Raw genomic sequence first — 227,545 nt, forward strand, 5'->3', positions numbered from 1 at the left:
CATGACAAGCGAGGACAAGGTCCAGCGGATCGATATCTTCGGCTCGTACCGCAACTACTCGCCGCTGGTCTTTGATTCGGTTCTGGCCCCCGTTGCCCAGCAATGGGCGGGAACATCATTGCCTGAACGCAAGAGTTTCTGGAGCCAGCGCCGCTCACGCCCACTGGCCGCATCCTTGCCCATGGGCGATGAAGAACGGCAGGCCCTCGTATCAGGCTGGTTCGTTGCCCAAATCACCGGCAGGCTGCGCCTGCCCGAACCGCCCTACACCTCAGCCGTGGAAGTCTGGGACGAGGAAAACAAGCGCTGGTCCCAATTCCCCAACCCGCTCCTTACACCGCCCTCACAGTTCCTGGCCAAGTCTTATGATTGGCTCCCGGCAGTTCTGGAATCGTACCTGCTAGCCGTAGCGAACACGCACCAAACCCCGGTACTCTCCTCCATGCGGCCCTACAACTTGCTGCGGAGTATCTATGACGGCAGCATAGAGGAGCCGGCGTCCGGCCTGTTTGAAATCTCGGCAGTTGACGATCTGGCCCAGTGGATCGCGCGGGGCCAGACGAAGTCGGGCATGGCCGGCCGGGTGCCGGAACTGACCGCGAACAGCACCATGGAAGAACGGTACGAGAACACTGCCAAGTGGCTCACGTCCATTCGCGACCTAGCAGGGGTTCATTTCATGGAACCCGAATATCTCGGAGCGCCGGGCGGTGGTTCATTCTCGAAGATTCAGAACCGCAAGGCAGCGTCAGCAACTCCGCTGTTCCGCGACATCGCCCCAGATATTTTCGCAAGTCTGGGAATTCTGCTGGAACATTTGGAAATAGCTTACAAGCGGGCATTGTCCGGGCCGGAATCTGGTCCGGACAGCATGAGCCTACCTGATTTGGGGGCGTTCTAGCATGGCAGCCTTGAATGTTCTTGTTGCCGCAAAGGGGCAGTTGGCCGGTCTGCGAGAGGTCCTCACTGACTGGTCAGGGCTTGGGCTGGTGGACGGCTTTATTTGGGTGGAACAGGATATGGTCACCCCCACCGGCATCAAAGGCATTGAAGTCATCGGTGGAAACCAGCGGGCTGTGAGCTTGCAGTCCATGGCCGCCGCAGCGGGCAACTACGACCGCATCCGGGTAGCCGTGCTGGTCAATGCCGCCGAGGGTGCCTTGCAGGTTCCGGCAGACACCGGGCAGCGGATTGCGCTGTTCCTTGAATCATCTTTCGGCGGCAGGCCAGTGACTCGGGTCAGGGCCGTCACGGCGCGGATCCAGGATTTAGAGACAGTCCAGGAATTTGCCCAGGAGGGTTGGCACAACGTGGTGTTTGCGCCGGAAGAATCTTCCGGTGTGAACCAGGGGCACAGTCTGCTCTACTCCACCACCGATCCCTTTGACCTTGGCCGCCATGCTGCTGTGGGGTGCGCTGGAATCCTGGGGATGTGGCACGGCATGGAAGGTTCGGTGCTGGACCATGAAATGCCATTGCCAGGAAGTAATGCCCGTCTGGTGCGCTCCTTCTACCGCAATTTGGACGCCACAGCCGTAGAACAGGAACTGCGTTCCCAGATAACAAACGTTGGGGAGCGGCTCCCGCTACCAGCTCGAATGGGATCCTCAGCTATCTACATTGAAGATGTTGCACTGGCCTCACGGACCATGGCCGAGCAGTTGTGGACCAAACACGCGCATGTGCTCCAAGGTCCGAGGGAACAGCAGGTGGTCTCTACATCCAAACCGATAGGCGCCTGGACGGCGCTGAAAATGATGTTTGGCTTTATTTGGGCTGCCCTCAAGAATGCGCCGCGCAACTGGGTCAACAGCATGGCTGTGCGCATCAAGTCTCAAGCCGCAGCCACCGTTCATTCGGTTGTGTTCGGTTCCGCCCCGGCCCAGTACACGGTAGTTGTTGATGGCATTGCCCCGGATGGCATGCCTGCCTCGTGGCTGGATGTCCGTGAGGCAGCCATTGGACTGGATAAAGTGCTGGAAAATGCTGGCATGCCGCGTGAACACGAGATCCATGCGGATCTGTCCTCTCTCTGGCAAGACTATGCCGCTGGCGCATTGACGCTGGCGGATGCAGGAGAGCGGGTACCGTCACTGCCGCCTGTCCAGATCGGTACCGAGCGTGGGGTCCTGCGCAGCCCGCATTCTGCCGTTCCACGGGCTGCTGACAGCTTCTCCAATGTTCCCGCCCATCTGAATGCTTCCATGTCATTGAGTCCGGTGCCGCCATACGATGTGATGGGAATTTACAACACCGAACAGCGGCTGCAGACGGCCAGTGCAGACCCCAATCTTGGCGTTCCAGCAAGTACCGCACTGAATGCAATGCGCGGCTGGAAACAATACTTTGCCGATAGTTACGCCGTTCACGTAGGAAACCGGATAGCACAATTTCTGATCTCCACCACGAGCGAATTGCAGGTGGTCCTTCAAAGGATTCGCCAGGCCGGCGATGCTGCGGACAGCCTGGCCCCTGTTCTGCAGGCACAGAAGAAACTGGCCACCTGGATGAAGATCATCCTGGGCATTGCCGTGGTTGCAGTCATCGTTACAGTTGTTTTGCTACTCACCGCCACGATCGAGGGAGGCGTTGCTGCGGCCATTATTGGCGGCATTGTCATCCTTTGGTTGATCACGGCACTAATTGTCTTCATGCGAGGGCAACGTGAACTGTTCAGGCTGCTCAACGCCCGTAGCGTCATGCTGGAACAGGATGAGATCAACCGCCGGAACTTACGCCACATCCTTCGTGATTTGCGGCGTTTGGGGGACACTTACAGCCAGTTCTTGGCGTGGTCGCACGTAGTGGGCAATGTGTTACATGAACCCTTTGGCAAGGTGGAGGGGCAGGGTGCTGTCAAGGACGTGTACGTGCAGGGCCTGCCCTTGAACGTAAAAGTTGGCAGTGCCGCAATCCAGACCCAGTCCATCAGCATGGCTGCAGCGCAGCTCCGCCAAGGCATATTTTCCACCGGCTGGTTGAATCAGTCCTGGACCACTGCCATCAATGGTGCGCCCGCTCAATTGGGTGCGCGAGGCTTTGAGATTGCAGGCAATCCGGATGTGCTGTTCCGCCAGCAAGGCGACGGCGACACTTCCCTGCTGCCTTTGTGGATTGCGGCGTTGGATGAGCAAGGGATCAACAATGCTGCCAGTCACGAAGTCTGGAACCGTGTGTTGGCTGAACTGCAAACCACGCGTTCGGACCTTGCCGAAGGAATGACTTCGGCTGTCAACGAGGTCCGTGGAGCAACGGTGGTGCAGTCCACTTTGGCAGCGTTCATGTCGGGCATGAGCCAGGCGGATGCAGCCATGCCGAGCCAGTTCGACGGCGAGGTGCTCACCGATCTGGGACGTAACTCAGGCAAGGGCCGCGTTGAACGCAGCGTCCCATTCCATGCCCGTAACGGCATGAGCCAATGGGCCGGGCTGGTTCAGTTGAGCCAAGGCATCGGTGCGCACGAATTCAAGGCCTATAGGGAAGCCCCGAGCGGTCCCAAATGGTGGGAAAGCTCTGCCGAGCAGGGTGTTCCCACACCTGAGGTTTGCAACGTCGAGGTGCCGGATGGGCCCGTCTTCTAGACCGCGGCGGGACAGTACTATTTCGTCGTCGTCCTTTGACAGCGGGAGGACAGCAGCGGAAATCCACAGCAGTAAAGGTGAACGCAATGACAATTGATCAAAAGTATGAGGCGCGGCTCAGTGCATTGCGCTTATGGGCCAACGACGTTGCGGCCAGGGGGTACCTTGCCCCGTCGGAGAATGATTTGGCCGCGATTGCCATTGCCAAGGGAGTTGACGCGCCCGGCGTCGATGTGGATCTCGTGCAGGCGTGGCAGGGTGCCATCCGCACGTTGTTGAAGCAGGTGGCATTCAACATTGCCGATCCACACCGTCAGCTGGGCAGCGAATACGACCGGCCAGAAGGTGCAGCAGCTGTCCGGGCCTCCGCCCCGCCCGAAGTCACCGCACCCGGGCCTGTGCGAGCTCAGCCTTTGGAATATGTTGTGGAAGAGGTAGACGTGGAAGTTACCGAACAGTCGGTCCCCGCAGCCCAAGCGCCTGCACCGCCAACGCTCGCGGAACGATGTGAGGAACTGTTGAAGAACTGGCGCAGGGCGGCAGTGGATGAAGGACGGCCATTTGCCAACCAAATCAAGGATCGAAACTTGCGAGCCGTGGCCAACAGCAAACGTGATTTGGAAGCAGTCCAGGCGCAACTGCCTGGTTTTGCACAAGATTATGCGCAGGAAATCGTGAACCTTCTGGCCGCTGTGGCCCCGCCAGCTGAGATGTCCCACTCCGGCGCACCGCCTCTGCCGGATGCTGCGCCACACCCGCTTAGCGCTCAACCATCGATGGTGCCGCCCGCTGTCTCCACAGGAACGGCCTCTGTGCACTCTGAGGCCCCGGCCAAGGCTTCCACTTCAGCCATGGCCCAGCAAGCACAGCCCAGCGTTGCTGCGGCCGCAACTGCCAGCGCGCCGGGTCAAGCGGCTTCTGGGGTGCTGGAGGTGAGCATGTTTGCTGCCTATGACTTCATGTCAGCAGAAACAACACCGGGCGAGATCAAATTGACGCGAACCCAGGATGGGTCCCGCCGTTACGCGTGGGACCCCAACTCCGACCCTGGTGACTTTAAGATTTACCGCATTATTTCCGGCGATGGGATGGTGCCTTACAACCCAGACCAAGCTGACGTCATTGCCATCTCCACAGACGCGGCTGCCTTGGATCCTCGAGCATTCCGCACTGCTGTTCGCCATGTTCAGGTCTGGTGCAACTCCGGTCGGGACCAAACTGACGCGTTAAACTCCCAGCCCGTTCTGCACGCAATGCTGGATGTGGTGGGTGAAGTTCCTGTGGTGGACATCCGTGAAGACAGCGGCAGGATCATTGGACAATGGACGGCGCTTCCCGGAACTGAAAAAGTTCAGATCTTCCGTATTCCTGCCGCAGTGGCAGCATTTGCTGGCAGTGACCCCGCCTACCGGATCTTAGCTGGTGGGACCAACCTGGGCGGTTTTGTCGATGCCGAGGCCGAGCGCGGTGTCAGCTACATCTACAAGGTGTATACGGAAGCTGCGGTCCATAACGTCAATCGGCTATCGGCACCCGCCGTGGTCCATATGAACGTATCCTCTGTCCTGTTGCCCGTTGATGATCTTGCCGCAACGGTCAAAGCCGACGACGATAATGAGACCGTCCTCGTTGACTTGAACTGGAGCATTCCGCCCGGGGGCCGCGTGGACATTTACCGTACCGCCACCCGGCCGGCTGCCGGCATTGAGCTAAAAGCCATCGAAGAAGCTACTTTGGAACAGGGTGGCCTGCGCCCTGAATTCCGGTTGGCCCACCCCATAGAGCCTTTGGATGGCACGGCCTCCATGCTCAATGTCCCCTGGCCGGTGGAATGGACCAGAACGTACTTCACACCAGTGACAGTTCTTGAGGGCCGCGCACATGTGGGCGCCAGCACGGTGAGCACCCGGCCCACCAGAATCCGCAATGCCAAGGTTGTGGAACGTGTGGACAGTCAGATCCTGACGTTTGAATGGCCAGACGGTGCCGATGCTGTGATGGTTTACAGCGGGGCTCCCGGTCAAGGTGCTGAAGCTGCGTTGACCGGCCAGCCGCAAGAGATTTCCCATTCGGGATATAACCAGCGCGGCGGCCTCTACTTCTCTACTCTGCTGCCGGCGGTAGGCTGCGACCTGCACTTGGTTCCCGTCAGCTATGAAGCCGGGTCGAGGGTCAGCGGTACTGTCACCACCATCAACTACCCCTGGCTGCTGCGTGTTTCTTATAACGTGGCGCAGCGAAAGAACCGATTCACAGGCAAGATCACCGGGTTGACGGTGGCGGTGCAATCCCGCATGCCGAACGCACAGTTGCCGGGATTCGTACTCGTCTATCATCCTGAGCGGCTGCCTCTGACTGCGGCGGATGGGCTGCACCTGAATATGATGCGTGACATGGACGGAGCTGCTCCGGCGGCCCGTGTGTTCCAACCCGAAAACAGGGCGCCATCAGACCCTGCCGATGTTTGGAAGACTGACCAGCCAACGTGGGATGCCGAAGTTCGCCCGGGGACAGGATATGTTCGGCTATTCCCGGCAGTGGCGCTGGAGGGGCTTAAGATGATGGCCGTACTGGATCCTGGCGTCAACGAGCTCTCATTGTTGTCCCGGGGCAATTCAGCGTGGGGGCTGCTCGGTGGACGCTGAGACTTCGTTGCCGCGATGGGGTCAGCTTAGCTATGCCTCCTTCGATCTGGGCCATGGGACACGGGGAGGGTGGCAGTTGAAGGAGCGTAGCGGTGGCCTACTCGATCAGGAATTTGCTGCCCTGCAGTCCAGGATAGTAACCCAATTCGACCCAGTGGTAGCGCCCAATGATTTCCCTGGGAGTGCAGAGATTGCAGCCATGCCCAGGCGTTTTACCCATGTTCGCGACGAATCCGGCCAAGGCCGCTACTGGCACGCCGTCATGGCCGGTGCGGATACGTCCGGACGGCCGGGAAACGTTTTCAGCCATGTCCTGGTGGACAGAAACCCCGAAAATGCCAGCCCAGGAATCCGGCCCATCCAATGGTGGAATTCGCCCGAGTTACTGCGGCCATACGGTGCTGAGCAGGTCAATGGCGCAAAACTCCCCGTGTTTTCGGCAGGAGCTTTCGCCCCTGGGCTGGGGGCCTCTAGCGTCTTGGACTTCCTCTTCGCCCAAAATGTGTGGCGGGCCGGAGTGCTTGCCGTTCTCCTTGATGCTGTGAGTGGGGCAATGCGTGGGGGACCCGGCGTCGTACTGGTTGCAGACTCGACGAACAACGCCGCCTTGTGGACGGCCGCAGTGAGCTTCCTGTGTTCTCCCCACTTTGCCCGGCAGCTTAACTTTTCACTCTTTGAACGTGCGGCTTCGCTGGAGACAGTCTTTGCCCGTGGTGTCCATCTTGCTTGTGTACCGCGTGAAGATGCGCCGTTGTTGGGTGAGCTCTCAGGCATTGTGATTCTTGATGAGGCGGAAACCCCAAATATGGGGGACGTGGGAGGTCACCCGCACACCACGGCGGCCGGATCCACCATTTCTGCAACATATTGGGGAACATTGGCTCAAGACGCTGTTGCCTCGCGTGAAACAACACAGGAAGTCATGGCGGAATTGGACCACGTCAGTGCGCGGTTGGGAGAGACCGGGGCCGACCCCAGCTGGCCACTGGCATTGACGGCTGTGCGGCAACCGCATATTTTTGCGGATGCGGCTGCCGAGGCTGTTGTTGTGTTGACGATGTCCTCGCCGCCCTCCCTGCGCAATGACGGCGAACTTTTGGCTCAGACACTGGCGGCCATCAGCGCATCCGGCAGTGTTCATGCGCAGGATGCGTGGAATGAGCTCTTTAGGGGTGAGACATCCGAGCTGGTCCGAGAAACACTGGTGCAGACCTATCTTGAACGGGCCTTAAACGATGTTGACTGGCTGGAACTCCCCGGCAGTGTGCCGTTGCCGGAGGACTACCGGGTGGAGGTTAACACTGCGAGCCTGAAGGCTCTGGCCCGGTCAACCATCCTTGGGCTTCGCACCAGGCTGGCCGAACAGAGCAGCCGTCAATCCGTGTTAACGGCTCCGGGTGTGCTGGACTTTGTTGCTTCATGCCAGCTGATTGATTTATCAGCAAGGGCTGACGCTGAACTCGCTGATGCCACGGAAGAGATCATTGAACGGGTGATCGGTGCTGTCATTGACTTTGATGATGAGGCACAAGCATTAGCCGAGATGAACGGCCCTTTGCGCAGTGGCGATGTGGCCCGGAGGTTCTTGGACGGTGTGGCACGCACAGGACGATTTGAACAATCCCTGCCTGGGAACCGGATGCCTGCAGTGTTTCGGGATTGGTTGTTCCCCGGTGTGCCCCAGGCTGTGGTCCCGCAAGAGCTGAGCCGCAATGGCATGAAGCTCGATCCCATGATTGTTGAGGTGGCGCTGTGGCGTTGCGTCAACGGGCAGGGGGCCGTTGATAAGGCGCGAGTCGTTGCGGCCGTAGGGCTGATGGAAACCTTTTCCGGAACGCAAGAACCAGAGCTATTGCCGCAGCTTCTCTTTAACCAGGCCACTGCGTGGAATGGTGAAGAGCTGTGGCTCGTTGAAAAACGGTGCCCCAAGGAACTGCCCGGAGAGTTGTTTTACACCGTTCTGTTGGAGGAACCGTGGTCCCAAGGCCTTGCGGAACTGTGCAAGCTAGTGAGTATGCGGGGGGTTCAAGACATCACGCCGTTGGAAGCTGAACTGGCCAACCTGCGCCGGGCCAGCGAAGACCAGGCTCCGGGAGGGACCGGTCTGGCCCACTCCTGGGCGCAAGGCAGTCCTGATGTGGTTTATGAGAAGGCCGTGATGTTCGTGCGGACACTGGACAACACTCTGACAGGCTTGGGCCGGATGCTTGGGCCAGGAAGCGTTAGCGCACTTCTGGTGGTTGCAACGGTCATAGTTCTGGGTTCGGACAAGCCATTTGGGCCGTGGCCGCACGCCCTGAAACAACAACTGAGCAGTCTCGGGCGGATGGCGGATCCCGGAATTGCCAACGCGCTTGGCAGGTGTGTGGAAACGAGCTGTCTCAGTATTGCCGACGCCGAGCATCTGGGCAGGATCGCCTTGTACATTCAGCCCGGCTTTCCAGTGGGCGCTGGCCTGGAGGAGCGCTACCTGGGCGGTATCCGGGTGCCTCTGAATGGAAGCTATGTTCCTGTTCTGGAAGTTCCGCTGCGCAAGGTCCTGGCGACCATGCCACTGTACGATCTTGATGGCGCCGCTGCCGCAACCCTGGAAGTCATCCGCGAGGGATTGCCGGAAACGGAATCGGATCGCCAACGGGAGAAGGCGTTCCAGAAACGCGAAAAGATGTTCTCCGTTTGGTGGCATCAGTTGTGTACCGAATCTGGAAGGATGGCGGCAGAACAGGACCGCCCAGCCTTCCGTGAGTCTATTAAGTCCATCAAATCGGCGTTGTGGAAGGATCGATAATGCCCACTTACATGTTGGAGGGCGCAGCTGAGGTAAAGCTCAATGTGCGCCCCCTGAGGTTCATCCTTCGCCTTGAAGGCCCCGGCGTCCAAGGCTGGTTGGAGATCTCCCAAGACTCCCGAGCCGTACAGAACGTGATGCGTCCACCCAGTGCGGACAGTATGGTGATCCTGCCGCAAGTGGCTGGTGCCACCATGGTCTCGCTACTGCCGGTTGGGATGGAACGGTTCCCAGCCCCCACAATCGCCCACCTGTCCATTGTTGTGGAAGACAAGGTGACCGCGGATCCACAACGGGTTGTGTTGGCCCCCGTTGACGTTTCCGGGCTGGATCGCAAGGACCTGATCTTTATTTCTCCTGGCGAAGGGGCCTTGAGCGTTCGGGCAGCACACAATCAGGCAGACGCTGATTTAGGCGCGCTTGGCAACGCAGCGCGAGTGGCCACGAGGGAAATTCTGGGACTGCAATGGGTGGAGCCAGCCCTGTCCGTGAACATGGTGGTTGCTGTGGATGGCTCAGGATCCACCGTGGATCTGGTTCAAGAAGGGACTATCGCTACCGTGGCTCAGGTGATTGCCGGGATTTCCCAAGTTGTATCAAACGGCCGGGACGTCAACGCGGCAATTGTTGACGAGTCGTTCCACCTGCTGCCACCTGCTGACCTGGCGCAACTGCCAGCGCTTATCAACGAACACTTCAAGAACCGGATTCCATCCAGCGGTTTCCGTTCAACGAGCCGCCTTGATAGTCACTACGGGCTCCCCGCACAGCAGCTGGTGTATCTGCTCACTGATGGGCTGCCTGCGGATGCCGAAGAGCTGCCACGGTATGGGTCCGGGGAGGAAATCCGCCACATAGTGGCAGTTGGTGATCCGGCAGCGTGGCAGCTTTTGGGCGGCTCGCATGCTCCCAACACACTCATAGAAGCGCCTATCCAAGGCGAATCGGTCAGTGACAGGCTGCTGCGGGACCCCCGTGCACTATCTGCAGTGGTCGCATCACTACTGCAGGCATGTTTCCCTGCAGGCTCGGATTTGTCAGGGAAGGTGAACCGATGAGCACTAAATGTCCTAGTTGTTTTCAGGAGATTACGGATCAGCAGGCGTTCTGGGTCTGTACTACAGGGCTATGCCCCACAGAGACTGACGAAGTGGCTAGCGGATTCATGGGTTTCGAAGTCAAAAATGGTCCCAAAATATATCAGCCACCACCCGCTGATGCCGGTAAAAACTGGCGCCCGGCAGATACCGCCGCGTGCGGTGGCTGCAACGAACCGGCACAGGATGCATGCCCGCGCTGTCACTACGTGCTGCCTATTGATTGGCGTGTGGGGCGGGCTACGTGCATTGCCATGAGTGGCGCCCGGGCAACCGGGAAGTCACTTTATTTGGCTGTTTTGGTCAAAGAACTGAAGTACTTGATGAGCCTGCTCAATTGCTCGGTTGACTTTGCAGACAACCGTTCACGGGAGAAGTACACGGAAATTTATGAGAAGCCACTCTTCAAGGAGCGCGGCCTCATGAACCCCACCCCCAGCAATCTGCAGGCGGATTCGTACACCCGCGACCCGGTGATTTTGAGCCTTGGCATGGTCAATGGGGTGCGCCGTTTCCTCTCCATTCGCGACGTTGCGGGTGAGGACATGGAGAACCCTCCAGAAAACCTGCGTCCGCTCTCTTTCCTGGCTAATGCCGATGCTTTGTTCTTCATGTTTGATCCGCTGGCCGTCCCCGATATTCGGCTCAAATTGCAGGACCTCATCCCCGCGCAGCTCCTTCTCGGAGGGGACCCGCAGATGGTCTTGGGAAATCTGCTGCGCATGCTGGGTTCCGCAACACCACATTTGGCGGTGATCCTGTCCAAGTTTGATGCGCTCCAGGAAATGCGCAATGTGGATGATGTTGCATGGCAGTCAATCATGTCCAACTCAGGGGCTGCTTTTCTGCGAGACCCAAGTCTGCAAAGTGCTGCCTACAACCAGCAGGATGGGGACCTTCTGCACGAGGAAGTGCGCAGCCTGTTGCACAAACTTGAGGCCAAGAACCTTGTTATGAGTTTGGAGAATCCAAATAACGGACGGCCGTTGAACTACCGCTTCTTCGCGGTCTCAGCCCTCGGCGAATCACCCAATGGGAAATCCGTGCACGCCCGGGGGATAGCCCCGTTTAGGTGCCTGGACCCGGCGAAATGGGTTCTGAGCGCTACGGGTGTCCTCTAGAAGTTCGCCCGGCTAGGCCAGCGGATACGGGCAACATTATCAAAGGTGGAACGGTCATGGATCTGAACATTTGGTTGAATTTCCTCATGCAGTCCGCCATGATTGCTGCCCTGGCCAGTCTGGTTTTTGGCGGACTGGCCGGGTATGCGCTGGCTTCTCTGGGCAGTATCCCGGTGTGGGTAGGAATCCTTGTTGGCGCCTTGATACCCGTGCTCGGTTTGCTGATCTTGGCCATTGTGGCCTTGGCCAGTCACAAAAAGATGGCGCCCCTTCCCGGGGAACTGTGGTGGATTCGCTCCCGTGCAGGAAGAGTTTTCTTGACAGCACTGGGTATCCTGGCGGCAGTGTTGCTGTTGTCCATGTTTCTGGGCTGGTTCAAGATGCGAATTGCGGGGATACCCGCGCTGAGCATTGGCGCCTGGGGCACAGTCATTGGGGCCGTCTTGGTGATTTCCCTCGTGGTTGTTGTGGGTGCGGCTGCGCTCGGGGTAAGGCGTCCCACACGTACGGGGGCCGTGCTGATGGGCTGGTTTGGCTGCTGGTGGATGTTCCTCTCCGTCGTGGCCATTGCACTCCAAGCCCCGGCTGTCTCCCTTGCCAGTTCGGTGGGTGCGCTCAAATATACGGTGGGGGACGTGACGAAGTTGCTGAACCTGGAAAATGTGGCGGGGGAGGTGCGACTTCCCGACGGCGTTGACCCGGCATGGTTGGGCTTGGACAGTTCCACTGTGGACCTGTCCACGGTTGATCTGGGCCAAGCCATCCCCGATCTCTCCTTCAGCGTGGGGCCCGGGTGGTGGTTGGCCCTCACCTTCGGTTTTGGTGCCGTGGTGTGGTCCTTTGCCATGATCAACAGGGCGTCCGAGAGGACCCGAGCGTGTGCGGCACCAGCAACGCATCTTATTAAAATTGACCCCGTTCAATCCCAGGGTTTTGGAGCGCCGGGGCCATATACCAACATGCCGCAGCCTTACAACGGCCAAAGGAATTATTGGGAACAGTAAACGGGCACCCTGGCCCGGATGCTGCAGCACTATCCAAGGAAGCGCCCAACGGGGCCGGGCAGTGGATAAAAAACAGCAACTTCAATGCACAGACGCAAGGAGTACGGACGTATGGAGAAAATTTCATTGGATGCCAAGGGCCAAAACCGGCTCAATATCTTAATCAGGTGGGCTGCTGAGCTAACCCGCGCCGGGCGTCAAGTGCCAGATTATGCAGACTTGGAACTTATTGCCCACACCAATGTTGTCGCTGTAGACGGTGCCGGGGCTCACGTTGTTCAGGCCTGGGAGCCCACCATCAGTTGGATGCTCAAACAGGCAGCCTTTGGCGTAGGTGACCCCTACCTGCATCTGCCGGAAGAGCTTCTCATCCCGGCAGGAAGCGAACCGGAGGTGGCCGCCGTCGTCCAGGTGGAGGTGACAGTAGAAGCAGTACAGATAGAAGAAGTGCAGGTGGAAGTATCGCTTGCCCCCTCTCTTGAATCCGTTTCTGTCCCGGTCCCGGCAGAGGCGCAGGCGGCAGAGCCCAAAGCGGTGCCAGTATCCCGCACCCCCAAATGGGAACTTGCAGCGATTGAACAAGTGCACGAGGCCATTAAGCGCTACGTCAAGCCGCTTGAGGCGCTCAAGGCCCGGGATGCCAACGAGGGAGATACCCGCATGGTGGTGACGGACATGCTGTGTGAGGGGCTGGACTATGACAAGTTCAAGGACCTCACCACCGAATACATGGTCAAGCAGGACTTTGCCGACTACGGTGTGCGGATCGACAAGCAGATGGTGGCCTTCATCGAGGTCAAACGGATCAGCCAGAAACTCAACGAACGCCACCTGCGCCAAGTACTCATGTACGCGGTCAATGAAGGTGTGGAGTGGATGGTGCTGACCAACGGTGCCGTGTGGCAGACCTACCACCTCACCGGCGGGTTGCCCGTGGTGGTTGATCTGGTGTTTGAGGTTGATCTTTTGGGGCCGGCACCGCTGGCTGAGAAAACAGAATTGATGTTCCTGTTGCACAAGGAAGCCCTGAAGCGCCGGCGCATTGATCAGATGTGGCGGCACAGGGCAGCCACCGAACCTGGCGCGCTGTTGGAGTTGATCCTATCCGAGGCCATGTTGGATGAGTTGCGCAAGGAAGTACGCCGCAGAACGGGCATCGCCACCACGGCAGAGGCTCTCAGCGAAGTGATTCGCACTGAAATTGTGGATCCAAAACTGCTGGCAAAGCTGTTTAAGGCCTAGCCACGAGGGGGCCTAGTCACACCGCGGCTCAATGGCCGCTCCCACGTAGACTGGCACCATGACTGACGCCTCTGCTGAACGCGATGACTCTGTTAACCACGTTGACGCGGGGGCCCTGACGGCCCTGCCCAAGGCTGAGCTGCACCTGCACATTGAGGGCACGCTGGAACCGGAATTGATCCTGGAACTGGCGGCACGCAATGGCATCGCGTTGCCGTTCCCCACGCTTGAGCTGCTGCATGAGCAGTACCAGTTCACCGATCTGCAATCCTTCTTGGATCTTTATTACGCCAATATGGCAGTGCTGGTAACGGCGGATGATTTTACCGATATGACCCGTGCGTATTTGCGCCGGGCCAAAGAGTGCGGGGTACGCCACGCGGAAATCATGTTTGACCCGCAGGCCCATGTGGCGCGGGGCGTGGAATTGGCCACGGCGGTCAACGGCATAGCGGCTGCGCTCGCTACCAGCGTGGCTGACTTTGGTATCTCCACCGAACTCATTGCTGCTTTCCTGCGTGATGAATCCGAAGGCTCAGCGCTGGAGGTGTTGGAAGAACTGCTGGCCATGAAGGCGCCGATCATCGGCATTGGGCTGGACTCCGCAGAGGTGGGCAATCCGCCGTCGAAGTTCATCCGGTTGTACAAGCGGGCAGCCGAGGCGGGGTTGCGGCTCGTGGCCCACGCGGGGGAAGAAGGCCCACCCAGCTACGTTGAGGACGCCTTGAACTTGCTGGGTGTGGAACGCATTGACCACGGCATCAGGGCTGTTGAGGACAGGATCCTGGTCAAGCGGCTGGTTCGGGAGCAAACCCCCCTGACAGTTTGTCCGCTCTCGAATGTGCGCCTGCGGGCGGTGGACACCTTGGCTGCGCACCCCCTGCCGCAAATGATTTCAGCAGGGCTCAATGTCTGCGTCAATTCCGATGACCCCGCCTATTTTGGCGGCTATGTGAGCGCCAACTTCGAAGCACTGGCTGCCGAGTTCGGCTGGGATGTGGCAACCGTGGAGCTTCTGGCGGGCAACTCCATCCGTTCCTCCTTCGCATCGGTTGCACGCAAGGCCGAGTTGCTGGCCGAACTCGCGGCCTGGCGGGCAGCTCAGGGCTAGTTGCTGGCCCAATGTACTTAGTGTCCGTAGGCGCGGGAGCCTAGCCTCCGGCCAGCAGTTTGCTGGCCGCCTGTGCCACAGGGGCAATTTGCTCCACCAACAGCACCCCTCCCAGCCCGCACATGATGATGCCGCTGGTGAGGGTCACACCGCGGGCTGCACCCGGGCGTGAACGCAGCAGTTTACGGGCGCCGGCTGCCACGAAGGTGTAAATGATTGCGGTCATCAGAACAAAGGAAAGCCCCAGAATGGCGGACTGCAGTGGCACCGAAAATGCGGCGTCGGCCCTGATGAACTGAGGCGTAAGGGCCACAAATAGCAGCATTCCCTTCGGGTTAATGCTGCTGGTGCCAAAGCCCTGCAGGAACGCCCCCCACTCAGATCCGGGACGGTTGCGAAGAGCGTCAGCTGCTGGCAAGGAGTTTCCGGCGGCCATATCCACGGGCAGTTCGCCGTTGGGTCCCACGGTGAGGAATCCGGCACCACGCCATGACTTGGTGGTCATGAACCCGAGCCACAAAAGGTAGATTGCCCCCGCTATGGTCAGCCAGAGCAACAAGCTGGGCATGGCAGTCATCAATGCCGCAATTCCCGCCGCCAACAAGATGGTGTGCAGCACATAGCCGGAGGATAGCCCCGCAACGGCGGGAACAAAGCTGCGCTTGCTCAAGCCTGCCGCAATGGCGAACGCCCAATCCGGGCCAGGGGTGCATGTCAGAGTGACGGCGACTATAAGGAAGCCTGTGAGGGCCTGCGGATCCATGCTGCTCCTGCTGCGTGCTGTGGTGATGCTGATGGGTACCGCAATCTTAGGGAAATTTCTGCCATAAGTGTTTACCTTTTTCGCCCACAATAGTGGTTATAGCGATAAGATATATCTGTGATTGATGCTATAGACAAAGAAATTTTGCGCACGCTCCAAGCTGATGGCCGTAAGAGCGCTACCGCACTCGCCGCTGAGGTGGGGTTGACGGTTGCGCCGTGCCATCGCCGGTTAAAGGACTTGGAGGCGTCGGGTGTCATTAGCGGCTACCGGGCCATAATTGATCCGGCCGCCGTTGGGCTGGGCTTTGAAGCGTTGGTCTTTGTCACGCTGGCCCGCGTGGACCGCCCCACCATCGAAGACTTCGAAGCCATGGTTGTGGCCAATTTGCACATCACCTCGGCCCAACGCCTTTTCGGAGACCCTGACTACATTCTCAAGGTCATGGCGAAGGACCTCAGCGATTACCAGCAGTGCTTTGACAATGAACTGACCATGCTCCCCGGCGTGCAGCGTGTGAGCTCAACGTTGGTCATGAAAAACCTCAAGCCGGGTGCGGGACTGCCGCTGTAGTCTTGCGCCACGGACCAGCGTTAGAGGCCGTGACAAAAGTTAGGGTGTGGTCAGTCCACATTGAATGTGTTTTGGCCTACAGTGGAGAACATGAAAATTGCGCTCTTCGCCACTTGCATCGTCGACGCCATGTATCCGCGCACAGCACAGGCCACTGTGCTCATTTTGGAACGGCTGGGGCATGAGGTGGTGTTCCCGGCGGGGCAGGCCTGCTGTGGGCAGATGCACGTCAATTCCGGCTACTTCAAGGAAGCCCACGCCGTGGTGGCGAACCATGTTCAGGCCTTTGACACGCAGGATTACGACGTCGCTGTGGCGCCTTCTGGTTCCTGTGTTGCCAGTGTGAAGCACCAGCATGAGCTGGTGGCCCGCCGTTGTGGGGACCCCGCATTGGAAGCCCGGGCCGCCGTAGTGGGTGCAAAAACGTATGAGTTGTCCCAGCTGCTAACAGATGTCCTGGGCATAACCAACGCCGCTGAACAACTGGGCTCGTACTTCCCCCACAAGGTCACCTACCATCCCAGCTGCCACGGCTTGCGCCTACTGCACTTGGAAGACCGCCAATTGAACCTGCTGGCCAGCGTGGGCGGCATTGAAATGGTGGAACTGCCGCAAGCGGATCAGTGCTGTGGCTTTGGCGGCACCTTCTCCATGAAAAACGCCGATGTCTCCGCCGCCATGAACGCTGACAAGGCGGCCAATATTTGTGGCACCGGCGCCGAACTGTGTTCCGGCGGCGACGCCAGCTGCCTCATGCACATTGGCGGCGGACTGTCTCGCCAAGGCAGTGACGTGGGCACCCTCCACTTCGCCGAGATCCTGGCCAGCACACTTCAAAACCCCATCACCGTCACCGGCGAGGTCACATTGGCAGGGAGCAAGCGATGAGCAGCAACACTTTTCTGGGCATGCCTACACTTCCGGTTTTTGGACACGGTAACCTCAACGCGACCGAGCCGTTTCCGCAGGCCGCGCACCGCGAACTGGGCAATGAGCAGCTGCGTGCCAACCTGGGCCACGCCACCCACACCATCCGGGACAAGCGGCTGAAAGTTGTTGCCGAGCTGCCCGACTGGGAAGACATGCGAGATGCTGGCAGCGCCATCAAGAACGCCACCCTGGCGAACCTGCCGGCCCTGCTGGAACAATTCGAGACGAACTTCACCGCACGCGGCGGGATCATCCACTGGGCCCGCGACGCCAACGAAGCCAACCAGATTGTCACCGCGCTTATCCGTGAAACCGGCGAAACCGAGGTTGTCAAGGTCAAGTCCATGGCCACCCAGGAGATTGGCCTCAATGAATACCTCGAAGAGCAGGGCATTGCCGCCTATGAGACCGACCTTGCGGAGCTGATAGTCCAGCTCGATCATGACAAGCCCAGCCACATTCTGGTCCCGGCCATCCACAAGAACCGCAGCCAGGTTCGGGAGATCTTCCTGCGCGAGATGCCTGTTGTGGACCCGAACCTGACTGATGAACCAGCGCGTTTGGCCGAAGCTGCCCGCACGCATCTTCGTAAGAAATTCCTCTCTGCGAAAGTGGCCATTTCCGGTGCCAACTTCGGTTTGGCGGACACGGGCACCCTGACAGTGGTGGAGTCCGAAGGTAACGGCCGCATGTGCCTTACCCTGCCGGAAACCCTCATCACCGTCATGGGCATTGAAAAGCTGCTGCCCCGCTGGGAAGACCTGGAAGTGTTCATGCAGTTGCTGCCGCGTTCCTCCACAGGCGAGAGGATGAACCCTTACACCTCGTTGTGGACCGGCGTCACCCCCGGCGACGGCCCCCAAAACGTGCACCTGGTGATGCTGGATAACGGCCGTACCGCAGCACTTGCCGACGAGTTCGGCCGGACCGCGCTGAACTGCATCCGCTGCTCGGCGTGCATGAACGTTTGCCCCGTCTACGAACGCACCGGCGGACACGCCTACGGTTCCACTTACCCAGGACCCATTGGCGCCATCCTCTCCCCGCTGATGACCGGCATCAAGAGCGAAGAAAATAACTCTCTGCCCTACGCCTCCTCCTTGTGCGGGGCCTGCTTTGACGCCTGCCCGGTGAAGATCAACATCCCCGAAATCCTTGTCCACCTGCGCGGCGAGGACGTTGACTCCCAACGTGCAAAGCTCAAGGTCCCCAGCCAGATGGACCTCATGATGAAGGGCGCCGAGTGGGCGTTTTCCTCCGGTGCGCACCTGAATCTGCTGGAAAAAGGGCTGCCTCTGGGCAAGTTTGCCGCCGGCCGCGACAAGGTCATCAAGAAGCTTCCCGGACTGGCTGGTGGGTGGACGCAAAGCAGGGATATACCCGCACCGCCGAGCCAGTCATTTCGCCAATGGTGGGCCAAGGAACACCAGCCAGGTGCCGCCGCGATACCCGGAAACAGCAGCGCTGGAACCACAGAAGGGGAGCAGGCATGAGCGCCCGCGAAGAGATCATGACCAGGATCAAATCGGCACTGCGCGATGCACCCGAGACTCCCGTGGTGCCACGCGAGTACCGCCGCGCCTCGAACATGAGCGCGGAGCAGCGGCTCGAGCAACTCGTAGAGCGGCTCATCGACTACAAGGCGAACGTGTTCCTCACGCCCGCCGCTGAGGCCCCGGCGCGCCTGGCGGAACTGCTGGCCGGATCGGCCTCGATTGTGGTGCCGCACGGCCTGCCCCAGGCGTGGCTTTCCCGGCTCAAAGACGTTGCTGTGAAGAACGACGCCGGGGCGCTGGCTATCCATGTTGACTCACCCGAGCATCGCCTCACCACCGCCGAGTTGGATGCCGTGGACGCCGTGGTAACTGCTTCGGCTGTGGCAGTTTCAGAGACCGGGACCATCATGCTTGACGGCAGTGAGGATCAGGGCCGGCGCATCATCTCACTGGTTCCGGACCGGCACATATGTCTCCTGACGGTGGTCCAAATTGTGGAGGTGCTGCCCGAGGCCATTGCGCGCCTGGAAGCCACCCGCCCGCAGACGTGGATCAGCGGGCCTAGCGCCACGAGTGATATTGAGCTTGAACGGGTTGAGGGTGTCCACGGTCCGCGCACGCTGGATGTCATCATCCTGACATAAGCCAGGACGCTCCGCGGCTCCGGCGTACTTCCCCTCGACAGTGCCCGGCGGTGGTGGGAGCATGGCCCCTATGGAAACTTCGCAGCTCTTGGAAGATGCTTTTGGTCGGATTGACACAATTGTCTCTGCGGTTCTGGACGGGCTGAGCCCGGAGCGGGCGAATTGGCGGCCCGGTGGTACAGGCAATTTCATCGCATGGCTCGTATGGCATCTAAGCCGGGCACAGGACGAGCAGATTGCCAACGTTTCGGGCCTGGAGCCTGTCTGGAGCAAGGGCGGCTATGCTGAGATTTTCGGCTTTGGGCTTGACCCTGCCGATCACGGCTATGGGCACACGTCGGCGCAGGTGGATGCGGTGCGTGTACAGTCTTTGGCTCTCCTGCAGGAGTACCACCACAACGTCCTAGCTCAGAGCCTGGATTACGTCCGGGAACTGTCCAATTTTGAGCTGGATCGGGTGGTGGACACAAGGTGGAACCCACCCGTCACGCTGGCGGTCCGCCTCGTCAGCATTGTCGATGACTGCGTACAGCACGGTGGGCAGGCGGCCTACGTCAAGGGCCTGCCCACCACGCTCTGACGCGGATCTGCGCAGGATCTGCGCCGGAGCAAAAAACACAAAAGCGCAGCTTCCCCCGGCGTGTGTGGCTGCCAAGGGAAGCTGCGCTGTCAAAGCCGCTACGTTAGGCGACGGGCACGCCCGACTTGGCGGCCGGCGTCGTGCCATGAGCTGGTGCATGGGAGGGCGCCGCACCTCCTGTGGGGATGCAGGCGGCGAGCACGGCCGAGGCCACAGCAGCGCCGATGGCCAGCAGGAATGTCACGCGGAACGCATCCATGGTGGGCAATGAGTACGGGCCAAGCTGCATGCTCATGGAGGCCAGCACCACCGTGATGACGGCGGCTGAACTGGACGTTCCGATGGCACGCATTAAAGAGTTGAGGCCATTTGCTGCGGCTGTTTCGGTAATGGGCACGGCGCCCATGATGAGGGCGGGCATGGCGGCGAAGGCAAGGCCCAGGCCGGCGCTGATCACCATGGAAGCGACGATGATTTCCCATACGGCGCCGTTGAGGAACAGGGCGACGACATATCCGGCTGCGATAACGAGGGCACCCAATGTCAGGGTCACCTTCGGACCGCGGCGTGCGGAGAGCTTCGCCGAGACGGGGGAGAGCAGCATCATGACAATGCCGCCCGGTGCCAGCGCCAGGCCTGCCTGGATCATGGTCAGTTCAAGCCCATAACCGGTTGCGGCCGGGGCCATCAGGAGCTGGATGAAAATCAGCGACATGCCGTACATGGCGAAGCCGATCATGATGGAGGAGAGGTTTGTCAGCAGTACTCGCGGACGCGCCGAAACCCGCAGGTCAACGAGTGCGTTGGTGGTGCGAAGCTGGTAGAAGCCCCAGACGAGCAAGACGACCACTGACGCGACAAACATGCCGATGGTTAGGGGGCTGTCCCAGCCCCATTCACTGCCCTTGGTGACAGGTACAAGCAGTGCAACCAGACCTACCGCCAGTCCGGCAGCGCCCCAGCCATCAAAACGGCCGGGTGTGAAAACGGGGGATTCGGGCAGAACAAAGGCTATGAGCAGCGTGCAGGCAAGGCCCAGCCCCGCCGCAACCCAGAAGAGTATGTGCCAGTTGGCGGTTTGGGCAATCAAGGCGGACAACGGGATACCGATGGCCCCGCCCACACCCATGGTGGCGCTCATGGTGGCGATGGCAGGCCCCACCTTTGCCGGCGGCAGCTCATCACGCATGATGCTGATACCCAACGGGATGGCTCCCATGGCCAGTCCCTGAAGTGTGCGTCCCACTACGATGATCGAGAGCGAATCACTTAGAGCACACAGCACTGAGCCAACCACCATGGCTAGCAAGCTCAGGATCAGGATTCGGCGCTTGCCGAACATGTCACCTAGACGTCCGCTGATGGGCGTCACTACAGCGCCGGCCACCAGCGTTGCTGTGATGGCCCAGGAGGCATCAGTGGCGGAGGCGTTGAGGAACTTAGGCAGCTCGGGAATCAGCGGAATGATCAACGTTTGCATGAGCGAGACAACAATGCCGCAAAACGCCAACGTTGCAACAATCATGGCCGGTGAAGGTGTGCGGGTGGAACTTTTGTTTTTACTACTGAACACTGGGCTCCCGATAAAATCAATCTTGTGTATGATGCAATAAGTATGCATCATACACAAGATTATCGAGATGAGGATTGTGCGACACGAAGAAAAGGTGCTGGAACAGCTCGAATATGAGCTGATGTTGCTGGCTCGGCATGCTCTGCGCCCGTATCACCGGCACGAGGAAGTCCTCGACCGCTCGGCCATGGTCCTCCTGAGTTGGCTGGAAAATGTTACCCCCATGACGCTCAAGGAGCTGGCCGCGGCGCTCCGGTTGGATGCCTCCACTGTGCACCGTCAGGTGGCGGCACTGCTGCGCACTGAATTGCTCGCCTATGCCCCAAATACAAGCGGCGAGGTGGCCCGCCGTGTGACGCCCACACCAGCCGGGATTGCTGCCATGAAGGCGACGCGCACTATCCATGCCCAAGGTATTGAGCGGGTTATGGAGGAGTGGCCGGTGGCGCGCCGGGCACAGTTTCTGGCCGGACTCCAGGAGTTTAACAGCGATGTTGAGCGGCTGGAAGGTAGCCCCTGGCCGCGCGGCGCCGTCACATCGTGATTTTCCTTACATATTTACTTTTTCCGGCCTAGGCTGGGCTTTACTCCATCGTCCCTGCTCTCGCCACGTAAGTAGTTGTGTGCGTGGCAGTTGCCTGTAGCGGCCGTTGGGGGTGTGTCTCGTTGCACTAGAGGGCGTCAAGTGCCGCCTTCTGAACTAACAGATAGGAAGCATATCCATGTCAGGAAACAAAGCCGTTGCCTACAAGGGACCCGGAGTGGTTGAGGTCATTGACATTGACTACCCCACATTTGAGCTCAAGGACGGGCCGGGCGTCAACCCGGCAAATGTGGGACGCAAGGTTCCCCACGGCGTCATTTTGCGCACAGTGGCCACTAACATTTGTGGCTCGGATCAGCACATGGTCAGGGGACGCACCACAGCTCCTGCTGATCTGGTCCTGGGCCACGAAATCACCGGCGAGGTCGTTGAAGTGGGCCCCGACGTCGAATTTATCAAGGTTGGCGACATCTGCTCCGTCCCCTTCAACATTGCCTGTGGCCGGTGCCGGAACTGTAAGGAGCGCAAGACCGGCATCTGTCTGAACGTCAACCCTGACCGCCCGGGCAGTGCCTACGGTTATGTGGACATGGGCGGCTGGGTAGGCGGGCAGGCCGAGTACGTGCTGGTCCCTTACGCCGACTGGAACCTTTTGAAGTTCCCGGACCGGGATCAAGCACTTGAGAAGATGCTGGATCTGACCATGCTCTCCGACATTTTTCCGACAGGGTTCCACGGTGCGGTAACGGCCGGGGTAGGGGTTGGTTCCACGGTCTACATTGCCGGTGCCGGACCCGTGGGCCTTGCCGCAGCCACCTCAGCACATTTGCTGGGTGCCGCCGTGGTCATTGTTGGAGACATGAATGCGGAGAGGTTGGCGCAGGCGCGCACATTTGGTTGCGAGACTATTGACCTATCCAATGGCGATCCAGGGTCTCAAATTGAGCAACTGCTGGGTGTTCCAGAGGTTGACTGTGCTGTAGATGCTGTTGGCTTCGAGGCGAAGGGTCACGGTCATGGGGCGGGGGAGGCTCCGGCCACCGTGCTGAACTCGCTCATGGACATCACCGCGGCAGGTGGTTCCTTGGGCATTCCGGGACTCTACGTGACAGGCGATCCCGGCGGCATCGATGCGGCAGCGCAGAAGGGCGCGTTGAGTCTGAGTTTGGGCACAGGCTGGGCCAAGTCGCTAGCCTTCACTACGGGGCAGTGCCCTGTGATGAAGTACAACCGCGGCCTCATGATGGCGATCTTGCATGACAAGGTCTCCATTGCCAAGAACGTCAACGCCCAGGCGATCTCGCTCACCGATGCGCCGCGCGGCTATGCCGAGTTCGACGCCGGTGCGGCCACCAAGTATGTCCTGAACCCTAACGGGTACCTGGACTAAGTCAGGCGGTGACCGCTGGCCCGGGAAACGCGTTTCGTTGCCCGGGCCAGCTTGCATCCGGTTACTTTTCCCACGGCGCTTTGAAGGGGAAGTAGTCCTCTAGGAAATCTGTGACAAGTTTCCGGCGCAATTCTGGTATGGCATCGCCGAAGCTGCCGTCATTGAGGCACAGAAAGTCCGCAGTGCGCCGGGCCAGCACGTGCGGGAGTTGGGTCAGGCCAGCCATGTTGGCGGTGTCCACATAGATACCCCTGCCATCCTTGTGCATGACCGCCCGGCCGGTCAGCAAGGCGTAGTAATGGTAGAGCGAATTCGTCACGGAAATATTATTGGCAGCCCTGAAGGTGCTGGCCGCGGTTGCCGCAAACTCGGGCTCAAATTCCTTGTTCAATTGGGTCAGGACGGACCTGCGCAAGGGGGCCGCGCTGTGTTCCAAGTGGCGGGTTGTGAAGGCGCCGAATCGATCCAATAAAAGCCTACGGTTGACCCGGGCTGAATTCTCAAAGCCGCTTCGTTCTTGGGCGCTTTCGCCCAGACCAATGCGGTTGGGGGAAAGCATGAAACGGCTGATGCCCCCTGGCGTGAAAAAGAGCTCGGGTGAGAGTGGGCGAGCAAAAAACATGTCGTCATTGGAATATAGAAAATGCTCGGCCAACCCCTCGATGTGATGCAGCTGTGATTCCACGGCCATGGAGTTGTGGGTTGGCAACACGGAAGGGTCCGCGAAGTGCTCGTGGCTGCGGACCAGCGTGATCTTTGGATGATCGTTTAGCCAAGCCGGTGCGGCTGAGTCTGTAGCGATGAAAATTCGACGAATCCACGGGGCAAACATATGCACCGAACGGAGGGCATACTTTAGCTCATCCACTTGCCGGAAACGCGATTCATGATCGTCGCCCTCGCCTAGTACGGCTCCAGATTCAAGCTCACGCCGGGCGGCCTGGTAGTCCTCGGAGCTGCCGTCAACCCACGAAAACACCATGTCTATCTCAAAGTTGATGTCAAAGACGTGGGGTGCAAGCATGTTTTCAATGGTGGGCCAGCTCCGGCCGTACCGCGTGAGCGTAGCCGGAACAAAGTCCCGGCGTTCGATGCTGGTGCGGGTGAGAGCGTTGGTGGCAGGGGGAAATATGTGGGCGTCAGAGTAGTCCCAAAATTCAAGTTGAATGGCACCTGCGGCGCCGTAATACAGGCCGCCCCGGGGTTCTACGCGTGGCCGGTACAGCCGAATGATTAGGGCTTCTGGATCAGTAGATAGAGCACCGTCGGCGAGCAGCACTGTGGATTTTTTCTTAGCCACGGTTCGGGCGTAGAACGGTTCATTCCGGAACCCGAGCGCCAAGGAGTGCTCCACGCCAGCCCGTAGGGCAGAGTTGATAGCGAGCACGGGGCGGTTATCTTCTCCTCGAACCAAGAGGTACTCGATGGAGCATGCATCGAGGGCGTCACGAACAGCCAATAGATCGGCCACTGTGGCGTCCTGCGGCAATACGGGGTTTTTGTGGTCTGCGCCGTTGATCAGCGCCAGCATGCCACGGTGCTTCACCACATCGTCACGGCGCAGAATGACTGAGCTGGCGTTACTTTCGGATAGGGGTGAGCAGTGTTGGGGCTGGTTGGCGCTGTTCAAGGGACGGCTCCGAATTGGCAAGAAAGAGATGGGCCGGCGGGCAATAACCCACTTGCGAGTCTATCGCCCTGCGGACTACCGCATGGGCACTTGCCCCATCCGGAACACATGAGAGGGATCGAAGTGTTCGGCTAGCCCCGACAGTCGCTCTAGAACCGGTGCCGTATAGCTTGTGGCAAAGCCAGCCTGTCCCTCGCTCGAGGCGAAGTTGGGCAGCGTGCCACCATGTGCCCACGGAGACATATGTTCGCGCTCCCCGGCCGCGTGTGTGGCAAGCGCCGGTAAGTCCGGTGGCGGTGCCGCGGCCACGGTTGAGAGTCCAAATTCGGCATCACGGTGGCACAGGGCGCTGGGAATCTCGGGCTCTTGGGAGAGCAACCCACCGAACTGGCGGATTTCCACCATGAGTTGCGGGGAATCAGAGTCCGGCCCGGCCACGTTGAGAAGGGTTTGTGCTGCTGCGGCATCGAAGGTGGCCAACAAGGCTGAACCTTCCGTGGCTGGTAGGGCGTCCTCGGGGTCGGAATGCACCAGGCCAATCATGGAGGAAGGCATGGGCCCCACAGCATCCTTGAGCATCGGCGCAACGGAACGCAACGGCGCAAGCCAGCGAGCGCCGTCGTCCGGTTTTCCGGCAAAAACATACCGCACCGCAATGGTGAACTTGCCGGCGATGGGTTCGGGCACTCCCGGCAGGGGCGGCATTTGCATCAGAGCCACCGAGGTGGTTGCGGCCGCTGTCAGCGTGGATCTCCATTCCGTCCAGGCGTGCAGGATATCGGAGACGTGGTGCGTGTCGAAGAACAGTGCACCGGCATAGATCATGGGCAGTGGGAGCAACTCGAATTCCATGCCGGTGATGATGCCCAGTGAGCCTTTGCCGCCACGCAGCCCCTAGAATAGTTCGGGCTCGTCGGTTGCGGTGGCGTGGTGCAAGGCGCCGTCGCCGGTCACAACATTGATGGAGCGGACCCTATCCGAGGCTGCCCCGTATGTCCGCGCCATGGGGCCGATCCCGCCGCCGCTGGTGTACCCGGCCACACTGACGCCAGGTGCGGAGCCGCACAATCCCGCCAAGCCGAGGCCTTCGCACTCGCTCAGTACGGTTTTCCAAGTGACGCCGGCGCCGGTGGAGGCTGTCTGGGTGTCAGTGTTGATGGTGCACTCATCTAGTGCGCGGGTGTGGATGAGTAAGGCCCCTGCCATGTCGCTGGCGACCCCGTGCCCCGTGGCTTGGGCGGTGACCGGGAGACCGTTGGCGGCGGCGAACTTCACCGACTCCACCACGTCCTGTGGGTTGCACGCCTCCACCTCTGCTGCCGGGCAGGTAAAGACGGCCATGTTCCAAGGTGTGGCGAGTTCGGCGTAGTGAGGGTCGATGGGTTCGTAGAGTGGCCCGGAGAGACGGTGGCGCAGTGAGTCAAAATCAGGGCCTGCGCCGGATGGTGTCTGTGTTGATGCTGTGTGCATGCTGATCCTCCGTGGGTTGGCCGCTGCTAAACGCTACGACCCCCCAGGGCGGCCTCTTTCCAGCGTGCCACTTTGCACCGACTCTGACTAGATGTTGTGTCTGACTTTGTGGCACATTTCTGGTACGACGGCGGAGCCCCTGTCAGCTTTCCTGCGTGCGCTTCTTGCGGTGGAAGATGAGGGCAACGGCAATTCCGGCGAGCCAGAAGTCTTTGGCCATGGCGGTGCCTGCGGGTGTGGGGCGAATACTGCCGGGGTGGGTCATCCCCGGTGCCTTCAAATAGGTGGCCACTAGGCCGCCAGAAAATACGCCCAGTGCCAGCCCCGCAAGCCGGGTGGGGACGAAGGGGGCCAGCACAACAGTCCCCAGGGCGATTTCGGAGTAGCTGAGATATTTGCCAAACTTTTCAGGCGCCAGCTGGCCCAGTTGCGGGATTGCTCGCTGGGCGGATTCCTGTAGTCCGGCAGCCTGCTCCATAGGAAGGTTGAGTTTGCCAATTCCGGTATTGAGAATGAACGCTCCGGAAACGAGTCGAAGTGCTGCGTTGCTAATGCTGAATCCCATGGTTGTCTCCTGAAGTCTGCGGTTAACGTGCAGCTTTAGCCTATGGTTACCAGCAAACCCTGGCTAGTGTGGTCCGCTTTCTGGGCCGAGACTCAGTCCCTACTGGCTGTAGGACGGAGATTTGATGGCGGCGATTCCTCCAGATATGGTTGCGCGATGAAGCAAAAGCCTGGCTCGGGTGTCCGTCGGGCGTGGATGAAGGTGATCCTGATGCTCGCAATACCCGTCCTCTTTCTTGTCTGGGTGATCATCGTGGTACCAGCTTTGGTGATTTACGACAGTTTCCACCCAGTAGCGGTTCAATGCACGGTTAAGTCCACGAGCCTCTATGAGGGGTCAAAACGGTATGTTCCATTTCGGGTAATTATTGAAACTGACGACTGTGGCGATGTGTCTGTTGCTAGGGGAGTAACTGCTGAAAATCAGCAGGACATAGCCGATAGTTTTGTTCTAGGTGAGCGCTATGAATTCACCGTGGGTAAGTTCGAGCTTGAGTGGTGGGGCCCCTTGAAACAGAAAGCCGGCGGAACACTCGTGGCAGAGCACTACCGCAAAATTCTTACCTAGGACTGCGCTTCGATCCTCCCAGTAGCACTTACTCCGTATCACTGACTCTGGTGCTAGTTGCCAGCAATCCCGCTATCATGGCGCTGAGTCCAAGAGTGAAAGCGGCATTGGCATCGCTTTGACCGCCGGGGTTGCTGCGCTGGGTGACCGCGGCGGCAAAGTGAGGTGCCTGCGGGGCCAAGGATCCGGCGTCGAAAATATCAGCTGGAGCATTGACATCATAGGCGGAGCCATAAATGAATGACTCCAGCGCCACCACGGCGTCAATGATGGAATCCGAGGGCCAGCCGGCCGCAAGGAAGCCCTTCGTAACGGCCTCATACATGGTGATTGTGGCGGGTGCGTTGGTGACCGGCAGCAGTGCAATCACAGGGATCAGCGGCAAGTGCGCGGCAAAAACATTACGGTAGGAATGCGCCCAAATTTTGACGGCTTCCGCCCATGGTTCCACCCCAAAAGCAGTGACATCCACCCGGCCCATCAAGTGATCCTCCACCAGCAGCAGCACATCCTGCTTGGAGCGGACATGGTTATATAGCGCCGAGGGGGCCACATTCAGTGATTTGGCGAGCGCCGCCATGGTCAGGCCCTTGTACCCGTCAGCGCTAACCAGCTTCAGTGCAGCTTTGGTGATGCGAGCGGAACTGAGTACCGCCTGTGGTGGGCGCCCTGCCCGGCGTCGTGCATGGGTGGGTGCGCCTGCAGCTGAGCCCAAGGTCACGTCCCCTTCCGTGCGCAACGGCGCAAGATTTTTACTCCACCCTCTTTACGGGAGGCGGTGATGTCGGTTACAGTCTAATCTAAATGAACGGCATTCATTTAGTGAAGCCTGTCACGAGCAGCTTCGCAGGAGAGGGAAATATGACATCCGAGACAATCAGCATGGACCGCGACGTCGTCATCATCGGCGCAGGACCGTCAGGGCTCACCGCAGCACGCGAATTGAAAAAGGCTGGCCTGAGTGTGGCCGTTCTTGAGGCGCGGGAGCGCGTGGGCGGGCGCACCTGGTCCAACACGATCGACGGCGCTTGGCTGGAAATTGGCGGTCAGTGGGTCTCCCCGGATCAGACTGCGCTGATTGGTCTACTCGACGAGCTCGGCCTGGACACCTACCCCCGCTACCGCGATGGCGACAGCGTTTACCTGGCGCCGGATGGCACCCGTACCCGCTACACCGGTGAGATGTTCCCCGTCAGCGCCGAAACCGAGGCTGCGATGAACAAGCTCATCGAGACCCTAGACGCGCTCGCTGCCGCCATGGACCCGGCCAAGCCCTGGGAGCACCCGGCGGCACGCGAGCTGGACATCATCTCCTTCCACCATTGGTTGCGCAGCCAGTCTGAAAATGAGGAGGCCTGCAACAACATTGGCCTGTTCATTGCTGGCGGCATGCTCACCAAGCCCGCCCACGCCTTCTCCGCACTGCAGGCCGTACTCATGGCTGCCTCGGCGGGCTCCTTCAGCAACCTAGTTGATGACAACTTCATCCTGGACAAGCGGGTCATTGGTGGCATGCAGGGACTCTCCCTCGCCATAGCTGCCGGTTTGGGTGAGGACGTTATCTTGAACTCCCCGGCCCGCACCATCCGCTGGGAAGAGGCCGACGGCGGCTACCGCGCCACCGTGATTGCCGACGGCGCCACCGTGAGAGCCAAGCGCGTAGTCATGGCCGTCCCGCCAAACCTGTACAGCCGCGTCTCCTTCGACCCGCCGCTGCCGCGCCGCCAGCACCAGATGCACCAGCACCAGTCCCTGGGCTTCGTGATCAAGGTTCACGCCGTGTACGAAACCCCGTTCTGGCGTAAGGACGGTCTCTCCGGTACCGGCTTCAGCGCTTCCTCCCTGGTTCAGGAGGTGTATGACAACACGAACCACGAGGATCCCCGCGGCACTTTGGTGGGGTTCATCTCCGATGAAAAAGCTGACTACGTCTTCACCCTCAGCGCTGAAGAACGCAAGAAGGCCATCACAGCAGCCCTCGCCGAATTCCTTGGCGATGAAGCAGCCGAGCCGGTGGTCTACTACGAATCTGATTGGGGCTCGGAGGAGTGGACCCGTGGCGCCTACGCTTCCAGCTACGATCTGGGCGGTCTGCACCGCTATGGCGCCGATCAGCTGACACCCGTTGGGCCTATCCACTGGTCCTGTTCCGACCTCGCAGCAGAGGGCTACCAGCACGTTGACGGGGCTGTGCGCATGGGCCAGGACACTGCAGCGAAGCTGATCGCAGAACTGGCGTAGCAACCGTTGGCGGGCTGGCCCCGCCCGGCATCCCCGGCAGCACAATGACAATGACGTCCTGAGGAGGACCCTTTATGCGGTATGTAGTTGGATATACGGCCAACGGCCGTGGCGGCGATGCCGTCAACCTAGCGGTTGCCTTGGCCCGCCGCCAAGGGGCCGCCTTGGACCTTGTCATGGTGATGCCTGAGGATTCGCCATACAACGGTGTCTACCCGCCCGCGGCGGGCTTCGAAAACATTTTGGCTCAGCAGGTTGGTCAGTGGCTGGAGGAAGGCTTGGCCTTGATCCCCTCCGACGTTGTGGCCACGGCGCACGTGGTCCGGGGTGAATCTGAAGCTAGCGCCTTGATCGAGGCAGCCAAAGACCTCCACGCTTCGGCGCTGATCATCGGCGCCAGCAGCACAGGCCTGTTCAAACGTTTCACCGTTGGTTCGGTGGCCAGTGCCTTGCTGCACGCATCGGCCGTTCCTGTGGTTTTGGCTCCCGCCGGCTATAGCCGCACTGAGCCCATTACCCGCCTGACCTGCGCCGTTGGTTCGCGTGAGGGTGCCGAACAAGTGCTCATGGTGGGGCTCACCACGGCTAGGCGCCGCGGCTTGCCGCTGCGCCTCGTTTCCCTCGTAGCCCTTGGCAACGATGACGGCGGCACCACAGTAGAGGATGCCAGCAAGCACTTGCATGGGCTCGTCGATGCCAGTGCAGCGCTCGATGCGGGCTTGTTGGAGAAACTGGACATCGAAGTTGTGGTCGGTAGCGGGCGGACCATTGAGGACGCCGTTGATGGCCTGCATTGGAAGAAGGGTGAGATCTTGATCATCGGATCCAGCCGGCTAGCACAAGGTAAGTCCATATTCCTGGGCAGCACGGCCAACCGCATCCTGCGCGCCCTGCCTGTGCCTATGATCGTGGTTCCCCGAGACTATGCGGGAACTGCGGATGATCTGCTCCAAACCAGCCAGGTTCCCGTGGTTGACGCCGCGGGGCCATCATCGGTTGCCCCCACATCGGAAGTAAAAGAGGCAGGCAAATGAGTTCTCGGGACACAGTAAGGAATGCCACGGGAGATCACGGGCTGAGCGAGAAGGGCCTCAAGGCCGGCTCGGTTGGTCTGATTGGCGCGGTAGTCATAGGTATCTCCTGCATCGCTCCGGCCTATACTCTCACCGCGGCTCTGGGCCCCACCGTTTCGGAAGTGGGGGTGCACCTACCTGCCATCTTCCTTGTAGGCTTCATCCCCATGCTCTTGGTGGCCCTTGGTTATCGGGAACTGAACAATGCCATGCCCGACGCCGGCACCTCCTTCACATGGGCATCGCGCGCCTTTGGTCCATGGCTGGGGTGGATGGGTGGCTGGGGACTGATCGCTGCCACCATCATTGTGCTTTCTAACCTGGCTGCCGTTGCGGTGGACTTCTTTTATCTAATGTTGGCGCAGATCTTCAGCAATCCGGGCCTAGCTGATCTGACCCGCATCCTGCCCTTGAACATTGCCACCACGCTGGTCTTCATTGCCGGCGCCTGCTGGATCTCATACCGGGGCATGGAAACAACCAAATCCTTCCAGTACATACTGGTGGCATTTCAGCTGCTGGTGCTGGGCTGGTTTGCGATTGCGGCCTTCGCGCACGTTGCCAATGGCACAGCCTTTGACGCCACTACCATTTCGGCCGACTGGTTCAACCCCTTCGCGGTTGAATCCTTCTCCCAATTTGCTGCGGGAGTGTCCTTGTCCATCTTCATCTTCTGGGGCTGGGACGTGACCTTGACCATGAACGAGGAGACAAAAAACCCGAAGAAAACCCCAGGGCGGGCCGCCACCGTCACGATCGTGGTGATTGTCTTGATCTACATGACGGTTTCTTTGGCTACCTTGTCCTTCGCCGGGATTGGAACAACCGGTCTGGGCGCGGGAAACCCAGAGAATCAGAACAGCATCTTTGCTGTGTTGGCAGGGCCAGTCATGGGACCCTTTGCCATCTTGATGTCACTGGCCATCTTGAGCTCATCCGCCGCATCACTGCAATCCACCTTTGTCTCCCCAGCCAGGACGCTGCTATCAATGGGACACTACCAAGCCCTACCGAAGAGCTTTGGCAAGATCAGCCCCACCTATAAGTCCCCGGGGTATGCCACGATCGTCGCCGCCATTGCTGCAGCAGCGTTCTACATCGTCACCCGGACACTGTCCGAGAATGCTCTGTGGGACACCATTACGGCCTTGGGCATGATGATCTGCTTCTACTACGGCATCACCGCGCTGGCCTGTGTCTGGTACTTCCGGGCAGAAGCTTTTCACGGTGCAAAGAATTTTGTGTTCAAGTTCCTGGCCCCACTAGTAGGCGGCGTGATCTTGCTGGTCATGTTCTTCAAGACCGCCTATGACTCCATGGATCCCGCTTACGGTTCCGGCTCCAACATTGGCGGGCTCGGCTTGGTGTTCATCCTGGGCTGTGGGGTGCTCTTGCTGGGGGTGGTGCTGATGTTCATCATGTACAAGCGCAGCCCCGAGTTCTTCAAGGGCCAAGTCCTGAGCCGGGCCAGCCAGCCCTATAACCCGTAACCGGAGCAGGGATCCCAAAAAGGACGGAGCTTGCGGGAAGGGACGGCGGTAGACCGCCGTCCCTTCCCGCAAGCTCCGTCCTTTAACGTTCCGGCGGTCAGCTCTTGGGGCGGCGGGCTTCCTCGCGCTCCTTGGCCAGCTTCGCCTCGGCGCGAGCCTTGGCGTGCACGGAGCGTTCCTCAACCAGCCACGCCGGGGGAGCCTGCAGCAGCGCGGTGATCTCCGCCGTCGTGAGTGCCTCGGTAATCTCTGAACGGTTCAGGCCACCAATGGAGATGTTCAACTTCTGCGCAATCACTGGGCGCGGGTGCGGGCCATTGCGGCGAAGCTCGGCCAGCCACTCCGGGGGAGTGTCCTGCAAAACCTTGAATTCCTCCCGGCTGATCGCGTTCTCTTGGAATTCAGCGGGAGCCGCGGGCAGGTGGATGCCCAGCTTCTTGGCCGCTGTGGCGGATTTCATGGCTTGGGGGGAAGGTTTGATGCTCATATATCAAGGGTACCGGTGCGGAGACGGTAGTTTAGTGGCAAAGCTGTGAGTTAGGGTAAACAGGTGTCTGAATCCCGCGAACTTACAGTGACCTTCATCCCGGGCGTGACCCCTGGAAAGTGGATCCACCGATGGCAGGAGCGCATGCCTGACGTGCCGCTTGTCTCAAATCCGGTTCCGGAATCCCATCAACTTGATGCCTTGCGCGCCGGCGAGGCGGACATGGCGTTTGTCCGCCTGCCCGTGGACAAGTCCGATCTGAACGTGGTGAGCATCTACAGCGAACTCTCCGTGGTGGTGGCACCTAAGGATCACCCTATCGCCGCCTTCGAAGAGCTCGACGTTGCGGATCTGGCCGACGAATACCTGCTGGCTGACCCCGATGACTTCCCGGCCTGGCGCGATATTTCCACCGAAATTGCCGCCGGAACCCGCAAGCCGTTGCCCGCCATGGGCTCCCTCGAAGAGGCCCTGGATCTGGTGGAGGCCGGGCTCGGCATCCTGATCCTGCCCATGTCCGTAGGCCGCCACTTCAGCCGTAAAACCCTACGATCACGGCTGCTGCACGGTGTGCCGGACACCAGCATTGGCCTCGCCTGGCCGCTTCTCGATCCGCCCAGCGCGGACGAGGAAATCTTCCAAGAGTTCATCGGCGTGGTGCGTGGCCGCAGTGCCAACAGCTCCCGCCAGCCCTCCGTCCTAGCCAAGCAGGATGCCGCACCGAAAAAGGGCGCCAAGTCTGCAAAAGGTACGACGCCGGCACGCAGTAATGCGGCCAAGTCCAAGTCCGGCGGTGCCAACCTGCGCGGCGGTGGCCGGCCAGGCGGCAAGGCGCGGGCCGCAAAGCGCGGTCGGCGCTAGTCCCCAACCCCTCCCACTGCTCGCAAGCTCGTAGCGGGTCCCTCGGGGCGGGGGCCCACCCAACCCCTCCCACTGCTCGCAAGCTCGTAGCGGGTCCCTCGGGGCGGGGGCCCACCCGCCTGCTCCCCCGTCTTATGATCACGTCTTAAACTAAGGAACCCCCAGCGTTTGCCGGGGGTTCCTTAGTTGCGCTGTAAAAAAACTTCTTAGCGTGAAGCTTCGATCTGCTGCAGCTTCTGCTTGTTGACCAAGGTCTTGACCTGGGTCAGATCATTGATGACGTTATTGAGCTGCTTCTTTGAGGTGGGCCAGGTGGTGCCCTTGAAGCGGGTGGCGTCGGCGCCTTCCCAGCGAACGGACTGAGCCTTGCCGTCAAGGGTGGACATTGCCGTGGTGATCTGGTCAATGGCTGAAGCCAACTTGGAAACCAGTTCTGCCATGTCCTGGGGATCATTACCGATCATTGCCATGATGAACATCCTTTGCTAGAAAAATTTGCGGTTCTGCCGCTGTGCCTTCGCTGTTACCGGGGGTTTCCGGGGAAGCGATTACTTAGAATCTATCCCGGCTCCATCAACACCGTCGATGGGTTGGCCTACCCATGCAGACCTCCCCATGCCCTGTGGCCCGGCTGTGGACCGCCGGGGACGGGCCAGCGAATCATTGACACGCCGAAGGTGCCGTGCCATATTGACGTGAAATGGCGGAGGAAGAGCCCACGCCTGGTGTCTGCGCTCGAGGGAGAGACGGCTATGAAAGCGGCAATGTGGGAAATTGAAACTTTTGACTATCACACAGCCGGTGAACCCTTCCGGATTGTTCCTACCTTGCCCTTCTTAATTGAGGGCAGTACGGTGCAAGAACGGCGTGAATATGCCATCTCCGGTGATGCGGATAAGATCCGCAAGTTGCTGGTGAACGAGCCCCGCGGGCATGGCGATATGTACGGCGGGTTTGTGGTGCCGCCCAACGATCCGGGCGCACACTTCGGAGCCCTCTTCTGGCACCGTGAGGGATTCTCCACGGTCTGCGGCCACGGCACCATGGCGTTAGGAACCTGGGCCGTGCGCAGCGGCCTTGTCCGCGCCCCGGACGACGGCGACACTGACGTTGTGATTGATATTCCTTCGGGTCGCGTCACGGCAAGGGTGAGCATGCTTGAGGGGAAAGTTCATGAGGTGGCATTTAGGAACGTGCCTTCCTTTGTGGTGGCCAGGGACGTTGAAGTCCAGACCACGGATTTTGGGCGGCTGCGTGTGGACTTGGCCTGGAGCGGGGCACTGTACGCATCGCTGCCGGCAGCAGCAGTGGGTCTGGAGGTGACGCCGTCGAACTTGGCAAGAGTGGTTGCTGCGGGACATCAAATAGTGGCCGGACTTGAAAGGCAGCCAGCCAGTTTCGGCCCCTTTGAAACAGGGATGGACGGTGTTTTCGGGACCATTCTTCATGAACCGGTGAAGGCGCCCGGAGATGCTTTGAAACAACGCAATGTGAGCGTTTTTGCTGACGGTCAGGTGGCGCGCTCGCCCAGCGGATCGGGCACGGCGGCACGTGTGGCGTTGCTCAGCGATTCAGGAGAGTTGGCCGAGGGCGAGACGTTGGAGAGCTATTCCATCATTGACTCGCGCTTTGCCGCACGCGTGGTGGATCGGCTCAGCGGACCGGACGGAGGGCTCGTGGTGGAGGTTAGCGGCCGCTCTTTCCCCGTAGGCGAAGGAAAATTTTCTCTCGATGCCGACGATGAGCTGGGACTGGGGTTTGTCTTGCGGTAACCCGGGGCCCGGCTGTTTGAGTGGACTGGTTGGCCCGGCTGTTTGAGCCGGCTTCGTTACAGCGTGGGGGTGGGCTCGTGGATTGGCGCAAAAGCTGGGACGATAAGCCTGTGATTGAACACAAAAGTCCTTCTTTGGACCACGCGCAACAAGCGTCTGCAATCCGGCGGAATCTGAAATTTTCTGATGTGCTGCGGGCGGGAAGCTCGCCCATGCCGCTGTGGATTGCTTTCGTCTTTGCTGTTTTCGCCACTGTCTCGGCCTTTGACGATGTACGGCTATTTTTCTTCTCCGATAAGGGATCACAGGCCCAGTGGCTGGTGATCGCCTGCACGTTCGCCTACTGGTTAGTGTGGATGTCAATGGCTTTCCGGCCACGGTTAGTCGCTGCGTTGTTTGTTCTCCAACTTGCCACCATGCTGCCACAAACAGAGTTGGGTGGGCCCCTCCTGTTGGCCTTCGGCACGCTAGCTGTAGCGGCGTACAGGGTTTCCGCGCGCTCCCTTGCAGTGATGGCGGGTAGTTTCTTGGTGTGGCAGTTTCTCTGGGCGTCTTTTGTCTCGGATTTGGGAACTGTGCAGCTGTGGGCCTATGTGCCGGTCACCCTCTTCGTGATGACACCGGGATTAGCTATCAAAGTGTTGCGGGAGCGGGCTATCCAGGTTGAGCGCACCCAAATGGCAGCTGATGAGAAGGCTGTCAGTGCTGCCTTGGAAGAACGCAGCGAACTAGCGCGCGAGCTTCATGATGTTGTCACTCATGGGCTCACCATGATCGCTGTGCAAGCCAACCTTGGCAAGTTTTCCCATGAAAGCCAGGCGAAGCAGGAGGCCCTCGATGAAATTGGGTCCATGGCCCGCAGTTCTCTAGATGATCTACGCCGGCTACTTGTGACCATTCGCATCGACGAGCGCCCTAACCAGAATTCCTCCGAGAATAATGTTGGAATAAAGCCCAGTGTTGCTTGTATTGACTTGGGGCTTAGTCTTAACGACTCACAGAAGCGGCTCAGCGGTCTGGGACGTCCCACCCGGGTGACAACCTCAGGAGATCTAGAGCGGATCCCCAACGGTCTGCGTCCCACAGTCCTGCGAATTCTTCAAGAGAGCGCCACCAACGTGCTCAAGCATTCGGGCAAGGGTGCGCACTGTGAGATCTCCTTGAATGTGGGAGAGGACAGCTTGAAGGTAGTGATCCGCAGCCGCATGACAGCAGGGACGCCGCGCTTACCTGCTTCCGGAACCGGCTTGGCGGGGCTGCGTGAACGGACTTCGCGGCTGGGCGGAAGTCTCGAGGCAGGCGCAGAGGGACGCTGGTGGAGTGTCAGTGCCGTCTTGCCGTTTAAAGGGCGCCAGACACTGGCCTAGCAGACTAACTCCGTCAGGATGACCACAAAAGGTATTTTATTGGCTCGATCGAAAAAAGTGACCATAAGGCTAATCTTGATCTTTTTGCTCTTCAAACCCTAGTCCACGGGGACAGTCATGCCCCTAAAGCATTGAAGCGCGGGTGCTCTGTGCATAACCTGAAATGTATTGGGCGGCAGTTTATCCCAGCTAATTAGGGACCTAGCCAGAGCACGTCCAACCCGCACGTTTGGAGATCATCATGAACGCACACATTTTCTCAACACGCACAAGCGCCGTAGCGCCAGCAAAGTTGATGCCGGCAGGTATCTGGCCCACAGATTCCACCACCCTTCCCACGCGCTAGAAGGTAGCTAGAGACGGGCTGGATGATTTCCCCTAGTGCCAGAGCTACGTAGACTGACACCATGAGTGTGCCGGTTGATGAAGTCCAGACGATTGAGATAGTCATTGTTGACGACGAAAAATTTGTGCGGGGAGCCCTGCGAACATACCTATCCCAGACCAAGGACCTTGTGGTTGTTGCTGAGGGGGAGAACGGCGAAGATGCCATTCGTCTGGCTCGGGAGCACCGCCCCGACGTCATGCTAATTGATTTGCAGATGCCAGTCATGGACGGTGTCACCGCCATTCGCCACATTGTGGCTCAAAATCAGGAGATAGGCATTCTTGTGGTCACTGGCCACATCTCCGACATCCATCTTAAAGCGGCACTGCTGGCAGGTGCGGGCGGCTACGTGGTCAAGGACGCGGAACCCGAAAGAATCGTGGCAGCCGTGAGGGATGTACACGCGGGGGATTGCCCTATTGACCCTGCCGTTGCGCACTTACTTATTGAAGATCTCCGAGGCAGCCGTCCGGTGACCCGGGGAGACCAAAACATTGAGCTGACGGAGCGGGAAGAAGAAGTACTCAAATTGCTGTGCGATGGCCGCAGCAACAGTGAGATTGCCGCTGAGCTTTACCTCTCTGAATCGACCGTGAAATACCATCTAGTTCGATTAGGCAGGAAGTTTTCCACGCGAGACCGCCTGCAACTGGTGGTAACAGCGTTGCGTTCCGGATTGGTCAGCTAGAGAGCTCTTATTGCTCAAAAGCACTCATTTAAGGCCCCAAAAGGGGTCTTACAGCAGCGTTCTTTAAAGACTATCCAAAAGGACAGGCTTAAAGGGTGTGCTGTCCGTATCCGGGCGGAAGCTGTGGACCTAAGCTGAGAGAACTGTGGCCTCTGGTGCTACAGGCCCGCCATTGAAAGGAACACCCATGAAATCCCCCTTTACCTCCGTAGGCATCGCTGCAGTGCTCACCGCAGGACTCATCATGGCGCCGGGGCTTTCAGCTGCCCAGGCTAGCGGCCCTGATACTCAAGCCCCCATCACGTCGACGCAGTCCACCAACGTTACTGGAGGCTCGAATGCGGGCAATCCCATTTCTAGCGGGGCTGTAAGCACTTATGGCATGTTCTTCATCCCCTGCAACATCTTTTTCCTCCGCCTCTGCTAGAAGCAGCGATACAATCCAGATTGATAGCAGTGAGAGCGTCATCGGGTGAACCCGATGACGCTCTCTGCTTTAGAAACCCTGGGCTTTACGGTAGCGGCGCATCTGCTGGTGACGGCGGATCAGGCTGTCCCGGCGCGGGGTTTGCTCCGTTCCGGGTTCTTCCGCTGTCAAATCGATGTGACTCTCCCCGAACTGCCACAGCAGCAAATCGTCCAAGAGACGGTCTGGCCCGGGGGAGTACCTGTGATCCAGCGCCTTGCGAACATTGGAAATAATCTCCGGCTGTAAGAGCGCGGCCAAGTCCACTGTCTTACCCAACCCGTGCGCGGCTACCAGCTCGGCAGCCCAGCCCCAATCATCGTCGGACTTCCTATCAACATGCGGCAGCAAGGTTTGCCAGACAGCCTTGATCCGGTTGGGGGTCAGTGAAACATTGCCCTCACCGTCCGTATCCCAGTAACTAGTGACTGTTTCATACCGGTCATGAAGCTCCGAGAACGCGGACTCCACGGTCTCCAACATGGCTGCCGTAGCCGTGAACTGGCGGTCAAAGTACGGGCTCCACGCGCGTGGATCCTGGGACTTGAAGCGAATATCATGCTCAATCTCGCTCCACGCATGCGCGAAGATGGTGCGGATTTGGCATTCAAAAAAGTAACTGCCGCTGGGCTTTGTCTCTGGATCCAGGAGTGACTGATAAGCCCGCACCACATCATTTTGAATGGTGCGCAGGATCAGGTGACGGCTGGAGTAGCCATACGTTCCCGACTCAATAGAACCAATATCCTTTTCGGTATCGCCACGGCAGTCAAAAATACTGCGCTGGCGCTTGATCAGGTTGGCGGCCTGCGCGTTCTCGCCCGGCAAGGTGGTGATGACACGCACGCCCACCATATCGGTCAGGTTGCGCAACGGGTCAGGGAACTGCAAGGTGGGGGCGGCATCGGGTTCGGGCACCATCCGGGAAGCCTTCTCCCTAAACGATTCAACTGTTTTTGTGCGGCTCGTGACAAAGAGCGGCTTGTCCTCGGCTTCTGAAAGAACTTCGCGGATGAGAGATTCCAGCTCAGCGGTGACGTCCATTAGTGCCGGCCTGGTCCGTTCGAAGTCTGCCACCGAGGCGCGCACGGCCGGGCGCAGTGAATCATCGAGACGTTCCCAATTGCTACTCATGATCCGAGCTTAATCGGCATTGCGGTGCACGGGCGAACAGCGATGCCGCGTGTCAGAGAAAAATTGAGTCCAGTTGGTCGCTAGGCAGCCTGCTGCGATGAGAGCGCCAACACAGCTGGCACCGTAGTCTTGTGCCATGTTGACTGTTATTGGTGAAGCCTTGATCGATGAAGTTGTGCACGCCGGACATGGGGCTGTTCCGCATGTGGGTGGCAGCCCCATGAACGTGGCTGTTGGGCTGGCACGGCTGGGGCACCCCGTCCAGTTCCTTGGCCGCATGGGCCAGGACGCCTACGGTGACATGGTGGCCGGCCACTTGAAAAGCAATGACGTCCTGGTGCCTTTGCTTCCCGATCAGCTGCCCACCTCCGTGGCTCGGGCGGTATTGGATGCCAACGGCGCCGCCAGTTACGAATTTGCGCTGGACTGGACGCTGCCTGCCCTGGCAAGCTCCGGGGGTTCGGGCGAAAGCGTTGGGAGCTTCATGCTGAACGGGACCACCTTGCTGCACACTGGCTCCATTGCCACCATGCTGGCCCCCGGCGAGGACCACGTCCTGGCTGCCGTCATCAGCGCCCATCCTCACGCAACCATCTCCTACGATCCCAACTGCCGCCCCAGCATCATTGCGGATGTGGCCCATGCCCGCAGCCAGGTGAAAAAATTTGTCCAGCTAGCTGACGTCATCAAGGCCTCTGATGAGGACCTCGCCTGGCTATACCCCGGCGTTGACCCTAAGGAATCGGCCCGTAAATGGCTGGCTCACGGCGGTGCGGAAGGTCCCGCCGTCGTGGTTCTCACACAGGGTGCAGACGGGCCGTGGGCAGTGTGCGCAGCCGGTGAAGTAGCCTGCCAAGTGCCCTCCGTAGAGGTTGTGGATACGGTGGGGGCGGGGGATTCGTTTATGGCGGCACTGCTCTCTGGCCTCGTGGACAGGGAATTGGACGGCGCCCAGCGTCGAGCCGAACTTCGAGCCATCAGTAGCGGAGTCCTGGCTGACATCATTGATTATGCTGCCCGTGCAGCAGCAATCACCGTTTCCCGTGCGGGAGCCAACCCGCCACACCGCACCGAACTGCAGAATTAAGCAGGAGTAACTAGAGAGGTAACCATGTTTGACTACGATCCATACGCATTTTTGACCCCCGTGCCGAGCTTTGAGGTGCGCAGTGATTCCTTCACCGACGGGAGCGTTTTTGCCCCCGCGCAAGTCCATGCCGGCGCGCATCCGGACGGTTTGGATCTTTCACCGGCGCTGTCCTGGAGCGGGTTCCCGGCAGAAACACGCAGTTTTGTTGTGACCATGTTTGATCCCGACGCGCCCACCGCGAGCGGGTATTGGCATTGGGCAGTGGCGGACCTCCCAGTTTCCACCACCTCGCTGGCGCAAGGTGCCGGGACACCCGGATCGCCGCAGCTGCCCGCCGGAGCCCTGTGCCTGAAGAACGACGCCGGGTTCCCCGGTTACATGGGCTCGGCACCTCCTGCAGGGCATGGGGCGCACCGGTACATGGTGGTGGTGCATGCTGTGGATGTGCAGACGTTGGAGCTTTCCCCAGATACCACTGCCGCTACCCTGGGCTTCAACCTGCATTTCCATACGCTGGCCCGTGCCCGGCTCACGGGACTTTTTGAACTGTAACTACTGGGTGGGCCATAGCCGTAGCCGTAGTGCGGCCCGGACAAGTGGGACTTTGGCAGAAGTTGGATAGCCTTGAGTATGCGTTTAATTGCCAGCGATATAGACGGAACCATTCTGGGCCACGACGGTTTGATCAGCCAGCGCACCGTGGAGGCCTTTGCCGGCGCTGCCGCAGCGGGCGTTGACATTGTGTTTGTGACAGGACGTCCGCCCCGCTGGCTCGACCCCATCCGGGAACAGATCGGCCACACCGGCACAGTCATCTGCTCCAACGGCGCCGTCAGTTACGATCTCGCCACGGAAGAAGTGACGGCGTCGCACGTCCTGGACTGGGACACCGTGGCGCAGGTACGCGCCATCGTCACAGAACTGGCGCCCGAACCGTACTTTGCACTGGAATCACTCACAGGCTTTCACGTGGAAGACGGCTTCTTTGGCAACCGGACCGCCGGCGCAGGCTTGGTGCCCGGTGCGCTCACCCCGGGCATGGCCGATGGTGGCATCATCAAGATGCTCGCCATTCTCCACAGCGGCAATGCCGACGAGTTCCTGAACCTGGTCCGCCCCGGCGTGGCCTCCCTGATGACCGTCACCCATTCGGCACCCGATATGGCCCTGCTTGAAATGGGCCCGTTGGGTGTCAACAAGGCCGTCACCTTGGCCCAGTACGCAGCAGCCCGGGGGATCGATGCCGCTGACGTTGTGGCTTTCGGTGACATGCCCAATGACATTGAAATGTTGTCCTGGGCAGGGGCCGGGTACGCCATGGCCAGTGGACATCCGGATGCGCTCGCGGCCGCAGCGTTGCAGGCGCCACGTTTTGAGCTCGACGGCGTAGCTCAGGTCATCGAGTCCCGTCTGGCCGCGCTTAGGCTGGCATGAGTGCGCGGGAACGGGCCGGGGACTGAAGCCGATGGCTAAGAGTAAACCTCCGAAACCATTTTTACTCTCCGCTGCGCGGTTGGCCATTGCGCATCGAGGCTACTCCCGGGATGGTCTGGAGAATTCCTTAACGGCCTTCAAAGAGGCTCTCGATTTAGGCTTTGACTACGTTGAAACTGACATCAACACCACGGCAGACGGTGTTGCCATGGTGTTTCATGATGCAACGCTGGAGCGCACCACCGATGGTCATGGCACCATTGCCGAGCTACCGTATGCCGAGGTGCGCAAGGCGCGCATTGCGGGCAGGGAAGTCATCGCCACGCTGGAGGAATTTGTTACGGCACTGCCGGAGGCCAGATTCAACATTGACGTCAAGGATGCCGGCTCCGTGGGCCCGTTGATTGCGGCCATTGAAAAGCACGGGCTGCACCATAGGGTTTGCGTGGCTTCCTTCTCCGACAAGCGGCGCCGTTCGGTGTTGGCCGGGTTGAGTCAACCCGTGGCCAGCTCACCCGGACAACGTCTTCTCGTGGCATATTTTCTTCTCTCATGGTGGCTGCCGGCACCGGTTATTCGGAAATTAATGCGTGATGTGGACGTTTTGCAGATCCCTACGCACTACGGCCGTGTACCGCTTGTTACGGAGTCTGGGGTGCGCCGGGCGCACGCGCTGGGCCTGAAAGTTCATGTCTGGACCATTAATGATCCGGCAGAGATGGAACAGCTTTTTGACATGGGTGTGGACGGCATTATGACGGACAGGGCAGACCTTTTAGCCGCCGTCATGCGCCGCAGGGGCTATTGGGCGTAACGTTCGGCCATGTTAGAGACGGGTGGGAGGATGGAGACATGCGAATCCTCATTGCCCCGGACAAGTTCAAGGGGACCCTCACAGGTCCGGAAGCCGCTGCAGCCATGGCTGAAGGTGCGCTGCGGGTCTACCCCGACGCAGTAGTCACCGCCTTGCCCATAGCCGATGGCGGCGAAGGGACAGTGGAGGCTGCTGTTGCTGCTGGTTTTTCAGAGCGCCTGAACGCCGTGGTGGGGCCCATCATCAAGCCCGTTGGTGCCGTCTGGGGTTTTCACGAAGACAGCAAGGTGGCCGTCATTGAAACGGCGCAGGCCAGTGGATACCTGCTGAGCGAGCCCACAGTGGAAAACTCCCTGCGCGCTCACTCTTATGGCTGCGGACAGTTGATTGCCGCGGCACTGGATGCCGGTGCCACGGAAATCATTATTGGTTTGGGTGGTTCCGCCATGACCGACGCCGGTACGGGCGCCCTGCGTGCGCTGGGCCTGAAACTCCTAGATGGCCAAGGGAACCTGGTACCGCTGGGCGGAGGCTCACTGCTTGACGTGGTGGCGCTTGATGCCAGCGGCTTGGATCCCCGGCTGGCGGACGTGAAGGTGCGGATGGCTGTGGATGTGGACAATCCGCTCTACGGCCTCAACGGTGCCGCACACATTTTTGGCCCTCAGAAGGGAGCGGACCCGGACGCCGTGGAACTTTTGGATGCCGGGCTGCGCAACCTGGCCTCGGTGGTCAGGGAAGCCACAGGCGTTGATATTGACACACCCGGAGCGGGAGCAGCGGGCGGTTTCCCGTCAACGTTCATCGCCTACGCCGGCGCCCTGGTGGAGCGCGGATTTGACCTTGTCGCTGACCTGATCGAACTTGAAAAAGCCCTGGATGAAGCCGATCTAGTCATCACGGGCGAAGGCTCCCTGGATGAGCAGTCGTTATCAGGGAAGGGGCCCCTGGGCGTGGCTGACGCCGCCCACGCGAGGGGCATTCCCGTGGTGGTGGTGGCCGGACGCATCACCGTGACGTTCGAGCAATTGGCCAAGCACGGGGTGGTTGCAGCGGTCAGCGCAACGGATGTTGCCGGGTCCCCGGAAGCGGCACTGGCGGAAGCTGCCCGGTACACCACGCGTGCCACCTCCGAAGCGCTCAACGGCATCTAAAAACCCAGCGTTGAGAATAAGGTGCGGCTAGGGGGCCTTACTCAGGGCCGGCTCTTCTTCGTGTTCCAAAGGATCGCTTGCCGTGCCGCGCCACTTCGCCAGGGCGCTCATGCCGTGGTAAATGATCAACGCGGTGGCCGTGCCCAGTGCGATGCCCTCAAAGCTGAGGGTTCCTACGGACCAGCTGAAGTTCGCAATGCCCACAATCAGTGCGACGGCGGCCGTGGTCAAGTTGATGTTGTTGGAGAAGCTGACCTTGTTCTGCACCCAAATCCGCACCCCCAGGACACCGATCATGCCGTAGAGCAGCGTCGCGGCGCCGCCCAATACGCCCACGGGGACGGTGGCGATCAGTTCACCGAACTTGGGGGAGAAGCTCAGCAGTAGCGCGGCCAGGCCGGCCACGTAGTAGGCGGCGGTGGAGTACACCTTGGTGGCCGCCATGACGCCAATGTTTTCTGCATAGGTGGTGGTACCGGAGCCGCCGCCAAAGCCGGCCAAGGTGGTGGCAACGCCGTCGGCAATAATGGCCCGCCCAGCGTACGGGTCAAGGTCCTCACCGGTCATGAGTGCCACAGACTTCACATGGCCAATGTTCTCGGCAATCAGAACCAGCACCACGGGGATGAAAAGGCCCAGGACGGCGAAGTGGAACGTGGGGGTTTGGAAATGGGGCAGGCCAATCCATGCGGCGGAGTCCATCTTGCTGAAGTCAACCTCATGGCGCAGCACGGCCACCAAGTAACCCACCACCACGCCAACCAATATGGCCAGACGGCCCAAAATACCGCGGAACAAGACGCTGACCAAGATGATGGTCAGGAGAGTGACGAGCGCCGTGATGGGCGCCTGCTCAAAGTTGCCGCGAGCCGCCGGTGCCAGATTCAAGCCGATCAGGGCAACAATAGTTCCCGTCACCGGGGCGGGCATGAGGCGGTTGATCCACTCCGCACCGAACTTTTGCACAATCAACCCCAAGAGGGCCAGTGTCACGCCGGCCACCACAACGCCTCCCAGTGCTCCGGACACGCCAAATTGCTGTTGGGAGGCCATGATGGGGGCAATGAAGGCGAAGCTTGAGCCAAGGTAACTGGGCACACGGCCCCGGGTCATGACCAGGAACAGCAAGGTGCCGATGCCGGAGAAGAACAGTGTGGTGGCAGGGGGCATGCCGGTGATCAGGGGCACCAAGAAGGTGGCGCCGAACATGGCCACCACGTGCTGTAAGCCTATGCCGATGGTGAGGGGCCAACTTAGCCGCTCATCAGGAGTGACAACCTGCCCTGGAGTGATGGACTTGCCATCGCCGTGAACGCTCCATTTTGTGCCCAGCAAACTCATCTTTTTCTCTCTGTTTGTGCCGGGCTTAAGTATCCGGTCCGCAGATAAGAATATAGGAGGCGCGGGGCTTAGGGGTGCGGGATGTGTCCCTCGTTGGCCAGAAGTACGACGCCGAGGAGATCGTTCAGTGCGTGGGCCAAGTCCGGGTGGGCTAGCTCATACCGGGATCGCCGGCCTTCTGCTACTGCAACGGCCAGGCCGCATTCACGCAGGCAGGAGAGGTGGTTGGACATTTTCTGGCGGGAAACGTCCAAGCGCTTCGCCAGGTCTGCGGGATACTGCGGTTCCCTGGCCAAGCTGATCAAGATTTCGGCCCGGGTGGGGTCGGAGAGTGCATAGCCAAAACGGGCCAGCACTGCTGCGTTGCTAATGGGCTTCATTCTCAATATCATACAGCATTTGGTGAATTCAGCGTTGACTGTACTATTAGAGCATGTCTGGTCACAATCATTCCCACTCCCATGCTGGGGCTCCCGGCGAAAGTCACCATGGCCGCATTGCTGTGGCTTTGGGGATCACGCTGGTGGTCTTTGTTGTCCAAGTGATCGGTTCCATTATCACTGGTTCGCTGGCCCTGCTTTTCGATTCAGCGCATGTGCTCACCGATGCCGGGGGGCTGGCCATGGCGCTATTGGCTGCACGGTTGATGGTGCGGCCAGCTAACAGCAGGCGCACGTGGGGCTTTGCCCGTGCCGAGGTACTGGCGGCCACAGCGCAAGCCGCGGTGCTTCTCGCCGTCGGACTTGTGGTGTTGGTGGAAGGCATTCAGAGGCTCTTTAATCCCACGGAGATTGCCTCCAAGGAAATGATTGTATTCGGAGCCATCGGCCTCTTGGGCAACATTGTCTCCATGTTTGTGCTGATGGGCGGGCGCAACAAGAACTTCAACATGAGAGCCGCGTTCCTTGAGGTGGTCAACGATGCGCTCGGCTCGGTGGCCGTGATTGTGGCCGCGATCATCATCGCCACCACTGGTTGGATGCAGGCCGACGCCCTTGTTGCCATGCTGATTGGCGCCCTGATCCTGCCGCGCACCGTGAAGTTGCTGCTGGAGACAGTCCACGTGCTGCTGGAATCGACGCCGTCCGGACTGGACCTGGACGAAGTCCGCGAGCACATTCTCGGCATTGACCACGTGCGCAGCGTGCACGATCTGCACGCCAGCCAGATCGCAACGGGTCTGCCCATTCTCTCGGCCCACGTGGTGGTGGACGATGAATGCTTCCATGACGGGCACGCACCTCAGATGCTCGACGCCCTGCAAAGTTGTGTAGCCGGGCACTTTGCTCTCAGCATTGAACATTCCACCTTCCAGCTGGAGACCGCGAGTCACGCAGAACACGAACTCGGCGCCCATCACTAAGAGAGACATGAAAAATGCGCCCGCCTCCCGAAAATGCGCCCCGTCTGCGGGGCGCATTTTCGGGAGGCGGGCGCGAAACTTCCGCCGAGGCTAGGAGATGACGCCGTCCACGAGCGCCTTCGCCTCTGCCTGCACCTGTGCCAAGTGCTCGGGACCCTTGAAGGATTCGGCGTAGATCTTGTAGACGTCCTCGGTGCCTGAGGGGCGGGCCGCGAACCAGGCGTTTTCGGTGGTGACCTTCAACCCGCCAATTGCCGCCCCGTTGCCGGGCGCCTCGGTCAGCTTGGCCGTGATGGTTTCCCCGGCCAAGGTGGTGGCGGAAACGTCCGCAGCGGAGAGCTTACCCAACGCAGCTTTTTGCTCACGGGTGGCGGCCGCGTCAATGCGCGCGTACGACGGCGCCCCGAAGCGGTCTGTCAGCTCACCATAATGAACCGAGGGAGACTTGCCGGTGACGGCGGTGATTTCCGAGGCGAGCAGTGCCAGCAGGATGCCGTCCTTGTCCGTGGTCCAGACAGATCCGTCCTTCTTTACAAACGATGCGCCAGCGGACTCCTCGCCGCCAAAGACGCCCTCGCCGGAGAGTAGTCCGGGCACAAACCACTTGAAGCCGACGGGCACCTCGACGAGTTGGCGGCCAAGATCCGCAGCTACCCGGTCAATGATGGAGGAGGACACCAGTGTCTTGCCAACCCCGGCTGTTGCGGGCCACTGGGTGCGGTGCGTGTAGAGGTATTGGATGGCCACGGCCAGGTAGTGGTTCGGGTTCATGAGCCCCGCATCCGGGGTGACGATGCCATGGCGGTCGGCGTCGGCGTCGTTACCGGTGGCAATGTCATAAGGTGCCCCGGCCGCAAGCTTGTTGATCAAGGAGGCCATGGCCGACGGCGATGAGCAGTCCATGCGGATCTTCTCATCCCAGTCCAGGGTCATGAAGGCCCACTGCGGGTCCACAAGGGGGTTCACCACTGTCAGGTCCAAGTGGTGGCGCTCACCAATTTCACCCCAGTAATCAACGGAGGCGCCGCCCATGGGGTCCGCCCCGATGCGCACGCCCGCGGACCGGATGGCATCCAGATTCAGTACGGAGGGCAGATCATCCACGTAGCCGGAGAGGAAATCGAACTTCCCCGTGGTGGCCGCGGCCAGAGCCTCGGTGAAGGGCACTCGGCGCACACCGCGCAACCCGTCCTCCAGCAGCGCATTGGCACGGTTGGCGATCCAGCCTGTCGCGTCGGAATCGGCCGGGCCGCCGTGCGGGGGGTTGTACTTAAAGCCTCCGTCGCCAGGCGGATTGTGGGACGGGGTCACCACAATGCCGTCGGCCAAAGCATCAGTGCGGCCCAAGTTGTAGGAGAGGATGGCGTGCGAAACAGCAGGGGTCGGTGTGTAGCCGTGGCGTGCGTCGATCAAAACCTGTACGCCGTTGCCAGCCAACACCTCAAGGGCGGTGTTCTGTGCAGGCTCACTCAAGGCGTGGGTGTCCTTGCCCATGAACAAGGGGCCGGTGATGCCCTGGCCGGCACGGTATTCCACAATAGCTTGCGTGATAGCGGCAATATGGCCCTCGTTGAAGGATGCCTTCAACGAGCTGCCGCGGTGTCCGGAGGTGCCAAAGGCAACCCGCTGCCCCGGATCGCTGAGGTCCGGCAACAGATCGTAGTACGCATCCATCAAAGCAGTGATGTCAACAAGGTCTTGGGGAAGGGCAAGAGTGCCCGCGCGGCTAGCCATGAACACAGCATGACAGAGCCGAACCCCGTATGGCACGCGTTGCCCAGAGTGTGAACTACAAAAGGAGTGCCGTTTCTAGGGTGACGATGGCTGCTGGACTACCATGGAGGTCAATACCAGTTATAAATTTGTGCCATGGCGGGCACACATCCTGTAGGAGAAAAAAGTGTCCAACCAGCCGGATCAGCCGCAGCCATACGTGCCCCCGGGCTACTACGCCCCACCGGTTCCCCCGTACATTCCTCCGGCCCAGCAGGAACAGCCGAACTATGCGCAGCCGAACTATGCGCAACCGAACTACGCCCAGCCGGCGCAGCAGGAGCAGTACGCCCAGCCGCAGTTTCAGCAGCCGCCACAGTTCAACGCCCCCGCCTACTATCAAGGCGGCCCTGGCTACCCCGGAAATTATGGGCCCAAGGGATTGAGCGTGGCGAGCATGGTCATTGGGCTGGTCTCAATCTTCATGCTCGGCATCTTCATTGTCCCGCAAATTGTGGGCGTCATCTTAGGACACAAGGGCCTCAAGCAGGAAAGTCCCCAGGGCCGTGGATTCGCTATCACGGGTCTGGTGACAAACTACCTGGCCCTGGTGGGTTACGGCCTCATTGTTGGGCTGTGGGTGGTCCTGATGGTGGCCGTTGGTTCCTCCTCCTCATACTCCTACTAATAATCTGCCAAAGTACATGAGGCGGCACGGACCTTTTCGAGCAAAGGTCAGTGCCGCCTCATGTGCTTTAACGCAGGAGTGCTTGAGGGCTACCGGACCCCGGCCATCAACTTCTTGATGGGCTTCTTGGCCAGGAACAAGGCGGCGCCGAAGGCAATGGACACTAGACCGATCGCTAGGAAGTACGGGGTCTCATTAGCGGGGTTGTACCACTGAGCAAGCACCCCGGACATGGCCGTGCCGAGTGCGACGGAGAGGAAGAACAACGCCACCATCTGCGTCTGGAAGGCCGCCGGTGCCAGCTTGGTGGCCAGCGAGAGACCTACGGGGGAAAGCATGAGCTCGGCCACCGTGAAGAGCAGCAGGATGAACACTATGGCCAGCATCGGCACCATAGCCATGCCGGCAAACGGAATGAAGGACAGGTACGCCAGTCCCATGACAACCAGTGCCACGGAGAATTTCACGGGTGTGCCAGGCTGGCGGTCACCCCATTTGGTCCACAGCGCGGCAAACACGCCAGCCAGGATGATAATAAACACCGGGTTGATCGAGGAAACCCAGCTCGCCGGAATTTCCCAGCCGAGGATGGTTCGGTCCAGGCGCTGGTCAGAGTAGAGGGCAATCACGGTGAACTGCTGCTGGAAGAGCGACCAGAATACGGCGCTCGCCAAGAACAGCGGGATGAAGGAGAACACGCGGCTGCGCTCGAGGCCGGTGACCGTCTTATTGGCCAGGATGACGGCAAAGTAAGCAACCGCGGCCACAATAACCACGGCAACAATGACCCACTTGAGGTTTTCTGCCGTGATGAGCTTCAAGGTCACAGCAACCACGACCAGTGCCACGCCACCGACTGCCAGGGCAATAAATTTGCCGTACTGTGCGCGGGGGAGCGGGTTCGGGATCTCGTGGGCGGATTGGGGCAGGTTCTTGCGTGTCAGACCGTACTGGAGCAGACCGAAGGCCATACCCACAGCCGCTGCGGCGAAACCAACGTGGAAGCCGTATGTGACCTGCAACCAACCTGTGGCCAGAGGGCCAATGAGTCCACCAATGTTGATGCCCATGTAGAAGATGGAGAAACCAGCATCGCGGCGGTTATCGTCCTTGGCGTAGAGGCTGCCCACTAGGGCGGTGGCGTTGGCCTTCAAACCACCGGAGCCCACGCCAATGAGAATCAAACCCAGAGCCAGGCCCGCGGCACCCGGAACCAGTGCAAGGGAGAGGTGACCGGCCATGATCATGATGGCACTGTAGAACAGCACCTTTTCCGAACCCATGAGGCGGTCAGCCACCCACGCACCGAGGATGGTGGAAAGGTAAACGCCGCCACCGTACGCGCCAACAATCCCCAACGCGGTGGGCTGGTCAATACCCAGGCCGCCCTGGGTGATTGAGTAGTACATGTAGTAGGCAAGAATTCCTTGCATACCGTAGAAGGAGAACCTTTCCCACAGCTCGACGCTGAAGAGGTTCAGCAGCATCTTTGGCTGGCCAAAAAATGCGGTGTCAGGATTCTTGGGGGGAGCCGTTGCCTGATCGGCGGGGCTGTTTTGTGAGCTCACATCTTCAATTTTCGCACTCGAGACGCGTTACGTCATATTTGCAATTGTGTGCATATTAGTTAGCAGCTCCCTCCCGGGTGTTCGTTGCGCTCATAGAGGGCAGCTCGGGAGCTAGGCTTAGTTAGTATTGGCTTTTATTTTCAAGGAGAGAATCACATGTCAGACATCATGAACGTAACGGTCGCCGATCTGGGCGGGGATGCTGTGATCCTGGATGTCCGCGAAGACTACGAGTGGGAAGCCGGCCATGTGGACGGTGCCCTGCACATCCCGTTGGAGCAGTTGCCGGCCAGATTTGAGGAGCTGGACCCTGACGTTGACGTCAACGTCATTTGCCGCACTGGCGGACGATCCTTTAGGGCCACCACCTGGCTGGTGCAAAACGGTTACAGCGCCTTCAACGTCATTGGCGGCATGGGTGCCTGGTTTGAGGCAGACAAGCCCATGGTTTCCACCAACGATCAAGCCCCGCGCGTGCTCTAACTCCCTTCCCCCATCAACGACAGGCCCCCCATGACAGACGCGCCCTTTGACTCCAGCTTGCCCCTGACCTTTCTTGGGCCGGAAGGAACCTTTACCGAGGCTGCCCTGCTACAGGTTCCGGGCGCTGGTGCGATGCTACGGATCCCGTCAACCAATGCTGCGGCCGCCCTCGCCAAGGTGCGCGCCGGTGAAGCTTTTGCTGCCATGCTGCCCATTGAGAATTCCATTGAAGGCGGTGTTCCGGCCACGCTGGATGCCATCTCCAAGGGAATGGAGTTGCGGATCATTCATGAAGTAGTGGTCCCCGTCAGCTTCGTCCTGGTGGCGCCGGCCGGGGTGGAGTTGGCGAACATCAGCTCCGTGGGCACGCATCCGCATGCCTGGGCGCAGACACGGGAATGGTTTGGCGAACACCTGCCACTTGCCTCGCATGTGCCAGCAAATTCGACGGCGGCTGCCGCCCACTCGCTGCTGGAGGGTACGGATGCGTTCCAAGCTGCGGTGTGCGCTCCGCTGGTGGCAGAGCAAACGGGGCTCAACATCCTCGCCGCAGGCATTGAGGACAACATGGGCGCCGTGACCCGGTTTGTCCTGGTGGCACGTCCTGGATCTTTGCCGGAGCCCACAGGCGCTGACAGGACCACGCTGTCCATTGCCCAGCCTGATGACCACCCGGGCGCCTTGATGGCTCTGCTGGAGCAATTTGCCAGCCGCGGTGTGAACCTGAGCCGCATTGAGTCCCGGCCCACGGGACAATTTTTGGGGCACTATGTTTTCAGTGTTGATTTGGAGGGGCACATCCGTGATGCTCGCGTGGCCGATGCGCTGCGGGGCCTGCACCGGGTAACCGCTGAAATTCGTTTCCTGGGGTCCTATCCGCGCGCCGACAAACAGCCGCCATTGATTCGCCCCTACAACTCGGATACGGCCTTTGAGGACGCCGCACACTGGGTCCAGGCCCTCCGCTAGTATCTGCCACCGGCGCATCCCTTTCGGACAAGGACCGGCAAGTCTATGCTTGGCCTATCTCCACAAGATCACTTGCAGGAGATGGAAAGAAGTTGCTCCCACCAGGGAAGAGGCGCGTCAATCATGGATCAGCATGCAGAGCAAAATAATCGCCAGGACGGCAACATTGTGAACCCGGGTAAAAATACCGGCAAGGACACATCAGTTGGTGACGAGGGTGATGACGCCAACGAGTTGCGCTTCGATGAAGAGCAACGCCTCATCCAAGAACAATCGCACCGGCCAGAAACCGACTAGGCCCGAAACCGACTAGGCCCGAAACCGACTAGGCCCAAATCAGGCTGGTGTGCCGGCTGAACCCCCAGCGGGCTAGGCCGGGCCGTTGGGTGCAGCGACCCGGACCAGCACGGCCTTGGGCTCAACACTGACCTTGACGGCTGTCGCAGGCCCGGACGGGTCTCCATCGATCTGGGTCTCCACCGGCAGGACCGTGCGAATGGTCAGGTTCCGGGAGCGGTAAAAATTGATGACCGGCAGGTGGTTCTTGTGCTGAAACACCACTTTTCCGGCCATCGCCAGCCAGCCGAAAGCGCTGCGCGGGCTGATCACAACAACGTCCAGAACGCCGTCGTCAATTAAGGCCCCGGGCACAAAGTCAATGCCGCCCGGCAACAGGCCACAATTGGCGAACAATACCGAACGGACCTTGCGCTGTTGGGCGGGCTCATCATCGAGAGTGATGCTGATCTTCTTGCGCCGTCCGGCCAAATGACGCAGCCCAGCCTCGCTGTAGGCTAACCAGCCCACATGCTCCTTGAGCTTGGAATTGGTGTCATTCATGACATCTGCGTCCATGCCCAAACCGGCAATGACCATGAAGGAATGTTTTGAAATAGCGCCTGTGATGCCGTCCTCGAGCTCCATCAGCCCGGCATCAATGTGGCGCTGGTGGCCAAAGAGAGCTATCTGGACACACCCTGCAATATCAGTGACATCAAGGCTCAGATTGCGGGCAAGAAGATTCCCGGTGCCCAAGGGAATGATGCCAAGGGGAATCTCAGTGTGTCGCAGGGTCTGGCCCACTGCGCGTACCGTACCGTCGCCGCCGCCCACAATAACGACGTCGGCCTTGGCTTCCAGCGCAGCCGCAGCCATGGAGAAACCAGGGTCCTCCGCGGTGGTCTCCATCAAGAGGGGCTCCGGCCAGCCAGCCATGGACACCGAGCGACTGATGAGGGTTTTCGCCGCGTCGGAACCGTTTTTGGTGGGGTTGTAGATAAAAACAACTTGCTGCTTGGCCAGATTGATTTTGTGCGGAGAATCTGCCACGGCACTGCGGGTGTGCTTTTGGGCGAGCTTGCGCACACCGAGCCAGCTGGCGCCGGAAGCAAGCACAATGATGACCACAATGAGGGCTACAAGAAGTTCGGTAGGCATGATTGTCTAACCATAGCGGTTGAAGTTGCATTGATTGGATAAGCTTAGGACGTGATCGATGTACGAGACCTCTGCGAAAATCCCGAAATTTACCGTGCCAGCCAGCGTGCCCGTGGTGCCGAACCGTCTGTGGTGGACTCCATCATCGCCGCGGAGCGCTCCCGCAAGTCCGCGATCACCTCTTTTGAGGCCCTGCGCGCCGAGCAAAATGCCTTCGGAAAGAAGGTAGCCAAGGCAAAGGGCGAAGAAAAACAAGCCCTGCTGGCCGAAGTCAAGGAGTTGGCGGTAGCCGTCAAGGCGGCCTCAGCAACAGCCGAGGCAGCCAGCGCCGAACAGGACACGCTGGTACGGAGCATGGCCAACCTTGTCACTGACGGCGTCCCCGAGGGCGGCGAAGATGACTTTGTTGTTCTCAAAACGGTGGGCACGCCGCGCGAATTCCCCGACTTCACCCCGCGTGACCACCTGGAAATTGGTGAGTTGATCGGTGCGATCGACATGGAACGTGGCGCCAAGGTCTCCGGATCCCGCTTCTACTTCCTCAAGGGTGTTGGTGCGCGCCTTGAAATGGCGCTGCTGCAGATGGCCATGGACCAGGCCATCGAAGCCGGGTTCACACCCATGATCACCCCCACCTTGGTGTTGCCCGAGACGATGGCCGGAACCGGCTTCGATGTGGAGCACGACGCCGAAATTTACCGCCTTGCCGAGGACAATCTGTACCTGGTGGGCACCTCCGAGGTGGCCCTGGCCGGCTACCATGGCAATGAGATCATCAACGTTGAACAACCCGTCCGCTATGCCGGCTGGTCCTCCTGCTACCGCCGTGAGGCCGGCTCGCACGGTAAGGACACCCGCGGGATCATCCGCGTGCATCAGTTCAACAAGGTGGAAATGTTTGTTTACACCACGGTTGAAAAGGCTGCCGAGGAACACCAGCGCCTGCTCGCCTGGGAAGAGGAAATGCTGGCCAAGGTGGAACTGCCTTACCGTGTCATTGACACGGCAGCCGGTGACCTGGGCATGTCCGCCGCCCGCAAGTTCGATTGTGAGGCGTGGGTTCCCACCCAGGACGCCTACCGTGAGCTGACGTCCACCTCCAACTGCACCACGTTCCAGGCGCGCCGGTTGAACATCCGTGAGCGTCAAACCGCGGACGACGGCGGTAAGGGTGGCACCCGCGCTGTTGCCACACTCAACGGCACGCTCGCTACCACGCGGTGGATTGTGGCCATTTTGGAGCATCACCAGAACGCGGATGGCTCTGTCAACGTCCCGGTGGCCCTGCGCAAGTACATGGGCGGCTTGGAAGTTTTCCCCGTCCTGTAACTGCCGGAATCTTTGCTGTAAAGAACACCGGGTAAATACTCACACTGTGCATAGGGTTGTGAGTATTTACCCGGTGTTCACGGCTTTAACAGTCACTGAGTGTGTTTTTCTCAGCCCCATCTGTTTGACTTGGGGGTATGACAATGACAGTAAATAGCGTAATTTCCGGCATCGATGACCGGAGTGAAGAAGTAACAAAGTATCTAGTAGCCCTAGATATTGACGGCACCTTGGTTGATCACGACGGGCTCATGAGCGATGGTGTGCGCGCGGCCGCCCAGGCCGTGGTCGACGCCGGGCATCACGTTATCCTCGCCACGGGCCGATCCTTGGGCGCTCTGCTGCCCATAGTGGAGGCAATAAGGGATGCGCCGCGGATTTGGGGTGTGTTCCAACGGCGGGGTGAGTATCCGCCTGGACCCTGACCTTGCTAACGGGTATGAGGTCATTGAGCGGGTGACCTTTGATCCGGCCCCTGCCCTGAACGCCTTGCGGGATAAGGTGCCTGGCGCCCGGTTTGCACTAGAAGATGCCGACGGGAACTTCCTGGCAACCTCCCGTTTTCAGGATGCCAGCTTTGGTATTGAAGCCCGAGGCGTGGATTTTCAGCACTTGTTGGCGGCCAAGGCCGTCCGGGTTGTGGTCAATAGCGCCGAGGCCAGTACGGAGGATTTCGCGGCCGCCATTACGGCTGCCGGCCTGCACGGGGTCACCTATGCAATCGGCTGGAGTGCCTGGCTGGACATTGCCGCTTCCGGTGTCACCAAGGCCTCCGCTCTTGAGGTGCTGCGCTCCAGATTGGGCGTTGAACAGGGACTGACAGTGGCTGTGGGCGACGGCTCCAATGACATTGAAATGCTCCGTTGGGCGGCCCGAGGCGTGGCCATGGGCCAAGCCATCGATGAGGTCAAGGCTGTTGCTGATGAGGTCACAGCTTCCGTGTACGACGACGGTGCTGCCGCGATCTTACGCTCCCTTCTCGCCTAAGAAACAGTTCCGCCCAGTTTCGAATGGCTCGGTTACTTCCGGGCCTCCAAACAAGAACGCTCCCGCAGCATCGGTGCGTTTTTGCCCAACGCTCACTCGCCTTCTGCAGCAGGCACGGTGGCTAAAGACGCCGCGGCCTGTTCAGAACCTGCCGGGATGAAACCGAAGCGCATGTCCGCGATGGTGGTTCCGGTTAGCAACAAGGCCACAATGGCGCCGATACCGCTCATGGAATCCCACAAGCCGTGCAAGAGGGCTACTGCCACGTAGGCGTAGAAGATGCTGAAGCGGAACCGGAAATGTGTGCGCCCGCGGGCTGCGCCGAACAGGACAGCGCCGAGGATGGCAGTCCACAACACGTGGCCCACAGGTGTCAGGATGGCACGTAATGCCTCAGTCTGAAGCAAGGTGATGAGGTCCAGACCCTGGGTTGTAATGACAGCGTTGAAGGCGTAGCCGGCGGATTCGAAAGCGGCAAAACCTGCGCCAACCGCGGCTCCCAGAAGAGCACCCTGGCTGGCAGATTTGGGGATGACCCGCCAGCCGATCACGATCAGGACGATGCCCTTGACCAGTTCCTCAATGAACCCCACGGACACATAGGTGAAGAGGTTGTTGGCCAGGTCCGCTTCGAGCAGGGACGCGCCGAGAACCCCGCAAATCCCGCCCACCACAAATGCCAAAATGACCCTGAGGGTTGTGGTGTTTCCTACCATGCGTTCCAACACAAAGAGGACCACACAAAACGGCACCAGAAAACTGCCCAGCAAGATCAGGGTGGGGATCAGGTTGCTGGTGAGCTTTGGCTCCGAGCGGATTGGCTGTGGTGCTCATGGTGAGGAATCCCCTTGTCCCAGGCCAACCGCCGGTGCGGCGGGGCAGGTGCCTCAAGTCCTGACTTGTAGCATCTTCAAGTCAATACAAAGGGTTGGATCAGGGTCTCATCGCAGCTTGCAATGCCCGCGTTTGCTGCTTGTCGATGCTGGCGTGATAAGTGCTTTTGGAAGCCACGTTTGGGTCTCCTGCGCCAAGGATGGCAAAGAGAATCACTATCAGCCAGCCGGGGAAAAGTACTGTGCGCAGGAACATGAGCCAACCGCTCCGCCAGAACCCCGGTGCACTTCCGTCACGGAGTTTTACAAGCTGGGTGCCCCCAGCCAAAGTGCCCAGAGTGTGGCCGCGCAGGCACAAGAAGCCATATATCCAAGAGCTGGCAATCCAGGTGCCAACTCCAGCAACGATTGCTGTGGCCGCGCCATTTTTTCCCATGGCTAGGGCCACTATGAGAGTCAACACCATGACCACGGCAAAATCCAAGGCCCATGCGCCAATGAGTTTCCCATCACTGGCGCGGACCCCCCACGTGCCATTGCCGAATTGAGCTGTTCTTTTGGGATTCCATGAGCCAACAGGCACAGGGGCATGGTTGTTGGACTGATGCGGAGGAAGAAAAGACACTACAGGCCCGCCTCCACAACTTCACGAATTGCTCCCACACCAGTGGCCCGGGAGATTGTTGCCAGATTCAGCATTGCCATACCGTTGTCCTCGCTGGCGCTCATGCCATGGAGCTGATCACCCTGGGTGTAGATGGTGTAGTGCCTGAAAGTGTCCGGATCCAGGCTGATGGCCGAAATGGTTGTCACGCCCCGGGTGTCTTTTAATGTGGCTTCAGCAACTTGCGCGAACCTTTCTGCCGTAAATGACAGGGGGTCGCCATCAGCGCAATCAACTTCGGCGGCATTGGCCAAGGTCATGAGACGATCGGGGAACTCGAGGCGACTGACAACTGTGAAAGTGTGTGATCCGGCACTGTCCACGACTTCTTCAAGTACCTGGTCCGCGTGCACATAGCCGTACATCCATACACGGTCCCCGTCTTTGGTCAGCTCCGCTGTAACAACACGTTCGCCCAACCGCCGAAGAGTTAAAATACCGGTGATTTCATCCGCTGCACCAAGCCCGGATGGTGCTGTCTCCCCTTCCCCTATGAGCGGGAAAGCCAATCCTTTAGACAAGAGGGAGCGTAGCGCCACATTACAGGCGAGCTCCCTTTGCTCGGTGTGCAGGTCAAGCCAGGGCAGGGCCACGGCTTGAGAGCGTTCCAGCCCGTCAAGTGCCACTATTTCTTCGTCGGTCAACATGGGCAGGCTGAAGCCCTCGCCGGTTGAATTCGCGAGCACGGACTCTGCGCACTGGATGTCCCGTTGGGTCCATTCAATGGTTTTCTCGGTGGTCATGCGAACAATCCTCCAAGGCTCTTAACGGGATTCGAGAAGAAATTCTTCGCCCCGTTCACAACATTATTGGCACCTTCAACTACGCCGCCAACGGCCTTTTTGGCCCCATCAAAGACATTACCAGCGGCGTTTGCGATCCCTCGCCCCATGGCTTGGCCCCATTTAGTGTCGGCAATCAAGTTACCAACGGCCCACCCGGCAGCGATAACTCCAGCACCTACAACAATTCCAATGCCCACAGGGTTGCTGAGCAGACCCACGGCCATGAGGAGGCTTCCGCCTCCGGCCACCACGCTCATTCCGCCGGAGATACGGTCCATGACTCCCCGTCCGCCGTCGTGGTCGGGCCAGAACATGTCGTGGATGCCGCCCCCAATGGCAAAGGGTGCGGCGGCCACGCCCGCGAACCGACCGAAGGCCTTGAGCCCGGTGCCGATCTTGCCGAATATTCCATCAGCCTTGGTGAAGACGCCAAGAGCATTTTTGAAGTCGTCCCCAAACTGAGCGAAGTTGGGTAGTTTCCCCTTGAGGTCGAAAATCGTTTTGCTTGACAGTAGGCCCTTCCAGTCTTTGAGGTAAGTGAGCGCATCTTTGCCCTTTGAGAGTCCGCCAACGAGCGCCTTACCCCAATCGATCAGAGTGTTCTGTGGGTTCCAACCATTGTCCTGAGGTGCCGGAGCAACACAACTTTCCCCAGTGCCATCAATGCTGGCGGCCGAACTTGCCGTTTCCTGTTCCTGAGCATTCTTGCGCAGCATGGTGGAAACTTCCGCCAACGTGCGGGACGTGGCAGCAAGGGTTGGGCGGTGCGACGAGTTCCATGTTTGCCGGAAACGGTCGGCGTCTGGCCCTTTCCATCCGCGGGACTGGTTCACCACGTTGGAGAGCAGTTGTGCTTGCTGTGACAGGGCATGGGAGGCCTTGTCCATGGTCTTGGCGAAGTCCCGAAGGTCAGCAATGTCAGCGCCAATAAAACCGTCCATGGCTGTCCTTTCGAGACTGTGAATCCTGTGAGCTCCTTTATGGAAGCTCAAGAAGAAGAGGAATTGAACAATGGCCAGTCTATTGACAGCTCAGAGGTGCTGCCATGGGCAGAACTGTCCATGGCAGCAGGGGTGAACTTAAAAGAAAGAACCGACGGCGTGCCATAGTGGCCACGGCGGTCGAAATTTCAACCTCCCTGGACGCTATGGCACGCCGTCGGCGTGTGTCAGTCTCGGTGCTTGGCCAGCAGCGGAGAATTAGTGCTGTGTGTCTTTGTAGCGCTTGATGGAGGCGGTCAGCTCGGCTTCTGCGGCGGCGCGGTCGGCCCAGCCTTCAGCCTTGACCCACTTGCCGGGCTCCAGGTCCTTGTACCGGGTGAAGAAATGCTCGATTTCCTTGATCAGGAATTCGTCCACATCGGAAAGTTCCTGAATGTGATCAAAGCGCTTGTCATCAACAACACAGAGAACCTTGGCGTCTCCACCGGACTCGTCCGTCATGTTGAATACGGCGATGGGGCGGGCATCCACCACAACGCCTGGGTGCAGGTCAAAGTCCTGCAACAGCACTAGGGCGTCCAGAGGATCGCCGTCTTCGCCGAGGGTGTCATCGAAGAAGCCGTAGTGCGTGGGGTACGCCATGGAGGTGAACAACACGCGGTCCAGGCGCACGCGGCCGGTCTCGTGGTCAACTTCGTACTTGACGCGTGATCCGCGGGGGATCTCGATGGTGACGTCGTGCTTCATCGTTATGCTCCTCATGATGTTGTGTGTGCGGGCGAACCCAGCCCGGCACAGGATTTGAGTCTAGTATGAGGATATAGGCGCTTTTGTTGCGCTAAAAACCCGCCCGTTCTTTTTGGGCACAATATTGCCCTTTTGCTGAGGCCGCGAGCCGAAGCCACCTGCTGTGAAGGAACCGCCTATTTCATGGGACGCACGTCAAAAGCTGTGACGAGTGGCTTGCTCATTTGTGCATTGGCCGCCGTTACGGTGCCGGTGGGACTGAATCTGCTCCCTGCCTTCCTTCCTCAAGATCCGGCCGCGGTGGCCGTTGTACCCGCCGCCCAGCTGGCACCCACCAGTATCAGCACGCTGAGCGGAATTTCACCCCTCTCCGCCGAGGCTCCACTGCCTGACACGGCCAAACTCTCAGCCGAGTTGAGCCAGGCCCTGAAGTACGACGGCGCGGGCACCTTCAGCATGTATGTCAGCGATGTTTCTTCCGGGAAGGCGCTGTTCTCCCAGGATGGGCAGGTAGCGCGGACACCGGCGTCGAACTTGAAATTGTTGACAGCGGCGGCAGCCCTGGACACGCTAGGCCCCGGCACCCGTTTGCCTACCCAAGTCCTGGCCGGGGCCACGGCCAATGACATTGTGTTGCGCGGCGGCGGAGACACCATGCTTGGCGCCGGGGAAGGCGATCCGGAAGCCGCCCTAGGGCATGCCGGGCTGGCCGACTTGGCGGCCGAAACCGCCACAGCCCTCGCCGCCGCGGGGGTCAAGGGCCCGGTTACCCTCAAGGTGGATGACACCTTGTTTACGGGCGCCGCGCTGAATCCCCAGTGGACGGAAGGGGACGTTGAGGCCGGTGAAATTGCCCCTATTTTCCCGCTTGCGCTGAACGCCGGGCGCTACGAACCTGGTGTGCTCAGCGGACCGCGGCCCCAGGATTCTGCCATGACGGCGGCACAGACGTTCTCCGATGCGCTCGCAGACGCCGGCGTAGCCACCACGGATTTAATTTCCCGCACCACCGGGGCTGGGGCCGGTGCTGTACTAGCCAGCGTGGACTCAGCCACTGTTGCCGAGCAAGTCCAGTACATGCTTTCTGAATCTGATAACTATGTGGCGGAAGCCCTGGGCCGGATGGTGGCCGTGAAGTTGGGCAGCGCAGCCAGCAACGCGGGCTCCGTGGCAGCTGTTCGCCAAGTGGCGGAAGCGCTGGGGCTGTCCATGGACGGTGTTCTCACCACTGACAACTGTGGCCTTGGAGTTGGCAACTTGATCAGTTCCGAGCGTTTGGTGGCACTGATATTGCTTATGCTGGCGGACCCTTCCTCTGACATTGGCCAAGCCCTGCCCGGGCTGCCCATTGCCGGGCTGAGCGGCTCACTATCGCAGCGCTTTGTCACGGCGCCTGATCTGGCTGGCGCAGGTTTGGTGCGGGCCAAGACGGGCTCACTCAATGAAGTGACCGCCCTGTCCGGTTACGTCATCAACTCCCACGGCCGGTTGTTGGCCTTCTCCATACTGGGCAATGGTTTGAGCGGCGGCGCGGGCGCCGCCCGTCCCGTAGTTGATGACGCCGCCACCATCCTGGCCCAGAGCTAACCTGACCCACGGCTAACCTGACCCACGGCTAACCTGACCCACGGCTAACCGCACCCAGGTGCTCCCGCGGCCACGGACGTAGTGCACGGACCTAGCGCAGCTGTCAGTGGCCAGCGCCTTGTCAGGGAATTGTGATCTGATGGATTCATGAGCCCGCACAGCAATGACGCAGCCACACCACCTCCCACTATGGTCAATTGGGGCCTCGCGGCCAGAACAGCTGCCAATTTGGCGCCTGCCGGGCCGGCCTTATCGGGCTCGGAAATATCCGCAGCCGTGGAAAATATGCGCCTGATGGCCGAACGCTCGGTGCCCTACGTCCATGAAATCTCCCAGCTCGAAGCGGCAAGGGATCTGCGTGATTCTGAGGTTCTCATAGTCGATAGGGCCTCTTGGGCCAAGGCTAATACTCAGAGCTTTGAAGTCATGATGGACCCCGTACTACGCGCACTCGCTGCCAAGGCAGCCGAATCGTCCAAGGCGGGCAACACCGGCGGATCCGCACTGAGCGCCACTGTTACGGGTGCCCAGTTGGGTGGCGCTCTGGCGTTCCTTTCCAGCAAAGTTTTGGGCCAGTACGATCCCTTTGCCGCGTTGGCGCCCTCCGCCTCGCCCAAACAGCAGGCCTCGGGTGGGCGGCTTTTGCTGGTGGCGCCAAACATCATCACGGTTGAGCGTGAGATGAAAGTTGACCCTGCCGATTTCAGGCTCTGGGTCTGCCTGCACGAGCAGACCCACCGGGTCCAATTCGCTGCTGCGCCGTGGCTGCGCCACCACATGCTCGGTGAGATTGAGAAGCTCGGGGCTCTGTTGGTGGGTGACTCCGAGAACTTTGGTGAGCGCCTTCTGGAATCTGCCAAATCACTGGGCAGCAAGAAGGAGAAGGCGGCGGCTCCCGCTGGTGAAGCTCACCGCGGCAGTGTCCTTGACCTGATCCAGAACCCTGATCAAAAGGCGGCACTCTCGCATTTAACCGCGGTCATGAGCTTGTTGGAAGGGCACGCCAACGTGGTCATGGACGGTGTTGACCAAAGTATTGTCCCCACAGTTCGCACCATTCGCCAGCGTTTCAACAGCCGCAGCAAGGACCGCGGTGTGATTGAAAAGTTCATCCGCAATCTGATGGGCCTAGACGCCAAAATGCGTCAGTACAGCGATGGTGCCAAATTTGTTCGCGACGCCGTTGGCGTTGTCGGCATGGAGGGATTCAATAACGTGTGGACCCAAGTGGAAAATCTGCCCACGGAGGAAGAAATTCACAACGCCCGCCTCTGGGTTGAACGGATGGGGCTCTAATGACGGCGCAGGGCACCTCCCGAGGCCGGCTCGATCCGACCGTGGGCAAGGCCCGGGCCATGGTGGGCGGCCTGCTCGGGTTGAAAACCACCGGTAAGAACCGCCCAGTCCAGAATCCGCCACTGATCCTGGTGGGCTGTAGCGGCGGCCCCGACTCTCTGGCGCTGGCCGCCGTGTGTGCGTTTTTTGCCACGCGTGGCGAGGTGCGGGTGGGGGCCGTGGTGGTTGACCACCAGATGCAAGAAGGCAGTGCCGAGGTTGCTCAAGCCACCGCCGGGCAGTTGCGCGGGCTTGGCCTGGACCCGGTTGTGGTGCGGACCGTGGACCTAGAGCACGACGGCGCGGGCCCGGAAGCAGCTGCTCGCGCTGCCCGTTTTGGGGCACTTGAGGCGACAGCACACCAGCTGGGCGCCGATCAGGTACTTTTGGGTCACACCCTGGATGATCAGGCGGAATCCGTTTTGCTGGGGCTGGCCCGTGGCTCCGGAACCCGCTCCCTGGCCGGCATGCGTGAACGCCGCGGCATGTATGTCCGCCCCTTTTTAGGGTTGCGTCGCGATGAGACATTGGCCATATGTCAGGCCCTGGGCCTGACCCCGTGGCACGACCCCGCCAACCAAGACCCCGCCTATCTGCGAGTCCGCGTACGCAACACGGTGCTCCCGTTCCTCGGTGCCGAACTTGGCCCTGGTGTGGCGGCGTCGCTGGCACGCTCGGCTACGATTTTGGGTTACGACGCTGACTTCCTTGATGAACTTGCCGAAGCGGAATTTGTCACGTTGGCGCAACGCAGCACCGAATCAGGCACGGAATTCCCACAGATTGCACTGAGCGAGAACGGCCTCAGGGGACTGCCTGCGGCCCTACGGATGAGAGTGTTGGCGCTGGCCGCCGTCGAACTTGGAGGGGTGCAGCCCAGCCTTGAACGGCTGGCTGCCGCCGAAACACTGTTAGCCCGGAGCGGATCGGCCGGACCGGTGCAACTGGCCGGAAAAGTCAGTGCCTGGCGAATTTCCCGCAAGCACAGTGTTCCCCACGAAGGCGCCAGCTATGGGAAGCTTGTTCTTAAGCGCAGCAGTTGAGCGCAACACGCACCAAGAAACAGCCTAAAAACCAGTACCAATCCTTCACAAACAGGAGTCATGGGTGGATTCACAAGACGTCCAAGCCGATCTCAAGCACGTTCTTTTTACCAAAGAACAAATCCAAACACGCGTAACCGAACTGGCCGCGCAGATTGATGCCGATTACCAGGGCCGTGATGTCCTGTTGGTGGGAGTTCTCAAGGGCGCTGTCATGATCATGGCTGATCTGTCCCGCGCCCTGCACAGCCACGTCACCATGGACTGGATGGCTGTTTCCTCCTACGGTTCCGGCACCCAGTCCTCCGGCGTTGTCCGGATCCTGAAGGACCTGGAAACCGACCTCATGGGCAAGCATGTGCTCATTGTTGAAGACATCATTGACTCGGGTCTGACTCTGTCATGGCTGCGCGCCAACCTGATGTCGCGCGGACCGGCTTCGGTGGAAATCTGCACCCTGCTGCGCAAGCCTGCCGCTGCCAAGGTTGAGATTGACGTCAAGTATGTGGGTTACGAGATCCCCAATGAATTTGTTGTGGGTTACGGTCTGGACTTTGCTGAAAAGTACCGCAACCTGGACTTCATCGGCACCCTCTCACCGCACATTTACGAATAAAGTGCACTGTGGCGCGCCCGTTCCCTCTATGGAAGCGGGCGCGCAACCTTTTAAGCGTTGTCGCGCCGTGACGGGCCCTGCCGCTCTAATGATGAGCACGCGAAGCACCTGCAGCGGCGTCATTGTGAAGGCTGTGCCATGGCAGCAGTCAACCAGGCGCATAAGCTCAGGGCGGCATACTCAGATAGTGGCTTTTACTCCTCGAGAGTCAATAAGCGATCCTGGAGCGAGCAACAATTGCAGAATTGCCGAATTCGTTATGCCCTCAGGGAACTAAAGGGCGATCCTGTGCGTGTAGCAAGACGAACGGTGTAAAGCTATTAGTCGGGGACGTGCCGGTAGCGTCCTGTACGAGTATGAATTGGTTGAGCGGAAGGGACGAGGCCTGGCCTCGAACACATGAAAGTCAAAAAACTCTTCAAGGGTCCATTTATCTGGATCATTGTGGTTGTTGTGCTCATTGGAGCCGGCCTATTTACGTTGACCGGCACAAGCCAAAGCCGCATTGGAACTTCAGATGGCCTGAGCCTGCTCAAAAATGACAAGGTTGCCTCGGCTAAGATCTTTGGTTCCGAAGGCCGAGTGGACATGATCCTCAAGGACAACTATGTCAATGCCGACGGCAAGGACCAGGGCAAAAACGTCCAGTTCTTCTACGGCAACTACCGCGCAACCACCCTGCCGGAGGTCATTGATAACGCCAAGCTGGCGAAGTTTGATGACCAGCCTGCGTCCAATAACTTTTGGTCGAGCATCTTCTCCCTCCTCATCCCGTTCGTCCTGATCGGTTTGATCTTCTGGTTCCTGTTCTCCCGCATGCAAGGCGGCGGGAACAAGGTCATGCAGTTCGGCAAGTCCAAGGCCAAGCTGCTCACCAAGGACCACCCGCAGGTGACCTTCAATGATGTTGCCGGTGCTGATGAAGCCGTTGAGGAACTCCACGAGATCAAGGACTTTTTGCAAAACCCCGACAAGTTCACCGCTGTGGGTGCCAAGATTCCCAAGGGCGTGCTGCTGTACGGCCCTCCCGGTACCGGCAAGACCCTGCTGGCCCGCGCCGTTGCAGGCGAAGCCAATGTGCCGTTCTACTCCATTTCAGGGTCTGACTTTGTTGAAATGTTCGTTGGTGTGGGTGCTTCCCGAGTCCGCGACCTCTTTGAGCAGGCCAAGGCTAACTCCCCGGCCATCATCTTTGTTGACGAGATCGACGCCGTTGGCCGTCACCGTGGTGCCGGCATTGGTGGCGGTAATGATGAACGCGAGCAGACCCTCAACCAGCTGCTGGTGGAAATGGACGGCTTTGACGTCAAAACCAACGTCATCTTGATCGCCGCGACCAACCGTCCCGACGTCCTGGACCCCGCGTTGCTGCGTCCGGGCCGTTTTGACCGTCAAATCCCCGTGGAGGCTCCGGACCGTTTGGGCCGCGAACAGATCCTGCGGGTGCACGCCAAGGGCAAGCCCATGGCTCCCGGTGTTGACCTGAACGCCGTTGCTAAGAAGACTCCCGGTTACACGGGTGCCGATCTGGCCAATGTGCTCAACGAGGCTGCCCTGTTGACAGCCCGCTCCAACGCCCAGCTGATCGATGACAGGGCCCTGGACGAGTCAATTGACCGCGTCATGGCAGGCCCGCAGAAGCGCACCCGCGTCATGAAGGAACTGGAGCGCAAGATCACCGCGTACCACGAGGGTGGACACGCGTTGGTTGCCGCAGCCATGCACAACACGGCTCCGGTCACAAAGATCACCATTCTTCCGCGCGGCCGCGCCCTGGGTTACACCATGGTGGTTCCGGAGGATGACAAGTACTCAATCACCCGCAATGAACTGCTGGACCAGATGGCCTACGCCATGGGTGGCCGTGTCGCTGAGGAGATCGTTTTCCACGATCCGTCCACTGGTGCATCAAATGATATTGAAAAGGCCACCGGAACCGCGCGCGCCATGGTCACGCAGTACGGCATGAGCGAGCGCATTGGTGCCGTTAAGTTGGGTACGGCGGCCGGCGAACCGTTCTTGGGTGGTTCGGCAGGCCATGACAGGGACTACTCCGAAGCGGTTGCTTCCATGGTTGACGAGGAAGTCCGCAAGCTCATCGACCAGGCTCACGATGACGCGTACGAGGCTTTGATCATGAACCGTGACATCTTGGACCGGTTGGCGCTGGAACTGCTGGAACGTGAAACGCTGAACCAGGCCGAGATTGCAAAGATCTTCATTGATCTGCGCAAGCCCGCCCAGCGTCGGGTCTGGCTGTCTAAAGAATCCCGCCCGGTCTCGGACCTGCCCCCTGTCATCACTGAAAAGGAACGCCGCGAAGCCGCAGCCGCGGGTGAGCCGAACCCTGAAACGCTCTCCCCTGAGGATCAGATCGCCAAGGCACAGCTCAGTGGAGAACTCGACGCACCCGGTAACTCTCCTGGCATCGATCTGGGCAAGGGTGACGTCCCTCAGCTCCCAGGCCAGCCCTAATCCCGGTAAGATCGCATCCGTGACTGAATACGAGGATGAATACAAGGTGGACTTGCCGCGCATTGAGGCTGCTGTGCGGGAAATTCTTCTGGCCATTGGTGAAGATCCGGAGCGTAGCGGTCTGCTGGAAACACCCAAACGTGTTGCCAAGGCTTACGGTGAAGTTTTTGCCGGCATACACCAGGACCCCGCAGCTGTTTTGGGCGTCACCTTTGACATCTCCCACGAGGAAATGGTGCTGGTCAAGGACATCCCGTTCTATTCAACCTGTGAGCACCATCTGGTGCCGTTCCATGGCAGCGCCCACGTAGGTTACATCCCGTCGTCGGACGGGCGAGTGACGGGATTGAGCAAGCTGGCGCGTTTGGTGGATATTTATGCCAAGCGTCCACAGGTGCAAGAACGCCTCACCAGCCAGATCGCGGATGCCCTGATTGAGCATCTTAAACCTCGTGGCGCCATTGTCGTCATTGAATGTGAACATATGTGCATGTCCATGCGTGGCGTGCGTAAACCAGGGGCCAAGACAGTCACAAGCGCTGTCCGCGGCTTGCTTCACGAACCCGCAACCCGGGCTGAAGCCATGTCCCTGATTCTCGGAAGGTAACACTAAACACCATGGATTCCCTTGCTGCTGCGCCCGGGACGGGCCCGGCCACATCGCCCCTGCCCGTTCTGCGGGCCCGTAAGTCGCTGGCAACTTTTGCCGCTCTGCCCAAAGACCGTGCCGTAGTGATGGGGATCTTGAACTGCACCCCGGACTCCTTCAGCGACGGCGGTGACTATGACTCCACCGAGACCGCGATCGCCCATGGGCTGCGCATGTTTTATGGGGGAGCGGACATCATCGACGTGGGCGGTGAATCCACGCGCCCCGGTGCGGTGGAAGTCTCAGCGGCCCAGGAGCAGGAGCGCATCTTGCATGTTATTGGCACCTTGGCCAAGGCCGGTGCACTGGTGAGTGTGGATACCCGCCACGCCTCTACTGCAGCGCTGGCACTGGATGCCGGGGCAGGGATGATCAACGATGTCTCTGGCACCAACGTGCGTGAGGACATGATCTCGCTGATCGCCGAACGCCAAGTCCCGTACGTTTTGATGCACAGCCGTGGTGACTCACGCCACATGGATTCACTTACGCAGTACACGGATGTTGTGCAAGATGTGGTGGCCGAACTCGGCGAGATTCGTGAGCGTTTCTACGCCGCCGGAGTCAAGGCAGAAAATCTGATCCTGGACCCGGGCATCGGCTTCTCCAAAAATGCCGAACAAAATTGGGAACTGCTGGCAAACCTTGACCGGGTGACGGCGTTGGGCAACAAGGTGCTGGTGGGTACCTCACGGAAGCGATTCCTTGGATCGCTCTTGACCAGTGCGGGCAAGGCCGCTGCCCCGAAAGAACGCGACGACGCCACCTCAGCCACTACGGCCTTGGCCGGTACGCAGGGCATCTGGGGCGTTAGGGTGCACGACGTCGGCGCCAGCCTTGACGCTGCAAAGGTAGCCGCACGGCTCCTGCAGGGGAAGAAAAGGCGTGAAGAGCGTCTTGCAGCCGCCGGTGCAGCACAGTGAGCGTGCTTGACACGATCCGCTTGACGAGAGTTACGGCCATTGGGTACCACGGTGTTTTTGAGCATGAGAAAAGGGACGGGCAACCGTTCATCACCGACGCCGTCCTGCACATGGATGTGGGTGCGGCCGCTGCCACGGATGACTTGTCCAAGACGGCAGATTATGGCGCCGTGGCAGAAGCCATCGTGGCTGTAGTGACAGGTGAGGCCTTTGACCTGATTGAAACGCTGAGTGTGTGCTTGGCCGAGAAGATTTTGGCTGACTTTCCCGTGGTTCAGGCTGTTGAAGTGACAGTTCACAAGCCCAAGGCCCCCATCCAGGTGCCGTTTGGGGATGTCAGCATCACTGTTTTCCGTACCCGTGAATCGGTGCAGCCCGCCACCACGGCCGTGGAGAGCTCATGAGCGCCACCCGTGTGCTGACCCGGGCCATTTTGGCTCTTGGCAGCAACCTCGGTGAACGCGAAGGTACTTTGCAAAGCGCCGTGGGTGATCTTGTGGACCGCCCCGAAGTGCGGCTGCAAAACGTTTCTCCCGTGGTGTCCACGAAGCCTGTTGGCGGGCCGGCCGGGCAGCCGGACTTCCTGAACATGGTTATTGCCGTGGAGACAACGCTGACCTCCCGGGAACTTTTGGCACACTGCCAGGCTGTGGAAAGCCTTCATCACCGCACCCGTGAGGTGCGTTGGGGCGCCCGCACTCTAGACGTTGACATCATCATTTACGGGGACGAGCAAAGCTCAGACCCGGTGCTGACGCTGCCGCACCCGCGTGCGGGCGAAAGAGCGTTTGTGCTCTACCCCTGGTCACTCATGGACCCCAACGCCACCCTAGTGGGCGAATCTGTGGCGCAACTGGCCCAGTCCGCTCCTGACATGGCAGGGATTTTCCATGTGCCAGATGAACCCGCAGCACTGGCACCTTAGCAGTTTCCCTAAGGCTACGAATTCCCAACGGCCCAAAAACCAGTACGGTTAAATAAGTAGTCACCAATGAAGCGATGAGGCAACAATGAGAAGCACGATGCGGACTATCAGGCCCGCGTGGTTGGTAGGCGTAGCTATTGTTTTGGCTGTCCTTGCCTGGGTGGGTACGGAACTTACGTCCCGGGCCAGCCTGGCCCTTCCTGTGCTGCCGCTGAGCTCGCTGATCACCATGGGCTTGATATCCGTGGTCTGCCTCATTCTGGGCCTGAAGGTGCGCCGTTGGCGTGACGGCAAGCGGGAAAAAGCACTCGATCCGTTGTTGGCTGCCCGGACAGTGATCTTGGCGCAGGCCTGCGCCTATGCTGGTGCCGTACTTTTCGGCTGGCATGCCGGCATCCTCATCAACCAGCTGCCAACTATTGCCATGCGCAGCGATCTTTCGATTATCTGGGTCATGGTGGCCCACTTGGCCGGCGGGCTCGTCATGGTGGCCATCGGTGTGATGGTGGAGCGTTTTTGCAAGGTGCCGCCGGAAGACAACGAACCCGGCACCACCACCCGGCCCAAGCGTGAAGCACAGGGGGAGGAAGGGTTTGCCTAAATCTCAGAGCCACTCAATTGATCCTGAGGGCGTGGTTTTTCTTCCTGTCTCCGGGAAACTCGTAATTGCCCGTTTCATCACCGCGGTAATCGGGGCTTTGCTAGTCCTGGCCATCACGGCCGTACCGCTGATCCTGCACCGCAGCGGAGTTTGGGCCGGTTATCCGGCCTGGTTGGCGTGGCTGGCTCCGATCATTGTGGTGGTGATTCTTCTCTGGGAAATGATTCTTATTCCACGCCAGGTGCGGGCCATCGGCTATGCCGAACGGGACGATGATCTGCTTATCCGTGGCGGGATCATGTTCCGCCGGGTCATGGTGGTTCCCTACGGGCGCATGCAATATGTGGATGTCACCATGGGGCCCTTGGAACGCATGCTGGGTTTGAGCACCATTCATTTGCATACCGCCTCGCCCGGGACCAATGCGCTCCTCAACGGGCTGCCGGCAGCCGAGGCCGGGCGCCTGAGAGAACAGTTATCGGCCCGCGGTGAGGCGAAACTGGCCGGCTTGTGAGCGAACAATTCTTCCAAGAGCAGCCCTTTCGTACGGACGCGCCGGAGCAATGGCATCGGGTTCATCCCGTCTCACCCTTGGTCCGCGGCTGGGTGGCAGTTGTTGCCGTCATGTTTGTCTTTGGCCGAAACTCGCTGGACTCGATATTTTCCGGCGACGGGATTGAAGGTGCCTTGCCCACTCCTGGCGGCATGGCGTTTTTGATCATGGTGCTTGTGGTGGCTGCCTCTGCTGTGATCTTTGGCCTGGCGTTCTTCTTATCCTGGCGTTTTACCCGCTACCAGGTCACCGATGATCACGTGCACATCAACTCCGGTGTGGTGTTCCGTCAGCAGCGCCGAGCCCGCATTGACAGGGTGCAGGCTATTGATGTGGTCCAACCCCTGCTGGCGCGGGCCTTTGGCTTGGCGGAGCTGAAATTTGATGTGGCCGACGGCGGGAAGTCGGCCATGCGCTTGTCCTTCCTTAAGCTGGCGGAGGCCAAGCGGCTCCGGGCCGCGATTCTGGCCCGTGCGGCAGGCCTGTCCGTTGACCCTCTGGCACCGACCGAGGTGGCGGAGGCGCCGGAAAGTCACGTTCTAGCCCTGAAACCGGCCAGAATTATTGGCGCCGCCGTGTTCAGCGGGACCACGGTTACCGCCCTGCTGGTGGTGGGTGCCGTGGTGGTAGCTACTGTGTGGAGCGGTGAGCTCGGTATTTTAGTTGCTGCCGTGCCCTTGTTCATTGGGTTGGCAGCCTCTTACTGGAAAGCCATCACAGGTGACTTTAACTTCCGGATTGCACTCTCACCTGATGGCATCCGCCTGCACTACGGCCTGTTGGAAACGAGAGCTCAGACCATTCCGCCGGGCCGGATCCAAGCGGTTGGTATTAGCCAGGGGCCCATGTGGCGCCCCTTTGGCTGGTACAAGGTTCATGTGAACGTGGCCGGTTATGGGGCCGATTCCTCGGATCATGGCTCACGGACCGTCATGCTCCCGGCCGGAACATTAGCCGAAGTCATGGCCGTGCTGGGACTGGTATTTCCGGACCCCGGCGTGGAAAATCCCTTCGAGGTGTTTACCGCAGGGCTCAAGGGCCCCGGTAATAGGGAGGGCTTTGTGCATTCCCCGCCCTCCGCCCGCTGGCTCGATCCCTTTGCCTGGCGTTATAACGCTTTCCGGGCCACCCAAACGGCCCTGTTGTGCCGCCATGGCAGGATCGTCCGGCGTTTGCAGGTGGTGCCGCATGAGCGGACCCAATCCCTCGGTCTGCACCAAGGCCCGCTCATGGCGGTGTTGGGCCTGGCCAGCTTCGAACTGCATTCCACTGTTGGCCCCATCAGGCCTTTGGTCCGTCACATGTCAGTTGCCAACTCATTGGCACTCTTTAATGAACAAGCCGCCCGCGCGGCAACCGCACGCCGGATCCACCGTGACGAGAAATGGCTCGCATCCGCGGCACCACAAGAACTCCCTGAGGAGACGGAAAATGGCGATTAAGCCTGGCAGGCTTGGCATTGGAATCATTGGAGCTGGCAAGGTCGGAGCAGTCCTTGGGGCGGCGCTGCGCGGTGCCGGGCACGCTGTCGTGGGTGTTTCTGCGGTGTCAGAGGAATCCCGTGAGCGGGCGGAACTGCTGCTGCCAGGAGTTCCGGTCCTTGACGTGGCTGACATTGTGGAACGCTCGGAACTGGTGCTGTTGGCTGTTCCGGATGATGCCCTGAGCGATCTTGTTGCGGGGCTGGGCGCCGTGGGGGCATGGCAGGACGGGCAGTTGGTGGCGCACACCTCGGGACGTTTCGGTACGGCGGTGCTGGCCCCTGTCAAGGCGGCCGGTGGGATTCCCTTGGCTCTGCATCCGGCCATGACCTTCACCGGCATGAGCCTAGACCTTACGCGGCTGGTTGATTGCAGCGTCGGAGTGAGCGCCGAGCCAGCCATGCTGCCCATCGCCCAAGCACTGGTGGTGGAGATGGGGGCGGAACCGGTGGTTATTGCCGAGGCTGACCGTGTCCTTTACCACGCGGCACTGGCGCATTCGGCGAACCACATGGTCACTCTCGTGGCCCAGGCGGGGCAGATATTGGCTGATATTGGCGTGGAGTCAAGTGGCCAGGTGCTGGGTCCCTTGCTGCGTGCAGCCTTGGAGAATGCACTGACCACGGGGGAAGCGGCACTGACCGGTCCGGTGGCGCGCGGGGATGCCGGAACCGTGGCGGCCCACGCGTCCGCCTTACGCGAGTACGCGCTGGACACTTCTTCCGCTGACGTCCTTGACGCGTACCTGGCCATGTCTGCCAGCACGGCTGCCCGGGCGGCCAAGCGCCGGATGCTTTCCGCGGAGGCGTATCTTGGTATCCAGGCGGCGTTGATGCCCGACGACGAAGCCGACACGGGCGTAGCCGGAAGCTAGGTTCCTCTCACCTGGGTGACGGGTGGTGCGGCAGTTGTAAGAAGCGTTGATGAGAGAAGACCATGAGCATTGAACTTGTAAGGACCATTGCCGAGCTGAAGGCCAAAACGTCCGCGCTGCTAGTGTCCAGGGCCGGGGCCGGAGGCGGCGAGGTAGGTTCTGGGGCGCGGGCAGTCGGTACCCTGGCCCTGGTGCCCACCATGGGTGCCCTGCACCATGGGCACGCCCAGCTGGCGGCGGCCGCGGTGGCGGAGAACTCCGTGGTGGTGGCCAGTGTGTTTGTGAACCCACTGCAATTTGGTGACGCCACCGATCTGGCCCGCTACCCGCGCACCACCGATGCCGATCTGGCGCTGCTGGAAAAGGTGGGCGTCGATTTCATGTTCGCCCCAACCGTGGAGCAAATGTACCCCACGGGGGAGCCGATGGTGCGGATCACGGCCGGGAAGCTGGGGAACATGTACGAGGGCGCCTCACGCCCCGGACATTTTGACGGCGCGTTGACGGTAGTCGCCAAACTATTGCACGTGGGCATGCCCGGGCGTGGATTGGCGGCCCCTGATGCTGCCGGGCGTCTACCGTACCGGGCCTATTTTGGGCAGAAGGACGCCCAGCAGCTCACCTTGGTGCGCAAGATGGTGGCTGATTTGAACTTCCCGGTAGAGATTGTTCCCGTCCCCACCGTGCGTGATGCGGACGGGCTGGCCTCTTCGAGCAGGAACCGTTTCCTCTCGGAGCAGGAGCGTGAATCCGCCCTGGTGCTCTCCCGGGCCCTGCTGCTTCTGAAGCGCCGGGCCGATGCCCATGAACCACTGGACATTGATTCCGCCGTGGATTTAGTGCGTAGCGCCCCAGGCGTTGACCTGGACTACTTGGAAGTAGTAGATCCGGCCACGCTGGAAGTTCGCGGCGAAAACTGCCAGGACACGCCGTTCACCGGCGAGGCTCTGGTGCTGATCGCTGCCAAGGTGGGCCCGGTTCGGCTCATAGATAACATGCCCTTGGGCTGACGCCGCCACCCTCACGCGGCAACCGGAACTGTGCGCAGATCAGAATAGAAAGCCCCGGCCAGAGTATGGTCGGGGCTTTCTTAGAGCAAATTGCTAGTGCGCATCACTGGAGGATGGCGTCTACTTCTGTGCCTGAGGGGTAGGCCGTCTGGGTGCCCTTCTTGGTAGCAGCCAATGCCGCCGCAACAGAGGCGTAGCGGGCAGCCTCCACAAGGGTGCTGCCAGCTGCGAGTCGGGCGGCAACGGCACCTGTGAAAGCATCACCGGCTCCGGTGGTGTCCACGGCGTCAACGGCTGTCGGGGCTATGCGCACTACTGGATTATCTATGTTGTGTGCGTCCAGCACCATGGATCCCGCCGCCCCTAGTGTGACTAGAACCTGATGCAATCCACGTCCGGCGAACTTCTCCACGGCGCCAAGCCACGCGGCTACCGGGGCATCCGGGGCAGGCATGATGAAGCCATCAAGGAATTGCGAGGCCTCGTGGGAGTTGACGAGCAAAACATCGCTCAGTTGTGCCAGCTCTGTGGTGATCGCAGCGTACGGAGAGAGGTTGAGCAGGACGCTTGCTCCGGCGTCGTGCCCTGCCTGGGCAGCAGCCTGCACGGTCTCCAGAGGAACTTCTAGGCACAGGCACACCACGCCGGCGCCGTTGAACAGCTCCGGGTTCATATCCGCGGGGGAGAGGGTACCGTTAGCGCCGGCAGAGATGATGATGCTGTTCTCGCCCCGGGCATCAACCGAGATGATGGCAACTCCCGTGGGTTCGCTGACTCGCCGGACGTGGCTGACGTCAACGCCGGCACCAGCCGTGGAAGCCAGTAGCATCTCACCGTTGGAATCGCTTCCAACAGCACCCAAGAGAGTGACATTGCCGCCTAAGCGGGCGGCGGAAACTGCCTGATTTGCGCTCTTGCCGCCGGGATTGATGGCAAAACCGTGGCCATGCAGGGTTTCGCCGGGGGAGGGCAGGCGTTCTGTATAAATGGTCAGATCTGCGTTCAGGGACCCGGCAACAACAATTCTGGAAGCTTTCATGAACCCACCTCGGCATCGAGGGGTTTAGGCACCAGCAACGAGGCGGCGAACGCGGCGGCGCTCAGAACCAAGGCCACAACAACCACTGTCAAATAGGAGCCGTGGCCACCTAGTGGGGCCGTTGCTACTAAAATGGCCGGCAGCACTAGAAAGCTGAGCCCGGCACCTAGATTGAAAGCGCCGGCATTCATGCCAGGCAGGAAGCCAGGGTTTCCTTCGGGAGACAGCACCACACCAAGACCGTTGAGCATGATGTTCACCGTACCGGCATACATAATGCCCAGCAATACGGTTCCAGCAATCATCCACGGCAGGCTATGCAAGCCCAGGAAGCCGATGATGGCGAGGGAGCCAATGCTGCCCAGCAGGCCAATTCTGAGCATCTTGGTGTAGCCAAACACCGGGGCCAGACGGCCCGTGATGGGGCCAAAAACCCAGCCGAGTAGAGCGTAAGGGGTCAGGATTAGCAGGCTCATCTCGGTGGCACCAATCCCAAATCCGGGATCGGCGCCCTGCACGAAGGCCGGCACAATGCCATTGATCACGGCAAAAATACCGGTCATGGTCAGCGTTGTTGTCAGCAGCGGCGCCCAAGTGGAGCGCTGGCGCAGGTGCACAATCTCCACCATGGGATGCGCCGAACGCTTCTCCACTGTCCAGAACGCCATGAAAGCTAGCACGGAGACCAGAGCCAAGGCCAGTGCGCTCAGCAACGGACCGAGCGTGAAGCTGCCCACCAACTTGGTGGCCTCGTTCAGTGCGGTCAGCAGGGCGCCAACGGCAATAACAATGAAAAATACGCCAAGCCAGTCCATCTTCGTGCCTTCGCCGGGCTTTGATTCACGGGCGAGGAACGCGATTAGCACAGTAGCGATCACGGCCACAACAACCATGAGCCAGAAAATGCTGCGGAAGCCAAAGTGTTCGGCAAAGTAGCCGCCCACGAAGGAGTCAATGCCCGCGATCCCGCCATTGACGGCCGTGACAAGGCCCATCAGTGCGCCGTACTTCTTGGGATCCCGCACGGCGGAACGGAGCATGATTAGGCACAAGGGAACAGTGGGTCCGCTAATGCCTTGAATGATCCGGCCTACAAAGAGCCACGTGATGTCTGGGGCCATGGCCGAGATGATGGAACCAACGCCCATCATTGCCATCATGGCGATCAGGACCTTTTTGCGCCCGATGATGTCGCTCAAGCGGGGCAGGAACAAAGAGAACACAGCTGCCGCGGTGAAGAACCACGTTTGGGACAGGCCAATGGCCGCTTGGCTGGCGTTGAGTTCCTCGCCCATCGTGACCAGCGCCGGGCTGAGCATGGAGGCATTGAGCTGGAAGGCAATGCAGGCAGTTAGCAACGCCACCATGAGGGCCGTGATGTTGCCGGTCTTGGCAAACTTATTCGTGGTGGAGAGAGGTTGGCTCACAAGTCAACCTCGCCAATGCGTACCAGGGCATCGGTGACCATGTTCCAGAACTTCTCATGATCAAGACTCACAGCCACTGAGGTTTTGCAGCCGGCCGGTGCCGGGGCGCGGAAATCGGCCACGGTCATACCCAAGGTCAGTGTGCCCGTGAGCTCAATGTCAACGGGAACCTTCTGGGTGGTCATAACTGTTGGATCGATGACGTAGGCCACGGCGCAGGGGTCATGGACCGGTGGGTAGTCGAAGCCCTGGGCGTCCTTATAGGTTTGCGTGAAGAATTCCATGAGTTCCATAACGAACTTGGCCGGTTTTGTGCCCACAGCCTCGATGGCGGCAACAACCTCGGGTGTGGCGAGTGCCTGATGGGTGAGGTCAAGGCCCACCATGAGAACTTCCCAGCCTGCATTGAAGACAATGTGTGCGGCCTCGGGGTCAATCTTGATGTTGAATTCAGCTACAGGGCTCCAATTACCCACGTGATAACCGCCGCCCATCAGGACAACTTCCTTCACGCGCTCAACGATGCGCGGTTCCTTGCGGACAGCCATAGCAATGTTGGTCAAGCCGGCAGTGGGCACCAAGGTGATTGTGCCGGGCTCGTGCGCCATAACAGTTTCAATGATGAGGTCAACGGCGTGGCGCGGGTCAAGCTCGATTCTTGACTCGGGCTGATCGGGGCCGTCCATGCCGGAGTCACCGTGAATTGTTGGCGCCGTTTCAATGGTGCGCACCAGCGGGCGGTCGCAGCCCGCGGCAAAGGGGACGCCGGTGATGCCGGCAATGGTACCCACGGAAAGGGCGTTACGGGTGACCTTTTCAAGGGTCTGATTACCCACCACCGTGGTCACGGCGAGCAGCTCAATGTTCGGGTTGCCGTGTGCCAAAAGCAGCGCTACAGCGTCATCATGGCCGGGATCGCAGTCAAGGATGATCTTGCGGGGCGCGCCGGTGGGGGCAGTAAGACCTGTGGTGAGGTTCTGTTCCATATTCACTTAATTCTCCACGTCGTTGGGGGGATTCCGGCGGGCCGGGATCTTGCTCAGCGCTTAGTCTGGCACCGAAAAGCACCTCACGTCAACCGCTTAACGCACTTTACGTTAAGCGTTTGATCCATTGCGCTTGTAACAACTCCGCTGTGGCCTCGATAGGATCGCTGCATGGATGATTTTAAAACCTCCTCTGTACCCCGCGAAGGGTCCGCGCGTGTCACGGCTGCCATGGTGGGAGCCAGGGCCGGAGTCTCAGTAGCAACGGTTTCACTGGTGACCAGCGGCAAGACCGCGGGCCGGGTCTCAAAGGAAAACATTGCCAGGGTCCAAGAAGCTGTTGCCGAGCTGGGTTATGTTGTCAACGGTTTGGGCAGCTCACTCGCCAAGGGGCGCAGCAATATTGTCATCTTGGTGGCCCCGGATGTTTCCAATCCCTTCTTTGCCAAGGTCATTGCCGGTGTTAGGGAAGTTCTAGGCGAGAGCTTCCAATTACTGCTCTCGGTGACCGAGGCCGGGCAAACCCCCGCACCGCAAGATGTGCGCAAGCTGCTGGCGCTGCGCCCGGCGGGTTTGTTAGTTGACGCCCCCAGTGCACATTTTTTGGCCGAGCTTCAAATGAGCGATCCCATGGTGCTTTTGGATGCCGCCGGTATTACCAGCGCCGCGCCCTCAATCAACTTCGATGTTGCCCACGGCGCCCACTTGCTGGCACTCCACCTGGAAGCGCAAGGGCACGCTGCGGTGGCTTATCTTGACAGCTCAACAGGTACGGAGACGTTCCGTGTGCGCCGCGAGGCCTTCCACCGTTCCGCAGCCCAGCTCGGACTCAAAGTGGTGGCCCAAGGCAGTTCCATGATTGACGTCGGTGCGGCGGCTCTGGCGTTCACTGACTCCTGGTCGGATTGGTCGCACAAGGGGGTGTCCGCCGTCGTTTGTGCAACAGACACCCACGCCTACGGGGTTCTGCAGGAAGCGCGTGTTGCGGGACTGGCTGTTCCGAAAGAGCTAGCAGTGACTGGCTTTGACGATCTGCCATATTCTGCAACTTCGAATCCTGGCCTCACCACAGTGCATTTACCGGCACTGGAAATGGGGCGGCTCGCCGGTAGGGAATTACAGAAGCTCATGGCCGGAGAGGCTGCGCAGACGGTACCCAAGACGTTGCCGGCCACGCTGGTAGTACGCGGCTCTACCGCAGAGCCCGCCTAGAACCGTCACAAAGAAGAGTAGAACTCTTCTGCAGGGAAGGTGAGGGGAGGCTAGTAAGAGGGTGGAAAACTAGGCACGTAGGATTCACCCAGATTCACCAACTAAGCTGTTAACTCGTGAGCGCAGAAAATACCCTTTCCCCTGAACCCAATGACGCCTCTGAGCAAATGCTTGTCCGTTTGGACAAGCGAACCAAGTTGCTTGAACGAGGCGAACAGGCCTACCCGGTTGGGGTGGCGCGGACCCACACACTCGAAGAGATCCGCGCAAAATATCTGGAACTTGAAGCAGACACAGCAACAGGTGATGTGGCTGGTGTCACCGGCCGGGTTGTGTATATACGTAACAAGGGCAAGCTGTGCTTCGCCACACTTCAATCGGGTGCCGGAGCACGTCTGCAGATCATGCTCTCGCTCGCAAATGTGGGCGAAGGCGCGATGGCCGACTGGAAGGCACTCGTTGACCTGGGCGATCACGTCTTCTTCAAGGGTGAGGTCATCAGCTCCCGTACCGGTGAACTCTCCATCATGGCATCCGAATGGGCTATGGCATCAAAGGCGCTTCGCCCGCTGCCTGTTCTGCACGCAGAACTCTCCGAAGAAATGCGTGTGCGCCAGCGTTATGTTGACTTGATTGTCCGCGACACCGCCCGCGACCAAGTACGGATGCGCTCAGCCATCGTCAAGGCCATCAGGGACACGCTCCACGGCGAAGAATACATTGAACTTGAAACGCCCATTTTGCAGCTCATCCATGGTGGGGCTTCAGCCCGCCCGTTCCACACGCATCTTAACGCTTTTGACCAGCCCATGACTTTGCGTATTGCCATTGAGCTGTACTTGAAGCGTGCAGTGGTTGGGGGCATGGATAAGGTCTTTGAAGTGGGCCGAATCTTCCGCAATGAAGGGGTCGATTCAACGCACAGCCCGGAATTCACCATGCTGGAAGCCTATGAGGCTTATGGTGATCAATTCACCATGGCAAAAATCATGCAGCGCATTATTCTTGCGGCAGCAGATGCCGTGGGTTCACGTGTCATTGAAACTGATCGCGGACCAATTAACCTCGACGGAGAATGGCCATGGCTACCCGTCTATCAGGGCCTCTCCGACGGTGTTGGCCAGGAAATCACCCCCGAGACAACGGCAGAGCAATTGCGCGCCATTGCGAACGAGCGCAACATCAAAATTGATCCGGCCTGGGATGCTGAAAAGCTTGTCACGGAACTTTTTGGTGAAATTGTAGAACCGACACTAATTCAGCCCACCTTCGTTTGCGATTACCCGCCCTCGGCCCAGCCCCTGGCCCGTCCGCACCGGGACAAGGAAAACCTCATTGAGGCGTGGGACCTGATTATTGACGGCCGGGAAACCGGAACAGCATTCTCTGAGCTCATTGACCCGGTAATCCAGCGCGAACGTTTGACCCAGCAATCACTGGCAGCGGCGGCAGGAGACCCTGAAGCCATGCAGTTGGACGAAGACTTCCTGCGGGCCTTGGAATACGGTGCCCCACCCATGGGGGGTCTGGGCCTGGGTGTTGACCGTTTGGTCATGCTCTTCACAGGTGTTGGTATTCGGGAAGCCATTCTCTTTCCCTTGATGAAGCCAGAGTAGGAGCAGCAAAGAAAATGGAATACATTGCAGTTATTCTGCCATCATTGGGTGTTGGTGCACTTTTCTACTTCGCCATGAAGGCAATATTCAATGCGGATCGTTCAGAGCGTGAAGCAATGATAAAGGCGGAGCGGGAAGCGGATTCCTCCGGTGAACAAGGCAGCTAACGGCGCTGCTATTGATTGAACTTTGACGTGAAAGAATTTTCGAACCATAATTTATTCAGAAGTATTCATTAAATCTATGTTAGGCGATTACTCCCCATGGCACAGAAAATTCACATCACACTTGTAGACGATATTGACCAGAGCCCCGCTGATGAAAATGTCACCTTTGGGCTGGACGGTATCAGCTATGAAATTGACCTCTCAAACGAGAACGCAGAAGCATTGCGTACGGCACTTGGCAAATACATTGCTGCCGGGCGCCGTGCAGGAGGCCGTGCGGTCCGTGGTCGCGGAGCTGCGACTGCCCCCAAATCTGGCAGCGACGTAGCTCAGATCCGTGCTTGGGCTCGTGAAAATGGGTTCGAAGTCCACGAACGGGGCCGCATTCAGGCAGAGATTCGCGATGCCTACCATGCAGCGCAGGGCGGTCAGGCGTAAGCTTTTCCACGCTTAGCCCACCCAAGAACCACGGCGGGGCCACCTCATGAGGTGGCCCCGCCGTCGTACTTTAACCAGCAGGATCAAGGATTCTTATTTCCCCTGTGGCGAACACGCCCCCACGAGGCCCGGCTACTGCGTAGCATCAAAGTACGCAGTAAAAGGAGTGTGGCGAAATGTTTGAGCGATTCACTGATCGAGCCCGACGTGTTGTTGTGCTGGCCCAAGAAGAGGCCCGCATGCTCAACCACAATTACATTGGCACGGAGCATATTCTGCTCGGCCTCATCCACGAGGGTGAAGGTGTTGCCGCCAAGGCCTTGGAGTCCTTGAACATTTCGCTGGACGGTGTTCGCGAACAGGTCCAAGAGATCATTGGGCAGGGGCAGCAAGCTCCTAGCGGGCACATCCCCTTCACCCCGCGCGCCAAGAAAGTTCTTGAACTTTCACTGCGTGAGGCGCTACAGCTGGGCCATAACTACATTGGCACCGAGCACATCCTGCTCGGGCTGATCCGTGAAGGCGAAGGCGTTGCCGCGCAGGTGCTGGTAAAGCTCGGAGCGGATCTTGGACGCGTGCGCCAGCAGGTCAACCAGCTGCTTTCCGGCTACCAGGGCAAGGAGCCGGCGGCCAGTGGCGGCCAGCAACCCGAGGGCCAGCCCGCGGGTTCGGTGGTGCTGGACCAGTTTGGCCGGAACCTGACCCAGGCGGCACGGGAAAACAAGCTTGACCCGGTCATTGGGCGCGAGCATGAGATGGAACGCGTCATGCAGATCCTCTCTCGCCGCACCAAGAACAACCCGGTCCTCATTGGTGAGCCCGGCGTGGGCAAGACAGCCGTTGTTGAAGGTTTGGCGCAGGCCATTGTGCGCGGCGACGTGCCTGAGACCATCAAGGACAAGCAGCTGTACACCCTTGACCTGGGTTCCCTTGTGGCTGGTTCACGCTACCGAGGTGACTTTGAGGAGCGCCTGAAGAAGGTCCTCAAGGAAATCCGCACCCGCGGGGACATCATCCTCTTCATTGACGAAATCCACACCCTTGTGGGTGCCGGTGCCGCCGAAGGTGCCATCGATGCTGCCTCGATCCTCAAGCCCATGTTGGCTCGTGGTGAACTGCAGACCATTGGTGCCACTACCTTGGATGAGTACCGCAAGCACATTGAGAAGGACGCCGCTCTTGAGCGCCGCTTCCAGCCCATCCAGGTGATGGAACCCACCGTTCCGCTGACCATTGAGATCCTCAAGGGCCTGCGTGATCGCTACGAGGCACACCACCGCGTCTCGATCACCGACGGTGCGCTGACGGCGGCTGCTACGTTGGCTGACCGCTACATCAGTGACCGCTTCCTACCGGACAAGGCCATCGATTTGATCGATGAGGCCGGTGCCCGTCTGCGCATCCGTCGCATGACTGCACCACCCGAGCTCAAGGCCATGGATGGTGAAATTGCTGCTGTCAAGAAGCGCAAGGAAGACGCCATTGACGCTCAGGACTTTGAGGGTGCCGCCTCGTTGCGCGACGATGAGCAGAAGCTCATCACCGCCCGTGCCGAGAAAGAACGCCTGTGGAAGTCAGGTGGCCTGGATGAGATCTCCGAGGTCGACGAAGAACTCATCGCTGAGGTATTGGCGAACTCCACCGGTATCCCGGTCTTCAAGCTGACCGAGGCCGAGTCCACGCGTCTGCTGAAGATGGAAGATGAACTGCACAAGCGTGTGGTGGGTCAGAACGAAGCCATCAAGTCCATCTCGCAGGCGATCCGCCGTACGCGTTCGGGGTTGAAAGACCCCAAGCGTCCGGGTGGTTCGTTCATCTTTGCCGGTCCCACCGGTGTTGGTAAGACCGAGCTGGCCAAGGCCTTGGCTGAGTTCCTCTTCGGCGACGAAGACGCACTCATCACCTTGGACATGTCCGAGTACTCGGAAAAGCACACGGTTTCGCGCCTGTTCGGTGCCCCTCCGGGCTACGTTGGCTACGAAGAAGGCGGGCAGCTGACCGAGAAGGTCCGCCGCCGTCCGTTCTCCGTCGTTCTGTTCGACGAGGTTGAAAAGGCGCACGCAGACCTGTTCAACTCGCTGCTGCAGATTCTCGAAGATGGTCGTCTGACCGACAGCCAGGGCCGGGTGGTGGACTTCAAGAACACCATCATCATCATGACAACCAACTTGGGAACGCGCGACATCTCCAAGTCGATTGCCACTGGATTCCAGTCCGGCTCGGACACACAGACCGGCTACAACCGGATGAAGGCACGCGTCTCGGAGGAGCTCAAGCAGCACTTCCGCCCCGAGTTCCTGAACCGTGTTGATGACGTTGTGGTGTTCCCGCAGCTCACACAGGACGAGATCATCGAGATCGTGGACTTCATGGTTGCACGCTTGGAGACTCGTTTGGCAGATAAGGGCATGGGCATTGAGCTCACCCCGGCCGCGAAGGTCCTGCTGGCCACCAAGGGCTACGATCCGGCGATGGGTGCCCGGCCGCTGCGCCGCACCATCCAGCGTGAGATTGAGGATAACCTCTCCGAAAAGATTCTCTTCGGTGAGCTCAAGGATGGCGACATCGTTTCAGTGGGCGTTGAGGGCGAGGGCGACGAGGCGAAGTTCACCTTTGTGGGCACGGCCAAGCCGAACATCCCGGACGCCATCACGGCCTCGGCCTAAAGAACCAAAGCTAAAGCAACAAAGTAGTACCTCGCCAGACGCCCGGTTAGTTAGCTAACCGGGCGTCTGTGGTTTAAGTGGGATGTGGTTTAAGTGGTGGCGGTTTAAGGTGCCCCCGGGGTCATAGACTGAAGCGGTGACTGCACAAATCATTGCCCCCGCTATTGTCCTCCGGCCTGCCAGGACGGCCGATGTCCACGCCATCAAGAATCTGGTGGCCCCGCTGGCCGAGAAGAGAATTCTGATTTCCAAGGAGTCCGTCACCTACTTCGAGGCCATCCAAGAATTTTTGATTGCAGAAATTGATGGCGAAATTGTTGGCTGCGGGGCGCTGCACGTCATGTGGGAAGACCTTGCAGAGATCCGCACCCTCGCCACTACTGATACCTTGCGGGGCAGGGGAATTGGCCGGGCGATCGTTGAAAAGTTGCTGGTAAATGCCAGAGTACTCGGCGTCAGCCGTGTCTTTTGCCTGACCTTCGAGGTGGACTTCTTTCTCCGCAGTGGTTTCACCGTCATGGCCGACCAGAGCGTTGTTGATCCCGCCGTTTACTCCGAACTGCTGCGATCCGCCGATGAAGGTGTTGCCGAATTTTTGGATCTCGCCCGGGTTAAACCCAATACTCTGGGCAATACCAGGATGATCTGCCAGTTGTAGTAACCGCAGCGAAGAGCTGACATCTCTACCAACGGGGCATAGGCCCGGGTAGGGTTCAGAGGGGTGCCGTTTCAAGGGACCCCACTAATCGCTGTGTGATTTCGGAGGGTTTAGTCATGAAAAAGCTCATCAATGATCCCAAGACGGTAGTCGATGAATCGGTGGAGGGATTTGGCCAGGCACATGCCGGACATGTAAGGGTGCACACTGATCCGCTCTTTGTGACCCGTAAGGACGCGCCCCGGGCCGGCAAGGTGGGGCTAATTTCGGGCGGTGGCAGTGGCCATGAGCCCTTGCACGCAGGCTATGTGGGATACGGCATGCTGGACGCCGCAGTTCCCGGCCCCATGTTCACCTCGCCTACTCCCGACGCCATTATTCCGGCGACCATCGCAGCCAACGCTGGCGCCGGCGTGGTGCATATTGTCAAGAACTACACCGGTGACGTGCTCAACTTTGAGACGGCAGCCGAAATGGCTGAGGCTGAAGGCGTTTCTGTCCGCACCGTCCTAGTCAACGACGACGTTGCCGTGGAGGACTCGCTATACACGGCAGGGCGCCGCGGGGTGGCTGGGACCGTGCTGGTGGAAAAGATCGCAGGTGCTGCCGCAGAGCGCGGGGATGATCTGGACGGCGTGGCCGCAATTGGCCAGCGCGTCAATGACAACGTGCGCAGCATGGGTGTTGCACTGTCCGCCTGCACTGTCCCTCATGCCGGGGTGCCCAGTTTTGAACTGGCCGAGGATGAGATTGAGATTGGCATTGGCATTCACGGCGAACCGGGGCGCCACAAGATTCCCATGGAGAACGCCGACGCAATTACGCAACGGCTGCTGGAGCCGATCTTGAGCGACCTTGCTCCGGCGGCAGGGGAGCGGGTACTGCTCTTTGTCAACGGCATGGGCGGCACCCCGGCAAGTGAGCTGTACATTGTGTACCGGCACGCCGCCAAGGTCCTGGAAGCTGCCGGACTCATTGTGGAACGCTCGCTGGTGGGCAACTACATCACCGCCTTGGAAATGCAGGGCTGCTCAATCTCGGTGCTGCGCCTGGACGATGAAATGATTGAGCTGTGGGATGCACCCGTGAACACGCCTGCACTGCGCTGGGGGATGTAAATGAAACCGACACTTGACACTGCCTGGGCCGTGCAATGGCTGCGGCTGGCAGCAAAGGTCATTGCCGAAAACCGGATGGCCTTGATTGAGCTGGACAGGGTCATTGGAGACGGGGACCACGGCGAAAATATGGACCGCGGCTTCAGTGCCGTCCTGACGAAGCTCGACGCCGAGCCGCCCGCCACCCCCGGAGCCGCCTTCAAGCTGGTGGCAATGACGTTGATGTCGAAGGTGGGAGGGGCTGCAGGGCCGCTCTATGGCACGGCATTCCTGCGTGCCGCCTCAGCCGTGGGGGACGCAGCCGAGCTGGATTCAAACACGCTCGCCGCCGCCCTGGCCGCCGCACGGGACGGTGTGGTTGCCCGTGGCAAGGCGTCAGTGGGAGAGAAGACCATGATTGACGCCTGGACCCCGGCCGTGGACGCCGCGTCCGCAGCTGCTGCCTCCGGGGCCACTCCGGCGGCCCTCTTGGCTGCGGCAGCCACGGCTGCCGAGGCCGGTTCCGTCTCCACGGATCCATTGATTGCCCGCAAGGGCCGCGCCAGCTATCTGGGGGAGCGGGCGATTGGGCACCGCGATCCGGGCTCGGTCTCCTCGGCACTGATTTTGCGTGCAGCAGCACAGGCCGCGGGGGAGGGCGCATGAGCGTAGGGTTGGTCATTGTCTCCCACAGCACCCAGCTGGCGGCCGGGGTTGTTGAACTGGCCGAGCAGATGGCCCCCGATGTGGTTTTGATTCCCGCCGGTGGCATGGACGACGGCGGCATTGGGACATCGCTGGAAAAGGTCATGAGTGCGCTGGGGGAGGCAGATACCGGGGCCGGGGCAGTGGTGCTGACCGATCTTGGCTCGGCCGTCATGACGGCCGAAGCCGCGCTGGAATTCATGGGCAGCCCCGAGCTGGTCCGCTTGGCCGACGCGCCTTTGGTTGAAGGTGCGGTTGCTGCCGCGGTGGCCGCACAATCCGGGGCATCACTCGAGGTGGTACTCAAGGCCGCCGAGACGGCGCTGGCTGCACCAGCCATATCCGCCGTACCCGCGCCGGCCGCTGCCGAGGGGCCAGCTTCATCCGCTGCCGTGGCTGATACCGCTGTGACGGCTGTGCTGAGGCTCATCAACCCCATGGGCCTGCACGCCCGCCCGGCGGGGGCGCTGGCAGGCGCACTCGGGGCCATGGATGTGGATATTGAAATCAACGGGGTGGACGGGCAGTCGGTCATGATGCTGATGACGCTCGGTGCCGCACAGGGCACGGAGCTGAACGTCTCGGCCACGGGTCCGGACGCGCAACGGGCCGTGGAACTGGTGCGCACGCAAGTGGAAGCCGGATTCGGAGAGATCTGAGATACCAGGACGTGGTGGCTGTCATTTTCGGGTGGTTCGCGCGCCGGCAAGGCGATGCGGAGGTAGTTGTTAAGATCGGAGGCCTGTCCACAGGCCTCCGATCTTAACAACTACCTCCGTTGCTGTCATCTGCCCGTCATTTCAGCTCCAGCGGCCTGAGGGTTACGCGGGGAGTTGGTACCCGGCGGGTGAGAGCTGGGCTAGGCCGTCTACCACCAGGCCTGCGAGGGCACGCTCTAGTTGGGGCGCGTGGGTGTTCAACTGGTGCAGTTTTGCCAGCTCGGCCGTTACTTCCAGGTGTAACTGGGCAGCCTGTGCATCCCACAGGAGGTCTGCATGGATGGGCGAGCTGGCAGCCCGCAGCACAGCCATAACCGCCCCGCGCACCTGCCTGTCTGTCCCAGCCCATGGTTGCCCTTTTGGAATGTAGGTAGGTTCCGGCTGGCCCGCAGCAATCCAGGCACATTGCTCAAACACAGGGCATTGCTCACACTTTGGGCTCCTAGCCGTGCAGATCAAAGCCCCCAATTCCATCACTGATGCGTTCCACAGCACAGATTTATCGCGGTCCTCGGGCAGGAGCTGGGCCGCCAATGTCATTTCGGCAGCAGTTAGTGCCGGTGCCGGCAGTGCTTGGCCAATGACTAGCCGGGCGTGCACTCTACGGATATTGGTGTCCACCACGGTGGTGCGCTGGCCATACGCGAACGCGGCAACCGCCGCAGCCGTGTACGTCCCCACGCCGGGAAGCGCCAGAAGTTCCGTGTACGTGTTCGGCACAGCGCCGTCGTACTTTTGAAGAATTTCAGTGGCGGCAGCATGCAGCCGTAAAGCTCGCCGGGGGTAGCCCAAACGGCCCCAGGCGCGCAGCACCTCGGCGGCCGGAGCCGCCGCGAAGTCTGCCGGGGTGGGCCAGCGCTCCATCCACGCTTCCCACACCGGTTGCACCCTCACCACGGGTGTCTGCTGCAACATGATCTCGCTGACAAGAATGCCCCAGGCAGAGCAATCATGGCGCCATGGCAGGTCTCTGGCTTCGCGCTGGAACCAGGCATTGATGCGGTGGTGCAGGACTTCTGTGGGAACGCGGGAGGGCGCTGTGGTGGGCATGAATTTCCTTGCGAGGGAGAACTGGCCGGTGGCCAGGGTGATGAACATAGCGGGGAAGGTGAGCGTTCCTTTTAGCGTAGCCGCTAACGGTTTGGCGGCTGACGGCGTGGTTGGTCAGGCGCAGCTCCGGGATTTCGCTAGGCTTGGGTTTGTGGGAAATTCAAGTAGTTCCGGACGTGGCAAGAATTCCTCAGTTGCGCCCGGTGGCAAACCCGCATCGACGGGCGCAGGGCCTCAGGGAAAGCCACCACGGCAGCCCGGTGTTTCAGCCAAGGTCTACCGCCGGCGTCGCATGGTAGTGGCGGTCCTGACGCTGCTGGTTGTAGCCGCGATTGTGGCAGGAACCTTCTTGATCTCCGGGTTCCTTGGCGGTGGGAGCAAAAATGATACCCAACCTGCTGTGGTTGGCAACAGCCCTACTGAAAAAGCCAAGCCCGCTGCCAAGGCGGGAACTCCGCCGTCGGATGTGTGCGATGAGGCCGGGATCAAAGTCAAGGCCAGCGTAGACAAACCCTCCTATGGGCCAGATGATCATCCAGTGCTCACCCTGCAGGTGACAAATTCCGGCAAGACCCATTGCGATATCAACGTGGGAACCAGCCAAATGGAATTTTTGATCACCAGTGGCGAAGACATCATCTTCAACTCCGCGTACTGCCAAATGGATAGCACGGATCTGGTCAAGAACCTGGCCCCGGGTGCTTCGGAGAAAGCCAACTTTGTGTGGCAGCAGAACCGGACGGCACCTGACTGCGCCAAGGTAGTCTCCCAACCCGGCCGCGGTGGCGCCACGTATGTTCTGGTGGCCACCCTAGGGAAATGGTCCAGCGAAAAGGTCACCTTCACCTTGACGTAGCAACTGGCGCCCGTGGACTAGCTTGTGGCACCCCTGCCGCAGCTGCGGGTTAGAGGAAACGGTCCAACAAGCTGGCTTCGGCAATGCGGGAGAGGCCCTCGCGGACGTTGCGGGCGCGGAGCTCGCCGATCCCATCAACCATCATGAGCTCGTCAATGGTGGCTGCCATCAGGTTCTGCAAGCCACCAAAATGGTCAACAAGACGCCCCGCAATGGCGGGCGGGACGGCCTTCAAGCCCGAAACCAGGCGGTAGCCGCGAGGCTGGATGATGGCGTCGATGGAGTCATTGCCAGAGACCAGGCCAACAATGCCGGCAATTGCGTTCAGGTCTATGAGGTCAGCCTGGTCAATCTCCTGCAGGGCAGCCACAGCGGCGTCAACATCTGTTGTTTCCGGGTCGGTGTAATCGCGGATCACCATATCCGCACCGGAGCCGCGGCTTGCGGAAAGTTCTTCGAGCTGAAGGGAGAGCAAGCGCCCATCCACACCCAGTTCAAGGACGTACTGGGCAATTTCTTCGGAAATGCGGCGCACCATCTCGTGGCGTTGCAAGGTGATAGCTACGTCGCGGACAGTAACCATGGCCTCAATTTCCAGCGCCGACAATGAACTTGTCACCTGGTCCAGCCGTGCCCGGTAACGTTCCAAAGTAGCCAGGGCTTGGTTGGCGCGGGCCAGAATTTTTTCCGAACCTTCAAGGACGTAGCGCAAGCCATCCACATAGAGGGCAATGATCTGCATTGATTGGCTAACGGAAACTACCGGGACACCGGTTTGGATTGCTACGCGTTCGGCCGTGCGGTGCCGGGTGCCTGATTCCTGGGTTTCAATGCTGGGGTCAGGGACCAGCTGGACGGCAGCGCGGAGTATCTTGGTGGCGTCCTTGTCGCAGACTATTGCACCGTCCATTTTTGCCAGTTCACGAAGGCTGGTGGGGGCGAAGTCTATGCCGATCTCAAAGCCGCCAGAGCACAGGCTTTCAATGGTCTTATCTGAACCGAGCACAATGAGTGCACCCGTGCGGCCTCGAAGAATACGTTCCAGCCCATCACGCAGTGGCGTTCCCGGCGCGACACGGGCAAGAGTGGCCTTGAGGGCCTCTTCGGGGCTGCGAAGCATGGGCGGTTCCTTCTTTTCAAGCGCGGGAATCCGCGCAAGTCACAGTGCCCATAATAGTAGGAGCCCTACACCTTTGAGCTTCGCCTTGCCTTTAGGCGCGCGCATCTTGACCGATCTGTGTCCTGATCACCTCCAAAACCCCTAAAGGTGCAGCAGAAGTTCCGTTGCCTCGGCGATGTGCTCGATCTGTTTGACCGTGAAGTCCGGTGGAATGGGACCGGGGCCATTGGCGCTTGCCGGCACCAGAGCATGTGTGTAACCCAGGCGGCTGGCCTCTTGGATACGCTGGTTGATGCCTGGCACAGGGCGCACCTCACCGGCTAGTCCCACCTCCCCAAAAGCCACCATCTTGGCGTGGACAACCTTGTTGGTTTTAGCCGAAACAATGGACATGGCCACAGCAAGGTCCAAGGCCGGCTCACTCAACCGGGCCCCGCCCACCGTGGCCACATAACTGTCATCGGCGTCCAACCGCAGCCCTGCCCGCTGCTGCAACACGGCAAGCAGCATGCCAACACGGGTGGAATCCAAACCGCTGACAGTGCGCCGCGGCGAGGACCCCAGGGACGGGGTTAGAAGTGCTTGAACCTCGGCGAGCAGGGGGCGCCGTCCCTCCATAGTCACCGTGATGCAGGTGCCTGAAACGGGTGCCGAAATACGGGAGGTGAACAGCCCGCTGGGATCTGCCAGACCTTCGATGCCGTTGTCCGTCAAATCAAAACAGCCCACCTCATCGGTTTGCCCGTACCTGTTTTTCACGGCTCGCAACAGGCGCAGCCGGGAGTGGCGTTCACCATCGAACTGGCACACCACATCCACCAAGTGTTCCAAAAGGCGGGGACCGGCAATGGAACCGTCCTTGGTCACATGACCCACCAGCAAAGTGGTCATGTTCAACCGCTTGGCGGCAGCAATGAGTGAGGCCGCCACCTCGCGCACCTGCGAGACCCCACCCGCTGCCCCATCAACCATGGCGCTGCTAAAGGTCTGCACCGAGTCAACAATCAACAGTGCCGGCTGCACTGCTTCCACCTGGCCCAGAGCGGTGCCAAGATCCGTTTCGGCGCCCAGATACAAAGTGTCCGCAACCGCGCCAATACGTTCGGCACGCAACTTCACCTGGGCCGCCGATTCCTCACCCGTTAGGTACAGCACCTTTTGGGGTGCACGGCCATGGTCATTACGAGCAAATTTGGCAGCCACATCCAGCAGCAGGGTGGACTTTCCCACACCGGGTTCCCCCGCCAGTAGGATCACGGCCCCTGGCACCATGCCACCACCTAGAACGCGGTCCAGCTCCGGGACTCCCGTGAGGTTGTGCGCGGCCTTGGAGGCGTCAACGTCCGCAATCAGCTGGGCTGGGCGCATAACAGTGGTGGCCGCCGTGGTCCTGACAACCACGGTGCCAATTTCTTCCAAGGTGCCCCAAGCCTGGCATTCGCCACAACGGCCAACCCATTTCACGGCGCTCCAGCCGCACTCCGTGCAACGGAAATTCTGTCCCGAGTTTGTTTTTGCGCTCTTTGCTGCCATGGTTCAAGCCTAGCGCCGGGCACCGACATCCGCGGGCGGCCCGGCGCTCGGGCACCTCAGGTGGAGTGCGCTGCGCCCGCTTATTAGAGTGCTGGCAATAATGAGCGGATGTCGGCGGGGTCCATTTTGGCGGCTTCCAACAGGTCCACCATGAGTGTGCGGAACAGCAACACCACTGTTTCTCCCTCCATGCGCGTTATTTCCAAGGTGGCCGGGTGCAAACGAATGGCAATGTCTGCCAGGGAATCACGGGCGTGGCTCAGCGTAATGCGTGAAGTGGTATCGGCAAGGGCCGCACCCAGCTCATCCACGGCAGTTGCCGTCTCACTCATAACTTCGGCCAAGTGCATGGACCCGGCCTCAGAAAGGGCTGCATTGTTGATGACACTGGCCAGCCGCCGGGCTAAAACCCGGGCCGAACGCATGGCATAATCCACCCGCACCATGAGCTTCGCCAGCCCCTCAACTTCTTGTAAATGCCGGCGGTACAAGGGGGAAAGCCGGGCAATTTCAACAGAGCCACGCAAACCCTGCCGCATGGCGTCAATGCGGGGTTGCTGGCCGCGGGCGCGGACCAGTGCATGCCAGGCAGTGGTGGAATCGTTGTACGCCAAGGCGGAGGCGCATTCACGCAACACCAGGGAAAGCTCACCGAGCACTTCCTTGAGATCATCCTTGGGCTCACGGCGCGGGTCCCGGGGGATCAAGAACGTAGCTGCCAAGGCGAAGCAGCCACCTACAACCGCGTCCAAGCTGCGAGTAAATGGGCCGCCGGCCGGGATCGGTAACAGCACCACAAGAAGGGACTGCAGTGCCAACTGCGTGGTGAAGATGGCTCCGCTATCCAAGAAGCGGGCCAACACTATGGAGAGGAACAATATTAAGGCGGCCTGCCAGATCCCGGAGCCCAGCCAGTGCAGCAACATGTCTCCCAGGGCTATGCCTATGGTGCAACCCAGGCCCACTTCAAGGACGCGGCGCACACGCGGGTCCCTAGAAAAGCCGAGCGCGATGATGGCACTGGTGGCGGCAAACAAGGGGCCTTGATGCCCCAACACCAGCTCTGAAAAGTAGTAGGCGGAAACAGCGCAAATGGCCATCAACAAGGCGGGCAGAACTGAGCTTGCGCTGCGGCGCAGGCCGAGCCGGATACGACGCTTGAGAAAGAGAACTGTGGCGGCCGTCCCAGTGGGCTCCGACGGGGCTGAACCTGGCATGGAATTAGTCTATGCGCAGCGGCTGAACCCGGTTGGTGGGCCGAAACAAGAAGGAGGTGACCGGCGTCGGGCATTAAAGCTGCGGTAAGTGAAGGCGAAGAATCCCTGAAGCGTTAACCTTGCGTTCACTTGGGAGGGGCCCCGGCTTCACTTCAGCCTCCTACTCTCGAAGAGTAATGAAAAAGAAGAATGCAACCCATCGAAGAGGTAAAAGCGTGAAGGCACTTCACATTGGCCGCGTAGCAGCAGTTCTCACCGTCGGCGCATTGGCACTTACAGCATGCGGTACGGACAACGTGGTCACCCCCGGTAACGGCGGGGGCACCACGGCAAGCACCGGCTCAACGGTCACCGGAACACTGACCGGTACGGGCGCCAGCTCCATCTCCGCCGCCATGGACGCGTGGAAGGCCGGCTTTGAGTCCGCGAACTCCGGCGCCAAGATTCAGTACTCACCCGAAGGCTCCGGCGCGGGACGCAAGGCACTGATTGCAGGAGCCGTGCAGTTCGCCGGCTCGGACGCGTTCATGAAGGACGAAGAGCTCACCTCCGCCAAGGAAAAGTGCGGGCCCGACGGCGCCATCAACGTCCCCTGGTACATCTCACCGATAGCGGTGGCCTTCAATGTGGACGGCGTCAAGGATCTCAAGCTCGACGCCAGCACGATCGCCAAGATTTTCCGGGGCGAAATTAAGAACTGGAATGACCCGGCCATCAAGGCAGCCAACACGGACGCCACACTGCCGGATTTGGCCATCACGCCCGTGCACCGCTCCGATAACTCGGGCACCACCGAGAACTTCACCGACTACCTGGCCGCAGCCGCCTCGGGCGTGTGGACTGATAAGAAGTCCGGTGACTGGCCCTCAGCTCTGCCCGGCGAGAACGCCAAGGGCACCTCGGGGGTTGTCAAAACCGTCATCGAGACAGCCGGCGCCATCACCTACGCTGATGACTCGGCAGTCACTGACGCCTTGGGCAAGGTTGAGCTCAAGGTTGGCGACGCGTTTGTGCCCGTCACCGCCGAGGCTGCAGCCAAAGCAGTTGACGCTGCAACTGTTGTGGCAGGGCGCAGTGCCAACGATCTATCCCTGAAGCTGGACCGCACCACCACCGTGGCCGGAGCCTACCCGGCAGTGCTGGTCTCCTATGGCGTATTCTGCGCCTCCTACCCGGATGCCAGCACAGTTGACCTGGTCAAGGCCTTCGGTTCCTTTGTTCTCAGCGACGAAGGTCAGAAGCAGGCAGCCGACGCCGCCAAGAGCGCGCCCCTGTCCGCCGAGTTGGCGGCCAAGGCGAAGGCGTCAATTGACTCCATCAGCGTCGCCAGCAAGTAAGCGCCGGTTCTAGGCAAGAGTTCGAAGCAAGAGTCAGTAGAAAGTACTAGATTGACCACCACAAAGCTCGCACCCACATCGGGGGCAGGGCGCTCTGCGACAGGCCGCACCGGAGACCGAGTGTTCTCCGGTGCGGCACTGGGCGCCGGTGCGCTGATAGTTGCCGTGTTGTTTGCCGTGGCACTATTCCTGGTTGTCCAGGCACTTCCCACTTTTAGTGCGAACCCTGCCGAGATCACGGGGGGAGAGGGGTTCTTCTCCTACATCTTCCCCATTGTCATTGGCACGTTGATTGCAGCCACGATTGCACTGCTCATCGCCACGCCCATCGGGGTGGCAGTGGCCTTGTTCATCTCGCACTATGCCCCGCGGCGCCTGGCCAGGGGGTTGGGCTATGTGGTGGACCTTCTTGCAGCGATTCCCTCAGTTGTCTACGGCGCTTGGGGAGCCAGCTTTCTGGCTTCCTCCCTCAAAGCGCCCTACGCGTGGCTGGCTGAGCACTTAGGCTGGATTCCCATCTTCGCCGGACCGGCGTCCGGGACGGGCAAGACCATTTTGACGGCGGGCATTGTGCTGGCCGTCATGGTGTTGCCCATCATCGCCTCACTCACCCGGGAGATTTTCCTGCAGGCCCCCATGCTGCACCAAGAAGCGGCGTTGGCGTTGGGGGCCACCCGGTGGGAAATGATTCGCATGGCAGTTCTGCCCTTTGCCCGCGGCGGCATCATCAGCGCCGTCATGCTGGGTTTGGGCCGGGCTCTTGGTGAGACCATGGCGGTTGCGCTGGTGCTCTCCTCCGGGCCGCTGATCGCCTCCTTGATTCGCTCCGGCAATCAGACCATTGCCGCGGAGATTGCCCTTGACTTCCCGGAGGCCTTTGGCCTGCGCATGCACGAACTCATCGCAGCCGGTCTGGTGCTGTTCCTCATCACTTTGGCAGTGAACATGGTGGCCCGCTGGGTTATCAACCGCCACAAAGAATTCTCGGGAGCCAACTAGTATGGCCACGCTCATAACTGAACGCAAACGTTCCGCACTGACCCGCGGCCGCCTGCCCCGCTACACTCCCTGGGTGATTGCGGCCAGCGCCGTTGTTGTCTCTGCGGCTCTCCTGTCTCTTATTGGCTTCAACGTTTTTGGCTGGGCCGTGCTCTCCGCGGTGCTCTTTGCCGCAGCCAACGTCACGGCCGCCGCCATTGTTGAGGGCCGCCGCAAAGCCACTGACAAGCTGGCCAGCTCCCTCATCTACGGCGCCTTTCTCGTGGCGTTGCTGCCGCTGGTTTCGGTCATCTGGACTGTTCTGCTCAATGGGGTCCCGGGCTTGCTGACCCCCGGCTTCCTGAGTACCTCCATGAATGGTGTGACGGGCGCCGTCGACAACGCCGCCGTGGCCGATGGCACTCCGGTGCTGGGCGGTGTCTATCACGCGCTGGTGGGCTCGGTGTTGATCACCCTCTGGGCCACCATCATCTCGGTTCCGGTGGGCCTGCTAACCGCCATCTATCTCGTGGAATACAGTGCCGGAAACAAGTTTTCCAAAGTCATCACCTTCCTGGTGGACGTCATGACCGGCATCCCCTCGATTGTGGCCGGCCTGTTCGCGGCCGCCTTCTTCGCCCTGATCCTGGGGCCGGGCACCAAGACCGGGTTTGTGGCCGCAGTGGCCCTTTCCGTGCTGATGATCCCTGTGGTGGTGCGCTCCAGTGAGGAAATGCTCAAGATTGTGCCCAATGAACTGCGCGAGGCCGCCTACGCACTGGGCGTGCGCAAGTGGCGGACCATTGTCAAGGTGGTTATTCCGACGGCGATCTCAGGTATTGCCTCCGGTGTGACCTTGGCCATTGCACGGGTTATTGGCGAAACCGCACCACTGCTGGTTACTGCCGGGTTCGCCACCAGCATCAATATGAACGTTTTTGCCGGCTGGATGTCATCGCTGCCCACCTTCATTTACACGCAGATTATGACGCCCACTTCGCCCTCAAACTCTGACCCGTCCACCCAACGTGCCTGGGCTGCGGCGTTGCTGCTGATCCTGCTCGTCATGCTACTGAACCTCGGCGCCCGCTTAGTGGCGCGCCTCTTCGCGCCGAAAACCGGCCGCTAAATTCTTCTGAACGGAACCTTGAACCATGTCAAAACGTATTGATGTCAGCGATTTGAATGTCTACTACGGCGATTTCCGGGCTGTGGAGGACGTCAACATCACCCTCGACGCCAAGTCCGTCACCGCCTTCATTGGCCCCTCAGGCTGCGGCAAGTCAACCTTCCTGCGCACACTGAACCGCATGCATGAGGTTATCCCCGGCGCCCGGGTAGAGGGCAAGGTACTGCTTGACGGCGACAACCTGTACGCCGACGGTGTAGACCCCGTGACGGTGCGCAGCCAAATTGGCATGGTCTTTCAGCGCCCCAACCCGTTCCCCACCATGAGCATCCGCGATAACGTTCTGGCCGGCGTGAAGTTGAACAGCCGGCGCATGCCACGCAGCGATGCCGATGATCTCGTGGAGAAGTCGCTGCGCGGCGCCAATCTGTGGAACGAGGTCAAGGACCGGCTGGAAAAGCCCGGCTCCGGCCTGTCCGGCGGCCAGCAGCAGCGCCTGTGCATTGCCCGCGCCATCGCGGTCTCCCCGGATGTGATCTTGATGGATGAGCCCTGCTCGGCCTTGGACCCCATCTCTACACTCGCCATCGAGGACCTCATCAATGAGCTAAAAGATGAGTACACGGTGGTGATTGTCACGCACAACATGCAACAGGCCGCCCGCGTCTCTGACAAGACCGCGTTCTTCAACATTGCCGGCACCGGCAAGCCCGGCAAGTTGATTGAATTTGCCGAGACGGCCACCATCTTCAATAACCCCGCAGAGAAGTCCACTGAGGATTACGTCTCCGGCCGCTTCGGCTAACCTCCGCCACGCTGAATACCGCAAAAAATGCGCCCACCTCCCACATCTGCGCCCCGTAGACCGGGCGCAGATGTGGGAGGCGGGCGCGCTTTCCATTCTGGACACCCCGGGCGATACGCTGGAAACATGACTTCACTCCCTGCTGTCGGCGGCGCCCACCTGGTAGGGTCCATCAACCAGCCCACAGCTGCGGACACGCTGCGCATTGTGGCGGAGAACCTCGGCACGCACGCCGCACGCATCCCGGACGGCGAAGTGGGTGAGAGGTTCCACTGGATACTCTTTCAGGGCGCCAGAATCGAAGCCACCCCGGGACTGAGCCGTGTGCCGGGTGAGCCGTTCATGATTGCAGGTTTCGATCTGCGTAAAATTAGATTTGACGGCTCAGTGCCCGCCGCCGAGCTGACGTTTGGCCCGCTGGGTTATGCCGAGGCGGCGCTGGCCAGCTACCAGGATTTCAAGGCGTTGCGCGAGGCCGGCACCATCGCCGAGGGCACCCGCTTCCAGGTTGCCCTGCCGACACCGATGGCCCCGCTGAGTTCATACCTAAACGACGCGGACCAGGGCCTTGTTTACCCGGCCTACGCCGCAGCCATGGAACGTGAAATTGCTCAAATAGCTGCCGGTATCCCCGCCACGGACCTGGCCATCCAAATAGATCTGGCCGTTGAATTTAGCCACATTGAACAAGTCTGCGCGGGCGCCAATATCCCTGAGTTCTGGTACATGGACGGCGCCAACCCCACCCCGGCGCGCATCATCGATGCAGTTTCCACCATGGCCGCCGCCTTTGCCTCCGTAATCCCCGCTGATGTGCAGTTTGGCATCCACCTTTGCTACGGCGACGTTGCCGAGAAACACTTCGTTGAGCCCGCCGACGCCGCAAACCTCACTGCCGTGGCCAATGCGCTGTCCGCCAAGATCACCCGCCCCATCGAGTTTGTGCACCTGCCGGTCCCCATAGAGCGCCATGACAGCGCCTACTTTGCTCCGCTGGCCAGCCTGACCCTGCACCCCGAAACAAGGCTGTTCCTGGGCCTGGTACACCACGAAGACGGTGTTGACGGCGCGGCCAAGCGAATCGCCGCCGCCCGCCCAGCGCTGGCCGGTGCAGGCTTGGAGTCCTTTGGCATCGCCACAGAGTGTGGTTTTGGTCGCGGCCCGGCCGAACGCACGGCCCCCCTGCTGCGCTTGCACGCAGAGATCATCGAAGCAGCCAACGCCTGATCCAGCTGGCGGCTAAGCCTAGGCAAGCGGGGACAGTGCCAGGAAGAACAAGGCGCCGAGCATAACGCAGACAACGGGTGTGGCGATCCACGCCAGCGCAATTTTGAGCAGTACCCGCCCGTTGGTTGCGGAGAAACGCTGATTGGCTCCGGCGCCCACAATAGCGGCAGTGACAGTGTGCGTTGTTGACAGCGGCATGTGCAGACCAATGGCACCAACGAACAAAAGCCCGGCTCCCAGCATCTGGGCCACGGAACCGCGCATGGGATCTACCCGCACTAGCCGGTGGCCCAAAGTGTAGGAGATTCGCCAGCCACCAAACAAGGTGCCCAAGGCGAGCAGTGCCGCAGTGAACACCACCACCCACACGGGTATTTCCCCAGCACCAATGGACCCGGCCGCCACTAGCGCGAACAGGACAACCGCCGTGGTCCGCTGGCCATCTTGGAGACCATGACCAAAAGCCACGGCGGCGCCAGCTACTGACTGCAATTGCCGGGCACGCCGGTTGACCCGGTTCGGAGCCGTATTCCGCGCCGCCCAGGAGGAAGGGTAAACCGCGGCGAAACCCAGCACAAACGCCACCAGCGGGGAAATCAACAGTGGCAGCAGCACCAGCGTGAACATGGTGGCATTGATGCCGTCCACGGGTGCGTAACCAATGACCGCCGAGCCCAGCGACGCGCCGCCCAGGGAGCTGATGAGGGCATGTGTGGACGAGGAAGGGAAGCCGCGCCACCAGAGATAAATACCCCACAAGCAAGAGGAAATGAGGGCGGCCAGCAGCAGAATCAGCCCGATGCGTCCAGTGGGAACCATGAAAATTTTGTCCGCAAAGGCTGCCGTCAAAGCTACACTGGCCACGGCGCCGAGGCAGTTGAACAGGCTGGCCAAAAGCACCGCAATGCTGGGTGTCAGGGCGCGGGTGCGCACGGAAAGTGCGACGGCGGCGGAGGCATCGCGGAAACCGTTCAGGAAGGCGAAAGTTGCGGCCGTGACGATCACGGCTCCGAGGAGGAACGCTATCAAGGTCAGGATTCCTTGACGATAATGCTGCCCACCTGTGTGGCCACCGTGCGCAATTGACGGCTGGCTGCTGCGAATTGATTGGACAGGCTGCTGTACTTTGTAAATATGGTGGGGCTGTGGGCTTCCAGCAATTCTGCAACAACCACTCTGTGCGTGTGATCGGCCCGCTTGGACAGGCGCAGCACCTCCAGCCAGTAATCCTCTAGGCCGTCCAGATCATTGAGCGATTTCATGGCCGTCGCCGTGAGTTCTGCTTGGCGGGAGAGAATTTCCAATTGGTCGCTAATGCGTGTGGGAATGCGGTCCAGGACGTAGAGTTCAACCACTTCGCCGGCGCCCGTGAGGATCTCACTGGTTTCATTCAATAGCTGGCCCAGGATGTACAGGTCCTCGCGGGGCAGCGGGTTGATGAAACTGGTGCGCATATTTGTCAGGAGCGTGGCGAAGTTGGCGGTTGATTCCGCCTCTTGTTTACGCAGCGTTTCCGCCAAGGGGGTGAAATCTGCCCGGCCGGCACCCAGTAGCTCGGCCAGGGTTTGTGTGCCGGATAAAATATGCTCTGACATGCGGGTCAGGGCCTGCAGCCCTGCAGTCTCTTGGGGGAAAAGTCGAAACTTCACGGCAAGACCTTTGTTCTTAGCGGATTCGCACGGATTATCCCGGTAGCATCAGGGCAAAAAAGTGGTGCCGAACCGGGAGCGCCTCTCGGCACTAGGCCGCTCTAGGCGGCTATAAAATGGAGCCCGGGGGTTCCACGGTTCGGCACCACTTTCAGTCTTATACGTCTGGGCTCGAGTGTCAACTGGAGGCCCATGCGTGAGACTGATTAGTCGAGTTCGCCTTTCCTCCATGACTTGGCTGCGCTCTCTAAATCTTCGGCCGTGCGCACCAGTTGGCGGGCTTTTTTCGTCAAGGCAGTGGCGTGTTCGGGGTGAGCAACTCCACGTTCTACAGCCAAGGTGGCTTGACCTAACGCCACTACACGGCAAAACGCGGCGGAGCGGTCCAGGGCAATGTCAAAATCTCCGTCAAAGGCGCCGGAGAGGATAGCGTTTGCCATGGCGGTGATTTCTTCCGCGCCGGGCGGCTCAGCGACTCCGGCGACGGCGTTGGCTACTTGGGCTTTTTGCTGGCCTGCACGGAAAAACACGCTAATGCCTTCAGGATCGTGCAATGTTGCTGCGCGCAGGGCGTAGAGACGCCAGAGTGCGCCGGGGAGTGAGCGGGCGGGGCTTGCCGCCCACATTTCTGCGATGGCCTCAAGCCCCTGCTTATCTGCAAGTTTGACAAGACGCTTGGTTATCTCTGGATCGTTACTTTCACGGCCGCCGCGGACCAGTGCGCGGGCGGCAAGGTGGGCGGCCTCGGAGACACGAGCCGGATCGATGCCGCCAGCGTGGTTCTCAAAGTCCGCAGGTGAGAACGGCACTGGTTTGTGCGGGCGGGGTGCGTTGGAAACTGGTCGATCATTCATGACACGACACTACCCCTGCCACCGGGCCGGGTCGAGAGAACGGGCCGGGCGCAAACAACATTCCGTGGCTCGATTGCATTCTGGTGCATGCTGTGCGGTAGTCTAATATGCGTCAACTTTTGCAGCAGTGGATTCATTGTTGTGAGGGCGACGTTTAGGTCGGGCCTTTAGCTCAGTTGGTAGAGCATCGGACTTTTAATCCGTGGGTCGCGGGTTCGAGCCCCGCAGGGCCCACCGACTTTTCAGCAGCCCGGAATCATGAAACATGGTTCCGGGCTGCTGCTTTTTCTTCACCGAAGTTCAGCGAAAAAGCGCAAAAGCGAAAACGGGGAATGAAACGACGGTCAGTAGCCGCGTGAGGAATCCTCCAGCGTTGCGGCCGTGTCCAAGGCAGCAATGAACTCGTCGGTGGTGGTTGGTGTGGAGAACATGGGGTAGTTGAACTGGACTGAACTCTCGCCCTCCTGAACGCTTGTGGCGGCCACAGCGTCCGTCAGGGTGATGACGTTGTAGCCGCGTTCGTAAGCGGTGCGCATGGTTGACTCCACACAGCAGTTGGTCAGAAAACCTGCCAGCACCACAGTCTTGATGCCTTTGGAACGCAGAATGAAGTCAAGGTTGGTGCTGCCAAAAGCGTCCAGACCGCGCTTACCTTCAATCACAATGTCTGATTCGAGCGGTGCAAAACGCTCCATGATTTCGGCGCCCCAAGCACCTTTCACAAACGCTGTGGCATCAACTACGCCCTTGAGAATTCCATAGGGATGTTTGGAGATTTCGTTGTAGCCGGGGGCGAAGCTGATGGGGGAGTGGATCACGGTGGTTCCGGCCTCCCGTGCAGCCGCCAACACTTTCTCTGCATTGTCCAAGGTGTTGTTGGCTGCCATGGAATCCTTCACGGCCTCATGCAAGACACCGCCTTCTGAGGTGAAATCATTTTGAAACTCAATAAAAACTACGGCTGTTGATTCCTTATCCAAGGCAATCTCCTAGAGGTTGGCACAAAAAATCTCATGGCAACGCTGAATCTACCTGCGGCCCGGCAACATTGGTAGGGCAACGCGAAGTGGCAAGATAGTTCCATGACACATAACGCCCCTGCGCTTGCCCTGACCATTGCCGGATCCGAAGCAACCGGCGGCGCCGGTGCCCAGGCTGACCTGAAAACGTTCCAAGAGCTGGGCGTTTTCGGCATTGTCAACCTGACGTGCATTGTCTCCTTTGACCCGAAGGACAACTGGAACCACCGCTTTGTTCCGGTGGAGCAGCAAGTCATTGCGGACCAGTTGGAAGCTACCTTGGCTGCCTACGGCGCAAACTCGGGAGCCCCCACCACCTTGGACACCGTCAAGCTCGGCATGATGGGTAGCCCCGCCACCATCAGCACCGTGGAAACCGCGCTCAAAGCGGCCGCTTTCAAGAACGTGGTGCTGGACCCAGTACTGATCTGCAAGGGCCAGGAACCGGGTCATGCGCTGGACACCGATCAGGCGCTCAAGGCTCAGCTTCTGCCGCTGGCAACCTTTGTCACACCTAACCACTTCGAAGCCGAGTCACTCTCGGGCATGAGCATTAATAACGTTGAGGACCTGAAGGAAGCCGCCCGCAAAATCCATGCCATCAGCGGTGCAGCAGTCCTCGCCAAGGGTGGGGTGCGGCTGGAGGGGGAAGACGCCGTGGACGTTTTCTTTGATGGGCAGACCATGGAAGTCCTCACCGCGCCGAAAGTTGGTGAGGTGGCAGTTTCCGGCGCCGGATGTTCACTGGCCGCAGCCGTGACGGCGGAATTGGCAAAGGGTGCCACCCCGCTGGAAGCGGCCCGCACAGCCAAGGCATTTGTCACTGAGGGCATCAAAAACCGGGTGGTTTCGGGTGCCCCGTTCACCGCTCTGTGGCAGGGCAGCATGTGCGCCTAACATGTGGGGCGAGCCGGGGATCGCTGCACTGTTGCCAGCGCCAGCACAGTGTGCCAAGCTCACATTATGAGCGTGAACGAAGCCTTGGAAGCAGACCCCTTCGATGCCACAGTGCGCCTGGTGCGCAACGATGCCCGGCTCCGGTATGAGCTCTATGCGGGGCAGGAACTGGCCGTGATCATCACGTTCGAGGAGCTGCCAGGGCACATTGATCTGATCCACACCGTGGGCCAGCCCGGCTTTGAGGGCCGCGGACTGGCGAAGGTGCTGGCCCGCTACGCGCTGGATGACGTGGTGGCGTCCGGCAAACGGATCATCCCGCACTGCAGCTACGTGGTCAGGTTTTTAGAAAAACATCCCGAACCGTATCTGCAGTACACAGATTTCCCCGAGGCAGCGTAGATGGGCCGCCCCGTGGCGCTGATTACCGGCGCCACCTCCGGTCTGGGGGCCGAATTCGCCCAGCAGCTTGGCCGGGCACAGCATGATTTGGTGCTGGTGGGCCGTGATGTGGACCGGCTCGAGGTCAAAGCTGTGCGCCTGCGCAATGACTTTGGCATTGACGTTGATGTTTTGCCTGCGGACCTCATAACGGACGACGGCGTGGCCACCGTCGCTGCCCGGCTGGCGGACCCTGCCGTTCCCGTCTCGGTGCTGGTGAACAACGCCGGATTCAGTCTGGTCAAGGCCTTTGAGAAGAACACGGTGCAGGATGAAGCCGAACACCTGCGCATTCTGGCCCAGACTCCCATGGAACTCACTCACGCCGTGCTGCCGGGGATGCTGGAACGCGGCAACGGCCGCATCATTAATGTTTCAAGCGTCTCCGCCTTCATTCCACGCGGAACGTACGGAGCGGCCAAGGCGTGGGGCTTAAGCTTTAGCCGGTTCGCCAACCTTAGGTACAGCCCGCGTGGGGTGAAAGTTACGGCCATCTGCCCGGGTTTTGTGCACACCGAATTCCACGAGCGCATGGGTGCGGACATGGGCGGCGTGAAGCCATGGATGTGGCTTGAGGTCGGTCAAGTGGTGCGCGAAGGCCTGGCAGCTAACGCGGCGGGCAAAGCCGTGTCCATCCCGTCGCGGCGCTACCGGGTGCTCATGGGGTTGGCGAAACTAGTCCCGGATGGGTTAGCCGCTGCGGCTGGCAACCGGGGCAGGTGAAATTTCACCCGCCCTCGAGACGTTGGCACGCTCTCGACGCAGCAGGAGGACGTGGGTGGGCCCACGCGTCTGAGGGGCCCCGGCTGAGGGACGAGGCTAGGGGAGGACGTGGGTGGGCCCACGCGTCTGAGGGGCCCCGGCTGAGGGACGAGGCTAGGGGAGGACGTGGGGACTATGCGTCCACAGCTTCCGGCCTACCCACGGTAACGGGGATACCTGTACCTGGAGTTGGCGGCTCGTAGGAGTCGTCAAAGGGCAGGTAGTCCATGTCCAGCAGCGGATTTTCATCCTGCGTGGCCACAAGTTCGTGAGCCTCTTCTAGAGTTGCCACACTCGGCATGGAGCCGGGCAGTGGTTTCTGGGCCGATTCTCGCAAGAAGTAAATGGCCACCGCGCCGATGGCCGAGGTCAGAATCAGATAATACGCGGGCATCATGTCGTTGCCTGTGAGTTTGATCAAACCCTTCATGATGAAAGGGGCCGTACCGCCAAAGATCGCCACCGCAAAGTTGTAGGAAATCCCCATGCCTCCGTATCTACTGGACGTGGGGAAGAGTGCTGGCAGTGCGGAGGCCAGATTTGAGACGTAGAACGTCACTGGGAAGGCGATCAGTGCCAAGCCGAGCAGCGTGGTCCACACGGGCCCAACGGCGATGAGCATGAAGGCTGGCACGGCCAGCACCACGGTGCTCAGTGCACCAACCCAGAGAATGGGCCGGCGCCCCACCTTGTCAGAGAGGCGGCCCGTTAGGGGTATGCACACCGCCATGGCAACAAGAATGGGAATGGTCAGAATTGTTCCGTGCACGGGATCGTAACCCATTGAGTCACTTAGGTACGTGGGCATATAGGAGGTCAACGCATAGCCCGCCGTGTTCGCCGCGGCCACGAGAACCATGGCGAGAACGATCTGACGCCAGTAGACCTTGACAAGGCGGACGGGCCCGCCGGAAGCGTCCTCGTCTGCTGCTGCGGCAGACTTGGAATTGGCCTCATTGGCATCCAACGTTGCCTGGAATTGGGGGGATTCCTCAATTTTCATCCGGAAGTAGACGGCAATTAAGCCCAGCGGTCCCGCAATCAGGAACGGAATACGCCAGCCCCATTGCTCCATGGCTTCTTGCCCCAGTGTCAGCTGCATTACCGACACCAGTGCGGCACCGATGGCGAACCCCATATAGCTGCCCAGGTCCAAGATGCTGGCGAAGAAGCCGCGGCGTTTATCTGGGGCGTATTCACTGACAAAGGTGGTTGCGCCAGCATACTCACCGCCAGTGGAAAAGCCCTGGATCAGCTTGACCACCACAAGAAGCACGGCTGCCCATATGCCAATTTGGCTATATCCGGGCAGTAGTCCCACGGCGAAGGTGGAGGCGGCCATGACAATCAAGGTTGCTGCGAGCACCTTCTGGCGACCCACTTTGTCACCTAGCCAGCCAAACACCACGCCACCGAGTGGACGGGCCAAGAATGTGGCCGCAAAAGTTCCTAGGAGAAAGAGTGTCTGGACGTCTTTGTCGGCAGTTGGGAGGAAGACGGGGCCCATGGTCCCGATCAGGTAGCCGAAGACACCAACGTCATACCATTCCATGGTGTTGCCCACCACAGTGCCACTGAGTGCTTTTTTCAGCATGGGCCCGTTGACAATATTGACGTCACCCACGCCTAGACGGCGCTTTTTTAATGTGGGCAGGCGAGCCTTTTTTGCTCGAACCTGCGATGGGCCTGCGGTGTCCTTGACACCTGTTTCCGGTTGAATCGTGCTTGGGTCTATGGGCATTTGCTCATCCCCTTAAGGAGGCTGGTTGCTTGCGACTTACGTTTGTTTCTTTTCGGACAGACCATCAATTCTAGCAGATACGGCATTTTGACCCTCAGAAAGGGGTCTTATCAACACCGTGAAAGCCCCACCAAAAGCGGCCAAATAGCGAGATTTTGGCAGGGCTTTAGGATCGGGGATCAGGCGTCGTGGTTGGTCTCAAGGATGCGAACCAAGGCGTCCAAAGCCTCGCCGGCGGAGTCATCATCGGTGCGCAGCACCACCACTTCCCCGTGCTCCACACCGAGGCTCATGAGCGCGAGCATGCTGTCTGCGCCCACGGCATCTTCTGCGGGTTCGCCCACACGCGCAATGCTCACTTCTGCCTCCAGTTCACCGGCGGCGTCGGCGAAGATCGATGCCGGGCGGGCGTGCAGTCCAACGGTGCTGGCGATAGTGGCGGTGCGTTCAATCATGGTGTGCTCCAGGTCTTGAGTTGGGAATGTTTAAAGTGCGGGGCGGGTGTGCCCCGCAAACGGTTAGAGTCCGAGGTCTGCCAGTGCGGGCAGCCCTGCCCGCACCAGTTCACGGGCTGCGGCTGCGGAGGGTGCGCCAACAGCCCGCTGGGCCAGCACCTGAGCCTGCGCCAAGGTCACTGTGCGCAGTACGGCGGCCACGGCTGGCAGCGCCCGCGGCGTCATGGACAGTGTGCTGACACCCAAGCCGGCAAGCACCACGGCGAGGGCCGGATCAGCGGCTGCCTCACCACATACTCCCACCGGCTTGGGCAGGGAAGTTTCCAGCGACGCCGAGTGCTTGGCTTGGGCGATGGCGCCCTCGACGGTGGCTTGGACCAGGGCCAGTACCGCCGGCTGCCAAGGGTCATTCAGGGTGGCGAGCGGACCCAGCTGCCTATCAGCGGCCATGGCGTATTGGGTGAGGTCGTTGGTGCCCAGGCTGGCAAATTCCACCTGGTCCAGAATGTGCCGGGCGGTCAGTGCGGCGGAGGGGACCTCCACCATGACGCCCGGAACGCGCAACCCTGCTGCAGTGCACAACGCAGCAAAGTCGGCTGCCTCGGAAGCGGTGGAGATCATGGGGGCCATGACCCACACCTGGGCTTCCGTTGTGGCGGCGGCCGCGGCGATGGCCGCCAACTGCCGGGCTAGTACGCCGGGGGTGGTCAGATCGGTGCGGTAGCCGCGCACTCCTAATGCCGGGTTGGGCTCGGTGGAATCGGTCAGGAAGGGCAGCGGCTTATCTGCCCCTGCGTCCAAAGTGCGGACAACAACTTTCTTGCCCGGGAAGGCCTCAAAGACGCCTTGGTATGCGGCCACCTGATCCTCGTGGCTGGGCTCGGTGCTGTTGCCAAGAAAACAAAATTCGGTGCGCAATAGTCCCACGCCTTGGGCGTTAGCCATGGCGGCTTCTTGAGCGTCCTTGGCCCCGCCAACATTGGCTAGGAGGGGCAATAAGGTGCCGTCGGCGAGCTGACCAGTACCGTCAAAGGTAGTCAGCAGGGAGGACTGTTCTTCCCATGCTGACACTGCGGAACGTTCTGCAGCTCCTGGTTCGGTGCGAACCACTCCGGCCGCCCCGTCAACGAACACCAGCTCCCCGTCGGTGAGAGCCGAGATTCCGGCGGCTGCCACAACCGCTGGAAGCCCCAGGCTGCGGGCAATGATGGCCGTGTGTGACTGCGGACCGCCGCCCGCCGTCACTAGTGCAATGACCTTTGTGGGGTCAAGCGTGGCAGTGTCGGCAGGGGCCAGATCCTCGGCCACCAGGATGAACGGTTCGGCCGCGTCCGGGATCTCAGGGGCGGGCACCCCACGCAGGACAGCCACAATGCGTGAGCGGACGTCAAGGACATCGTGTGAACGCTCCGCCATCATACCGCCCAAATTCCGCAGCATTTGGGCCACTGTTTCACCGGCCTCCCACACCGCCCGTTCGGGTGAGGTGCCGGCATTGACCAACTTGATGGCTGCCTTGATCAGCATGGGATCCGTGGCCATGAGTGCCGTGGCCTCGAGAACCTCCTTGCCAGCACCTTCAGCCCGGGCGGCACGCTCCAAAAACGTGACCTTAACGCTTGTCCCGGCGGCCTTGATGGTGGCAGCGGCAGTCTCGGGCGGCGTCGAACTTGCCAACTTTTCACCAGCGGGAGGTTCGGCTAGAGCGGGCGGCATATGCCGGATAGGGGCAATTACGCGGCCCCGAAAGACGCCGACTCCAACAAAGTTTTGCACGGTTTCTCCTTTGACAATCATGGCCAGGACCTAGGCGGCCTGGTGAACAGGCGCGGCTGTTGCAAGGGTATCAACGGGGGTGCGCACGGCCCAGCGTTTCAGTGCCACCACAGCCAGCGCGGCAATCACGGTGCCTACAGCGATGGACAGGGCGAACATGGCCACGTTGCCGATCGCGAAGAACACGAAGAATCCGCCGTGCGGGGCTTGCGAGGTGACGTGGAAGGCCATGGTCAGGGCACCTGTCACGGCGCCGCCGAGCATGGAGGCCGGGATGACGCGCAGGGGATCGGCGGCCGCGAACGGGATGGCGCCTTCGGAGATGAAGGAGGCCCCCAGCAGCCAAGCGGCCTTGCCGTTTTCACGCTCGGCGAGCGAGAAACGCTTCTTATCCAGCACGGTAGCCAAGGCCATAGCTAGTGGCGGAACCATGCCGGCAGCCATTACGGTGGCCATGATTTCCCACGGGGCCTGGTTGGCGATGGTGCCGGCGCCTAGCCCTGCAACAGCGAAGGCGTATGCAACCTTGTTGACCGGCCCGCCCAAATCGAAGCACATCATCAGGCCCAAGATAATACCGAGCACCACGGCGGATGCCCCGGACATTCCGGTCAACCAGTTGTTCAGCCCAACAGTGAGTGCTGCGATGGGTGCGCCGAGGAACAATAGCATGGCACCGGAGGCGAGGATGGAGCCCAAGAGAGGAATGATGACAACGGGCATGAGTCCACGCAGCCAGCGAGGAACCTTCCAGCTGCCAATCCAGTAGGCGGCAAGGCCGGCCAGGATGCCTCCCACCAGGCCTCCGAGGAAGCCTGCACCCATGAAGACGGCTACGGAGCCGGCGGTGAAACCGGGGGCGATGCCTGGGCGGTCGGCGATGCCAAAGGCAATGTAACCAGCCAGCGCTGGGACCAGGAAGGCCATCGAGAGGCTACCAATTTTGAATGCTACGGCGCCCAGATAGGCCCCGAGCGGGCCCAAGGCCTTGATAGGTATATCCGTGGGCAAATTGGTCAGGCTGTTGCTGGTGAGGATCTTGTCCGCGACCTCTGTAATTTGGAAGCCTCCCAACAGGAAGCCCAGCGCAATCAGCAAACCGCCGCCGGCCACAAACGGGATCATGTAGCTGACACCGGTTAGCAGTACCTTCTTGACCTTGGCGCCAAGACTTTCACCGGATGACTGTGCTTTCTGATCCGCGGTTTCCTCTGCGCCGAAGTGCGGGACCCTGTGTGCGTTGGGGTTATCCGCCGCTGCAATTGCCTCCCGGATCATTTTGGCTGGCTCGTCAATCCCGCGTTTGACGGGCGAGCTCACCAGCGGTTTGCCAGCAAAACGTTCCTTGCCGCGCACATCCACATCCACGGCAAAAATGACGGCGTCCGCTGCGGCAATGACCGCAGGATCCAACGGTGTCACAGCTCCGGAACCCTGCGTCTCAACCTGGAAGTCAACGCCTGCTTCTTGCGCGGCCTGCACGAGCGAATCGGCGGCCATGTAGGTGTGTGCGATCCCCGTAGGGCACGCCGTCACGGCAACAATCCGTTTCCTGCGGGCGGGCTCAGCCGCACCGCCACCGGTCGCGGTGGAGCCGGGAATGGGGGGCCGGGTGTGGTCGGGCACCGCGGAGCGGGCTGGACCCCCATTGCCGGTGGAGCCGGGACCCGAGGCCGCGGCGCTCATTTCCGCAGGAGCCAGTGTTGATGCGGCCGGCTTTGGCTTATCTTTTAGGGCGTCCGCCACGAGGGCCACGATCTCAGCCGGGGTTGCTGCTGCGCGCAGGGCTGCAGTGAAGTCCTTTTTGATCAGGGAACGGGCCAGTTTGGAGAGCAGCTTGAGGTGTTCGTTATCGGCGCCTGCGGGGGCGGCAATGAAGAAGATGATGTCTGCGGGGCCGTCTTTGGCGCCGAAGTCCACGGCCGGGTTGAGGCGGGCCATGGCGAGGGTGGGTTCCAGGACCGCTGCGGAACGGCAGTGCGGGATGGCAATACCGCCGGGGACCCCTGTGGCTGTTTTTTTTTCGCGGGCTAAGGCGTCTGCGAAGAGTCCTTCCACCTCGGCGGCCCTGCCGTTTTTGGTGATGAGTTCGGCCAAGTGGCGGATCACCGAGGTGGTGTCTGTTCCGAGGTTGGTATCAAGAAGGACCAGATCATCGTTGATAAGGGTTGTCATGTCAGCTCTCTTCGGCTGGGGCCTGGACCGTCACGATGACGGCGGCCGGGTTGGTTTGTGCCAGGGAAGGAACCATGGTTCCGGGGAGGGAAGCTGCGGCCGCGCCATGGGCCACCGCTTGCTGCAGGCAGGCGCCGGGGGAGTCCCCGCGGAGCGTTGCCAGCAGGTATCCGGAGAGGGCAGAGTCGCCCGCACCGACAGTGCTTCGTGCTTTGATGGCTGGAGATTTACCATGCCAGGCACCCGAACTGGTGGCCAGCACCGCGCCTTTGGAGCCGAGCGTGGCCAGGACGGCGCCTACTCCGTGCCGGAGCAGGAGATTGGCTGCCGCGGTGGCGGCAGCCGGATCAGCCTCCAACGCGGGGCCGGTGGAAATACCCGTCAGTTCGGCCAATTCTTCGCCGTTGGGCTTGAGTAGATCGGGTGCGGCACGCAGGCATTCGCGCAGCGGGGCACCCGAGGAATCCACAGCAATCCGAGGTGCCTGCGCACCATAGGCGCCACGCACCGCCTCAATCACGCGGGCATAGAAGTTATCCGGAACGCCTGGCGGGAGCGAGCCGGCCAGCACCAGCCAGGAAGCGCCGTCGGACTTCTCCACAGTGAGCGCAAGCAGGTCTGCCAGCTGCCCCTCGGTGAGCGTGGGGCCGGGCTCGTTGACCTTGGTGGTGGTGCCGTCGGGCTCGGTGATGGCCACGTTGCTGCGCAGGGGCGCCCCGATGGGCAGCGAAAGGTGCGGGATGCTCTCCAGGCTCAGAGCGCGCACAACGGCGTCATCCGAGTCCCCGGGCAGCAGTGCCAGCGCCTCGATTCCGGAGGTGGTGAGGGCGCGGACAATGTTCACGCCCTTGCCGCCCGGATGTTGAGAGGCTTGTGTGGCGCGCTGGACCTCGCCGCGATGCAGCGGGCCCGCGAGCTCAATGGTGCGGTCCAGGCTGGGGTTGGGGGTCAGGGTGAGAATCATGCGATCACGACCTCAACGCCGGCGCCGGCCAGGGCGGCTGCGAGCTCAGCGTCAGGTTCCGCCGTAGTGATGAGAGTGTCGATGTCCTCCAATGTGGCAAAGCGGACCAATGTTTCGGTACCGATTTTGGAGGCGTCTGCCAGGACCACTACTTTCCGGCCCGCCTTGACCATGGCGGTCTTGGTGGCTGCTTCTACGGGGTCCGGGGTGCTCAAACCGAATTCGGGGTGGATGCCATTGGTGCCGATGAACGCGATGTCCGGACGCAGGGCGCCAAGTTGTTCGGTGGCGCGGGCTCCAACTACTGCGCTGGTCAGCCCGCGCACCCGGCCTCCGATAATGTCCAACAGCAGGTGGGAGTTGGTGCTCAGGGACGCGGCCGTGGGTAGGGAGTTGGTGATCACCAGCAGCTCGTCGCGGGTGTTGGCAGGGACCCAGCTGGCCAGGAGTTCAGCTAACGCGGCGGTGGTGGTGCCGGAATCGAGCAGGATTGACGCTGTTGGGGCGTGGGGAATCATGGCAAGGGCGGCCGTGGCGATGCGCTGCTTCTCATCCAGATACTGGGTTTGGCGTTCACGCAGGCTCTGCTCGGAGCGGGTGAAGCGGTCGGTGCCGACAGCGCCTCCATGGACGCGGCGCAGCCCGCCCGTTTCTTCCAGCGTGGCAAGGTCGCGGCGCACGGTCTCCTGGGTGATGGAAAACTGTTCGGCGAGTTCGGTGACGCCAACGCGGCCCTGAGTGCTGACGAGTTCGATGATTCGCTGGTGCCGTTCCTCCGCGAACATGTGGCTTCCTTCCGATGTCAGTGACCGGAGTCACAAGATGTTGTTTCAGATGACTTTATCTGTGTTTATCTTTGAAAGTCAAGGTAAAACCAACATAAACAAAGAAAGTTTGGATTGAGGTGGGGTGTTCCACCATTCATCCGGGAGAAAAGGTCGCTTTGAACCACCAAAGCGACCTTTTCTCCCGGATGGATTTGATTCACGGATTGGGCGGGCGGATTGGGCGGCGGGCCGGTAGTCTGGCGCCATGGAAACTGTTGCGTGGTCCCGCCCGGAAGGTGACCGAGCGGGCAAGCCGCTGCTGCTCATGTTGCACGGCTACGGATCCGATGAATCCCGCATGAGTGCACTCTTCAAGGACATGCCACAGGGTTTTGTGTGTGCAGCGCCACGGGCATCACGGAAGATTTCAGGTGACTGGGGCTGGTTCTTGCTGGATTACTTTCTGGCCAACGACTTTGCCGAAGTGATGGGTGCCGCCACGAAGTTGCTGGGATGGCTGGATGCGCAATTGCTCCAGCACCGCTTCAGCTCGGTGTCCGTGCTGGGTTTCTCACAGGGCATGGCCATGGCAACCATGCTGATCAGGCTGCGCCCGGACCTGTTCACAACCGGTGTGGGCCTGTCCGGCTTTGCCCTGCACAATGAGCTCCTGGCAACCATGGAACCGTTGACCACAAAGATCCCGTTCTTCTGGGCGTACGGGGACAAGGATCTTGTCATCAATGCCCAGGCCAAGGAGTTCACGGCCGGGTGGCTGGCCGCCAACACTGAGCTGCAGCAGGCCCGTTATGAGGACCTGGGGCACACCATCCGCCATGATGAGCTCGGGGATGTGGCCTCGTTTTTGACCGCTAATGTGCAAGGTTCTTTTGTGCCCAAGGCGTAGTTGAGAAGACCTCAGGCGGTGGGCTGTGTGGCCGGGTTATTCCGCTTGGGTGCGGTGATAACTGGCCTATTGGAAGCACGACGTCGGCACCTCCCTGGCGCTCGCAGGCTAGGCGCCCTGTCTGCTCACCTCATACACGTTCCCTGAGGCGGCGCTCAGGAATGCCGGATACCATTTAATAACAAACAGGGCAGGGGAGTTTCATGACACGTAAAGATCTCAACCATGTGGGGATGAATGCCGCGCAAGGGTTCACCGCAGATTCAGGGTTCACCAGTAATGCGGCACAGTCTAACCCAGCGGTGAAGATGGTGGCGGGAGTGGCGTTCGATGAGAAGGGTAACCCGACCCCTGTCTTGCACCGGCTGTTGCTAAGTGCTGTAGAGGTGCAACGGCCCTTGGTGCTGGCGAATCTGCGCCGCCTGCGCAGGCGCTACCCCTATGCCACCTCATTTGAACTGAGTCAGCGCTTGGAGCGTGACTTCCTCGCAAGTGTAGGTACGGGCGGAGCGGCCATCGGGGCCACGGCCATCATTCCTGGATTCGGCACGGTGGTGGCACTGTCCATTTCCGCAGCGGCAACCGTGGTGTTTCTCGAGGCCACGGCTCTCTACGCACAGTCGGTGGCCGAGTTGCACGGGGTGCGTCTTGCAAACCCGGAGAGTGCACAGCTGGCCGTCATGACTATCATCTTGGGTGATGAGGGCCAGGCCCTGCTGGCGGGTTTGACCGGCCACGCGCTCGGCACTGGCAAAACACCCATGCAGGCCTGGGGGAAATCGTTGAGCAAAAATATGCCGCTGGCCACTCTAAGGACACTCGTGGCGCCGGTGCAAAAGCGGTTCCTGAAGAAGATGGCGGTCAAGGGCAGTGCTTCCATTGTGGGGAAAGCCTTGCCGTTTGGCATCGGTGCCGCGGTGGGCGGCGTGGGCAACTACATGATGGGCAAGGCTGTCATCGCCTCCGCCAACCGCGCCTTCGGTCCGGCGCCGTTGGAGATCCCGCCGCTATTGCTGGCTGAACTTGAGGCCGCGAAAACGGCTAAGCCCGTGAAAGCGGGTAAGTCAGCAAAGCCCGTGAAGCCCGGGAAGCGAGTGAAGCCCGGGAAGCGAGTGAAGCCCAAGAAGGCAGGGAAGACGCATGGAATTGATGTGCCCGTGCCCGAATTTAGGCCGCACAAGCCCTGAACTGACGCCCGTAAGAACTGACGCGCGAGCGTCAGTGGAACACGAGCGTCGCAATGGTGAAGATCGCCAGACCTGCCAGGGATCCCACTACGGTGCCGTTGATGCGGATGAACTGCAGATCCTTGCCCACCTGAAGTTCGATCTTCTGGCTGGTTTCCGCTGCGTCCCAACGCTCCACCGTTTCAGTGATCAGAGAGGTGATTTCATGCTTGTATGTGCCCACGAGATAGGCTGCCGCGTCTGAAATCCATTTGTTGGCCTTGGCAGCCAGTTCCGTATCTGAGACCAGGCGGGCACCAAAGTCCTGAACTGCGGAGGTGAACTTCAGGCGCAGCTCGGACGTGGGATCCTCCACCGCATCAGTTAGTGCAGCCTTGAGCGTTTCCCAGGTGCGCCCGGCCAGCTCCCGCACTTCCGGGTCTCCCAGAACCTGGGCCTTGATGCCCTCGGCCTTGGCGATCATGGCCGGATCGTGTTGGAGTTCCTGGGCCAAATCCTTCAAATAATCGTCCAGTTTCAGGCGGACCTCGTGGTGCGGATCCTCCTGTACGGCAAGGGCAAACTTGTGGATTTCGGTGTAAATTTTATCTCCCACCAGGCCGTCCACAAATTGTGGCACCCAACTAGGTGAACGGGTCGAAACCAGTCCACTGATGGTGGTGTGGTTGCTTTTGATCCATGCGGTGGAGCGGTCCACCAGAAGATCGACCAGGGAGTGGTGGTGGCCGTCTGCAAAGATCCGTTCCGCGAGCTTGCCAATGGGCGGGCCCCACGGCGGCTCCAGGACATGCTTGCGCACCATGGATTCGATGACGTCCCTGACGTCGTCGTCCTTCAAAACGGCAATCGCCCCGCGCATCGCGGCCGCGCCCTCGGTGGCCACCCGCTGGGCACTTTCTGGCCTTGCCAGCCACGTCCCCACCTTCTGGGCAATCTGGGTCTTGGCCAGCTTCTGGGACACCACTTCCTCGGACAGGAAGTTGGTTTCCACAAATTCCGCCAGGGAAGAACCAATCTCGTCCTTGCGGTTGGGGATGATGGCCGTGTGCGGGATCTTCAGGCCCATGGGATAACGGAAGAGTGCCGTCACCGCAAACCAGTCGGCCAGGGCACCCACCATGCCGCCCTCGGCCGCGGACCTGACATAGGCCAGCCAGGGGAAGCGTGGCGCCAGGGCAAAGGCAAAGCAAAACACCACCGCCATGAATACCAACAATGCCAAAGCGATGTTCTTCATGCGCCGCAGCGCTGCCGCCTTGGCAATATCCGGGTGCGGTGAGAGGCCGGTCGGGTCAAGCTGTTGTGTCGAAGCCATGACAGTAAGCGTAGCGTGAGGCCATGACAGCTATGATCTTCGCCCACCGCGGATCCAGTGCCGCCTATGCCGAGCACACCCGCGCCGCCTACCTGCAAGCCATCGCCGACGGCGCCGACGGCGTGGAGTGCGATCTTCACCTCACCGCGGACGGTGCCCTGGTGCTCCTCCACGACGAAGACATCAGCCGCACCTCCAACAGTTCCGGGGCTGTGGCGAAGATGACACTGGCCCAGCTGCGCGCCGTGGATTTCAGTTCCTGGCACGGCTCCGCGATCCCGCCCGAATTTGGTACTACGGCCGAACAGTTGCTGACGCTGGCCGAACTGCTGGACATTCTCAGCACGGCTTCCCGTCCCATGAGTCTCGCCATTGAATTCAAATACGGCGGCCACTTTGACCCGGCGCTGGTTGAGGCGGCGCTGGACACCCTGCGCGGCCGCGGCTGGAGCCCGGAGACCTCCACGGTGGTACACAGTGTGGGACACGCGGTGGGAGAAATTGAGGTCTCCTTCATGTCCTTTCACCCCGAGGCAGTGCTGTTCTTGGCCCAGCATGTGGCCGCGGAGAAACTGTGTGCACTTCTTGAAGTTGTTGGACCCGAGGACCGCCTTCAGTGGCAACGCCAGCAGTTGGTGGACGACGGCGTTGCCCTCCTCGCCGGACCCGGCGTTCAGTACCTGCGCACTCACCTAGGTGACGTTGCCCGCTGGCTGGCCGTGGGACGTACCCTGCGGGTGTGGACGGTTGACAGTGCCCAGGACCTGGAACTTTGCCTTGGTGCTGGCGTCACCCAACTGACAAGCAATAAGCCCCGGGCGCTCCGGGAGATGCTCACGGAGCGGCACTAATACAGACTGCCTTTACAGACGGCCTTGACGTTTTGGGCACGCCATGTGATTGCATGGAACAATGGCATCGAGAATTGAAGACTACGCCCTCCTATCAGACCTGCACACAGGCGCCCTAGTGGGCCGCGATGGGAGCATTGACTGGCTGTGCTTTCCCCGTTTTGATTCACCTTCTGTGTTCACTGCACTGTTGGGAACCAGCGACCATGGCCGCTGGCTGATGGCCCCATCCCACCCCGAGGCGACGGTGGCGCACCGCCGCTACGTTGGCCGGACCTTTGTGCTTGAAACGGTGTGGGAAACCCCAACGGGGACGGCAAAAATCACTGATTTTATGCCGATCGGGGACAGGCGGGCGTCCCTTGTGCGCCGTATTGAAGGAATTAGCGGCAGTGTGGAATTTCAGCAGAACATCACTATCCGCCCGGGCTACGGCAAGGTGTTGCCATGGGTGCGCAGGGTTAAGAATGCGGATGGTTCCGAAGGAATTGTGGGCGTTGCAGGACCTGATGCATTGGTACTGCGAGGAGATGAGCTGCCGCACGCGGCCCATCGCGAACACGCAGGAAAGTTCACGGTTCAGGCCGGGGCCAGGGTTGAGCAGGAATTGGTTTGGTACCCCTCCCACCGGCCGGAACCGCGCCCCATTGATACGGACGCCGCACTGACTGCGACCTGCAGGTACTGGGATGACTGGGCTGCGCGCTACAACCACGACGGAAAATATGCGGGAATCGTAGAGCGTTCCTTGCTGGTGTTGCGTGCCCTGACACATCAGGACACCGGCGGTATTGTGGCTGCGCCCACTACCTCACTGCCGGAAGAGTTCGGTGGTGCACGGAACTGGGACTACCGTTTTTGCTGGCTGCGCGATGCGGCTCTCACGCTTGAAGCCATGCTGACCCACGGTTACGCGGAAGAGGCGCTGAAATGGCGTGACTGGTTGTTGCGGGCCGTGGCGGGCGATCCGGAAGACCTGCAAATCATGTACGGGCTGTCAGGAGAGCGGAACCTGCCCGAAGGTGTTCTGGACCATTTGCCCGGCTATGAGGGCGCAGCGCCGGTGCGCATTGGTAACGGCGCCGTGGGGCAGTACCAGGCCGATGTTGTGGGCGAAGTGCTCGTGTCGTTGGAAAAGCTTCGGCTTGCCGGTGGGCACGAGGACCACTTCTCGTGGCCATTGCAACAGGCCATGCTGGGTTTTGTAGAGAATCACCTTTCCTCTCGTGACCATGGCATCTGGGAGATGCGCGGGGATTTGTCCTACTTCACACATTCGCGGGTGATGATGTGGGCCGCTTTTGACTGTGCTGTCCGGGCCGTGCGCAACCACGGACTGGCTGGCCATGTTGAACGCTGGGAAGAGTTGCGTGAGCAATTGCGGGCCGAGATCATGGAACACGGCTTCAACAAGGAACTGAACACTTTTACCCAAACGTACGGCGGAACCACCACGGATGCTTCCTTGCTGGTGCTTCCCCAGGTGGGATTTGTGGGTTACGGCTCCCCGGAAATGCTGGGCACGGTGGCCGCCTTGGAATCTGAGCTCGTGGATGAGCACGGGCTGATTATGCGCTACCAGACCACCTCCGGCATTGACGGTTTGGAACCTGGCGAACACCCGTTCTTGGCCTGCTCCTTCTGGCTTGTGGAACAGTACGCACACACCGGACGCCGCCCGGAAGCCGTGGTCCTCATGGACACCCTTGTGGGCCTGGCGAATGAGGTAGGCCTGCTCAGTGAGGAGTATGACATGGGGCGTGGCCGCATGGCCGGAAACTTCCCCCAAGCCTTCTCCCATCTGGCACTGGTCCGGGCAGCTGATGCCTTGCACGGCACAGAACACCTGAGTCTGTCTACTGAGCCCATTGACACGAACACCATGCCTATCATCATTTCCCAGTGAGCGTCAGAGGGCTAGCTGCGGAGCTGAAAGGCTCCCCGGCTGCGAAAATTGGCGCCTCAATTGCCATTGCAACAGGCTTGTACGGGGTGTCCTTTGGTGCTCTTTCCGTTGCATCCGGGCTGAGCTTTTTCCAGACCATGGTGCTGAGCCTGCTGCTGTTCAGCGGCGGCTCGCAATTTGCCTTCATCGGTGTGATTGCCGGCGGCGGATCCGGTGTGGCCGCCATGAGCACCTCCGCCCTTTTGGGTATCCGCAACGGTGTTTATGGCATGCAGATCAACGCCCTTCTGCATCCTTCCGGATGGCGCCGCCTTGCGGCCGCACACGTCACCATTGACGAATCAAGCGCCACGGCAACGGGACAAACAGACCCAGATGAGCAAAAACGTGGTTTCTGGGTAGCCGGGCTGGGCATTTTTATTCTGTGGAACATCATGACAGCGGTGGGCGCAGTGATTGGCAACGCCCTGGGTGATCCCAAGCAATGGGGGCTTGACGGTGCTGCCGTGGCAGCGTTCCTGGGCCTGCTCTGGCCGCGAATAAAGGCAATCCAGCCGGCTGCGATCGCCGTGGTGTGCGCCCTCGTGACCCTGCTGGCGGTACCGTTCGTGCCACCGGGCGTCCCCATCTTAGTGGCCGCCCTGGTGGCCGGGATCATTGGTTGGTTCCGCAGAGGAGGCACCCCGTCCCATGCTCCAGGTCATATTGACGACGGTCTGGAACCTAATATTGAGCCTTACCGGCACAGCCCCGGACCCAGCAGCGAGCACAGCACGCCCGGCACGGACGGGGGCCAGCCATGAATCTGTGGTTTTGGGTGCTGGTGGCCGCGGTTGTGGGGTATTTGACAAAGCTGCTGGGTTACCTGGTCCCGGCGAAGGTGCTCGCCAATCCGCGGATGTCGCGGGTGGCAGGAACGTTGACCATTGGCCTGTTGGCCTCCCTGACGGTTGTTAACGCCGCAGCCAGCGGCGCCTCCGTTGTGGTGGATGCCAGGATCGGCGCCCTCGTGGCGGCCGCAATTGCGCTTTGGTGCAAGGCGCCATTTCTCGTGGTGGTCCTCGCCGGGGCCGGGGCCGCCGCCGGGCTACGGCTGCTGGGCTGGCCCTGAGCCGAACGGGTTCTGCGCAGGATCCTGCTGGTTGGGACCCGCCGGCTGGCCATCCGGTGCAGCGGGGTAGGGTGCTGCGGGGTATTGGGCGTTCGGATCCTGCGGGTTGGGATACTGCTGCTGGCCGTATTGCGCTGGCGGGTACTGTGCGTTCGGGTATTGCTGGCCGGGGGCGGCCGCGTACTGCTGCTGGACAAATTGCTGCTGCCCGTAGTACATGGCTTGCTGCTTCTGATCGGCGCTTAGGTACGACGGTCCGCGGTACGCGGCATCACCATAGGAGAGAATGGCGGCAAAAACAACGGGTAAGAGGACCAGACCCACCGTGAAACCGGTATCCTTGCCGAAAGACTTGGACATGTCATTCATAATGACAATCATCATGTAGATGTTGAAATACGGGATGAAGAGGAACCAGAAATGGGATTCTGGGCGCCCTACCATCTTCACCATGATCCAGCTGTTGTAGAAGGGCACGAACGCCTTCCATTTGGCATACCCGGCCTTGTTGAAAACTCCTGCCCAAGCGAATCCGGTGACCAGCCAGGCAACCACAAAGATGAGCGCGTAGATGCCCATCAGGGCCATGAAGAAGGCCGCGAATGCGGCGGAATCCATGGTGGTGTTGTAGTTGTAGTCGTAGGGGTCCGGGGCAGGGGCCAGCGGAAGTGCAAAAAGAGTGGGAAGCATTTTAGCTACTTTATCTGGAACCCGTGCATACGCCAATGGGGTGGACTGCCCATAATAGAAGCAGCACCCGTAAACACAACCCATCAAGGAGATTCTCATGATTGTGGCTTTTTCAGTGGCACCCAGCGGCACACCCCTTGACGCACCGGCCGGCACCGGTGATGACGCATCCGTTCACACTGCGGTGGCGGCGGCCGTGAAAGTGGTTCGCGAATCAGGCCTGCCCAACCGGACAAGTTCCATGTTCACCGAAATTGAAGGTGAATGGGATGAGGTCATGGAGGTTATCAAGCGCGCTACCGAGGCTGTGGGCCGTTATGGTTCGCGGGTCTCCCTGGTGCTCAAAGCAGATATTCGCCCCGGCCATACTGGCGAACTCGACGGCAAGGTGAGCCGGCTGGAAGGGGCCTTGGACGGGATCGGTCAGTAACGCCGGCTACCCGGTTCAGGTGCGGCTGGTTTAGGACAGCCCGGTTCAGATCAGGCTGGGAATGGTTGGCGGGCTCAGGAAATCCTCGCTGTGTGTCACCGGCGCCGCCAACATTCCCGCCCCTGCATCAATAAGGAAATAGCCCACGGACGTCCAGTTGCCGTGCTGTGTACCCGCCTGCAACGCAGCCTCAAATTCGGCACAAATGCCCAACGCCAAATGTCCCAGCACGCTGGCCCGTGCCCGCAAAATGGGCTGCGAAATATTACTCAAACTATCGCGCATGCGAAGGAATAGCTCATCGAAGCCGTCGTTCGTTTCGAAGGACGACGCCAGTACTTTCGCTGCGGATGGGACCGAACGCACCTGGTAGAGGAATTGTGCACGCCAACTTGGCTGTGGCATAGCGGCGAGTTGTTCCACCCACGGCAATATTCGGCAGGCAATCACCTCCCGTAGCCCTGCGTCCTCGGGCAGGTCTGCCAGAAGTTCGTTGCGCCGCCCTTGCATGCTGTGCAGGTGGCGTTCAAGCAGTGCTCGGATCAATTCATCCCGGTTGCCGAAGTGGTAGGCCACGGCCGAATGGTTATGGGTCCCCACATGCTCGGCAATCTTTCGGTTTGAGACGGCATCCACCCCGTGAATGGCAAAAAGTTCCTCGGCGGCATCTAGCAGTGCCTCGCGCGCCTTGTCTCCGTGATGTCCCATGATGCCCACTTTCTTTCAACTCACCACCGTACCGTGGCCGGGTGCCGCTGTGATGCTGCACTCGTCTTATTCCTTTTTACGCCACGTGGCGTAAAGTGGTTAAATACGACCGTCGGCACGAGATGTGCCAACAGCGCCAGGCCGCTTTCGGGCACATTTTCTGGCAAGACGGGGCACCACGTAACTTTAGCCAGCACCAGGAGTATGAACTTGAGCAGCAACTCAGAGAACCCAAGCGAGCCAACGCCGGGCAATGAACCCACCGTGTACGGGAAAAACGCTGCGGCCACAGCGCCCGTCACGAAGCATGACCCAGTGGCCTCAAACCCAGTGGCCTCAAACACGGAGGCGGAGAGCGTACCCGGTGCGCCAATTTCTGCAGCCGGGGTGAGCGCAGAAGAGGCAGAGGCGGCTGCGCGCAAGCGCGCCAAGGCTGAAACCATTGGACGCTACGTGGCCATGTTTATGATGCCGCTGATCATGGTGGGAATGATGGTTGGCGGTTATCTGGCCGCCATGCACTCCCCGGCACCGAACAACATGCCCATTGCAATTGCCGGAGCCCCAGCCGCCGCGGGGGCGTTTGCCCAGACGCTGGAAACAACAGATCCGGATGCCGTGGATGTCCGCACAGTTGCCAGTGCCCAAGAAGCACGCAGGCAAGTTGTGAGCCGTGAGGTTAGTGCCGCCGTCGTTATTGAAAACGGCAAGGCCACCCTGTACACGGCCGGTTCCGCCGGAGCCTCGCAGGCCACAACGGTGACTGGGCTCCTTGCCCCGCAAATCATGGCTCAAGGACTGCAGCTACAGGCGCAGGACCTCGCGCCGCTTCCGGACACTGATAAGTCCGGGCTGGGGGCCATGTTCATGACCACCGCGCTCATCATGGCCGGATACCTGCCATTTAGCCTGACGCTGTCCAATTCCCCGGAATTGCTGCGTAAGCGCCGTGCTGTGCCTTTGCTGGCAGGCTGGGCGGCACTTGTTTCCGGGTTGGTGTGGGCTGTGACCGGTCCGATTCTAGGGGTGGTGCAAGGACATGCATGGGCTGTGCTGGGAATTTGCTGGCTCGGTGTCTTTGCCGTCGGTGCGGTGCAGTTGCTATTCACTCGACTTCTGGGGCCCTTGGCCATCATCGTAGCCATGCTCCTTCTGATGGTGCTGGGCGTACCAGCCTCCAACATGGGCCTATCCGTGCACACCATGCCCGGCTTCTACGCATTCCTGCACTCTTTCCTGCCCACGCCTGCACTGGGTGAGGCGCTGCGTTCGGTCATGTACTTTGACGGTGTAGGAGTGGCACCTTACCTTATTGTCCTTGCGATCGGGGCGGTCGTAGCGTTACTGCTGACCTTCGGATATGACGTGTACAAGTCCCGCAAGCACCCCAATGCTCCCGAGCCGTTCGTTGCCGTGCAATCCCTGCATGGTGGCAAGCGCCCCAAATCACGTTTCTGGCGCTACACCGCGCTGCTGTTCTTCCCGTTCGCCATGGTGGCCATGATGATTTCCTTCATGCTCGGCGCCATGGGGGAGCCCACGCCGCGCGATATGCCTGTTGCCATTGTCGGTGCCACAGCTGAGGCCAGCCAAGAGGCAGTGAACCAGCTCGACACCAATATGGCGGGACTCTTTGATTTGCGTGCTGTGGACTCTGAGAACGAGGCCCGCGCCTTGGTGCACGATCGCCAGGTCACGGCTGCACTGGTACTGCCTTCGGCACAGGACAGCTCAGCGTTGCTGCTGACCAATGAGGCCGCAGGATCCAGTGCCCAGCAGCTTGTCACCACCATCTTCGGGCAGGTAGCTGCTGGCCAGGACATGACGCTGAACGTTGAAAACACGGCGCCGCTGACAGATGGCGACAGTGCTGGAACAGTCCCCATGTACATGGCGATGGGCTGGATGATGGCGGGATTCTTGATCATCGTTGTTGGCGCCAACGCAGCACCCGCCTCACGGGCGCTGCGTAAACTCATACCGATCGTGGCCGCCTGGTCAGTGTTCATGTCTGCAGTGCTCTATCTGATTGCAGGGCCCATGGTTGGGGCCATTCACGGTCACTTCTGGCCACTGTTCGGAATAGGCATTGTGGCCATCTTTGCCATGGCCATGGTTGCAGCAGTTTTTGAGCGACTCATCGGGATGCTCTCCATCTTGCCGGTGGTTGCCATTCTCATGTTTGTCGGTATCCCCGCCTCGGGAGGGGCGCTGTCCATCTACATGCAGCCGGAAATTTTCCGGACGCTCCATGACATTTTGCCGATGCCGGCAGCTGTTGAAGCTGTCCGCTCCGTCATGTACTTTGGCGGCGACGTAGTGGGCGGGGCGCTGCTCAACTTTGGCATCTGGGGAGTTCTATCGTTGGGGTTGGTGGTTGTGATTGACCGCTTCAAACCGTTGAACACCGGTACCCACTCCCCGTTGAACGAAGAGACTTCGCCCACGGCGCAGGTGGAGCGCGAGCGAGAACTGCTCGCAGTCTAACGAGTGACCCATGCCGGCGGCGGGCGGAAGTTCCAACTGTGCTGCCGGCATGGGCAACCGGCCCAGGGCCGGACTGTCAATGAAAATGCAGGCGAAAACTTGCTCGGTGCTACTGCACTACGCTGGCAGGGTGATTACTTTCCCGGCTGCCAACAGCAGCACCACTGCGAGCCTCTAATGGGACGTCAGCGCACACCAAAAAATGTTGCGGCCGAGCCTGAGCCCGGCATCAGAGGGCCCGTGGCCGGAACCTTCTCAACCGATACCGGCACGGCGGTACTGATTCCCGACGGCGACAACCCCAACGGCTGGCTCCTCCTGCTCAATGGCGTACAAAGTTCCCACGTTGACCTGGCCGACCCGCTGCGTCTGGACTTTGAATACATGCGCTGGATCATGGCGCTGGTGCAGGACCGCTGGAATGCCGGGGCAAATCTGCGCACGCTGAGCCTGGGTGGGGCGGCTTGCTCCATGCCGCGCTATCTGGTGGCCGCCTACCCGAACTCCCGCAACGTGGTGGTGGAGATTGACGGGAAGCTGGCCAACTACGTCCGGGAATGGTTTGATTTGCCCCGCGCGCCGCTGCTGAAGATCCGGGTGGGTGAGGCACGCGAAGTCACCGAATCGCTGACAGCGGGCAGCCGGGACCTGGTGATCCGGGATGTTTTTGCCGGGTCCAAGACGCCGTTTGCGCTGACCACAGCAGAATTTACCAGCGCCGCCAAGAATGTACTCATTCCCGGCGGCGTATATGTTGTTAACTGCGGTGACTCACCCGCGCTGGCCGTTGCGCGGCGCGAGGCCGCCACCATTGCGGGCGCATTCAAACACACCGTGATCATCGCGGACCCGCCCATGTTGAAGGGGCGCCGCTCCGGCAATGTCATCATTGCTGGCAGCGACTCCCCACTGGGTGACGGCGCCGGATTGCCCCGGGCCCTTCTGGGCGGTGCCATGCCCGCTCAGCTGTGGGATGACAGTAAAGTACGCCAGTTTGGGCGCAGCGCCCTAGTGCTCAACGACGCCGAACCGCAGTAGCTGCCTCTAGCGCCGGCTCCGGTACCTGGCTAGCCGCGGCGGCAGGCGGGGTTTCATCGAGAAGGACGGCCCGGCGTCGTCCATCACCACGGACCCACAGCCTAAAGGCAAGGGTCAGCAGCACCAGCCACGCCACCCCAACATAGAGTGCCACCCGGGTGTCAGGGTAGATTCCCAACAGCACGATGATGCCCAGCATGAACACGCTTGTCAGGATCGAGGCGAGCGGCCAGAGCGGCACGGGGAAGGCGGAGGGGGCAAGGTTGTTGCGGGAGATCTCGCGCTTCATGGCCACATGCGAGGCCAGGATCATCATCCACACCCACACCGTTGCGAACGTGGCGATGGAGGCGATCAGCAAGAATACGTCCTCGGGGATGGTGGCGTTCAGGACCACGCCCACCAGTAGCACGCCCGTCATGAGCATGACGGTCATCCACGGCACTCCGCGTTTGGAAATACGGCCAAAGGCGGCGGGTGCGTGGCCTTGTTGGGAGAGGCCGAACAGGACGCGACCGGCGCCGAAGATATCGCTATTGATGGCCGAGAGAGCCGCCGTGATGACTACTGCGTTGAGGATGTGCGCAGCCAAGGGAATGCCCAGGGAATCAAAAATTTGGACGAAGGGGCTGGTCTCGCCCGTGATGTCATTCCACGGGATCAGGCTCATCAGCACGCCCAACGTCAGAACATAGAAGAGCAAAATACGCACCGGAACGGTGTTGACGGCCGCCGGGATCGACTTGCCGGGATCCTTCGCCTCGCCAGCCGTCACACCAATGGTTTCAATGCCGCCAAAGGCAAACATGACCACGGCGAACGCGGCCAGCAACCCCACCCAGCCGTTGGGCAGGAATCCGCCATTGTTTACAAGATTGCCCAGGCCCGAAACCGCCTGTGCGCCGTCCATGTGGAAACCGAAAATTATAATGGCCACTCCGCCGGCGATCATGGCGAGGATGGCCGAGACCTTGATGAGGGAGAACCAAAATTCCAGCTCGCCGAACACCTTCACGCTGAGCAGGTTGATGGCGGCCAGGAAGAAGATGATGGCCAGAACCCAGATCCAGCGCGGGACATCCTGGAACCAGAAGCCCATGTAGATGCTGAAGGCCGTGACATCGGCAATGGCCACGATGGCCATCTCAAAAACATAGGTCCAGCCGGTGATGAATCCTGCTAGTGGGCCTAGATAGCGGCTGGCATATTGGCCAAAGGAGCCGGATACGGGGTGCCGGACGGCGAGTTCACCCAGGGCGCGCATGACCATGAAGACTGCCGCGCCGGCAATGATGTACGCCAGCAGGACGCCCGGGCCGGCCTTTTGGATGGCACTCGAGGAGCCGTAGAACAAGCCCGTGCCGATGGCTGAGCCCAACGCCATGAAGCGGATATGGCGGGCGTTCAGGCCGCGGGTAAGTGCGGATCCCTTGGAGTTCATGAGTGAGCCTTCTCACGCAGCGCGAATGGTGTGCTGCGTCATTGTCAAAGCAAATGGCGTGGCAAGCCTCACTCATCTGCCGGTTTCTGGGCCGAAAGTGTCCTCAGCATCCCGATATTCTGGGATTTCAGACGCCAATATTCTATATTGTGGAAAGAGTCATGGCGATTTGCGCCGACGATGAGGGGATCATGACAAACACTGAGCTTAAGCCTTCCAAGGTCCCTGCCGCAGAGAACACTTTGCGGATACTGAAACTACTCTCCTCCAAGCGTGGACCGCTGGCGGCTTCCACCATTGCCACTACCTTGGAACTGCCCCGATCCAGTGTCTACCACCTGCTGGGGGTAATGGAGCAAAGCGGCTTTGTTATGCATCTGCACGAGGAGCAGCGCTACGGATTGGGTGTTGCCGCCTTTGAGCTCAGCAGCGCCTATTCACGGCAAGAGCCCTTGTCCCGGCTGGGGAGGCCGCTGCTCGCGGCGCTCGTAGACAAGCTTGGAGAAAGCGCCCACCTGGCAGTCCTGCATGGGCGTGATGTCCTGTACATCGTCGAGGAACGGGCCAAACACCGGCCCTCCTTGGTGACCGACGTGGGGGTGCGGCTTCCCAGTCACCTCACGGCTACCGGCCGAGCAATTCTGGCCGCTCTGCCCAAGTCCCAGGTTCGGGCACTGTACCCCAACGCGGCAGCCTTTAGCTCCCTGACCGAAGTGCCGGCCCCCATTGCCAAGTACTCCACACTGTCCGCCCATCTAGATCAGGTGCGGCTCCGCGGCTACTCCACCGAGAACGGAGAGATCTCGGACGGGTTCGGCTCGGTGGCGGCTGCGGTCACTGATCATCTCGGCTGGCCCGTGGCTGCTGTGGCCGTGACGTTTCTGGAGGAAAAGGTTCCGGCAGAGAAGTGGCCGGATCTTGCGGCGCACGTCATCAAGGTTGCCGGGGAACTCTCGGTGCGGATCTACGGGCGCCGCGAAGGCTGAATAGTAGGTCTCCGGGCGCGCGCGGAGGTCGTTGTTAAGATTGGAGGCCTGTGGACAGGCCTCCAATCTTAACAACGACCTCCGCAGCATTTGCAGGTGTCTGAAATTCCGGACAGTGGGTCGGTAAAGGCGCTGATTTCCGCACAGTTAGGGGCCATAGTAGAGAACAAGACCACCGTGCTATGTAAGGACCCGCCATGAGCGCCACCACCGAAACCGTCACCCTCAGCTCTTCAGGGGTCACCCCCGAGGACGTCATTGCCGTGGCCCGCCACAACGCAAAGGTGGTGCTCAGAGCGGAGGCGCTGACCGGCGTCGAACGGGTGCGGGCTCATGTGGAAAAGCTGGCGCACTCAGAGACCCCCTCCTACGGCATCTCTACAGGCTTTGGTGCCCTCGCCAACCGCCACATCCCCACTGATATGCGCACGCAGCTGCAAAAATCGCTAATCCGCTCCCACTCCGCCGGCATGGGTCCGGCCGTGGAGCGCGAGGTGGTGCGTGCCCTGATGTTCCTGCGCGCCAAGACCCTGGCCAGCGGGCGGACCGGTGTGCGGGCCGTTGTGGTGACCACCATGGTGGATGTGCTCAACGCCGGGATCACGCCCGTGGTGCGCGAATTCGGCTCGCTTGGCTGCTCGGGGGACCTTGCCCCGCTCTCGCACTGCGCGCTGGTGCTCATGGGCGAAGGGGAGGCGGCCGGGCCCGACGGCGTCATCCGCCCCGTGCCCGAACTGCTCGCCGAGGCCGGGATCACGCCCATTGAGCTGGCCGAAAAAGAAGGCCTGGCGCTGGTCAACGGCACCGACGGCATGCTCGGCATGCTGCTCATGGCCATCGCTGATTTGAAAATGCTCCTGACCACGGCGGACATCACCGCCGCGCTCAGTGTGGAGGGCTTGCTGGGGACCGATCAGGTTTTTGTGCCCGAGCTGCACATGGAGCTGCGCCCGCACCCAGGCCAGGCTCTCAGCGCGGACAACATGCTGCGCGTGCTGGCGAACTCGCCCATCGTCGCCTCGCACCGTGTGGGCGACTCCCGCGTGCAGGACGCCTACTCGCTGCGTTGCGCCCCGCAGGTGGCCGGCGCCGCCCGGGACACCGTGGATCACGCGCTCATGGTGGCCACCCGGGAGCTCGCCGCCTCGATCGACAACCCCGTGGTGCTCCCTGATGGCCGCGTATCCTCCAATGGAAACTTCCACGGCGCACCGGTGGCCTACGTGCTGGACTTCCTCGCTATTGTGTCCGCCGACGTCGCCTCGATCGCCGAGCGCCGCACCGACCGCATGCTAGACCCCGCCCGCAGCCACGGCCTGCCCGCGTTCCTGGCCGGGGACCCTGGGGTGGATTCGGGCCTCATGATCGCCCAATACACGCAGGCCGGCCTGGTCTCTGACTCCAAACGCCTGGCCGTGCCCGCCTCCGTGGACTCCATCCCCAGCTCCGCCATGCAGGAGGATCACGTTTCCATGGGCTGGCATGCCGCCCGGAAGCTGCGCCGCTCCGTGGAAAATCTGCGCCGGGTCCTAGCGATTGAGCTGGTCACAGCCACCCGCGCCATTGACATGCGTACGTCCTTGTCCGGCGGCGTTTTGCTCCCCGGTCCGGCTGGCGCCGCCGTACTTGAGGTGCTTCGGGCAACCGTGCCGGGACCGGGTGCCGACCGTTTCCTCTCGCCCGAACTTGAGGAAGCCGACCGTTTGGTAGGCTCCGGCGCCATCCGTGCAGCAGCGGAAACTGCCACGGGTCCGCTGAACTAGGCGCGGGTGGGGCACGGAACGTGAAAGTGCCCCGCCTTAGCGCAGCAGTGTGTCGATCAGCCGAGCGGCCACCTTCGCGGTGCGGTTGTCAACGTCAAATTCGGGGTTAAGCTCCGCCACATCACAGTGGAACAACTTCCCGCTCGCGGCCACCTGGCGGCATATGGCGGCGATGATTGCCAGTGGTACCCCGTAGGCTGCGGGTGCGCTGACGCCGGGGGCCACGGCTGCGGGCATCACATCCAGGTCGATCGTGAGGTACACAATATCCACGGTCTCCAAAAATGAGGACACAAACCCTTCCGTGCGTTCCGCTGAGCAATCCTCATCCAGCAGGTACTTCACCTCGAGTTCATGCGCCGTATCGAAGAGGGCCCGGGTGTTGTTGGGTTCACTGATGCCCACGACGGCGTAGTTCAGTTCCCGCCCAGCGGCGGCTTCCGCGCGGGCCATCTGCAGGAACGGTGTGCCGGAGCTGGGTACTGGGGCCTCGCGCAGGTCAAAGTGGGCGTCCAGGTTCAGCACACCGAGACGGGCGCCGTTGGTGAACGCCGCAGTGCCCGCAACACCTAGGTAACTGGCATACGCGGTTTCGTGCCCGCCGCCCAGCACACAGGTGAGGTATCCGGCGTCGAGCATGGCTGTCAGAGCAGCGCCGCAGCGGGCCTGGCCGTCCTCTAAGGAGTCACCGGAGACCACAATGTCTCCGGCGTCAGTTACTTCCCGGGTGCCATGGAAGGCGAGCGAGCCCAGAGCGGCGCGGAGGGCTGCGGGGCCGGTGGCGGCGCCCGTGCGGCCGTGATTGCGGGCAACGCCGGCGTGGGAGGCGAAACCCAGCAGTGCAGCGGGGCCGGGCAGCGAGGCATTCAGCGAGGCGGTGTTCAAGGACGGGGCGTCCGGGGATGCGGAGGTGGCAGCAATGGCGACAGTCTGCCACCAGCGGCGGTGGGCGGGGGATTCGCCGTCGTTCCGGCCGGTCCATGCCGTGGCGGGTATATCAACGGAGAGCGTAGAAAAGTCCATGTGCCAAGCCAACCCCATGCCCTGGGACAACGCCAGCGGTCCTCGGGTATGGGCGTCTCCCATCACAGACACCCATTAAAATGAAATCGAGTACACAAGCTGGTGGACCGAAACTACACGATTCGGTCCACCAACTTACGTACTCGAGGGTGGTGCGGTTACCCGATGCCGAACAGGGCTTCCACCGTGCCGATGCCGAAGAACAGCAGGAACGCCGCAGCAACAGCCCACATCAGGGGGTGAATTTCCTTGGCTCGGCCCTGGAATACGCGGATCAGCACGAAGGCGATGAACCCGGCACCGATGCCATTGGCAATGGAGTAGGTGAACGGCATGAGGGTGAACGTCAGGAAGGCCGGGATGCCGATTCCCCAATCGGACCAATCGATCTTGCCCACCTGGGAAACCATCATGAAACCGACCACAACAAGGGCCGGGGCCACTGCTTCAAAGGGGACCAATTTAATCAGCGGCGTGACGAACATGGCCAGCAGCAGGAGCAGGCCCGTCACGATGGAGGCCAGACCCGTACGGGCGCCCTCACCAATACCGGCACCGGATTCCACATAAATCTGGTTAGAGGATGCGGATGCGCCACCTCCGGCGATCGCACCGAACGCGTCAACAAGCAGTACGCGGTCCACGTTGGGGATGGTGCCGTCTTCACGCAGTGATCCGGCCTCGGCGGCCAGACCCACCATGGTGCCCATGGCGTCAAAGAAGATGCTCAGCAAAATCACAAAGGCGAGCAGCAGGGCAGCAATCGCCCCCAATTTGCTGAAAGCGCCGAAGATATTGACCTGGCCAATGAGGGACAAGTCAGGCAGGGACCACTGCGAGAGCTGCGGGACCACCAGTGACCAGCCCTGCGGGTTGGACGTGGTTCCGTCGAAGGACGGGCCAATGTGGAGAGTCATTTCCAAGATGTTGGCCAGGACGGTGGAGACCACGATGCCGATCAGGATGGCGCCCTTGACCTTGCGCACCACCAGGGCGATGGTCAGGATCAGCCCAACAATGAAGACCAGCGTGGGCCAGCCCAGCAGTTTGCCGTCAAAACCCAGTCCCACAGGAACCGTGGTGCCAGCAACGTCCGGAATACGGCGCACAAAGCCGGCATTGACCAGGCCAATGAGCGCAATGAACATGCCGATGCCCACCACAATGGCGATTTTTAGCCCTTCAGGCACCGCCTTGAACACCGCTGTTCTAAAGCCCGTGAGTACCAAGATGAACATGGTGATACCGGAGAGAACCACCAGGCCCATCATGTCCGGCCAGGTCAGGCCCGGGTTCGTGGCAACCGTGACGGCCACAAATGCGTTGACGCCCAAGCCCGCTGCAAGGGCGAAGGGGTGCTTGGCCCAGGCGCCCATGAGGATGGTCAGGATGCCGGCCACAAAGGCGGTGACAGCGGCAACGCGCTCCAGGCCCAGCTCACCGCCTGCGGAATCTGCGCCGCCCAGGATCAGCGGGTTCAGGACCACAATGTAGCTCATCGCGAAGAACGTGGCGAAACCGCCGCGGATTTCCCGCGAATAGTTCGAGCCACGCTCGGTGATCATGAAATACTTGTCGACCGCAGACAGGCGCGGTGCCGTCTTCGTTGCCATGGGGAGCCTTCCAGGGAAGTGAAAAAAGATTTAAGTTAACCGAGGAAATAATAGCCCGTAATGGTGGCGCGTACTTATTAGGCGCTGGCTTGGATTTCTAACTCCTAGGCTGACCGCGGCGGTAGTTGGCTTGGGTGCCCCGCCAGGCGCTGTGGGGCGAACTCCCATAATGCTGGGATACCGTGGGGTGGCATTCTCCAACGAGTAAAGGAACTTTTGCTGTGATTTCTCGCATAGGCCACCGACAGGGTGAGATTAACATGACATCAAAATCATTGCTGGGCCGATCATTGGCGGGCCTGTTGACGCTTCTGCTGGTCTTTTTTGGTACCGCCACGGCGGCTTTTGCCCACGATTCCGTGACGGAGACTTCACCCTCTGACGGTTCCACCGTGGCCACAGTTCCCGAGAAGATTCAGATCACCATGAGCAATTCCCCTGCCGTCATTGGTTCCCAAGTTCTGGTCCTTGACGCGGCAGGAGATAATTGGGGGGTAGGTGAGGTGGAGGTGTTGGACACCATCGCGACCCAAGCAGTGCGTCCGGGGGCGCCCGCTGGAAAGTACACCGTGAAATGGCGGCTAGTGTCCTCTGACTCACACCCCATTGAAGGTACCTTTGGGTTCACCGCTACCTCCGCCGGCACGGCTTCTGGTCAAGGCGCGGGCGCCGGCCCCGTGGTGTCCGTCCAGGCTGAACCGGAAACCCCTGGCGAAACGGTGCCGGATAGCCCCGCAGTGCCCTGGTCCATCATTGGCCTTGCCGTTGTCCTGGTGGGTGTAGTGGTGGCCATGGTGGTTGTTGCCCGCCGCCGCCTTTCCAGCGAGGACTAGCCGCTGCGGTGAGGCTCTAAGCGGTGGCGGCCACGGAGCCCAGCTCCCGGGTTGCGATCCGGGCAGAGATGGACTGGCTGGCCCGTTTGGCTTGATGCAGGATTTCCTGAGTAGTGGGGATGGCAAGATCCCCTACACCTACGAGGTAGATCCCCAAGGCGTGCATGCCCGCCCGCACGTCAGTTGCGGTGGTCACGCCCACGCTGTGCAGGAGTCTGCGCAATTGGCTCAGGGCGCTGCGGGTGAAGACAACGCTGTGGGCCGTCAACATGCCGGTGGTTGTCTGTACTCGCCACTGGCGCTGAGACGGGGCCTCACCGTGATGCTGGGTAAATTCCAAGGCCTGGGTTGTTGGGCGTAGATCCAATTCATGGCGGCGGGCGTAGTGCTCAAGGAGCCGCACAATTTCGCTGCGCTCGTTCAGGGCGGTCAGGCTGATGCCTCCCGTGGTGGGTGCCAGCGGTGCCGGTGACTTCATGGGGCAGCCGCTATCCACCACTATGGTCTTGATGCCCTGCCGGTTGAGTTCGGCTGCTACGGCCAATGCCGAGAAACCGGAACCGATCACAATGGTGGTGGTGCTTTCAGGGGATGTTCCCCGCTGCGCGGAGGCGCTGGTTGCTACCGTGCTGGCAGGTATCACGCTGGTACCTGCCAGTGGCACCAGATCAGCTCGTGGTGGGGCAACTTTGGGGGCATACATCATAGCAAATGACTCCTCGAACGGTAGGAGAATTCACGGGTCGGTGCAGGCCATCAAAGCCTGCGCCGTAGGGCGGGTGCAACGGAAGGGGTTGCTCTGCACTGAGTTCAATAATTAGCTCAGTACTCGATCCAGATAAGCGTTTCTGAACACCCGCCGAGGATCAAGATCATCCCGAACAATACAGAACTTTTCTAGGTCTGGGTAGAGCTGGCAAAAGTCTTTCGATTGGAGGAAATGCCACTTGCCCCAATGCGGTCTCCCCTCATGGGCACGAAAGATTTCCTCGGCGGCGCGAAAGTACTCCAAGGGTGCCGTTTTCACATGTTGATGGATGGCGATGTAGCCACTTTCGCGATGGTTTGCCGTGGATAGGGCAATGTCATCGGCGGCGGCGCTGCGAACTTCTACGGGGAAGGAGATGTGCAATCCCCGGCGCATAATCATGGCCTCAAGTTCGGCCAGCACCGTGGGGATTTGGGCCAGCGGAACGGCATACTCCATTTCCCTGAACCGGACAGTGCGCTCGGTGGCGAAAACCTTGTGTGAGAGATCGCCAAATTCCCTATTCCCCGTCAGCTTCGAAGCCGTCTTGTTGAGGCGGGGAATGATGGCGGGCATCTTGCCGGATACAGTGCACAGGGCAGAATACAAGGTGTTGGAGACCAACACGTCATCCACTAAGTGATTCACCGCGGACAAAGGGGAGACTCCCTGTGGCAGCCCGCCCACTGGGTGGCGCGTGTTCGTTTTGGTGAGCGCCGTATCGGTGTGTGGAAACCAGTAGAACTCAAAGTGGTCAAGGGTGGCGTTGCGTTCGGGCAACGATTCCAAAACGGCCGCCAGCCGTTCCGGGCGCTCCACAGCATGGAGCATGAATGCATCCACACATGCCAAGGTGACCTCAACAATGATGCCCAAGGCGCCAAGGCCTACACGTGCCACGGCGAACAGGTCGGGGTTTTCAGTGGCGGAGCAGTGTTTGATTTCCCCCGTGCCCGTCACCATTGTCAACGCCCGCACCTGGGTGGCAATACCGCCAAATCGCACACCCGTCCCGTGCGTGCCCGTGGAGATGGCCCCTGCTATGGACTGCTTATCAATATCGCCCAGATTTTCCATGGCCAACCCGTACGGTGCCAGCAGGGCTGGGATCTCATGCAACCGCGTGCCACCTGCAACGGTGGCCAGCTTCGCTTCCCGATCCACCCTGAGCAATCCGCTGATGCCATCGAGGTGCAGCTGAACGCCCTGGGTCAGGGCGATGTCAGTAAAGCTGTGCCCGGCTCCCACAGCTTTGATGGTTGTGCCACTACTGGCAGCCGCTGCGACTAAGGCCGAAACCTCAGCTACTGTACTGGGCCTAGCTACGGAGCTTGGTGTGCAACGCTGATCGCCTGCCCAATTGCGCCACTGACTCATATGAACGCCTTCCCTTCGCCTCGATAGGTGAGCGCCCTGCCTGCCCGATGGCCACCGCCGTCGATAATTTCCAGAGCGTCAACATGCTCACAAACCTCACCGGATTTGGCATGGCGGAACCAAACTTTCTCGCCAATGCGCAGGGTTGAGGCCGCGGCCCCGCGCAAAGGGGTCTGCACCTCTCCCGCGCCCTCCGTACCAATGAGAGATAAACCGGAGGGGTAGACGGGCTCAGGGGACCTGTCCGCGCCGGCCCGGCCCGAGGCAATCCAGCCACCGCCCAGAACCGTGACAATATCCGGGGCCGGCCGTCTCACCACGGGTGCGGCAAATCCGACGGCGTGGGCCGGGCTGAAGCGCGAGTACCCGTCAAAGAGCGTGGGACCGAAGAGGCCCGAACCTGCGGCCAGTTCCGTCACGGAGGGATCTTCAGTGGTGAGTTCCAGGCTGCCTGTGCCGCCACCGTTGACGAATTCGAGCTCGCACAAATTGCGCACAGCAGCCACAACGTTGGCGCGGCGGTGGAGGATTTCAGCCATCGATGAGCGCTGTATTTGTTGGAGGATCTGTGACTTGGCGGCATCGGCAAACTTGTTCTTGGTGTGCGGGGTGTCCTGCAGACCAGCGATTTGGGCCTCGTACGCCATGATGCCGGTGAGCCGGAAAAGCTGTGCACCGCCCTTGACATGACGGCCGATCGCTAGAGCCAAGGCGATGGCGTCGCCCCCGGTGCGCACGGGGGAGCGGTACACGCCAATGTGACCCAGTGTGCGTCCTGCCACTGCCGGGCGCCACGAAGCGTCTAGATCCAGGCACAGCCGGATGGGGGCAGCCGGTTGGGTGCCTGCCAAAGTGGCGGCCATCCACTCCAACTGTTCTGTGGAATCCACCATGAGCGTCACGCGGGCACAGGCTTGCGGATCAGCGGCAAGGGCGCGCAGGGCGGGGGAATCGGCGGTGGGGTAGGCCACCACAATGTCAGTGAAGGCGCCGGATGGATCAGCGGCTAACCACAACGCTTCCGGAAGTGTAAATCCGAGTATGCCGGCAAAACCGGGCTGGGCCAGCACGGCACGGAGAACGTCACGGTTCCGGATTGATTTACTAGCCACCCGGATGGGCTTGCCCGCCGCCCGCCGCAGCAGGGACCCGGCATTTGTGGACAGTGCCGCCAGGTTCAGGACGGCCAGTGGGGCGGACAGGTTGGCACAGGCCAAATCCACCCCTGCCCACATGGCCTCCTCCGCAGAGATAGCCCCAGAAGAAGGCGCAGAAGGCGTGGAAGAAGCCCCGCTGAGGCCGTCCGCCAGAGCCGATTGTAGTAGTTTCAACATTGCTGCCCACTTTCCTACTCGCCAGTAATGCCAACTCTGTCACATGTCAGGCTCCGGATGTGGATATGGCAGATGAAGTCATGTTTGGCACACGCCGCAGCGCAACTTGACGTGCATGGCTGAACCCGCAATAGTCACAAGTAAAGGCCGCGACGGGGAGGCCGCAGCAAGTTTTTGCATCCCCGGCACACAAGAACCAGGAGGCGCACGATGACCAGCCAAGAGCAATCACCCCAAGGCGCAGCGCACGAACCGATCCCCGCCCCCACCGGGATTGTGGTCGGAATTGATGGTTCCGAGCAGAGCATTGGCGCCCTGATCTGGGCCGCCCGGCAGGCGAGATTGCGCAACGTTCCACTTCATCTGGTCACCGCCTACACTGTCCCCATTTTTGCCGCCTCGGGACTCGACGGCGGCTATGCAACAGTGGACGACGACGTCATCCGCCAAGGTGCCGAGGCTGTCCTTCGTGAATCGGCGGCCAAAGTGGCGCATCTGGATATTGAGATGGACGCGCGGGTTGAGAACGGTGATGCCGCCGGAGTGCTGCTGGAACTAAGCGAAACTGCCGAGCTGCTGGTCTTTGGCTCACGCGGCAGGGGCGGGTTCATTGGCAGGCTTTTAGGCAGTGTCAGTTCCGCGCTTCCCGCCCACGCCAAATGCCCCACCGTCACGGTCCCACTGAGCTGTGCCGCACGCCTGGAAGAAGGCCTTGAGGAAGGCCGGGCAGGGATTGAAAAAGTTGTCACAGTGGGTGTGGACGGCTCGGATCAGGCCCGTTACGCGGTGCTTGTAGCGGCAGAACAAGCCCAACTTTCCGGCAGTACTCTGCGCATCATCTGCGCCGTGCAGCCCTACACCGGATCGCTGGCCTGGATGCCCGCACCTGTAGACCGAGAAGCGTTATTCACTGAGATTCGCAGCCAGCTGGAGGCCGGTGAAAAGTGGCTGCGCAATCATTTCCCGAAGCTGCCCATTGAGATTGAACTGTTGGAAGGATCAGCCGTGGAAGCGCTGGTCAAGGCCACCGAAACAACAGAGCTGGTGGTTATGGGAACCCGTGGCCGTGGCGGTTTTGCCGGCATGATGCTCGGCTCCACCACTGACGGTGTGCGCCACCATGCCAAGGGCCCCATCATGGTTGTGCGCGATAGGGAAGATCCCCGTCAAGACGACCGCACCGCCTTTGGCCCACTGCTGAAGACATGATCCGGCTACTTAGCTGAGCGCGCAAAACTGAAGGCGCGGCATCCGCCCCCTACGGGCTGGATGCCGCGCCTTAGCTTGCTGTCATATCTTCTTACCGTAGGGCAGAGAAGGGCCTCTGTGCTGCGTGGTTGCAGCCGCTAATACCTGGCCGCGTAAGGATACAGGCTCATATAGGGGGTCATGTGCGAGAGCGGGGTGATTTCCACCGGCTGGGTGTAATTCAGGGCCTGAACCACCTGGTTGTTGCCAATGTAAATGGCAACGTGACCGAAACGGCCATTGCCGTCGTCATCGAACACCAGCAGATCGCCATATTGCATCTGAGATAGCGGAACACGGACCGGGGCAGCCCAGAACTGGTCTGAGCCTTGGCGCGGCACGCTCTTGCCAGCAGCTGCGAACGCCTGCTGAACCAGCCCGGAACAGTCAAAGGCATTGGGCCCGTTCCCGCCCCATTGGTAACGGCTGCCAATCTTGGACAGGGCGTAATTAACCATGACCTGGGTGTAGCTGCCCGTAGGCGGAGCAACAGGTGGCTTGGGTGCCGGTGGTTTAGGTGCAGGTGGCTTGGGCGCAACCGGTGGTTTAGGAGCGGGTGGCTTCGGTGCAACAGGCGGTTTAGGTGCCGGTGGCTTGGGTGCAACAGGGGGTTTAGGTGCCGGTGGCCTGGGCGCGGATGTGGTGGGAGCCGGGGGGTTGGGGGCCTGCGGTTTCGGGGCCTGCGTGACAGGCGGTTTGGGCACAGGGGGAAGCGCGGGAGGTTTGGTGCCGGTGGCCGGTGGGCGGACAGGAGCCGGGGTGTCGGCGGAGGCCTCAATCTGCTCCTTGAGGGCCTCTTCCTCGGCCTTTCGGGTGAGCTCGTCAACCCGGGCACCCTCCAACTCCACCGTGGTGTTGTGCAAGCTGGCAAGTCTTGTCAACAAAATATCTCGCTGGCTTTGGTTCTCCGCCACTACTGCGGCCTGCGCGTCAGCGGCTCCCTGGGCTTGGGCGCGTGAGGCCTCGGCGGCCGTGGTGGCCTCGGTGGCCGCAGTGCTGGCGGCCAGGGCTTGTGCATCCAGTGCGGCGGACGTGGCAGCAGCGGCTTCGGCGGAAGCAAAGGTGTTGGCTCGATTGGAACTCAAAGCCATGAGCGTGGAGGCCTGGTAAAGGGCATCATCGCCCTCATCGCTGGTCAGCAGGGTCTGGACGCTCAGCCCAACGCCACCGGACTTGTACAAGTTGCCTGCCAGCTGCCCCAGTTGGGTCTTGGCCTTGGAATGTGCGCTCCGGGCAGCTTCGGATTTCCCCTTTGCGGTTGCGGCTTCTTCTTGGCGCTGTTCAAGCACCACCAGTGCTTCGGTGTACGAGCCGCTGGCGCTCAGCGCGGCCATGGACGTTGCCCGGAGGCGGTCATTGGCCGTGGCCAAAATGGCCTCCAGCTCGGCGGCTGCAGCCGCGGTGGCAGCCTCTGATTTTTTGGCCTTGGCAATGTCCTCTTCGCTGGGGACGGTGGGAAGGTGAGGCTGCGGGGCGAACTTTTGAAACGCCGTCGAACTTAATCCAGGTGCCGCAGAGACAGCGGGTCCGGCCGTGGCGGGTAAGAGCAGGCCGGAAGAGGCCAAAGCGGCGCACGCCAATGTTGCAGTGCCGCGAACCAAAAAGCGCATACTCATCCAGGTGCCTCACTGCAGATCGATTGGTAAATGGTGCAGCCCCCAGGCCACAGGCCGGAGACAGGTGGCTCTCGGCGAATTTACACAGCTAAGCCGACCCTACGGGTCTTAGGAATGCTTGGCAACACAGGAAACAACAGCACCATGAACAACAATAGTGTCATTTAGCCCCAGCCAAGCTCGTGCAAGCGCGCGTCGCTAATGCCGAAGTGGTGGGCGATCTCATGGACCACCGTTACCGTGACCTCATGGATCACTTCTTCGCGGCTGTGGCAGATCTCTAAAATGGGCGCACGGAAGATGGTGATTCGATCAGGGAGGGAACCGGCCTCCCACCAGGAATCCCGTTCCGTCAGCGGCGTCCCCTCATACAAGCCCAGCAACACGGTATCCGGGTGTTCTCCGGTGGCAGGCTCGTAGTCATCGGCAATGAAGATGGCCACATTGTCCATTTCGGCGCTGATATTTGCCGGAATCGCGGCGATGGCAGCCTGCACAGCAGCGTCAAATTCCTGTTCATCCATAGTGAAAGGCAGGAAGGAGGGAATGCCGGCAAGGGGATTGTGATGCATGCCTCAAGCGTAGCGGTGAAACCCCGGCATCATGCGGATACAGTGCCCTCTAGAGTCACTGTCGGGGAGCTGTGGCCAACGTTTTCAGCCCCCGGTGGGCGGTTGTCGCATGTCCGTTTTGTGTTCTGAGCAAATAGGCCCTATAGTTTTTGGAGTCCACTTCGAACCGAAGCGCTGGGAACAACGCAGAGGCTACGAAGCTGACTTAGGCCCCCATCGTCTAGCGGCCTAGGACACCGCCCTTTCACGGCGGCGGCACGGGTTCGAATCCCGTTGGGGGTACTTGCGAGCAAGTGGTAAATCAGTAAGAAATTTGCTGGTACGCTATAACTCGTGAAAATCACACAAACGTGTGACGGTAACAAAATGCAGTAAACGTATGGCCCTGTAGCGCAGTTGGTTAGCGCGCCGCCCTGTCACGGCGGAGGTCGCGGGTTCGAGTCCCGTCAGGGTCGCTTTGGTTTTCTTGACTAGTGCAAGAAGATCTGGTGACGAGATTTTCAGATCACCAAGGCTCTGTAGCTCAGTTGGTAGAGCGTTCGACTGAAAATCGAAAGGTCACCGGATCGACGCCGGTCGGAGCCACCACTAAGAACCCCCGCTAATCCGGGGGTTCTTCGCTTTAACACATAACTCGCCGCGCCTATTTGAACGTTTCGGGGGGAGCGGCCAAAACGTTTCGCGCCCGTTTGAACCATAGCGAAAAACTCAAAGTGGGGCGAAAGTTCACTCCACCGACTCCTTTCCCGGTTGTGTGCCAGAATGACCACCAAGGGGTAGCGGCTGCCTGTTCAGCCGAGACAACAAGTGCGGCTTACAAAAGGGGTCTTCATGCGAGCAGCAAGAACTTTCCGGAAAATATTCCTGCTAGTAGCGGTCCTGCTCACAGCCTCGGTAACCGCTACTGCGTGCTCGGTAATTCCAGACCTTGGCGGCCTCTCCGGGAACTCAGGAAGCAGCCAGGAGAGCACGCAGGCACAAGCGCCCCGCGGCGAAGGCCAGCAGGAACTTGACCCCGGTGAAGTGGTGCCTGATGTGAGCGGGATGCTCGGCAACGCAGAGGCCTGTGTCAGTGTCAGCGCCGTGGTGATCACCGGTAGCACGCTGGCCTTCATAGCGAGGCTCGATCCGAGCGGAGAAGGCGCTAAGAGCATGGCGAATCAAGTCACTGAGTCCATGAAAAAGGTTCCGGCTGAAATAAAGGGAGATCTGGAAAACCTTTTGTCGGTGATCAATGACTCTGCAATTAATGGAAATACTTTCAATGACAAAAAATTCGAACAGGCCATGAAACCCATCAGTATGTGGGTTGAGAAAAACTGCACAAACCCATAAAAGGGTTAGGTGTCGGGACGATTTACGTTCTTCACGGCATACTCTGGCACGTAGCGGCGTTGCCCCTCAACTTTTCGGTGCATAGGCTTACCGTAAGGGAAACAGAAAGGGCTCATTCATGGACTCGCAAAACCAGGCTTCGCCAGAAGTCACGCCCGGCACCGGGATTGGTGCCGGTACCGGCCCCACAATAGTGGCCGGAGAAGGACGCACAGTCATCTCAGAGACGGCAGTGGCCAAGGTGGTTGGCATTGCTGCCCGCAATGTTGCAGGAGTCCACGCACTGGGATCAGGTACCTCACGGTCCATAGGGGCCATTCGTGAAGTGGTGGGCGGCGCAGACCTTACCCAGGGTGTGCGGGTTGAAGTTGGTGAGTCCCAGGTGGCTGTCGATCTGATTCTGCTGGCGGAATACGGCTATCCCTTGCAAACACTTGCCAACTCAGTCCGTGCGGCCGTCTACACGGCAGTAGAGGAACTGGTGGGCCGGGACGTTATTGAAGTGAACATTGAAATCACTGATGTGTTTATCCCGCCAGCAGATTCGGAAAAGCCTGCAGCACGGACCCGTCTGACGGACCGTTTGGGGAACCCCAAGGTGAGCGGAACGGTTGCTCCTACAGCAGCGCAAGGCATCGATTTAACGGAAACCGGAGAGCAGAAATGAATCTTAGCGTGGTGTGTGCGGCGTTTGGTGCGTTTTTGGCCTTTATGGCCTTCGCTTTCGGTTTCTGGGGCTTGTTGATCAGCGCCATTTTCATCGTGGTGGGAGCATTCGTGGGCCGAGCTGCCAGCGGAAAGCTTGATTGGCGCGGTGCCCTCGATGCGCTCACAGGCCGCCGTTCGTCGTCGTGAGTCAGAAGCAAACATCCGGCGCGCCCGGACCCGCCGGCGGACAAGGCCCTACTCCTGCCCCAGGAAACGCCCAGGGACTCGGCAAAGTGCCCAATAATCCTGTCCTGGCCAAGACCCCGGAGCAGTTGGACCCAGAGCAGTTGTCCCCAGAGCAGTTGACCCCGGAGCAGTTGACTCCGCGTGAGCTGGCCGGGCACAACCGCATCAGCACTCAGGCACTGACCTCCGTGGCGAAGGTGGCTGCCGCCCGTGTGCTGGCCGTCCCGGCGGCACAGGTGCGAGTGGGGTGGAATGATGAAGGCGGCCTTTTAGCCTTGTCCATTTCCTCGGTCATCAGTGCGCCACCGCTTAGCGCTGTGAGCCGGGACGCGGCCCGTTTCCTGCCTGAGGGCAGTATTATTGCCCGAGCAACGGCAGCCAAAGCCAGGATTCAGTCCCAGGTTGAGTACCTGAGCGGCTCGCGTCTGAGCCGTGTGGATGTACGAATCTCGGGGCTCCTGATGCGCGAGGACGGGAGAGTTTCATGAGGGAACCGGTACAAGAGCGAGCCGCGGGCTTCGCGCGGCACATTCTGCGCAGGGAGACCCATTCGCCGCGGTCCGCGGCCTCCTTTATCGCAGCGATTCTGGTGGCCGCGATAGCCCTCTATTGCATGCTGGAGACGGTACTTTCGGGGTTGGGTCAACCCACCTGGTTCATCAGTCCTGGCAGGGCGATGCAGTGGGTGGCAGATCTGCCCGGCGATGCCCCGCGGTTGTTGCTTGGAGCAGCTGGCTTGTTGTTGGCCCTTGTTGGCCTGATTTTCTTTTGCCATGGGGTGCTGCCCGGGCGGCGTGCCCGCCACGTGCTTAGGCATCCGCGGGTTGCCATTGTGGTGGACGATGAAGTGGTGGCTTCCGCCTTGGCCAAAACCGCGCGGATGAGCGCCGGGGTCACCCGTGAACAGGTCATGGTGGTTGTCTCCGCCCGCCAGGTTCAGGTGATTGTGCGTCCCACCTCAGGAATTCCCTTAATGGAGGAGCGCATTCAGGCTGCCGTGGAAGCCCGGCTAAATGCCATGTCCTTGGATCCCGTACCCTCGGTGAGCGTGAAACTGGCCGAAAGTGGAGTGGTGGGCGTATGAACGGCACACCGAGAGCGCTCAATAGGATCATACTGACGCTGATTGGCCTGCTCCTGATCATTGCCGGGGCGGGTGTGCTCACCTTGGCCGCTGTCCCTGCAGCGGCCAGCTGGTGGCAGGACTATGCTCAGAGGCAGCTGGACTGGCTGCTCGGCGTAGAGGATCACACCAGGCTGCTGCTGACCTCGCAAAGCTGGATTTGGCTGGCGGTTGCTGCGGTCTTCTTGATAGTGGTGATTGGGATGGTCACGTGGATTGGCAACCAGGGCAAGGGCCGTGCCAGTACGTTGCTGGACTATCAGGGAAACCCGGACGACGACGGAGCCGCCGGAGCGGTGAGGCTCAGTTGCGCTGTGGCTGAGCAGGCGCTCAAAAGTGCCCTGCAAGAACGCACCGATCTGGTGGGCGTCACAGTGGCAAGTTATGACTTCCGCAAACAGACGGCCATAAAGATCCGCGTCTTACCCCGCCAAGGTGTTTCCCCTCATGTAGTGGCCAGTGATATTACAGATCTTGTGGCCGCCTTGGATAAGTTGCTGGGTTTTGAAGTCCCCATACTTCTCAGTATTGGCAGCGGGGCAAGGTCACGCTTCACCAAAGCCGAACGAGTCCGCTAGTCTCTGTTCAGCATTACCCTCCAGTATTTTTGCTGGGGGATCCGCAGCAAAGGATGAAGGACGGGACCATGACTGAGAACAAGGCAGGCAAGCACGTAGCTGACGCCGTTGAAAACGTGAAGGACCTTGCCGGTGACGCAGCTGACTTTGCCGGCGTCGCAGCGGAGAAGGCCAAAGACGTAGCAGCCGATGCCGTTGACAAGGCGAAGGACTTCGCTGGCGATGCTGGCGAGAACATCAAAGAATTCGCTGGCGATGCTGGTGAAAATATTAAGGACTTTGCTGAGGATGCCGGCGAGAATATCAAGGAGTTCGCTGAGGATGCCGTAGGGCATGCCAAGGGCCTGGGCGCCAAGATAGCTGGCATCTTCAAACACGACAAGTAGCTCGGCCGCTCCCTCGCCCCGGTTCAACCCAAGGCGAAAGAGTTAGTGCAAACAAGTTAGTGCAAAAAGGTTAGGGCGGCGGCCGGTTTTACCCCGCCGCCCTCACCCTTATCAGCCCTGGCCCGTCCGTCCAGAATTGCTCCGGCTGGAGAACTCCTGTTAGCTCTCCAGCCACACGGCGGAGTTCGGGGACAGCGCTCCGTTGAGCACAGCACTGGCCGAACTGGCCAGCAGCACGGACGCCCCGGCTGGCAGCGTGATAGGGACCTCGCCGACGTTGGCCACGACGCTGATGCCCCCGTTGGTATACGCCACAACACCCACGCCCGGATCATGCGCGGCGGCCCAGAGGTGTGTTCCCACACCCAAGGCATGCTGTTTTCGCAGTGCCAGCGCGGAACGATAAAGCTCAAAAGTGGACTCGGCAACAGCAACTTGAACATCAGCTGCATAACGGGCAAAGGATTCGGGCTGCGGTAGCCACGGCTCTGCCACCGAAATGTTCGCCACCGACGTGCGCGTCCCGTCAGCCAGCGCCCCGGAACTGAAACCGAATCCGGGCCTGCTGGCATGCCATGGCAGGGGAACTCGGCAGCCATCCCTGCCGCGCTCAGTCCCGTTGGTCCGGAAGAAGGCTGGATCCTGGCGAACGGAGGCCGGCAAGGCAGTGTGTTCTGGAAGGCCCAGTTCTTCGCCCTGATAAATATATGCTGACCCCGGCAACGCCATCATCAGCAAGGTCGCTGCACGGGCACGGGCCAGCCCCAATTCCTCGTTGGGCTGCTCATCCTCGGCGCTGATCCCCTTGGGGAATGTGGTGGGATCACTCAGGCCGAACCGTGAAGGGTGGCGGACCGTGTCATGATTCGAGAGCACCCAGGTTGCCGGTGCGCCAACAGTGGCATTGGCTGCCAAGGAATTTTCGACCGCGGTCGCGATCCGCCCGGCATCCCAGCCCGCGAGCAGGAACTCAAAGTTGAAGGCCTGCTGCATCTCATCCTCACGTACATACAATGCCAGCCTCTCCGGCTGCTCAACCCAGGCTTCGGCAACCAACATGCGCTCACCGGTGTACTCCTTGAGCACACGGTTCCAGCTGCGGTAAATCTCATGTACACCGTCCTGGTCGAAGAACGGTGACGGCGGATTCATGGCTGAACTATGCTCGGCGGGATCCTGCGTGTTTTCCTCACCCGCAACCATGGCCGCCTGCCCATCCCAATCCGGCAGCCCCGGGGCTTTCACCATTCCATGCGCCACATCCACACGGAACCCGTCCACGCCACGGTCAAGCCAGAACCGCAAAACAGATTCCATTTCGGTGTGCACCTGCGGGTTGTCCCAATTCAGGTCAGGCTGTTTGGTGTCAAAAAGGTGCAGATACCACTGCCCCGGCACGCCGTTGTCCATGATGCGGGTCCAGGCCGGGCCACCAAAAATTGACTGCCAGTTGTTGGGAGGAACGTTTCCATCCTTGCCCAGCCCGTCCCGGAACAAGTAGCGGTTGCGGGCCGGTGAACCTTCCGGGGATTCTAGCGCATCCTGGAACCACACGTGCTCATCCGAGGTGTGGTTGGGGACCAAATCCACAATAACCCGCAAATTCAAGCCATGGGCCTTGGCAAGCATGGCGTCGAAGTCGGCTAAATCGCCAAACCGCGGGTCCACCTGGCGATAGTCGGCCACATCATATCCGGCGTCCGCCTGCGGTGAAAGGTAAAACGGGGAGAGCCAAATCGCATCGATTCCCAACCCAGCCAGATACTCCAATTTTCCGGAAATTCCGGGTAGATCGCCCATGCCGTCATTGTTTCCATCGGCAAAGGAACGCGGGTAGATCTGATAAATAACGGCGCTTGACCACCACGGCGTAGTAGCGGTTGCCTGAAAAACAGTCATGAGTTCTCCTTCGGTGACGAATTGCTAACAAATAATGTAAGCGCTTGCACTATCGCATTACATCCTACTAGTGTGATTCAGACCACTCAAACCCGGCCCCCTGGGGGTGTGCCAGGAACTCATCATTTGACACCAGGAGAATTGCGATGCCAAAGAAAATTTCCAGAATGCTGCTGCCGGTGGCCACCGCCGCAACATTTGCCCTTCTGCTTTCAGCCTGCAGTGGCGGGAGCGGAGGCGGTGGAGGCGGCGGCGGTGGAGCTGCCACTGAAAACCTTGACGGTCGCGGACCCATCACATACGTGCAGGGCAAGGACAATTCGGACGTGGTGCGCCCCCTCATTGAGAAGTGGAATGCGGCGCATCCGGATGAAAAGGTCACGTTCAAGGAACAGTCAGATAACGCAGACCAGCAGCATGATGATCTGGTGAAAAACTTTCAGGCAAAGAACGTCGATTACGATGTGGCCAGTGTTGATGTCATCTGGACCGCCGAATTTGCAGCCCAAGGCTGGTTGCAGCCGCTGAAGGACACCATGGCCGTCTCTACTGAAGGCATGCTGCCCGCCACGGTGAAGACCGGAACGTACCGGGATGTGTTGTACACACTGCCCCAGACTTCTGATGGCGGCATGCTCTACTACCGCAAGGATCTGGTTCCTACCCCGCCCAAGACTTGGGATGAAATGATGTCCATGTGCCCCATTGCCAAGGAGAAGGGCATTGACTGCTACGCCGGCCAGTTCGCGCAGTATGAAGGCCTGACGGTCAACGTCGCGGAAGCCATCAACAGCCAGGGCGGGACCATAGTTGGCAGTGACGGCAAAGCAACGGTGAACTCGGCCGAGGCCAAAGCCGGCCTGGGGAATCTCGTTGAAGCCTACAAGAGCGGCAATATTCCCAAGCAGGCACTGACTTATCAGGAAGAGCAAGGCCGGCAGTCGTTTGAGGACGGCAAGCTGATGTTCCTGCGGAACTGGCCGTATGTGTACAACCTGGCCAAAACCGATGGCTCCTCAACCGTGAAAGATACATTTGGGATTGCCCCGCTGCCCGGCAAGGATGGGCCCGGTGCCTCAACCCTTGGGGGTCACAACCTAGGCGTCAGTGTCTACTCGAAGAACAAGGCTACGGCCAAGGACTTTCTGGCATTCATGACCAGTGAGGAGACACAGAAGTTCTACTCCACTCAAGGATCTCTTGCGCCGGTGCTTGAATCCCTCTACACGGACCCCACGCTGGTGGAAAAGCTGCCGTACCTGCCCGTGCTCCTGACCTCCATCCAGAACGCTGTCCCGCGCCCGGTGACCCCGTTCTATCCTGCCGTCACACAGGCCATTCAGCAGAACAGCTTCGCGGCCCTGCAAGGCACCAAGACCGTGGACCAGGCTTTGACTGACATGGAAGCAGCTATCAACACCACTGTGTCGAAGTAGTGCAGCGCGGCCCGGCAGAGATCAGCCCTGCCGGGCCGCCGCCCTCCTTGCCCGCGGGCGGTAATTTCATCAAGCACGAAGAAAGGAGCGGCCATGTCGGCACAAGCAGGCCCTGACGCCAAACACGGCAGCGCAAACTCCGCCCGCGGAGGCAACAAAGGAATTAAAGAGGTGGGGGCTGACCGCAAGGAAAAGACCCAGGGACGCTCGGCAACGCTGCTGATTGTGCCCACCATGGTTGTTCTTGCCGTTGTGATTTTGTACCCGGTGATCAACGCCATCATCATGTCATTGGAACATGATCAGGGGCTCGATCCTGTCACGGGAACATTCGTGGCCGGAGGCTTTGCAGGATTATCAAACTACGCCCACTGGCTGTTCCAACAATGCACTGACCCCAGCGGTGCCACCGTCAGCTGTCCGCCAGGCACGCTGGGAGCCCAGTTCTGGGGGGCCACCGGGGTGACCTTCTTCTTTACCGTGGTGACGGTCTTCTTTGAAACCATTCTCGGTTTCTGGATGGCACTGATCATGGCCAGGGCATTTAGGGGACGCAGCGTCCTCCGCGCAGCTGTTCTAGTTCCCTGGGCAATCCCCACTGCCGTGACAGCTAAACTCTGGTTCTTCATCTTCGCCTTTGATGGCATTGTCAACACAGTCTTGAACACCTCCATCTTGTGGACCGGTAGTGAGGGCCCGGCACGGGCGGCCATTATTATTGCCGATGTCTGGAAGACCACGCCGTTCATGGCCCTGCTCATTTTGGCGGGGCTGCAAATGATCCCGGCAGACATCTACGAAGCGGCAAAGGTTGACGGTGCCTCCACGTGGCAGCGCTTCAAACTCATCACCTTGCCACTGGTGAAGCCCGCCTTGATGGTGGCAATCCTGTTCCGTGTCCTTGATGCGCTGCGTATGTACGATCTTCCGGCCATCATGACAGGCGGTGCCAACGGCACCACCACGCTTTCCATCTTGGTGGTCAATCAGATCCGGATCGGGTTCAACTCGGCGGCAGCCCTGTCCACCATCACCTTCTTGATCATCTTCATCGTGGCCTTCATCTTTGTGCGGTTCTTGGGAGCCAACGCCGTTGAATCCGCTAGCGGCGGGGCAAAGGGGAAAATCAAATGAGCACATTGACGCAAACCTCAACAGAACACGCGGCGGCCGCTAAGAATGTTGCGCTGAGGCGCAACCGCTGGGCCAGTTCGCGGACTTACATCAGCGCGGCCATCATTGTGATCTGGTGCCTGCTGCCGTTCTACTGGATGGTTGTCACGGCATTCCGCGATGTTGGCTACACCTTTGACCCAACCCCTTTCTTCACCCACGTCACGTTGGATAACTTCGCCACGGCCTTCTCCTCGGAAATGGGTAACCATTTGGACCGGGCGTTGTTGAACTCCCTGTTCATTTCAGGGGTCACCACCGTGGTGGCACTGCTTTTCGGCATATTTGCCGCCTATGCGCTGGCCAGGCTGAACTTCCGTGGGAAGTTTCTGGTGCTGGGACTCATTCTGGGAGCCTCCATGTTCCCTGGTGTGGCCATTGTTACCCCGCTGTTTCAGCTTTTTACCAACATCAACTGGGTAGGCACCTACCAGGCAATGATCATTCCCAATATCTCCTTTGTGCTTCCCCTGACGGTTTACACCCTGACCTCATTCTTCCGTGAGATGCCGTGGGAGTTGGAAGAAGCAGCCCGCATTGACGGGTGCACGGCCGGGCAGGCCTTCCGCAAGGTGATTATGCCGCTGGCAGCACCTGCCGTATTCACAACAGCTATTTTGGCTTTCATTGCCGCCTGGAATGAGTACCTGATTGCCAGCATCCTCTCCAACGATGCAACGCAGACGGTAACGGTAGCTATTGCCAGTTTTGCCGGTTCTCAGCCGCATCAGGAACCCTATACGGCCGTCATGGCCGCCGGAACAGTGGTCACGATCCCACTGGTGGTGCTGGTGTTGATCTTCCAGCGCAAGATCGTTTCCGGACTCACCGCTGGGGCGGTGAAGTAGGCCGTGGCGCGCAACCAGCGCAAGCATGATGCCGGGACCAATGCCTTACACATCCCAACCAGTAAGCAGAAGAGCGCCGAGGATTTTGACATCATCATTGGGTTTCTCGGCTTTTGGGCCCTCGTGCTTTTCTCCGTCACCGTGTGGTTGGAGGTGACAGGGAAGCCCGCCCTGATTTGGGCGCTAGGATTGCTGCTGGTTTGCCTGGCGCTGTGGGGAATGCTCCGATTGCGCAGGAAGCTGCCTCAGAGGCGTGGGAGGCGACCCCGCTAGCTTCACAACGGCCAGCATGCAGTGTGAGAGGAAGGGCCTGAAATGAGCGTCAGCATTGAGGACGTCGCCAAACGCGCGGAAGTTTCCACAGCCACCGTCTCACGTGCGCTCCGCGGCCTGCCCAAGGTCAGCCCCGCCACACGGGAGAGAGTTCTGGCAGTGGCGGCCGAGCTTGGCTATGTGCCGTCGCCTTCAGCGACGGGGCTAGCCACCGGCCGGACCAAGACCGTCGGAGTGTTGATGCCCTTTGTTGACCGCTGGTATTTTGGGCACGCGCTAGAAGGTGTCGATCAAGAACTGCGCAGCAGAGGTTACAACCTGTTGCTCTTGAGCCTAGGTGGATACTTGCACGGCAATAAGCGCCGCTTCACCGAACAAATGGTGCGCAAACAAATAGACGGCCTTGTGGTGCTGTGCATGGGCTTGTCCCAGAGCGAGCTGGAAGAGTTAGCGAAAACACAAATGCCGGTGGTAGCGGTCGGCGGGCCGATCGAGGGCTGTGTTGGCGTCCACATTGACGATTTTGCCGCAGCAACAGCGGCCACCACTCATCTTATTGATTTGGGTCACCGCAAAATCGCCCACTTGCGCGGTGGCGTCAAGGATGAGATCAACTTTGTAGTACCGGGTCTGCGAGCTGAGGGATTCGCCGCAACAATGCGCAGCGCAGGGTTGGAATTACGTCCGGAATTCAGTGTTGCGGGAGACTTCACGGCAGCTCAGGGGGCCGCCGCCGCGGGCCGGATTTTCGATCTCCCAGGAGAAAAACCAACAGCAGTTTTCTGTGGGTCGGATGAAATGGCGCTGGGGCTCATGTTTGAGGCGCGGCGGCGCGGCATCCGTATTCCGGAAGACCTCTCTGTTGTGGGCATCGACAACCATGACTTCTCGGTGCTGGCCGGGCTCACCACCATCGCTCAGGATCCGGTGGAGCATGGGCGGCAGGCAGCGGCAATTTTGTTGGATGCGGTAGAGGGTAAGCCGGAGGCCATCACACAAAAATACATGCCCTTCCAGCTCCTGAAACGTGAATCAACTGCCCGCCTACCAAGCTGAGCGGACTCGTTAGCTCAATGAGGGCTGCTCAGTTGGCCCTTGCCAGCTGCCGCACCGGCATCCAACGGTTCGCCAGCCGGCGGTAGGCTGCAGCAGCACCGCCAATATCGCCGTCGGCCAGGCATTGCAGTCCCATGTTCACATCGGCGGGGGAATCATCCGGGTGTACCCGCTGGGCCACCGGACCGTAGTCCAACTCCACGGCTCCACCCTCATGGAAGCCGCTGAGCCACTGTCGCAGATCTGCAAGTTCCTCAAAAAGGTCAAGCTCAGGGGCCATGGTTGCCAGCATGCGCAGTGTTCTTTCCACTCTGCCCAAGGCAATGGAAAGGGGAACCTGAATCCGCACTGTCAGTACCAGGCCGTTGGACTCCACCACTTCCATGCGGTCATTGGCATAGACCAGGGTGAACCAGCTAAGCGGGATTCCCCAGGTCGAATTACGGGTCTGCACAGGAAGCTCAAGATGCTCGGTTGCGGAGGCGTGTTCTAGTTGCCGAGTCCACTCCTCCTGCCGAAGGATCATGGCCGCCAGTGGTTCCATGCTTCCCGAGAAGAGCTCGGCGGCACTGGCTAGTGACCGGGCAACGAGCTGGTTGGGGGCGTACAGCAGCGGCATTCCGTCAGCCATACTGAGCACGCGCACCCGCTCTCCCTCCGGCGTCGGCAGCGGATTGGGGCTGCCCCGGCTCACACGCCCCAACGAATCCGCCAACTCCCCGGCATCAACACTGGTCCCATTTTGCCCCGGGACGTGTAATCCCTGCACAAAGGCGAATTCTGTGGCCGTATATGCCTCGCGGGGCAAGTAAACGCGCAGTGTGGAGATGAAGGGGAGTTGCACCCCGCCCAGATACAGCCCGCTACTCAACGCTCAGCCCAATTCCACAATGACGGGGGCATGGTCCGAGGCACCCTTACCCTTGCGTTCTTCCCTATCAATCTCGGCGCCAGTTACGCGCGCCGCCAGGGCTGGGGAGGCCAGGACAAAGTCAATCCGCATGCCTTCCTTCTTGGGGAAGCGCAACTGGGTGTAGTCCCAGTACGTGTAGACGCCGGGGCCCGGGTGCAGGGGGCGGACCACATCGGTAAACCCGCCCGCTTCAAACGCCGAGAAAGCTGCCCGCTCAGGTTCGCTGACGTGAGTGAGGCCTTGGGTTCGGAAAAGCTCGATGTCCCAAACGTCCTCGTCTTGCGGGGCAATGTTGAAGTCTCCCATGAGGGCGATCTGGGCGTTGGGGTCTTCGGCGAGCCAGCCCGTGGCCTGGTTCTTGAGCGTTTCGAGCCACTGCAGCTTGTACGGCATGTGCTCGTCATCCAGGGCACGGCCATTGGGAACGTAGAGGCTCCAGATACGTACGCCATTGCAGGTGGCGGCAATGGCGCGTGCTTCCTGGACGGGATCCTTGCCGCCCTTGCCAAATTCTGGCTGGCCGGAGAAGGTCCGTTCCACATCCGTGAGCCCAACGCGGGAGGCGATGGCCACTCCGTTCCACTGGCTGAAGCCAAAGTGAGCCACTTCGTAGCCGTTGTTTTCAAAGAGCTCCCACGGGAAGTTCTCGTCTTTGCATTTGGTTTCTTGAATAGCCAGCACATCGGCGTCGGTACGGCGCAGCCAGTCCTCGACACGGTCGGCACGGGCACGCAGGGAGTTCACATTCCAGGTAGCAATCTTCACTCCTCCAAGCTATCAAGTTAAGTAGGGCCGGGGCGCTGGACATTCCCGCCCCGCGGGCGAGAATTGTGAGCAGAGACACTGCCGTGGGTGCGATTATGTTGCCTAGAGTTACAAAGCTGTAACGCTTGCCTCGCCCCGCGGATGCGGCGTGGGGAGCGCTGGAAAGTACCGGGATGGTGGTCTAACGCGCGGAAATTATGCCCGTAGCGAAAGTGTCTTTGTTAGCGTGGAGGCGAACCAGTAGACCGACAAGCCTGCGGGCAACTGCCACAATCCGCCCACGGTGATGACGAATCATCACCCCGGAGCGTGGCAGCCAGACACAGGCCGTCGAACTGGCGGTAGGGATAGCCTCCCGACTCTTGACCCTTGTGGCAAGACCGTCTTTCCTTGGAGCCCCGGCCGGGGCGTCCGGGGGAGCGAAGAGTTTGACGCGTAACAACGCCTGCAGCACGAGATCACCAATCGCGCTTGTTTAGATCACCCGCTCAAGCGGGCCCTAAACCTGCGTGTAGATGGATACTACGTGTACCAATCCACAGAAAAACTGACACCAGAGCAGGACTTGATGCCCGCAGCTGGGCACGAACCGGCCCAGCATGATGTTGCCCTGAAAGTAAGCAATGTTTATAAAGTTTTCGGAAAACGCCCCGCCGAAGTAATCAAGCGTCTTCGAGGGGGAAAGAAGCGTGCGGAGCTGACTGCGCTGGGAACAGCCGCCGTCATCGACGCTTCCTTTGAGGTAAAAAAGGGTGAGATCTTTGTGGTCATGGGCCTCTCCGGCTCCGGAAAGTCCACACTCATCCGTACCCTCAACGGGCTGTGGGCACCCACGGAGGGGTCCGTGGTGGTGGGCGGCACTGATATTTCAAAGATCAGTGAGAAGGAATTGCGCCGAGTTCGCCAGCAGAAGATCTCCATGGTGTTCCAGCACTTCGCTTTGATGCCGCACCGAACTGTTATGGAAAACGCCGCTTATGCTCTTGAAGTCCAGGGTGTGGCGAAGATTGAACGCCGGGCCCGTGCCGAAAAAATCCTCGCTTTAGTAGGTCTTGAAGGCTGGGGTGAAAAGTACCCCAGCGAACTCTCCGGTGGCATGCAGCAACGTGTTGGTCTGGCACGTGCCCTCTGCGCCGAGACTGACATTCTGCTCATGGATGAGGCGTTCTCCGCGCTTGACCCGCTGATCCGCCGCGAAATGCAAGAACAGCTGGTGCTGCTCCAATCCGAGTTGGAAAAGACCATCATCTTTATCACCCACGATCTCAACGAAGCCATGTTCTTAGGTGACCGGATCGCCGTCATGCGTGACGGGGAGATTGTCCAAATCGGCACCCCGGATGAGATCCTCACGAGCCCGGCCAATGATTACGTGGCCCAGTTTGTGCAGGATGTTGACAGGACCCGTGTGCTCACCGCCGGGGGTGTCATGGAGCCGCCACTGGCAGTGGTCAACTTATCCGGTGGGCCCCGCAATGCCTTGCGAACCATGCGTGATTTGCAGGTCTCGGCCGCCTTCGTGGTGGACCGCCGCCGTAATTATCTAGGCACCGTCCGGGACCGTGACGTGATGAAGCAGGTGGAGGCGCACAGTTCCGATCTGGGCGCCGTTGTCCGCAACAGCATTGAAGCGGTCAGCCCGGACACGGCGCTCAATGACCTCTTTGGTCGCGCCGTGGAGAGCCCCATCCCGCTTCCTGTGGTGGACGACGCCGGACGGTTGGTGGGTGCCTTGCCGCGAGTGACGCTGTTGGCTGCCTTGGGCAATGTGCCCTCCACTACGAGTGAATTCCCCATAGTGGATGTAGCTGTTGCTCCGCTGCCGGAACAAGTTGTCACCGACGCGCTGGCCAAGACTGAAGGAGACGCATAGTGGAACCGAAATTTAGGATCCCGCTGGGCGACTGGGTGGAAGTGGGCCTTGACTGGCTGACAGGCACCTTCGACGTTGTCTTTGACGCGATTCGCAGTATTTTTGTTGGCGCCTACGACGGCCTTGATTGGCTGCTGACGGCACCTCCCTTCTGGGCGATCATCATAATCTTTGCCGCGATTGCTTGGTGGGCGAGTGGCTGGAAGTTGGGTGTGGGCACAGCCATCAGCTTCGCCCTCATCGTTGGTGTGAACCAATGGGAGAACGCCATGGATACGTTGGCGTTGGTAACCATTGCCACCGTTGTTGCCGTGGTGATCAGTGTCCCGCTGGGCATTTGGGCGGCAAGCTCGGACAGGGCCTCCTCCATCATCCGTCCCGTACTGGACTTCATGCAGACCATGCCCGCCATGGTGTACCTGATCCCTGCCTTGGTCATGTTCCGGGTGGGCGTGGTGCCGGGCATCATCGCCACCATCATTTTCGCCATGGCTCCGGGTGTCCGTTTCACGGAGCTGGGCATCCGTGGCGTGGACAAGGAAGTAGTGGAGGCTGGGTACGCCTTCGGATCCAGCCCGTCACGGATCTTGCGCCAAATCCAGCTGCCCCTGGCCCGGCCCACCATTATGGCCGGCATCAATCAGGTCATCATGCTCTCGTTGTCCATGGTGGTCATTGCCGGCATGGTCGGCGCCGGTGGTCTGGGTGGGGACATCGTCGCCGCCTTGAATCGCATTGACGCAGGGTTGGGCTTCGAGGCGGGCATTGCCGTGGTCATTCTGGCAATCTTCCTGGACCGGGTGACGGCCAGCTTCGGTAAAAGCTCTTCGAGCGGACGTAGCAAGGAAGCGTAAAGCTTCCACACAACAAGTTTTGAACCAATCGGGTAGCCACTCTTGGAAGGGCTGCCAATGAAAGGAAAGAATCATGAAGAAGAAATTTCTAGGAACACTCGCCATTGCGGCAACACTGGCACTGGGTCTGTCCTCCTGTGGATCCGGCTCGGATGAAGTAGCCACGGTTGACAACGGTGACAAGCAGGATCTTAAGATTGTCGTGTTCAACGGCTGGGACGAAGGCGTAGCCGCATCCCAGCTGTGGAAGTCGATCCTCACCGAGAAGGGTTACAACGTCACGTTAGAAAATGCTGATGCGGCACCCGTTTACTCGGGTCTTTCCGCTGGTGACTATGACGTTGTGCTGGATACTTGGCTGCCCGTCACGCACAAGACTTACATCGAAGAGTACGGCGAGAAGATGGAAGACTTGGGTGCCTGGTACGACGATGCCAAGCTCACGATCGCCGTCAACGAGGACGCCCCCATTGACTCCCTCGAGGACTTGGCGGCCAATGCGGACAAGTTCGGCAACAAGATCATCGGCATTGAGCCCGGTGCGGGCCTGACGGAAGCAACCAGCAATGAGGTCATCCCCGGCTATGGGCTGGAGAAGATGGACTACATCACTTCATCCACCCCGGCCATGCTCTCCGAACTGAAGACCGCAACCACCAAGGGCGAGAACATTGTTCTCACCCTGTGGCGCCCGCACTGGGCCTACGACGCATTCCCTGTCAAGGACCTCAAGGATCCCAAGGGTACCCTCGGCGCGGCTGAAGGCATTCACAGCTTCTCACGCCTGGACTTCGACAAGGACTACCCCAAGCTCGATGGCTGGTTGAAGGACTTCAAGATGGACTCCGACACGCTGTCATCGCTGGAGAACGCCATGTTCAACGGTGTCGACACCGATGATTACACTGCGATCGTGGAGAAGTGGATCGGTGAAAACCAGGACTACGTTGACTCCCTGACCAAGTAGTCTCCCGCCCATTGGGATAGCCTCCCCGTCCCATCTGGACGCTATCCCACCAATGGTGTGATTTTTGGGAACGCTATCTCACTCAGTGCGATAGCGTTCCCGATTTTCCCGCCAAAGGTGGGATAGCGTCTCTTGCGGGTACGGGGGGGTTGTGCGGTGTGGGGTGGGGAAATTAGCTGAAGTCTGACTCCAAATATTCCCTTGCCAGCCCGTCCAGTGTTGGCTGCGTGCCGGCGCCGTGGCGGGATTCCTCGTTCGCCCGCAGTTCCACCCGCCGGATCTTGCCGGAGATGGTCTTGGGCAGCTCCGAAAATTCCAGCCGACGGATGCGCTTGTACGCTGGCAGGTGCTCGCGGCAGTACGCGAAAATCTCCCGCGCCGTATCCTCACCCGGCTGATAAGCCGCTGTCAGTACAACATAGGCCTTGGGCACGTTCAGGCGTAGCGCGTCAGGGGAGGGCACCACGGCGGCCTCCGCCACGGCCGGATGTTCCAGCAGAACGCTCTCCAGCTCGAAGGGTGAGAGGCGGTAGTCGGAAGATTTGAACACGTCATCGCTTCGCCCCACATAGGTCAAGATGCCGTTCTCATCCCGACTGGCCACGTCCCCGGTGTGGTAATAACCGCCACGGAAGGCTTCGGCCGTTTTCTCCGGGTCGCCGTAGTAACCCTTGGTGAGCCCCACAGGGGCCGGGTTCAAGCGCAAGCACAGTTCGCCGTCGTCCGTTTCTTCTCCTGTGAAAAGGTCCAGCAGGACTACGTCATAACCGGGCAACGGGCGGCCCATGGAACCAATTTTCACCGGCTGTCCGGGCGTGTTGGCAACCTGCACCGTGGTCTCGGTCTGGCCAAAGCCGTCACGGATCAGTTGACCCCAAGCCCGCTCAACCTGACCGATCACCTCGGCATTTAGCGGCTCGCCGGCTGAGACCACCTTGGTGGGCGGGTTTTTCAGAAGCGTGAGATCGGCCTGGATCAGCATCCGCCAGACGGTGGGCGGAGCACAAAAACTGGTGACGTGTTCCTTGTCCATTTGCGCCATGAGGGCGGCGGCATCAAAGCGTGAATAGTTGTAAATGAACACGCAGGCTTCGGCGATCCACGGGGTGAACACATTGGACCAGGCGTGCTTGGCCCAGCCCGGCGAGGCCACATTCAGGTGGACATCGCCTGGCTCCAGCCCGATCCAAAACATGGTGGACAGGTGTCCCACGGGGTAGGAGGTATGCGTATGCTCCACCAATTTTGCCTTGGACGTGGTGCCCGAGGTGAAGTACAGCAGCATGGTGTCATTGGCCAGCGTGGGCGCGTCCGGAGTGAAGGTTTCCTCTTCGGTGATGGAGGCCGCGTAATTGAGAACCGGGCGCCCTGCGCCAGCCATTGCGTGAGCACCAGTGTTGGCTGCGCCGCCTTCTAACCCAATCCCCACCAAGGTGTAATCACCTGGAACCTCGGCGAACTTCGCGGCGTCCTCCTCCCGCGCACCCACCCAGCGGGCCGCACCGCGCGCCACCCGGTCACGCAGATCCGCGGGGCCCATCATGGTGGTGGTCGGGATCATGACCACACCCAATTTGATGCAGGCCAGCATCAGCTCCCAAAGTTCAACCTGGTTTCCCAGCATGATGATCATGTGGTCCCCGCGTTTGATGCCCCGCCCACGGAGCCAGTTGGCCACCTGGTTGGAGCGGAGCGAGAGGTCCTTGAAGCTACGCCGCGTAGATGTGCCGTCCTGCTCAACAATGACCAGTGCCGGATTTTTTCCGGTGAGCGGGTCTGCGGCAATCTTGTCGATCCAGTCCAAGGCAAAGTTGAACTCGCTAAACTGGGGCCATTGAAATTCTCGTTGTGCCCGGGCATTATCCAGACGCATGTCCAGAAGCTTATTGCGGGCCGCTCGGAATTCCTCTGTGACGTTCATGGTGTCCACCTTTCGGCGCAGTTGCCGCTCTTGGTTACCTTGAATATACGCCGAGGAATTTAGGTCCAAGCCCTGTACGGGTATTCGCCCGCGGCTAGCGCCACCACGTATCGAGCAGTGACACCGGGGTAGTGCGCTTGTGCCGGCTCTGGAGGAAACGGCGCTCAATGCCCTCGGCGGCGGCTTCGCTGACTTCTTTGCCTTCCAGATAGTCATCAATATCGTCGTAAGTGATGCCCAGTTCATCTTCATCGGTGCGTCCGGGGACGCCGTCGAGAAGATCAGCGGTGGGAACCTTGGCCCACAGCTGCTCCGGTGCGCCGAGTTCTTGCAAAAGGGCACGGTTTTGGCGTTTGTTCAGGGTGTAGAGGGGCAGAATATCTGCACCGCCGTCCCCAAATTTTGTGAAGAATCCGGTGACGGATTCGGCGGCGTGATCGGTGCCGATGACCAGAAGGTTTTCCTCCCCGGCCAGCGCGTATTGGGCGATCATACGGGAGCGGGCCTTGACGTTGCCCTTGTTGAAATCAGAAATTCCGCGGCCGGCGGTCTTAGCGAATTCCGCCTCAAAGCCGTCCACGGCAGGAGCAACATTGAACGTCCACTCCGTCTGGGCGTTGATGAACTTCATGGCCGCCTGGGCGTCATCTTCATCGTGTTGAACGCCGTAGGGCAGGCGGACTGCAATGAAGTTGGCCTCCACGCCTTCTGCGGCCAGTTCTTCCACGGCCAGCTGTGCAAGCCGTCCGGCAAGCGTGGAGTCGAGGCCGCCGCTGATGCCCAAAACATAGCCGCGGGTTCCTGTTGCTTTGAGATAGTCCTTGAGGAATTGCACCCGCCGCGTGATTTCCGCAGCAGGGTCAATAGCCGGCTGGACGCCGAGTTCAGCAATGATCTGTCCCTGTAATTCGCGCATGAGACTAGCGTATCCTGCACGTGTTTCGACGGTGTCCCGTGCGCCCAATTAGAATGGATCCCATGACCTCAACTCTTGCCGCTGACCGCGCCCGCCTGCTCGAACTCGTTAAGGAACTCGCCGTTGTCCACGGCAAGGTGATCCTCTCCTCCGGCAAGGAGGCCGATTACTACATTGATCTGCGCCGCATTACCCTCCATCACGAGGCTTCCCGACTCGCCGGGCGTGTCATGCTGGCCATGTTGGACGACGCCGGCATTGACTTTGAGACCGCCGGCGGCTTGACCATGGGCGCAGACCCCGTCGGCACGGCACTGATGCATGCAGCCGGAGATGCCGGCCGTGCCATCGATGCGTTTGTGGTCCGTAAGGCGCAGAAGTCCTACGGCATGGGCCGCCAGGTTGAAGGCCCCAGCGTTGACGGACGCAAGGTAGTGGTGCTGGAAGATACCTCCACCACCGGCGGATCCGCACTGGCCGCTGTTGAAGGCGTGCGCAAGGCCGGCGGCAACATCCAGGCCGTCGCCGTCATCGTGGACCGCGATACCGGAGCCAAAGAGCGTATCGAAGCAGAAGCCAACGTCCCGTACCTGTTCATCTTCGGCAAGGATGAGCTCGGCCTCTCGTAGTCCCCACACCCTCCCACTGCTCGCGGGCTCGCAGCGGGTCCCTCGGGCGCGTGGGCCCATCCACACCCTCCCACTGCTCGCGGGCTCGCAGCGGGTCCCTCGGGCGCGTGGGCCCATCCACGCCCTCCCACTGATCGCAGGCTCGCAGCGGGTCCCTCGGGCGCGTGGGCCCATCCACACCCTCCCACTGCCTAACGATTTGGAAGGCTTGTTTTGTCGAAGTTGTATTTCCGTCACGGCGCCATGAATTCAGGCAAGTCCACCGGCTTGCTGCAGGCCGCGTTCAACTATGAAGAACGCGGCCAGCGGGTTCTGTTGGCCAAGCCCGGCGTGGACACGAAGGGTGAGAGCGCAATAGTCTCGCGCCTGGGGGTGAGCCGTGACGTTGACTTCGTCATCCCGCCTGGCACCGACGCGCGGGAACTGTTCGCCAGCCACATGCGCGGTGACGATCCCGATGCGCTGCTCAAACACATGGACATGGCACCTGTCGCGTGCCTGTTGGTGGATGAGGCCCAGTTCCTTGACCCTGCCCAAGTGGATGACCTTTTCCGGATCGCCGTCCTGGACGGAGTCCCCGTGCTGGCCTACGGGCTGCGCACCGACTTCCGCACCAAGGCTTTCCCCGGCGCGGCGCGGCTGCTGGAAATTGCACACTCTCTAGAAGAGCTCAAAACCATCTGCCGCTGTGGCCGGAAAGCCATGTTCAACACCCGCCGCGTGGGCGAAGATGTAGTGTTCGACGGCGACCAGGTCGCCATCGAGGGTGCCGAGGTTTGGTACGAATCGCTGTGCGGCAACTGCTATCTGGAACTCTCCGGCGGGCAGCTGGGCCGTTAGAGAACTGGGCTGCTAGGCCTAGTCCAGGATCTTTTGGAAGAGCTCGTGGTCTTGCCAGCGTCCGGCAATTTTCAGGTACTTCGGCGCCATCCCGAAACGGGTGAAGCCGTTCTTCGCTAGAACACGTTGCGAACCGGCATTGTGAAGCAAGGCTTCAGCCTGTAAGCGGTGCAAGCCGAGGCTATTTCTGGCATGTTCGACGGCGTCTGCCACGGCTGCCGTGGCTAGGCCGGCACCGTTTTCGGTACGGGACACCCAATAGCCCAGACTCGCAGACTGGAGAGAGCCACGGACGATTCCGTTGATGTTCAAGAAACCGGCCAGCTGCCCTCCCTGATTCAGAATGAGTAACGGCACCCGGGTACCAGCTGCATGGGCTTCCAAGGCAGCCTCTGCCAGAGCTCGTTGTTTGGTCTCGGTGTGGAAATCTTTATCACGGAGCGGTTCCCACGGAGCTAAGAATTCCCGGTTTTCACTGCACAGTGCGGTCAGCTCCGGAACATCGCTGAGCTGCAACAATCTTGTTACGCGGTCCACGCTGGCCTCCCCTACTTGAAGTGCTTGGCCGTTTGCGACGTCTAAAACTAACGGCCCTACCAAGGGTAGTGCTGCGGAGCCCCGATCTAGATTTGAGAGCCCGGTGAGAGAGTGTTTGTTGCCCGGCTGTCCTGCAGGCTTTTTGCAGATGAATAGTGGGTACCATCTGGGGTGAGTTCTCCCCATCGCGGAAATTTGATCCGGCCAATAGGCTCCTGGGAGGGCTGCAGTGCGCCCGGTTGGTTCAAATGAAAGAGTCTCACATGTCAGAGCAGCCTCCGTGGCCGGACTATCCCGCTCACGTCCCAGACCCCAACACGGGCCAGCAGTATCCGCAGTACGCACCCCGGCAACAGCATGCCCAGCCCTACTATGGGACGCCGCATTTCATACAGCCGGCACCCAAGAAGAAGCCAGCACTGCCTTGGATTCTGGCCGGTGGCGGGGTGCTCGCGCTGGCTGGCGTAATTGGCGCGGTGGTGCTGGTTTCCACTTTGCTAGGTGGCGGGGTCAAAGCGAACATGGTGGCGGCACCTGTAACGGGAGCCTCATTCCAATACCCAGAGGGCTGGCTCCGCACCGATGAAAACAAGACTGTCATCAATAGTGACGGGAGCCAGCCGGAGGAACGCTTCAGCGCCATTAACAAAGTCAAGGATGCCACAGCACTAATGGTCTACGAGGGCGGCGCCCGGCCTGAAGCCGCCGTCACCCCAGAGAAAATCCATACTGCGATCGATCAAGGACTGGCGGGACAGCTTGCTGCATCCCCAGACGAGTTACTCTATTACCGCAGCACGGCGGGCTTTGGCTGCCTAGATGATTTCGGGTACACCAACGAGCCAGCCATTGTGGAGCGGGACGGCATGTATGGATACAGCTACGGTTACACCTGCCACAGTTACCAAGGCAATGTCACCGGAGAATACTTCGTTGCCTACGATTCCACGGGAGTCAGCCACCGCATGACGGTTGAAGCCAAATCCTCTGAATGGGCCAGCAGCAAACGTTTGCTACAGTCCATCACCGCATCACTGCACCCTGCTGCCTAAGAGACAGGAACAGAATTAAACGTGGGGGATTAGATCAGCTACCGAATTCATGGTTTGATCCGGACGGAACGGGTAGGCATCGATGTCTTCGGGTTGAGTGATTCCGCTGAACACCAGTACCGTGTGCAGTCCTGCTTCCATCCCCGCAATGATGTCGGTATCCATCCGGTCACCAATCATGGCGGTCGTCTCGGAATGCGCCTGAATCCGGTTCATGGCTGAACGGAACATCATGGGATTCGGCTTACCCACAATATAAGGTTCACGGCCGGTGGCCTTGGTGATCAGTGCTGCCACGGCGCCGGTGGCCGGCATGGGGCCCTCTTTGGAGGGGCCGGTAGCATCCGGGTTGGTGCAGATGAAACGGGCACCGTCACCAATGAGCCGGATCGCCTGGGTGATGGCTTCGAAGGAGTAGGTGCGGGTTTCACCGAGCACCACGTAGTCAGGTTTCTGGTCGGTGAGGATAAAACCAGCCTCATGCAATGCCGTGGTCAACCCGGCTTCACCAATCACAAAGGCGCGCCCATGCGGCATTTGAGATTTCAAAAATTGGGCCGTGGCCAGCGCAGATGTCCACAGGTTTTCCTCGGGGATATCCAGTCCTGACGCTTTCAGCCGGGCTGCAAGATCGCGCGGGGTGAAGATGGAGTTGTTTGTTAGCACCAAGAAGCGTTTGGAGGTATCCACCCAGCGCTGAATCAACTCAGCGGCACCGGGTACAGCCTTGTTCTCGTGGACTAAAACGCCGTCCATGTCGGTAAGCCAGCATTCAATATCGGCAGGCTGGCGTGAAGATTGCTGTGTCATGAGGCTCCTTGGGCGTGGATTTAGGATTCCAGTCTTGCAGAGAATGGCCCCGTTGCATTGATGCCGGGCACATGTGCGTAAAGTTGAACGGTGAGTAAAACCGGTGAAACCCCAGCCCCAGATGATGCTTTGAGCCCCGAGCATCCGGAATTGCACCATGAAGTCGGTCTTGGTCCGTGGGAGGGGCCGCTACCTGAAGGGGACCAGTGGGACCCTGAACTCCTGGCCAACGGGGACCGGCGCAACGTTCTGGACGAGTACCGGTACTGGTCTATGGAAGCCATTGTGGCCGAGCTGGACACCCGCCGCCACGACTTCCATGTGGCCATTGAAAACTGGCAGCATGACATGAACATTGGCACCGTAGTGCGCACCGCAAATGCGTTCCTGGCCAAGGAAGTGCACATTATTGGAAGGCGGCGGTGGAATAAGCGTGGCGCAATGGTCACCGACCGCTACCAGCACGTCCGCCACCACCCCACCGTTGAGGACTTTGTTTCGTGGGCACAGGGTGAGGGTTTGGTGATCATTGGCATCGATATTTTCCCGGACTCCGAACAGCTGGAAACCTATGAACTGCCCAAGAACTGCGTTTTTGTTTTTGGCCAGGAAGGCCCCGGGCTAAGTGATGAGGTGCACGCCGCTGCACAAACCACCCTGTCCATTGAACAGTTCGGCTCCACCCGCTCCATCAACGCAGCCTCGGCCGCCGGCATTGCCATGCACGCATGGATTCGCAGGCACGTCTTCAACCAGCATGTGCTTTAAATAAAAGATTCATAGCTTCTTCCCAGACTCTAGTCAGCCAAAACACAGCGGGTCTAGGCTCGGCAGTGTGCGGGCGCAAAGGGTGCCTGCCCGGTGAAGGATCTCTGATGAGAACATCATTCAAACCGCGAAAATTTTTCAGCAAAACTCTGGCCATCGGTGCTGCCATGGCCTGCGTTCTCGCCTTTGGCACGACAGCGGCAACGGCCGCCCCAACATCCTCAGACACGGCGTATCCCGGCGGTGTGCCCAGTTGGGCCCAACCGGCAAACAATGAGGGGGCCGCAGCCGCGGACACAACAGTTGAAGGCGAAATTTACTTCCAGCTCCGCGATCTCAGGGGCGCCAAGGCGCTGGCCACGGCAGTCTCCACACCCGGAAACCGCAGCTACGGCCAGTGGCTTTCGCCGGCCCAATGGATTGGCAGGTATTCGCCGACCCAAAAGTCGTATGACTCCGTGCTCACCTACCTCAAAGATCAGGGTTTGGTTATCACCGGAACGCCTGAGAGCCGCCTGTTCGTGGTGTTTCGGGGCACCGTGGCACAACTGAACGCCACGTTTAACGCCGAGCTACACAACTATGACTTCAAGGGAACCACTGTGGTGGGCCCGTCCAAGGCGCCAACCCTGCCGGCGAGTATTGCGGCCCCGGTTGCCGGGGTCTCGGTTGATCAGGGCAGCCTGCTCACCCACCCGAACTACGCCACGCCCGACGGCGGCACCCAGCCAACGCCGCAGGCGCGCCACACCCAGCCGCCAGCACCAACAGCGGCCTGCTCAAACTACTTTGGGCAGCACAGCGATACGGTTCCCAGCGCCTATGGCAAGACCAGCTATCCGACGTACGTGTGTGGTTACACTCCACATCAGATCCAGTCTGCCTACGGCAAGGGCGATCTGACCAAGACGGGCCACGGCCGCCCAGCCGCTGACGGCAGGGGGCAAACCGTGGCGATCATTGACGCCTACGCATCGCCCACCATGCTCTCAGACATTAACACGTACTCGGCCACCTATGGGTTGCCGCAAATGGATGGGCACAGCTACCTGCAGATTGTCCCAGATCCCAGCGAGTTTGTTGATCAGGATCTCTGTGGCGGACCTAGCGGATGGCAGCCAGAACAGGCCCTTGACGTGGCCTCAGTCCACGGCACAGCACCTGCGGCCAAGATCCTGTACGTTGGCGGGTTCAACTGTGGCGGCGGGCTGGACGTTGCCATGTCCAAAATCCTCGACCACAAACTGGCCAACATTGTCAGCAACAGTTACGGCAACCTTGGCGAGGCGCTCCCGGCGGATGTCATCCTCGGCGAGGTCAACATCCAACTGCAGGCAGCAGGTGAAGGGATCGGGTTGTACTTCTCCAGCGGTGATTCGGGCGATGAAGCCGCAAACCTTGGCTACACATCCCCGGACTTCCCTGCCAGCTCGCCGTGGGTCACCGCGGTGGGAGGCACAAGCCTTGCGGTGTCCAAGAAGGGCACGTACATGTTTGAGACAGGGTGGGGCAGTGTGCGTGACCAGATCGTTGACGGCGCCTATGTATCGGCCCTCCCCGGGGCCGAATTTCGTGGAGGTGCCGGGGGCGGCGTCAGCGCAGTCTTTGCCCAACCCACCTACCAAAAAGGTGTGGTGCCCCGTTCGCTCTCACTCGGCCAGCGGGTTGTACCTGATATTTCCTCGCTGGCGGATCCTTACACCGGATACGTGATCGGCATCAGCCCCATCAACAATGACAGCACCCTGACCACCGATCCTTTCACCATCCAAACGTACGGAGGCACGTCCCTGGCCGCGCCCTTGTCGGCCGGACAGATGGCTGTGGCCCAGCAAGTCAGCGGCAAAACGCTCGGCTTCGCGAACCCCGTCATCTACTCCACCAGCCGCCAGCAACGGGGAACGTTCACCGACGTGGTATCGCCGCGCAGGCAACAGGCACTGGCATTTACCAGCCCTAGTACGGGGAACCAGTACCTGGTATCGATGAACCTTGACACGTCCCTGACCACCACCAAAGGCTATGACAATGTCACGGGCATCGGCAGTATGAACTACGGCTTCGCCCTGGCCATCAGCCGGCACGGCAGATAACTACAGCAAGCACACCAGCACGACGGCGCGTCCCGGCACTGAAGCCGGGGCGCGCCGTCGTGCCTGGCCAGTCCACAAATTGGGCAGCAGCGACACGAACTTCGCTGCCGTGAGGGCACTGGCTAAGATGGGAGTAGTCATGCGGGAGCTGGCCTGTTGCCAGACTCTTAGTACCGTTCAGCCCAGAGGAGCTTTCAATGCCCATCGCAACACCGGACAAGTATGCCGAAATGATCGACCGCGCCAAAGCTGGCGGATTCGCCTACCCGGCGGTCAACGTGACGTCTTCCCAGACACTGAACGCAACCCTCCAGGGCTTCGCCGATGCCGGAACTGACGGCATCATCCAGGTTTCCACCGGTGGCGCAGCCTACTGGTCCGGCGCCAGCGTCAAGGACATGGTTGCCGGTTCCTTGGGCTTCGCAGCGTTCGCACGCGAAGTTGCCAAGAACTACCCCATCAACGTGGCCCTGCACACCGACCACTGCCCCAAGGACAAGCTGGACGGCTTTGTCCTTCCCCTCTTGGAAGCTTCCGAGGCTGAGGTCAAGGCCGGCCGGGACCCCATCTTCAACTCCCACATGTGGGATGGCTCGCACGAGACTCTCGAAGAGAACCTGCGCATTGGCCGCGAACTGCTGGCCCGCACGCACGCAGCCAAAATGATCCTTGAAGTTGAGATCGGTGCTGTTGGTGGCGAAGAAGACGGCGTTGAGAACGCCATCAACGACAAGCTGTACTCCACCATTGAAGACGGCCTGGCCACCGTTGCCGCGCTGGGATCAGGCGAATTTGGCCGCTACATCACGGCACTGACCTTCGGTAACGTACACGGCGTGTACAAGGCTGGCAACGTCAAGCTGCGCCCGGAGCTCCTGAAGGAAATCCAGGCAGCTGTTGGCGCCAAGATCGGCAAGGAAAACCCCTTCGATCTGGTCTTCCACGGCGGCTCGGGCTCCTCTGACCAGGAAATTGCTGACGCCGTTTCCTTCGGTGTCATCAAGATGAACGTCGATACCGACACCCAGTACGCCTACACCCGCCCTGTGGTTGATCACATGTTCACCAACTACAACGGCGTGCTGAAGGTTGACGGCGAAGTGGGCAACAAGAAGACCTACGACCCCCGCGTTTGGGGTGCAGCCGCCGAAAAGGGTCTGGCAGCACGCGTTGTTGAAGCAGCCTCACAGCTGGGCTCCGCTGGCAAGACGTTCAAGTAATATGAGCGATTCTTTCCGCCGAAATCTCCTCGGTCCCGAGCCCACGTTGCTCCCGGTCGAGGCGGAGGTCCAGTCACGTCTGGATGCAGGGGATGAGGCCGTTGACCTGGCCGCTACCAACCCGACGTCATCGCTTTTGTGGGCCATTTTGGCAGACGAGGCATATGCCGAGGGCCGGACCATTGAGTCCTACGCGTATGCCCGCACCGGCTACCACCGCGGCTTGGACGCATTGCGCCGCAACGGCTGGCGCGGCACGGGTCCGGTTCCCTACACTCATGAGGGCAACCGCGGATTCCTGCGGGCGCTCTATGCTCTGGGACGGGCCGCCGGCGCCATTGGTGAATCCGATGAAGCTGCACGCATCACCACGTTCCTGAACGACTCCGACCCGTTGGCCACGGCCGCGATCGAAGCCGCTCTGTAAGGTCCGCGCGTTTCGTTTCCAAAAGGGACGGCGCTTGCGGATTCGGACACCTGTCTACCGGTGTCCGAATCCGCAAGCGCCGTCTTTTTTGTGTTCGAGTGCCGGCTGAAGCGTCCGCGTTAGTTTCGGACCATGGACAGCTTCCACAATTCCGGACCGTTCTCCACGTAGGTGACGTCAAACTTACCGGCCGAGCGCTGTTCCAGTTGGGCTAGTAGCGGCAGCGGGTTGTGATTGGCGATCAGCAGAATGCCTTTTCCTGGGTTCAGTCCCTCCAACGCGCCGAAAATGGTGGCGTGGCGGATGGCGTGGGGGATGACGCGCGTATCCAGCTCTGACAGGCCTGGCTCGTCGTGCCCGCCGCAGGCACACCCGCCCAACGCCGGCGCCTGGCTCGGCAGCGCTGTCCCGGCGGTGCGTGCCGGGAGGATTGCCGCGAGTGAGAGCGTTGGTTCCTGCGCCAGAGCCGGCAGCAACAGCTCATTGGCCTGGTTTAGGAACGCAGTGGCGGCTTCTTGTAACCGGCCGTCGGCATGCACCATTTTCAGTGACAATTCTTGAACTTCCAAGCCCTTTGTTGCCTCGATGAGCCGGGCATGGTGCCCAGAAGCCAAGGCGGCAACCACGTTCAGTGGCCCGGCTTCTTTGTTTGCTGCAAGGAAGGCCCCTGACAGTGCTGCGGCCAAGGGAAGCAGTTCCTGTTCGGCAAATTCAACCAATGCGCCTTGATCTGCTTCTACCAGAGACGCCCCGGAGGGGTTGGCGGCAGCCGCGAGCAAGTTATTGCTCAACGTCCCTAGGGTGCCGGCGGCTTCCGCCAGCCGGGTGTGCGCCTCCTCGAGGGCTGCTGCCTCGGTGGCGGATGAGGCAAGGATGAGGTTGTTCACGAGGGGAACCTTTCATAACGGCGCGAGCGTAGCGGGGAATGGAGATTATGCGAATATATTACTACACTTAATTCCGTGGAAAATAAACTAGCGGTTGCACCACCAAACGGGCCCAGGCAATGCGGCGGTGAACCAGTAATTCCCATGTCCAAAGCGCGGACCACCGTGCTGGCCCGCTTGCGCCTGCATGATGCCACCTTGAGCGTTGAAGAGCTGTCTGCGGAAACGGGCCAGCACCCCAACACTGTGCGCGAGCATCTAGAAGCGCTCGTAGAGACTTCCTATGCAACAAGGACTGCAGCGCCCAAGGTGGGACGCGGCCGGCCAGCCTGGCAGTACCAGGCCTCCGCTTCGCCGGCCGGGCCTGTTGGTTATGCGGCGCTGGCAGCGGCCCTTGCCAAACACATTGCCCTCCACAGTCACCATCCTGCTGCCGAGGGAGAAGCCGCGGGGCGTGCCTGGGCTCAAGCCCTGAAGCCTGCCGGAAATTCGCCAGATAATCTGCCAGAATTCAGCGCCGCTACGGCTCCTGAGGGCGGAGGCGCCGCGGCTAAAACCATCAGCAAGGCCGCCGCTAAAACGGCGCGGTCAGGTGTCAGTAATGCTCTGGTCGAGGCAGGGTTTGGTGTCCAGAAAAATCGGGACGCAACGGAGCTGGTGCTGACAACCTGCCCCATTGTGGAGGCCGCCCGGGATAATCCGGAGGTGGTATGTGCCGTACACCTGGGCCTGGTCAAGGGACTCCTCACAGGTAGTGGACTTGCCGAGAGTGAGGTGGAGTTGTTGCCGTTTTCCGGACTGGGCCGGTGTACTCTGCACCTCCCGCTGGGTGCCGCGGCTGGCACACAAGCAACAGGTAAAGAAACAACAGCTCACGCAGCCGGAACTCCATGAAATCCACCGCCGCCGTTGGAACAAGCGCAAAAGCTGCACCGAAACGCAAAATCAGTGTGCTGCGCAGACCCGTTTTCCGGATGTTGGTCCTGTTGCCGGCCGGGGTGGTCCTGATGATTGGGTTGAACGCTGGTCTGCAGCTTCTGGGTACGGATGCGCCGCTGAAAGTGGACCGCTTCCCACAAGTCCACGGCATGGCGTTGGTCCTCAGCTTTGTGGGCACAGTCATTGCCCTTGAACGTTCGGTGGCCCTGAATAAGGCGTTGGGCTACGTCTCCCCGGCACTGCTGGGAATCGCCGGGCTGCTACTGATTTCCCCGCTGGAGCTGTGGATTGGTAAGACTGTTTTGCTGGCCGGGACCATCGCCATGACTCTGGTCTACCTCCCATTGTGGCGCCGTCAGTATGAGAACGTGGTGCTCATTCAGATACTGGGTGCCATCAGCGCCATTGCCGCAGCAGCCCTCTGGTTGCGGATCCCCAGCATCCCGGCGCTGTTGCCCTTTCTGATCACCTTTGTTGTTCTGACCATTGCGGGGGGACGCCTGGAACTGGCACGGATCGGCATCCGCAGCCCTCACGCCGAGCCACTCCTGCTGGCCAACTCCTTGGCCCTGCTCGGCGCCACCTGCGCAACACTGCTGTGGCCCGCCGTGGGCTACGCGCTCTACGGCGTTCTGCTCCTGAGCCTCGTCGCCTGGCTGACCGGGTACGACGCCGCCCGCAAAACCATCCGCGGTGTGGGGCTGCCGCGCTACATTGGCGCGTGCCTTCTGGCGGGTTATGGCTGGTTGGCTGTGGCCGGCGTGGTGCTTGCCCTGCAGGAGGGGCCACTGACCGGCGCCTCCTACGACGTCGCCATCCACGCCGTCTTCCTTGGTTTTACGATCTCCATGATCATGGCGCACGCACCCGTGATCCTGCCCGCCGTGCTGCGCAAACCACTGCCGTACACGCCCGGCTTCTGGTTGCCGGCGGCCCTGTTGCACCTGTCCCTGATCATCCGCTTGGGAATGGGCGACGGCGCGGGGAACCACGGCGCGTGGGTCACCGGCGGCGTCCTGAACGTCATCTGCATCCTGTTGTTTGCCGTCATGGCCATCTGGCAGTCCACCCATGCAAAGAAGGTAACAGCGTGAGAATCGGCTCCGCACCCGCAGCCTCCGGTAACTTGGCGGCCAAGCCGTCCATGGACAGATCCCGCTGGCATCTGCGAGCCAATGCGCCGGCCGTTCTGTGGCTCGTGGTCCTGGTGGTGGTGGTTCTTTTCCACCGCAACATTCCTGTCTCCAGCTGGCTCATGGTGCACTTGCTGTTACTTGGCGCAGTGACGAACTCGATCCTGGTGTGGAGCTGGCACTTCGCCCAAGCGTTGTTGCGCGGACCCACGCCCAATAACCGTGCCATGGTGGCCCGGCTGGTCGCTTTGAACATCTCCATTGTGGTGGTGGTTGTGTCCATGGTGGCCAATATCTGGCTGCTGACGCTCCTTGGCAGTATTGGTGTTGGGCTGGCGGTGGCGTGGCATGCACTGGTTCTGGGTATCCGCGCCCACAAAGCCTTACCGTCCCGCTTTGGGCCTACCGTTTGGTACTACGTTGCCGGGTGCCTGCTGCTTCCCGTGGGTGCAGGGGTGGGGGCTGCGCTCGCCGCCGGTCTCACAGGTGAAGCGCATGTGCGGTTGCTTTTGGTTCATATGAGCGTGAATATTTTGGGGTTTGTGGGGCTGGCCGTGCTGGGGACGTTGATGACGTTGCTGCCCACCATGCTGCGCACCAGAGTGGCCGACGGCGCTGAGGCAGTAGCGCGGCGAGGTGTTGTTCCGCTGTTGGCCGGGGTGCTTTTGACCGCAGCCGGTGCCGGGGCGGGGGTGCTGTTCCTGTGTTCCGTGGGGCTGCTCGTTTATCTTGGCGGGGTGGCATATATTTTGTGGCCGCTGGCCAAGGTTGTACGGGCTAAGCCACCCACCACGTTCGCTCCGCTTTCTGCCATTGCAGCCCTGCTGTGGTTGCTGGTGGGGCTGATTTGGCTTGTGGCGCTGACGTTCACCAGCAGCGGGTGGGAGAGCCTGCACCACGGAATTGATGCTGTTGTGCCGGTACTGGCCGCCGGATTTGTGGCACAGGTGCTGGGCTCCGCGTTGACCTACTTGATGCCCGTGGTGTTGGGCGGCGGCCCGGCAGCTCTCAAACGCAGAACAGCGGTGCTCAATCAAGCTGGTTGGTTCAGGGTGGCACTGACTAATGCTGCACTGGTGGTGTCGCTGCTGCCCGTGCCCAGTCTTGTACGGGTAGGCACCTCCGTGCTGGTCCTGGTGGGGTTGGCCTGGTTCCTGCCGCTCTTGGCGATGGCAGTACCCAAAAAATCTTCGGACGCTGTGCGGGCGCCAAGAGCGCCAGCGGCTGAAACAGAGCCCGGCGCCAAGGCTCCGTCCACGGCCCCTGCGAGTGCGGGGTATGACCCCGCCCCGCGCAGGAGGTTGGGACAGGCCGCGGCCGCGCTTGCCGTGGTGGTACTTGTTATTGTGGCGGGAATTCTTGCCGATCCACAGGCACTGCCAGGGGTCACAGGCGCGAATACCGGGCAAACAGCTCTCACGGCCACCGGTGAAACAACCACGGTGGAGATGAGTATGAAAAACATGCGGTTCAGCCCCGAAAGCATCGAGGTCCCGGTAGGCAACAAGCTGGTGATCAACCTGGTCAACAATGATGACATGGTCCATGACCTGGTGACCGCCATTGGCAAAGATTCCGGGCGTCTTTATCCCGGGCAGAAGACTACGGTGGACGTGGGTGTCATTGGCGCTGATATTGCAGGCTGGTGCAGTGTTGCCGGGCATAAACAGCAGGGCATGGTATTTAGCATTGTGGCCACGGGTGTTGCGCCCGCTGCGCCAGCCACCCCCGGCGACGGGATGGACATGCCCGGGATGGATCATGGGCCGGCCGGGCCGCCCGCCGTGTTCGATTTCATGAAAGAACCGGCTGCCGGATTCACCGCGCACAGCGCCGTGCTGCCACCGCTTCCTGCCACGGCGCAGGGGAGCGAACCCGCCGGGACCGTGCATGAGCTGACCATGAAGGTGACAGAGGAGGAACGCGAGGTATCCCCTGGCGTCACCCAAAAACTGTGGCTATTCAATGGCACAGCCCCCGGGCCTGTGCTGCACGGCAAGGTGGGCGACACGTTCAAGATCACCCTCGTCAATGACGGCTCCATGGGGCACTCCATTGACTTCCACGCCGGTGCCCTAGCCCCCGATAAACCCATGCGCACCATCAACCCGGGGGAATCGCTGAGCTACAACTTCACGGCCACGCGCGCCGGAATTTGGATGTATCACTGCAGCACCATGCCCATGAGCCAACACATCGCCAATGGCATGTTCGGCGCCGTGGTCATTGACCCGCCCAACCTGAAACCGGTGGACAAGGAATACGTCCTGGTGCAGTCCGAGATTTACGCGGGGCCGCAGGGCGGGGTGGCGGACTTGGCCAAGATCCAGGCCGATGACCCGGACGCCGTGGTGTTCAACGGCTACGCCAACCAGTACAAGTTCAGCCCACTGCCGGCAAAGGTGGGCGAGAGGGTGCGGATCTGGCTGCTCGACGCCGGACCTAGCCGAGCGAGCTCGTTCCATGTGGTGGGTGGCCAGTTCGATACCGTGTGGAGTGAGGGGCGGTACCTGCTGGACGGGACCGACCCGGCTGCGGGTGCTCAGGTGCTGCCGCTGGCCGCAGCTCAGGGCGGGTTCGTGGAGCTGGAATTCCCCGAGGCTGGCAATTACCCGTTCGTCTCACACAGCATGGTCGACGCCGAACGCGGCGCCGCCGGGGTGTTCCACGTGGAGAAATAGCTTGTAGCCAGCCGTTCAGGACCCGCCCTCACGTGCGGTTCTACGTGATGCGGCGGCCACAAAGAACGAGCCCACCAGGCCGATGAACAAGAACATGGCTGCGGCAAGGACCGCAGCGCTCGCAGCCTGGGCGAAACCGGAGGACATCGCCTCCACCGCGGCGGGACCGGCAGCACCGAGTGGACCATGCGTGCCCAGTTGCGCCAGTTGAGGCACGACGCCGCCCGCTGAGTCACGCAGTTGCCCCGCCAAGGTGCCCACCTGACTTGCGGGGAGTCCTTGCACCGCTTCGAGGGCCTTGGTGCCGGCGGACACCGCAAAGTGGGCCAGTACAGTGCCCATGATGGCCGAGCCGAGGGCCGCACCGAGCTGCCGCACGGTGCTTTGGGTGGCAGAGCCCTGACCGGAGACGGTCGTGGGGATGTCAGCTAGAACCGTGCCCGTCAACTGTGCCGAGGCCAAGCCAAGGCCCAACCCGTAAACCACCAGCAGGGCCGCGATCAGCCAGATGGACGTGGTTGAGGTGATGACCAGGGCCAGCACCAGTAGCCCTGCCGTCTCCAGAGCCAAGCCAATGATGACCACGGTGGGCGGCCCCAAACGGGAGGCCAAGTGGCGGGCGGAGGCACCAGAGAAGAACGCGCCCAGGGCCATGGCTGCCAGGACGAAGCCGGCGTCGAGGGTCCCCAATCCCAGAATGTTGATCAAGTACAGGGGCAGGATCAGGAGTAGGCCAAATTCTCCGATGGCCACCATAGCCGCCACTGCGTTACCCCAGGAAAATGTCCGGACGCGGAACAAGGTCAGGTCCAAGATGGCGGAGCGGCCAACCGTGGCCCGGTGCTTTTCCCACAGTACGAAGCTGATGAGTAAAACAATGCCTGCGGCCAGGGTCAGCGGTACGGCAGAGATGGTGGCGTCGGCAGGCCAGCTGATCAGGCCAAGTTTCAGGGCACTCTTCGCGGACCACCAGCCCAGCGTTGGCCCCTCGATCAAGGCGAACACAAACAGTCCAAATCCGGCGGCGCTGAGCAGCAGGCCCAGAATGTCGAAGCCGGCAGCGTCATTGGGGGAGCGGGTTTCCGGCACGAAGAGCACGGCGCCCACCAGCACGGCAAGGCCCAGGGGGATGTTCACAATGAAGATCCACTGCCAGGCGAAGGAGGAGGTCAGCCAACCACCCAGCAGCGGGCCTATTGCCGCCATCCCGGAGATGACAGCACCCCAGATGGCAAAAGCCGTGGTCCGGTCCTTGCCGAAAAAGGTGGAATTGACGCTGGAGAGGGTCGCAGGGAGTACGGCCGCACCACCCACACCCTGCAGGACGCGGCTAAGGATTAACCCGCCGGCGTCGTGGGAGAGTGCGGCGAAAATGCTCCCTGCCATGAACAGCACCACGCCAGCCATGAAGAGTTTGCGGCGCCCTATCCGGTCACCCAACCGGCCACTGCTCAGCAGGAGGGCGGCCAGGACCACCGAATACAGGCTGTTGACCCATTGCGCTTCATTGAGGTCCAAGTGGAGGTCCGCAATGATGGTGGGCAGCGAAACGCCAACAATCGTGCCGTCAATGACAATCATGGACAGCCCGGCGGCCAAGACGCCAAGCCCTGCCCACTTGTTCCGGGAGGTTCCTGTGGAGCCAGCACTTACCTTGAGCTGTTGCATAACTTCAAACTATGCCCGGAGGCTCGAAGGCGGATCAACCATCTGGTTGATTGAGGTTTATGCCACTGAACTTGGACATTGTTGTAGTCAATGTGCGCCTTTGGGGGCCGTACAGTAAACTTACGGGGTAAGACCCCCTTGATCGGACGCTTATATTGCCGTAAAACAGCAAAAGCGCAGCGATTCCCAAGGGGCATTTTCGTGTCCGGACACCGTACGGCGGAACTACCGCCGAACACTGCAGTGCCCGGCTCAACTTATGAGCAAGGGGGAGGGTCCCATGCCAGCAATCGTAATCGTCGGAGCCCAATGGGGTGACGAAGGTAAAGGCAAGGCCACAGATCTTCTAGGTGGTTTGGTCGACTATGTAGTGAAGCCCAACGGCGGTAACAATGCCGGGCACACCGTTGTTGTAGGCGGTGAGAAGTATGAGCTCAAGCTCCTTCCCGCCGGTATTCTGAGCCCCAACGCAACACCCATCATTGGCAACGGCTGTGTGGTCAATCTGGAGGCGCTCTTCGAGGAAATCGAGGGACTCCAGGCACGCGGCGCTGACACATCCAAGCTGCGCATTTCAGCTAACGCCCATCTGGTGGCTCCGTACCATCAGGTACTGGATAAGGTCACCGAGCGGTTCCTGGGCAAGCGCGCCATTGGCACCACGGGACGCGGCATTGGCCCGGCCTACATGGACAAGGTGGCCCGCCTGGGCATCCGCGTTCAGGACCTCTTTGACGAGTCCATCCTGCGCCAAAAGGTGGAAGGCTCACTCAAGCAAAAGAACGAGCTCCTCGTGAAGGTGTACAACCGCCGCGATGTGGAGGTGGAGGAAATTGTTGACTACTTTCTCGCCTTCGCCGAGCGCGTACGCCCCATGGTCATTGACGCAACCTATGTGCTCAATGAGGCCCTGGACCGCGGCGAAGTAGTGCTCATGGAAGGCGGCCAGGCCACGTTCCTGGACGTTGACCACGGCACCTACCCGTTCGTCACCTCCTCCAACCCGACCGCCGGCGGCGCCTCGGTTGGCTCGGGCATTGGCCCCACTCGCATCACCCGCTCCGTGGGCATCATCAAGGCCTACACCACGCGTGTTGGTGCCGGTCCGTTCCCCACGGAACTCTTCGATGACATGGGCATTTACCTGCAAAAGACCGGCGGCGAATTCGGCGTCAACACCGGCCGTCCTCGCCGCTGCGGCTGGTATGACGCCGTCTTGGCCCGCCACGCCTCCCGCGTGAACGGCTTCACGGACTACTTCGTCACCAAGCTGGACGTGCTCACCGGCATCGAGTCCATCCCTGTTGCCGTAGCTTACGACGTTGACGGGGTGCGCCATGATGAAATGCCCATGACACAAACCGAATTCCACCACGCCAAGCCCATTTTCGAGTACTTCCCGGGCTGGACCGAGGACATCACCACGGCCCGCACCATGGAGGACCTACCCGAGAACGCGCGCAACTACATCCTTGCGCTCGAGGGCATGTCCGGCACCAGGATCTCCGCCATTGGCGTGGGCCCGGACCGCGATCAGACCATTGTGCGCCACGATCTGATCAACGACAACTAGCCCAACCCGGCCAAAGTGCAAAGACTAGGACGGCCCTGGAACGTAAGTTCCCGGGCCGTCCTTACCTTTTTGCCAGGCTGGAACAGGTGCCCTCTCCTGGCACCTTCCCTTAATGAACTCCGGAGAGCGCAAGCTGGACCGCGGCCTCGGCATGCAACAAGGTGGTGGGGAAAACGGGCACGGGGCTGGCGCACCAGCGATTCAATGATCTCAATGTAGCGCCGGCTTGAGCCTTCCGAGACGATTCCCCGCACCAGCTCGGAGTAGATAATCCGGTAAAAGTCCTCGTCCGTGATGCACCGGGCCGAGTGATGCCCGCCCAAACTGTCCCGTGTCATCTCATTGATCAGCCGATAGTACAGGGCAGAACTTTCCTAGCTCATACCGCCCAACAACCCAATAGCCTTCATCAGCGCATCTTACTTGCGCACCGCCGTGGCGTGGCGGCGGACGGACTAGGCTGGATGCACAGCAACCGAACGGAGAGGACCATAGCCATGAAGGTCAGCGTTGGACAATTTAACCCAGGCGCAGAAGTTAGTGCCAATTTGGCCACCATGGGCATGCTTGCGGCAACCGCGGCTCAAGAAGGCAGCAAGCTGATCGTGTTCCCGGAGGAGGCCATGTTTTCCGTGGGGCAGGTCAAGGGCGACTTCGCCGCAGCCGTCGATGCCCACTGGACCACCTTTGTGCAGGGTCTGTCCCTGATCTGCTCCGAAATAGGGATTGCCATCATCGCCGGCGGCTACGAATCCAGTGGCGAGAACCGGCCCTACAACACCGTGGTTGCCCTTGACGAGACCGGCGAGATCCTAGGCACTTACCGCAAACTGCACCTCTACGATGCCTTCTCCTACCAGGAGTCCACCCGGATCAAACCCAGTGACCGAGGGATTGCTGTTGTGGAAATAGGCGGTTTCAAAGTTGGCATCATGACTTGTTATGATCTTCGCTTCCCGGAGTTGGCCCGGGCGTTGGCCCTTTCAGGGGCAGAGCTGATTTGCGTATCCGCAGCGTGGTTCAAGGGCGAACACAAGATTGATCACTGGGAAACGCTGTTGAAGGCCCGTGCCATTGAAAACACCTGTTGGGTGGTGGCTGCCGGAACCTCCAGCGACCATTGCATTGGGCACTCCGCCATCCTTGATCCCATGGGCATTGCCATTGACTTCCTCAATGATGAGGCGGAAGGAGTTGCCACCGCCGATGTTACCCACCGGCGCATTGAAGAAGTCCGCGAATTCCTGCCGGTGCTGCGCAACCGCCGGTTCGAGAACAACACAGCGGTGGTTCCGGCCGGCTGAAAATCCACCGTTGACGCGAGTTGATGCTGTGGTTAGTGTCAAGACTAAGGGCAGGAGGAAATCATGAACGACGCCAGTATTTGGGCGGTGTTGGAAGCGATGTACCCGGTAGCGCTCGAGGATGTTCCCTTGGATGGGCAGTGGCTCAAACCGCCCTTCGCTAATGACAGCTCCGGACGTGCAATTGTGTGTAACGACGGAGATTTCCAATTTGTTGTGGTGGATCGCAACAGCTCCGCCATGTTGTACGTCTGCGAGGACGATGAAAGCATCATTGCCTCATCACTGCAGAGACTACCTGCCATTGTTGCCGCCTGGGGCTCCATCGACAGGGATACCGCCGGGCCCGAAGATGACGAAGACTTCTCCGAGGTCAAAAAGTCATTCGAGACCCAATTGCAAGCCCTTGACCCGGCCGCAGCCGCCGCCAATGAGTTTTGGGCACTGTACACCGACGAGCTCACGAGCGAAGACTATGTGGACATTGACGATCTTCCCGCTGAGGAAGAGGATGAGCCCGCATCCGACTCCGGAGATAACGAACGGCCAGGCATCGACGAATCATTCGTGGACGCCTGACCATTGTATGCCTGTATGCCTGGACGCTAGGGCCATGGCTGCTGAAGCTTAGGGTTTAGCGGCTGGGGGTTGTTATTTTTCTACGTCCATCTGCGCACAGCCCACTTCTCGGCCACGCCCAACAGGGCATCCGTGGCCTTGCCTAGGATAGCCAGCAGCACAATAGCTAGCAGCAGCCGGTCCGTACGGCCATTGTTTTGCGAATCCGTGAGCAGGAATCCGAGCCCCATGGAGGACGCAATGAGCTCTGCCGCCACGAGGAACAGCCACGCCTGAGCCAGGGCCAGGCGAAGGCCAGAGAAGATGGCCGGGACCACCGCGGGCAGCTGGATTGTTGTCAGCAACTTCAAGCCCTTCAGGCCAAACGCGCGGCCGGCTTCCACGAGGTTCTTGTCCACGTGACGCAGAGCCAGTGAGACGGTAGTGAAGACGGGAAAGAACGCGCCAATAATGATGAGCGTGATCTTGGAATCCTCCCCGATCTTCATCCACAGAATCAACAACGGAACCCAAGCCAGCGAGGGGACGGCGCGCAGGGCGCCAAGGGTGGGGCCGAGCAGGATGTCAGCCACCTTGGACAGCCCCAACAATGCGCCCAGTCCCAAACCTAGAAGGGCTCCACCGGCAAAACCGAGCAGCACACGCTGGGTGGAAATAGCCACATGGCCAAAGAGCTCATTACGCTCAATAAGCCCCCTGCCGGCCTCAAAAACTGCGGCCGGCGGCGGTAGTTGAACAGCGGAGAACAGCCCTGCCGCCGTGCTCAGCTGCCAGGCCAGCAACACCAAGGCCGGGAAGATCAGGCCCAGGCCCAGTACTACCCAGCGGTTTCCCAGCAGCTTGTTGGCCGCCGGAACTGCTCGTGTGGGAGAAGAGCCTGTCCGTGGCAGAAGGTTCACGCCTGTTGCGGCGAAACCCTCCACACTGCTGGGGACGGTGCTAGAACCCGTAGCGCCGGGGTTGCCAAGGTCAATCATGATGCGTCCTTGATGGAGGAGGCATCTGCCTTCTTAGCCAGTGAGTCATCGAGTAGGGAGTTCAGTGCGGCATCAACCTGACCCTGGTTTTCAACATCGCCCAGGGCCACGAAGGTGGGGCCGATCTTGGCCAGTACAGCACGCTGCTTCTCGCCCGGGACACCGCTAACGTCCAGGTTGCTGCGCTCCGCGATGACGGTGGTGGCAACGGGCAGGTCCAATCCGGCAACGTTGGCCAGGACCTGTGCCGTCTCTTCGGGATTGGCCACTGCCCAGATGCGGGCCTTCTCATAGGCGTCCACAACGGTCTGGGCCAGTTCGGGGCTGCCCGTGAGGAAGGACTCTGTGGCGTTCAAGAAACCGTAGGTGTTGAAGTCCAAGTTGCGGAAGAAGAGCTTGCTGCCGTTCTCTTGCGCCCCGGCCATGATCGGGTCCAGACCTGACCATGCATCTACGGAACCGTTCTCCAAGGCGGTGCGGCCGTCCGCATGCTGCAGGTTCTGCACGGTTACGTCCGAGGTGCTCAATCCCGCCGATTCGAGGGCCTGCACCAGGAAGAAGTAAGGGTCCGTTCCTTTGGTGGCAGCTACATTCTTGCCCTTGAGCTGCTCAACTGAGGTGATGGCCGAACCTTTGCCGGTGACCAGAGCAGCCCACTCTGGCTGCGAATAGATGCTGATGGTCTTGATGGGTGAACCATTGGCGCGGGCCAGCAGAGCTGCGGAGCCTGCTGTAGATCCAACATCAACAGCGCCCGAGCGCAGCGCCTCATTGGCCTTGTTGGAACCGGCAGACTGCAGCCAGTTAACCTTCACGCCCTTCGGTGCGAGAGTAGCCTCGAGCCAGCCTTTCTCCTTGATGACCAAAGAAAGCGGGTTGTAGGTGGCGAAGTCTATGTTCAAGGTGGATTTGCTCGCGGCGGCAGCATCGCCGCCAGCCTTTTCGCCCGAGACGCAACCGGTCATAGCCAGAGCGGAGACGGCAGCGGCGGCGCCGAGGAAGGAACGGCGGTTTAAATGGCGTGAAACAGACATGGAAGATCCTCACAGGGGTGGTTTTTGAAAGTCGGGTACGCAAAGGATGGGGGCGCAAAAAGCATGGTGCTTTGGCGGGGACTAGCTGATTAGTGGTGCGAAACACCGAGGCTGGCGAGCAGTGAACTGCGCAGTTGTGCCAGCGAAGCGTTGCTGCGCGGACGTGCACCAGGAACCTCAACGGTGCGCACAATAGTGGCACCGCTGTGGACGGAACTTTTCGCTGTGCCTGAGTCATCACTGCCAAGGACAATGATGCGGTCTGCCAGGGCCAATGCCTCGTCAACATCATGCGTCACGAGCAGCACGGTGGTGGGCTCTGCAGTGTGAATTTCCAGCAACAAGTCCTGCATTTTTATCCGTGTCAACGCGTCGAGCGCACCAAAAGGCTCATCCAATAGCAGCACACCCGGGTTGCGGGCCAAGGCGCGCGCCAGTGAGGCACGCTGTGCCATACCGCCTGAAATCTCACGCGGACGGTGACCGGCAAATTCGCTCAGACCTACCAGAGCCAGCAGGTCCTCAACCGTTGACGGGACTCCGCGCCGGCGCTTAGCCGAACCGGACGGAAGGCCCAGCGCCACGTTCTCTGTCACGGACTTCCACGGCATGAGCCGCGGTTCCTGAAAGGCAAAGGCGCAGCGCGGATCAATCCCCGAGACTACGGAACCGTCAATGAGGACCTCTCCGGCAGTGGGGGAGTCAAGCCCCGCTGCGGCACGCAACAGAGTGGATTTGCCGCAACCGGACGGGCCTAGAATTGCTACTATTTCTCCGGCACGCACAGTGAAAGTGACATCTTCCAACACAGTCCGCGAGGTGGTGCCCTCGCCGAAGGAACGGCCCAGGCCACGGAAGGAAACTCCCATGGCTGTGGTTCCGGCGTGGGTGTGCCGTGGAGTGGTGGCGGGTTTAGGCAGCGGTGCGGCGGTGGGCTGCGCCGAGGCAAGGGTGGTGCTCATATGGCTACTCCATCGGTCCTGGCAGTAGCACCCTACGGTGAAACGTCTTACGGTACCGGCCTGCAAGGCCGGAACCGTACCCAGACGAATTCCTTGTTATTGAACGGCATCGGGGACGATGACCGCCAACCAGGGTTGCTGCGGCTTCACTGAGCCAGATCTCTCGGCCGCTCGGGATGGTCACTTTCAAAGTAGCCTGATGGCCGCTGTAAGGCGAAATTTGATGCACACTTGCCGTAACAATTGCCGCGGCAAGAAAGGTTGGGGGAAGTAGGCTCGAGCTATGGATTATCAAAACAACCCTGCCGTCATTGAGCGGCTCCTAAAGACCCCGGCACGCTGGGCTGTGGTGGGGCTGTCCAATAACCCGCTCCGCGCAGCCCTTGGTGTCTCTTATTTTCTGCAGCAGGAGCTGGGCCATGAGATTATTCCCGTGAGTCTGAAGGGCGAGGACGTTCATGGGGCAAAGGGCTACAAGATGCTGTCCGAGATTCCCGGGCACATTGATGTAGTTGATTGCTTTGTAAACTCTCAGCGGGTGGGTCAGGTGGTTGACCAGGCCATTGCGGTAGGTGCACAAGCCGTGTGGCTGCAATTGGGTGTGATTGATAAGGACGCCGCGCAACGCGCCCGGCTTGCGGGACTAGACGTGGTCATGAACACCTGCCCCAAGATTGAGGCAGTCAGACTGGGAATTTAGGTCCGGCCACGGCACACCCCCGCACCAGCTTGTGAGCAAACTAAGAAGGTAGATATGCCACGTCATCTTGACCGCAGTCCCCGCCGGGGGGCTCTGTTCAGTTTCATAGCTCTCGCCGTAGCCATTGTCCTCGTGGCAACCGGGATCTGGTGGGTGGCAGCCCATTTCGAGCCCACCGCGCAAGAGCTGTCACAGCCGGGAGCCAGTACATCCAGCCTTGCGGACAGCACTGCAGCGGACAGCACTTCAGCCCACAGCCCTTCAGCCTCGAGCGCCCCCGCCGCAAGCACCCCGGCACCAGGTGCCACAACGACGCCAACACAAGGTCCGGCGTCGTCTATTCCCACCAGCGCAACCACCAACCCGGCAACCGGGCGGGTGGATACGCTGGATGGATTGGTGCCTGACTACGTGCTGCCACCCATTGAAAACGGGATGGTGCCAGTGTTGACCAAGATTCCCACCGAGCAAAAAGTGGTTTTTTTGACCATCGACGACGGTGCCGTGAAACGGGATTCGGATCTGGCGCTGCTTCAGAAGCACGGCATTAGGGCGTCACTGTTTCTGGCTAAGACTTTTATTGCCGGGTCACCGGATTTTTACCAGCAATACATAGCGGCCGGGCACCTCATCGAGAATCACACCATGAGCCACAACTTGGACTTCATTCACCTCAGCTACGCGCAGCAGAAGGCCGAAATTTGTGGCATGGCAGACTTTGAGGAGCAGCAGTTTGGGCGCCGACCGGTCTTCTTCAGACCCCCTGGGGGGCCCTACACTATGGCGATCCGGAAGGCTGTAGCGGAGTGCGGCATGAAGGCAATTGTGGACTGGGAGAGCAAGGCAAATGCGGGAGGAATGGACTACCAGGTGGGTGCGGGGCTGCGCCCTGGAGACATAGTGCTGATGCACTTCCGGCCAGAATTTCCGGCCGATCTGGCAGCCTTCCTCAAGGCTCAGAAGGCGGCCGGGCTCAAGGTGGTCCTGCTGGAGGACTACCTGGGTGTGAAGTAGCGTTGAGACCATGACGCGCATTGTTTATTACACGGCAACCACGATCAACGGTTATCTGGCTGACAGTGCGAACTCCCTCAAATGGCTGTTTGCCGTGGACACCGAGGGCGGGCCGGACATTGGCGCGTTCATGGACACGGCAGGGGTGTTTGTGGAGGGCTCCACCACCTACGAATGGGTGCTGCAAGCGGAAAACCTGCTCGCGGAACCCCACAAGTGGCAGCCATTCTACGGCGCTAAGCCCACCTACGTCTTCACCTCACGCGAACTGCCCGTACCCGAAGGGGCCGACGTCCGCTTTGTCCGCGGAGCCGTACCTGAGGTGCTGGAAGAGATCAGGGCGGCCGCTGGCGAACTGAATGTGTGGGTGGTTGGCGGCGGTGATCTGGCCGGGCAGTTCCTGGATGCGGGGGCGCTGGACGAACTCGTCCTCACCCTGGCCCCAGCCACCCTTACCTCTGGCGCGCCTCTGCTGCCGCGCAATGTGGGAACGGATCGGCTAAAACTTCGCAGCGCCGTGCAGCAGGGCGCATTTGCCGTGCTGAACTATGAGGTCCTGGCGCTGGGTGGTGAGTCGTAATGAGCATTACCGTAGATACTTTACGCACAGCCGCGCTGGCTTTAGGTGGAGCGTATGAGGACTTTCCGTTCGGGCCGGAAATCAGCGTGTTCAAAGTCAAGGCGCCCAGCAGCGGCGGGGTAGAGCGTGCTGGGAAGGTGTTCGCCCTCGGCAACCTCGATAGTGAACCCTTGAGTATCAGCCTCAAATGCGACCCCGAACTGGCCCCGGCCCTGCGGGCTGCACACCCTGGCATCACGGGTGCCTATCATATGAACAAACGGCATTGGAATGGCGTTGACACCTCCACCGTGGAGGCGCAGATGGTGTTGGAAATGCTGGAAGACTCATACGATCTTGTGGTGGCTGGGTTTCCCAAGAAACAGCAACTTGCATTGGAGTGGAACGCATATGTCGCCAAAAGCTGACAGAGGTTCGTTGGATTACCCGTATCTGGGCCTGACCCGCCTGGCCGCGCAACAAGCTGCCGCAGACATTGACTGGCCCAAGGGCTTTAATCACGTGGACAAGACGCTCGCCGTAGGGGCCGGGCAAGAGGGCTTTGACGCGCTGGCTGAGGGCATCATGAGCTGGGAAATTCAACGCCGTGCCGGGCTCGAAGTTAACGCTCCGCCGCGGGCCGTTGTTGGCGCGCGGGTTATCAGTGGATTCGGGGTGGGTGCGCTCCGTCTCCCCATCCCGTGCGAGGTGGTGTGGGCCATGGAACCGCAATGGGCGCCCAGCCCTGACGGACAGGATATTGAACTTGCCGGTTTCGGATACGGAACCTTGCCGGGGCACCCGGCGCTGGGTGAGGAAGCATTCATTGCCATGAAGAAGCCCGACGGCGGCGTCCACTTCAGGCTGTTGGCGTTCAGTAAACCGGCGGGCCTCATCTACGCTTTGGGATCACCCATTACGAAGTTGACCCAAGCGGGCGTGACCCGGTCATATCTGCAAGCAGCCCGGACGTTAGCCGGCGGCTTCTAGCAAACCGGGTGGGCCCACAACTCCTTGGGCCCACGCGCCCGAGGGGCCCCATGAATGGGTCGTTAGCGACCCATTCATGGGGAGGGCGTGGGGACTAGCCGAAGTACTTCGGCAAAGTTCCCTCGTGTGCAACGCGCAATTCGTCCAGCTCGGCGGTGAACAGGCCTTGAATATCCAGGGCGGCACCTGCCGCATCCACCACGCCGATGCGTGAGAGCGGGAAGTTCCGGGCCGTGCACATGTCGTTGAAGCGGACTTCTTCGCTGCGCGGAACCGACACGATGGCGCGTCCCTGTGTCTCGGAGAACAACAAAGTGAACACGTCCACGCCGTCCCGGGCCGCCACGTCATCCAGGGCAACTCGTGCCCCGGTGTTGAAGCGTAGCGCCGACTCAACGAGGGCTGCGGCGAGGCCGCCTTCGGAGAGGTCGTGGGCGGAATCGATCATGCCGTCGCGGGAGGCGTTGATTAGGATTGCACCTAATTCACGCTCGCGCTCCAGGTTCACCGCTGGCGGGAGGCCGCCTAGGTGGCCGCGCATGTTGGCCCATTCGGAACCGTCCAGGTCATCGGCCGTGGTGCCGAGCAGGTAGATGGCCTGGCCATCCTCAGCCCATCCCGAGGGCGTGCGGCGCGCAACGTCGTCGAACTTGCCCAAAACAGCCACAACAGGTGTGGGGTGGATGGGGGTGGTGCCCGTCTGGTTGTACAGCGAGACGTTGCCGCCCGTGACCGGGATGCCCAACACCATGCAGGCGTCGGAGAGCCCGCGGATCGCTTCGGCCAATTGCCACATGACATCCGGGTCCTCAGGGGAACCGAAGTTCAGGCAGTCGGAGACGGCCATGGGCACGGCGCCGGAGGTTGCCACGTTGCGGTAGGCCTCAGCCAGGGCCAGCTGTGCGCCGTGGTACGGATCTAGGAAGGTGTAGCGGCCGTTGGCGTCGGTGGCCACGGCAAAGCCCAGACCGGTTTCCTCATCAACGCGGATCACGCCGGCGTCATCGGGGAACGCCAGTGCGGTGTTGCCGCCAACATAGCGATCGTACTGGTTGGTGATCCAGTCCTTTGAGCACATGTTCGGCGATGCAACGAGCTCCAGCATGGCAGCCTTGAGCTCCTCCGGTGTGGAGGGACGGGCGGCGTCTTGAACCGAGCCGGTGAACGTGTCAGCCTGCAGGGCATCCTGCCACTCGGGGCGGGCGTAGGGGCGGTCGTAGACCGGGCCGTCGTGCGCAACGGTGCGGGGATCGACGTCCACAATGACTTCGCCGTCCCACTTGATGATCAGGCGGCCCGTGTCGGTGACCTCGCCAAGCCAGGAGTACTCCACGGCCCACTTCTCCATGACGGCTTCAAACGCTGCAATGTTCTCCGGGGAGACAACAGCCATCATGCGTTCCTGCGACTCTGACATCAGGATTTCGCCCGGGGTCAAGGTGGGGTCGCGCAACAGTACGGAGGTCAGCTCAACTTCCATGCCGCCGTCGCCGTTTGAGGCCAGTTCGCTGGTGGCGCAGGAAATACCTGCCGCGCCCAAGTCCTGGATGCCCTCAACCAGGGAACCCTTGAACAGTTCAAGGCAGCACTCGATCAGGACCTTTTCGGCGAAGGGGTCGCCCACCTGGACGGCGGGGCGCTTGGAGGGCTTGGAGTTGTCGAAGGACTCGGAGGACAGGATCGAGGCCCCACCGATGCCGTCGCCGCCGGTGCGTGCACCGAACAAGACAACCTTGTTGCCCTTGCCCGAGGCATTGGCCAGGCGGATGTCCTCGTGGCGCATGACGCCCACGGCGAGGGCGTTGACCAGCGGGTTGCCCTGGTAAACGGAGTCAAAGACCATTTCGCCGCCAATGTTCGGCAGGCCCAGCGAGTTGCCGTAGCCGCCGATGCCGGCAACGGCACCGTGCATGACGCGTGCGGTGTCCGGGTGGTCGATGGCGCCAAAACGCAGCGGATCCATGACGGCAACCGGGCGGGCGCCCATGGAGATGATGTCGCGGACAATGCCGCCGATGCCGGTTGCGGCACCCTGGTACGGTTCGATCATCGTGGGGGAGTTGTGGGACTCGATCTTGAACGTCACGGCCCAGCCGTCGCCCAAGTTGGTGACGCCGGCGTTCTCACCGATGCCCACCAGCATGTCCTTCTTCATCTCCTCCGTGACCTTCTCGCCGAACTGGCGAAGATGGTTCTTGGAGGACTTGTAGGAGCAGTGCTCACTCCACATGACCGAATACATGGCCAGTTCCGCGGCGGTGGGGCGGCGGCCCAAAACCTTCACGACGTCGTCGAACTCGTTTTGCTTCAGGCCCAGCTCGGCCCACGGCAGTTCAACATCCGGGGTGATGGCGGCATTGGCAACCGTGTCCATGTTGAACTTTTTCGCGGATTCTGTTGAGATCTCGCTCATTTATTTGTCTCCCAGAAGAGTGTTCAAAACTGAGTTGAAGAAGCCCAGGCCGTCGGTGCCCGTGTGGCCAGGGCCGTACCCGGCTTCAACGGCGTGCTCGGGGTGCGGCATGAGGCCCACTACGTTGCCGGCAGCGTTGGAGATGCCGGCAATGTCGCGGCGGGAGCCGTTCGGGTTCCCGCCCATGTAGCGGAAAGCCACGAGTCCCTCAGCCTCAAGAGCGTCCAGAGTCTTCTCATCGGCAATGTACTGGCCGTCCTGGTTCTTCAGGACAATGGTGATGTCCTCGCCGGCGGCATAGGCGTTGGTCCATGCGGTGGTGTTGTTCTCCACGCGCAGTACCTGATCGCGGCACAAGAACTTCAAGTGATCGTTTTTGATCATGGAGCCGGGCAGAAGGTGCGCCTCGGTCAGGATCTGGAAGCCATTGCAAATACCCAAAACAGGCAGCTTCGCATCGGAGTTGGCGGCATCTACAATCTTGGTCATCAGCGGCGCGAAGCGGGAGATGGCGCCTGCGCGCAGGTAATCACCGTAGGAGAATCCGCCCGGGATGATGACGGCGTCAACATCGGCCAGCTCGGTGTCGGCATGCCATAGTTCAACCGCGGTGGCACCGGAGAGGCGCACTGCGCGGACGGCGTCGCGGTCATCCAAGGTACCGGGGAAGGTGACCACGCCAATGCGTGCACCCGCCAGACGGGAATCAACCGGAGCCAGGGTGGCTCCACCAATCAAGGGAGTTTCACTCATAACTAGTCCGCCACAACTTCGACGTTGACAACGTCTTCAATCACCGGGTTCGAGAGCATGGTTTCAGCAGCTTCGCGGGCCTGGGCCAGGATTTCCTCGGTCACCTCGCCGTCCACGGTCAATTCAAAGCGCTTGCCCTGGCGGACTGCGGAGAATGCGGTGAATCCCAGGCGAGGGAGTGCGCCAACAATGGCTTTCCCCTGCGGGTCCAGAATTTCGGGCTTGAGCATGACGTCGACAACGATCCGGGGCATCGAAGGAACTCCTGGTGATTAAGAGGGGGTGCCGCGGAGGTGCCGTCTTACGCTGTCTTTGGGCCAGGGTGTTTGGGCCTGAAAACCTATAAGGGAAGCGCTCCGCGAGCTTGCCATCCCATTCTACGCAAGTGTGTGCAAACTCTGGAATTCGTGTGGTGCACATCTCATGTGCGGGCGCAGAGTTCGTGATCCTAGCTAGAGGACCAAATGAAATCCGCCAGCTTGCACCGCCGATGGAAGAAGCCCGGAGCGGCCGGTGGACCACCCGGTTGGGTCAGCCTTTTTCTCCGTTTGCGGATTCCTTGATAACCGAGAACGTCAGGCCCGCCAGCGCTACAGTGGGCGGCTAGCGAAACGTTGGCGGGTTTCGGGGGCTCTGTTGTTAGCCAGGGCCTCCCTATGTCTTGAGTCGGAATTTAGATCTGCGCTTGAGGACCGCATGTCTCACGCCTCATTTACCCAAGTCATATTTGAGAGCCACTTCACAGAGTGATGCATAACACCGTACGATAGGGCGGACGTCCTATGTCCAGTGGGTTGGGCGCGCAACGTTGAGCGTTTGACCGTTTTTACCGGCCGCTTTGGCCGCTCGAGAGGAATAGATGAAATCTATCAACAGGGTGCCCCGCTTAAAACGCGGAAAAGTAGTGGGCACCGCAGTTCTGCTAGCTGGCGGGCTGCTTGCCGGTATGGTGGCCGGGCCAGCCTTCGCCCAGGATCCTGCTCCTGCCCCGCTGGCAGTGACAAGTAGCTATACAGAACAGATTTTGGCTCAGAACGGCGATAACAAGATTGACCCCTCGCTGGGCCGTTACTACCGCATCCCCGCACTCGTAGATCTTGGCAACGGGATCGTCCTGGCCTCCTATGATGGACGCCCCGACGGTGCTGACGCACCCTCGCCCAACTCCATAGTTCAACGCCGCAGCACCGATGGCGGCAAAACGTGGGGTGCCCCCACCTACATTGCCCGCGGTCAAGAGGCCAAGAACGGCAATCTGCGCTACGGCTTCAGCGATCCCAGCTACATTTTTGACCAAGAGACAGGGGATGTTTTCAACTTCCATGTCTATTCAAAGGACGTTAGTTTCCAGGGCAGCGGCTATGGCAATGACGACGCGGACCGCAATATCATCAGCTCCGCGGTGGCCGTTTCAAAGGACAAGGGTCTGACCTGGTCCACCGATCCGGGCAACATGCCTAACCTCCCGCCGTCGGACTACACGGCCGAGTCAGCCTATGCCGGCCTTGATGGTCCCCTCATCACGGACATCGTGAAGCCTAATGGTGACGCCAACAACGTTGGCGGGATCTCCGGTGTCTTCGCCGCCTCCGGCGAGGGCATCCAGCTCAAGTACGGCCCCAACAAGGGCCGTTTGATCCAGCAGTTCACCGGCAAGGTCAAACAGGCCAACGGCAATGTCCCGTACCAGGCGTACAGTGTCTACTCCGATGACCACGGCAAGACGTGGGAGCGCGGCGCCTTCACCGGCACCGGCATGGATGAGAACAAGTCCGTGGAACTCTCCAACGGTGATGTCATGCTCAACTCACGCGCCAGCTCCGGTGAACGCGCCCGCAAGGTTGCTATTTCCAAGGATGGAGGCCAGAGTTACGGCCCTGTCACGGTGGATACCAACTTGGTTGACCCGGTCAACAACGCCTCCATTACCCGCATGTACCCGCATGCTGCCCAGGGGTCCGCCGAGGCCAAGATGCTCTTGTTCTCCAACGCGAACTCGAGTAACGGCCGCAGCAACGGCACCATCCGCTACTCCTGCGACGACGGCACCACCTGGAGCGCGGGCAAGCAGTTCAAGGCTGGCGCCATGAGCTACTCAACCGCCACGGCCCTCAGCGATGGCGCCTTCGGCGTCTTCTACGAGGGCGATAACAACACCATGACGTTCGGCAAGTTCGACGCCGCGTGGCTGGAAGTTGACTGCGGGGCAGCCATGAACGCAACACTGTCAGGAGCGGCCGCCATTGGCGCCAACGGTGCCACGGTTCAGGCGACCTTGACGGTTCGCAATAACGCTGAGACTACTTTGTCCGGTGCGACGGCGTCATTCGCGCCTAAGACGGGGTGGACCTTCGGTTCCACGATTGTCCCCGATGTCGCTGCTGGTGCGTCGGTTGACGTGCAGGTACCCGTCACGATCCCCAGCTTCCTCAAGGCCGGAAATATCACCGTGAGCGCCACATTGAGCCGGGGCGCCTTCAAGGTCACTTCCAACGTGAGTGTAACTGTCACTGGCGGCGCAGCCAGCAACATTGCCGGCCTTGATATCAAGGGGTTGGCCACTGACACCGCACGCGATCTGGCGGCGACCCCCTACACGGTTGGCAGCCTAGTGCCCTACAAGTTCCAGGTTGATAGCCTGAGCAACGTAGCCGTTGAAGCAATCCCCACCTCGGGCAACTTCAACCCACTGTTGCGCGTAGCAGAGGGTGGAACTACAGATACAGGGAACTGCCGTTTCGGAAACCTAGGAGTTGGCAACGGCTACCCTTGCACCACTCCGAAGCATGCCGTCACCGCCGCCGAGCTGGCTAACGGTTTCTTTGTTCCGCTGACCACTTGGGAAGCACGTGCCACAGGCGCGGAAACCAAAAAATACACCATCACCGGTGCCGAAGTTGACCTGTTGGTGCGCAAGCCGTCGGTGACGGCTACCATCACAGCTGGTGAGCTCGTGGACGTTGACGAGAGCGGGTTCGCTTCAGTTGGCGACACCGTCACCTACACCTCTGTTGTTACCAATAACGGGAACGTCAACCTCTCGGATATCACGGTTTCAGGGTGGGATAAATTTAGCCTCGCCGCAGGCGAGAGCAAAACAGTCACGTCCCTCTACACCCTGACCGCAGCAGATGTTGCGGCCAATATGGTTGGAGCCAAGGGATTGGCTGTAACGGCAAAGAACGGTCTGAAATCTGCTGCGGCAACGGCTTCTTCAGCCTCCGTCATTGCCTGTTCAGATGCGTTGTGTGGGGCCCGTGCTCCCATGGCCAACCAGATCCCACAGAATCAGCTCACCATCAAGTCAGTTTCCTCCCAGGAACTGGTCGGTGAGGCAGCACCCAACGGTCCTGCAAAGGCCCTCATTGACGGCAACATTGATTCTTTCTGGCACACCAAGTGGCAGGGCGGGACCGATCCGTTCCCCCACTCTGTGGTTTTTGACCTCGGTGCCAGCTATGACGTCACTGGTTTTGAATACACACAGCGCCAGAATGGGCCCAACGGCAGGATCAAGGACTACGAGATCTTTGTTTCGGACAGCCCCACTGAGTTCGGTACCAAGGTAGCCAGCGGTACATTCACCAGCGTTCTCGAAGGCCAACGCATCACCATAGAAGGCAACAAGTCGGGCCGCTACCTAAAGCTCGTTGCGTTGAACTCGATCGCCAACAATGCTTATGCTGGTGGAGCCGAAGTCAACATTGCCGGCGTGGCCGTCTCAACTGTCCCTGCCGTCATCAGTGCCACCCCCGGCACTGTTGCAGCAGGCAGCGACATCACGGTTTCACTCTCCGGATTCCCCGCAGATAGCGTTGTTGAGCTCACGCTCAACAACGGGCTGTCACTGGGCACCGTCACCACCGATGCCGCAGGCGCTGTTACTAAGACTGTGACCGTTCCTGCAAACACACCCGCTGCCAGCCACGAGCTGAGAGCAACCTCTGGAACCACCACCGCCACCACGGCACTCGTTGTTACGCTCAAGCCTGTTGTGGGCGCCACCGTCACCGGTGAGCGAGCCGACAAAGACCGTGACCTGGCCACGAGCCCGTACACGGTTGGACAGTCACTGCCGTACAACTTTGTTGTCAAGAGCACCGCGAACGTAACCTCCGCCGTCTACCCAACGGCTGGCGAGTTCACCGGCTTCAACATCACCGGGACGCCGAACTGCCGCTACCGGGACCTCGCCGCAGGGGCAGCTTTCACATGCACCACAGCCAAGCGCGTCATCACGGCCGAAGATGTTGCCAACGGCTTCTTCACTCCTGTCACGAAGTGGGCTGCTGAAGCTACCGGTGCAACGAAGGTTGAATTCACGGCCGACGGCGGCGAAGTGGACGTTCTTATCCGCAAGCCTTCCCTGGCGCTGACCATTGGTGCAGGCGTTCTCGCCACCCAGGACGAAAGCTCCTACGCAAGCGAGGGCGACGTAGTCACCTACGCCGTCACGCTCAAGAATGACGGCAACGTCGCCTTGACGGGTGTTAGCGTGCCGGGTGTTGACGGTATCGCCGCAACGCTGGCAGCCGGTGCGAGCAGCACAGGAACTATCAAGCACACGGTGACGGCCAACGACCTCACGGCAACTGCCATTGATGCCAAGTCCTTCACTGCCACGGCAAGCAACGGTTCAAAGGCCGCGTCAAAGGAGGCAACACGGGAGTCGTTCGCGCTTCTCGCAGCACCCACCACGGAGCCGACGACGGCACCGCCCACGACGGATCCGACGACGGCACCGCCGACAACGGCACCGCCGACAACGGCACCGCCCACGGCAGATCCGACAACGGCACCGCCGACGACGGTACCGCCCAGCACTGCACCAGGTGCTGATGAAGCCACAGGCGAAGTGAATGTGGCGAACGTGGTTGCAGGTCAGAAAGTGACCATCACCGGTAAGAATTTCAAGCCGGGAACCACTGCCACCTTCACGCTGCATTCTGAGCCTGGAGTGCTCGGCGAGGCAATAGTTGGGAAGGGCGGCACCGTGAGCCTGACAACCACCATCCCGGTCAGTCTTCCTGCCGGTCAGCACACGGTTGTCATCACGGGAACGGATGCCTCGGGCGCCGATGCTGCAGTCAGCATCGAACTGCAGGTGACCGCAGCCGGTGGTACGCCGAGCGCGGCTGCCACTGCGACTGCCACGGACACCGCAACTGAAACGGCAACCGCGACTGCCACTGCCACGGATACCGCTACCACTTCGGACGCGGCCACCACGGTAGGCACTGACAACTCAAACGGCGAGCTGGCCAGTACGGGCTTCGGCCTCATGCCTCTGGGCCTCGCCGGAGCAGTACTCGTCCTGCTAGGTGGCGTCCTCGCCATGCGCAGGGCCTCAATGAAGGGTGCCCGGCACTAGTCACGGCGCATTAAAAAACTAAGGCGGGTTGCCGGCATCCAGGATGCCGGCAACCCGCCTTAGTTCTTTAACCCCAGAGCCCTCAGCGCGTGGCGCCCAGCACATCCAGGGCTGCACCCAGACGCTCGCGCAGCACGGCGGATTCGGCGCTGAACGCGCGCTGGTGCGCTACGTAATCGGCCTTGCCAGAAGCCGTCTCAATCTCAATGGGAGGATATCCCCAGGCAGCGAGGTCGTACGGGGAGGCTTGCATGTCCATGGCCCGGATCCGCCACGACAGTTCAAAGCAGTCCATGACCAGCTCACTTGGCAGCGCGGGCGAGAGCTTGTACGCCCACTTGTAGAGGTCCATGTTCGCGTGCAGGCAGCCGGGCTGTTCCAACTCGCGCTGGTTCTCCCGCGTGGGCCGCAGCTCATTGAGGCCGGACGCTTGAGGAGTATAAAAACGGTACGCGTCAAAGTGCGTGCAGCGGATCTTGTTGTCCTCAACAACCTGGTCGGTTCCCGTGGAGCCGAGCCGGAGTTCAAGGTATTCGTGCCTAATCTGGTTGGCTTCCTGCTGGTAGACCATGGCCCATTCGTGCAGCCCAAAGCAACCGAACTGGGCCGGGCGCAATGCTGTGCGGCCCAGAATGATCCGCGCAAAATCCACGGCTTCCTTGCGCTGCTCCAGAAACTTTCCCAGATCAAGCACCACGCCGGAGCCTTGCCCAGGCGCCCCGCTCGCCTCGAGCTCCTCTGGCGTCGCTTCCCGGTAAAATTTCCAGCCGAGCCGTTCGGCCGCTGCGGTTCCCGTCAGAACCGTGCCCGCACCGGGGTGCCAGCGGGAAAGCTGACCCGGTTTTTGTGTGTAGTACGTGAAAAGGAAGTCCTCAACAGGGTGTTTTGCTCCTGCTGACCGGCGAGCCAGATAGGGTGCGGCATACCGGTCAACACGGTGGCGGTGCGCCAAGGCACTGGCTTGCCAGGCATTCTCGGCAAGGGATAGTGGGGCAGGGATCATGGCCTCAATTATCCGTCATGGCGGCGTGGGGTGAGTCAACGGCGGCAGGGGCCATCGCGCCGCAGTCCGCGTGAGTGGCGGAATCAATCAGGGCCATCATGGACCTATGCAGATCCATGGCGCCAGCGCGGTCAAGTCCGAGCCGGGCCATCATGGTGCCCGGCACGGAAAGCGCCTTGGTGCGGAGCTCGGATCCAGCCGCAGTGAGGTCCACTGCCAAGGCGCGTTCGTCAGCGCTGTCCTTGGTGCGGGTGAGGTAGCCCAAGATCTCCAGGCGTTTGAGTAGCGGGGAGAGCGTGGCGGACTCCAGCAAGAGGGTGCTGCCAATGTCCTTGACACGGCGCGGCGCCTGCTCCCAGAGTGCCAACATCACAAGATACTGCGGATGTGTCAGGTTCAGCTCGGCCAGCACAGGCTTGTAGGCGGCAATGACACTGCGGGCGGCCACACTCAGGCCAAAGCACAGTTGACGTTCAAGCAGGAGATCATTCTCCACGATACTCACTCAAGTCACCCCTCATTTAGTTAGTGCACTAAGTAACACTGTACTATGGGCCGTATTGTCTTTATTAGCCGGGTTGAGAAGGTGTTTTTCAGCCCCCACGCCTCGAGGAAAGTCCTATGCCCAAGTTGTCCCCGGTACAGAAGCTGATGCGGTTCACCGGACACCTGCGCTACATTTTAGGCCCCGCCAGCAGCAGCCCATTGGACCATGAGATGACTCCGGAGAATAAGCAGCTCCTTGCGCAACAACAGGCGGCTAGCCAGGCATTTGTTACTGTGACGCGAGCCGATGGCAGCAGCTATCTGGTACCTATTGACCCCAAGGATCAATCCCTGCGCTAAACGTTGGACGCCACATTTACATCCGTGCCTTTGGTGTGCTTCAGGCGTAAACTAAAGAAATCTTGCACGCAAATTTCTCCTGTGGAGAGGGGGTGTTGATGATGACGAGCGGTGACAAGTTCGTGAACAAATTCATGCATGCCACAGAGAAGTTCCAGGTGCTGTTCGGACCTGCTGACCAAGGGGACATGGATTCCCCCGTGGTGCATCGCCACGACGAGTTCGAAGACAGCAGTGATGAGCAACTGACCCACTTTGATGAGCACACGGATTCAAGCGGCCACCATTACGCTGTCCGCAAGGATGAAGAGCCAGCCGAGGAACATTAGCCCCAATAAGAAGCTGACCCACAGAATTCTGCGGGTCAGCTTTTTGGTGGGGACTAGCGGCCCGTGCCGCCGTAAACAGTGGCCTCGTCTTCGCTGTCCAAACCAAAGGCCTGGTGCACCGCGCGGACAGCCGTATCCAGCAGGTCCGCACGCGTGACTACGGAGATGCGGATCTCTGAGGTGGAGATCAAATCAATGTTTACGCCGGCGTCGGACAGGGCCTTGAAGAAGCTGTAGGAGACGCCCGGGTTGGAGCGCATGCCTGCGCCGATGAGGGAGAGCTTGCCGATCTTATCGTCATAAATCAGATCCTCGAAGCCAACCTCATCTTGCTGGGCGCGCAAGGCTGCCAGCGCATCTTCGCCTTCGATCATGGGCAAGGTGAAGGAAATATCCGTCTTGCCGGAACCGTGCGTGGAAATATTCTGCACGATCATGTCGATGTTGGTGTGTGCGCCGGCGATGATGCCGAAGATCATGGCAGCCTTGCCGGGGATGTCCGGCACGCCAACAACGGTGACTTTACCTTCGGACCGGTCGTGGGCCACGCCGGAGATGATTGGCTGCTCCAAGGCAACTCCCTCTGAGATTTTGATTTTGTCGTCAGGGCTGGGCAGAACCCAAGTTCCCTCGTTGTCGCTAAAAGATGAGCGCACATGGATGGGCAGGCCAAAACGCCGTGCATATTCCACGCAGCGCAGGTGCAAGATTTTGGCGCCAGAGGCTGCCATTTCCAGCATTTCTTCGCTGGAGATCTTGCTGATCTTCTGGGCGGTGGGAACCACGCGCGGATCGGCCGTGTAGATACCGTCAACGTCGGTGTAGATTTCGCAAACATCAGCGTTCAAGGCCGCGGCGAGTGCAACGGCGGTGGTGTCCGAACCGCCGCGACCCATGGTGGTGATCTCATGCGTTTGGCGGCTCATGCCCTGGAAACCGGCAACAATCGCCACCTTGCCCTTGTCCAGGGCGGTGCGGACGCGGTGCGGGTCCACATCAATGATGCGGGCCTTGCCGTGAATGCCGTCGGTGATCATGCCGGCCTGGCTGCCTGTGAAAGACTGCGCCACACCGCCCTGTGAGCTGATTGCCATGGCCAGCAGAGCCATGGAAATTCGCTCTCCAGCGGTCATCAACATATCCAGCTCGCGCGCCGGGGGATGCTCGGAAACCTGCGCGGCCAAATCCAACAGCTCATCGGTGGTGTCACCCATGGCTGAAACGACAACGACTACCTCGTGGCCTGCCGCCTGGGTGCTAACAACCCGACGGGCAACGCGAAGAATGCCCGCGGCGTCGGACACGGAGGAACCACCGTACTTTTGAACAATCAGGCTCATGGTTGCACACTCATTGACTTACCTAACGCGAAACTAGGAGAAGGAAATTTGGCTGCCACTCGCGCCTTGCCACGCCTTGCGCTAGGCCAGTGCGGCATCATCAGCGCGGAAGGCAGTTGAGGAAAGTTTAGCGCGGAAGGGGTGTCAACGTGGAATTATTGTGTCCACATGGTGGTCCATGACGCCGCCACTTTGCTGGCTTGGCGTCTCTTTTTCTTCCCGTACTCCAGCTTTGCGGGCAAACACGCACAATATCAGTCGACGGGATGAGGACGGGGTGCACGCCTGCGCCTATGCTGATCCAAAGGCCGCTACCGCGGCATAACCGCGGGAGAGTCCAGCGGCACCGCCCGCGGCGAGACCGCGGCACAGAGGGAGGCCACGATGACCGAGTTCTTGCCACCACCGCCCGCCACGGCTTCACCGCCACAGCCAGCAGCGCAGCCAAGCCCAGAGCAACTTGCGCCAGACGGGATTTTCCCGCCTGAGGGTTTTCGCGGACTCAGCGCCAAAGGGCTCTCCCGCAGCTTCGGTTCCGTGCACGCCGTAGTTGATATGGAGCTTCTTGCTCCGGCTGGGCAGGTAACGGCACTCATTGGGCCTAACGGCGCAGGCAAAACCACGTTGCTGCTCATGCTTGCCTCGCTGCTGGCTCCAGATACCGGGAGTATCAGCGTCATGGGGATTGACCCCGTCAAGGACCCCACCGTGGCTCGGGCCAAAATTGGTTGGATGCCGGACACCTTAGGGGTGTGGGAATCCCTGACTGTGCGCGAAATCCTGACCACCATGGGTCATTTTTATCATCTACCCAAAGCCGGAATTCCGGGCCGTGTGGAGGAACTGCTGACGCTAGTGAGCCTTTCGCCGCTGGCGGATCAGAAGGCGCGCGTGCTTTCCCGCGGGCAGCAGCAGCGGCTCAGTCTGGCCCGGGCCCTGATTCATGATCCGGAGGTGCTGTTGCTGGACGAACCGGCCTCCGGGCTCGATCCGGGATCACGCGTGGCCCTGCGACGTATTCTGCGGAATTTAGCCGCACACGGAAAAGTAGTGGTGGTTTCCTCCCACGTTCTTGCAGAACTCGATGAAATTGCTGACGGTGCCGTGTTCGTCAACCAAGGCCGGACGGTACTGGCACAGACAGTTGCGCAGGCTGCGGACCAGGGCCGTAGATACTGTATTGCAGCCCTTGACCCCGCTGCGCTCGCGGAAGCGTTGGGAAATTTGGGTGTGGAATTTTCCCACGGCACGGTCCGAGCAGAAAGCGTTCTGGTTACTGTTGGCTCCGAGGTAGGGGCCGCGAAACTATTGCAGGACCTCATGGCTGCGGGCGTGGCTGTGCATGATTTTGGGCCCGCAACAGGGGCCTTGGAAGAGACCTATATGAGCATGGGGGTGGAACAGCCGTGACAACAACAGAAACTACGCCGTCAGCACCGGGCCTAGATACAGTTCCCGGACAGAGCAATAAATTCCGCCGTTATATGAATGGCATCAGCGCAGTCATGGGCATGGAACTGCGCCAGCGGCTGCGCTCTCGCGGCTGGTACATCATGCTAAGCATCTGGTTTGTCCTCATTGGCCTGGTTGCTGTTCTCACCTGGGTCAGCTGGCAGGCTCAGACGAATAGGACAGATTTTTCCTATGTTCCACCGGACCAACTTGTGGAGGGACCAGGCCCGCTGATCTTTGAAGCCGTGCTGGCTTTTGTGCTGTTCTTTGGCTTGCTAGTGGCGCCAGCGTTTTCCGCCAATGCCATCAGCGGAGACCGCTCCGCGGGCACGCTCGCTATCATGCAGGTGACCTTGCTACGGCCAGGCCAACTGCTGTGGGGAAAGTTCCTGGCATCATGGATCGCTGCGCTGGCATTTCTCGTGGTCAGTGTGCCATTCCTTGTGTTTGGAATTATCCAAGGTGGTCTAGGGGTGGGGTACATCTTTATTGCCCTCCTCATGCTTGCTGCGGAACTGGGGGTGGTCTGTGCCCTGGGTGTGGGTATTTCGGCGCTGGCCAACCGTCCACTCTTCTCCATTGTGGTGACCTACTTGGTGGTGGCGTTGCTGAGCTTTGGCACGCTCATCGCTTTCGGTTTGGGTGCTCTGCTGAGCAACGGAACAGTGTTGGCGAATCAGACCTACTACAAGGAGATCGTCTATGCTCCTGCCCCGAATGGCGAGGTTGAAGGCGAGGATTCACAGTACTATCCGGTGACGCCGAACAAGGCGGATATAACGGATGAGAACAATGAGTATGCCTGTTATGGGCCGCTGGTGGAGAACCAAACAACTAGGACTGAGCGCGTGGCGTGGCTGCTGGCCATGAACCCATTTGTGGTGGTTGCCGATGCCATTCCCTATCCCAGCCACAGTGCGCAGGAGCAGTCGTATTACGGATCCGGAGTGTTCGAATCCATTAGCCAAGGCGCCCGCTACTCTCAGGCGGGGCCTAACGCGACGTTCCAGTGTGCGAATGGCAAGATCGCACCGCAGTACCTGGAGCAGGACAAGCCGCTCTGGCCGCTGGGCCTGGGGCTGCAGCTCCTCGTCACGGCCGGAATCCTGGGCCTTGCGTGGCGGGCGCTGCGCACACCAGCTGGAAAACTCGCGAAGGGCACTCGTATTGCCTAATAACACCACCTAAAAACGAGTGCATAGATCATGCCGGCCCCCAGCTTGGGGGACCGGCATTATCTATGCACTCGATGCGAATTTTGGGCTTTTCGCCTGCTGAACTACTGCAGAACGGGAACCTGGGGTGCCTTCATGAGCACCACATCTGCCGGGATCTGGCGGATGGCGCCCTTGTCTGCGCTCGTGGCCATGGAGGCGTAGGCGCGAAGGGCGGGGGAGACCTCGCGCTCGCGGCCCACAGGCTGGTAGCCGGTGGTGGATTCAAGGAGTTCGCGGCGGGCATCAAGCTCCACCGGATCCACCATAAGTTCTAGGGAACGGTTGGGGATGTCGATGCGGATGATGTCCCCATCCCTGACCAGCGCGATGGGTCCGCCGGCCGCAGCCTCGGGGGAGACGTGGCCAATGGAGAGTCCGGAGGTGCCGCCGGAGAAGCGGCCGTCCGTGATCAGCGCACAGACCTTGCCCAGCTTCAGGCCCTTCAAGAATGAGGTGGGGTAGAGCATTTCCTGCATGCCGGGGCCACCGCGCGGGCCTTCGTAGCGGATGACCACCACGTCCCCAGCCTTGACCACCTTGGAGAGGATCTTTTCCACGGCTTCGTCCTGGGATTCGCAGACCACGGCCGGGCCCTCGAACGTCCAGATGGACTCGTCCACACCCGCGGTCTTGACCACGGCGCCGTCGAGCGCAATGTTTCCGCGCAGCACGGCCAAGCCACCGTCCTTGGAGAAGGCGTGCGCAACATCGCGCAGGCAGCCACCGGCGGCGTCGGTGTCCAGCGAGGTCCACTCGGCAGACTGCGAGAACGCCGTGGAGGAGCGCTGGCCACCGGGGGCTGCGGTCCACAGAGCCTTGGCCTCTTCCGTGGGCTTGCCGCCGCGGATGTCCCAGTCGTCCAACCAATCGGTGAGTCCCTCGGAGTGGACTGATTTAACGTTGGTGTGCAGCAGCCCGCCGCGGTTCAGCTCACCGAGCAGGGCGGGGATGCCGCCGGCGCGGTGTACGTCCTCCATGTAGTAGGTCTTATCGCCTGCCACGTTCGGGGCCACCTTGGCCAGGCAGGGTACCTGACGGGATTTGGCGTCAATATCCTCAAGATCGTACTTCAGGCCCGCTTCCTGTGCTGCGGCGAGAAGGTGCAGGATCGTGTTGGTGGAGCCGCCCATGGCAATATCCAGGGCCATGGCGTTATCGAACGCCTCGAAGGAGGCGATGGACCGCGGCAGTACGGAGGCGTCGTCGTCCTCGTAGTAGCGCTTGGCAATGGCGACGGCGGTGGCACCGGCGCGCTCGTAGAGTTCCTTGCGCGCGGTGTGGGTGGCCAGCAGTGAGCCGTTGCCGGGCAGCGAGAGCCCAATGGCTTCGGTCAGGCAGTTCATGGAGTTGGCCGTGAACATGCCTGAGCAGGAGCCGCAGGTGGGGCAGGCGTTCTCTTCAATGAGGTTGATGTCCTCGTCGGAGATGGAGGGGTCCACGGCGTCAGAAATGGCGTTGACCAGATCCAGTGTGCGGATGGAACCGTCGGTCAGGGTGACCCGGCCGGCTTCCATGGGGCCGCCGGAAACAAACACGGTGGGGATGTTCAGGCGCAGTGCGGCCATGAGCATGCCGGGGGTGATCTTGTCACAGTTGGAGATGCACACCAGCACGTCGGCGCAGTGGGCGTTGACCATGTATTCCACGGAATCGGCGATCAGATCGCGTGAGGGCAGCGAGTAGAGCATGCCGCCGTGACCCATCGCGATCCCGTCATCCACGGCGATCGTGTTGAATTCGCGGGCAATAGCACCGGCTGCGTGGATGGCGTCGGAGACAATCCGGCCCACGGGGGCAAGGTGCGTGTGGCCCGGGACAAACTCGGTAAAGGAGTTGGCCACGGCGACGATCGGCTTGCCGATATCGGCTTTGGCAACGCCGGAGGCCATCATGAGGGCGCGGGCGCCGGCCATGTTGCGGCCGTGGGTGACTGTGCGTGAACGTAAAGGAGGCATAAGAGTAGTTAACCAGCATTCCGCCAGTGGGAGGAAGACGGCGCTAATACTAGTAGTGGCAGTGCTAGATTTGTTCAAATGAATGAAGAACGACGCCGTGAGCTGGGCCAGTTTCTCCGCGACCGCCGCACCGGGCTGCTTCGTGCGGAGCACGGGTTGGCACCTATTGGCCGCAGCCGGACCATGGGGTTGCGGCGCGAGGAGGTTGCGGCGTTCGCAGCCGTCAGTGTCACCTGGTACACCTGGCTGGAACAGGGCCGGGACATCAATGCCTCCCGGCAGGTACTTGAATCCGTTGGCCGGGTGCTGCGGCTCAGCCCGGCAGAACAGGCTTATGTTCTGGCCTTAGGAGGCCATGGTGCCTCGCCGGTGGTTGGGGCGAGTGCCATGGAAGGGGTGCCACCGCATCTTCAGGCGTTGTTGGATGCATTGGAGTTCCCCGTTTTTGCCGTTGCCCCGGATTGGGGGATAGCAGGGTGGAACGCGGCCTATCAAGCCCTTTATTCGCGTATTGCCGTGGTGGAAAAGGTTGAACGCAATTTGTTGTGGCTGGTCTTCACAGATCCGCAATTGCGCCAGATGTTGCCCGATTGGGACATCACCTCGCGCAACTTTGTTGCGGAATTCCGTGCCGAGGCAGGTCCACGGCTGGGCTCGGCGCCACACACTGCGTTGGTGCGTAAATTGGCAGATGCCAGCACGGAATTTGCCAGTATCTGGGCAGAACGAGTGGTGCTGAACTTCTCCTCGCGGCAGCGGATTTTCCTGCAGGCAGAGGTGGGGGAGCTGGTCTTTGAACAGCACCGTCTGGTGCCCTCCGATGTCCCTGATCTGCACTTGGTGATGTACGTGCCCACCGCGGGAACCCCCACGCAGGAGCGCCTAGCGCAACTGCGCGCCAGCGCAACGCAAGGGTAAACAGGGAAGCCGGGCACCCGGCGTCGTGCTTGGTGCTGGTTTAGGTCAGTGCGTTGCGGCGGCCTTCGAAGGCACGGCCCAGAGTGACCTCGTCGGCGTATTCCAAGTCGCCGCCCACGGGCAGGCCGGAAGCAAGGCGGGTCACGGCGATCCCGATGGTTTTGAGCATGCGTGAGAGATACGTTGCCGTGGCTTCGCCCTCGAGGTTGGGGTCGGTGGCAATGATGATTTCCTGGATTTGGCTGTCATTGAGGCGGGTGAGCAGTTCACGGATGCGCAGCTGGTCCGGGCCAATTCCGGCGATCGGATTGATGGAGCCGCCCAGCACATGGTAGCGGCCTCGGAAGGCGCGTGTGCGCTCCACGGCGAGGACATCCTTGGATTCCTCAACCACGCAAATGATGGTGGGATCGCGGCGGTCATCGCGGCAGATGTTACACAGTTCCGCCTCGGTGACGTTGCCGCACACGGTGCAGAACTTCACACGTTCCTTCACGGTGACGATGGCACGGACCAGCCGTTGCATGTCCTCAGTTTCCGCTTCCAGGATATGGAACGCCAGCCGCTGAGCCGATTTGGGGCCGATCCCTGGCAGGCGCCCCAGCTCATCAATGAGCTCTTGAACTGCTCCTTCGTACACAATGCCTCTTGTCTATTGATCTAAAACTAGTGGTTCAAAAATACGGCGGTGTGCCTGATTATGCTCCGCGGATCCGTGGATTCGTCCGCCGCGCTTGGGAGACGGGTCAGAGGTTCGGGTTCAGTGCGCGTTCTTCCACGAGTACTCCGCCCAGAATACGCTCAACAGCAGCCTGCCCCACCACACCAGATTCCTCGATGGTGACATCGTCCGGGCTGGGGACGTCCTCCACGTAGGGCCCGGCCGCGGCTACTGCCGGTGCCTGGGCGCGGGCAGCCTGGGCTTCGGAGCTGTTAGCCAGCCGCTGATACATGCTCAGCTTTTCCCCACCCACTGCCCCGTTCGGCCCCGGTGCCTCCTGCGCAGGATCACTCACCTGGGCCGGTGCCGGGGTTTGGGCAGCCTCGGCCAACTGGGCCAGAGGAGCGGGGCTCACGGAGGCCACCGTAAAGTCCGGTGCGTTCACTGCCTCAGAACTTGCCAGAGAGCCGGACTGTGCGCCGGCAGCAGGTGCCGTGGGCTGTTCTGCCGTGGAAGTTTCCGCTGTTTTTACAGTTTCTACTGTTTCTGCTGTTGGAGCAGGGGAATCAGCGATTGCCGAAGTTCCTGGCTGGGCCCAATCGGGTGCGGAGGACATAGCGCCCCAGCCAGGATCAGCCACATCTGAGCGGCGCGTCTGTCCCAGAGATACACCCCAATCCTGGACGGCATGTTCGGGATCGCCGGAGTCTGCTGAATTTGGCTGGGTGCCCTGGTGGGCTGCTTGCTGGGCCAAAAGTTCGCTGCGGCGAGGGGCTTCGGGTGTGCTGGGGGCAGCCGCCGGTTCTGCAACGGCCGGCGCATCCCAACCCGTAGTCCAGGCTGCAATAGGTGAGATCTTCGGGGGAACATACGGTTCGGCGGCAGGAGGCGCTGCCGGGTTGGGTCCGGACGTGAGCTGGCTCGATGCAGCCTGATCCGATGTTGCCGGGTTGGATACCGCCGTATTCGTTCCAGTTGGGGTGTGTATGGATTCGTCTGGGTGGTAAAGATCAGCTGGCAGGTAAGCTGCGCCGGACTCGTAAGGATCCGGGGGAGGGACGAAGTCCGGGTAGGGCTCATCCCACGGATCGCTTGGCTCGAGCGGACCGTCCCAGGGAATGGAAGAGGCTGTGGACTGCGCCGCCGCTGGCGGTGCTGATGCCGTGGAAGGATCCGTCTGGCCGGATACCGATGGCTGAAGTGCCGGTGCTGAAGCAGCAGGTGGGGCCGTGGATGTTGGCGGTGATGGCGGTGATGGCGGTGCCGAGGGGGCCTCGGTCGCAGGAACTGCCCTGTGGTGCGGTTCCACAGGGAGTCCCCAGTCATCGGTCGCTGGGGCCGGGCTGGTAGGGGCTGTGGAAGGGTTGGGTGCCACGGCAGGGCCCGCGGCGGGTGACATGACAGGTGCTGCGGCGGTCTGCCCGGGGGTCGGCTGCGACGCAGCGGCCTGCTGCCACTGCCCTGTGCTGGAATGTCCTGTGCTGGTGGCTACGGGTGGGGCGGCATTGTTACCAGTCCCTTCACGCCGTGGCGAAGGGCTACCAGTTTGAACTTTTGGGTTTGGTTCAGAGCTCGCTTTCGGGGCCTCGCCGTCGACAGGAAGGATCTGAACACTCAAGCCAAGAACCTGGTTAATGGCTTGTTGCAGATTCGCCATATGGCCGCTGTTGCTGAACGCGGTGATGAGTCCGGTGGAGGGGATCCCCACACGCAACTCCTTGCCATCAAAGGTTTGCGGCATAACGCTTTGGTTTACAAAGACCCACGAAGCCATGCGAATGTTTCTCACGGCAGCGGTAATTTCCGGCCAAGCGCGGCGGATAACTTCAATGCCGGAGGACCCCGATGGCACGGATGCAGCCGGACCGCTTGCCTGCTGCGGCGCAGATTGCTCCGCTGGTGCCTGGTGAGCGGCCATCGGGGCAACTGGCTGTTCAGCGGGGATGCTGGAGTGCCCACCGGGGGTGGGTAAGTCATCCCACGTGCGTGCGGCCTGTGACGGCTGGGGTGTCTGCACCTGCTGCTCAGCGTTAACCGGCTGGACCGCCTGGACCGCCTGCTCGCGTTGAACAGGCTGAACAGGCTTTGTGGCGGGAGTTGACTGGTCCTCGGGTGAAACTGGTTGGGCTGCGTCAGGCCCGGGGACGGCGGGGGAGGACGGCCGGGCCGCAACTTCGGCGCCAGCTGCTTCTTTCGCTCGGGCTATTTGCGCCCGTACCGCTGCCCAACCACTGCCGGATTCACTGCTGGAACCAGCTGCTTCTGGAGCGTTTGCTGAGCTGCCGGGCGCAGCTTGGTAAGGGGCTGCCGCGGCGCTGGAAGAGGCGGTGTTGGAGGAGGGGTAGCTCTGTGTGGGCACGCCCTGCTCTGGTGAACCGGGTGTGCCAGCTGAGGCCAACACTGAAGATGAAGCTGTGGGTGTGCCGGCGTAATTGAGTCGACGTTCAAGCTGGTCAAGGCGGGTGGCCATACCCCGAGTGGAGGAATCGGCTCCCGGGAGCAGGAGCCGCGCGCCCAGCAGCTCAAGATGCAGCCGCGGTGACGTTGCGCCAGTCATCTCATTGAAGGCCGCGTTGGTGACATCTGCTGCGCGGGAGAGTTCAGCAGCACCGAGCTGGGCTGCCTGCGTTTGCATCCGGGCAATGAGTTCCTCCGGGGTTCCACGCAGGATTGCGTGGGCGCTTTCCGGCATGGCTTGGACAATGATGAGGTCACGGAAGCGCTCCAGCAGGTCCTCGACGAAGCGCCGGGGATCATGGCCAGTCTGGATGACCCTGTCCACGGATTTGAAAACCGTAGCGGAGTCAGCTGCTGCAAGTGCCTCCACAACATCGTCCAGCAATGAAGAATGGGTGTAACCGAGCAGATCCACGGCCAAGTCATAATCAAGACCTGTTTCCGGGGCTCCGGCCATCAGCTGATCGAGAACTGACAATGAATCACGGACGGAACCGCCGCCGGCACGCACCACCAAGGACAAGACGCCCGGGGCGACGGACATATTCTCTTGTTCACACAGCTGTGCCAGATACGCCATGAGCGGCTCCGGGGGCACCAGCCTGAAGGGGTAGTGATGGGTGCGTGAGCGAATTGTGCCAATGACCTTGTCAGGCTCAGTGGTGGCAAAGATGAACTTGATGTGTTCCGGCGGCTCTTCAACAATTTTCAGCAGCGCATTGAATCCGGCGGAGGTGACCATATGGGCTTCATCGATGATGAAAATCTTGTACCGGTCACGAATTGGGGCAAAGGTGGCGCGTTCGCGCAGATCGCGGGCATCGTCAACACCACCGTGACTGGCAGCATCAATTTCAATGACATCAAGGGAGCCAGCGCCGCCTCGGGCCAGTTCAATGCAGCTATCACACTCCCCGCAGGGGTGCGAGGTGGGTCCCTTAGCGCAGTTCAGGCACCGGGCAAGGATCCGGGCTGAGGTAGTCTTTCCGCAGCCACGCGGGCCGGAGAAGAGGTAGGCGTGATTGACACGGTTCTTTTCCAGAGCAGCCATAAGGGGCGCCGTGACGTGATCTTGACCGATTAAGGTGGCGAAGGAATCTGGGCGGTACCGGCGGTACAGGGCTGTTGGTGCGTTCACAGTTGAAACCCTATCTAATCCGCCTGACAAATTGCCGCACGATGCGCGCATATTGGGGGCATCTGGGGATAAATAAAGACCCCCCATGCACCCGCCAGAGCCCGCTTACCCTTGCTACCTTCCGGTCCTGGGGGAGTTCACAGGGTGACGCCACATGAGGGGCCGGGAATCAGCTTACCTGACATTGCCGGTCAGTTGCGAATCAGCCGTTCCCTCCCGTCGGGGCATGGCGGGAACGGACGGCTACACGCTAGCTCATCCCGGAGCCCCGGAGAAGCTGTTTCAATTTTGTGGCGGCGGTGATACGTTCACCACAGGGGCACCTTATTGATAGACGAACATGCAGCCTTGGGCCGCCGCGCCTCTCAGCGGCGCTGGGCGCTTATAGGGGCGAGGATCATGCCGGACTATGACATCTTAAAATGGATCTTTTGGGCATTAGCTTTTGGCAGCGCCATATTGGTTCTGGTCCGCAGTGAAGTCTTTTCCACCCATTCCACCCAACGCACGAACCGGCACTCGGGGCAGCAAGCCATCCTCATGATAATGACTGTTGCCTTTGCGCTGGCAGGGTTCGTAACGGCGGCGATGGAGATGCGGGTCACCGGGCGCTAGATGTGCCGAAGGTGCGGCCACATTCTCAGATTCGGTCCGTCTCAGGCGTTGACCGCAGTGAGTGAAGTAAGGGTGGTGGGGCTTAAGCGGGACCGTGCTGCCCTTTACTTCCTGCCAGGATTTGAGCTGACTTGTGGCCGGAATTATGGTGTACGTCACTTGTTCGCTGACCGATTCGTGAGTTGGGCACTTTGTCAGGTACTCTTGAACCTGCCGTGTTCTGCACGGCAAGTTGGAGGATTCGCCTAGCGGCCTATGGCGCACGCCTGGAACGCGTGTTGGGTTAACGCCCTCGGGGGTTCAAATCCCCCATCCTCCGCCAAATACGACCCCTGGAAACCGAAAAGTTTCCAGGGGTCGTTTTGCGTTGCCTTAATGTTGAAGACTGGCTCGGGATGCCGTTGTTAGGTTTGGAGCCCCGTGCACAGGCATCCAAACCTAACAACGGCATCCTGGAACTGTAGAGCGCCACATGTAGGCAGGGGCGGTGCGGCGCTAGACTCGGGCTGTGAATACGCAAAGCCTGAACACTATCCCCCTCGCTCTCAACGACGGCACTGCGCCCACACTGGCGCAGTTGGCTCCCAAAGCGGTGCTACTGGTCAATGTTGCTTCTGCCTGCGGATTTACCCCGCAATACGACGCCCTTGAAGCACTGTACGAAAAATACCGCGACCATGGCTTGGTGGTTGTTGGCATTCCCTGCAACCAATTTGGCGCTCAGGAGCCGGGCACAGAGGAAGAAATTGCGGAGTTCTGCCGTAAGAACTTCGGTGTCACCTTCCCCCTTGCCACCAAGAGCGATGTCAATGGCGCTGCGGCTCACCCCATCTATGCACGGCTTACAGGCAATGGTGCCGAGCCAATCAAATGGAACTTTGAAAAGTTCCTGATCACGCACGACGGCGACGTGCGGGCGCGCTTTTCCTCAGCCGTTACCCCTGATGGGCCTGAGCTGCTCGCTGCAGTGGAAGCGGTTCTTGCTGAGATTCCAGCATGAACTTGCAGCGGAGGGGCACCAGGAGTTGGCAGTAACGGCGCCCCGTCTACCCGCCCTTGTGGCGTTAAGCTGCCAACCCGTCCAGCCAAAACTGCAGGAATGCGGCGCCAGCGAAGTCGTTAACCACGTCATCGCTCAGGTTCAGATCCGCTGCGGTCTGCACTGGGTACGGCTTGGCCAGTACGCCCTCGCCCGGACGGACATCGACGTGCTTCACGCAGTGGTCCCGGTGGTGCAACCAATCAGCCATGGCGTAGTCAGTGCGGGAATCGCCTACCGTCCGCCACGCCTGCGGCACAATTCGCTGCGCTGCCAGAAGCTCCACGGCGCGGCTTGCGCCAAGGTCCTTGCCCAACTGCACCGATTCAATATCGGTGGAAATGATGGAGGGATCTACCCGGTAATCCACGCCACCATTGGACCCGGGCGCCCGGTGCTCAAGGCGGACAGCGCCCAAGCCGTGCGCGGCCAGTAGCACTAGCGCGTCGGCGTCGAACTTTTCCTGCTGGGCCAGATAATTGCCGCTCTCCACCTCAATGTGCTGCTCCACGGAGACCATGGCCCGCTTAGTTTCATCAAAGAACATGTAATCGGCGTAGGAGTTCGCCACCAGCTTGCGAATCCCCGTCCCAAATTCGGCAGGCATGGCCAGTGACTTATCAACATGGACGGGGCCGGGCCCCTCGGAGGTGAAGCTGAACCAGACGGCACCCTTTTCACAAATGGCGTGGACCACAGAGCCCTGGGGCAGGCCGGCCTGGAGCATGGGATGCATCAGCTGCTCGGAAATGAAGGCGTCGGAGCGCCCGGTGTTGAAGACTACGGGGATGCCTCGGCGCACCAATTCGATCAAGTTGACGATGATGTCAGCGGACACACGCCGGGTAACGGGGCTGGCGAGCGGGCCGTCAACATCAAGGAGAAGGGCAAGGGGAGGGTGCGCGATTGTCATGGAACCATGTTCTCAGCAGCAGTGGACAAGAGCCACTTTGCATAACCATTGTGCAACACACCGGGACGCGGGTGAGTCACACAGTTCCTTTCACCCCCTCTTGTCCTTAGTCTGAAGGGGTGATCTTCAAAGCAGTTGGCGATAAACGCCCGTACCCGGAGCATGGCTTCGTCACGCCCAAGGACTGGGCCGGCGTGGCGCCGCGCCAAGTCCGTCTGGCCGATCTGGTCACCACCAAAGCTCAGCTGGACTTAGAAGCCCTCCTGGCTGAGGACTCCACCTTCTTCGGTGACTTGTTCCCGCACGTGGTCCTGTGGCGGGGCACCTTGTATTTGGAGGATGGTCTGCACCGTGCTGTGAGGACGGCCCTGCACCAGCGCACCATTTTGCACGCCCGCGTTCTGGAGATAGATGACTAGGCCGCCTGCGGGGCAGTCCACGGACGGTCCCGCGCCGGAGAGCCCCGCAGCGGAGAGTGAGGTGCTGCTCACTGCGCGCCAGCATCGCAGGGCGCAGAGGGAAGCGCGCCGCCAGGCCAAAGACGAAGCGTACGAACTTCGCATGCAGCGCAAGAGGAAGAAAGACGGCACCACCTGGCGCGGGCACCACATTGTGGACACGGATGGTTTAGCCCAGGCGTTCCCCGAGCCTGAATCGCCTGAAATATTATCCAGCACCGTGCGCCGGCGCATTACCCACGCCACCGTGTTGTTGTTGCTCCTGGCGTTGGTGGTGGCCGGGTTGGTGCTGGTGGGGATGGTCCAGCGCGGAGAGCTGGAACTGAAATTGGGGGCCGGGCGGCCTAGCCCCACCCAGTGGGCCTGCCCCACAGAGACCCTTGACTATCCGGCCAACAAGGCCGTAAGCGTGAACATTTTCAACGGCAGCACTGTTGAAGGCTTGGCGGGGAAGGTGGGTGCCGAACTGAAGAAACGCGGTTACCAAGTCAAGGAAGTTGATAATAAGGGAGTGGCTCTTCAGGCCCCCACGGTGATCACCTCCGGACCTGCCGGCCGTGCTGCGGCGTTTAATTTGCAGCGCAACTTCCCTGACAGTGAATACGTTGAAGACAACCGCGAAGATGCCACAGTGGATGTTGTGGTGACGGGCCTCTTTGCTGATCTGGTGGCTGCCAAACAAGTGGATCAGAGCGCGGGGGTGCTCTCCTGCCCGCGCCTGAGCCCGGCACCCAGCGAAGGTACACCCAGCGAAGGCGCCACTGTACCTGCCGGATAGCTCGGCCTGCCAGATAACTGTGCCTGCCAAAGAGAAGCCTGCCAGAGAGCCTAGCCCTGCTGGACGGGGCGTCCCTTGGCGTCGAAGCTTGCGCCAACTCCGGCTTGAATGAACCTGACGGCCCCCGCAATGTGCTCTTCATCCGGGGTGTCCATGTTGCGCCTTGAGGCACTTGCCGTCAACGAGCCGTGGATGAGCTGAACCAGGCCGTCAACGTCTGCAGCGGGTAGGTAACGCTGAGCCATCCCGGCGCGCAGAATATCCGTCAAGATAGTGTTGAGTTCGCCAACGTGAATACCTAACTTGGCGAACGATTCGCTTGAGAGAACAGAGCGCATGGCCGGTCCGGGAGGCAGGTGGCGCCGGGTGAGGTCCTCCATTTGGGCCCGCACATAAACAGCCAGGCGGTCCACTGGATTTTCTTGGCCCTCCAGTTTGCTCTTGAGCTCAACAACAAACTTGCCGGTCTCATCCAGGGCGTAGGCCACCAGAAGTTGTTCCAGATCGGCGAAGTAGTTGTAGACGGCGGTTCTTCCCACACCAGCAGTCCGGGCAACATCGGTCATGGTCAGGCCGGGAAGGCCGTGGGTGAACAGAAGCTCGCCAAAGGCGTTGAGGATTTTGCGCTGCGTCTGCTCGCGCTGCGCCGCGTTCGTGGGCGCGACAATTCTTGGCATAGAGTCAGTTTAGCGGCAATTCGTCAGTAAAAGTATTTTGCGCCCGCAACGCCTCCTGAACTATTTCTGGATTGCTGCCCGCCGGATTCCCAAGACACGTACCACTGCGGCACTGACGTCCCGCTCAAACGGCAGTTCCGCAGTGGTGAGCAAGGATGCGGCCTGCGCCTTGTCAATGCACTTGGCTACGAGCCGTTCCGGGATGTTCAAAGACCTCCCGAAGCGCAGCCAATCGTTGCGGTCCAGCCCTGTCCGGCTGCCGGCGCTGCCGCCCACTGGCAGGGCCATGCCGGGATCGCGGGATGGGTCCCCGTCGGTGAGCTCTGTCAGGATGCCGCCCGGCACGCCTGCTGCGAAGCCTTGCTCAATTTCGCCAGCCAGGGTGCACTGAAGATCATATGCGGGGGCTACCATCCACTCACCACTCTGTTGCTGGACCACTGAAATATTTTTGGCATGGAGGTTTCCATTACCTGTGAGCCAGGCAAAGAGGAATTGCAGGAAAATATTTCGGGCAGCTAAAGCCTGGGAAGAACACATGCTGATGGCAGCGGCAGCTACCGCCTCACTGGGTACCGAGTATTTGCGGCCCGGCCCCAACCCCATCAGTTGTGCGCAGTCCTCCACCGCCAGGGGCCCGGTGGGGGACCGGTCAAAACGTGAGACTAGCAGCGCTGCCGCACCAACGCCGTCGTGCACCAGGCGGGCCTGCGCTATGGGGATGGACAGGGCCCGGGCCTTGGTCAGCAGGAGGTGCTCGGTTTCAACTTGGTGCTGGTGGCTGCCATCGTTGAACTTCAAGAGATAGGCGCGGGACGGGTCCTTGTCATGGCGGTAGGACGCCGTGACCTTGTCCTGCAGGCCAGCCAGCACCGACACATCAACAGGCCCCGGGATGGCGGCAAAATCGGCAAAGTTGATGTCATCCATGGTTTTGGTGACTGTCAGCAGCGCGGGGATGGTCTCTGGCTGCTGGCCTGCGGGCACAATCTGGACATCTCCCACGGGATTTTCCCCCGCGGCTATCAGCAGCGAGAATTCGTCATCAAGGGTGGTTTTGACGGCCCAACGCAGCTTGGCCAGGCGCTCACCTTCCGGTAGTAGCCCGGAAAAGAAGGCGGGTACGCTGCCGTGGCTCAGCGTGACGGGGACGTCCAAGGCCGGCAAGGTGGAGGCGATCCCGGGCCCGCCGCTCTTGAGATACTCCGGCAGATAGGCGAACACAACTCCCAAGCCGGCTTGCCGGGTCAAGGTTGCCGCGGCCATGCCTCGCTTATAAATGGTGGCTTGGGTGACCGATTTGGCATAGTCCAGACTCTTCATCGGATCACGGCTGTTCTTCATCGGGTCACCGCCAAGGAAAGGCTCATGCCCAAGGCGGCGGCCACGGCGGTCAGGATGTCCAGCCGGACTGTTTCGCGGCCGTTTTCCAGATCGCTGAGTACGCGGGTGGAGATATCGGCGAGGTCCGCCGTTTCATTTTGCGTCAGGTTCAGTAACCGGCGCCTGGCACGCAAGGCCGCACCCAGTTCTGCAACATCCATGGTGGTTTCGCCTTTCCCCGCAGCTGGCACGGAGCTCCCGGGGCCGCTGAACGGCCTGTGGCTCCATCCTAGTAGCATGACGCCATTATTCTGCATGATCTTGCAGAATAAGAGAGACTACGGGGTTGTGTGACTATCCGGGTCGCTGTTGGCCAGTGGCGTTAGAGGGCGGATCCAGACCATTTTTCTGGCCTCTTCTCACCTTGCAGCCGGCATTGACTAAGGTTGAGCAGTGACCGATTTCCTGCTGAAGAGACCCTGGACCGGCCGTATTGGCGCACTACTAGGCATCTTGGTCATGGCGTTGAGCTTGCGCCCTGCTGTCTCCGTGGTGCCGCCCCTCTTGGGCGAGCTGACCGGTGAACTGGGCTTTGACCCCGCATCAACGGGCCTGTTGGCTATGTTGCCGCCGCTGATGTTCGCTATCTTTGGCCTGCTGACCCCTGTCCTGATCCGTAAGTTCGGCCTCGAGAAGGCTCTTGTAGCCGCCGTGTTTTTGGCTGTGGCGGGGCAGTTGGTCCGGGCGGCCACAGACTCTGTGTGGCCGTTCCTAGGCTTCACCGCAGTGATCATGGCGGGCTACGGCATTGGCAACGTGGTGCTGCCGCCGCTGGTGAAGAAGTATTTCCCTGACCGTGTGGGACTGGTGACGGCCGGGTACGTGACGCTGCTATCGGTGGGCACTGCTATTAGCCCGCAGCTGGCCGTTCCGGTGGCGCAACTTACCGATTGGCGGGCCTCCATTGGCATGTGGGCCGCGGTGAGCCTGGCCGTTTTGCTGCCCTGGATCATTCAGTTCACTCGGGACCGCAAACCCCGCGCCGGAATCTCATCCACGAACTCCGCTCACCTCAGTGCCTCCTCCTCGCAGGAGCCCACGCCCCGGCTGCGGCCTTGGCGCTCGCCGGTGTCATGGGGGCTGGCCATTTTTCTGGCGGGCAACTCCGCCCAGACCTACGTCTATTTCACCTGGTTGCCGCCTTACCTCTCAGGCCAGGGGCTTGATGCGGGCGCAGCAGGTTCGGCGCTGGCCTACTTTGCCATCCTCGGATTGCCGGTGAGCCTGTTGGTGCCGCTGGTGGTGCCGCGCATGAAAAACCCGATCATTGCTGTCTGCGTTTTTGCACTGTGTTGGGGCGCCGGCCATGTGGGCCTGTACTTATCTCCCCTGGACGGGACATGGCTGTGGGTGACATTTGCCGGATTGGGCCAGGGCACCTTCGCCATGGCACTGCTCATGGTGAATCTGCGCTCGCGGACCACGCACGGATCCTCAGTGCTGTCCGGGTTTAGTCAGGGTCTTGGCTATGCGGGGGCGGGAATTGTCCCGCTGTTCTTCGGTACCCTCCACGATGCCACAGGATCCTGGAGCGCCTCATTCGCCACGTTGGGAGTTTGCATGGCGGTCATGATGACGGGAGCATTCATGATCAACTCAAAGCGGTACATTGAAGATTCCGCCACGGAACCCCTTCCCCCAGCCCCCGCGGAACGTGCAGTAGATCTCAAGGAGTAACCCAGTATGAGCCCTCGATTCTTAGTGACTGCCAGCATCCCGGAGCCCGGTATGGCGCTGCTGTACGACGCCGGTGATGTCACCTTGTTGCCGGAGGTTCCGGACGCTGACGCACTGCGAGCCCTCTGTGCCAGCGGTGATTATGACGTGCTGGTGGCACGCCTGTCAGACACCATCGATGCGTCATTACTGGGCAGTGCCAAGCTCCGCGGTGTCTCCAACTACGCCGTGGGATTCAACAACATTGACGTCCCTGCTGCCACCGCCCGCGGGATTGTGGTGGGCAACACCCCCGGAGTCCTCACCGATGCCACCGCGGACATTGCCATGCTGCTCATTTTGGGCACGGCCCGGCGCGTCATAGAAGCTGACTCGTTGGTCCGCTCCGGCGGGTTCAGCGGGTGGAACCCACAATTGCTGATGGGCTCCGACGTGTCCGGGCAGGTGCTGGGCCTGGCAGGTTTTGGAAGGATTGCACGGGCCACGGCCCGCCGGGCTGCGGCTTTTGGTATGGATGTGGTGTTCTCGCCCCGGCCGCCGGCCGAACGCATTGTTTCAGAGGAAGAGCTGGGGGACCTGGCCGGTAAGGTCCGGCAGCTGCCGTGGGAGCAGGTGGTGGCGCAGGCCGATTTTCTCTCCATCCATGTGCCGCTGAATGAGGACACCCTGCACCTGGTGGACGCCTCCGTTCTGGCTGCCATGAAGCCCGGCGCATTCTTGATCAACACGGCACGCGGACCTGTGGTGGATGAGGCGGCGCTCGTTACGGCGTTGCGTGAGGGTGTCATTGCCGGGGCCGGACTGGATGTGTATGAGAATGAGCCCGAGCTGGCAGCGGGGTTGGCGGAGCTTCCCAACACGGTATTGCTGCCTCATATTGGCAGCGCCACGGTGCCTGTCAGAAACAAGATGGCCGTGCTGGCAGCAGCCAATGCTATTGCCATGGCCAAGGGAGAGCTGCCCCCGCACCCGGTCAACCCGGAAGCCTTCTCAAACTGACGCTATCCCACCTTTGGCGTGTTTTCCCGGGTCGCTATCCCACCTCCTGCTCAACCTAGGGCGCACTCCGGTGAGAGATGGGTCCAAGGTGAGTTCCGGCGTCGGACTAGAAGCGTGAAGAGCTGCCAGAACCGGAGAAGCTGCCCCCGCTGGAACCGTAGCCGGTACTGCCACCAGCACTGGCGTTGCTGCGTGTTGTATCAACTTGCTGCCGGGCGCTGACATAGCCGCTGTTGAAGGAAACTACCGAGTAAAAGCTGTTCCACCCGTAGACCGAACCAAGAATGGTGGGCTGCCTGCGGTGGAAATCCTCTTTCCGGTCCGCGTCCATGGAACTGCGCATTGCCGTTTTTTCAGAAGACGTTTTTGCGTACTTGTCAATGGCGGCGTCTGCATGCTGTTGCAGCAGGGCCGTCAGCCCCTCACGGATGTGCGCCAATTGATCCAGAGCGGCTTCTGGAGTGATGCGCCCTTCTTGGAATGACGCGCCTAGTTGCTCAAGTTCGGCCAGCTTCTGGGGACCGAAGGAATTCAGTACAAGGGTGCTGGGTAGCCCTTGGGCCTCGAGTTGGGAAACCAAGGTTGGTAGTTGATGTAAGTCATCGCGCAGCGGCCGTATCTGACGGTCCCATGCACCCTCCCACCCGGAGAAACGGTTCAGAAGCGTGTTGGTGTCGCCAATGACATCATCCAAGGCGTCCAGTTCTTGGGCCAGATCCGCATACTGGCAAACGATCATGACATTGGCTTTTTTGGATAATTCCTTCTGAGAGTAGGCGTGCGATTGCTGATTAAGTACGCTGGCCTCGTTATACCGGGCGCTGAAGTTCCGGTATTTTTCCAGCACTAAGGCACCATAGGAGGACGCCTCCGGTATGGTTTTGGCATTCAACTCAGTGGTTTCCAAAGCAAGGCTCACACTGGCAAAGCCGGCGTCGCCACGCTTTAAGTGTTCAGCCGCTTTCTTCCGGTTTTTACTGCGCATGGCGGCACGGATACCGAAGCCAAGAGTAGTGAAAAGAGCAGCAATGCCGGTGCTGATGAAGAACCACGTTGATTGGTACCACGGCTGATTGATCAGCTTCGCAGCCTTCTTCACTCCGGTAATGGTGCCGTCAGTCCACTGGGCGTCACGGAACAAATCCCTCGCTGAATCTTGAATGGCGGCCCGCTTGGACAAGGACACCTTGCGATCCTCTCCCATGTAGGTCCCAACCTGGCGCCCCACGGGATCGAAGGCGAAGATGAACAGGCCGTCGGCAAATTTTTGCCCGTCCGCGCTGAGCCAGTCAGGATGCAATGCTCGGGCGTAGCGCAACACTTCCTCATTGAAGTTGTCGGATTTTTTGCCGTTGCGGGTAAAGATCACCACCTTCGTGGGAGCACGGAAGTTGATGTTCTCGAGCGCAGTTACCAATTGCGGTTCGAAGAGCACGCCGGCGGTGTCCTCAATAACAACGCTGGCCGGTGCCTCTGCTACAGCGGCCGGAGCAACCCCCACCATGGTCATGAGCGCCAGCAGTAGAATCCCCAAAGTCTTCTTCATGGTCACAGCCCACCATTATGGCCGGGCCAATAGCAAGTTAGGCCGGTCACCGCAGTGCAGAAGTTGCAAGAGTCCGTCAGCAAAGAAGTACTGCGACGATTGGTTCAGAGCAGGTGCCCCAACACCCAATCCCAGCGCAGCAGTTCCTGCTCCAGGCGCAGCGTGGGCGCGAAGGTGCCGTCCATCAAGGCGTAATGGAGAGCGTTTTCAGCAGGGTTCAGGTGCGTTAGCTGTGCTGAGGTGGCGGTGCCCTCGTGGCCCCAAAAGTCGCGGTGGGCCAAGAGTGTTTCCTGATCCATGAGAATGCTGCGCACGTGCGGATGGTGGGAGCGCAGCTGGTCCAGGATGCGGAAGCCGTGAGTGTCAATGTCTCCCCAATAGAGCACCTCAACGTCTGCGAGCCAGGCAGCGTCACGGATTCCTTCGAAGCCGTAGCCGCCGCCAAACACCGCCAAGGTGCGGGGCATCTGTGGCAGTGCCAGGAAGTTGACCAGGTTTTCCGTGGTGATGATCGTGTCCACATCCACCGGGTGCCCGGCAAAGGCGGCTGCCGTCACCTCAATATCCTCCATGCCCTGAGCCACAACCTGGGTTGGGTCCAGAAAGCGCAGCCTGACACGGTCTGGGGCTGCCAGAAAACCGTGCCGGCGGGCGTAATTCTTGCCGCTGAGCAGCCGTTCCGGTACCAACACCGCCAGCATCGAATCGATGAGCCGGCGGTGGTTTTCCACAAACTTTGTATGGACTCCGGGCAGGGAAAGCTGCCGCAGGTAGAGCCCTGGAGCCGGATTGGCCTCCATCCACAACGCAACTCTGGCCGCAGTCAGGGCATCCACCCCGAATTTGAGCAGCTCCAGCGGCCGTTGCAGTGACCACGCCTCCAACCGGATGTCCAGTAGGGTCAGGTGCCTACTTAGCTCTGTGAACTTTGCGGCTTCGCGCCCAAACCCCAGGAAGGTGATTTCCTCCGCGGCGGATGCGAACACGGCGGCGCACGGCAGGGTATTGGCACCAATGGTGGTTGCCCCAACGCTGATGTACTCCAGCGCCGCGCCGCGTGGCGCCGGGTCCCACGTTTGCGCCCAGGCCGCGGCGCGCGCGTAATCTGTGCGTAGTTGGGTGGCGCTGGGGTATTTCAACGTTCGACGCCGGGGATGGGTTCCCGAGGGTGTGTGAAACTCCCGCAGCAACTCACCGCTGGTCCAGGCACGCAGTACCGCGGTGCGCAGATCGGCCGGACTGCTCCATCCGGAAGTGTTAGCGGCCACGCTTCTCCCGTTCGGCCCGGTACTGGTGAATGGTCATATTGCGCAGCTGGGAATCCGCACCTGTTTCGTTGGCCACAAACCCCACGTTGGCCACAAAAGGTTCAATGACGTGGATCTTTTGTAAGGGCGTGACAATGAGCAATTGAAGTTTCAGACGTTTGAACAGCTCCAGCCCGTACTTGGCCGATTCGTCCGAGCCGCGCCCAAAGGCTTCGTCAATGACTACAAAGCGGAAGCTGCGCTGATTGCCCGGTCCTGCGGCAATCCCAAATTGGAACGCCAGGGCAGCAGCAAGGATGGTGTACGCCAGTTTTTCCTTTTGTCCGCCGGATTTGCCGCCGGAATCAGTGAAGTGCTCGTGTTCCTCACCGGTTTCAGTCCATTTCTCGGAGGCGGAGAACGTGAACCAGTTACGCACATCGGTGACCTTCGCCGTCCACCGCTCATCCAGGTTGGTGCGTCCCTCACGGCCCCGGAAGCGCTCCACCAAGGCTTCGACCTGCAGGAATTTTTTTTCGGAGTATTGTTCCTGCGCACCGATGGAACCCTCGGAACAAGCCCGAAGGTCAGTGCCGAACTCCCGCACTTCAGGATCGCTGCTTGCCTGCGGTTCCAACTGGATGTGCCGGCCGGGGTTGTATTCAATCCGTGCCAAGGACTCGTTGATTTCGCCAATACGGGAGACAATGTCCTGTTTGCGGGCGTCCAGGAAAGCATTGAACGCCACGATCTCATGGATGGTGTTTTGCGTCAGCGATTCCTTGAAACGTTCGGCAAAGCGCGGGAGATCGTTCTCCGCCAGCTGTGTCAGGATCTTGTTGAACTCTCCCGCAGCCTCCAGCGATGCATCAAGATCGGTAGTCTCGGCAGGGTACTTGTTGCGGAAATCGGTCATGAACCTGATGGTGATTCCCTCTGCGGTGCTCATACGCCGGCTCAGGCCATCGATGCTCCGGGTGAGGGTTTCCCGGACCTTGCTCTCAATCTTGGCCGTGTTCTTGTACGTCAGCACACCCGATTCAAGCGCCACCGCGGTGAGTTTGCCCAGCTCAGCCAGCAGCCCGGCGTCGGACGTCAAAGCACTTTCCGCCAGGGACTCCCGGCAGTCTGCAATCTGCTCGGAGAGGGTGCGAATGTCCGCCTTGCCGGAGCCGATCCGCTCCATCAAGGTGCGTAGCCGCTCATTGGTCTTCTCCACGCGAGCCGCGGTTTCGCTTTCCCTGCGGGTCAGCTCCCGCAGGATGTCGCTGGAGGATTCAAGCGCCGCCTTCTCCTGCGTCAGCCCGGCCATGGCACGCACGGTTGCCTGCCAGTTGAGGTCCGCAAAATTTCCGACGGCGGAAATGGTGCCGATGAGCCGTTGCTGGCGGCCCAGATTGCCCAGCTGGCTGTCAATGCGGGCAAGACCGTCACTGGCCGTGCGGAGTTGCCCTTCTGCCTGTTCAAGGGAGGTGCGCAGACGGGCAATTTTATCGTGGTTGTCCCAGCCAAGCACATAGGATGAGCGGTCGCTCAGGGCCTTGCGGTCATCCTTCTCATGGCGGCCAGCACCACTCTTGAGCTGGCCGTTGATGGTCAGGGCTTTGGGATAACGCCGGAACTCGGCCATACTCTCGCAGCACTGGTGATCAAAACGGCGGCCCAGCTCGTCCAATAAAAATTCGCGCAGCGGTGTGCCGGCCTTGATGCTGATCTTCCCAGCCAGGGTGTCCGGGGCTGGCGGGCGAGGGGTGGGGGTGTCGCCAACCTTGAGATAAACCAGCCGAGCGCGCAGGTTGTTCGAGTCAACCCAGTCACTTACGGCGGAGTAGTGCCCGCCGGCGACCAGCAAGGACAGGGCAAAACCATGCAGGGTGCGCTCGGCGGCGCCTTCCCATGCGGCCTCAGATTCGCGCACCTTCAGCAGCTCTCCAGCAAAGGGCAGCTCGGATTCTGCGATGCCAGTGCCATCGCAGAGTTTCTTGCGCAAAGCGATCAACCAACTGGGAAGCAGGCTTTGCCTGTTCAACAGACTCTTGAGTTCCTCCTTGTGGTCCCTGGCCTGCTCCACAGCGTCGGAGCGCTGGCGGTCAAGGGCGGTGCGCTGTCCCTGCAGTTCGGTGTTGGCCTCAAAAAGGTGCTTCTCTACCCCGGGCAGGGCAGCGGCGTTGGCGTCAAAGACCACTTGATCTTCTGGTTCAAAAAGTCCCAGGACGGTTGCGGCCTCGGAGTACGTGGCAAAGCGCTCACGCTGGGAGCCGGATTCAATGGCCATGCGCGCCAGCTCGGCCTCGATGCTCGCGATCCGCCCACCGCCGCTGGTGCGTATGTCATCACGCAGATCTGCCAGCTCCCGGGTGAAGCTGCCCAGCTCGGCCGTCAGCGCAGTTTGCTGCTCGCTCACCTTGGCTGCGGCACGTTCCAATTCCAGTAGATGGGCCTCGCTGAGCTCCAGTTTCCGGGAGGTGAACCAGGCAGAGAGCTGTTCGCGCTGCTGCTGCGCACCGCTGTGCTCCACGGTCAGGGTCTGGTGGCGGGCCGCGTTCTCGCGAACGGGTTCCAGCATGCGGATCTGGTCCTTGGCCCGCAGCACAGCATTGTGGGCCTTCTTCAGATCGTCGAAGTGGTGCAGCAGGTTTTTGATCCGGGTTTCAACATCGTCCTCCTCCAGCATGTTGGTGCGGACAAAGTGGGTGATGTTCTCCACCTGCTTCATGGAGACGGTGCGGTGGAACAAGTCCATGGCTTGGGCGGAGCCAATACCGAAGTGGCGTTTGAAGGCGGCGCCGTATTTTTCAAAGACGTCAAAGACAGCCACGCCATCGTTGCGCAGGCGGCGCTTTAATTTGCTCAGGTCGGTGCCGAAATCGGAGAAATCGACTTTGATGGACTGCTCGCCCTCGGCGATGGAGTAGAAGCGGGTGGGCTGCCCGGCCTCCTGCGTGGCCCACAGCGTGATGGCCAAGGAGATGGTCTTGTTCAAGGTGGCATTGTGAAAGACACCCAACACCACGGTGAATGTGCCGGGTCCGCGCAGTGCCACAGGGCGGGAAGCATCGCCAAGACCGCTGCGGGCGCTCTTGTGGAAGCCGCGCACATAGGACATGAGGCTGCGTTCCTTCTTTTGCGCACCGGCAGCCTTGTTGTATTCAATCCTGTTGGCAGGTAGCAAGAGTGTGGTGATGGCATCGACAACGGTTGACTTGCCGGAGCCAATGTCACCTGTCAGCAAGCTGTTTTCGCCATCGAGCCGGAACGTCCGGACATCCTTGTTGAAGGTGCCCCAGTTCAGCAGTTCCAAGCGGTGCAACCGGAAACCTGGCCGGGTACCGGAGCTATCTGTGGTGAGGTCATCAAGGCTGAAAAGACCCGACTGGGCTTGCATGCTCATGCTGTGGCCGCCTTGGCTTTGCTGGTGGGGGGCGTGTCGCCTGCGAGCGTGGCGCGGTAATCGGAGAGCCTGGCGTCGAACTCTTCGAGCCACTGGGCATCCACATAGGCCTTGAGGATGCGCGCCACCTCATAGCTCTGCTCCTGGCCGCGGAGCTTGCGCAGGAAACCCAGTTCGGTGACTTTCTTGATGTTGCTGGCCAGCTGGTCCAAAATGCGGGCCTCATTGCTGGATTCGGGCAGGAATACGGAAACCATCTCAGAAATTTGTTGCACTGTCATGATGAGCCGGGTCTCACTGTTTTGCGTATCAAACTCGGCCAACCGGGCACGTAGTAGGGCCAGCAGCAGGCTGACCTGGAAGGTCAGTTGGCGGCGGGGGATGAGGCGGGGAAGGTCTGTATCTGCGTCGGGATGTGAACGCAGGAATGCGTAGCCTTCACCGTCGTCAAGGACCAGTTCCAAGCCCAGCACAGCCACATAATCGCGGGCCTGGGCGGACAGTTCCGTGAGCCGTTGCCACAGTTTTTCGTCGCCTTCGCGGTAGAGCACGCCCTTGAACAGCTTGGTGACCACAAGGGGCAGCCCGTCAGGGGTTCGTGCCGCAACGCCCAGGATGTCATCGGGTTGGGCAGAGTCTTCAAGGATGGCTGTCATGATGGCCTCACAAAGATGATTTTTTCAACGGTGGCTTCCCGCAGGCTGCCGTCGGGGAGTGTCCAGGAAAGGGTTTGAACAGAATCGGAGTCGATGGTTGCCGAACTTGACGCGGTGGCGAGCTGAAAATATGTGACGAGCTCGGCCAGCCCCTGACTAAGCGGGAAAGCGTCCGTGACCTCAGCCAAGGTGGCTTGTTCGGCGTCTGCCAGGACCGCATCAATGTTGGCTTCCAGTTTTTGCGGATCCACATGGAACTGTTCGAAGAGCGCTTGGGCGTCCACATCGAGGTCATCGGCAACATCGACAAAATCGTTGATGGGTGTTTGGCGGCTGGGCTCATACAGTGGCCGTTCAAAGGGCAGCGCCACGGGCACGTCATGGCCGGGCAGATCGGCAAACACGCCCGTAGGAGGGATGGCGCGGACGGCTACGGCACCGGATTCAATGTTGCGGATCAACGCCATGATGCGCTTATTTTCCAAAAAAACCTTGTCATCGAGCAGGCGCCGGATCTGGGCCGAGAGCTGGCGCACGGTGGATTGGGTCTGTTCTACGGCAGGAAGCCAGTCCTTCTGCATGGACGTGATGGAGTGCAGCCCCTCCTGCGTGGCAAGGGCATCAATGTGGGTGGCCCGTTCCAGAAGTTCGTGCAGCTCGGAGCGCAGCTGGGGGGACATCAGGTAATCCCAAAAACCTTGGAACGTGCGGCCCTGCAGGGAACCGCTGATGTCCTGCTGGGAGGAGAAAATTGACTCGAGGAGGTCACCCTGACCGCCTTCCCAGAGGGAGATCTGTTCACGTAGTTTGCGGTCAAGTTTGCGAAAGTTCGCCTCCACTTCGCGGAAATCCGAGAGCAGGTCCTTGGCTTGTGTGGTGAGTTGGTGGAAGTGGTCCACGGCTTCGGGGCGGCTCATGACGGCAATGGTGCCGGAGCGGATCAGTTCCATTTGTTCGTCAATGTCATCACGCTGACGTTGCAATTCCGCCAGCCGTGCGTCCGGGTCCGTTTCAGAACCGTGGACCAGGGTTTTGAGGAGGTTGAAGATGCTGGACAGTCGCGATTGAGTGGGGACAAAGTCGCGTCCGCGCAATGCTTCAACCCAGCGAATCACATCTTCGGTGGAGGCGGTGAGATCATAAACAGGCTCATCACGGTTCTCAGCATAGAATTTTCGCAGCCACGCCTTGGCCGGTTCGGCCCAGTCATCAAGGTATTCGCTGGCGGAGCGGGGGAACCGTTCTTCACCTAAGGTGTCCCGCAAACTGAACAGCACATCATCAAGGATTTCCACCAGATCCTGGCGGCCTAGATTACGTTGGTTGGGGCCGGTGAACGCCGCCATGAAGAACGTCAGGGCCAGGGGCGCATTTTGGGCGCGGAGCAGGGACCAGCCGGCGTGGTTCTCACGCAGGGAGTTGATTGAAAAGTAGTCCATGAAGAACTCCAAAAAGGTGGTGATTGCTTCACTGACCATGGTAGGCGCAGGAACTGACAAAGAGGCATTGAGGCACAGGTGTAGGTATGTCACGGAACTGGGCTTTAGCTGCCCAAAGTTTCTAATCCACGTCCGAGGTCACGCTGACGGGCACCTTTGATTGTTCCAATCATCTTTTGGCGAGCGGTTTTACGGTTATCCGGGCCGAGGGCTAGGACAATGCAGAATGATAGGAGTGCCCAATTGGCTCTGGTGCTTGCCATCAGCAAGATCCCGGGAGCGGAGTTCCTGAGCAAGGTTTTTGATGTTCTGATTGCGGGCCTGCCTAGAGCGATGGCTGCGGTGGCTGCATGGAAAATCTCCGGTCTACTGGCGGTGTACTTGATCAGGTGGACCCTCTCACACAAGTTCCCTGCCACAACGGCGAACATTGTCACGGGCGCTTTCGCGGGCGTCATCCCTGGTTTGCTGGTCTTTTACGCGCTGGGACCGGTCACAAGTGCTGCGGGCGATGCCGTCGAGATTGGCATTGAAGCAGCACTGACGTACAGCCCCCTTCTGGTCGGGCTCTGGCTGCCCTGGCCATGGCCGGTGGAGCCGGGGTGGGTCTGACAGGAGCCGAAGCATCCGCCTATCTGCTGGCGATCGTGGCACCCTTCATTTCCACCAACACAGTAGGCATGATTCTGGCAATGGTGACTGCACTACTTCTCGCCTTTGGCCTCACCCTGGTGGCCAACTTGGCGTTCCTGCGGGCCGAGCGAAAAAAGGAAATCGCCTAAACGGGTAGGGAACTGACTCACCTGGCAGTGCCCTAAAAGCTTTTCACGTACGACGGCGAGACCTGGCTTTTGCGGCCAGAGCCCGCTGTGTTTGGGGCAGAGTTGGAGGGGCGTTAGTGCGTTCGGGCAACCCGCGGTTTGGACCGTTCCGCGGTGTCTTATAACTAACGATGAATACACCGATTCAAGCGGCAGGTTATGAGGCATAGTTGCGAGAATCGCCGGCTACGGCCGCTACACGTGATGTGGTGGAAATCGGGGCAAAGCCACTGAACCCACCAGAAACCCAGCGAGACGTCTCATATAGCTAGAGATATAAGACATTAAGGGTGTTGCAGTTAAGTCATGGGTCTGCTGCCGCTCGACCCGCAGCAGCCCATTGCTAATTTGGACGCTGAATTCAGTCGGTATCCTTTCCCGCGCCTGCTGATTGAACGACCAGGCGTTTTGAGAGGAACCGGTGTTGGCCCAAAGGGCCTCACCCCTGTGTGGAAATGGGCACTTGTGGAACAACCACTAGATGGACTGTGTTAATATTCCTCGGGCATATGCCGGATTAGGGTTCGACTAGGCAGTCACGATGACAAGAAAGTGTTGATCTTCATTAGAAGTTGTTCAGCACGATCTAGTGTGGCCGGAGAAATTTTCAACGTGCCCTGCTTCTGCAGTAAGTACTTCGCTGGGGTGTAATGGTTCAAGCGCCCTTTGTTTATTCCGCGCTCCTTCATGACAGCCTCGACACGCTTAGTGATGCGATCCCCTTTCGGCAGGTCGCCAACTTTGATGTCCTGCCCGTTTAGGTGTGACTTGTACGCACCGTTTACGAGCTTTATGTAAAACACCGGATCAAATAGATCCTCGACGTCTGCTTCCTCGCGCCCTACCACTTCGCTGATGAGAATAATTCCCGCGTCAGCGAGTTTTCCCGCAGCCTCTAGCTTCCTGATTGATTCAGCGTCCTCGAACCCTGCGTCTGCCAATACTGCGATGTTGAGTTTGTTTGCACCAAGGAGACTGACAAATGCGGGAAGCTTTGCGATGCCACCGACTGGTGCGATTGACCACCGTTCGTTTAGTCCTTCTCTACCAGCTGCGATCAGGGTCTGCGACAAAATCTCCAGGTACATGAGATCGGAAGGGCCTTCGACGACTAGGGTGTCGGGTGATACGAAGAGTGTCTTGGACAGGTCGACACCCATTGCCGCGTGTAGAGGGAATGAAGTCTCCGCATCCGCGTACATAACTTCTGACGAGACAAGAGTTCCCTTGTCGTCAGCATCAATGACTGTTCGTACTCGATGAAGAACGTGGGGATCGATCATGAACGGGGAGTGCGTAGAGAAGATTACTTGGTGCTTCGGAGCTAGGCGTTCGTCGATGAACCGTAGAAGATCATTCTGCGCCCAGGCATGCGGATTGATGCCTGGTTCATCGAGGAGCAGGATCAAGGGCTGATTGGATTCATGTTCGATGTGAGAAAAGTACGCGAGGAATGAAAAGAACCATACAAAGCCGCGCGATCGTTCATCAAAAGGTACAGTCACACTGTGCTTCTTGTTCTCAACCTCGGATCTGCAGAAGAGGCGCTTTGTTGAGCGGAGGAACTGCACCCGTATCGGGTTTATCCATCAGCCGAATTTTGACGGCCAACTGCTTGTTTTGAGACCAGTACTCGAAAACCTCTTCCGAGATGGCGTTGGAAGCATTTTCGGAGTCCCGAACTAAGTGCTCGTGGCTCTCCGGTTCTAAGAAATCTTCGAGGTCAGCACCCGCGGCGGCTAAAAGTGAAACCACTGCTTGCTCACTGCGTGTGAGTTCTTCATCGTCTCTCTTCTTCACGAGGTCGGGGATAGATACCAGCCCGGGCATCGAATCGTAGTCGTCAAAGTAGACGAACTTCGGTCTTCTCGGTGAAAGGATGTCAATCGCACGTAGTGATGATCGCCCATCGCGCCAAGAGTTCACTTTTGCAATGACTGCCGTTGCGGCCTGAGTGGGAGCCTCGAGCTCATTGAGCTTGGCAAGAAGAGTCGCGGAGTCCCTGGTACCCTTTATTGCCGCTGCATCGCTGGGGGTGAGTTCGACCCCTTCGAGAAGGTGAGAGACAACGGCGGCTTGATCGATCTGGACGGGTCTGATCAAAGTTTAGTTGACATCTGACTTGTGAGTTTTGGCTTGCAAGTGAAAGGATGTTCAACATGCCTAAAGCTTTTCGGCGAAGAGTTCCGCCGTGACGAAAGTCGCGGTGGCCCGTAAGGGCGAATCTACTATTGTCCAGATCGCGAAAGACTTCGGTATTTCCCCTGCCGCTTTGCATCGGTGGTTGAAGATCGCCGATGTCCAAGACGGGGTGGTCCCCGGGGTCACGAAGGAAGAATCCACCGAGCTTCGAGAAGCGAAGAAACGGATCCGTCTCCTTGAGCAGGAAGCGGAGGTGATGCGCCGAGCGGTGGCTTATCTTTCCTAAGGACGTCAACCCAAAATGATGTACCCGCTGGTCCTTGAACTAGCCGCTCCCCAGGCCCCTGTACGGGTTCCTGTCGCGGTGACCTGCCGGGTCTTGGGATTCTCCCGCCAAGCCTTCTACCAATGGTGTGCGAACCCTGTCAGTGACCGGGACTGGGAAGAAGCACACCTAGTCAACGCCGCCTTGGATATCCATGCCGAGGAACCGACGTTCGGGTACAGGATGATCCATGACGAACTCGTCCACGAACAAGGACTCGTGGCCTCTGAGACCCGTGTGGGGCGGTTGTGCAGGGAGAACAGGATCCTTTCTGTCATCCACCGCCGGCGAGGTACAGGGAAGAAAGCTGGCCCTCCCGTTCATGACGATCACGTCCAACGGGTCTTCACCGCCACAGCACCGAACCGGTTGTGGCTGACCGATATCACCGAGCACCACACCGGCGAGGGCAAGCTCTACCTCTGCGCGGTCAAGGACGTTTACTCCAACCGGATTGTCGGCTACTCCATCGATTCCCGAATGAAGGCTGCTCTGGCTGTTGACGCACTGGCTGCGGCGATCAGTCAACGGAACCCGCAAGGAACGTTGATACACAGCGACAGGGGCTCTCAATTCCGATCCAAGAAGTACGTCCGTCTGATCAGCTCAGCTGGCCTGCAGGGCTCCATGGGACGGGTCGGGGCATGTGCAGATAATGCCGCGATGGAAAGTTTCTACTCGCTGCTTCAAAAGAACGTGCTGAACCAAAAACGGTGGGAAACCCGGGCAGAACTACGCTTGGCCATTGTGGTCTGGATCGAGAAAACCTATCACCGCCGACGCCGGCAACGACGACTCGGCAAGCTAACGCCAATAGAGTTTGAGACAATAAACAAGACCACTCAACCGGTCACCGAAATATCAGCCCAAACTGTCAACTAAAACTTGGGCAGACCCTCAAGGACCTTGAGGGTGTCGTGATATCTGCCGATGCGTTGCATACCCAGCGGGAGCATGCCCAGTACCTGCACTCCCGAAAAGCGCACTATGTCCTTACCGTGAAAGCGAACCAGCCCAAACTTCACGACCAGTTGTGCACCTTGCCGTGGAAGCAGGTCAGGGCCGGGCACAAGACCCACGAAACCGCCAATGGCCGCGAGATCGCGCGGACCGTCAAATGTGTCAGCGTTGCTGCCGGGATCAAGTTCCCCCATGCCGCACAGGCCGCACAGATCACCCGCAAGTCCCGGCCGCTCGGAACCCGGAAGTGGTCGACCGAGACGGTCCACATCGTCACCTCGCTGGCGCCGGCAGCAGGGAAACCGGAACTCATCGGGTCCCTGATCCGCGGCCACTGGGGAATTGAAAACGGCCTCCACTGGCGCCGGGACGTGACTTGGCGAGAAGACTCCAGCCAGGTCCGGCGGGGCAACGCTCCCCGTGTCATGGCGTCCCTGAGGAACATCGCCATCACGATATTGAGGCTCGAAGGCGAAACAAACCTTGCCAAAGCCACCCGCGGTGCCCGCAACTATCCTGACCGCGCCCTCAAACTCGCCGGCCTAACTACCAGCTAAACGACTTTGCAGAAGCCCTGGGTATGACACCGCCTTCTATTGACAACTTCCCCCGGTTCGTGGACGATACTATTATTCGACAATAACTGCTCTTTGAGAAAAATATCTGGGGAATATAATTAGTAAAAAACGTCCATTTCTAGCGGCGATTTTGAGCATTATCTTTGTTGGCGCGGGTCTAGCAATTGCTGCACCGGCACAAGCAGTTGACATACGCGTTGATGGCTGCACAGTTCACTCGAACAACCCTCATCCTTCGGTTCATTACAACGGAACTATTGATGGGGTAGGAACAATCAGCTGCCCAACACGTGCATCTAACCTCTACTTGAAAGTAACCCTAGAGAAATACAATGGTGCTTCATGGACAAGGCCTGCATTGGATTATTTAAACTCATTTGGATTTAAGTCGACTGCAGCGTCCTCATGCAGTGCAGGACCGGGAACTTTTCGCACAAGAGTTGACTATGTGGTTAAACGATATTCAACCAGCACCCCAAAAGCCGGTAACCTTTACACTCCTTGGATGGGTGTAGCCTGCGGACCTGCATCGAGAATTGCAGGTTAGGGTTGTCATCTATTTCTTGAGACTATTAGTCTTCTTTGGGCGCTAATCCAAAAAGTTTTGTCATTTGGGGAGTAGAAATGAATTCGAATTTTGAAGTTATTTGAGTTTCAAACCATTTAACAAAAAACTCCATTGGCCTACCGGCAGCTTCATTTTCAGCCCAAGCCAATGCGTCCCTCACATCTTGCACGTCAGTCACCTCATACTCATCAACAGCCCATGAGTAATTTTCTATCACCGGAGGAGTCCAAATACGCACTCTATAGGTGGCGGGATCAGGATATTCAAATACGTCATCTTCGCGCATCCATTGTATATTCATGGCACTACTCTAGGTCAGAATATCGATAAAATTTCTTGATCATAGAATTTTTCCTCAAGTTTAGCCGCTTCCAATCTTTCGTTGACCTTTGGGTCATCATCCAGTGAAGCGGCACACAGCAACCCGTCACCGTGCCCTCACCAGGACGCAGAAATGCCGGCTCTCCGCGTTTCGTGGTGAAATCCACTATTGCAATGGATGATTCACCGCTGTTCGGGCGGCGCTCCTGAGCAT

214 protein-coding genes, 5 tRNA genes, 1 other RNA gene and 2 pseudogenes (1 of these 222 running past the window's edge) are annotated in these 227,545 nt (G+C 60.2%); 138 read left to right on the forward strand and 84 right to left on the reverse strand.

Translation table 11 applies throughout. The annotated features are described in order from the left end of the window. From CVS29_RS07715 to CVS29_RS07755, 9 genes are all read left to right on the forward strand, one after another. Window positions 1-901: the final stretch of a tubulin-like doman-containing protein gene (locus CVS29_RS07715; protein ID WP_110105760.1), read on the forward strand. The gene continues 2,627 nt to the left of window position 1, outside the view; only the last 901 of its 3,528 coding nucleotides appear in the window; its start codon lies off the left edge, out of view; it ends in the stop codon at window positions 899-901. A 1-nt stretch (window position 902) separates the two neighbouring features. Further along, a complete protein-coding gene (locus CVS29_RS07720; protein ID WP_110105761.1) occupies window positions 903-3,581 on the forward strand; it encodes a hypothetical protein in 2,679 nt (892 codons plus the stop codon). Window positions 3,582-3,667: 86 nt separating this feature from the next. After that, window positions 3,668-6,226: a SaeA-related protein gene (locus tag CVS29_RS07725; protein WP_110105762.1), complete on the forward strand. Its 2,559-nt coding sequence runs from the start codon at window positions 3,668-3,670 to the stop codon at window positions 6,224-6,226. Beyond that, entirely contained in the window at window positions 6,216-9,014 is a 2,799-nt protein-coding gene (locus CVS29_RS07730; protein ID WP_245932114.1) for a GAP1-N2 domain-containing protein, read from the forward strand. Before CVS29_RS07725 ends, CVS29_RS07730 begins: the two co-directional genes overlap by 11 nt. Beyond that, the gene (locus CVS29_RS07735; RefSeq protein ID WP_110105764.1) at window positions 9,014-10,072 is read left to right on the forward strand and encodes a vWA domain-containing protein; all 1,059 of its coding nucleotides are present in this window, start codon (window positions 9,014-9,016) and stop codon (window positions 10,070-10,072) included. The genes CVS29_RS07730 and CVS29_RS07735 overlap by 1 nt, the downstream gene beginning before the upstream one ends. A gap of 92 nt (window positions 10,073-10,164) precedes the next feature. Next, on the forward strand, window positions 10,165-11,232 hold the full coding sequence (locus tag CVS29_RS07740) for a hypothetical protein (protein WP_211315105.1): 1,068 nt from the start codon (window positions 10,165-10,167) through the stop codon (window positions 11,230-11,232). A gap of 56 nt (window positions 11,233-11,288) precedes the next feature. Next, window positions 11,289-12,236: a hypothetical protein gene (locus CVS29_RS07745; protein ID WP_110105766.1), complete on the forward strand. Its 948-nt coding sequence runs from the start codon at window positions 11,289-11,291 to the stop codon at window positions 12,234-12,236. A gap of 111 nt (window positions 12,237-12,347) precedes the next feature. Continuing rightward, the gene (locus tag CVS29_RS07750; RefSeq protein WP_170120931.1) at window positions 12,348-13,478 is read left to right on the forward strand and encodes a type I restriction enzyme HsdR N-terminal domain-containing protein; all 1,131 of its coding nucleotides are present in this window, start codon (window positions 12,348-12,350) and stop codon (window positions 13,476-13,478) included. 58 nt (window positions 13,479-13,536) lie between these two features. After that, the gene (locus CVS29_RS07755) at window positions 13,537-14,589 is read left to right on the forward strand and encodes an adenosine deaminase (protein ID WP_110105768.1); all 1,053 of its coding nucleotides are present in this window, start codon (window positions 13,537-13,539) and stop codon (window positions 14,587-14,589) included. Window positions 14,590-14,629: 40 nt separating this feature from the next. Here CVS29_RS07755 and CVS29_RS07760 read toward each other — a convergent pair whose 3' ends face one another. Next, window positions 14,630-15,352, reverse strand: coding sequence for a LysE family translocator (locus CVS29_RS07760; RefSeq protein WP_110105769.1), 723 nt, complete (start codon window positions 15,350-15,352; stop codon window positions 14,630-14,632). Window positions 15,353-15,469: 117 nt separating this feature from the next. On the opposite strand from CVS29_RS07760, the gene CVS29_RS07765 reads away from it, so the two are divergent. The 5 genes from CVS29_RS07765 (at window position 15,470) to CVS29_RS07785 (ending at window position 19,575) form a co-directional block, all read left to right on the forward strand. Next, complete coding sequence (locus CVS29_RS07765; RefSeq protein WP_110105770.1) at window positions 15,470-15,925, forward strand: Lrp/AsnC family transcriptional regulator; 456 nt, start codon at window positions 15,470-15,472, stop codon at window positions 15,923-15,925. A gap of 90 nt (window positions 15,926-16,015) precedes the next feature. After that, window positions 16,016-16,813: a (Fe-S)-binding protein gene (locus CVS29_RS07770; RefSeq protein ID WP_110105935.1), complete on the forward strand. Its 798-nt coding sequence runs from the start codon at window positions 16,016-16,018 to the stop codon at window positions 16,811-16,813. Further along, window positions 16,810-18,348 carry a LutB/LldF family L-lactate oxidation iron-sulfur protein gene (locus CVS29_RS07775; RefSeq protein ID WP_110105771.1) on the forward strand — a complete coding sequence of 513 codons (1,539 nt, stop codon included), beginning with the start codon at window positions 16,810-16,812 and terminating at the stop codon, window positions 18,346-18,348. The genes CVS29_RS07770 and CVS29_RS07775 overlap by 4 nt, the downstream gene beginning before the upstream one ends. Further along, window positions 18,345-18,995 (forward strand): LutC/YkgG family protein, encoded by a 651-nt coding sequence (locus tag CVS29_RS07780; RefSeq protein ID WP_110105772.1) that lies wholly within the window; start codon window positions 18,345-18,347, stop codon window positions 18,993-18,995. Before CVS29_RS07775 ends, CVS29_RS07780 begins: the two co-directional genes overlap by 4 nt. Window positions 18,996-19,065: 70 nt before the next feature. Next, complete coding sequence (locus CVS29_RS07785; RefSeq protein WP_110105773.1) at window positions 19,066-19,575, forward strand: mycothiol transferase; 510 nt, start codon at window positions 19,066-19,068, stop codon at window positions 19,573-19,575. Window positions 19,576-19,678: 103 nt separating this feature from the next. Here CVS29_RS07785 and CVS29_RS07790 read toward each other — a convergent pair whose 3' ends face one another. Beyond that, complete coding sequence (locus CVS29_RS07790) at window positions 19,679-21,100, reverse strand: MFS transporter (RefSeq protein WP_110105936.1); 1,422 nt, start codon at window positions 21,098-21,100, stop codon at window positions 19,679-19,681. A gap of 115 nt (window positions 21,101-21,215) precedes the next feature. Between CVS29_RS07790 and CVS29_RS07795 the strand changes: the two genes are divergently transcribed. After that, on the forward strand, window positions 21,216-21,692 hold the full coding sequence (locus tag CVS29_RS07795) for a MarR family winged helix-turn-helix transcriptional regulator (protein ID WP_110105774.1): 477 nt from the start codon (window positions 21,216-21,218) through the stop codon (window positions 21,690-21,692). Between the two features lie 178 nt (window positions 21,693-21,870). Beyond that, window positions 21,871-23,082 (forward strand): formaldehyde dehydrogenase, glutathione-independent, encoded by a 1,212-nt coding sequence (gene fdhA, locus CVS29_RS07800; RefSeq protein ID WP_110105775.1) that lies wholly within the window; start codon window positions 21,871-21,873, stop codon window positions 23,080-23,082. A gap of 61 nt (window positions 23,083-23,143) precedes the next feature. Here fdhA and CVS29_RS07805 read toward each other — a convergent pair whose 3' ends face one another. From CVS29_RS07805 to CVS29_RS07820, 4 genes are all read right to left on the reverse strand, one after another. Next, a complete protein-coding gene (locus CVS29_RS07805) occupies window positions 23,144-24,712 on the reverse strand; it encodes a stealth conserved region 3 domain-containing protein (RefSeq protein ID WP_245932115.1) in 1,569 nt (522 codons plus the stop codon). 75 nt (window positions 24,713-24,787) lie between these two features. Then, a complete protein-coding gene (locus CVS29_RS07810; RefSeq protein WP_146213019.1) occupies window positions 24,788-25,564 on the reverse strand; it encodes a hypothetical protein in 777 nt (258 codons plus the stop codon). 42 nt (window positions 25,565-25,606) lie between these two features. Further along, window positions 25,607-26,182 carry an FAD-binding oxidoreductase gene (locus CVS29_RS07815; protein WP_110105777.1) on the reverse strand — a complete coding sequence of 192 codons (576 nt, stop codon included), beginning with the start codon at window positions 26,180-26,182 and terminating at the stop codon, window positions 25,607-25,609. A gap of 142 nt (window positions 26,183-26,324) precedes the next feature. Then, window positions 26,325-26,747, reverse strand: a complete 423-nt coding sequence (locus CVS29_RS07820; RefSeq protein WP_110105778.1) for a hypothetical protein — start codon at window positions 26,745-26,747, stop codon at window positions 26,325-26,327. Between the two features lie 156 nt (window positions 26,748-26,903). Here CVS29_RS07820 and CVS29_RS07825 point away from each other — a divergent pair, with 156 nt between their 5' ends. Continuing rightward, entirely contained in the window at window positions 26,904-27,314 is a 411-nt protein-coding gene (locus CVS29_RS07825; protein WP_110105779.1) for a hypothetical protein, read from the forward strand. Window positions 27,315-27,342: 28 nt separating this feature from the next. On the opposite strand, the gene CVS29_RS07830 is transcribed toward CVS29_RS07825, so the two are convergent. Continuing rightward, complete coding sequence (locus CVS29_RS07830; protein ID WP_110105938.1) at window positions 27,343-28,029, reverse strand: TetR/AcrR family transcriptional regulator; 687 nt, start codon at window positions 28,027-28,029, stop codon at window positions 27,343-27,345. Between the two features lie 146 nt (window positions 28,030-28,175). On the opposite strand from CVS29_RS07830, the gene CVS29_RS07835 reads away from it, so the two are divergent. The 3 genes from CVS29_RS07835 (at window position 28,176) to CVS29_RS07845 (ending at window position 32,118) form a co-directional block, all read left to right on the forward strand. Beyond that, complete coding sequence (locus CVS29_RS07835; RefSeq protein ID WP_110105780.1) at window positions 28,176-29,555, forward strand: flavin monoamine oxidase family protein; 1,380 nt, start codon at window positions 28,176-28,178, stop codon at window positions 29,553-29,555. Window positions 29,556-29,629: 74 nt separating this feature from the next. Beyond that, window positions 29,630-30,589: a universal stress protein gene (locus CVS29_RS07840; RefSeq protein WP_110105781.1), complete on the forward strand. Its 960-nt coding sequence runs from the start codon at window positions 29,630-29,632 to the stop codon at window positions 30,587-30,589. Beyond that, window positions 30,586-32,118, forward strand: coding sequence for an APC family permease (locus CVS29_RS07845; RefSeq protein ID WP_110105782.1), 1,533 nt, complete (start codon window positions 30,586-30,588; stop codon window positions 32,116-32,118). The genes CVS29_RS07840 and CVS29_RS07845 overlap by 4 nt, the downstream gene beginning before the upstream one ends. A gap of 97 nt (window positions 32,119-32,215) precedes the next feature. Here the strand turns inward: CVS29_RS07845 and CVS29_RS07850 are convergent, their stop codons facing one another. After that, window positions 32,216-32,578 carry a DUF5997 family protein gene (locus tag CVS29_RS07850; protein WP_110105939.1) on the reverse strand — a complete coding sequence of 121 codons (363 nt, stop codon included), beginning with the start codon at window positions 32,576-32,578 and terminating at the stop codon, window positions 32,216-32,218. Window positions 32,579-32,668: 90 nt separating this feature from the next. On the opposite strand from CVS29_RS07850, the gene CVS29_RS07855 reads away from it, so the two are divergent. Continuing rightward, on the forward strand, window positions 32,669-33,466 hold the full coding sequence (locus CVS29_RS07855) for a substrate-binding domain-containing protein (RefSeq protein WP_110105783.1): 798 nt from the start codon (window positions 32,669-32,671) through the stop codon (window positions 33,464-33,466). 206 nt (window positions 33,467-33,672) lie between these two features. Here the strand turns inward: CVS29_RS07855 and CVS29_RS07860 are convergent, their stop codons facing one another. Continuing rightward, window positions 33,673-33,936 carry a hypothetical protein gene (locus CVS29_RS07860; protein WP_146212954.1) on the reverse strand — a complete coding sequence of 88 codons (264 nt, stop codon included), beginning with the start codon at window positions 33,934-33,936 and terminating at the stop codon, window positions 33,673-33,675. Between the two features lie 282 nt (window positions 33,937-34,218). On the opposite strand from CVS29_RS07860, the gene CVS29_RS07865 reads away from it, so the two are divergent. From CVS29_RS07865 to CVS29_RS07880, 4 genes are all read left to right on the forward strand, one after another. Further along, window positions 34,219-35,238 (forward strand): proline racemase family protein, encoded by a 1,020-nt coding sequence (locus CVS29_RS07865; RefSeq protein ID WP_245932116.1) that lies wholly within the window; start codon window positions 34,219-34,221, stop codon window positions 35,236-35,238. A 212-nt stretch (window positions 35,239-35,450) separates the two neighbouring features. Then, the gene (locus CVS29_RS07870) at window positions 35,451-36,605 is read left to right on the forward strand and encodes a sensor histidine kinase (protein WP_146213020.1); all 1,155 of its coding nucleotides are present in this window, start codon (window positions 35,451-35,453) and stop codon (window positions 36,603-36,605) included. A gap of 407 nt (window positions 36,606-37,012) precedes the next feature. Then, window positions 37,013-37,681, forward strand: coding sequence for a response regulator (locus tag CVS29_RS07875; RefSeq protein ID WP_110105786.1), 669 nt, complete (start codon window positions 37,013-37,015; stop codon window positions 37,679-37,681). A 187-nt stretch (window positions 37,682-37,868) separates the two neighbouring features. Continuing rightward, entirely contained in the window at window positions 37,869-38,108 is a 240-nt protein-coding gene (locus CVS29_RS07880; RefSeq protein WP_110105787.1) for a hypothetical protein, read from the forward strand. 69 nt (window positions 38,109-38,177) lie between these two features. Here CVS29_RS07880 and CVS29_RS07885 read toward each other — a convergent pair whose 3' ends face one another. Beyond that, complete coding sequence (locus CVS29_RS07885; protein WP_110105788.1) at window positions 38,178-39,281, reverse strand: GTP pyrophosphokinase; 1,104 nt, start codon at window positions 39,279-39,281, stop codon at window positions 38,178-38,180. A gap of 136 nt (window positions 39,282-39,417) precedes the next feature. Between CVS29_RS07885 and CVS29_RS07890 the strand changes: the two genes are divergently transcribed. The 5 genes from CVS29_RS07890 to CVS29_RS07910 all read left to right on the forward strand — a co-directional run bounded on the left by CVS29_RS07890 (window position 39,418) and on the right by CVS29_RS07910 (window position 43,773). Beyond that, window positions 39,418-40,368 carry a carbohydrate kinase family protein gene (locus CVS29_RS07890; RefSeq protein ID WP_110105789.1) on the forward strand — a complete coding sequence of 317 codons (951 nt, stop codon included), beginning with the start codon at window positions 39,418-39,420 and terminating at the stop codon, window positions 40,366-40,368. Between the two features lie 24 nt (window positions 40,369-40,392). Then, window positions 40,393-40,923 (forward strand): YbhB/YbcL family Raf kinase inhibitor-like protein, encoded by a 531-nt coding sequence (locus CVS29_RS07895; RefSeq protein ID WP_110105790.1) that lies wholly within the window; start codon window positions 40,393-40,395, stop codon window positions 40,921-40,923. A 78-nt stretch (window positions 40,924-41,001) separates the two neighbouring features. Next, on the forward strand, window positions 41,002-41,805 hold the full coding sequence (locus CVS29_RS07900; RefSeq protein WP_110105791.1) for an HAD-IIB family hydrolase: 804 nt from the start codon (window positions 41,002-41,004) through the stop codon (window positions 41,803-41,805). A 31-nt stretch (window positions 41,806-41,836) separates the two neighbouring features. After that, the gene (locus CVS29_RS07905; protein ID WP_110105792.1) at window positions 41,837-42,619 is read left to right on the forward strand and encodes a glycerophosphodiester phosphodiesterase family protein; all 783 of its coding nucleotides are present in this window, start codon (window positions 41,837-41,839) and stop codon (window positions 42,617-42,619) included. Window positions 42,620-42,657: 38 nt separating this feature from the next. Next, window positions 42,658-43,773, forward strand: coding sequence for a glycerate kinase (locus tag CVS29_RS07910; RefSeq protein ID WP_110105793.1), 1,116 nt, complete (start codon window positions 42,658-42,660; stop codon window positions 43,771-43,773). 27 nt (window positions 43,774-43,800) lie between these two features. On the opposite strand, the gene CVS29_RS07915 is transcribed toward CVS29_RS07910, so the two are convergent. Together CVS29_RS07915 and CVS29_RS07920 are read right to left on the reverse strand one after the other, a co-directional pair. Further along, window positions 43,801-45,114, reverse strand: a complete 1,314-nt coding sequence (locus CVS29_RS07915; protein WP_110105794.1) for a uracil-xanthine permease family protein — start codon at window positions 45,112-45,114, stop codon at window positions 43,801-43,803. A gap of 68 nt (window positions 45,115-45,182) precedes the next feature. After that, window positions 45,183-45,494 (reverse strand): ArsR/SmtB family transcription factor, encoded by a 312-nt coding sequence (locus tag CVS29_RS07920; RefSeq protein WP_110105795.1) that lies wholly within the window; start codon window positions 45,492-45,494, stop codon window positions 45,183-45,185. Between the two features lie 53 nt (window positions 45,495-45,547). Here CVS29_RS07920 and CVS29_RS07925 point away from each other — a divergent pair, with 53 nt between their 5' ends. Continuing rightward, window positions 45,548-46,477, forward strand: a complete 930-nt coding sequence (locus CVS29_RS07925) for a cation diffusion facilitator family transporter (protein ID WP_110105796.1) — start codon at window positions 45,548-45,550, stop codon at window positions 46,475-46,477. Window positions 46,478-46,567: 90 nt separating this feature from the next. Here the strand turns inward: CVS29_RS07925 and pgm are convergent, their stop codons facing one another. Continuing rightward, a complete protein-coding gene (gene pgm, locus CVS29_RS07930) occupies window positions 46,568-48,211 on the reverse strand; it encodes a phosphoglucomutase (alpha-D-glucose-1,6-bisphosphate-dependent) (RefSeq protein WP_110105797.1) in 1,644 nt (547 codons plus the stop codon). 166 nt (window positions 48,212-48,377) lie between these two features. Between pgm and CVS29_RS07935 the strand changes: the two genes are divergently transcribed. Further along, the gene (locus CVS29_RS07935; protein ID WP_110105798.1) at window positions 48,378-48,878 is read left to right on the forward strand and encodes a DUF4190 domain-containing protein; all 501 of its coding nucleotides are present in this window, start codon (window positions 48,378-48,380) and stop codon (window positions 48,876-48,878) included. Window positions 48,879-48,967: 89 nt separating this feature from the next. On the opposite strand, the gene CVS29_RS07940 is transcribed toward CVS29_RS07935, so the two are convergent. Then, on the reverse strand, window positions 48,968-50,365 hold the full coding sequence (locus tag CVS29_RS07940) for a peptide MFS transporter (RefSeq protein WP_110105940.1): 1,398 nt from the start codon (window positions 50,363-50,365) through the stop codon (window positions 48,968-48,970). Between the two features lie 237 nt (window positions 50,366-50,602). Here CVS29_RS07940 and CVS29_RS07945 point away from each other — a divergent pair, with 237 nt between their 5' ends. From CVS29_RS07945 to CVS29_RS18415, 3 genes are all read left to right on the forward strand, one after another. Beyond that, the gene (locus CVS29_RS07945) at window positions 50,603-50,929 is read left to right on the forward strand and encodes a rhodanese-like domain-containing protein (protein WP_110105799.1); all 327 of its coding nucleotides are present in this window, start codon (window positions 50,603-50,605) and stop codon (window positions 50,927-50,929) included. A 30-nt stretch (window positions 50,930-50,959) separates the two neighbouring features. Beyond that, window positions 50,960-51,898 carry a prephenate dehydratase gene (gene pheA, locus CVS29_RS07950; protein WP_110105800.1) on the forward strand — a complete coding sequence of 313 codons (939 nt, stop codon included), beginning with the start codon at window positions 50,960-50,962 and terminating at the stop codon, window positions 51,896-51,898. A gap of 123 nt (window positions 51,899-52,021) precedes the next feature. Then, entirely contained in the window at window positions 52,022-52,195 is a 174-nt protein-coding gene (locus CVS29_RS18415; protein ID WP_170120924.1) for a hypothetical protein, read from the forward strand. A 72-nt stretch (window positions 52,196-52,267) separates the two neighbouring features. Here CVS29_RS18415 and CVS29_RS07955 read toward each other — a convergent pair whose 3' ends face one another. Then, window positions 52,268-53,335 (reverse strand): diacylglycerol/lipid kinase family protein, encoded by a 1,068-nt coding sequence (locus CVS29_RS07955; RefSeq protein WP_110105801.1) that lies wholly within the window; start codon window positions 53,333-53,335, stop codon window positions 52,268-52,270. A gap of 51 nt (window positions 53,336-53,386) precedes the next feature. On the opposite strand from CVS29_RS07955, the gene serS reads away from it, so the two are divergent. Beyond that, window positions 53,387-54,664 carry a serine--tRNA ligase gene (serS, locus tag CVS29_RS07960; RefSeq protein WP_110105802.1) on the forward strand — a complete coding sequence of 426 codons (1,278 nt, stop codon included), beginning with the start codon at window positions 53,387-53,389 and terminating at the stop codon, window positions 54,662-54,664. Between the two features lie 137 nt (window positions 54,665-54,801). Beyond that, window positions 54,802-55,651 (forward strand): annotated as a pseudogene (locus tag CVS29_RS07965) (HAD family hydrolase). Between the two features lie 92 nt (window positions 55,652-55,743). On the opposite strand, the gene CVS29_RS07970 reads toward CVS29_RS07965, so the two are convergent. The 4 genes from CVS29_RS07970 to CVS29_RS07985 form a co-directional block, all read right to left on the reverse strand. Then, on the reverse strand, window positions 55,744-56,367 hold the full coding sequence (locus CVS29_RS07970) for a PrsW family glutamic-type intramembrane protease (RefSeq protein WP_110105803.1): 624 nt from the start codon (window positions 56,365-56,367) through the stop codon (window positions 55,744-55,746). A 217-nt stretch (window positions 56,368-56,584) separates the two neighbouring features. After that, window positions 56,585-57,109 carry an RDD family protein gene (locus CVS29_RS07975; RefSeq protein WP_110105804.1) on the reverse strand — a complete coding sequence of 175 codons (525 nt, stop codon included), beginning with the start codon at window positions 57,107-57,109 and terminating at the stop codon, window positions 56,585-56,587. Further along, window positions 57,109-57,891 carry a hypothetical protein gene (locus tag CVS29_RS07980; RefSeq protein ID WP_110105805.1) on the reverse strand — a complete coding sequence of 261 codons (783 nt, stop codon included), beginning with the start codon at window positions 57,889-57,891 and terminating at the stop codon, window positions 57,109-57,111. The genes CVS29_RS07975 and CVS29_RS07980 overlap by 1 nt, the downstream gene beginning before the upstream one ends. Then, the gene (locus CVS29_RS07985) at window positions 57,888-58,874 is read right to left on the reverse strand and encodes a WXG100 family type VII secretion target (protein ID WP_110105806.1); all 987 of its coding nucleotides are present in this window, start codon (window positions 58,872-58,874) and stop codon (window positions 57,888-57,890) included. The genes CVS29_RS07980 and CVS29_RS07985 overlap by 4 nt, the downstream gene beginning before the upstream one ends. A 27-nt stretch (window positions 58,875-58,901) precedes the next feature. Between CVS29_RS07985 and CVS29_RS18425 the strand changes: the two genes are divergently transcribed. Beyond that, window positions 58,902-59,042 carry a hypothetical protein gene (locus CVS29_RS18425; RefSeq protein WP_170120935.1) on the forward strand — a complete coding sequence of 47 codons (141 nt, stop codon included), beginning with the start codon at window positions 58,902-58,904 and terminating at the stop codon, window positions 59,040-59,042. 90 nt (window positions 59,043-59,132) lie between these two features. On the opposite strand, the gene CVS29_RS07990 is transcribed toward CVS29_RS18425, so the two are convergent. After that, the gene (locus CVS29_RS07990; protein ID WP_110105807.1) at window positions 59,133-59,621 is read right to left on the reverse strand and encodes an inorganic diphosphatase; all 489 of its coding nucleotides are present in this window, start codon (window positions 59,619-59,621) and stop codon (window positions 59,133-59,135) included. 183 nt (window positions 59,622-59,804) lie between these two features. On the opposite strand from CVS29_RS07990, the gene dacB reads away from it, so the two are divergent. From dacB to panC, 14 genes are all read left to right on the forward strand, one after another. After that, entirely contained in the window at window positions 59,805-61,208 is a 1,404-nt protein-coding gene (gene dacB / locus CVS29_RS07995; protein ID WP_110105808.1) for a D-alanyl-D-alanine carboxypeptidase/D-alanyl-D-alanine endopeptidase, read from the forward strand. 147 nt (window positions 61,209-61,355) lie between these two features. Continuing rightward, a complete protein-coding gene (locus CVS29_RS08000; protein ID WP_110105809.1) occupies window positions 61,356-62,504 on the forward strand; it encodes a zinc-dependent metalloprotease in 1,149 nt (382 codons plus the stop codon). Then, window positions 62,504-63,586, forward strand: coding sequence for a tRNA lysidine(34) synthetase TilS (gene tilS, locus CVS29_RS08005; protein WP_179442499.1), 1,083 nt, complete (start codon window positions 62,504-62,506; stop codon window positions 63,584-63,586). The genes CVS29_RS08000 and tilS overlap by 1 nt, the downstream gene beginning before the upstream one ends. A 64-nt stretch (window positions 63,587-63,650) precedes the next feature. Further along, complete coding sequence (gene hpt / locus CVS29_RS08010) at window positions 63,651-64,202, forward strand: hypoxanthine phosphoribosyltransferase (protein WP_110105810.1); 552 nt, start codon at window positions 63,651-63,653, stop codon at window positions 64,200-64,202. A gap of 399 nt (window positions 64,203-64,601) precedes the next feature. Continuing rightward, entirely contained in the window at window positions 64,602-66,677 is a 2,076-nt protein-coding gene (gene ftsH / locus CVS29_RS08015) for an ATP-dependent zinc metalloprotease FtsH (RefSeq protein ID WP_110105811.1), read from the forward strand. A gap of 19 nt (window positions 66,678-66,696) precedes the next feature. Next, window positions 66,697-67,284: a GTP cyclohydrolase I FolE gene (gene folE / locus CVS29_RS08020; RefSeq protein WP_308467752.1), complete on the forward strand. Its 588-nt coding sequence runs from the start codon at window positions 66,697-66,699 to the stop codon at window positions 67,282-67,284. An 11-nt stretch (window positions 67,285-67,295) separates the two neighbouring features. Then, window positions 67,296-68,249: a dihydropteroate synthase gene (folP, locus tag CVS29_RS08025; protein WP_110105812.1), complete on the forward strand. Its 954-nt coding sequence runs from the start codon at window positions 67,296-67,298 to the stop codon at window positions 68,247-68,249. Beyond that, window positions 68,246-68,653 carry a dihydroneopterin aldolase gene (folB, locus tag CVS29_RS08030; protein ID WP_110105813.1) on the forward strand — a complete coding sequence of 136 codons (408 nt, stop codon included), beginning with the start codon at window positions 68,246-68,248 and terminating at the stop codon, window positions 68,651-68,653. The genes folP and folB overlap by 4 nt, the downstream gene beginning before the upstream one ends. Beyond that, window positions 68,650-69,174: a 2-amino-4-hydroxy-6-hydroxymethyldihydropteridine diphosphokinase gene (gene folK / locus CVS29_RS08035; protein WP_110105814.1), complete on the forward strand. Its 525-nt coding sequence runs from the start codon at window positions 68,650-68,652 to the stop codon at window positions 69,172-69,174. The genes folB and folK overlap by 4 nt, the downstream gene beginning before the upstream one ends. A gap of 97 nt (window positions 69,175-69,271) precedes the next feature. Next, window positions 69,272-69,775 carry a DUF3180 domain-containing protein gene (locus CVS29_RS08040; RefSeq protein ID WP_110105815.1) on the forward strand — a complete coding sequence of 168 codons (504 nt, stop codon included), beginning with the start codon at window positions 69,272-69,274 and terminating at the stop codon, window positions 69,773-69,775. Between the two features lie 31 nt (window positions 69,776-69,806). Further along, a complete protein-coding gene (locus CVS29_RS08045; RefSeq protein ID WP_245932117.1) occupies window positions 69,807-70,289 on the forward strand; it encodes a PH domain-containing protein in 483 nt (160 codons plus the stop codon). After that, the gene (locus CVS29_RS08050; RefSeq protein WP_245932118.1) at window positions 70,286-71,770 is read left to right on the forward strand and encodes a PH domain-containing protein; all 1,485 of its coding nucleotides are present in this window, start codon (window positions 70,286-70,288) and stop codon (window positions 71,768-71,770) included. Before CVS29_RS08045 ends, CVS29_RS08050 begins: the two co-directional genes overlap by 4 nt. After that, on the forward strand, window positions 71,760-72,683 hold the full coding sequence (locus tag CVS29_RS08055) for a Rossmann-like and DUF2520 domain-containing protein (RefSeq protein WP_110105817.1): 924 nt from the start codon (window positions 71,760-71,762) through the stop codon (window positions 72,681-72,683). The genes CVS29_RS08050 and CVS29_RS08055 overlap by 11 nt, the downstream gene beginning before the upstream one ends. Window positions 72,684-72,745: 62 nt before the next feature. Beyond that, a complete protein-coding gene (gene panC / locus CVS29_RS08060; RefSeq protein ID WP_110105818.1) occupies window positions 72,746-73,693 on the forward strand; it encodes a pantoate--beta-alanine ligase in 948 nt (315 codons plus the stop codon). 103 nt (window positions 73,694-73,796) lie between these two features. Here the strand turns inward: panC and CVS29_RS08065 are convergent, their stop codons facing one another. Genes CVS29_RS08065 through uriH form a run of 3 tightly spaced genes read right to left on the reverse strand, consistent with a single transcriptional unit; the run spans window position 73,797 to window position 77,145 of the window. After that, complete coding sequence (locus CVS29_RS08065) at window positions 73,797-74,732, reverse strand: ribokinase (RefSeq protein ID WP_110105819.1); 936 nt, start codon at window positions 74,730-74,732, stop codon at window positions 73,797-73,799. Next, window positions 74,729-76,099: a uridine transporter UriT gene (uriT, locus tag CVS29_RS08070; RefSeq protein WP_110105944.1), complete on the reverse strand. Its 1,371-nt coding sequence runs from the start codon at window positions 76,097-76,099 to the stop codon at window positions 74,729-74,731. The genes CVS29_RS08065 and uriT overlap by 4 nt, the downstream gene beginning before the upstream one ends. 56 nt (window positions 76,100-76,155) lie before the next feature. Continuing rightward, window positions 76,156-77,145: a uridine-preferring nucleoside hydrolase UriH gene (gene uriH / locus CVS29_RS08075; RefSeq protein WP_110105820.1), complete on the reverse strand. Its 990-nt coding sequence runs from the start codon at window positions 77,143-77,145 to the stop codon at window positions 76,156-76,158. Between the two features lie 171 nt (window positions 77,146-77,316). Here uriH and CVS29_RS08080 point away from each other — a divergent pair, with 171 nt between their 5' ends. The 9 genes from CVS29_RS08080 (at window position 77,317) to dhaM (ending at window position 86,363) form a co-directional block, all read left to right on the forward strand. Continuing rightward, complete coding sequence (locus tag CVS29_RS08080) at window positions 77,317-78,357, forward strand: LacI family DNA-binding transcriptional regulator (protein WP_245932119.1); 1,041 nt, start codon at window positions 77,317-77,319, stop codon at window positions 78,355-78,357. 167 nt (window positions 78,358-78,524) lie between these two features. Next, a complete protein-coding gene (gene lysS / locus CVS29_RS08085) occupies window positions 78,525-79,973 on the forward strand; it encodes a lysine--tRNA ligase (protein WP_110105946.1) in 1,449 nt (482 codons plus the stop codon). Between the two features lie 14 nt (window positions 79,974-79,987). Further along, on the forward strand, window positions 79,988-80,140 hold the full coding sequence (locus tag CVS29_RS18430; RefSeq protein ID WP_170120936.1) for a hypothetical protein: 153 nt from the start codon (window positions 79,988-79,990) through the stop codon (window positions 80,138-80,140). A 96-nt stretch (window positions 80,141-80,236) separates the two neighbouring features. Further along, the gene (locus CVS29_RS08090; RefSeq protein WP_110105821.1) at window positions 80,237-80,578 is read left to right on the forward strand and encodes a histone-like nucleoid-structuring protein Lsr2; all 342 of its coding nucleotides are present in this window, start codon (window positions 80,237-80,239) and stop codon (window positions 80,576-80,578) included. Between the two features lie 176 nt (window positions 80,579-80,754). Beyond that, window positions 80,755-83,244, forward strand: a complete 2,490-nt coding sequence (locus CVS29_RS08095; protein ID WP_110105822.1) for an ATP-dependent Clp protease ATP-binding subunit — start codon at window positions 80,755-80,757, stop codon at window positions 83,242-83,244. A gap of 151 nt (window positions 83,245-83,395) precedes the next feature. Beyond that, window positions 83,396-83,902 carry an amino-acid N-acetyltransferase gene (locus CVS29_RS08100; RefSeq protein WP_110105947.1) on the forward strand — a complete coding sequence of 169 codons (507 nt, stop codon included), beginning with the start codon at window positions 83,396-83,398 and terminating at the stop codon, window positions 83,900-83,902. Window positions 83,903-84,018: 116 nt separating this feature from the next. Next, a complete protein-coding gene (gene dhaK / locus CVS29_RS08105; protein WP_110105823.1) occupies window positions 84,019-85,020 on the forward strand; it encodes a dihydroxyacetone kinase subunit DhaK in 1,002 nt (333 codons plus the stop codon). Next, window positions 85,021-85,665, forward strand: coding sequence for a dihydroxyacetone kinase subunit DhaL (dhaL, locus tag CVS29_RS08110; RefSeq protein ID WP_110105824.1), 645 nt, complete (start codon window positions 85,021-85,023; stop codon window positions 85,663-85,665). After that, on the forward strand, window positions 85,662-86,363 hold the full coding sequence (gene dhaM / locus CVS29_RS08115; RefSeq protein WP_110105825.1) for a dihydroxyacetone kinase phosphoryl donor subunit DhaM: 702 nt from the start codon (window positions 85,662-85,664) through the stop codon (window positions 86,361-86,363). Before dhaL ends, dhaM begins: the two co-directional genes overlap by 4 nt. A gap of 162 nt (window positions 86,364-86,525) precedes the next feature. On the opposite strand, the gene CVS29_RS08120 is transcribed toward dhaM, so the two are convergent. Then, on the reverse strand, window positions 86,526-87,473 hold the full coding sequence (locus CVS29_RS08120) for an HhH-GPD family protein (protein ID WP_110105948.1): 948 nt from the start codon (window positions 87,471-87,473) through the stop codon (window positions 86,526-86,528). A 58-nt stretch (window positions 87,474-87,531) separates the two neighbouring features. Between CVS29_RS08120 and CVS29_RS08125 the strand changes: the two genes are divergently transcribed. Further along, the gene (locus tag CVS29_RS08125; protein WP_245932121.1) at window positions 87,532-88,329 is read left to right on the forward strand and encodes a hypothetical protein; all 798 of its coding nucleotides are present in this window, start codon (window positions 87,532-87,534) and stop codon (window positions 88,327-88,329) included. A 49-nt stretch (window positions 88,330-88,378) separates the two neighbouring features. Here CVS29_RS08125 and disA read toward each other — a convergent pair whose 3' ends face one another. The 3 genes from disA to CVS29_RS08140 all read right to left on the reverse strand — a co-directional run bounded on the left by disA (window position 88,379) and on the right by CVS29_RS08140 (window position 92,199). After that, the gene (gene disA / locus CVS29_RS08130) at window positions 88,379-89,449 is read right to left on the reverse strand and encodes a DNA integrity scanning diadenylate cyclase DisA (protein ID WP_110105826.1); all 1,071 of its coding nucleotides are present in this window, start codon (window positions 89,447-89,449) and stop codon (window positions 88,379-88,381) included. 141 nt (window positions 89,450-89,590) lie between these two features. After that, window positions 89,591-90,982, reverse strand: a complete 1,392-nt coding sequence (radA, locus tag CVS29_RS08135) for a DNA repair protein RadA (protein WP_110105827.1) — start codon at window positions 90,980-90,982, stop codon at window positions 89,591-89,593. 83 nt (window positions 90,983-91,065) lie between these two features. After that, on the reverse strand, window positions 91,066-92,199 hold the full coding sequence (locus CVS29_RS08140) for an FUSC family protein (protein WP_110105828.1): 1,134 nt from the start codon (window positions 92,197-92,199) through the stop codon (window positions 91,066-91,068). Window positions 92,200-92,414: 215 nt separating this feature from the next. Here CVS29_RS08140 and pstS point away from each other — a divergent pair, with 215 nt between their 5' ends. The 5 genes from pstS to CVS29_RS08165 all read left to right on the forward strand — a co-directional run bounded on the left by pstS (window position 92,415) and on the right by CVS29_RS08165 (window position 97,675). Next, window positions 92,415-93,536 carry a phosphate ABC transporter substrate-binding protein PstS gene (gene pstS / locus CVS29_RS08145; protein ID WP_110105829.1) on the forward strand — a complete coding sequence of 374 codons (1,122 nt, stop codon included), beginning with the start codon at window positions 92,415-92,417 and terminating at the stop codon, window positions 93,534-93,536. 51 nt (window positions 93,537-93,587) lie between these two features. Further along, window positions 93,588-94,535 carry a phosphate ABC transporter permease subunit PstC gene (gene pstC / locus CVS29_RS08150; protein WP_110105830.1) on the forward strand — a complete coding sequence of 316 codons (948 nt, stop codon included), beginning with the start codon at window positions 93,588-93,590 and terminating at the stop codon, window positions 94,533-94,535. A gap of 1 nt (window position 94,536) precedes the next feature. Next, on the forward strand, window positions 94,537-95,643 hold the full coding sequence (gene pstA / locus CVS29_RS08155; RefSeq protein WP_110105831.1) for a phosphate ABC transporter permease PstA: 1,107 nt from the start codon (window positions 94,537-94,539) through the stop codon (window positions 95,641-95,643). 25 nt (window positions 95,644-95,668) lie between these two features. Next, window positions 95,669-96,448: a phosphate ABC transporter ATP-binding protein PstB gene (gene pstB / locus CVS29_RS08160; protein WP_110105832.1), complete on the forward strand. Its 780-nt coding sequence runs from the start codon at window positions 95,669-95,671 to the stop codon at window positions 96,446-96,448. A gap of 126 nt (window positions 96,449-96,574) precedes the next feature. Beyond that, entirely contained in the window at window positions 96,575-97,675 is a 1,101-nt protein-coding gene (locus CVS29_RS08165) for a hypothetical protein (protein WP_110105833.1), read from the forward strand. 18 nt (window positions 97,676-97,693) lie between these two features. Here CVS29_RS08165 and CVS29_RS08170 read toward each other — a convergent pair whose 3' ends face one another. From CVS29_RS08170 to CVS29_RS08180, 3 genes are all read right to left on the reverse strand, one after another. Then, window positions 97,694-98,704, reverse strand: a complete 1,011-nt coding sequence (locus tag CVS29_RS08170) for an inorganic phosphate transporter (protein ID WP_245932122.1) — start codon at window positions 98,702-98,704, stop codon at window positions 97,694-97,696. 2 nt (window positions 98,705-98,706) lie between these two features. Then, entirely contained in the window at window positions 98,707-99,324 is a 618-nt protein-coding gene (locus tag CVS29_RS08175) for a DUF47 domain-containing protein (RefSeq protein WP_110105835.1), read from the reverse strand. A 206-nt stretch (window positions 99,325-99,530) separates the two neighbouring features. Further along, complete coding sequence (locus CVS29_RS08180; protein ID WP_110105836.1) at window positions 99,531-100,178, reverse strand: hypothetical protein; 648 nt, start codon at window positions 100,176-100,178, stop codon at window positions 99,531-99,533. 161 nt (window positions 100,179-100,339) lie between these two features. On the opposite strand from CVS29_RS08180, the gene CVS29_RS08185 reads away from it, so the two are divergent. Further along, a tRNA-Lys gene (locus CVS29_RS08185) sits at window positions 100,340-100,412 on the forward strand. 110 nt (window positions 100,413-100,522) lie between these two features. On the opposite strand, the gene CVS29_RS08190 is transcribed toward CVS29_RS08185, so the two are convergent. Beyond that, complete coding sequence (locus CVS29_RS08190; protein ID WP_110105837.1) at window positions 100,523-101,158, reverse strand: cysteine hydrolase family protein; 636 nt, start codon at window positions 101,156-101,158, stop codon at window positions 100,523-100,525. Between the two features lie 102 nt (window positions 101,159-101,260). On the opposite strand from CVS29_RS08190, the gene CVS29_RS08195 reads away from it, so the two are divergent. The 3 genes from CVS29_RS08195 (at window position 101,261) to CVS29_RS08205 (ending at window position 103,258) form a co-directional block, all read left to right on the forward strand. Next, complete coding sequence (locus tag CVS29_RS08195) at window positions 101,261-102,094, forward strand: hydroxymethylpyrimidine/phosphomethylpyrimidine kinase (protein WP_110105838.1); 834 nt, start codon at window positions 101,261-101,263, stop codon at window positions 102,092-102,094. Window positions 102,095-102,160: 66 nt separating this feature from the next. Continuing rightward, on the forward strand, window positions 102,161-102,496 hold the full coding sequence (locus CVS29_RS08200) for a GNAT family N-acetyltransferase (RefSeq protein ID WP_110105839.1): 336 nt from the start codon (window positions 102,161-102,163) through the stop codon (window positions 102,494-102,496). After that, entirely contained in the window at window positions 102,497-103,258 is a 762-nt protein-coding gene (locus CVS29_RS08205; RefSeq protein WP_110105840.1) for an SDR family NAD(P)-dependent oxidoreductase, read from the forward strand. 172 nt (window positions 103,259-103,430) lie between these two features. Here the strand turns inward: CVS29_RS08205 and CVS29_RS08210 are convergent, their stop codons facing one another. The 6 genes from CVS29_RS08210 to CVS29_RS08235 form a co-directional block, all read right to left on the reverse strand. Then, entirely contained in the window at window positions 103,431-105,038 is a 1,608-nt protein-coding gene (locus CVS29_RS08210; RefSeq protein ID WP_110105841.1) for an MFS transporter, read from the reverse strand. A 179-nt stretch (window positions 105,039-105,217) separates the two neighbouring features. Then, window positions 105,218-105,493 carry an HPr family phosphocarrier protein gene (locus tag CVS29_RS08215; RefSeq protein WP_110105842.1) on the reverse strand — a complete coding sequence of 92 codons (276 nt, stop codon included), beginning with the start codon at window positions 105,491-105,493 and terminating at the stop codon, window positions 105,218-105,220. A 63-nt stretch (window positions 105,494-105,556) separates the two neighbouring features. Continuing rightward, window positions 105,557-107,269, reverse strand: coding sequence for a phosphoenolpyruvate--protein phosphotransferase (locus CVS29_RS08220; RefSeq protein WP_110105950.1), 1,713 nt, complete (start codon window positions 107,267-107,269; stop codon window positions 105,557-105,559). A gap of 30 nt (window positions 107,270-107,299) precedes the next feature. After that, on the reverse strand, window positions 107,300-109,444 hold the full coding sequence (locus CVS29_RS08225; RefSeq protein WP_110105843.1) for a PTS fructose transporter subunit IIABC: 2,145 nt from the start codon (window positions 109,442-109,444) through the stop codon (window positions 107,300-107,302). A 1-nt stretch (window position 109,445) separates the two neighbouring features. Beyond that, window positions 109,446-110,408: a 1-phosphofructokinase family hexose kinase gene (locus tag CVS29_RS08230; protein WP_110105844.1), complete on the reverse strand. Its 963-nt coding sequence runs from the start codon at window positions 110,406-110,408 to the stop codon at window positions 109,446-109,448. Then, a complete protein-coding gene (locus CVS29_RS08235; RefSeq protein WP_110105845.1) occupies window positions 110,405-111,193 on the reverse strand; it encodes a DeoR/GlpR family DNA-binding transcription regulator in 789 nt (262 codons plus the stop codon). Before CVS29_RS08235 ends, CVS29_RS08230 begins: the two co-directional genes overlap by 4 nt. A 247-nt stretch (window positions 111,194-111,440) precedes the next feature. Here CVS29_RS08235 and CVS29_RS08240 point away from each other — a divergent pair, with 247 nt between their 5' ends. Together CVS29_RS08240 and CVS29_RS08245 are read left to right on the forward strand one after the other, a co-directional pair. Then, window positions 111,441-112,082 carry an alpha/beta hydrolase gene (locus tag CVS29_RS08240; RefSeq protein ID WP_110105846.1) on the forward strand — a complete coding sequence of 214 codons (642 nt, stop codon included), beginning with the start codon at window positions 111,441-111,443 and terminating at the stop codon, window positions 112,080-112,082. Window positions 112,083-112,285: 203 nt separating this feature from the next. After that, window positions 112,286-113,269 carry a hypothetical protein gene (locus tag CVS29_RS08245; RefSeq protein WP_179442495.1) on the forward strand — a complete coding sequence of 328 codons (984 nt, stop codon included), beginning with the start codon at window positions 112,286-112,288 and terminating at the stop codon, window positions 113,267-113,269. Window positions 113,270-113,300: 31 nt separating this feature from the next. Here CVS29_RS08245 and CVS29_RS08250 read toward each other — a convergent pair whose 3' ends face one another. Continuing rightward, a complete protein-coding gene (locus tag CVS29_RS08250) occupies window positions 113,301-114,584 on the reverse strand; it encodes a DUF445 domain-containing protein (protein WP_110105847.1) in 1,284 nt (427 codons plus the stop codon). Window positions 114,585-114,607: 23 nt separating this feature from the next. Here CVS29_RS08250 and CVS29_RS08255 point away from each other — a divergent pair, with 23 nt between their 5' ends. From CVS29_RS08255 to CVS29_RS08270, 4 genes are all read left to right on the forward strand, one after another. Continuing rightward, window positions 114,608-115,435, forward strand: a complete 828-nt coding sequence (locus CVS29_RS08255; RefSeq protein ID WP_110105848.1) for a glycerophosphodiester phosphodiesterase — start codon at window positions 114,608-114,610, stop codon at window positions 115,433-115,435. A gap of 61 nt (window positions 115,436-115,496) precedes the next feature. Further along, entirely contained in the window at window positions 115,497-117,341 is a 1,845-nt protein-coding gene (locus tag CVS29_RS08260) for a glycoside hydrolase family 15 protein (RefSeq protein ID WP_110105849.1), read from the forward strand. Next, window positions 117,338-118,144, forward strand: a complete 807-nt coding sequence (locus CVS29_RS08265) for an AzlC family ABC transporter permease (protein ID WP_110105850.1) — start codon at window positions 117,338-117,340, stop codon at window positions 118,142-118,144. Before CVS29_RS08260 ends, CVS29_RS08265 begins: the two co-directional genes overlap by 4 nt. Further along, a complete protein-coding gene (locus tag CVS29_RS08270; RefSeq protein ID WP_110105851.1) occupies window positions 118,141-118,452 on the forward strand; it encodes an AzlD domain-containing protein in 312 nt (103 codons plus the stop codon). The genes CVS29_RS08265 and CVS29_RS08270 overlap by 4 nt, the downstream gene beginning before the upstream one ends. On the opposite strand, the gene CVS29_RS08275 is transcribed toward CVS29_RS08270, so the two are convergent. Continuing rightward, window positions 118,429-119,142: a DUF5684 domain-containing protein gene (locus tag CVS29_RS08275; protein ID WP_110105852.1), complete on the reverse strand. Its 714-nt coding sequence runs from the start codon at window positions 119,140-119,142 to the stop codon at window positions 118,429-118,431. The genes CVS29_RS08270 and CVS29_RS08275 overlap by 24 nt on opposite strands. 97 nt (window positions 119,143-119,239) lie before the next feature. Here CVS29_RS08275 and CVS29_RS08280 point away from each other — a divergent pair, with 97 nt between their 5' ends. After that, window positions 119,240-119,572 (forward strand): thiamine-binding protein, encoded by a 333-nt coding sequence (locus CVS29_RS08280; RefSeq protein WP_110105853.1) that lies wholly within the window; start codon window positions 119,240-119,242, stop codon window positions 119,570-119,572. 45 nt (window positions 119,573-119,617) lie between these two features. Here the strand turns inward: CVS29_RS08280 and CVS29_RS08285 are convergent, their stop codons facing one another. After that, a complete protein-coding gene (locus tag CVS29_RS08285; RefSeq protein WP_146213021.1) occupies window positions 119,618-120,280 on the reverse strand; it encodes a TetR/AcrR family transcriptional regulator in 663 nt (220 codons plus the stop codon). A 210-nt stretch (window positions 120,281-120,490) separates the two neighbouring features. Between CVS29_RS08285 and CVS29_RS08290 the strand changes: the two genes are divergently transcribed. Then, window positions 120,491-122,767 carry an ABC transporter permease gene (locus CVS29_RS08290; RefSeq protein ID WP_179442493.1) on the forward strand — a complete coding sequence of 759 codons (2,277 nt, stop codon included), beginning with the start codon at window positions 120,491-120,493 and terminating at the stop codon, window positions 122,765-122,767. A gap of 177 nt (window positions 122,768-122,944) precedes the next feature. Continuing rightward, window positions 122,945-123,805 carry a spermidine synthase gene (locus CVS29_RS08295; RefSeq protein ID WP_110105951.1) on the forward strand — a complete coding sequence of 287 codons (861 nt, stop codon included), beginning with the start codon at window positions 122,945-122,947 and terminating at the stop codon, window positions 123,803-123,805. Here the strand turns inward: CVS29_RS08295 and CVS29_RS08300 are convergent. Beyond that, window positions 123,783-125,246 carry an amino acid permease gene (locus CVS29_RS08300; RefSeq protein WP_110105855.1) on the reverse strand — a complete coding sequence of 488 codons (1,464 nt, stop codon included), beginning with the start codon at window positions 125,244-125,246 and terminating at the stop codon, window positions 123,783-123,785. The two genes, CVS29_RS08295 and CVS29_RS08300, sit on opposite strands and share 23 nt — an antisense overlap. A gap of 191 nt (window positions 125,247-125,437) precedes the next feature. On the opposite strand from CVS29_RS08300, the gene CVS29_RS08305 reads away from it, so the two are divergent. Both CVS29_RS08305 and hutH read left to right on the forward strand, forming a co-directional pair. Continuing rightward, window positions 125,438-126,232, forward strand: a complete 795-nt coding sequence (locus CVS29_RS08305; RefSeq protein ID WP_110105952.1) for an IclR family transcriptional regulator — start codon at window positions 125,438-125,440, stop codon at window positions 126,230-126,232. Between the two features lie 197 nt (window positions 126,233-126,429). Further along, window positions 126,430-127,995, forward strand: coding sequence for a histidine ammonia-lyase (gene hutH, locus CVS29_RS08310; protein ID WP_110105856.1), 1,566 nt, complete (start codon window positions 126,430-126,432; stop codon window positions 127,993-127,995). Window positions 127,996-128,031: 36 nt separating this feature from the next. On the opposite strand, the gene hutG is transcribed toward hutH, so the two are convergent. Next, window positions 128,032-129,018 (reverse strand): formimidoylglutamase, encoded by a 987-nt coding sequence (gene hutG, locus CVS29_RS08315; protein WP_110105953.1) that lies wholly within the window; start codon window positions 129,016-129,018, stop codon window positions 128,032-128,034. Between the two features lie 158 nt (window positions 129,019-129,176). Next, window positions 129,177-130,631, reverse strand: coding sequence for an NCS2 family permease (locus tag CVS29_RS08320; RefSeq protein ID WP_110105857.1), 1,455 nt, complete (start codon window positions 130,629-130,631; stop codon window positions 129,177-129,179). Between the two features lie 260 nt (window positions 130,632-130,891). Here CVS29_RS08320 and CVS29_RS08325 point away from each other — a divergent pair, with 260 nt between their 5' ends. Beyond that, entirely contained in the window at window positions 130,892-131,464 is a 573-nt protein-coding gene (locus tag CVS29_RS08325; RefSeq protein WP_110105954.1) for a copper resistance CopC family protein, read from the forward strand. A gap of 16 nt (window positions 131,465-131,480) precedes the next feature. On the opposite strand, the gene CVS29_RS08330 is transcribed toward CVS29_RS08325, so the two are convergent. The 3 genes from CVS29_RS08330 to CVS29_RS08340 all read right to left on the reverse strand — a co-directional run bounded on the left by CVS29_RS08330 (window position 131,481) and on the right by CVS29_RS08340 (window position 134,923). Then, window positions 131,481-132,170 (reverse strand): FAD-binding protein, encoded by a 690-nt coding sequence (locus CVS29_RS08330; RefSeq protein ID WP_110105858.1) that lies wholly within the window; start codon window positions 132,168-132,170, stop codon window positions 131,481-131,483. Between the two features lie 111 nt (window positions 132,171-132,281). Beyond that, entirely contained in the window at window positions 132,282-133,589 is a 1,308-nt protein-coding gene (locus tag CVS29_RS08335) for a D-arabinono-1,4-lactone oxidase (RefSeq protein WP_110105859.1), read from the reverse strand. Beyond that, the gene (locus tag CVS29_RS08340; protein WP_218868046.1) at window positions 133,586-134,923 is read right to left on the reverse strand and encodes a type III PLP-dependent enzyme domain-containing protein; all 1,338 of its coding nucleotides are present in this window, start codon (window positions 134,921-134,923) and stop codon (window positions 133,586-133,588) included. The genes CVS29_RS08335 and CVS29_RS08340 overlap by 4 nt, the downstream gene beginning before the upstream one ends. Before the next feature lie 210 nt (window positions 134,924-135,133). Here CVS29_RS08340 and CVS29_RS08345 point away from each other — a divergent pair, with 210 nt between their 5' ends. Further along, the gene (locus CVS29_RS08345) at window positions 135,134-136,132 is read left to right on the forward strand and encodes a universal stress protein (protein ID WP_110105860.1); all 999 of its coding nucleotides are present in this window, start codon (window positions 135,134-135,136) and stop codon (window positions 136,130-136,132) included. 137 nt (window positions 136,133-136,269) lie between these two features. Here the strand turns inward: CVS29_RS08345 and CVS29_RS18640 are convergent, their stop codons facing one another. Beyond that, the gene (locus CVS29_RS18640) at window positions 136,270-137,787 is read right to left on the reverse strand and encodes a C40 family peptidase (RefSeq protein ID WP_179442491.1); all 1,518 of its coding nucleotides are present in this window, start codon (window positions 137,785-137,787) and stop codon (window positions 136,270-136,272) included. A 164-nt stretch (window positions 137,788-137,951) separates the two neighbouring features. Beyond that, window positions 137,952-138,359, reverse strand: a complete 408-nt coding sequence (locus CVS29_RS08355) for a metallopeptidase family protein (protein WP_245932123.1) — start codon at window positions 138,357-138,359, stop codon at window positions 137,952-137,954. 209 nt (window positions 138,360-138,568) lie between these two features. Here CVS29_RS08355 and CVS29_RS08360 point away from each other — a divergent pair. From CVS29_RS08360 to CVS29_RS08405, 10 genes are all read left to right on the forward strand, one after another. Then, a tRNA-Glu gene (locus CVS29_RS08360) sits at window positions 138,569-138,641 on the forward strand. Between the two features lie 99 nt (window positions 138,642-138,740). Further along, window positions 138,741-138,814: transfer RNA gene (locus CVS29_RS08365), tRNA-Asp, on the forward strand. Between the two features lie 57 nt (window positions 138,815-138,871). Then, window positions 138,872-138,947: transfer RNA gene (locus tag CVS29_RS08370), tRNA-Phe, on the forward strand. A gap of 243 nt (window positions 138,948-139,190) precedes the next feature. Continuing rightward, window positions 139,191-139,694, forward strand: a complete 504-nt coding sequence (locus tag CVS29_RS08375) for a hypothetical protein (RefSeq protein WP_110105862.1) — start codon at window positions 139,191-139,193, stop codon at window positions 139,692-139,694. 118 nt (window positions 139,695-139,812) lie between these two features. After that, complete coding sequence (locus CVS29_RS08380) at window positions 139,813-140,361, forward strand: Asp23/Gls24 family envelope stress response protein (protein ID WP_110105863.1); 549 nt, start codon at window positions 139,813-139,815, stop codon at window positions 140,359-140,361. Then, complete coding sequence (locus tag CVS29_RS08385; RefSeq protein WP_110105864.1) at window positions 140,358-140,549, forward strand: hypothetical protein; 192 nt, start codon at window positions 140,358-140,360, stop codon at window positions 140,547-140,549. Before CVS29_RS08380 ends, CVS29_RS08385 begins: the two co-directional genes overlap by 4 nt. 155 nt (window positions 140,550-140,704) lie before the next feature. Continuing rightward, on the forward strand, window positions 140,705-141,076 hold the full coding sequence (locus CVS29_RS08390) for a hypothetical protein (protein WP_110105957.1): 372 nt from the start codon (window positions 140,705-140,707) through the stop codon (window positions 141,074-141,076). Then, entirely contained in the window at window positions 141,073-141,672 is a 600-nt protein-coding gene (locus CVS29_RS08395) for a DUF6286 domain-containing protein (protein ID WP_110105865.1), read from the forward strand. The genes CVS29_RS08390 and CVS29_RS08395 overlap by 4 nt, the downstream gene beginning before the upstream one ends. Next, on the forward strand, window positions 141,669-142,289 hold the full coding sequence (locus CVS29_RS08400) for a hypothetical protein (protein ID WP_110105866.1): 621 nt from the start codon (window positions 141,669-141,671) through the stop codon (window positions 142,287-142,289). Before CVS29_RS08395 ends, CVS29_RS08400 begins: the two co-directional genes overlap by 4 nt. Before the next feature lie 68 nt (window positions 142,290-142,357). Further along, complete coding sequence (locus tag CVS29_RS08405) at window positions 142,358-142,675, forward strand: hypothetical protein (protein WP_211315106.1); 318 nt, start codon at window positions 142,358-142,360, stop codon at window positions 142,673-142,675. A 159-nt stretch (window positions 142,676-142,834) separates the two neighbouring features. Here CVS29_RS08405 and CVS29_RS08410 read toward each other — a convergent pair whose 3' ends face one another. Continuing rightward, window positions 142,835-144,574, reverse strand: a complete 1,740-nt coding sequence (locus tag CVS29_RS08410; protein ID WP_110105868.1) for a glycoside hydrolase family 13 protein — start codon at window positions 144,572-144,574, stop codon at window positions 142,835-142,837. A gap of 146 nt (window positions 144,575-144,720) precedes the next feature. Between CVS29_RS08410 and CVS29_RS08415 the strand changes: the two genes are divergently transcribed. From CVS29_RS08415 to CVS29_RS08435, 5 genes are all read left to right on the forward strand, one after another. Beyond that, window positions 144,721-146,010, forward strand: coding sequence for an ABC transporter substrate-binding protein (locus tag CVS29_RS08415; RefSeq protein ID WP_110105869.1), 1,290 nt, complete (start codon window positions 144,721-144,723; stop codon window positions 146,008-146,010). Window positions 146,011-146,103: 93 nt separating this feature from the next. After that, complete coding sequence (locus CVS29_RS08420; RefSeq protein ID WP_110105870.1) at window positions 146,104-147,144, forward strand: carbohydrate ABC transporter permease; 1,041 nt, start codon at window positions 146,104-146,106, stop codon at window positions 147,142-147,144. Next, window positions 147,141-148,031 (forward strand): carbohydrate ABC transporter permease, encoded by an 891-nt coding sequence (locus tag CVS29_RS08425; protein WP_110105871.1) that lies wholly within the window; start codon window positions 147,141-147,143, stop codon window positions 148,029-148,031. The genes CVS29_RS08420 and CVS29_RS08425 overlap by 4 nt, the downstream gene beginning before the upstream one ends. A 51-nt stretch (window positions 148,032-148,082) precedes the next feature. Continuing rightward, on the forward strand, window positions 148,083-148,304 hold the full coding sequence (locus tag CVS29_RS18830; protein WP_110105958.1) for a hypothetical protein: 222 nt from the start codon (window positions 148,083-148,085) through the stop codon (window positions 148,302-148,304). Window positions 148,305-148,346: 42 nt separating this feature from the next. Continuing rightward, on the forward strand, window positions 148,347-149,360 hold the full coding sequence (locus CVS29_RS08435; protein ID WP_110105872.1) for a LacI family DNA-binding transcriptional regulator: 1,014 nt from the start codon (window positions 148,347-148,349) through the stop codon (window positions 149,358-149,360). A gap of 28 nt (window positions 149,361-149,388) precedes the next feature. Here the strand turns inward: CVS29_RS08435 and CVS29_RS08440 are convergent, their stop codons facing one another. Further along, window positions 149,389-150,231: a DUF8083 family protein gene (locus CVS29_RS08440; protein ID WP_110105873.1), complete on the reverse strand. Its 843-nt coding sequence runs from the start codon at window positions 150,229-150,231 to the stop codon at window positions 149,389-149,391. A gap of 3 nt (window positions 150,232-150,234) precedes the next feature. Beyond that, window positions 150,235-151,038 carry an exodeoxyribonuclease III gene (locus CVS29_RS08445; protein WP_110105874.1) on the reverse strand — a complete coding sequence of 268 codons (804 nt, stop codon included), beginning with the start codon at window positions 151,036-151,038 and terminating at the stop codon, window positions 150,235-150,237. A 568-nt stretch (window positions 151,039-151,606) separates the two neighbouring features. Here CVS29_RS08445 and CVS29_RS08450 point away from each other — a divergent pair. The 3 genes from CVS29_RS08450 (at window position 151,607) to CVS29_RS08460 (ending at window position 154,732) form a co-directional block, all read left to right on the forward strand. Beyond that, the gene (locus tag CVS29_RS08450) at window positions 151,607-152,911 is read left to right on the forward strand and encodes a quaternary amine ABC transporter ATP-binding protein (protein ID WP_110105959.1); all 1,305 of its coding nucleotides are present in this window, start codon (window positions 151,607-151,609) and stop codon (window positions 152,909-152,911) included. Next, window positions 152,911-153,765, forward strand: coding sequence for an ABC transporter permease (locus CVS29_RS08455; RefSeq protein ID WP_110105875.1), 855 nt, complete (start codon window positions 152,911-152,913; stop codon window positions 153,763-153,765). Before CVS29_RS08450 ends, CVS29_RS08455 begins: the two co-directional genes overlap by 1 nt. A gap of 73 nt (window positions 153,766-153,838) precedes the next feature. Further along, window positions 153,839-154,732 carry a glycine betaine ABC transporter substrate-binding protein gene (locus CVS29_RS08460; RefSeq protein ID WP_110105876.1) on the forward strand — a complete coding sequence of 298 codons (894 nt, stop codon included), beginning with the start codon at window positions 153,839-153,841 and terminating at the stop codon, window positions 154,730-154,732. A gap of 172 nt (window positions 154,733-154,904) precedes the next feature. Here CVS29_RS08460 and CVS29_RS08465 read toward each other — a convergent pair whose 3' ends face one another. After that, window positions 154,905-156,653, reverse strand: a complete 1,749-nt coding sequence (locus CVS29_RS08465; protein WP_110105877.1) for an AMP-binding protein — start codon at window positions 156,651-156,653, stop codon at window positions 154,905-154,907. 94 nt (window positions 156,654-156,747) lie between these two features. Further along, on the reverse strand, window positions 156,748-157,569 hold the full coding sequence (gene nadE, locus CVS29_RS08470; RefSeq protein WP_110105878.1) for an ammonia-dependent NAD(+) synthetase: 822 nt from the start codon (window positions 157,567-157,569) through the stop codon (window positions 156,748-156,750). A 62-nt stretch (window positions 157,570-157,631) separates the two neighbouring features. Between nadE and pyrE the strand changes: the two genes are divergently transcribed. Beyond that, on the forward strand, window positions 157,632-158,198 hold the full coding sequence (gene pyrE / locus CVS29_RS08475; protein ID WP_110105879.1) for an orotate phosphoribosyltransferase: 567 nt from the start codon (window positions 157,632-157,634) through the stop codon (window positions 158,196-158,198). Between the two features lie 213 nt (window positions 158,199-158,411). Beyond that, entirely contained in the window at window positions 158,412-159,038 is a 627-nt protein-coding gene (locus tag CVS29_RS08480) for a thymidine kinase (protein ID WP_110105880.1), read from the forward strand. A gap of 18 nt (window positions 159,039-159,056) precedes the next feature. Here CVS29_RS08480 and CVS29_RS08485 read toward each other — a convergent pair whose 3' ends face one another. Next, window positions 159,057-159,575: a GNAT family N-acetyltransferase gene (locus tag CVS29_RS08485; protein ID WP_245932124.1), complete on the reverse strand. Its 519-nt coding sequence runs from the start codon at window positions 159,573-159,575 to the stop codon at window positions 159,057-159,059. 263 nt (window positions 159,576-159,838) lie between these two features. On the opposite strand from CVS29_RS08485, the gene CVS29_RS08490 reads away from it, so the two are divergent. After that, the gene (locus tag CVS29_RS08490) at window positions 159,839-160,627 is read left to right on the forward strand and encodes a hypothetical protein (protein WP_110105882.1); all 789 of its coding nucleotides are present in this window, start codon (window positions 159,839-159,841) and stop codon (window positions 160,625-160,627) included. A 15-nt stretch (window positions 160,628-160,642) separates the two neighbouring features. On the opposite strand, the gene CVS29_RS08495 is transcribed toward CVS29_RS08490, so the two are convergent. Continuing rightward, window positions 160,643-161,437, reverse strand: coding sequence for an HAD-IIA family hydrolase (locus tag CVS29_RS08495; protein ID WP_110105883.1), 795 nt, complete (start codon window positions 161,435-161,437; stop codon window positions 160,643-160,645). Between the two features lie 129 nt (window positions 161,438-161,566). Between CVS29_RS08495 and CVS29_RS08500 the strand changes: the two genes are divergently transcribed. Further along, window positions 161,567-162,205 carry a TrmH family RNA methyltransferase gene (locus CVS29_RS08500; RefSeq protein WP_218912998.1) on the forward strand — a complete coding sequence of 213 codons (639 nt, stop codon included), beginning with the start codon at window positions 161,567-161,569 and terminating at the stop codon, window positions 162,203-162,205. Window positions 162,206-162,312: 107 nt separating this feature from the next. Then, complete coding sequence (locus CVS29_RS08505) at window positions 162,313-164,298, forward strand: S53 family peptidase (RefSeq protein ID WP_245932125.1); 1,986 nt, start codon at window positions 162,313-162,315, stop codon at window positions 164,296-164,298. Here the strand turns inward: CVS29_RS08505 and CVS29_RS18435 are convergent, their stop codons facing one another. Next, window positions 164,299-164,439: a hypothetical protein gene (locus CVS29_RS18435; protein WP_170120937.1), complete on the reverse strand. Its 141-nt coding sequence runs from the start codon at window positions 164,437-164,439 to the stop codon at window positions 164,299-164,301. A gap of 56 nt (window positions 164,440-164,495) precedes the next feature. Between CVS29_RS18435 and fbaA the strand changes: the two genes are divergently transcribed. Then, window positions 164,496-165,518, forward strand: coding sequence for a class II fructose-bisphosphate aldolase (gene fbaA, locus CVS29_RS08510; protein WP_110105885.1), 1,023 nt, complete (start codon window positions 164,496-164,498; stop codon window positions 165,516-165,518). A 1-nt stretch (window position 165,519) separates the two neighbouring features. After that, window positions 165,520-165,945 carry a DUF3151 domain-containing protein gene (locus tag CVS29_RS08515; protein ID WP_110105886.1) on the forward strand — a complete coding sequence of 142 codons (426 nt, stop codon included), beginning with the start codon at window positions 165,520-165,522 and terminating at the stop codon, window positions 165,943-165,945. A 119-nt stretch (window positions 165,946-166,064) separates the two neighbouring features. On the opposite strand, the gene CVS29_RS19205 is transcribed toward CVS29_RS08515, so the two are convergent. Then, entirely contained in the window at window positions 166,065-166,832 is a 768-nt protein-coding gene (locus tag CVS29_RS19205) for a DUF2249 domain-containing protein (protein ID WP_308467750.1), read from the reverse strand. A gap of 144 nt (window positions 166,833-166,976) precedes the next feature. Here CVS29_RS19205 and CVS29_RS08525 point away from each other — a divergent pair, with 144 nt between their 5' ends. The 3 genes from CVS29_RS08525 to CVS29_RS08535 are packed head-to-tail and all read left to right on the forward strand — an operon-like array spanning window position 166,977 to window position 171,585. Continuing rightward, window positions 166,977-167,726, forward strand: coding sequence for a helix-turn-helix domain-containing protein (locus CVS29_RS08525; RefSeq protein ID WP_110105887.1), 750 nt, complete (start codon window positions 166,977-166,979; stop codon window positions 167,724-167,726). Then, a complete protein-coding gene (locus CVS29_RS08530; RefSeq protein ID WP_211315107.1) occupies window positions 167,723-168,865 on the forward strand; it encodes a hypothetical protein in 1,143 nt (380 codons plus the stop codon). Before CVS29_RS08525 ends, CVS29_RS08530 begins: the two co-directional genes overlap by 4 nt. Then, window positions 168,862-171,585: a multicopper oxidase domain-containing protein gene (locus CVS29_RS08535; RefSeq protein WP_245932126.1), complete on the forward strand. Its 2,724-nt coding sequence runs from the start codon at window positions 168,862-168,864 to the stop codon at window positions 171,583-171,585. The genes CVS29_RS08530 and CVS29_RS08535 overlap by 4 nt, the downstream gene beginning before the upstream one ends. Window positions 171,586-171,600: 15 nt before the next feature. Here the strand turns inward: CVS29_RS08535 and CVS29_RS08540 are convergent, their stop codons facing one another. Further along, window positions 171,601-173,253: a DHA2 family efflux MFS transporter permease subunit gene (locus tag CVS29_RS08540; RefSeq protein ID WP_110105888.1), complete on the reverse strand. Its 1,653-nt coding sequence runs from the start codon at window positions 173,251-173,253 to the stop codon at window positions 171,601-171,603. 280 nt (window positions 173,254-173,533) lie between these two features. Here CVS29_RS08540 and CVS29_RS08545 point away from each other — a divergent pair, with 280 nt between their 5' ends. From CVS29_RS08545 to CVS29_RS08560, 3 genes are all read left to right on the forward strand, one after another. After that, window positions 173,534-174,826, forward strand: a complete 1,293-nt coding sequence (locus tag CVS29_RS08545) for an adenylosuccinate synthase (protein ID WP_110105889.1) — start codon at window positions 173,534-173,536, stop codon at window positions 174,824-174,826. 497 nt (window positions 174,827-175,323) lie between these two features. Continuing rightward, window positions 175,324-176,130, forward strand: a complete 807-nt coding sequence (locus CVS29_RS08555) for a carbon-nitrogen hydrolase family protein (RefSeq protein ID WP_110105890.1) — start codon at window positions 175,324-175,326, stop codon at window positions 176,128-176,130. A gap of 63 nt (window positions 176,131-176,193) precedes the next feature. Next, window positions 176,194-176,709, forward strand: a complete 516-nt coding sequence (locus tag CVS29_RS08560; RefSeq protein WP_110105891.1) for an SUKH-4 family immunity protein — start codon at window positions 176,194-176,196, stop codon at window positions 176,707-176,709. A gap of 80 nt (window positions 176,710-176,789) precedes the next feature. Here the strand turns inward: CVS29_RS08560 and CVS29_RS08565 are convergent, their stop codons facing one another. From CVS29_RS08565 to CVS29_RS08575, 3 genes are all read right to left on the reverse strand, one after another. Further along, window positions 176,790-177,686, reverse strand: coding sequence for an ABC transporter permease (locus CVS29_RS08565; protein WP_110105892.1), 897 nt, complete (start codon window positions 177,684-177,686; stop codon window positions 176,790-176,792). Further along, window positions 177,683-178,720, reverse strand: a complete 1,038-nt coding sequence (locus CVS29_RS08570; protein WP_110105893.1) for an aliphatic sulfonate ABC transporter substrate-binding protein — start codon at window positions 178,718-178,720, stop codon at window positions 177,683-177,685. The genes CVS29_RS08565 and CVS29_RS08570 overlap by 4 nt, the downstream gene beginning before the upstream one ends. A gap of 89 nt (window positions 178,721-178,809) precedes the next feature. Beyond that, window positions 178,810-179,682 carry an ABC transporter ATP-binding protein gene (locus tag CVS29_RS08575; protein WP_110105894.1) on the reverse strand — a complete coding sequence of 291 codons (873 nt, stop codon included), beginning with the start codon at window positions 179,680-179,682 and terminating at the stop codon, window positions 178,810-178,812. On the opposite strand from CVS29_RS08575, the gene CVS29_RS18440 reads away from it, so the two are divergent. The 6 genes from CVS29_RS18440 (at window position 179,683) to CVS29_RS08600 (ending at window position 182,945) form a co-directional block, all read left to right on the forward strand. Further along, complete coding sequence (locus tag CVS29_RS18440; protein WP_170120938.1) at window positions 179,683-179,835, forward strand: hypothetical protein; 153 nt, start codon at window positions 179,683-179,685, stop codon at window positions 179,833-179,835. 130 nt (window positions 179,836-179,965) lie between these two features. Continuing rightward, the gene (locus tag CVS29_RS08580; RefSeq protein WP_110105895.1) at window positions 179,966-180,382 is read left to right on the forward strand and encodes a CoA-binding protein; all 417 of its coding nucleotides are present in this window, start codon (window positions 179,966-179,968) and stop codon (window positions 180,380-180,382) included. A gap of 54 nt (window positions 180,383-180,436) precedes the next feature. Continuing rightward, a complete protein-coding gene (locus CVS29_RS18835) occupies window positions 180,437-181,396 on the forward strand; it encodes a polysaccharide deacetylase family protein (RefSeq protein WP_245932127.1) in 960 nt (319 codons plus the stop codon). A gap of 10 nt (window positions 181,397-181,406) precedes the next feature. After that, the gene (locus CVS29_RS08590; protein ID WP_110105896.1) at window positions 181,407-181,976 is read left to right on the forward strand and encodes a dihydrofolate reductase family protein; all 570 of its coding nucleotides are present in this window, start codon (window positions 181,407-181,409) and stop codon (window positions 181,974-181,976) included. Further along, the gene (locus tag CVS29_RS08595; RefSeq protein ID WP_110105897.1) at window positions 181,976-182,383 is read left to right on the forward strand and encodes an MmcQ/YjbR family DNA-binding protein; all 408 of its coding nucleotides are present in this window, start codon (window positions 181,976-181,978) and stop codon (window positions 182,381-182,383) included. The genes CVS29_RS08590 and CVS29_RS08595 overlap by 1 nt, the downstream gene beginning before the upstream one ends. Beyond that, window positions 182,367-182,945, forward strand: a complete 579-nt coding sequence (locus tag CVS29_RS08600) for a DUF1990 domain-containing protein (protein ID WP_110105898.1) — start codon at window positions 182,367-182,369, stop codon at window positions 182,943-182,945. The genes CVS29_RS08595 and CVS29_RS08600 overlap by 17 nt, the downstream gene beginning before the upstream one ends. Window positions 182,946-183,039: 94 nt before the next feature. Here the strand turns inward: CVS29_RS08600 and purL are convergent, their stop codons facing one another. The 3 genes from purL to purS are packed head-to-tail and all read right to left on the reverse strand — an operon-like array spanning window position 183,040 to window position 186,365. Then, a complete protein-coding gene (gene purL / locus CVS29_RS08605) occupies window positions 183,040-185,349 on the reverse strand; it encodes a phosphoribosylformylglycinamidine synthase subunit PurL (protein ID WP_110105965.1) in 2,310 nt (769 codons plus the stop codon). Between the two features lie 9 nt (window positions 185,350-185,358). After that, a complete protein-coding gene (gene purQ / locus CVS29_RS08610) occupies window positions 185,359-186,111 on the reverse strand; it encodes a phosphoribosylformylglycinamidine synthase subunit PurQ (RefSeq protein ID WP_110105899.1) in 753 nt (250 codons plus the stop codon). A gap of 2 nt (window positions 186,112-186,113) precedes the next feature. Further along, a complete protein-coding gene (gene purS / locus CVS29_RS08615) occupies window positions 186,114-186,365 on the reverse strand; it encodes a phosphoribosylformylglycinamidine synthase subunit PurS (RefSeq protein WP_038465086.1) in 252 nt (83 codons plus the stop codon). Between the two features lie 605 nt (window positions 186,366-186,970). Between purS and CVS29_RS08620 the strand changes: the two genes are divergently transcribed. After that, window positions 186,971-191,482 carry a discoidin domain-containing protein gene (locus CVS29_RS08620; protein ID WP_110105900.1) on the forward strand — a complete coding sequence of 1,504 codons (4,512 nt, stop codon included), beginning with the start codon at window positions 186,971-186,973 and terminating at the stop codon, window positions 191,480-191,482. Window positions 191,483-191,564: 82 nt separating this feature from the next. Here CVS29_RS08620 and CVS29_RS08625 read toward each other — a convergent pair whose 3' ends face one another. Together CVS29_RS08625 and CVS29_RS08630 are read right to left on the reverse strand one after the other, a co-directional pair. Then, a complete protein-coding gene (locus tag CVS29_RS08625; RefSeq protein ID WP_110105901.1) occupies window positions 191,565-192,485 on the reverse strand; it encodes a 3-methyladenine DNA glycosylase in 921 nt (306 codons plus the stop codon). Between the two features lie 4 nt (window positions 192,486-192,489). Further along, entirely contained in the window at window positions 192,490-192,981 is a 492-nt protein-coding gene (locus tag CVS29_RS08630) for a MarR family winged helix-turn-helix transcriptional regulator (protein WP_211315110.1), read from the reverse strand. A 125-nt stretch (window positions 192,982-193,106) separates the two neighbouring features. On the opposite strand from CVS29_RS08630, the gene CVS29_RS08635 reads away from it, so the two are divergent. Both CVS29_RS08635 and CVS29_RS08640 read left to right on the forward strand, forming a co-directional pair. Further along, entirely contained in the window at window positions 193,107-193,331 is a 225-nt protein-coding gene (locus CVS29_RS08635; RefSeq protein ID WP_110105902.1) for a hypothetical protein, read from the forward strand. 98 nt (window positions 193,332-193,429) lie between these two features. Then, window positions 193,430-193,660, forward strand: coding sequence for a hypothetical protein (locus CVS29_RS08640; protein WP_306457019.1), 231 nt, complete (start codon window positions 193,430-193,432; stop codon window positions 193,658-193,660). 53 nt (window positions 193,661-193,713) lie between these two features. Here CVS29_RS08640 and CVS29_RS08645 read toward each other — a convergent pair whose 3' ends face one another. Then, window positions 193,714-195,000, reverse strand: a complete 1,287-nt coding sequence (locus CVS29_RS08645) for an aspartate kinase (RefSeq protein WP_110105903.1) — start codon at window positions 194,998-195,000, stop codon at window positions 193,714-193,716. A 384-nt stretch (window positions 195,001-195,384) separates the two neighbouring features. On the opposite strand from CVS29_RS08645, the gene CVS29_RS08650 reads away from it, so the two are divergent. Next, entirely contained in the window at window positions 195,385-196,410 is a 1,026-nt protein-coding gene (locus CVS29_RS08650) for an ABC transporter ATP-binding protein (RefSeq protein ID WP_110105904.1), read from the forward strand. After that, on the forward strand, window positions 196,407-197,627 hold the full coding sequence (locus CVS29_RS08655; protein WP_245932128.1) for an ABC transporter permease: 1,221 nt from the start codon (window positions 196,407-196,409) through the stop codon (window positions 197,625-197,627). The genes CVS29_RS08650 and CVS29_RS08655 overlap by 4 nt, the downstream gene beginning before the upstream one ends. 104 nt (window positions 197,628-197,731) lie before the next feature. Here the strand turns inward: CVS29_RS08655 and ilvD are convergent, their stop codons facing one another. Beyond that, window positions 197,732-199,624: a dihydroxy-acid dehydratase gene (ilvD, locus tag CVS29_RS08660; RefSeq protein WP_110105905.1), complete on the reverse strand. Its 1,893-nt coding sequence runs from the start codon at window positions 199,622-199,624 to the stop codon at window positions 197,732-197,734. Between the two features lie 78 nt (window positions 199,625-199,702). Between ilvD and CVS29_RS08665 the strand changes: the two genes are divergently transcribed. After that, on the forward strand, window positions 199,703-200,542 hold the full coding sequence (locus tag CVS29_RS08665; RefSeq protein ID WP_110105906.1) for a helix-turn-helix transcriptional regulator: 840 nt from the start codon (window positions 199,703-199,705) through the stop codon (window positions 200,540-200,542). A 40-nt stretch (window positions 200,543-200,582) separates the two neighbouring features. On the opposite strand, the gene recR is transcribed toward CVS29_RS08665, so the two are convergent. From recR to ffs, 3 genes are all read right to left on the reverse strand, one after another. Then, window positions 200,583-201,182: a recombination mediator RecR gene (gene recR / locus CVS29_RS08670; protein ID WP_110105907.1), complete on the reverse strand. Its 600-nt coding sequence runs from the start codon at window positions 201,180-201,182 to the stop codon at window positions 200,583-200,585. A 106-nt stretch (window positions 201,183-201,288) separates the two neighbouring features. Continuing rightward, window positions 201,289-204,798, reverse strand: coding sequence for a DNA polymerase III subunit gamma and tau (locus CVS29_RS08675; RefSeq protein ID WP_245932129.1), 3,510 nt, complete (start codon window positions 204,796-204,798; stop codon window positions 201,289-201,291). 71 nt (window positions 204,799-204,869) lie between these two features. Further along, window positions 204,870-204,965, reverse strand: an RNA gene (gene ffs, locus CVS29_RS08680) — signal recognition particle sRNA small type. A gap of 232 nt (window positions 204,966-205,197) precedes the next feature. Here ffs and CVS29_RS08685 point away from each other — a divergent pair. The 3 genes from CVS29_RS08685 (at window position 205,198) to CVS29_RS08695 (ending at window position 206,413) form a co-directional block, all read left to right on the forward strand. Continuing rightward, window positions 205,198-205,413, forward strand: a complete 216-nt coding sequence (locus tag CVS29_RS08685) for a hypothetical protein (RefSeq protein WP_146213025.1) — start codon at window positions 205,198-205,200, stop codon at window positions 205,411-205,413. A 234-nt stretch (window positions 205,414-205,647) separates the two neighbouring features. Then, a tRNA-Ser gene (locus CVS29_RS08690) sits at window positions 205,648-205,735 on the forward strand. Window positions 205,736-205,921: 186 nt separating this feature from the next. After that, window positions 205,922-206,413, forward strand: coding sequence for a glutathione peroxidase (locus tag CVS29_RS08695; protein WP_110105909.1), 492 nt, complete (start codon window positions 205,922-205,924; stop codon window positions 206,411-206,413). Window positions 206,414-206,477: 64 nt separating this feature from the next. Here the strand turns inward: CVS29_RS08695 and CVS29_RS08700 are convergent, their stop codons facing one another. Then, window positions 206,478-207,365, reverse strand: coding sequence for a Cof-type HAD-IIB family hydrolase (locus CVS29_RS08700; RefSeq protein ID WP_110105910.1), 888 nt, complete (start codon window positions 207,363-207,365; stop codon window positions 206,478-206,480). A 119-nt stretch (window positions 207,366-207,484) separates the two neighbouring features. Here CVS29_RS08700 and CVS29_RS08705 point away from each other — a divergent pair, with 119 nt between their 5' ends. Then, complete coding sequence (locus CVS29_RS08705) at window positions 207,485-207,784, forward strand: type II toxin-antitoxin system VapB family antitoxin (RefSeq protein WP_110105911.1); 300 nt, start codon at window positions 207,485-207,487, stop codon at window positions 207,782-207,784. Further along, on the forward strand, window positions 207,777-208,601 hold the full coding sequence (locus CVS29_RS08710; protein WP_110105912.1) for a LytR C-terminal domain-containing protein: 825 nt from the start codon (window positions 207,777-207,779) through the stop codon (window positions 208,599-208,601). The genes CVS29_RS08705 and CVS29_RS08710 overlap by 8 nt, the downstream gene beginning before the upstream one ends. 50 nt (window positions 208,602-208,651) lie before the next feature. Here the strand turns inward: CVS29_RS08710 and CVS29_RS08715 are convergent, their stop codons facing one another. From CVS29_RS08715 to CVS29_RS08725, 3 genes are read right to left on the reverse strand one after another with little or no spacing between them, the layout of a single operon-like run. Beyond that, entirely contained in the window at window positions 208,652-209,278 is a 627-nt protein-coding gene (locus CVS29_RS08715) for a TetR/AcrR family transcriptional regulator (RefSeq protein ID WP_110105913.1), read from the reverse strand. A gap of 60 nt (window positions 209,279-209,338) precedes the next feature. Then, on the reverse strand, window positions 209,339-210,622 hold the full coding sequence (locus CVS29_RS08720; RefSeq protein WP_110105914.1) for a type II toxin-antitoxin system HipA family toxin: 1,284 nt from the start codon (window positions 210,620-210,622) through the stop codon (window positions 209,339-209,341). Beyond that, a complete protein-coding gene (locus CVS29_RS08725; protein WP_245932130.1) occupies window positions 210,619-210,822 on the reverse strand; it encodes a helix-turn-helix domain-containing protein in 204 nt (67 codons plus the stop codon). Before CVS29_RS08725 ends, CVS29_RS08720 begins: the two co-directional genes overlap by 4 nt. A gap of 232 nt (window positions 210,823-211,054) precedes the next feature. Between CVS29_RS08725 and CVS29_RS08730 the strand changes: the two genes are divergently transcribed. Together CVS29_RS08730 and CVS29_RS08735 are read left to right on the forward strand one after the other, a co-directional pair. Further along, window positions 211,055-212,338: an MFS transporter gene (locus CVS29_RS08730; RefSeq protein WP_245932131.1), complete on the forward strand. Its 1,284-nt coding sequence runs from the start codon at window positions 211,055-211,057 to the stop codon at window positions 212,336-212,338. A 6-nt stretch (window positions 212,339-212,344) separates the two neighbouring features. Continuing rightward, window positions 212,345-213,337, forward strand: coding sequence for a 2-hydroxyacid dehydrogenase (locus CVS29_RS08735; RefSeq protein ID WP_110105915.1), 993 nt, complete (start codon window positions 212,345-212,347; stop codon window positions 213,335-213,337). 106 nt (window positions 213,338-213,443) lie between these two features. On the opposite strand, the gene CVS29_RS08740 is transcribed toward CVS29_RS08735, so the two are convergent. The 5 genes from CVS29_RS08740 to CVS29_RS08760 form a co-directional block, all read right to left on the reverse strand. Next, on the reverse strand, window positions 213,444-214,883 hold the full coding sequence (locus CVS29_RS08740; RefSeq protein ID WP_110105916.1) for a DUF5129 domain-containing protein: 1,440 nt from the start codon (window positions 214,881-214,883) through the stop codon (window positions 213,444-213,446). Window positions 214,884-214,987: 104 nt separating this feature from the next. Further along, window positions 214,988-216,151 (reverse strand): Wadjet anti-phage system protein JetD domain-containing protein, encoded by a 1,164-nt coding sequence (locus tag CVS29_RS08745; protein ID WP_110105917.1) that lies wholly within the window; start codon window positions 216,149-216,151, stop codon window positions 214,988-214,990. Beyond that, complete coding sequence (locus CVS29_RS08750; protein WP_110105918.1) at window positions 216,141-219,521, reverse strand: ATP-binding protein; 3,381 nt, start codon at window positions 219,519-219,521, stop codon at window positions 216,141-216,143. Before CVS29_RS08750 ends, CVS29_RS08745 begins: the two co-directional genes overlap by 11 nt. Beyond that, window positions 219,518-220,177, reverse strand: coding sequence for a DUF4194 domain-containing protein (locus tag CVS29_RS08755; RefSeq protein ID WP_110105919.1), 660 nt, complete (start codon window positions 220,175-220,177; stop codon window positions 219,518-219,520). The genes CVS29_RS08750 and CVS29_RS08755 overlap by 4 nt, the downstream gene beginning before the upstream one ends. Further along, complete coding sequence (locus CVS29_RS08760) at window positions 220,174-221,709, reverse strand: DUF3375 domain-containing protein (RefSeq protein WP_146213026.1); 1,536 nt, start codon at window positions 221,707-221,709, stop codon at window positions 220,174-220,176. The genes CVS29_RS08755 and CVS29_RS08760 overlap by 4 nt, the downstream gene beginning before the upstream one ends. 126 nt (window positions 221,710-221,835) lie before the next feature. Between CVS29_RS08760 and CVS29_RS08765 the strand changes: the two genes are divergently transcribed. Together CVS29_RS08765 and CVS29_RS08770 are read left to right on the forward strand one after the other, a co-directional pair. Further along, on the forward strand, window positions 221,836-222,228 hold the full coding sequence (locus tag CVS29_RS08765; RefSeq protein WP_146213027.1) for a hypothetical protein: 393 nt from the start codon (window positions 221,836-221,838) through the stop codon (window positions 222,226-222,228). Beyond that, entirely contained in the window at window positions 222,219-222,398 is a 180-nt protein-coding gene (locus tag CVS29_RS08770) for a hypothetical protein (protein ID WP_110105922.1), read from the forward strand. The genes CVS29_RS08765 and CVS29_RS08770 overlap by 10 nt, the downstream gene beginning before the upstream one ends. Before the next feature lie 575 nt (window positions 222,399-222,973). On the opposite strand, the gene CVS29_RS08780 is transcribed toward CVS29_RS08770, so the two are convergent. Both CVS29_RS08780 and CVS29_RS08785 read right to left on the reverse strand, forming a co-directional pair. Next, window positions 222,974-223,942, reverse strand: a complete 969-nt coding sequence (locus CVS29_RS08780) for an ATP-dependent nuclease (protein ID WP_170120939.1) — start codon at window positions 223,940-223,942, stop codon at window positions 222,974-222,976. 16 nt (window positions 223,943-223,958) lie between these two features. Next, window positions 223,959-224,540 (reverse strand): hypothetical protein, encoded by a 582-nt coding sequence (locus CVS29_RS08785; protein WP_110105925.1) that lies wholly within the window; start codon window positions 224,538-224,540, stop codon window positions 223,959-223,961. Between the two features lie 39 nt (window positions 224,541-224,579). On the opposite strand from CVS29_RS08785, the pseudogene CVS29_RS08790 reads away from it, so the two are divergent. Next, window positions 224,580-225,786 (forward strand): annotated as a pseudogene (locus CVS29_RS08790) (IS3 family transposase). Further along, entirely contained in the window at window positions 225,765-226,421 is a 657-nt protein-coding gene (locus CVS29_RS08795; RefSeq protein WP_110105926.1) for an ISAs1 family transposase, read from the forward strand. The pseudogene CVS29_RS08790 and the gene CVS29_RS08795 overlap by 22 nt, the downstream one beginning before the upstream one ends. 593 nt (window positions 226,422-227,014) lie before the next feature. On the opposite strand, the gene CVS29_RS08800 is transcribed toward CVS29_RS08795, so the two are convergent. After that, complete coding sequence (locus CVS29_RS08800; protein WP_146213028.1) at window positions 227,015-227,311, reverse strand: hypothetical protein; 297 nt, start codon at window positions 227,309-227,311, stop codon at window positions 227,015-227,017. A 4-nt stretch (window positions 227,312-227,315) separates the two neighbouring features. Further along, a partial coding sequence (locus CVS29_RS18645; protein ID WP_211315108.1) for a hypothetical protein occupies window positions 227,316-227,545 on the reverse strand: 230 nt, incomplete at its 5' end.

The sequence above is a fragment of the Arthrobacter psychrochitiniphilus genome (assembly GCF_003185915.1).
Lineage (GTDB): Bacteria > Actinomycetota > Actinomycetes > Actinomycetales > Micrococcaceae > Specibacter > Specibacter psychrochitiniphilus.

Coding starts and splice junctions, on each gene's coding strand:
- CVS29_RS08055 (WP_110105817.1), top strand. CDS start 71,760: ATGGCGATTAAGCCTGGCAGGCTTGGCATTGGAATCATTGGAGCTGGC.
- CVS29_RS07725 (WP_110105762.1), top strand. CDS start 3,668: ATGACAATTGATCAAAAGTATGAGGCGCGGCTCAGTGCATTGCGCTTA.
- purS (WP_038465086.1), bottom strand. CDS start 186,365: ATGCCCCGGATCGTTGTCGACGTCATGCTCAAGCCCGAAATTCTGGAC.
- CVS29_RS08180 (WP_110105836.1), bottom strand. CDS start 100,178: ATGAATGATCGACCAGTTTCCAACGCACCCCGCCCGCACAAACCAGTG.
- CVS29_RS18430 (WP_170120936.1), top strand. CDS start 79,988: ATGGAATACATTGCAGTTATTCTGCCATCATTGGGTGTTGGTGCACTT.
- CVS29_RS08590 (WP_110105896.1), top strand. CDS start 181,407: ATGACGCGCATTGTTTATTACACGGCAACCACGATCAACGGTTATCTG.
- CVS29_RS07820 (WP_110105778.1), bottom strand. CDS start 26,747: ATGGGATTCAGCATTAGCAACGCAGCACTTCGACTCGTTTCCGGAGCG.
- CVS29_RS08230 (WP_110105844.1), bottom strand. CDS start 110,408: ATGATTCTCACCCTGACCCCCAACCCCAGCCTGGACCGCACCATTGAG.
- CVS29_RS08320 (WP_110105857.1), bottom strand. CDS start 130,631: ATGGCAACGAAGACGGCACCGCGCCTGTCTGCGGTCGACAAGTATTTC.
- CVS29_RS07795 (WP_110105774.1), top strand. CDS start 21,216: ATGAGGATTGTGCGACACGAAGAAAAGGTGCTGGAACAGCTCGAATAT.
- CVS29_RS07815 (WP_110105777.1), bottom strand. CDS start 26,182: ATGCACACAGCATCAACACAGACACCATCCGGCGCAGGCCCTGATTTT.
- CVS29_RS08335 (WP_110105859.1), bottom strand. CDS start 133,589: ATGAGTCAGTGGCGCAATTGGGCAGGCGATCAGCGTTGCACACCAAGC.
- CVS29_RS08450 (WP_110105959.1), top strand. CDS start 151,607: ATGCCCGCAGCTGGGCACGAACCGGCCCAGCATGATGTTGCCCTGAAA.
- CVS29_RS07940 (WP_110105940.1), bottom strand. CDS start 50,365: ATGCTGCTGAACCTCTTCAGCGTCGAGCTGTGGGAAAGGTTCTCCTTC.
- CVS29_RS08720 (WP_110105914.1), bottom strand. CDS start 210,622: ATGAAGAACAGCCGTGATCCGATGAAGAGTCTGGACTATGCCAAATCG.
- CVS29_RS08645 (WP_110105903.1), bottom strand. CDS start 195,000: ATGAGCCTGATTGTTCAAAAGTACGGTGGTTCCTCCGTGTCCGACGCC.
- CVS29_RS08545 (WP_110105889.1), top strand. CDS start 173,534: ATGCCAGCAATCGTAATCGTCGGAGCCCAATGGGGTGACGAAGGTAAA.
- CVS29_RS08650 (WP_110105904.1), top strand. CDS start 195,385: ATGACCGAGTTCTTGCCACCACCGCCCGCCACGGCTTCACCGCCACAG.
- CVS29_RS07780 (WP_110105772.1), top strand. CDS start 18,345: ATGAGCGCCCGCGAAGAGATCATGACCAGGATCAAATCGGCACTGCGC.
- CVS29_RS07910 (WP_110105793.1), top strand. CDS start 42,658: ATGCGAATCCTCATTGCCCCGGACAAGTTCAAGGGGACCCTCACAGGT.
- CVS29_RS08245 (WP_179442495.1), top strand. CDS start 112,286: ATGACACGTAAAGATCTCAACCATGTGGGGATGAATGCCGCGCAAGGG.
- CVS29_RS07750 (WP_170120931.1), top strand. CDS start 12,348: ATGGAGAAAATTTCATTGGATGCCAAGGGCCAAAACCGGCTCAATATC.
- CVS29_RS07850 (WP_110105939.1), bottom strand. CDS start 32,578: ATGAAATCCGCCACAGCGGCCAAGAAGCTGGGCATCCACCTGCCCGCG.
- CVS29_RS08560 (WP_110105891.1), top strand. CDS start 176,194: ATGAACGACGCCAGTATTTGGGCGGTGTTGGAAGCGATGTACCCGGTA.
- hutG (WP_110105953.1), bottom strand. CDS start 129,018: ATGGACTTTTCTACGCTCTCCGTTGATATACCCGCCACGGCATGGACC.
- CVS29_RS07955 (WP_110105801.1), bottom strand. CDS start 53,335: ATGCCTACCGAACTTCTTGTAGCCCTCATTGTGGTCATCATTGTGCTT.
- CVS29_RS08625 (WP_110105901.1), bottom strand. CDS start 192,485: ATGATCCCTGCCCCACTATCCCTTGCCGAGAATGCCTGGCAAGCCAGT.
- folP (WP_110105812.1), top strand. CDS start 67,296: ATGGATTCCCTTGCTGCTGCGCCCGGGACGGGCCCGGCCACATCGCCC.
- CVS29_RS08255 (WP_110105848.1), top strand. CDS start 114,608: ATGACAGCTATGATCTTCGCCCACCGCGGATCCAGTGCCGCCTATGCC.
- CVS29_RS08080 (WP_245932119.1), top strand. CDS start 77,317: ATGGATGATTTTAAAACCTCCTCTGTACCCCGCGAAGGGTCCGCGCGT.
- CVS29_RS07970 (WP_110105803.1), bottom strand. CDS start 56,367: ATGGTAGGAAACACCACAACCCTCAGGGTCATTTTGGCATTTGTGGTG.
- CVS29_RS07835 (WP_110105780.1), top strand. CDS start 28,176: ATGACATCCGAGACAATCAGCATGGACCGCGACGTCGTCATCATCGGC.
- CVS29_RS08395 (WP_110105865.1), top strand. CDS start 141,073: ATGAGGGAACCGGTACAAGAGCGAGCCGCGGGCTTCGCGCGGCACATT.
- CVS29_RS08200 (WP_110105839.1), top strand. CDS start 102,161: ATGAGCGTGAACGAAGCCTTGGAAGCAGACCCCTTCGATGCCACAGTG.
- CVS29_RS08735 (WP_110105915.1), top strand. CDS start 212,345: ATGAGCCCTCGATTCTTAGTGACTGCCAGCATCCCGGAGCCCGGTATG.
- CVS29_RS07720 (WP_110105761.1), top strand. CDS start 903: ATGGCAGCCTTGAATGTTCTTGTTGCCGCAAAGGGGCAGTTGGCCGGT.
- CVS29_RS18640 (WP_179442491.1), bottom strand. CDS start 137,787: ATGAGTATGCGCTTTTTGGTTCGCGGCACTGCAACATTGGCGTGCGCC.
- CVS29_RS07865 (WP_245932116.1), top strand. CDS start 34,219: ATGAAAGCGGCAATGTGGGAAATTGAAACTTTTGACTATCACACAGCC.
- CVS29_RS08090 (WP_110105821.1), top strand. CDS start 80,237: ATGGCACAGAAAATTCACATCACACTTGTAGACGATATTGACCAGAGC.
- pheA (WP_110105800.1), top strand. CDS start 50,960: ATGACAGACGCGCCCTTTGACTCCAGCTTGCCCCTGACCTTTCTTGGG.
- CVS29_RS08285 (WP_146213021.1), bottom strand. CDS start 120,280: ATGGGACATCACGGAGACAAGGCGCGCGAGGCACTGCTAGATGCCGCC.
- CVS29_RS08240 (WP_110105846.1), top strand. CDS start 111,441: ATGGAAACTGTTGCGTGGTCCCGCCCGGAAGGTGACCGAGCGGGCAAG.
- CVS29_RS08380 (WP_110105863.1), top strand. CDS start 139,813: ATGGACTCGCAAAACCAGGCTTCGCCAGAAGTCACGCCCGGCACCGGG.
- folK (WP_110105814.1), top strand. CDS start 68,650: ATGAGCGCCACCCGTGTGCTGACCCGGGCCATTTTGGCTCTTGGCAGC.
- CVS29_RS18835 (WP_245932127.1), top strand. CDS start 180,437: ATGCCACGTCATCTTGACCGCAGTCCCCGCCGGGGGGCTCTGTTCAGT.
- CVS29_RS08415 (WP_110105869.1), top strand. CDS start 144,721: ATGCCAAAGAAAATTTCCAGAATGCTGCTGCCGGTGGCCACCGCCGCA.
- CVS29_RS08250 (WP_110105847.1), bottom strand. CDS start 114,584: ATGGCTTCGACACAACAGCTTGACCCGACCGGCCTCTCACCGCACCCG.
- CVS29_RS08405 (WP_211315106.1), top strand. CDS start 142,358: ATGACTGAGAACAAGGCAGGCAAGCACGTAGCTGACGCCGTTGAAAAC.
- CVS29_RS08355 (WP_245932123.1), bottom strand. CDS start 138,359: ATGCATCACAATCCCCTTGCCGGCATTCCCTCCTTCCTGCCTTTCACT.
- dhaK (WP_110105823.1), top strand. CDS start 84,019: ATGAAAAAGCTCATCAATGATCCCAAGACGGTAGTCGATGAATCGGTG.
- CVS29_RS07875 (WP_110105786.1), top strand. CDS start 37,013: ATGAGTGTGCCGGTTGATGAAGTCCAGACGATTGAGATAGTCATTGTT.
- CVS29_RS07885 (WP_110105788.1), bottom strand. CDS start 39,281: ATGAGTAGCAATTGGGAACGTCTCGATGATTCACTGCGCCCGGCCGTG.
- CVS29_RS08270 (WP_110105851.1), top strand. CDS start 118,141: ATGAATCTGTGGTTTTGGGTGCTGGTGGCCGCGGTTGTGGGGTATTTG.
- CVS29_RS07905 (WP_110105792.1), top strand. CDS start 41,837: ATGGCTAAGAGTAAACCTCCGAAACCATTTTTACTCTCCGCTGCGCGG.
- CVS29_RS08595 (WP_110105897.1), top strand. CDS start 181,976: ATGAGCATTACCGTAGATACTTTACGCACAGCCGCGCTGGCTTTAGGT.
- CVS29_RS08040 (WP_110105815.1), top strand. CDS start 69,272: ATGCGGACTATCAGGCCCGCGTGGTTGGTAGGCGTAGCTATTGTTTTG.
- CVS29_RS08755 (WP_110105919.1), bottom strand. CDS start 220,177: ATGACAGCCATCCTTGAAGACTCTGCCCAACCCGATGACATCCTGGGC.
- CVS29_RS08750 (WP_110105918.1), bottom strand. CDS start 219,521: ATGAGCATGCAAGCCCAGTCGGGTCTTTTCAGCCTTGATGACCTCACC.
- CVS29_RS07745 (WP_110105766.1), top strand. CDS start 11,289: ATGGATCTGAACATTTGGTTGAATTTCCTCATGCAGTCCGCCATGATT.
- CVS29_RS07870 (WP_146213020.1), top strand. CDS start 35,451: ATGCCGCTGTGGATTGCTTTCGTCTTTGCTGTTTTCGCCACTGTCTCG.
- CVS29_RS07990 (WP_110105807.1), bottom strand. CDS start 59,621: ATGAAGCACGACGTCACCATCGAGATCCCCCGCGGATCACGCGTCAAG.
- CVS29_RS07915 (WP_110105794.1), bottom strand. CDS start 45,114: ATGAGTTTGCTGGGCACAAAATGGAGCGTTCACGGCGATGGCAAGTCC.
- purQ (WP_110105899.1), bottom strand. CDS start 186,111: ATGAGTGAAACTCCCTTGATTGGTGGAGCCACCCTGGCTCCGGTTGAT.
- CVS29_RS08295 (WP_110105951.1), top strand. CDS start 122,945: ATGGGACGTCAGCGCACACCAAAAAATGTTGCGGCCGAGCCTGAGCCC.
- CVS29_RS07755 (WP_110105768.1), top strand. CDS start 13,537: ATGACTGACGCCTCTGCTGAACGCGATGACTCTGTTAACCACGTTGAC.
- hutH (WP_110105856.1), top strand. CDS start 126,430: ATGAGCGCCACCACCGAAACCGTCACCCTCAGCTCTTCAGGGGTCACC.
- dhaM (WP_110105825.1), top strand. CDS start 85,662: ATGAGCGTAGGGTTGGTCATTGTCTCCCACAGCACCCAGCTGGCGGCC.
- CVS29_RS18440 (WP_170120938.1), top strand. CDS start 179,683: ATGGCTACTCCATCGGTCCTGGCAGTAGCACCCTACGGTGAAACGTCT.
- CVS29_RS18435 (WP_170120937.1), bottom strand. CDS start 164,439: ATGACTACTCCCATCTTAGCCAGTGCCCTCACGGCAGCGAAGTTCGTG.
- dhaL (WP_110105824.1), top strand. CDS start 85,021: ATGAAACCGACACTTGACACTGCCTGGGCCGTGCAATGGCTGCGGCTG.
- CVS29_RS08620 (WP_110105900.1), top strand. CDS start 186,971: ATGAAATCTATCAACAGGGTGCCCCGCTTAAAACGCGGAAAAGTAGTG.
- CVS29_RS07925 (WP_110105796.1), top strand. CDS start 45,548: ATGTCTGGTCACAATCATTCCCACTCCCATGCTGGGGCTCCCGGCGAA.
- CVS29_RS08665 (WP_110105906.1), top strand. CDS start 199,703: ATGAATGAAGAACGACGCCGTGAGCTGGGCCAGTTTCTCCGCGACCGC.
- CVS29_RS08120 (WP_110105948.1), bottom strand. CDS start 87,473: ATGCCCACCACAGCGCCCTCCCGCGTTCCCACAGAAGTCCTGCACCAC.
- CVS29_RS08515 (WP_110105886.1), top strand. CDS start 165,520: ATGAGCGATTCTTTCCGCCGAAATCTCCTCGGTCCCGAGCCCACGTTG.
- CVS29_RS08215 (WP_110105842.1), bottom strand. CDS start 105,493: ATGATTGAACGCACCGCCACTATCGCCAGCACCGTTGGACTGCACGCC.
- CVS29_RS08275 (WP_110105852.1), bottom strand. CDS start 119,142: ATGCTTCCCACTCTTTTTGCACTTCCGCTGGCCCCTGCCCCGGACCCC.
- CVS29_RS08460 (WP_110105876.1), top strand. CDS start 153,839: ATGAAGAAGAAATTTCTAGGAACACTCGCCATTGCGGCAACACTGGCA.
- CVS29_RS08635 (WP_110105902.1), top strand. CDS start 193,107: ATGCCCAAGTTGTCCCCGGTACAGAAGCTGATGCGGTTCACCGGACAC.
- CVS29_RS08490 (WP_110105882.1), top strand. CDS start 159,839: ATGTCAGAGCAGCCTCCGTGGCCGGACTATCCCGCTCACGTCCCAGAC.
- CVS29_RS07760 (WP_110105769.1), bottom strand. CDS start 15,352: ATGGATCCGCAGGCCCTCACAGGCTTCCTTATAGTCGCCGTCACTCTG.
- CVS29_RS08400 (WP_110105866.1), top strand. CDS start 141,669: ATGAACGGCACACCGAGAGCGCTCAATAGGATCATACTGACGCTGATT.
- CVS29_RS08205 (WP_110105840.1), top strand. CDS start 102,497: ATGGGCCGCCCCGTGGCGCTGATTACCGGCGCCACCTCCGGTCTGGGG.
- CVS29_RS08235 (WP_110105845.1), bottom strand. CDS start 111,193: ATGTTCGCGGAGGAACGGCACCAGCGAATCATCGAACTCGTCAGCACT.
- CVS29_RS08065 (WP_110105819.1), bottom strand. CDS start 74,732: ATGAAAGCTTCCAGAATTGTTGTTGCCGGGTCCCTGAACGCAGATCTG.
- CVS29_RS08140 (WP_110105828.1), bottom strand. CDS start 92,199: ATGCCAGGTTCAGCCCCGTCGGAGCCCACTGGGACGGCCGCCACAGTT.
- CVS29_RS08385 (WP_110105864.1), top strand. CDS start 140,358: ATGAATCTTAGCGTGGTGTGTGCGGCGTTTGGTGCGTTTTTGGCCTTT.
- CVS29_RS08195 (WP_110105838.1), top strand. CDS start 101,261: ATGACACATAACGCCCCTGCGCTTGCCCTGACCATTGCCGGATCCGAA.
- pstB (WP_110105832.1), top strand. CDS start 95,669: ATGTCAAAACGTATTGATGTCAGCGATTTGAATGTCTACTACGGCGAT.
- CVS29_RS08420 (WP_110105870.1), top strand. CDS start 146,104: ATGTCGGCACAAGCAGGCCCTGACGCCAAACACGGCAGCGCAAACTCC.
- CVS29_RS07880 (WP_110105787.1), top strand. CDS start 37,869: ATGAAATCCCCCTTTACCTCCGTAGGCATCGCTGCAGTGCTCACCGCA.
- CVS29_RS07845 (WP_110105782.1), top strand. CDS start 30,586: ATGAGTTCTCGGGACACAGTAAGGAATGCCACGGGAGATCACGGGCTG.
- CVS29_RS08495 (WP_110105883.1), bottom strand. CDS start 161,437: ATGACACAGCAATCTTCACGCCAGCCTGCCGATATTGAATGCTGGCTT.
- CVS29_RS08325 (WP_110105954.1), top strand. CDS start 130,892: ATGACATCAAAATCATTGCTGGGCCGATCATTGGCGGGCCTGTTGACG.
- CVS29_RS08565 (WP_110105892.1), bottom strand. CDS start 177,686: ATGATTGACCTTGGCAACCCCGGCGCTACGGGTTCTAGCACCGTCCCC.
- CVS29_RS07735 (WP_110105764.1), top strand. CDS start 9,014: ATGCCCACTTACATGTTGGAGGGCGCAGCTGAGGTAAAGCTCAATGTG.
- CVS29_RS07785 (WP_110105773.1), top strand. CDS start 19,066: ATGGAAACTTCGCAGCTCTTGGAAGATGCTTTTGGTCGGATTGACACA.
- CVS29_RS07860 (WP_146212954.1), bottom strand. CDS start 33,936: ATGGCAATGATCGGTAATGATCCCCAGGACATGGCAGAACTGGTTTCC.
- CVS29_RS07840 (WP_110105781.1), top strand. CDS start 29,630: ATGCGGTATGTAGTTGGATATACGGCCAACGGCCGTGGCGGCGATGCC.
- CVS29_RS08375 (WP_110105862.1), top strand. CDS start 139,191: ATGCGAGCAGCAAGAACTTTCCGGAAAATATTCCTGCTAGTAGCGGTC.
- ilvD (WP_110105905.1), bottom strand. CDS start 199,624: ATGCCTCCTTTACGTTCACGCACAGTCACCCACGGCCGCAACATGGCC.
- CVS29_RS08210 (WP_110105841.1), bottom strand. CDS start 105,038: ATGCCCATAGACCCAAGCACGATTCAACCGGAAACAGGTGTCAAGGAC.
- CVS29_RS07825 (WP_110105779.1), top strand. CDS start 26,904: ATGAAGCAAAAGCCTGGCTCGGGTGTCCGTCGGGCGTGGATGAAGGTG.
- CVS29_RS08580 (WP_110105895.1), top strand. CDS start 179,966: ATGGATTATCAAAACAACCCTGCCGTCATTGAGCGGCTCCTAAAGACC.
- pgm (WP_110105797.1), bottom strand. CDS start 48,211: ATGGCTAGCCGCGCGGGCACTCTTGCCCTTCCCCAAGACCTTGTTGAC.
- CVS29_RS08640 (WP_306457019.1), top strand. CDS start 193,430: ATGATGACGAGCGGTGACAAGTTCGTGAACAAATTCATGCATGCCACA.
- CVS29_RS08225 (WP_110105843.1), bottom strand. CDS start 109,444: ATGACAACCCTTATCAACGATGATCTGGTCCTTCTTGATACCAACCTC.
- CVS29_RS07790 (WP_110105936.1), bottom strand. CDS start 21,100: ATGATTGTTGCAACGTTGGCGTTTTGCGGCATTGTTGTCTCGCTCATG.
- CVS29_RS18415 (WP_170120924.1), top strand. CDS start 52,022: ATGGATCAGCATGCAGAGCAAAATAATCGCCAGGACGGCAACATTGTG.
- CVS29_RS08525 (WP_110105887.1), top strand. CDS start 166,977: ATGTCCAAAGCGCGGACCACCGTGCTGGCCCGCTTGCGCCTGCATGAT.
- CVS29_RS08305 (WP_110105952.1), top strand. CDS start 125,438: ATGACAAACACTGAGCTTAAGCCTTCCAAGGTCCCTGCCGCAGAGAAC.
- CVS29_RS08165 (WP_110105833.1), top strand. CDS start 96,575: ATGACTTCACTCCCTGCTGTCGGCGGCGCCCACCTGGTAGGGTCCATC.
- CVS29_RS08715 (WP_110105913.1), bottom strand. CDS start 209,278: ATGCCAAGAATTGTCGCGCCCACGAACGCGGCGCAGCGCGAGCAGACG.
- nadE (WP_110105878.1), bottom strand. CDS start 157,569: ATGCGCGAATTACAGGGACAGATCATTGCTGAACTCGGCGTCCAGCCG.
- CVS29_RS08575 (WP_110105894.1), bottom strand. CDS start 179,682: ATGAGCACCACCCTTGCCTCGGCGCAGCCCACCGCCGCACCGCTGCCT.
- CVS29_RS08740 (WP_110105916.1), bottom strand. CDS start 214,883: ATGAAGAAGACTTTGGGGATTCTACTGCTGGCGCTCATGACCATGGTG.
- CVS29_RS08465 (WP_110105877.1), bottom strand. CDS start 156,653: ATGAACGTCACAGAGGAATTCCGAGCGGCCCGCAATAAGCTTCTGGAC.
- CVS29_RS07985 (WP_110105806.1), bottom strand. CDS start 58,874: ATGGACGGTTTTATTGGCGCTGACATTGCTGACCTTCGGGACTTCGCC.
- CVS29_RS08435 (WP_110105872.1), top strand. CDS start 148,347: ATGAGCGTCAGCATTGAGGACGTCGCCAAACGCGCGGAAGTTTCCACA.
- CVS29_RS08300 (WP_110105855.1), bottom strand. CDS start 125,246: ATGAACTCCAAGGGATCCGCACTTACCCGCGGCCTGAACGCCCGCCAT.
- CVS29_RS08340 (WP_218868046.1), bottom strand. CDS start 134,923: ATGTTGAAACTACTACAATCGGCTCTGGCGGACGGCCTCAGCGGGGCT.
- CVS29_RS08540 (WP_110105888.1), bottom strand. CDS start 173,253: ATGCAACAGCTCAAGGTAAGTGCTGGCTCCACAGGAACCTCCCGGAAC.
- CVS29_RS08330 (WP_110105858.1), bottom strand. CDS start 132,170: ATGATGTATGCCCCCAAAGTTGCCCCACCACGAGCTGATCTGGTGCCA.
- CVS29_RS08095 (WP_110105822.1), top strand. CDS start 80,755: ATGTTTGAGCGATTCACTGATCGAGCCCGACGTGTTGTTGTGCTGGCC.
- disA (WP_110105826.1), bottom strand. CDS start 89,449: ATGCTTCGCAGCCCCGAAGAGGCCCTCAAGGCCACTCTTGCCCGTGTC.
- CVS29_RS07775 (WP_110105771.1), top strand. CDS start 16,810: ATGAGCAGCAACACTTTTCTGGGCATGCCTACACTTCCGGTTTTTGGA.
- CVS29_RS07895 (WP_110105790.1), top strand. CDS start 40,393: ATGTTTGACTACGATCCATACGCATTTTTGACCCCCGTGCCGAGCTTT.
- CVS29_RS08425 (WP_110105871.1), top strand. CDS start 147,141: ATGAGCACATTGACGCAAACCTCAACAGAACACGCGGCGGCCGCTAAG.
- CVS29_RS08710 (WP_110105912.1), top strand. CDS start 207,777: ATGACTAGGCCGCCTGCGGGGCAGTCCACGGACGGTCCCGCGCCGGAG.
- CVS29_RS08725 (WP_245932130.1), bottom strand. CDS start 210,822: ATGGATGTTGCAGAACTGGGTGCGGCCTTGCGTGCCAGGCGCCGGTTA.
- dacB (WP_110105808.1), top strand. CDS start 59,805: ATGGGACGCACGTCAAAAGCTGTGACGAGTGGCTTGCTCATTTGTGCA.
- CVS29_RS08800 (WP_146213028.1), bottom strand. CDS start 227,311: ATGAATATACAATGGATGCGCGAAGATGACGTATTTGAATATCCTGAT.
- fdhA (WP_110105775.1), top strand. CDS start 21,871: ATGTCAGGAAACAAAGCCGTTGCCTACAAGGGACCCGGAGTGGTTGAG.
- CVS29_RS08505 (WP_245932125.1), top strand. CDS start 162,313: ATGAGAACATCATTCAAACCGCGAAAATTTTTCAGCAAAACTCTGGCC.
- CVS29_RS08700 (WP_110105910.1), bottom strand. CDS start 207,365: ATGACAATCGCGCACCCTCCCCTTGCCCTTCTCCTTGATGTTGACGGC.
- ftsH (WP_110105811.1), top strand. CDS start 64,602: ATGAAAGTCAAAAAACTCTTCAAGGGTCCATTTATCTGGATCATTGTG.
- CVS29_RS08570 (WP_110105893.1), bottom strand. CDS start 178,720: ATGTCTGTTTCACGCCATTTAAACCGCCGTTCCTTCCTCGGCGCCGCC.
- panC (WP_110105818.1), top strand. CDS start 72,746: ATGAGCATTGAACTTGTAAGGACCATTGCCGAGCTGAAGGCCAAAACG.
- CVS29_RS07770 (WP_110105935.1), top strand. CDS start 16,016: ATGAAAATTGCGCTCTTCGCCACTTGCATCGTCGACGCCATGTATCCG.
- CVS29_RS08765 (WP_146213027.1), top strand. CDS start 221,836: ATGCAGAATGATAGGAGTGCCCAATTGGCTCTGGTGCTTGCCATCAGC.
- pstA (WP_110105831.1), top strand. CDS start 94,537: ATGGCCACGCTCATAACTGAACGCAAACGTTCCGCACTGACCCGCGGC.
- CVS29_RS07900 (WP_110105791.1), top strand. CDS start 41,002: ATGCGTTTAATTGCCAGCGATATAGACGGAACCATTCTGGGCCACGAC.
- uriH (WP_110105820.1), bottom strand. CDS start 77,145: ATGGAACAGAACCTCACCACAGGTCTTACTGCCCCCACCGGCGCGCCC.
- CVS29_RS08530 (WP_211315107.1), top strand. CDS start 167,723: ATGAAATCCACCGCCGCCGTTGGAACAAGCGCAAAAGCTGCACCGAAA.
- CVS29_RS08600 (WP_110105898.1), top strand. CDS start 182,367: ATGTCGCCAAAAGCTGACAGAGGTTCGTTGGATTACCCGTATCTGGGC.
- CVS29_RS08260 (WP_110105849.1), top strand. CDS start 115,497: ATGGCATCGAGAATTGAAGACTACGCCCTCCTATCAGACCTGCACACA.
- CVS29_RS07980 (WP_110105805.1), bottom strand. CDS start 57,891: ATGACCACCGAGAAAACCATTGAATGGACCCAACGGGACATCCAGTGC.
- CVS29_RS07810 (WP_146213019.1), bottom strand. CDS start 25,564: ATGGAATTCGAGTTGCTCCCACTGCCCATGATCTATGCCGGTGCACTG.
- radA (WP_110105827.1), bottom strand. CDS start 90,982: ATGGCAGCAAAGAGCGCAAAAACAAACTCGGGACAGAATTTCCGTTGC.
- CVS29_RS08280 (WP_110105853.1), top strand. CDS start 119,240: ATGATTGTGGCTTTTTCAGTGGCACCCAGCGGCACACCCCTTGACGCA.
- CVS29_RS07920 (WP_110105795.1), bottom strand. CDS start 45,494: ATGAAGCCCATTAGCAACGCAGCAGTGCTGGCCCGTTTTGGCTATGCA.
- lysS (WP_110105946.1), top strand. CDS start 78,525: ATGCTTGTCCGTTTGGACAAGCGAACCAAGTTGCTTGAACGAGGCGAA.
- CVS29_RS07945 (WP_110105799.1), top strand. CDS start 50,603: ATGTCAGACATCATGAACGTAACGGTCGCCGATCTGGGCGGGGATGCT.
- CVS29_RS08555 (WP_110105890.1), top strand. CDS start 175,324: ATGAAGGTCAGCGTTGGACAATTTAACCCAGGCGCAGAAGTTAGTGCC.
- fbaA (WP_110105885.1), top strand. CDS start 164,496: ATGCCCATCGCAACACCGGACAAGTATGCCGAAATGATCGACCGCGCC.
- CVS29_RS08345 (WP_110105860.1), top strand. CDS start 135,134: ATGACCAGCCAAGAGCAATCACCCCAAGGCGCAGCGCACGAACCGATC.
- CVS29_RS08410 (WP_110105868.1), bottom strand. CDS start 144,574: ATGACTGTTTTTCAGGCAACCGCTACTACGCCGTGGTGGTCAAGCGCC.
- pyrE (WP_110105879.1), top strand. CDS start 157,632: ATGACCTCAACTCTTGCCGCTGACCGCGCCCGCCTGCTCGAACTCGTT.
- uriT (WP_110105944.1), bottom strand. CDS start 76,099: ATGGTGGCGTTGCTAACTGCCTGCATTGCCTTCCAGCTCAATGCCTCC.
- tilS (WP_179442499.1), top strand. CDS start 62,504: ATGACGGCGCAGGGCACCTCCCGAGGCCGGCTCGATCCGACCGTGGGC.
- CVS29_RS07890 (WP_110105789.1), top strand. CDS start 39,418: ATGTTGACTGTTATTGGTGAAGCCTTGATCGATGAAGTTGTGCACGCC.
- CVS29_RS08000 (WP_110105809.1), top strand. CDS start 61,356: ATGAGCCCGCACAGCAATGACGCAGCCACACCACCTCCCACTATGGTC.
- CVS29_RS08685 (WP_146213025.1), top strand. CDS start 205,198: ATGCCGGACTATGACATCTTAAAATGGATCTTTTGGGCATTAGCTTTT.